The organism is Flammeovirga sp. MY04 (assembly GCF_001682195.2).
GTDB lineage: Bacteria > Bacteroidota > Bacteroidia > Cytophagales > Flammeovirgaceae > Flammeovirga > Flammeovirga yaeyamensis.
Genome location: NZ_CP003560.2, coordinates 3,107,501 through 3,338,186 on the forward strand (window position 1 = coordinate 3,107,501; position 230,686 = coordinate 3,338,186).

The 230,686-nt window shown below is 34.8% G+C and carries 171 protein-coding genes (2 of these 171 cut by a window edge); 65 read left to right on the forward strand and 106 right to left on the reverse strand.

The genetic code is table 11. The features are described 5' to 3' along the window. The 15 genes from MY04_RS12500 to MY04_RS12570 all read right to left on the reverse strand — a co-directional run. On the reverse strand, window positions 1–1,393 hold the 5' portion of the coding sequence (locus tag MY04_RS12500) for a 7TM diverse intracellular signaling domain-containing protein (protein WP_066210092.1). The gene continues 179 nt to the left of window position 1, outside the view; only the first 1,393 of its 1,572 coding nucleotides appear in the window; its start codon is at window positions 1,391–1,393; its stop codon lies beyond the left edge, outside the window. A gap of 106 nt (window positions 1,394–1,499) precedes the next feature. Continuing rightward, on the reverse strand, window positions 1,500–3,143 hold the full coding sequence (locus tag MY04_RS12505; protein ID WP_066210093.1) for a hypothetical protein: 1,644 nt from the start codon (window positions 3,141–3,143) through the stop codon (window positions 1,500–1,502). 370 nt (window positions 3,144–3,513) lie between these two features. Beyond that, window positions 3,514–4,230 carry a hypothetical protein gene (locus tag MY04_RS12510; RefSeq protein WP_066210094.1) on the reverse strand — a complete coding sequence of 239 codons (717 nt, stop codon included), beginning with the start codon at window positions 4,228–4,230 and terminating at the stop codon, window positions 3,514–3,516. Window positions 4,231–4,389: 159 nt separating this feature from the next. After that, a complete protein-coding gene (gene ahpF / locus MY04_RS12515) occupies window positions 4,390–5,964 on the reverse strand; it encodes an alkyl hydroperoxide reductase subunit F (RefSeq protein ID WP_066210095.1) in 1,575 nt (524 codons plus the stop codon). Between the two features lie 141 nt (window positions 5,965–6,105). Beyond that, entirely contained in the window at window positions 6,106–6,669 is a 564-nt protein-coding gene (ahpC, locus tag MY04_RS12520; protein ID WP_066210096.1) for an alkyl hydroperoxide reductase subunit C, read from the reverse strand. 310 nt (window positions 6,670–6,979) lie between these two features. After that, window positions 6,980–7,543 carry an alkyl hydroperoxide reductase subunit C gene (ahpC, locus tag MY04_RS12525; RefSeq protein WP_066210097.1) on the reverse strand — a complete coding sequence of 188 codons (564 nt, stop codon included), beginning with the start codon at window positions 7,541–7,543 and terminating at the stop codon, window positions 6,980–6,982. A 173-nt stretch (window positions 7,544–7,716) separates the two neighbouring features. Next, entirely contained in the window at window positions 7,717–8,544 is an 828-nt protein-coding gene (locus MY04_RS12530) for a helix-turn-helix transcriptional regulator (RefSeq protein WP_205960473.1), read from the reverse strand. Between the two features lie 22 nt (window positions 8,545–8,566). Further along, window positions 8,567–9,226 (reverse strand): haloacid dehalogenase type II, encoded by a 660-nt coding sequence (locus tag MY04_RS12535; RefSeq protein WP_066213257.1) that lies wholly within the window; start codon window positions 9,224–9,226, stop codon window positions 8,567–8,569. A gap of 58 nt (window positions 9,227–9,284) precedes the next feature. Beyond that, window positions 9,285–9,833 carry a carboxymuconolactone decarboxylase family protein gene (locus tag MY04_RS12540; protein WP_066210099.1) on the reverse strand — a complete coding sequence of 183 codons (549 nt, stop codon included), beginning with the start codon at window positions 9,831–9,833 and terminating at the stop codon, window positions 9,285–9,287. 87 nt (window positions 9,834–9,920) lie between these two features. Then, window positions 9,921–10,343, reverse strand: coding sequence for a hypothetical protein (locus MY04_RS12545; RefSeq protein ID WP_158297686.1), 423 nt, complete (start codon window positions 10,341–10,343; stop codon window positions 9,921–9,923). Between the two features lie 177 nt (window positions 10,344–10,520). Continuing rightward, window positions 10,521–11,297, reverse strand: coding sequence for a hypothetical protein (locus tag MY04_RS12550; protein WP_066210101.1), 777 nt, complete (start codon window positions 11,295–11,297; stop codon window positions 10,521–10,523). Then, window positions 11,275–12,888, reverse strand: a complete 1,614-nt coding sequence (locus tag MY04_RS12555) for a glutamate synthase-related protein (RefSeq protein WP_066210102.1) — start codon at window positions 12,886–12,888, stop codon at window positions 11,275–11,277. The genes MY04_RS12550 and MY04_RS12555 overlap by 23 nt, the downstream gene beginning before the upstream one ends. 83 nt (window positions 12,889–12,971) lie before the next feature. Next, the gene (locus tag MY04_RS12560) at window positions 12,972–13,388 is read right to left on the reverse strand and encodes a hypothetical protein (protein WP_066210103.1); all 417 of its coding nucleotides are present in this window, start codon (window positions 13,386–13,388) and stop codon (window positions 12,972–12,974) included. Window positions 13,389–13,481: 93 nt separating this feature from the next. Continuing rightward, on the reverse strand, window positions 13,482–14,387 hold the full coding sequence (locus MY04_RS12565; protein WP_066210104.1) for an alpha/beta fold hydrolase: 906 nt from the start codon (window positions 14,385–14,387) through the stop codon (window positions 13,482–13,484). Between the two features lie 15 nt (window positions 14,388–14,402). Beyond that, window positions 14,403–15,044, reverse strand: a complete 642-nt coding sequence (locus MY04_RS12570) for an EcsC family protein (protein WP_066210105.1) — start codon at window positions 15,042–15,044, stop codon at window positions 14,403–14,405. Between the two features lie 350 nt (window positions 15,045–15,394). Here MY04_RS12570 and MY04_RS12575 point away from each other — a divergent pair, with 350 nt between their 5' ends. Further along, window positions 15,395–18,940 carry a glycosyl hydrolase-related protein gene (locus MY04_RS12575; protein WP_066210106.1) on the forward strand — a complete coding sequence of 1,182 codons (3,546 nt, stop codon included), beginning with the start codon at window positions 15,395–15,397 and terminating at the stop codon, window positions 18,938–18,940. 85 nt (window positions 18,941–19,025) lie between these two features. Here the strand turns inward: MY04_RS12575 and MY04_RS12580 are convergent, their stop codons facing one another. From MY04_RS12580 to MY04_RS12590, 3 genes are all read right to left on the reverse strand, one after another. Beyond that, a complete protein-coding gene (locus tag MY04_RS12580) occupies window positions 19,026–20,528 on the reverse strand; it encodes a T9SS type A sorting domain-containing protein (protein ID WP_066210107.1) in 1,503 nt (500 codons plus the stop codon). A 12-nt stretch (window positions 20,529–20,540) separates the two neighbouring features. Beyond that, window positions 20,541–21,218 (reverse strand): family 16 glycosylhydrolase, encoded by a 678-nt coding sequence (locus tag MY04_RS12585; protein ID WP_066210108.1) that lies wholly within the window; start codon window positions 21,216–21,218, stop codon window positions 20,541–20,543. 188 nt (window positions 21,219–21,406) lie between these two features. Beyond that, window positions 21,407–21,955 carry a hypothetical protein gene (locus tag MY04_RS12590; RefSeq protein WP_066210109.1) on the reverse strand — a complete coding sequence of 183 codons (549 nt, stop codon included), beginning with the start codon at window positions 21,953–21,955 and terminating at the stop codon, window positions 21,407–21,409. Window positions 21,956–22,196: 241 nt separating this feature from the next. Here MY04_RS12590 and MY04_RS12595 point away from each other — a divergent pair, with 241 nt between their 5' ends. Next, window positions 22,197–23,906: a PNGase F N-terminal domain-containing protein gene (locus MY04_RS12595; protein ID WP_066210110.1), complete on the forward strand. Its 1,710-nt coding sequence runs from the start codon at window positions 22,197–22,199 to the stop codon at window positions 23,904–23,906. A gap of 130 nt (window positions 23,907–24,036) precedes the next feature. Here MY04_RS12595 and MY04_RS12600 read toward each other — a convergent pair whose 3' ends face one another. From MY04_RS12600 to MY04_RS12620, 5 genes are all read right to left on the reverse strand, one after another. Next, complete coding sequence (locus MY04_RS12600; protein WP_066210111.1) at window positions 24,037–24,318, reverse strand: hypothetical protein; 282 nt, start codon at window positions 24,316–24,318, stop codon at window positions 24,037–24,039. A 47-nt stretch (window positions 24,319–24,365) separates the two neighbouring features. Continuing rightward, window positions 24,366–25,208, reverse strand: a complete 843-nt coding sequence (locus MY04_RS12605) for a class I SAM-dependent methyltransferase (RefSeq protein WP_066210112.1) — start codon at window positions 25,206–25,208, stop codon at window positions 24,366–24,368. Window positions 25,209–25,218: 10 nt separating this feature from the next. Beyond that, window positions 25,219–25,704: a hypothetical protein gene (locus tag MY04_RS12610; RefSeq protein ID WP_066210113.1), complete on the reverse strand. Its 486-nt coding sequence runs from the start codon at window positions 25,702–25,704 to the stop codon at window positions 25,219–25,221. A 16-nt stretch (window positions 25,705–25,720) separates the two neighbouring features. Further along, the gene (locus tag MY04_RS12615; RefSeq protein ID WP_066210114.1) at window positions 25,721–26,230 is read right to left on the reverse strand and encodes a hypothetical protein; all 510 of its coding nucleotides are present in this window, start codon (window positions 26,228–26,230) and stop codon (window positions 25,721–25,723) included. 153 nt (window positions 26,231–26,383) lie between these two features. Then, the gene (locus MY04_RS12620; protein WP_066210115.1) at window positions 26,384–27,499 is read right to left on the reverse strand and encodes a suppressor of fused domain protein; all 1,116 of its coding nucleotides are present in this window, start codon (window positions 27,497–27,499) and stop codon (window positions 26,384–26,386) included. Window positions 27,500–27,802: 303 nt separating this feature from the next. Here MY04_RS12620 and MY04_RS12625 point away from each other — a divergent pair, with 303 nt between their 5' ends. Further along, on the forward strand, window positions 27,803–28,231 hold the full coding sequence (locus MY04_RS12625) for a hypothetical protein (RefSeq protein ID WP_066210116.1): 429 nt from the start codon (window positions 27,803–27,805) through the stop codon (window positions 28,229–28,231). Window positions 28,232–28,256: 25 nt separating this feature from the next. On the opposite strand, the gene MY04_RS12630 is transcribed toward MY04_RS12625, so the two are convergent. Next, complete coding sequence (locus tag MY04_RS12630; protein WP_066210117.1) at window positions 28,257–29,651, reverse strand: hypothetical protein; 1,395 nt, start codon at window positions 29,649–29,651, stop codon at window positions 28,257–28,259. Between the two features lie 113 nt (window positions 29,652–29,764). On the opposite strand from MY04_RS12630, the gene MY04_RS12635 reads away from it, so the two are divergent. After that, window positions 29,765–30,964, forward strand: coding sequence for a C45 family autoproteolytic acyltransferase/hydolase (locus MY04_RS12635; RefSeq protein ID WP_066210118.1), 1,200 nt, complete (start codon window positions 29,765–29,767; stop codon window positions 30,962–30,964). A 61-nt stretch (window positions 30,965–31,025) separates the two neighbouring features. On the opposite strand, the gene MY04_RS12640 is transcribed toward MY04_RS12635, so the two are convergent. The 9 genes from MY04_RS12640 to MY04_RS12680 all read right to left on the reverse strand — a co-directional run bounded on the left by MY04_RS12640 (window position 31,026) and on the right by MY04_RS12680 (window position 36,956). Continuing rightward, window positions 31,026–31,421, reverse strand: a complete 396-nt coding sequence (locus MY04_RS12640; RefSeq protein WP_066210119.1) for a VOC family protein — start codon at window positions 31,419–31,421, stop codon at window positions 31,026–31,028. Between the two features lie 4 nt (window positions 31,422–31,425). Further along, the gene (locus tag MY04_RS12645; RefSeq protein WP_066210120.1) at window positions 31,426–31,962 is read right to left on the reverse strand and encodes an alpha/beta hydrolase; all 537 of its coding nucleotides are present in this window, start codon (window positions 31,960–31,962) and stop codon (window positions 31,426–31,428) included. Between the two features lie 12 nt (window positions 31,963–31,974). Further along, complete coding sequence (locus tag MY04_RS12650) at window positions 31,975–32,772, reverse strand: hypothetical protein (protein ID WP_066210121.1); 798 nt, start codon at window positions 32,770–32,772, stop codon at window positions 31,975–31,977. A 96-nt stretch (window positions 32,773–32,868) separates the two neighbouring features. Then, complete coding sequence (locus MY04_RS12655) at window positions 32,869–33,294, reverse strand: SRPBCC domain-containing protein (protein ID WP_066210122.1); 426 nt, start codon at window positions 33,292–33,294, stop codon at window positions 32,869–32,871. 96 nt (window positions 33,295–33,390) lie between these two features. After that, entirely contained in the window at window positions 33,391–33,963 is a 573-nt protein-coding gene (locus MY04_RS12660) for a Crp/Fnr family transcriptional regulator (protein ID WP_066210123.1), read from the reverse strand. A gap of 129 nt (window positions 33,964–34,092) precedes the next feature. Continuing rightward, complete coding sequence (locus MY04_RS12665) at window positions 34,093–34,470, reverse strand: tellurite resistance TerB family protein (protein ID WP_066210124.1); 378 nt, start codon at window positions 34,468–34,470, stop codon at window positions 34,093–34,095. Between the two features lie 314 nt (window positions 34,471–34,784). Next, the gene (locus MY04_RS12670; protein WP_066210125.1) at window positions 34,785–35,576 is read right to left on the reverse strand and encodes a hypothetical protein; all 792 of its coding nucleotides are present in this window, start codon (window positions 35,574–35,576) and stop codon (window positions 34,785–34,787) included. Between the two features lie 29 nt (window positions 35,577–35,605). Continuing rightward, window positions 35,606–36,163, reverse strand: a complete 558-nt coding sequence (locus tag MY04_RS12675; protein WP_066210126.1) for a hypothetical protein — start codon at window positions 36,161–36,163, stop codon at window positions 35,606–35,608. Between the two features lie 91 nt (window positions 36,164–36,254). Further along, entirely contained in the window at window positions 36,255–36,956 is a 702-nt protein-coding gene (locus MY04_RS12680) for a hypothetical protein (RefSeq protein WP_066210127.1), read from the reverse strand. 871 nt (window positions 36,957–37,827) lie between these two features. On the opposite strand from MY04_RS12680, the gene MY04_RS12685 reads away from it, so the two are divergent. The 6 genes from MY04_RS12685 to MY04_RS12710 all read left to right on the forward strand — a co-directional run bounded on the left by MY04_RS12685 (window position 37,828) and on the right by MY04_RS12710 (window position 46,659). Further along, on the forward strand, window positions 37,828–38,817 hold the full coding sequence (locus MY04_RS12685; RefSeq protein ID WP_066210128.1) for a zinc-binding dehydrogenase: 990 nt from the start codon (window positions 37,828–37,830) through the stop codon (window positions 38,815–38,817). A 372-nt stretch (window positions 38,818–39,189) separates the two neighbouring features. Then, window positions 39,190–39,825, forward strand: a complete 636-nt coding sequence (locus tag MY04_RS12690) for a class I SAM-dependent methyltransferase (protein WP_205960474.1) — start codon at window positions 39,190–39,192, stop codon at window positions 39,823–39,825. Between the two features lie 340 nt (window positions 39,826–40,165). Then, window positions 40,166–42,511, forward strand: coding sequence for a TonB-dependent receptor (locus tag MY04_RS12695; RefSeq protein WP_084005866.1), 2,346 nt, complete (start codon window positions 40,166–40,168; stop codon window positions 42,509–42,511). A gap of 156 nt (window positions 42,512–42,667) precedes the next feature. Beyond that, window positions 42,668–43,969, forward strand: coding sequence for an ATP-binding protein (locus MY04_RS12700; RefSeq protein WP_066210129.1), 1,302 nt, complete (start codon window positions 42,668–42,670; stop codon window positions 43,967–43,969). Further along, entirely contained in the window at window positions 43,969–45,216 is a 1,248-nt protein-coding gene (locus MY04_RS12705; protein ID WP_066210130.1) for a tetratricopeptide repeat protein, read from the forward strand. The genes MY04_RS12700 and MY04_RS12705 overlap by 1 nt, the downstream gene beginning before the upstream one ends. A gap of 726 nt (window positions 45,217–45,942) precedes the next feature. Beyond that, complete coding sequence (locus MY04_RS12710; protein ID WP_066210131.1) at window positions 45,943–46,659, forward strand: FadR/GntR family transcriptional regulator; 717 nt, start codon at window positions 45,943–45,945, stop codon at window positions 46,657–46,659. A 223-nt stretch (window positions 46,660–46,882) separates the two neighbouring features. On the opposite strand, the gene MY04_RS12715 is transcribed toward MY04_RS12710, so the two are convergent. The 11 genes from MY04_RS12715 to MY04_RS12765 all read right to left on the reverse strand — a co-directional run bounded on the left by MY04_RS12715 (window position 46,883) and on the right by MY04_RS12765 (window position 65,563). Continuing rightward, window positions 46,883–50,734, reverse strand: coding sequence for a fibronectin type III domain-containing protein (locus MY04_RS12715; protein WP_158297688.1), 3,852 nt, complete (start codon window positions 50,732–50,734; stop codon window positions 46,883–46,885). 21 nt (window positions 50,735–50,755) lie between these two features. Further along, window positions 50,756–52,090, reverse strand: a complete 1,335-nt coding sequence (locus tag MY04_RS12720) for a polysaccharide lyase family 7 protein (RefSeq protein ID WP_066210133.1) — start codon at window positions 52,088–52,090, stop codon at window positions 50,756–50,758. Between the two features lie 69 nt (window positions 52,091–52,159). Beyond that, window positions 52,160–53,527 (reverse strand): RagB/SusD family nutrient uptake outer membrane protein, encoded by a 1,368-nt coding sequence (locus tag MY04_RS12725; RefSeq protein ID WP_066210134.1) that lies wholly within the window; start codon window positions 53,525–53,527, stop codon window positions 52,160–52,162. A 14-nt stretch (window positions 53,528–53,541) separates the two neighbouring features. Then, window positions 53,542–56,697: a SusC/RagA family TonB-linked outer membrane protein gene (locus tag MY04_RS12730; protein ID WP_066210135.1), complete on the reverse strand. Its 3,156-nt coding sequence runs from the start codon at window positions 56,695–56,697 to the stop codon at window positions 53,542–53,544. Between the two features lie 462 nt (window positions 56,698–57,159). Continuing rightward, window positions 57,160–57,831: a bifunctional 4-hydroxy-2-oxoglutarate aldolase/2-dehydro-3-deoxy-phosphogluconate aldolase gene (locus tag MY04_RS12735; RefSeq protein ID WP_066210136.1), complete on the reverse strand. Its 672-nt coding sequence runs from the start codon at window positions 57,829–57,831 to the stop codon at window positions 57,160–57,162. A 45-nt stretch (window positions 57,832–57,876) separates the two neighbouring features. Continuing rightward, entirely contained in the window at window positions 57,877–58,875 is a 999-nt protein-coding gene (locus MY04_RS12740; RefSeq protein ID WP_066210137.1) for a sugar kinase, read from the reverse strand. After that, on the reverse strand, window positions 58,876–60,483 hold the full coding sequence (locus MY04_RS12745; protein ID WP_158297689.1) for a polysaccharide lyase family 7 protein: 1,608 nt from the start codon (window positions 60,481–60,483) through the stop codon (window positions 58,876–58,878). It lies immediately after the preceding gene. A gap of 75 nt (window positions 60,484–60,558) precedes the next feature. After that, entirely contained in the window at window positions 60,559–61,323 is a 765-nt protein-coding gene (locus MY04_RS12750) for an SDR family NAD(P)-dependent oxidoreductase (RefSeq protein WP_066210139.1), read from the reverse strand. Between the two features lie 123 nt (window positions 61,324–61,446). Continuing rightward, window positions 61,447–62,769: an MFS transporter gene (locus MY04_RS12755; RefSeq protein ID WP_066210140.1), complete on the reverse strand. Its 1,323-nt coding sequence runs from the start codon at window positions 62,767–62,769 to the stop codon at window positions 61,447–61,449. Window positions 62,770–62,793: 24 nt separating this feature from the next. Next, window positions 62,794–63,177, reverse strand: coding sequence for a cupin domain-containing protein (locus MY04_RS12760; protein ID WP_066210141.1), 384 nt, complete (start codon window positions 63,175–63,177; stop codon window positions 62,794–62,796). A gap of 103 nt (window positions 63,178–63,280) precedes the next feature. Further along, window positions 63,281–65,563 (reverse strand): polysaccharide lyase 6 family protein, encoded by a 2,283-nt coding sequence (locus MY04_RS12765; protein ID WP_084005867.1) that lies wholly within the window; start codon window positions 65,561–65,563, stop codon window positions 63,281–63,283. 770 nt (window positions 65,564–66,333) lie between these two features. Here MY04_RS12765 and MY04_RS12770 point away from each other — a divergent pair. The 5 genes from MY04_RS12770 to MY04_RS12790 all read left to right on the forward strand — a co-directional run bounded on the left by MY04_RS12770 (window position 66,334) and on the right by MY04_RS12790 (window position 71,530). Further along, window positions 66,334–68,565: a heparinase II/III domain-containing protein gene (locus MY04_RS12770; RefSeq protein WP_066213264.1), complete on the forward strand. Its 2,232-nt coding sequence runs from the start codon at window positions 66,334–66,336 to the stop codon at window positions 68,563–68,565. Window positions 68,566–68,706: 141 nt separating this feature from the next. Next, window positions 68,707–69,279 carry a Crp/Fnr family transcriptional regulator gene (locus MY04_RS12775; protein ID WP_066210143.1) on the forward strand — a complete coding sequence of 191 codons (573 nt, stop codon included), beginning with the start codon at window positions 68,707–68,709 and terminating at the stop codon, window positions 69,277–69,279. Between the two features lie 98 nt (window positions 69,280–69,377). Continuing rightward, complete coding sequence (locus tag MY04_RS12780; protein ID WP_066210144.1) at window positions 69,378–70,475, forward strand: alkene reductase; 1,098 nt, start codon at window positions 69,378–69,380, stop codon at window positions 70,473–70,475. Window positions 70,476–70,609: 134 nt separating this feature from the next. Then, window positions 70,610–71,062, forward strand: a complete 453-nt coding sequence (locus tag MY04_RS12785; RefSeq protein WP_066210145.1) for a MarR family winged helix-turn-helix transcriptional regulator — start codon at window positions 70,610–70,612, stop codon at window positions 71,060–71,062. An 84-nt stretch (window positions 71,063–71,146) separates the two neighbouring features. Then, window positions 71,147–71,530 (forward strand): DoxX family protein, encoded by a 384-nt coding sequence (locus tag MY04_RS12790; protein WP_066210146.1) that lies wholly within the window; start codon window positions 71,147–71,149, stop codon window positions 71,528–71,530. 52 nt (window positions 71,531–71,582) lie between these two features. Here the strand turns inward: MY04_RS12790 and MY04_RS12795 are convergent, their stop codons facing one another. From MY04_RS12795 to MY04_RS12815, 5 genes are all read right to left on the reverse strand, one after another. Continuing rightward, window positions 71,583–72,035 carry a cold-shock protein gene (locus MY04_RS12795; protein WP_066210147.1) on the reverse strand — a complete coding sequence of 151 codons (453 nt, stop codon included), beginning with the start codon at window positions 72,033–72,035 and terminating at the stop codon, window positions 71,583–71,585. Window positions 72,036–72,367: 332 nt separating this feature from the next. Further along, window positions 72,368–74,563 carry a T9SS type A sorting domain-containing protein gene (locus MY04_RS12800; RefSeq protein ID WP_066210148.1) on the reverse strand — a complete coding sequence of 732 codons (2,196 nt, stop codon included), beginning with the start codon at window positions 74,561–74,563 and terminating at the stop codon, window positions 72,368–72,370. Window positions 74,564–74,719: 156 nt separating this feature from the next. Beyond that, the gene (locus tag MY04_RS12805) at window positions 74,720–75,154 is read right to left on the reverse strand and encodes a DoxX family protein (RefSeq protein ID WP_084005869.1); all 435 of its coding nucleotides are present in this window, start codon (window positions 75,152–75,154) and stop codon (window positions 74,720–74,722) included. Between the two features lie 137 nt (window positions 75,155–75,291). Then, window positions 75,292–76,395 (reverse strand): DUF5700 domain-containing putative Zn-dependent protease, encoded by a 1,104-nt coding sequence (locus MY04_RS12810; RefSeq protein WP_066210149.1) that lies wholly within the window; start codon window positions 76,393–76,395, stop codon window positions 75,292–75,294. A 154-nt stretch (window positions 76,396–76,549) separates the two neighbouring features. Continuing rightward, window positions 76,550–77,671 carry an acyltransferase family protein gene (locus tag MY04_RS12815; RefSeq protein WP_066210150.1) on the reverse strand — a complete coding sequence of 374 codons (1,122 nt, stop codon included), beginning with the start codon at window positions 77,669–77,671 and terminating at the stop codon, window positions 76,550–76,552. A 118-nt stretch (window positions 77,672–77,789) separates the two neighbouring features. Here MY04_RS12815 and MY04_RS12820 point away from each other — a divergent pair, with 118 nt between their 5' ends. Beyond that, a complete protein-coding gene (locus MY04_RS12820; protein ID WP_066210151.1) occupies window positions 77,790–78,731 on the forward strand; it encodes a glycosyltransferase family 2 protein in 942 nt (313 codons plus the stop codon). 430 nt (window positions 78,732–79,161) lie between these two features. On the opposite strand, the gene MY04_RS12825 is transcribed toward MY04_RS12820, so the two are convergent. Then, on the reverse strand, window positions 79,162–79,341 hold the full coding sequence (locus MY04_RS12825; RefSeq protein WP_066210152.1) for a hypothetical protein: 180 nt from the start codon (window positions 79,339–79,341) through the stop codon (window positions 79,162–79,164). A gap of 130 nt (window positions 79,342–79,471) precedes the next feature. On the opposite strand from MY04_RS12825, the gene MY04_RS12830 reads away from it, so the two are divergent. From MY04_RS12830 to MY04_RS12840, 3 genes are all read left to right on the forward strand, one after another. Then, the gene (locus MY04_RS12830) at window positions 79,472–81,925 is read left to right on the forward strand and encodes a CHAT domain-containing protein (RefSeq protein WP_066210153.1); all 2,454 of its coding nucleotides are present in this window, start codon (window positions 79,472–79,474) and stop codon (window positions 81,923–81,925) included. Window positions 81,926–81,940: 15 nt separating this feature from the next. After that, window positions 81,941–82,585 (forward strand): RNA polymerase sigma factor, encoded by a 645-nt coding sequence (locus MY04_RS12835; protein ID WP_066210154.1) that lies wholly within the window; start codon window positions 81,941–81,943, stop codon window positions 82,583–82,585. Window positions 82,586–82,652: 67 nt separating this feature from the next. Next, window positions 82,653–83,150 (forward strand): hypothetical protein, encoded by a 498-nt coding sequence (locus MY04_RS12840; RefSeq protein ID WP_066210155.1) that lies wholly within the window; start codon window positions 82,653–82,655, stop codon window positions 83,148–83,150. 187 nt (window positions 83,151–83,337) lie between these two features. Here the strand turns inward: MY04_RS12840 and mnmE are convergent, their stop codons facing one another. The 4 genes from mnmE to nth all read right to left on the reverse strand — a co-directional run bounded on the left by mnmE (window position 83,338) and on the right by nth (window position 87,777). Then, a complete protein-coding gene (gene mnmE / locus MY04_RS12845; RefSeq protein ID WP_066210156.1) occupies window positions 83,338–84,717 on the reverse strand; it encodes a tRNA uridine-5-carboxymethylaminomethyl(34) synthesis GTPase MnmE in 1,380 nt (459 codons plus the stop codon). Window positions 84,718–84,866: 149 nt separating this feature from the next. Then, window positions 84,867–86,054 carry a FecR family protein gene (locus tag MY04_RS12850; RefSeq protein WP_066210157.1) on the reverse strand — a complete coding sequence of 396 codons (1,188 nt, stop codon included), beginning with the start codon at window positions 86,052–86,054 and terminating at the stop codon, window positions 84,867–84,869. A gap of 119 nt (window positions 86,055–86,173) precedes the next feature. Beyond that, entirely contained in the window at window positions 86,174–86,824 is a 651-nt protein-coding gene (locus MY04_RS12855; RefSeq protein WP_066210158.1) for an RNA polymerase sigma-70 factor, read from the reverse strand. A gap of 317 nt (window positions 86,825–87,141) precedes the next feature. After that, a complete protein-coding gene (gene nth / locus MY04_RS12860; RefSeq protein WP_066210159.1) occupies window positions 87,142–87,777 on the reverse strand; it encodes an endonuclease III in 636 nt (211 codons plus the stop codon). 183 nt (window positions 87,778–87,960) lie between these two features. On the opposite strand from nth, the gene MY04_RS12865 reads away from it, so the two are divergent. After that, window positions 87,961–88,533, forward strand: coding sequence for a super-infection exclusion protein B (locus MY04_RS12865; protein WP_066210160.1), 573 nt, complete (start codon window positions 87,961–87,963; stop codon window positions 88,531–88,533). Between the two features lie 53 nt (window positions 88,534–88,586). On the opposite strand, the gene MY04_RS12870 is transcribed toward MY04_RS12865, so the two are convergent. From MY04_RS12870 to tpx, 5 genes are all read right to left on the reverse strand, one after another. Then, window positions 88,587–89,045: a hypothetical protein gene (locus tag MY04_RS12870; protein ID WP_066210161.1), complete on the reverse strand. Its 459-nt coding sequence runs from the start codon at window positions 89,043–89,045 to the stop codon at window positions 88,587–88,589. A 68-nt stretch (window positions 89,046–89,113) separates the two neighbouring features. Beyond that, a complete protein-coding gene (locus MY04_RS12875; RefSeq protein ID WP_066210162.1) occupies window positions 89,114–89,353 on the reverse strand; it encodes a hypothetical protein in 240 nt (79 codons plus the stop codon). A gap of 37 nt (window positions 89,354–89,390) precedes the next feature. Continuing rightward, window positions 89,391–90,458: a hypothetical protein gene (locus tag MY04_RS12880; RefSeq protein ID WP_066210163.1), complete on the reverse strand. Its 1,068-nt coding sequence runs from the start codon at window positions 90,456–90,458 to the stop codon at window positions 89,391–89,393. A 5-nt stretch (window positions 90,459–90,463) separates the two neighbouring features. Then, entirely contained in the window at window positions 90,464–91,147 is a 684-nt protein-coding gene (locus MY04_RS12885) for a hypothetical protein (protein WP_066210164.1), read from the reverse strand. A 408-nt stretch (window positions 91,148–91,555) separates the two neighbouring features. Further along, window positions 91,556–91,960, reverse strand: coding sequence for a thiol peroxidase (tpx, locus tag MY04_RS12890; RefSeq protein ID WP_236941071.1), 405 nt, complete (start codon window positions 91,958–91,960; stop codon window positions 91,556–91,558). Window positions 91,961–92,057: 97 nt separating this feature from the next. On the opposite strand from tpx, the gene MY04_RS12895 reads away from it, so the two are divergent. Then, window positions 92,058–92,717 (forward strand): HD domain-containing protein, encoded by a 660-nt coding sequence (locus tag MY04_RS12895; RefSeq protein ID WP_066210165.1) that lies wholly within the window; start codon window positions 92,058–92,060, stop codon window positions 92,715–92,717. A 208-nt stretch (window positions 92,718–92,925) separates the two neighbouring features. Then, window positions 92,926–94,122: a S8 family peptidase gene (locus tag MY04_RS12900; protein ID WP_066210166.1), complete on the forward strand. Its 1,197-nt coding sequence runs from the start codon at window positions 92,926–92,928 to the stop codon at window positions 94,120–94,122. 701 nt (window positions 94,123–94,823) lie between these two features. Here the strand turns inward: MY04_RS12900 and MY04_RS12905 are convergent. From MY04_RS12905 to MY04_RS12925, 5 genes are all read right to left on the reverse strand, one after another. Next, window positions 94,824–95,618: a GIN domain-containing protein gene (locus MY04_RS12905; protein WP_066210167.1), complete on the reverse strand. Its 795-nt coding sequence runs from the start codon at window positions 95,616–95,618 to the stop codon at window positions 94,824–94,826. Between the two features lie 715 nt (window positions 95,619–96,333). After that, complete coding sequence (locus tag MY04_RS12910; protein WP_066210168.1) at window positions 96,334–98,481, reverse strand: glycoside hydrolase family 97 protein; 2,148 nt, start codon at window positions 98,479–98,481, stop codon at window positions 96,334–96,336. 174 nt (window positions 98,482–98,655) lie between these two features. After that, window positions 98,656–100,290, reverse strand: a complete 1,635-nt coding sequence (locus MY04_RS12915) for a DUF6377 domain-containing protein (protein ID WP_158297690.1) — start codon at window positions 100,288–100,290, stop codon at window positions 98,656–98,658. A 449-nt stretch (window positions 100,291–100,739) separates the two neighbouring features. Continuing rightward, the gene (locus tag MY04_RS12920) at window positions 100,740–104,723 is read right to left on the reverse strand and encodes a starch-binding protein (protein ID WP_158297691.1); all 3,984 of its coding nucleotides are present in this window, start codon (window positions 104,721–104,723) and stop codon (window positions 100,740–100,742) included. 535 nt (window positions 104,724–105,258) lie between these two features. Next, the gene (locus tag MY04_RS12925; protein WP_066210171.1) at window positions 105,259–106,836 is read right to left on the reverse strand and encodes a SulP family inorganic anion transporter; all 1,578 of its coding nucleotides are present in this window, start codon (window positions 106,834–106,836) and stop codon (window positions 105,259–105,261) included. Between the two features lie 269 nt (window positions 106,837–107,105). Here MY04_RS12925 and MY04_RS12930 point away from each other — a divergent pair, with 269 nt between their 5' ends. Then, entirely contained in the window at window positions 107,106–109,127 is a 2,022-nt protein-coding gene (locus MY04_RS12930; RefSeq protein WP_066210172.1) for a M13 family metallopeptidase, read from the forward strand. Window positions 109,128–109,446: 319 nt separating this feature from the next. Here MY04_RS12930 and MY04_RS12935 read toward each other — a convergent pair whose 3' ends face one another. Next, window positions 109,447–109,941 carry a transporter suffix domain-containing protein gene (locus MY04_RS12935; RefSeq protein ID WP_066210173.1) on the reverse strand — a complete coding sequence of 165 codons (495 nt, stop codon included), beginning with the start codon at window positions 109,939–109,941 and terminating at the stop codon, window positions 109,447–109,449. Window positions 109,942–110,056: 115 nt separating this feature from the next. Continuing rightward, window positions 110,057–111,025 (reverse strand): DUF1989 domain-containing protein, encoded by a 969-nt coding sequence (locus tag MY04_RS12940; RefSeq protein ID WP_066210174.1) that lies wholly within the window; start codon window positions 111,023–111,025, stop codon window positions 110,057–110,059. 600 nt (window positions 111,026–111,625) lie between these two features. On the opposite strand from MY04_RS12940, the gene MY04_RS12945 reads away from it, so the two are divergent. Beyond that, window positions 111,626–112,054, forward strand: coding sequence for a MerC domain-containing protein (locus MY04_RS12945; RefSeq protein WP_066210175.1), 429 nt, complete (start codon window positions 111,626–111,628; stop codon window positions 112,052–112,054). 20 nt (window positions 112,055–112,074) lie between these two features. Here the strand turns inward: MY04_RS12945 and MY04_RS12950 are convergent, their stop codons facing one another. The 5 genes from MY04_RS12950 to MY04_RS12970 all read right to left on the reverse strand — a co-directional run bounded on the left by MY04_RS12950 (window position 112,075) and on the right by MY04_RS12970 (window position 118,142). Further along, window positions 112,075–114,321 carry a serine/threonine-protein kinase gene (locus tag MY04_RS12950; RefSeq protein ID WP_066210176.1) on the reverse strand — a complete coding sequence of 749 codons (2,247 nt, stop codon included), beginning with the start codon at window positions 114,319–114,321 and terminating at the stop codon, window positions 112,075–112,077. Next, a complete protein-coding gene (locus MY04_RS12955; protein ID WP_066210177.1) occupies window positions 114,321–114,878 on the reverse strand; it encodes an ECF-type sigma factor in 558 nt (185 codons plus the stop codon). Before MY04_RS12955 ends, MY04_RS12950 begins: the two co-directional genes overlap by 1 nt. A 127-nt stretch (window positions 114,879–115,005) precedes the next feature. Further along, window positions 115,006–115,941: a DUF1989 domain-containing protein gene (locus MY04_RS12960; protein WP_084006015.1), complete on the reverse strand. Its 936-nt coding sequence runs from the start codon at window positions 115,939–115,941 to the stop codon at window positions 115,006–115,008. 294 nt (window positions 115,942–116,235) lie between these two features. Then, complete coding sequence (locus MY04_RS12965; protein WP_066210179.1) at window positions 116,236–116,631, reverse strand: hypothetical protein; 396 nt, start codon at window positions 116,629–116,631, stop codon at window positions 116,236–116,238. A gap of 158 nt (window positions 116,632–116,789) precedes the next feature. After that, a complete protein-coding gene (locus tag MY04_RS12970; protein ID WP_066210180.1) occupies window positions 116,790–118,142 on the reverse strand; it encodes an alpha-L-fucosidase in 1,353 nt (450 codons plus the stop codon). Between the two features lie 452 nt (window positions 118,143–118,594). Between MY04_RS12970 and MY04_RS12975 the strand changes: the two genes are divergently transcribed. Together MY04_RS12975 and MY04_RS12980 are read left to right on the forward strand one after the other, a co-directional pair. Next, complete coding sequence (locus MY04_RS12975; protein WP_158297693.1) at window positions 118,595–122,857, forward strand: di-heme oxidoredictase family protein; 4,263 nt, start codon at window positions 118,595–118,597, stop codon at window positions 122,855–122,857. Between the two features lie 12 nt (window positions 122,858–122,869). Next, window positions 122,870–123,325: a T9SS type A sorting domain-containing protein gene (locus MY04_RS12980; RefSeq protein ID WP_084005871.1), complete on the forward strand. Its 456-nt coding sequence runs from the start codon at window positions 122,870–122,872 to the stop codon at window positions 123,323–123,325. A 374-nt stretch (window positions 123,326–123,699) separates the two neighbouring features. Here the strand turns inward: MY04_RS12980 and MY04_RS12985 are convergent, their stop codons facing one another. Beyond that, a complete protein-coding gene (locus tag MY04_RS12985) occupies window positions 123,700–123,858 on the reverse strand; it encodes a hypothetical protein (RefSeq protein WP_158297694.1) in 159 nt (52 codons plus the stop codon). 260 nt (window positions 123,859–124,118) lie between these two features. Here MY04_RS12985 and MY04_RS12990 point away from each other — a divergent pair, with 260 nt between their 5' ends. Together MY04_RS12990 and MY04_RS12995 are read left to right on the forward strand one after the other, a co-directional pair. After that, window positions 124,119–124,481: a hypothetical protein gene (locus MY04_RS12990; RefSeq protein ID WP_066210183.1), complete on the forward strand. Its 363-nt coding sequence runs from the start codon at window positions 124,119–124,121 to the stop codon at window positions 124,479–124,481. 205 nt (window positions 124,482–124,686) lie between these two features. After that, window positions 124,687–125,916, forward strand: coding sequence for an aspartate aminotransferase family protein (locus MY04_RS12995; RefSeq protein WP_066210184.1), 1,230 nt, complete (start codon window positions 124,687–124,689; stop codon window positions 125,914–125,916). Here MY04_RS12995 and MY04_RS13000 read toward each other — a convergent pair. Both MY04_RS13000 and MY04_RS13005 read right to left on the reverse strand, forming a co-directional pair. Beyond that, window positions 125,913–126,065 carry a hypothetical protein gene (locus MY04_RS13000; RefSeq protein ID WP_158297695.1) on the reverse strand — a complete coding sequence of 51 codons (153 nt, stop codon included), beginning with the start codon at window positions 126,063–126,065 and terminating at the stop codon, window positions 125,913–125,915. The genes MY04_RS12995 and MY04_RS13000 overlap by 4 nt on opposite strands. A 180-nt stretch (window positions 126,066–126,245) precedes the next feature. Beyond that, window positions 126,246–126,926, reverse strand: coding sequence for a YjjG family noncanonical pyrimidine nucleotidase (locus MY04_RS13005; protein ID WP_066210185.1), 681 nt, complete (start codon window positions 126,924–126,926; stop codon window positions 126,246–126,248). A gap of 305 nt (window positions 126,927–127,231) precedes the next feature. Here MY04_RS13005 and MY04_RS13010 point away from each other — a divergent pair, with 305 nt between their 5' ends. The 4 genes from MY04_RS13010 (at window position 127,232) to MY04_RS13025 (ending at window position 131,752) form a co-directional block, all read left to right on the forward strand. Further along, the gene (locus MY04_RS13010) at window positions 127,232–128,536 is read left to right on the forward strand and encodes a dihydrolipoamide acetyltransferase family protein (protein ID WP_066210186.1); all 1,305 of its coding nucleotides are present in this window, start codon (window positions 127,232–127,234) and stop codon (window positions 128,534–128,536) included. Window positions 128,537–128,966: 430 nt separating this feature from the next. Then, window positions 128,967–129,356 (forward strand): hypothetical protein, encoded by a 390-nt coding sequence (locus MY04_RS13015; protein WP_066210187.1) that lies wholly within the window; start codon window positions 128,967–128,969, stop codon window positions 129,354–129,356. A gap of 851 nt (window positions 129,357–130,207) precedes the next feature. Continuing rightward, the gene (locus tag MY04_RS13020; protein ID WP_066210188.1) at window positions 130,208–130,600 is read left to right on the forward strand and encodes a hypothetical protein; all 393 of its coding nucleotides are present in this window, start codon (window positions 130,208–130,210) and stop codon (window positions 130,598–130,600) included. 759 nt (window positions 130,601–131,359) lie between these two features. Continuing rightward, on the forward strand, window positions 131,360–131,752 hold the full coding sequence (locus MY04_RS13025) for a hypothetical protein (protein ID WP_066210189.1): 393 nt from the start codon (window positions 131,360–131,362) through the stop codon (window positions 131,750–131,752). Window positions 131,753–131,865: 113 nt separating this feature from the next. Here the strand turns inward: MY04_RS13025 and trpA are convergent, their stop codons facing one another. Next, entirely contained in the window at window positions 131,866–132,642 is a 777-nt protein-coding gene (trpA, locus tag MY04_RS13030; protein ID WP_066210190.1) for a tryptophan synthase subunit alpha, read from the reverse strand. A 202-nt stretch (window positions 132,643–132,844) separates the two neighbouring features. On the opposite strand from trpA, the gene dapF reads away from it, so the two are divergent. Further along, window positions 132,845–133,624, forward strand: a complete 780-nt coding sequence (gene dapF / locus MY04_RS13035; RefSeq protein ID WP_066210191.1) for a diaminopimelate epimerase — start codon at window positions 132,845–132,847, stop codon at window positions 133,622–133,624. An 85-nt stretch (window positions 133,625–133,709) separates the two neighbouring features. Here the strand turns inward: dapF and MY04_RS13040 are convergent, their stop codons facing one another. Beyond that, window positions 133,710–135,089 carry a T9SS type A sorting domain-containing protein gene (locus tag MY04_RS13040; protein ID WP_066210192.1) on the reverse strand — a complete coding sequence of 460 codons (1,380 nt, stop codon included), beginning with the start codon at window positions 135,087–135,089 and terminating at the stop codon, window positions 133,710–133,712. 331 nt (window positions 135,090–135,420) lie between these two features. On the opposite strand from MY04_RS13040, the gene MY04_RS13045 reads away from it, so the two are divergent. Continuing rightward, window positions 135,421–137,385, forward strand: a complete 1,965-nt coding sequence (locus MY04_RS13045) for an OmpA family protein (RefSeq protein WP_084005872.1) — start codon at window positions 135,421–135,423, stop codon at window positions 137,383–137,385. A 74-nt stretch (window positions 137,386–137,459) separates the two neighbouring features. Here the strand turns inward: MY04_RS13045 and MY04_RS13050 are convergent, their stop codons facing one another. Continuing rightward, window positions 137,460–139,613, reverse strand: coding sequence for a hypothetical protein (locus MY04_RS13050; protein WP_066210193.1), 2,154 nt, complete (start codon window positions 139,611–139,613; stop codon window positions 137,460–137,462). A gap of 4 nt (window positions 139,614–139,617) precedes the next feature. Next, window positions 139,618–141,642, reverse strand: a complete 2,025-nt coding sequence (locus MY04_RS13055; RefSeq protein WP_066210194.1) for a hypothetical protein — start codon at window positions 141,640–141,642, stop codon at window positions 139,618–139,620. Window positions 141,643–141,795: 153 nt separating this feature from the next. Here MY04_RS13055 and MY04_RS13060 point away from each other — a divergent pair, with 153 nt between their 5' ends. From MY04_RS13060 to MY04_RS13075, 4 genes are all read left to right on the forward strand, one after another. Continuing rightward, complete coding sequence (locus MY04_RS13060) at window positions 141,796–142,158, forward strand: CoA-binding protein (RefSeq protein WP_066210195.1); 363 nt, start codon at window positions 141,796–141,798, stop codon at window positions 142,156–142,158. Window positions 142,159–142,178: 20 nt separating this feature from the next. After that, window positions 142,179–143,081 carry a histone deacetylase family protein gene (locus MY04_RS13065; protein WP_066213273.1) on the forward strand — a complete coding sequence of 301 codons (903 nt, stop codon included), beginning with the start codon at window positions 142,179–142,181 and terminating at the stop codon, window positions 143,079–143,081. A gap of 255 nt (window positions 143,082–143,336) precedes the next feature. Then, on the forward strand, window positions 143,337–145,028 hold the full coding sequence (locus MY04_RS13070; RefSeq protein ID WP_066210196.1) for a Na/Pi cotransporter family protein: 1,692 nt from the start codon (window positions 143,337–143,339) through the stop codon (window positions 145,026–145,028). A 175-nt stretch (window positions 145,029–145,203) separates the two neighbouring features. Beyond that, window positions 145,204–146,163, forward strand: coding sequence for an acetyl-CoA carboxylase carboxyltransferase subunit alpha (locus MY04_RS13075; protein WP_066210197.1), 960 nt, complete (start codon window positions 145,204–145,206; stop codon window positions 146,161–146,163). 56 nt (window positions 146,164–146,219) lie between these two features. Here the strand turns inward: MY04_RS13075 and MY04_RS13080 are convergent, their stop codons facing one another. Together MY04_RS13080 and MY04_RS13085 are read right to left on the reverse strand one after the other, a co-directional pair. Continuing rightward, window positions 146,220–148,154: a hypothetical protein gene (locus MY04_RS13080; protein ID WP_066210198.1), complete on the reverse strand. Its 1,935-nt coding sequence runs from the start codon at window positions 148,152–148,154 to the stop codon at window positions 146,220–146,222. Next, window positions 148,151–148,993: a hypothetical protein gene (locus MY04_RS13085; RefSeq protein WP_066210199.1), complete on the reverse strand. Its 843-nt coding sequence runs from the start codon at window positions 148,991–148,993 to the stop codon at window positions 148,151–148,153. Before MY04_RS13085 ends, MY04_RS13080 begins: the two co-directional genes overlap by 4 nt. A gap of 217 nt (window positions 148,994–149,210) precedes the next feature. Here MY04_RS13085 and MY04_RS13090 point away from each other — a divergent pair, with 217 nt between their 5' ends. The 5 genes from MY04_RS13090 (at window position 149,211) to MY04_RS13110 (ending at window position 155,320) form a co-directional block, all read left to right on the forward strand. Further along, window positions 149,211–150,482 (forward strand): asparagine synthetase B, encoded by a 1,272-nt coding sequence (locus MY04_RS13090; RefSeq protein ID WP_066210200.1) that lies wholly within the window; start codon window positions 149,211–149,213, stop codon window positions 150,480–150,482. Then, on the forward strand, window positions 150,482–151,603 hold the full coding sequence (locus tag MY04_RS13095) for a glycosyltransferase (RefSeq protein ID WP_066210201.1): 1,122 nt from the start codon (window positions 150,482–150,484) through the stop codon (window positions 151,601–151,603). The genes MY04_RS13090 and MY04_RS13095 overlap by 1 nt, the downstream gene beginning before the upstream one ends. Further along, entirely contained in the window at window positions 151,594–152,199 is a 606-nt protein-coding gene (locus tag MY04_RS13100; RefSeq protein ID WP_066210202.1) for a sigma-70 family RNA polymerase sigma factor, read from the forward strand. Before MY04_RS13095 ends, MY04_RS13100 begins: the two co-directional genes overlap by 10 nt. Window positions 152,200–152,441: 242 nt before the next feature. Continuing rightward, window positions 152,442–153,446, forward strand: a complete 1,005-nt coding sequence (locus tag MY04_RS13105; RefSeq protein ID WP_066210203.1) for an aspartate-semialdehyde dehydrogenase — start codon at window positions 152,442–152,444, stop codon at window positions 153,444–153,446. A gap of 584 nt (window positions 153,447–154,030) precedes the next feature. Continuing rightward, window positions 154,031–155,320, forward strand: a complete 1,290-nt coding sequence (locus MY04_RS13110) for a Na+/H+ antiporter NhaC family protein (protein WP_101958149.1) — start codon at window positions 154,031–154,033, stop codon at window positions 155,318–155,320. Between the two features lie 123 nt (window positions 155,321–155,443). Here the strand turns inward: MY04_RS13110 and MY04_RS13115 are convergent, their stop codons facing one another. Further along, window positions 155,444–157,066: a tetratricopeptide repeat protein gene (locus MY04_RS13115; protein ID WP_066210205.1), complete on the reverse strand. Its 1,623-nt coding sequence runs from the start codon at window positions 157,064–157,066 to the stop codon at window positions 155,444–155,446. A gap of 205 nt (window positions 157,067–157,271) precedes the next feature. Here MY04_RS13115 and MY04_RS13120 point away from each other — a divergent pair, with 205 nt between their 5' ends. From MY04_RS13120 to MY04_RS13135, 4 genes are all read left to right on the forward strand, one after another. Continuing rightward, complete coding sequence (locus MY04_RS13120; RefSeq protein WP_066210206.1) at window positions 157,272–160,508, forward strand: DUF1553 domain-containing protein; 3,237 nt, start codon at window positions 157,272–157,274, stop codon at window positions 160,506–160,508. Between the two features lie 2 nt (window positions 160,509–160,510). Beyond that, window positions 160,511–162,001 carry a DUF1501 domain-containing protein gene (locus tag MY04_RS13125; protein WP_066210207.1) on the forward strand — a complete coding sequence of 497 codons (1,491 nt, stop codon included), beginning with the start codon at window positions 160,511–160,513 and terminating at the stop codon, window positions 161,999–162,001. Between the two features lie 24 nt (window positions 162,002–162,025). Continuing rightward, window positions 162,026–163,138 (forward strand): 6-bladed beta-propeller, encoded by a 1,113-nt coding sequence (locus MY04_RS13130; protein WP_066210208.1) that lies wholly within the window; start codon window positions 162,026–162,028, stop codon window positions 163,136–163,138. Window positions 163,139–163,475: 337 nt separating this feature from the next. After that, window positions 163,476–164,762: a c-type cytochrome domain-containing protein gene (locus tag MY04_RS13135; RefSeq protein ID WP_066210209.1), complete on the forward strand. Its 1,287-nt coding sequence runs from the start codon at window positions 163,476–163,478 to the stop codon at window positions 164,760–164,762. Window positions 164,763–164,894: 132 nt separating this feature from the next. On the opposite strand, the gene atpG is transcribed toward MY04_RS13135, so the two are convergent. From atpG to MY04_RS13180, 9 genes are all read right to left on the reverse strand, one after another. Then, window positions 164,895–165,791: an ATP synthase F1 subunit gamma gene (gene atpG / locus MY04_RS13140; RefSeq protein WP_066210211.1), complete on the reverse strand. Its 897-nt coding sequence runs from the start codon at window positions 165,789–165,791 to the stop codon at window positions 164,895–164,897. 71 nt (window positions 165,792–165,862) lie between these two features. After that, window positions 165,863–167,443, reverse strand: a complete 1,581-nt coding sequence (atpA, locus tag MY04_RS13145; RefSeq protein WP_066213276.1) for a F0F1 ATP synthase subunit alpha — start codon at window positions 167,441–167,443, stop codon at window positions 165,863–165,865. Between the two features lie 73 nt (window positions 167,444–167,516). Continuing rightward, complete coding sequence (gene atpH / locus MY04_RS13150; protein WP_066210213.1) at window positions 167,517–168,053, reverse strand: ATP synthase F1 subunit delta; 537 nt, start codon at window positions 168,051–168,053, stop codon at window positions 167,517–167,519. Between the two features lie 46 nt (window positions 168,054–168,099). After that, complete coding sequence (gene atpF, locus MY04_RS13155) at window positions 168,100–168,591, reverse strand: F0F1 ATP synthase subunit B (RefSeq protein WP_066210214.1); 492 nt, start codon at window positions 168,589–168,591, stop codon at window positions 168,100–168,102. A 113-nt stretch (window positions 168,592–168,704) separates the two neighbouring features. Next, window positions 168,705–168,956 (reverse strand): ATP synthase F0 subunit C, encoded by a 252-nt coding sequence (gene atpE / locus MY04_RS13160; RefSeq protein ID WP_044222836.1) that lies wholly within the window; start codon window positions 168,954–168,956, stop codon window positions 168,705–168,707. Window positions 168,957–169,090: 134 nt separating this feature from the next. Further along, window positions 169,091–170,164: a F0F1 ATP synthase subunit A gene (atpB, locus tag MY04_RS13165; RefSeq protein WP_236941072.1), complete on the reverse strand. Its 1,074-nt coding sequence runs from the start codon at window positions 170,162–170,164 to the stop codon at window positions 169,091–169,093. 501 nt (window positions 170,165–170,665) lie between these two features. Further along, entirely contained in the window at window positions 170,666–170,932 is a 267-nt protein-coding gene (locus MY04_RS13170; protein WP_066210217.1) for an AtpZ/AtpI family protein, read from the reverse strand. Next, window positions 170,916–171,383 (reverse strand): bactofilin family protein, encoded by a 468-nt coding sequence (locus MY04_RS13175; protein ID WP_066210218.1) that lies wholly within the window; start codon window positions 171,381–171,383, stop codon window positions 170,916–170,918. Before MY04_RS13175 ends, MY04_RS13170 begins: the two co-directional genes overlap by 17 nt. A 55-nt stretch (window positions 171,384–171,438) precedes the next feature. After that, window positions 171,439–172,311, reverse strand: coding sequence for a M23 family metallopeptidase (locus MY04_RS13180; protein WP_066210219.1), 873 nt, complete (start codon window positions 172,309–172,311; stop codon window positions 171,439–171,441). 286 nt (window positions 172,312–172,597) lie between these two features. Here MY04_RS13180 and porW point away from each other — a divergent pair, with 286 nt between their 5' ends. The 4 genes from porW (at window position 172,598) to MY04_RS13200 (ending at window position 181,066) form a co-directional block, all read left to right on the forward strand. Next, window positions 172,598–174,871: a type IX secretion system periplasmic lipoprotein PorW/SprE gene (gene porW, locus MY04_RS13185; RefSeq protein ID WP_066210220.1), complete on the forward strand. Its 2,274-nt coding sequence runs from the start codon at window positions 172,598–172,600 to the stop codon at window positions 174,869–174,871. Window positions 174,872–175,066: 195 nt separating this feature from the next. Further along, entirely contained in the window at window positions 175,067–177,478 is a 2,412-nt protein-coding gene (locus tag MY04_RS13190) for a transglycosylase domain-containing protein (RefSeq protein WP_066210222.1), read from the forward strand. A 73-nt stretch (window positions 177,479–177,551) separates the two neighbouring features. Further along, window positions 177,552–178,364: an AraC family transcriptional regulator gene (locus MY04_RS13195; RefSeq protein WP_066210224.1), complete on the forward strand. Its 813-nt coding sequence runs from the start codon at window positions 177,552–177,554 to the stop codon at window positions 178,362–178,364. A gap of 197 nt (window positions 178,365–178,561) precedes the next feature. After that, entirely contained in the window at window positions 178,562–181,066 is a 2,505-nt protein-coding gene (locus MY04_RS13200; protein WP_066210226.1) for a TonB-dependent receptor domain-containing protein, read from the forward strand. Window positions 181,067–181,134: 68 nt separating this feature from the next. On the opposite strand, the gene MY04_RS13205 is transcribed toward MY04_RS13200, so the two are convergent. From MY04_RS13205 to MY04_RS13235, 7 genes are all read right to left on the reverse strand, one after another. Then, window positions 181,135–184,809, reverse strand: coding sequence for a S8 family serine peptidase (locus tag MY04_RS13205; protein ID WP_084005873.1), 3,675 nt, complete (start codon window positions 184,807–184,809; stop codon window positions 181,135–181,137). Window positions 184,810–184,814: 5 nt separating this feature from the next. Next, on the reverse strand, window positions 184,815–185,726 hold the full coding sequence (locus tag MY04_RS13210) for a hypothetical protein (RefSeq protein ID WP_066210230.1): 912 nt from the start codon (window positions 185,724–185,726) through the stop codon (window positions 184,815–184,817). Window positions 185,727–185,734: 8 nt separating this feature from the next. Then, window positions 185,735–187,222 (reverse strand): SusD/RagB family nutrient-binding outer membrane lipoprotein, encoded by a 1,488-nt coding sequence (locus MY04_RS13215; protein ID WP_066210232.1) that lies wholly within the window; start codon window positions 187,220–187,222, stop codon window positions 185,735–185,737. Between the two features lies 1 nt (window position 187,223). Continuing rightward, a complete protein-coding gene (locus MY04_RS13220) occupies window positions 187,224–190,355 on the reverse strand; it encodes a SusC/RagA family TonB-linked outer membrane protein (RefSeq protein WP_084005874.1) in 3,132 nt (1,043 codons plus the stop codon). Window positions 190,356–190,734: 379 nt separating this feature from the next. After that, a complete protein-coding gene (gene hslU, locus MY04_RS13225; RefSeq protein ID WP_066210234.1) occupies window positions 190,735–192,108 on the reverse strand; it encodes an ATP-dependent protease ATPase subunit HslU in 1,374 nt (457 codons plus the stop codon). 26 nt (window positions 192,109–192,134) lie between these two features. After that, entirely contained in the window at window positions 192,135–193,193 is a 1,059-nt protein-coding gene (porQ, locus tag MY04_RS13230; RefSeq protein ID WP_066210236.1) for a type IX secretion system protein PorQ, read from the reverse strand. A gap of 2 nt (window positions 193,194–193,195) precedes the next feature. After that, the gene (locus tag MY04_RS13235; protein WP_066210237.1) at window positions 193,196–194,431 is read right to left on the reverse strand and encodes a M16 family metallopeptidase; all 1,236 of its coding nucleotides are present in this window, start codon (window positions 194,429–194,431) and stop codon (window positions 193,196–193,198) included. Between the two features lie 98 nt (window positions 194,432–194,529). Between MY04_RS13235 and ruvB the strand changes: the two genes are divergently transcribed. From ruvB to MY04_RS13265, 6 genes are all read left to right on the forward strand, one after another. Continuing rightward, window positions 194,530–195,561, forward strand: coding sequence for a Holliday junction branch migration DNA helicase RuvB (ruvB, locus tag MY04_RS13240; protein WP_066210239.1), 1,032 nt, complete (start codon window positions 194,530–194,532; stop codon window positions 195,559–195,561). Window positions 195,562–195,894: 333 nt separating this feature from the next. Beyond that, on the forward strand, window positions 195,895–197,880 hold the full coding sequence (locus MY04_RS13245; protein ID WP_158297696.1) for a tetratricopeptide repeat protein: 1,986 nt from the start codon (window positions 195,895–195,897) through the stop codon (window positions 197,878–197,880). A 132-nt stretch (window positions 197,881–198,012) separates the two neighbouring features. Next, window positions 198,013–199,509, forward strand: a complete 1,497-nt coding sequence (gene glpK / locus MY04_RS13250; protein ID WP_066210244.1) for a glycerol kinase GlpK — start codon at window positions 198,013–198,015, stop codon at window positions 199,507–199,509. 238 nt (window positions 199,510–199,747) lie between these two features. Beyond that, complete coding sequence (locus MY04_RS13255) at window positions 199,748–200,929, forward strand: efflux RND transporter periplasmic adaptor subunit (RefSeq protein ID WP_066210246.1); 1,182 nt, start codon at window positions 199,748–199,750, stop codon at window positions 200,927–200,929. Continuing rightward, window positions 200,929–204,090, forward strand: coding sequence for an efflux RND transporter permease subunit (locus tag MY04_RS13260; RefSeq protein ID WP_066210249.1), 3,162 nt, complete (start codon window positions 200,929–200,931; stop codon window positions 204,088–204,090). The genes MY04_RS13255 and MY04_RS13260 overlap by 1 nt, the downstream gene beginning before the upstream one ends. After that, window positions 204,050–205,531, forward strand: coding sequence for an efflux transporter outer membrane subunit (locus MY04_RS13265; protein ID WP_084005875.1), 1,482 nt, complete (start codon window positions 204,050–204,052; stop codon window positions 205,529–205,531). The genes MY04_RS13260 and MY04_RS13265 overlap by 41 nt, the downstream gene beginning before the upstream one ends. A 234-nt stretch (window positions 205,532–205,765) precedes the next feature. Here the strand turns inward: MY04_RS13265 and MY04_RS13270 are convergent, their stop codons facing one another. From MY04_RS13270 to MY04_RS13285, 4 genes are all read right to left on the reverse strand, one after another. Then, a complete protein-coding gene (locus tag MY04_RS13270) occupies window positions 205,766–207,142 on the reverse strand; it encodes a RagB/SusD family nutrient uptake outer membrane protein (RefSeq protein WP_066210253.1) in 1,377 nt (458 codons plus the stop codon). Between the two features lie 98 nt (window positions 207,143–207,240). Next, window positions 207,241–210,264, reverse strand: a complete 3,024-nt coding sequence (locus tag MY04_RS13275) for a SusC/RagA family TonB-linked outer membrane protein (protein WP_066210255.1) — start codon at window positions 210,262–210,264, stop codon at window positions 207,241–207,243. Window positions 210,265–210,676: 412 nt separating this feature from the next. Continuing rightward, window positions 210,677–211,747 carry a DUF1573 domain-containing protein gene (locus tag MY04_RS13280; protein ID WP_084005876.1) on the reverse strand — a complete coding sequence of 357 codons (1,071 nt, stop codon included), beginning with the start codon at window positions 211,745–211,747 and terminating at the stop codon, window positions 210,677–210,679. A gap of 513 nt (window positions 211,748–212,260) precedes the next feature. Next, window positions 212,261–214,600: a TIM-barrel domain-containing protein gene (locus MY04_RS13285; RefSeq protein WP_158297697.1), complete on the reverse strand. Its 2,340-nt coding sequence runs from the start codon at window positions 214,598–214,600 to the stop codon at window positions 212,261–212,263. Between the two features lie 298 nt (window positions 214,601–214,898). Between MY04_RS13285 and MY04_RS13290 the strand changes: the two genes are divergently transcribed. Together MY04_RS13290 and MY04_RS13295 are read left to right on the forward strand one after the other, a co-directional pair. After that, window positions 214,899–215,834 (forward strand): NAD(P)-dependent oxidoreductase, encoded by a 936-nt coding sequence (locus tag MY04_RS13290; protein WP_066210262.1) that lies wholly within the window; start codon window positions 214,899–214,901, stop codon window positions 215,832–215,834. Then, complete coding sequence (locus MY04_RS13295) at window positions 215,831–216,631, forward strand: class I SAM-dependent methyltransferase (protein WP_066210264.1); 801 nt, start codon at window positions 215,831–215,833, stop codon at window positions 216,629–216,631. Before MY04_RS13290 ends, MY04_RS13295 begins: the two co-directional genes overlap by 4 nt. 82 nt (window positions 216,632–216,713) lie before the next feature. Here MY04_RS13295 and MY04_RS13300 read toward each other — a convergent pair whose 3' ends face one another. After that, entirely contained in the window at window positions 216,714–217,775 is a 1,062-nt protein-coding gene (locus tag MY04_RS13300) for a Fic family protein (protein ID WP_066210266.1), read from the reverse strand. Between the two features lie 214 nt (window positions 217,776–217,989). Between MY04_RS13300 and MY04_RS13305 the strand changes: the two genes are divergently transcribed. The 4 genes from MY04_RS13305 to MY04_RS13320 all read left to right on the forward strand — a co-directional run bounded on the left by MY04_RS13305 (window position 217,990) and on the right by MY04_RS13320 (window position 224,180). Next, window positions 217,990–218,376, forward strand: a complete 387-nt coding sequence (locus MY04_RS13305) for a hypothetical protein (RefSeq protein ID WP_066210268.1) — start codon at window positions 217,990–217,992, stop codon at window positions 218,374–218,376. 265 nt (window positions 218,377–218,641) lie between these two features. Beyond that, complete coding sequence (locus tag MY04_RS13310; protein ID WP_084005877.1) at window positions 218,642–219,913, forward strand: TolC family protein; 1,272 nt, start codon at window positions 218,642–218,644, stop codon at window positions 219,911–219,913. Between the two features lie 29 nt (window positions 219,914–219,942). Beyond that, on the forward strand, window positions 219,943–221,058 hold the full coding sequence (locus MY04_RS13315) for an efflux RND transporter periplasmic adaptor subunit (RefSeq protein WP_066210272.1): 1,116 nt from the start codon (window positions 219,943–219,945) through the stop codon (window positions 221,056–221,058). 17 nt (window positions 221,059–221,075) lie between these two features. Further along, entirely contained in the window at window positions 221,076–224,180 is a 3,105-nt protein-coding gene (locus MY04_RS13320) for an efflux RND transporter permease subunit (protein WP_066210275.1), read from the forward strand. Between the two features lie 34 nt (window positions 224,181–224,214). On the opposite strand, the gene MY04_RS13325 is transcribed toward MY04_RS13320, so the two are convergent. Further along, window positions 224,215–226,167: a PAS domain-containing sensor histidine kinase gene (locus tag MY04_RS13325; protein WP_066210277.1), complete on the reverse strand. Its 1,953-nt coding sequence runs from the start codon at window positions 226,165–226,167 to the stop codon at window positions 224,215–224,217. A 450-nt stretch (window positions 226,168–226,617) separates the two neighbouring features. Between MY04_RS13325 and MY04_RS13330 the strand changes: the two genes are divergently transcribed. Both MY04_RS13330 and MY04_RS13335 read left to right on the forward strand, forming a co-directional pair. Continuing rightward, window positions 226,618–227,898 carry a peptidase U32 family protein gene (locus MY04_RS13330; protein ID WP_236941073.1) on the forward strand — a complete coding sequence of 427 codons (1,281 nt, stop codon included), beginning with the start codon at window positions 226,618–226,620 and terminating at the stop codon, window positions 227,896–227,898. A gap of 16 nt (window positions 227,899–227,914) precedes the next feature. Continuing rightward, window positions 227,915–228,148, forward strand: coding sequence for a ferredoxin (locus tag MY04_RS13335; RefSeq protein WP_062620355.1), 234 nt, complete (start codon window positions 227,915–227,917; stop codon window positions 228,146–228,148). A 139-nt stretch (window positions 228,149–228,287) separates the two neighbouring features. Here the strand turns inward: MY04_RS13335 and MY04_RS13340 are convergent, their stop codons facing one another. The 3 genes from MY04_RS13340 to MY04_RS13350 form a co-directional block, all read right to left on the reverse strand. Further along, on the reverse strand, window positions 228,288–228,656 hold the full coding sequence (locus MY04_RS13340; RefSeq protein ID WP_066210279.1) for a hypothetical protein: 369 nt from the start codon (window positions 228,654–228,656) through the stop codon (window positions 228,288–228,290). A gap of 197 nt (window positions 228,657–228,853) precedes the next feature. Further along, on the reverse strand, window positions 228,854–230,077 hold the full coding sequence (locus MY04_RS13345) for a DcaP family trimeric outer membrane transporter (protein ID WP_066210281.1): 1,224 nt from the start codon (window positions 230,075–230,077) through the stop codon (window positions 228,854–228,856). A gap of 272 nt (window positions 230,078–230,349) precedes the next feature. After that, window positions 230,350–230,686, reverse strand: the 3' end of a protein-coding gene (locus MY04_RS13350) for a serine hydrolase domain-containing protein (RefSeq protein ID WP_066210283.1). 992 nt of this gene lie beyond the right edge of the window; the window shows 337 of its 1,329 coding nt (coding positions 993–1,329); its start codon lies off the right edge, out of view; its stop codon occupies window positions 230,350–230,352.

A 230,686-nucleotide genomic window follows, 5' to 3' on the forward strand; every position in this document is an offset into this window, starting at 1 on the left:
GCAATTGTTTTAATCGTTTTAAAAATTGCACATCCACTTCTTCAATGTTTTCCTGAAAATGTAATTGCTTCACATCCGTATTTTTTTGTTGAGATAAATCCAGAATTAAAGATCTAACTCCTTTTTCTATATCGTCTGATTTAGTAATCTCTTTTAATTGTTCTATCAATTTATCTTGGACAGTTTGTCTACGAATGTTATCCAATAAAACGACATCAAGGTTATCTTGTTTGTTAGCCAAAGTGTGTTCTAACGATTTCTGATCTTTACGTATTTTCTTATATCGATCAGCTAGGGCAAACGACATCAAAAGGACTTCAGAAATAATAGCAATAATGTAAAAGTTCTTGTTGAAATATGTCGGGTCTAAGATACCATATAAAACAAATGCCTGACTTATGATACCTAAAAAATAAACCGTCCAACCCATTAGATAGAATTTGGCTACTTTATTTCCTTTTCTATAGGAAATTACTCCAGTCATAAAAGCAAAAACACAATATACTGTTGTTACAGTGGTTAAAGTATAATAGGTAATCTGATAACCCATTTGTTGAAGTACGAAAATACTTAGGAATGATATTAGGTCAACCCCCATTAGGGCAATCATAATATGATAGAAAAGGCGGTTGGTCTTTTTTAAGTTTAAGAATTTGATACAAAACCAACAAGACACTACGCTTGCAAGACAAATATTTAGGGTAATGATCAAATAGATATAACTACTTGATACATTCATGAATTTCTGACTGAAAAAACCTTCTAATGATAGAAGACTAAACATGATAATTAAACCATGCAAAGCATAATAAGCATACATGGAATCTTTCAGGTTAATACCTAAAAATAAATTGTAGAGTACGATTACTAAAAATAGGCCCAATAATAAGCCATGTTTTATATTCTGATAGTAATCCCCTTTTTCTAATTGTCCTCTATTTGTAATAGAAAGCTCGTATAGATGACTAAAATTGGATTTTATCTTGAGGAAAAAGACATTTTCCCCCTTTTGTAGCTGTACTGGCAAATAATAGCCAGACGGATGAGTATCTGAATTTTCTACTTTTATTCCCACCAATTGTTTGTACCAAACTCCTTCCTCTTGTTTATAAAAAGAGAGGCTATCCGTCAGTGTTTTTTCTATCTTGAAAAACTGATTTGGCATTTCGGAATTGGAATACACTTTTACCTTCATCCAAACAGGATGAACATTATACCCAATGTTGAGATAATCCAATGATATATCTTGGAAGGGTATATTCGATCTTTTATCAAATGAATATTCATCATTAAGATCGACAGCATAAGAAAGTTCTAATTTAAGTTTATCCGTAGCGTAAGTATCAAAAATTAGAAGTAAAGTAGCAAAGAAGAATAAAGTGCGTAAACGCATAGAAGTTTAACCGTTTTATAATTTAATCGTGTGTTACAAGAACACATTATTGATGTTAGTGTGATGTAATTTGATTTACAATTTCTTTACCAACAAAGATAAAATATTAGTATAGTACAATTTGTTGATGAAAATTCAATAAATCATTTTTTAAAACAACTATATACTGACCTGTAGGTATAGTTGTTGGGAATTCTATTAATTCTAATCCCACGTCGTCTTTAGTCCATTGATATTGATATATAATTTTCCCCTCTAAAGTATATAAAAACATAGTATTACGGCCTATAGCCTCAACTTTCAATTTATTTCCTTTCTGAAGTTTTGTCGGGTATAATTTCAGATGATTATTCCCTCCTTTAATAAAAATATGTTCAAAATATTCGGTGGTACCATCGAAATCTACTTGTTTTAATCTGTAAAAAGTATCATTTCCGTTGAAGTCAATAGAATAAGTATAATCTAATCTAAAATTACTGTTTGATTGTTTTGAAGAGATCTTACTTACTTCATTCCAACTTCTTCCATCATATGATTGTTCGATAGCGTAATAGTCATTGTTTATTTCCATAGCACTTGCCCAATTAAAAATTACTTTCTGATATTGTAATCTTGCCTCAAAAAATATTAACTCAATGGGTAAGTCACCCAAATCATTATCAATATTAATATCCTCAACCGTTTGAATCGAAGACATTCTGCTTGATGAATTTGTATATACGGTAGTTGTGTCCGTAATGTTATCAACAAAAGAAATTTTTAGTACTCGGCTTTTAGAAAGGTACTCCATCATTGTACCTCTTTCATTTGAATTTATATGATCCGTCTTTCCATCATTATTTTTATGATAGGTAACTAATTTATCTTTTACCGTATTGTCCAATACTTGCCATTTTATACCTCTAAGTAAGGTTTGAAGCTGGGCTATGTCGGTTATAGGATTACCAGTTTGATCTGGAATTATGATCTCATTCTGATTAAAATCGGTACAAGTCACTTTAAGAAATTTATTTCCCCAACCATTGGCAGAATTTATCACTACATTCATTAAAGGAGTAGATGATATTTCATTAGTATTCAACTTTTCGTCATTAACGGTCGTATTCTGCCACAAATCAATATTGATATTCGAATCTGCCAAATCCAAAGAAGCAGTTCCGAAAGGAGAAACCCCAACATTTACCGAACTAAAGTCGCCTGGAGCTCCAACAGTAGTTAAAGAACCTCCAATAAAAATATTCTGAGGATACGTACCTCCATCATAAGTTGAATAATCGAAACTTGCATTACCACCAACAGCGAACATGCCGTTTTCTCCAACATTTAAATCAAGATCTCCTCCATCACCAGGTCCCCTGCCATCGTTGGTCCAATTTCCAGTGACAATAAAAGTCCCAAAAATATCTAAATCCGTATCTTCTCCTATATCAACATTTCCAATTATTTTTAATGTGGAACCAGCGGCTACGTATATTTCTACCGCGTTATAATTTGCATTATTTTCTACCGCTCCTCTAAGATTCAATGTATTTCCACCAATATCTAAAATTACGGTTGCTCCATTTGATACAGTTAAGGTTTGAGAAGTAGAGGCCGTATAAGTGATATCAGATACTGCTGTGGAAGAAGTATAATCTGACGTAATATTATCATTAGTAAAATTGGTAATGTTTTGATGATAAGTATGCGATTGCGCTTTAGCAAAAGATACTAACAGTAGAGAGAATAAAAAGATGAAGATGGATTTCATAGTATCATTCGTTAATTATTTGGTTCTGGGTGTTTTAGTAAGTCCTTAATTTTCCGTAACGATAAATCAACATCAAATGATATTTCTATAGAGATTCTAAAAGTGATTATAAGTTTGAGTATGCTTTAATTTTGATGAAATTATTGATACATATACAATAACATTACATGCCTATTTATCAGTAATCAACTTATTATTTGATAAAAAGTAGAGGTATTCTACGTTTTTGGGTATTGCATTACATAAGTATTCAAATATGAAGATATAGAAAGTGTTCATCAAAAAAATGACAAAAAAATACCCGCAACTTATGTTACGGGTAGAAGTGATAATGATGAAAACACTAAGGTTTTTTCATAAATTATCAAAATTAATATATTTCTTCAGAAGCGAGATACTGACCAAAACGCTCCATCTTCTTAACCATATTGTTTACCCACTTTACTGTCTTTATGTCCTCTAATGAAGTTCCTGCATCAAAGTATCCTGTGAGTAATACCATTGCGTAGACAAAATCGGAAGTGCTAATTTTTTGTTTCACCCAAAGTACCACTAAAGCCACACTTGTCATTTGGAAATGCTCCAATAACATATCAACAGCCATGGTTTCTTTCAGGTTGAAATCGTTGACTAAATCTTGAATTCGTTGAGCAATATGATCAGGAAGTTTATCCTCATCATTCATTTCCTCCACGCTTTCTGCATAATTAAGTGGTAGATTGATATAATCTTCTCCGAAAAAGTCGCGAACGGCTTTTACTGCTGCATACTCTTCTCCTCCGTCTGCTTGTAATCTGAAAGCTCTATCCCATTGCATTACCTCAGTAACATCTAACTCGTACTCTTCTTCGTCTTCTAATTTTAAAGCTGTAAGAGAACTTAAGTTACAATAGATATAACTGCGTTGAGGAATAAAGTTTTCGTCTTCATCGTACATGTCCCCTTTCCTAAAGTCGTTCAGTAACATTTTTGCTACGTCTTCGGCTACCGGTAAAATTGGGTCGCCAGAATGATTCAATAATGGAACATTTTCATCAGCAGAAACCAAAATTGCATGGTCCCCATCTATTCTTTGCAGCTTATACATAATTAATACGTTTCTAATTTGATACAAAGAAAGCGAATTATTATGGTGATGATGAACAATCAAAGCAAAAAAAACTAAAGCATAAAAATAAAAGCCAACAGTAAAATACTATTGGCTTTTATATCGTGAATTAAACCTATGTTTTATGAGTAAAACTAATTATGCTAATGATGCCTCTGTGGACATCAATTTATTTTTAATCTTGTCTTCAAAAGCTGATAAAGCTGCTTTGGAACCTTCGCCCATCGCAATTACAATTTGTTTGTAAGGAACAATAGAAACATCACCTGCTGCATAAACTCCTGCTTGAGATGTTCTGTTGTGTGCATCGATTTCGATTTCACCCATTCTATTGGTCTCTACGATATCTTTGAAAGCATCACTATTGGCTTTTAATCCGATTTGTACGAATACACCATCTGTAGTGATTGACTTAATTTCTTCTGATACTCGGTCTTGATACTGCAATGCGGTTACTTGCTTACCATCACCGATTACTTCTTTTGTTGCCGCGTTAGTGATTATGTTTACATTAGGTAATTCATTTACCTTATCTTGAAGTACTTGATCACCTTTCAACGTATCCATGAACTCCAAAACTGTCACTTCTGATGCGATGCTTGATAAATCAATCGCCGCCTCTAAACCAGAGTTACCGCCTCCGACAACAACCACTTTTTTACCTTTAAAGTAAGGAGCATCACAGTGCGTACAGAAAGCCACACCAGATCCGATGTATTCTGTTTCGCCAGGTACACCTAATTTTCTCCAACTAGCACCCGTCGCAATAACTAATGCAGGAGCAGTAATGACTTCGTTCATAGAAGTAGTGATTTTCTTGTAACCATCTACCACTTCTACATTTTCTACCCATCTGTTCTCCAAGATATCAATAGGGTAATCTTTTAAGTGATTGTACAGATTGGCTGTCAATTCTGCACCAGTAGTTTTTGTAATCGAGATCATATTTTCGATACCTACAGTTTCTTTCACCTGACCACCAATAGTACCAGCAACCACTGCTACTTTAAATCCTTTTCTAGCAGAATACACCGCAGAAGATACACCGGCAGGTCCACCACCTACAACAACAACATCATATTCTTTCTCTATTGCTTCGATGTTTTCTGTTGATGTTTCTACTAACTCCTCTAATTTTCCTAGTAACTCTCCTAAAGAAGATCTACCAACGTGGAATTGCTCTCCATTCACTAAAACAGTAGGTACTGCTTGAATACCCAATTGCTCTACTTCTTCTTGATTAATTCCGCCATCTATAATTTGATGTGTAATATTTGGGTTGTTCATCGACATTACATTCAGTGCTTGTACTACTTCTGGGCAGTTTGTACAAGACAATGAAATATAACTACTGATCTCTACCTTCTCGCTAATGCTTTTGATCTTATTGATGATCGCTTGATCTGGTAGATTTTTACCAATACCTTCCATGTTAAGCACAGCCAACAACAATGTTGTAAACTCATGTCCTGTCGGTACCGCTCTAAAAGTAATATTTGATGGCACTCCATCCTTTACAATATTCATCGACAATCCCTCTCCAGATTGTACATTTAGCGTTACCTTATCCGAACAGCTTGCTACGTCCTCCATTAAAGAAACCATATCGTTCTTACTTGGATGTGTATCTGCTACTGTAACTTCGAATGTATATTGACTTTTAAGATGACCGAAAAACGTAGTTACTTGTGTTTTTAATGCTTGTTCTAACATGATAATATCGATTATAAATATTTTAGATAATGGTTAATAAAAGTAGATTTAATTCTTTTAAAGTAAGGGTGTAAATTCATCTTATGTAGGAACGTTACATTATAACGTCCCTACGATAAGATTAAGTTGTATATTTTTGGATTAGATCAAACCAACTAAATCGATGCTTGGTTTTAATGTCTCGTTACCTTCTTTCCATTTTGCAGGACAAACCTCAGCTGGATTCTCTGCTACAAACTGTAACGCTTTTAATTTTCTTAGTAACTCCTCAGCATTTCTACCAACGTTACCTGCTACTACTTCGTAAGAAACGATCTCACCTTCTGGATTCACGATGAATGTACCTCTTTCAGCCATTCCGTCTTCCTCGATCATTACATCAAAACCTCTTGAAAGAACTCCTGTTGGATCTGCCAACATTGGGTAGTTGATTTTCTTGATTGTTTCTGAAGTATCGTGCCATGCTTTGTGAACAAAGTGTGTATCTGTAGATACTGAGAAAATCTCTGTGTTTGTTGCTTTAAACTCTTCGTATAAGTTGGCTAAGTCTTCCAATTCAGTTGGACAAACAAAAGTAAAGTCTGCTGGGTAGAAGAAGAAGATTGACCATTTGCCTAATACATCTTCTTTAGTTACTGTTTGAAATTCGTTGTTGTTGAAAGATTGTACTTTGAAGTCTACGATTTGTTTTCCGATTTGTGACATAGTATATATATTTTTGTTTTATGTTTTTTAAATTTTAATTCCCTTTCGAATTATTGATGATACAAACTTACGGCGAATATCATTATAAGTCAAAGTGATAAAATTTATATCGATATAAGATTTGATTATAATCTATATATCTTTATCCAATAATGTTTCATTTGGGCCCGGCAATGAACGGGTTTATGCGATAAACCCATGCAATGGTGTACGGGCGTATCGCATACGCCCCCCTTCCACGATCTGCTTTAAACGAAAAAAAGCACCCTTCGAAAAAGAGTGCTTAAGTTTGTGTGTAAATTTTGATCGACTAGATTAAACCTACTAAATCGATGCTAGGTTTTAAAGTTTCGTTACCTTCTTTCCACTTTGCAGGGCAAACTTCTGCAGGGTTTTCAGCAACAAACTGTAAAGCTTTTAATTTTCTTAGTAACTCCTCAGCATTTCTACCAACGTTACCTGCTACTACTTCGTAAGAAACGATTTCACCTTCTGGGTTCACGATGAATGTACCTCTTTCAGCTAAACCATCTTCTTCGATCATTACGTCGAAACCTCTTGAAAGAACTCCTGTTGGATCTGCCAACATTGGGTAGTTGATTTTCTTGATAGTTTCTGAAGTATCATGCCACGCTTTGTGAACGAAGTGAGTATCTGTAGATACTGAATATACTTCTGTACCTGTAGCTTTAAACTCTTCGTAAAGGTTAGCTAAATCTTCCAACTCTGTAGGACAAACGAAAGTGAAGTCAGCAGGGTAAAAGAAGAAGATAGACCATTTACCTAAAACGTCTTCTTTAGTTACTGTTTGGAATTCGTTATTGTTAAAAGATTGTACTTTAAAGTCTACGATTTGTTTTCCGATTTGTGACATAGTTTAATTTTTTATGATTGATATGTTTTAATTCGATTTTGATGTCACAAACTTACGGTGGGCCTCCAGATAAATCAAATTGATAATGTTTATACCCCTATAGTGAGAATTTATAGTGCTGAATCCTTACTACATTAACTATTTGATACTGTTCTAGATAATGAGAATAAAATTTAGTTTCTAAACTGCGATGGAGAAACCCCTTCCCTTTTTTTAAATATCCTCGTAAAATATAAAGGATCATTATAACCAATTTCGTAGGCTATTTCATTGATGGGTAAATCGGTTTTACTTAATAACTCTTTTGCTTTATTGATTCTTTGGGTAGTAAAATATTTTGATGGTGTTTCATTAAATACTTTTTGGAACTCCCTTTTAAAAGATGACAAGCTTAAATGACAAAGTTTGGCTAATTCTTCTAAAGTAAGATTAGAAAAAGTATGTAACTCAATCACATTTTTTAGTTGTACTGTTCGAGGAGAGTATAAATCATGAATCAATTCTAGAACAGATGTCACATTATTCGTCTGTATCAATAGTAAAATCAATTCCTTGATCTTTAATTCTAATAAATCCTCATTAACCAGTGATGGATTAGTAAAATAAAAATCTAATGAATCGATAAACCTTGAAATAATAGTTTCATCTTCTATCAATTTTGTTGGAGGATTAGATACCGTTTTTTCGATAATTTTAGGTAGCTCATTTATATATAACTTCTTGAGTAATTCTGGATATAAATGAACAGCAATCACTTCAACTGTACCTTGATTTTGTTCTCCTAAAAACTCTAAGAAATAAGTATCGCATTTTAATAGTACAGCTTCTTTTTTCTTCACCTCCAAATTGTCTTGAGGAGAATGTAATTTAATAGAAGCATCTTTCATATATATGAAACAACCTTCATTTTGAAACACTCTTTCTTTAGTAAATGGAACTTTGATAATCGCCTTTTCTATCAAAGTTCTTCCATTGTATTCAAATTTTATTGTTCCGTCCATTTTCATAATGGGAATATACCCATCATTTTGTAAAAGTTAAATCCGATAACGTTGAAATAATACGATTGGGTTGATATTCCCAAGGGTCTAAAATACTTTCTTTAGATCGCTGAACCCAAATAGATTGCAAACCAAAAGCTTTCGCTCCTAACACATCAAATGGATTACTCGAGATCAAATAGGTGAACTCTTTTACTGAAGAAGTCACCTCTAACACATATTGATAAACAGTAGGAGATGGTTTAAAAACCTGCTTTTCTTCTACACTTATCATTCCATCAAAATGATCTACTAATCCCGCGTTTATCAATAATCCTTTGATCGCTTCTTTACTTCCATTAGAAAAAGCATACAACTGATGTCCTTCAGATCTTAATCTCTCCAGATTCTTTTTTACATCATCAAAAGCAGGTAAAACTTTATACTCTTCCATCAAAGCAGTTTTTTGATGTTCTTCCAAATCTACTTTATAAAATAAGCAAGCATACTCTAAAGCTTGTTTTGTACATACTGAGAAATCTACATAATTGTTCATGGCTGCTCTTCGGAAAGAGTATTCCAACTGTTTCATTCTCCAAAGTTGATTAAACCCCTCCGCCTTTTCACCTATCAGTTTTTGTAAAGAATCAAAAACTCCTGATGTGTTTATTAATGTTCCGTATATGTCGAATGTTAATGTCATAATAAATGGATTAAAAAAGGGATGATAAATGAATACCATCCCAATAAAACAAAAACAATTATTTCTCCCACTTAAATGGTTCGAAAACTTTGTCTAATGGTGTTTTAGCTACGTGATTTGTGTAATTACTAATTGTTTTTTGAGCCATTCCTAAGATGACATCTAATACACTTCTCTGTGTATAACCCGCATTATAAAAAGCCTCTAAAGTCGCATCACTTACAAATCCTCTTTCTCTAGTCATTGCCAAAGTAAATACTCTTAATGCTTCTAATTTATCAGTTGGTAGTGGTGTTTGATTCCTTAAAGCATCAGTAATTGCTGGATCAACTTTCATAGAATGTGCTATTGCTGTATGTGCAGGTACACAATAATGACAATTGTTTTCAACATTAAGCGTTTGCCACACTACCGTTAATTCATCTTTATCGAATGACGATTGTGTAAATAAGTTGTGCAATTCATTATAAGCATGTAATAATTGAGGCGACTCGGCTAATGTAGCTGTTAAATTAGGTAAGTAACCATATGCTTTTTTCTTTGCTTCTAATTCTGATTTACTTTTTTCAGGAGCTGTTTCGATGGTGTGAATTGTGAAATTTTTCATGATCTTTTTTTATTTTGAATGTATGATTTAGAGTCTCCAAAATTTTCAAAATGGAGTCCGATTAATTTATTACTAATTGATATTGATTTATGCTTTTACTTCTTTTCTGTTATGCACCTTAAGATTGATAGATGCTGATAATAATAGTAACAGTGCTAATACTGGTGGTCTAAATTCAAATGGTAAAACTTCTGTTGGAACTTCGGGAACTGCATGCACATATAAAGCCACTAACATAATTGGGAAGACCATAATATTGACGAAGTAAAACAATCTTTGTCGAATCTCAGGCTTCATTTTATTGTAAAAGAATAATAAGATGATGGCTAAAAATCCTACCACTAACTCACTCGTTTGTCCAACAACGAATGATAATTTAGGAAATGGTAGTTGAGCCATCTTAATTTGAGTAGCAAAATTATATGAGAATTTATCTGTGAATTTTTCTAACCCTGGAAGGAATAAAAATAATGCTATAAATGCTGTTGTAATTTTTTCTATCTTTTTCATCATCATATTGTTTTTGTTTTTTGATGTTACAAATATGGGGGATGAAAAAAAGAAGTAAATGGACAAAAAGTTCAAGGATATGGACTTTTATTCATATCTCAATTATTATACTTTTTTATTGCTAAAAACTAAAAAAGACATCCTTTCGAATGTCTTTTATCTATAAATTGATGTATACTAAATATACTCTTCCGTCACCTCCTTTATAAACTGATGCAACGTATTCCTCGTTGTATGATCAATACCAATCACCGCCCCTTTCCATTGTTCTTGTACAATCCACTCGCCCATACTAAGTGATGATAATTGGGTGTAATCAATGCTATGTCCATTCAATCCATAGGCGGAATAATAGAAATAAGGGGCTTCGAGAATACTGTCTTTCATTGCGAGGCCAAAACCTACACCAACATTGGGCGTTGCCTCAACATAAATTCCGGTATCAAAGTGATGTGGCCAAATACGAATCTCTCCCTCTACTTGTAAGTGATTCAATACATCATAACAGATTTCTGAGGCCAAAGCACGATAGGTCATCCATAAATACATATCATTCTGATTGAACTTTGTATAAGGAGTGGATAAAAAATCATACACTGGAATTTCATAATGCAGTGGGGCAATGAACTCTGAAAAACTGAGGTTCCATTCCTTCAAGGTGGTTTCCCAAGCATTTTCGATTTCTACTTGTGTCTTACCTATCGTTTCTAACGAAAATAAAGAACTCCAATTCTCAGAATATAAATGGAACGTCTGAGAAGGAACATGGAAACCCATGATCACTTTACCTTTTTCTATTGTTACCCAACGACCAACGACACGTTCTCCCACAATATCAAATTGAAGGTTGGTATGACTATCGTCTGCCTTTTTAGGGACAAAAGCTCGATTAAACTTTGCGATAACCTGACAAAGTTGATGGATGTGTTGATCAAGAATATTGTATACCTGCATATCTGATTCCGGTTAATTGGTGCATTTCGTATGATATGGTCGATAAATCTGAAAAGTTGAATTCCTGGAATGAAGCATGTCCACAACTTCTTGCCACCACTTTCATCAAGTCGGTACTTGATTGGAAGAAAGTCGCCAATTGTTTGGCTGATTTATCAATTAATAATCTACTTCTGAGATTTTCTTTTTGAGTGGCAATTCCGACAGGACAGTTATTTGTGCCACAAGCCCTCATTCCTAAACATCCGATAGCTTGTAAAGCTGAGTTAGAAACCGCAATAGCATCTGCTCCTAACATCATCGCTTTAGCAAAATCTTCGGGCACTCTTAATCCACCAGTAATGACCAATGTAACATCAGTTCTCCCTACTTTTTCCAAGAAACGCTTTGCTCTAACCAATGCGGGAATGGTCGGTACATTAATGTTATCTCTCAAAATAGATGGGGCCGAACCTGTTCCTCCTCCTCTTCCATCTAATATGATATAATCTACGCCAACCTTTAAAGCAAACTCAATATCTTCCTCAATGCGGCTTGCTGCAATCTTAAAACCTATAGGGATTCCATCTGTTTTTTCTCTCACCTCATCGGCAAACTTTTTAAAGTCTTCCGCTGTAAATAAATCTGGAAATGCTGCTGGAGAAATGGCTGTTTCTCCCTCATTCAAACCTCGAACTTCTGCAATTTCTTTTGTGACTTTATTCCCCGGAAGGTGTCCCCCTGTTCCTGTTTTTGCTCCTTGCCCCCCTTTAAAATGAAAGGCCTGTGCTTTCTTCACTTTCCCCCAAGAGAAGCCGAATTTCCCTGAAGCCAGCTCATAAAAATATTTCGTATTGTTCGCTTGCTCATCGGGTAACATTCCTCCTTCACCGGAACAAATGCCTGTCCCTGCCATCTCTGCTCCTTTGGATAAGGCCACTTTTGCTTCATAAGAAAGTGCACCGAAACTCATATCAGAAACAAACATTGGAAGATCCAACTTCAATGGCTTTTTCGCATTTTTTCCGATGATAACTTCCGTTGATACTTCTTCGTGATCTAATAAAGGACGTATGGATAACTGTGCAGGAAGAAATTGAATGTCCTCCCATTTAGGAAGCTTATTTCTATCCACACCCATACTTGTTGATGGGCCATGGTGACCATAATTTTTCAATCCATTTTTTGATAACTCCTTGATATAAGAAGTATATGGCTCGGTTTCTTCAGGATGCGTATCCATATACAAACCTTGATACTCCTCCCGATTAAACGGTTGAGGATGCTCCTTTAAGAACGCATTTACTTGGTCTTCTTCTACACAAACAAATCCATCGATCACTTCTGAAGTAAACTTGTGCAAAGCTTCCGCATTATTGTACTCAGAAACTCCAGTATCTATGCGGTAATCCCAATTGTGAACTCCACAAATAAGATTATCGCCCTGTACAAATCCATCTGACATAAGTGCTCCTCTATGCAAGCATCTACCATACAATACAGAAACATTATCATCGTATTTCACAACGACGAGATCTAGTCCATTTAAAATAGCATAATGAGGTTCTCGATCAGAAAGTTGATCGAAAGGAATGAGTTGTTTTTGGGCCATACTTGGGTATAAATTAATTGTAATGATTGTTCAATAAGTTAATCAAATAATTTGATTAAACACATCAATTACAATCAATTGACCTATAAAAATACGTTAGTCACTCTTGGCTTGTGATTCATATGTCCCGAGAAAGTATCATCTTCTACCATTTGAAGAAGATCTACTTTATCAATAGTTATCGTTTCAGATCCATACATCATTCCTTGCTTATCCAGATCTTTCACTTTAGAGTCTGTTTGATCTAATTTATAGCTTCCGATTGTTTTCATTTTTGGAAGATAAAAAATAACTGCCTGATCTTTCACTTCTTTAATCTTCATGATGGATTCTTCATTTTCCATTGGAAAGTCATCAAATACATAATAATATCCGGGTTTTGGATTGTTGGTCCATTCCTTTTTGTCACTATCACGAACCATAATGTTACAAGTGGCCACTAATCCGATTAAAGAGACGATGATGATTGTTGGTAAGCTTTTCTTTAATTTTTCGAGCATAGTTAAAAACGTTAGTTGAAGAATTTTAGTTCATTAAAAATAAATATGTAATACATCAAATCCAAAGATTAAATGCGTAATGGTAACATAGAGCTAAACAATCTCTTTCAAGACTTCTATGATTTTGTTTTCGATGTTTGGTTCACTATCAGAATGTCCTCCTTCCACAAAATAAGGGGTTACATTTTTAAGGTGATGTACATATTCCTTTGCTAATGCCATAGGACAAATCGCATCTTCCTCTCCATGAATTAATGTAATAGGAATATTTTCCAACCGATCTATTTGATGTAAAATATAATCCTCCTCTAAAAAGCAGTTATTCGATAAATAATGAGCACCCATTCTAGCAAAACTTTGATAAGGAAAACTCTTAATAATCGGATCTATCTCCTGTTCACTAATCCCTTTTTTGAACACAGAAATTTCGTATCGAACCCATTCGTAAGCAAAAATGTCTTGTTCTTCTTCTGAGCCCTCAACCAATTTAGATAAATAATAATTGGGTACTTCTTGATGATATTCCTTTGGAACCAATCGAATAAAACGTTCCCATTCCTTCGCATAACTTTCTGATAAACCACCATTGACATAATGACTAATTGCTTTCTGGTTGCCAGCAAAAAAAGCTCGCAATATCAAACGATCTACTTTATTAGGATATCGAATCGCAAAAACGGTGGCTAAAGTAGTCCCCCAAGAGGCTCCAAAAAGAATGGCTTTTTCTATTTCCAAATGATCCATCAATAGATGAATATCTTCTACTAGGTCGTCTGTCGTATTTTCTTCAATACAACCGAAGGGTTTACTTCTTGCACTTCCTCTCTGATCATAAAATATGACTCTATGCTGATCGAAATCGAAGAAACGTTTATCCATTTCGGTAAATCCTGCACCTGGCCCTCCATGAAGATATATTATTGGAATAGCATTTCTGTTACCAAGATCTTCGTAATATAAAGTATGGATTGATGAGACTTTAAGATAGTTAGTTTGCATGTTGTTAGTTCTATTCTACTCCTCTCCCGATTCAATAAACGTTTTCCTTGCTACATTGCCAATTGCATTTGTAGAAACACTATCGAAAGTTCCTCCAATAATTCCTCCTACCAAAGGAATAGCTTTACCCAAATTTATTGCTCCTTTTTCACCAAACTTAGTTACTAGCTTAAAACCTACTTTCTGATTAATGGCCACAATAGTTTTTTCTGATATACTATTAATCATATTGGTAGTTACTTTTTTGCCAATCACTATACCAATATCTTTGAGAATATCTTTTGCACCATTTCCTGCCATGCATAGATAAACTAATGTTTTAACTTTATCGTCTCTTAAATCAAAACCTCCCATATGTGCAATTGCCGCAATCATTCTAATCTGAACATAAATAACACTTGCCACGTTTGCAGGAATAGCAACAGGTAATGTGATTAATCCACCTAAACTTGTTAAAAAACCACTTGTTCCTGCTTTAGATATTTGCCATCGGATCAAAGAGTTTGCATTGGTCACTAAATCTTTTCCGTTGTCCATATAGTCTCGGGCCATTTCTTCGGCGGAGTCAAATCCAGAAAAACCATTCACTGCTTTTTCATACCCATAATCCATCACTTTCATGATCATTCCTGAACTTACTTTCTTCTTTTCTGTCATTTTTTAGTCTATTTTTCAAAGGTTGCTTACTTAAAAGTATATTCATTAACAACGAAATACAAATTAAATTTAAACGAACTTTAGAAATTCAATTGTTCTTTACTGATAATAAAAAAATCACAAGTATTAAACTAGCAACATATCTCTCAACACTGAAATAAGCTCGATGCTTTTTAGGTGAATCTTTTCCTAAAATTAACTTATAACACCGTACTCGTTAAAGATATGTAATAGAAAATCATCCCTAACTATTTATGGTAGTTTATACACTATATTTAAGTGCTTAATCAGAAAGATTCTAAAAGCTTAACTAATGAAATGATTTTAAATTACTAAATAATGATTCCTAAATGATGAAATGCATTAACCTAACAATCATCCTAAATTTAATTGTGTTACTCGGTTTTTCTCAAACACAGAAAAAGCCAACAACTTCTTTCGACGAAATAGCCATTGATGCTCAATTAATGAATTCGGGCTATTCTAAAAGTACTTCTGGAAAAGATTTCGCCTACCAATCGGTTATTGGAGGGAATACCAAATGTTTAATTGCTCGAGCCAATGATACGATCGAATGGGAAGCAAAAGCCGTCACCAAAAACAATGGGTTCTATGAATTCCTATGGTTAGCAGCTATTGATGTAGCCGTACCTGCCCCTCAATTTACATTAAAGGTAAATGGGCAATCTGTGTTTACTTTTAAACAAGACATTAAAACAAGTTGGAACATCGATGGTACAGACGGAAGTCGCCTTACATTTTATGTACAAAAACTCGATATGCACGAAGATGCACATGGTTATATGTACTTAAAAGTACCAGAAAACTTAATTACGTCTGATGTGGTTTCTTTAGCTATTGAAGGTGATAAATCTGGTTCTCATTCTTGGTTTATGACATTTAAAGAGACGACTATTCCAACAGATATTTACGGGAAAGCTGTAAAAGAGATGAAAGGGGAAGTTTCTTTTATTACTGATGCTGCTAAAGTAAAAGCACAGGTTTCTTTATCAAAAAGTTATACACAAAAGAAGGTTCAATTCATTATTAAAGGGCAAACATTTGATATCGCATCAAAAAATCTCCCTTTTGAAGGTACTATCGATTTACCGTTCTCCACTAACGAACTTAATGGAGAGACTTTTAAAGTGTTATCATCAAATAATACTTTGATTGCAGAAGGACAATTTGGTCAAAACGATGAATATGCAAGTGTTCGACCAAATGACAATACATATATCACTTATCTGAATCAACTAAAAGGAGATACGTTTACCTCTGAGTTTACTATCAAATATGCTCCAAAAATGGTGGAGAATGTGGTGAAAGTTTCTCAATTAAATATGACGGAGGGTACTGTCGCTTTAATGAATAGTTCTCATCAAGATATTGCTTGGATGGACACTCCTGAAAAGTGTATTGTAGAAAGAGATACGATGTTGATTACACCGATTATTAACGATGCACTAAAACTCGACGAATATAGTTTTGATATCGAAGATGCTTTAATGATTCAAGAGTATATTGAAAGACACCCTGAAAGTAAGGAGAAAATTGTTCAGTTATTAAATGAAGAAAAAATCTCTGTAGGTGCTTCTTATACTCAGCCTTATGAGGAAATGTACTCAGGAGAATCTTTATCCCGTCAGTTTATACACGGTAAAAAATACCTTGCTGAGTTATTGGATGGATACAATGCCGACACGTATTGGAATATGGATGTTCCGGGTAGAACGCTGCAAATGCCTCAAATAATGGCCAAATCGGGTGTAAATAAATTGGTGATCAGCCGTCAGGAAAAAGGTATTTTTAAATGGGAAGCGCCTAATGGTGATGATATTATTGTATTCTCATTAGATCACTATTCATTGGATTTTCTAGGGTTAAATCAAACACTCGAAATTGCAACAAATCATGTAGCTGAAAAGAGTTTAGAGTGGACGAAGGACTATAATTCAAAAGATAGATCAAATGCAATCATTCCTATTTTATCGGATTGGGATATGAGTCCGGCAAAGGATTATACGGCGATTACCACATTCTGGAATCAGATCAAGTTTATTGAACAACCAGGAGTAAATCGTAAAGCATGTGTACTTCCAAAAATTAAATTGATGACGACGGATAAGTTTGTGGACCTCATTTATGCGAACTCCGAAAACCTTAAAACTATCAAAGGTGAAAGACCAAATTTATGGGTGTACATTCATGGACCATCACATCAAAAAGCTGTTTTGTTAAGTCGAACTGCTGATAAAAGATTGGTTGGGGCAGAGAAAATTTCTGCTTTCCATCAACTCATTGATGCCTCTTCGGTCAACTATCCACAAAAAGAATTGTACCAAGCATGGGAAAATAAAATCTATCCTGACCATGGTTGGGGTGGTAAAAATGGAGACATTACCGATGCTGTTTTTAAGGAAAAGTACAATGATGCTTTACATGTAGCTGATGCTATTAATACGGATCAGGCAAAACAAATTGCAGGTCATATCAACTTTAAAAAGAAAGGGATTCCAATGGTTATTTTTAACCACTTGAACTGGAATTACGATAATATCATTGAAAAGGAAGTAGTATTTAACGAAAATGAAATCAAGCACTTCTCAATGATAGATGCCGATGGTAAACCGGTTAAATCGCAATTAACTGAGGTGGAAAGATACAACAATGGTTATCTAAAATCTGCCAAAGTTCATTTCGTTGGTCAGGTACCTGCTTTAGGTTATACCTCTTATTTCGTGGTAGAAGGAATAGAAAATCATGCTAACGCTGATGCTGACATTAAAAAGATAGAGACTGATTATTATAGCATCTCTTTGGGGAATGGAGGCATCGAAAGCTTAATCAAAAAATCGAATAACGAAGAGTTAATTGATCACACTAATTTCTTAGGTGGTGAAGTTTTCTTCCTTACTTCTGAAGGAAATGGTGCAGGTGAGTTCGTCAAAGTTCAACATCCTACATTAGAAGACTTCGAGCAACTTAAGGATAAAAATATCAACTGGACCATAAGTAATAAAGGCAATATTTTTACGGACTATTCTTTCCGTCACAAATTAGGTGATGGTGTTGTGGAAGAAACAATTAGGGTGTATCAATCCCTAGAAAAAATTGATTTTGAAATTGATGTAAAAAATTGGGAAGGTACTATGTACAGAGAATACAGAGTGGCATTCCCTGTAAACAACTCGATGAAAACGGTGGAGTATCAAGTGCCTTATGGAGTATTGGAAGTAGGCAAAGATGAAGCTGCGGGTGCTGCCGGTGGTAGTGCACAAGGTAGTTACACAACTCCTAACAAGGATATTCATCCTAGAGGTATTGAAAACTGGATCGCTGCAAAATCAGATAATTCTTCTTTAGTGGTCACTTCTTCTGTGGCTGCCGCCGATTATTATGATGTTTTGGATAAGGAGAAAATCACACTTCAACCTATCTTATTTGCATCGAGACACAGCTGTCACTGGGAAGGTAATCCTTATCCTCAAACGGGGAATCATAACTTTAAATTCTCTTTGAGTACTGGTGATGCCGATAGAATAACGGATAACCAAAACGGTATTGAGAACTCAGAACAACTTGAAGTAGTTTTCAGACCTCAGACGCTTCGTAAACCAAGCTTGAAGGCTACTCAACAATTTATCTCTATGGATAATGAGAATATTGTCGTGACTGCCATCAAAAAAGCAGAAGATAGTGATGCCTTGATTATTCGTTTTTACAACGTAAGCGATCAAGAAGAAACGGTGAATATTGATTTTCAACAAACCGTAAAATCAGCATTTACAACAACTATCTTAGAAGAGGATATCGATACATTAGAAGTTGACAAAAATAAGGTAAAAGTGAATACTGAAGCCTTTGGGATTACAACGATGAAAATCAATTTCTAAGGGTATTTATTGATAAATCTTGTATCAAAGCCCAGGGATTAATCCCTGGGCTTTTGATACAAGGTTCTATGGAATGATGAGACATCTATTTTTTGATAAAACGACTCGTAAACACATCGCCACTACCCGTCGTCACTCTCAACAAATAAGTACCTGATTTTAAATCAGACACTGAGATATTGGAAACAGATTTTCCGTTTTTTGCAGAAATCACTTTTAATAATTGTCCATTTACGTTAAGTACTTCTACCTTTTGGATATCATTTAAGCTTTGTTCTATTACCATTTTAAGCGTTCCTTCAACAGGGTTAGGATACACTTTTAAAGCACTCGATTTTGTATTGATTTCATCCACACTCGTTACATTTTCTGTGACAGTAATACCTGAAATCTCATCCGTTACTTTTTCAAAGCTTCCTTTTTCTGGAGTGAACTCAATATAGATTTTATAATCGTCTGATGGAGGAATATCTGCATCCATTTTGATGTATCGTGTTAGCGTTCGTTGGCCAATACGTTCTGTTCTCACCTCATCGATCATCACGTTACCGTCTTTATCACGTAATTCGATTTTTAGTGTACCGTTCTCATACGTTCCATAAGAGAATTCTACTTCTACTTCTGTAGCATTACCTTCAATTTCTGTAGGAACAGTTAATAATTTGATGGCTGGTTCAATAGGTTCTTCCACATTAAAATACACGACAGGATCAATAGAAACCGCTTCTGGATCTTTCCAATCGTATCCTTGACGATGCATATACACTTTGTAGAAATAATTAGCGGCAGCCGGAGTTGCAGAAGGCATACTTACATTAATTGTAGCTACACCACTACCCCCCTCAACATTCATATTACCACTTCCAAACCAACTACCATCAGGCTTTCTGATTTCTATATTGATTTTACACGGCTCATCAGCTTCGTATTTTACATTGATAGGGTAAGATGTTTTCCCTGGCGCTAAAGAAGTTGGAATTTCATCGTCCCATAATTTTTTCTCTAGCGGTTTCTCTACTACATCAAAAGTTGATGATGTTGTTTTTAGAACTGAGTTACCATCTTTAATCTCATAAACTACTTTGTAACCTGTATCGATAGCTAATTCTGCATCTAAATTAAATTCAGTAAACAATGATTTCACACCTTGAGCAACATCGTATGTTTTTTCTGCTAAAATAGTATTCGATGGATCGTATAAAGTCACCGTTACTTTTCTATTTGTTGATGCTGAATAAATCAAGGTAGTAGAAAACTGATACGAAGGATAAGCAGTGATATTTTCTTCATAGCCTTTGATATTGTCTTTATTCGAATTAAACTCTGTCTGATCAATATCAACCAATTTCCAAACTCTCACCCAATCGTACATTACTGCTCGTTGTGCTTTAGTACGAAAATCGTCTTCGAACATCCACTCTTCTGGTTTAGGATTAGTCGCATTCTTTTCATCATCATCTCCCCAATTGTAAGTTTCCATAACAATAATTACAGGCATTGGCATGAAGTAATCTCTTGTAGGAGTAATTGTACCAAAATACTTGTCGTCGTTATAGAACATGGCTGTATTGGCATCTTTCCACCACATACCCACCGTATTCTAACCTAGAGGTGCTGCTAAATTTGGAGGTACCACACCACTACTTGTTGTTTCGTAAGGTAAACGCTGACATGAACCGTTCTCATCAGAAAATGGTTTGGAGTGAGAGTTTACATGTTGAATATTATTGAAAGAACCATCTCCATGTTCGTTAAACGGACCAGTGTATCCCATATTTTCAATAATGTCCAACTCCGTTGCATATTTTGTATTACAATCGTCTGATGTCGTTCCTCTTGAGTTCATAAACACTCCCGATCCCATTGGGAAATCAGATGGTTTAACACGTACTTCGAAATAACCGTAAGTCTGTAAAACCTTTGTATCCATACCACCTCCTGCGAAGTGATAATCTTTTCCATTCCCACGTGGAAAACGTTCATCTTCGTAATACCACATCGGGTTCATGCTCATATAATAGTTATCCGAGTTTGGATCTTTTACAGGCTCTAGAATTCGTTTATCAAATGCGGCCGTACGACCCCAAGACTCTGCTTTATCGAACAATCTCCATTTATCTGTATTTGGACTGTTGGCATCAAATTCATCACTCATTTCATGGTTTAAAACCCACACTTTACCTGCTGGAGGGTCGGGCGGATCTGCCATTAACATTGTCGCATTAAAGCCAATTAAAAGTAGAAGTGAAGTTACTTTTCTAAAAGTAGTTGTTTGCATGGTTTCAAGTATTTGATTTGCATTTCATATGATGTAATACTAATCAACTTTCTTTATCTCTCTTTGAATTATTGATTGAAACGGTGGTTCTATAAAATTTTCCGCCCGTTTATTGATGGAGTTTTTTCTTCTTGACTGAATGTTGAATAATTATGAAAGTGGTATTTTGAGTATCAAGCATTAAGTAATTAAGATTGATAATCTGATAATAACTTATTAAATTTTTTCTGTATTGTAATTGAAATTAAGGGACATATTATAGTCAAAATTAACGAACCAATCATCCCAATTATTCCTATTACTTTTAAATCTCCCAAAAATAAATCACCCTCAAGAAAGACTCCTATTGAAATTAATATTAACCCTAAAAAACTACCATTTAAAATTCTTTTGTTTTGTTTCACCTCATTATATTGTGATGTTAAAAGTTCATTATTCAACTTAGAAACAATAATAAAATTATCATTAAATTTTAGTGCTTCTTTTCTATTAAAAAGAATAGGAAGAAATAACTCGCATAATTCAATAGTTATTAAACCAAAAATATAGTTAATTATTAAAATTGGAACTGATGTAAGTACACCCCATGTCTTTGTTTCCATTAGTGACTCAATGGAACTCCAATATTTAAACTGACTATCAGTTAAAAAAAATAATCCTAAACTTATTAAAAAACCAACACCAATAGTTCCTGTAAATTCTTCTAAAACTTTTTTCATCTTTTCAGTAGTTATCATTTTTCAGATTTGTTTAATCTGAAAATATCAATTTAAATATACTACTGATTTTTAAACTCTAAAATCTTCTAACCGATTTAATACGATTCTAATCACTCTAAATCTACTAATTTAATTTAACAACCATCAAAATTAAACTTGTTATCAATCTTTATTTTCGAATAGACTATTTGATGAATAATTTAAGGGTCATAAATACATTAAATAAATAAAAGATTCATATTAAATCTATTCGTTACCAATGAAATCAATTTTAATTCTCTTTCTCTTATCTGTTTTTAGCATGACCTATGCGCAAAAGAAACAAAAAGAGCTGAGTGCTGTTGTGGAATACCATTCTTTTTACAATGGAAAGCCAAATACAGAATATGGAAAAACTGAACTAACTTTCCATAACAATTTAGCTAAAGTAGAACGTGTTTATCCTTATGAGTTATCTGAAATGTTGAAAAGGGTGACTCAATATCAAGTACTGGATTATACTAAAAATAAAACCTACACGATTGCGGATATTCAAGGAAAACGTTTCCACTCTATTTCTGATCAATCACCACAAGGTGAAATTGAATTGACAGAAAACGACACCACTATTCTTGGGTATCAATGTGATAAGATCAAGTTCATCAGTTTCTCGAATACCATTGAAGTATGGTACACAAAAGAAGCGGATATTAAAGGAACGCCAAGCTACTTTATCAAGGATGCTTTGGTATTGAAAACCGTTAGAAATGGCTCTTCAGTACAAATGGCCACTTCGTTTAAAAAGCTGAAATCAAAAGAGACAAAAGACATGCAATTAATGCCTGAGGAATTGGGTGAGGAATTGGATGTGGTCAACTTAAGATACAAGGCACAACAAGGTGTAGTAACTACCGTTGATATTTTTGACGATGAACAAATTTCTTGGGGGAATGAAATCAAAAATCCAGAAGGTGACCATGACAACTTAACGTATCGTTTTGGTGGTGGCACTGTGATCTTAAAGAAGGTGAAACTTCCTAAGCACGATGTTCCTTGTGATGTATTCTTAGAGTTGGAACAAATGTCGAATGGCGATGCTTACGATAGAACAGGTTCTGTTTTCATGATTCGTAACACAGATAAGCCTTCGATGTTAGATGCTATGAAAAATGGTATCAAAACAGTGCCTAAGTTTACGGATAATGACGGCAAGGAATACCACGGTATGATCCCTGAAGGCGACTTTGAACCTGCGATCGAATTGATGCGTTTCTTCACTCCTTTTGGAGTCAATAAATTTAACGACAAAAGAGTTTTGGATGGACTAACTTGGGCCAACAATACGTATTATAAACAAAGTATTTCTTACTTGGAACCGATCTTAGAAGGTGAGGTTTGGATTGGCGTATTTATCGGTAACTACGATAAAGGCGGTCATAAAGTAAGCCTTAAAATGAAATACTATCCGAAAGAAAATAAGCCATCCACAGAACGAAAAGAGTATTGGGTGAAACCGATTTTCAATACGTGTAACATTTTGGAAATGGCGAGTCAGAACTACCCTACGATGTTCGGTGCAGGTGGTTTAAAAGTGGATATTTCTATTCCTGAAAATGTAAGCGATTTACACTTACACTATATCACTACTGGCCATGGTGGCTGGGGTGGTGGCGATGAGTTCAACCCTAAAGAAAACCGCATTCTAATTGATGGTCAATTGGCTTATTCTTACACTCCTTGGAGATGTGATTGTGGTACTTACCGTGAGTTGAACCCTGCCTCTGGTAACTTCTGGAATGGAGAATCGTCTTCTGATTTAGACCGTTCGGGATGGTGCCCGGGTACAGTAACCAACCCTGTACAAACACCTTTGAATATTACTTCTGGCACGCATCAGTTTGAAGTTCAGATCCCTCAAGGTGAGCCTGCAGGTGGTTATAGCTTTAGTTCTTGGTGTGTTTCTGGGGTGTTGATTGGGGAAGTGAAGTAAGGATTGCTATCCCACGATTGAAATCGTGGGTTGATGAAGTGGGGATAATATGAGGTTGAAACCTCATATTATCTTTATAAAAGAATGTCTCATAGATCCATTTTACATGGTTTTATGAGACATTCTCTTTTTATATAAGATCGAGGAACTCAATCCCTCCAATTCTTCCGTCTTTGAGTACATCAAGTACTAATGTTCCTTGCTGAAGATCCTCCAAAACAATGTTTTCATCGAATTGCCATTCTGCTCCAGCTTCATTCGCATTTTTATCAGATACCAATTGTATATAAGGCTGAAGCTCCCACTTTTTAGTGATCAATTTTTCGAGATGAAAAACCAAATCTAGCCTTTGGGGTTCTTGTTCTTTGAGGAGTTTTATCAAATGATCAATATGAAATTCTGGGGTTTCCATTGAGAGTTTATGATGGTTGATTTGCAATTTAGGGATAAATTCAATGATTACTTATCACACCTCACAAACAAAACATTATCTCCATTCCACATATCACTTTCTGGAAGAAGATGATCGTTAAATGTGATGCTACTGAAGCTTAATGATGATAACATATTGGATACATCATTTTGAGAAAAGAAGTGAGTCCAAAAACGGTAAATGTCTATATTTTCGTCTTCATCGATAATGGTGTGTTGGGATAAAATGACTTTCTCTTTTTCGTATAAAAACGACTCTGATAACGCTAGATAAGGACTGCCTTTCCAAAAGCCTTCTTTGCTTGCTTCCCAAGACTTTCCTGTTAATTTCTTCTGAAAACTTCTATCTTTTAAAACATCAAAAATAAAGGTTCCACCCGGTTTAACTGCTTGATTTATTTTAGAGAGTAAAGGCGTTCTATCCGAAGGAATTAATGCTCCAAGATCAGTATAAATGAGAATCACTAAATCGTATTCATTTTCCCCAAGATCTGCTTCTAAATAGCTTTCGTTTCTATAAGTTATGTTCAGTCCTTTTTCTTTGGCTGATGCTTTCGCATGTGCAATAGAATTTTCAGAAATATCTACACCTGTCACATCATGCCCTCTTTTAGCTAGTAATTCTGTATACAATCCTGGTCCACATCCTAAATCTAAAATCTTTAGTGGCTGATCTTCTTTCTGAGCACTCAAAATCCAGTCTACCGTCATTTCTATGGTCGACTTTTTTCGGCTGGCCAAATCGATATCTGGATTTAAATGTACTTGCAGTAACTGTTTTGAGATATAAGGATCAGTCCACATAAATGAGGTTCCTTGTTCGTATAGTTTGGGTTGTTGGGTTTGATTTATGATTTTGGTGATGTTCATCTTTAATAGATCATTTTATATTAAACTCTTGTTCCTCTATTAAGATATCAATATCTGTCGCTACACCATAATATATCTTAGAATTATTCCCATCAGAATATATTCTTCCAACAATTTCATCTTTGTTTTTTAACCGATCAAAGGTCACTTTCGAACTATCATCCATTTCTAAAACAATATACCTAGCAGCTGACATGCTTAGATGATAACCTAAACTAGATAACTTATCATGAACTTCGTTAGCATAATAATTAAAATCGTCTATCATTTCTATTACACCTGAATTTTCATCTTGTGCCAAAGAATCATATTCTTGTTGATTGATAGAAAAGAAAACAATAGCTTTTCCTTTTACATGTAAAGTGTCGTTTGCTATGGTTTTAGGGTTTAAGTCTATTGTTGTTTGTTTATTAGATTCTTTGGTTTTAGTGTTTAACATACATGATGTCATCATCAAAATAAGTACTGACAAAAAAGTAAGATTATTTATATTCATATTAGTTATGTATAGTTTAAATAGTTTCAATCACAGAAGTATTTGCGGTTTTATTTTTTAGGTAATCCACCATAAAACCAAATGCTAAATACATCAAACTACTAATCGGATACACTTCTAAAATACCAAAAATAAATTGTCCATCTCCTGCATTTTTCAAATTGAAAATTACACATGTATAAATTACTAATGGGTGTATCAGGAAGTATTGAGCAAGGTAGAAGATGATCACTTTCCAATGACTAAAAGGTTTCTTTTTAGTATTTAACCGATGAAATAATAAAAAGGTACTTACACTAAAAATAGTTGATACAATAGTGAATACTAAAAATGATGTAAGTGAGTAATTAATCCCAATGTAACTTCCGACATATTCAATAGGTAATGCAATAGGTACAAGAGAAATTAATCCCATTAAAAATAAGTAACTCCATTCGATAGAGAATAGAGATAACAACCCGGGAATTGCTAACAATAATCCGATGATTGTGGCTGGGTATTTAGCTAATTGAAGTTTATTCATCATTATCAAAAAATCCTTGAAATTATACTTTTAGTTAATTTTGATAGGTGATACTTAATCAAAAAGTAGCCCAAAATCTACTAAAGTTTAATTTTCGCCCTTTTTTCACCTATTATCATCAAATTTAGTAAAATTGAGTTTTTAGCATTTGCGTCATTAAACTACTTCTTCACGATCTAAAGAGAAGACCTCATTTCCTATCTTATTTAATCTATGAATGATGTCGCTTTTCTCATTTTCCATCACAAATATTCTTTCTTTTTCTGATATAGGAATCATCCATAGGAAATTCACTTTTGAGCTTCTGTAATCTTCCAATTCAGGTTTAGGCAACACATCCAATTTATTGGTTAGGATGACAGCATTAAAGATTGAATTTTGAATGGGTTTGAAGTTAATGGTATGTCCTTCTCCCAAGAAAGTGATATTGTTCCAAGGTAAGGAAGATTGACCACTTATATAATTGGCCGTTTCTTGTACGTCGCTTTCTGAAATAGTTGAATTTAATATCAACCCTAGTTCTATTCTATCTACCTCATGAGACTTTTCGAAATACATTTCAACTGAAGGCATAGGTACTAATGAAACACCTACTGTTGCAAAAACATTTTTAGATGTTCCTTTTCTTAAATACATTCCCTTCGGAGGCCATTTACCTCCATCGATAGCATAGTATGTATCTTGCTTTCCAAAAGTTTCTTCGTATATCTTCAGAATTTGAGGTTGGTGAATTTGGAATGGGTTTAAATCATCTCCCCAAGATTGCCAGAATTCTTTTGCCTTTTCTATTCTTTCTAAAAAGACATTTGATGTTCCAATTTCCCAAGCCAAGTTACTTTGTCCAATAACATCTCTTGCATATCCATGAAAATCACCTTCACCTGACCAACTTGGGATTATTGCTACTATTTCTCCTTGATATTTAAGAGCAGCAGCATCTCCTTCCTCTGTCCAAATAATTTCAAGATCATAAGCATCAAGAGGTTTCTGTCCATTAGGGAATTTACAAAATTGTTTAGGCAGCAACGGAGCCTTGCCATTAAGCATTGTTTCAATTTCAGATTCATCAGGAGCCTCTACCAGATTTCTTACCCAACAAGATTTCATACCAAAATTTGAATTTTGAGAGGCATACAAATAAAAATAGACTACTCGATGGTCTTGTTCTACAATGGCTGTGATCGGACAAGTAGGTGATTCTTCTTCTAGCAGAATTTCAGGTTTTTGAAATTTATCTTTGTAAGAAGTAATTAGCTTTTTTAGAAAGTTCATAATTAGTCAGTTTGATACACAATAGTTACTATTCTAAATGTAAAACATTGATTTCAATCTATCAACTTAATTTTGATTTTAGGTAATGAGTCAATCGGACAACAGCTTTATTATTCATAGTTGATGAATTTGATAGTTTGTACAAAACAAAAAAATTTATTTAAAAATGAATCAAATATCTACTTTAGTTTAATTTCTCTAAAATCATTAGATGTAACGTAACGTTACTTTAAGTTACTTATATAACAACCCAGTACACCTCATCTTTGTATCGTTATCAATTTAAAAACGAAAAAAATAAAGATGAAAAATTCAAAATCAATCTCTCGTAATTTATTAGTGTTAAGCTTACTTATCATGAGCTTTCTTTTCTCTTGTAATCATGATGATGATGATTACAATGGTGGGTATCCTCCTCGTCCATCAACGCAACTTCCTGAAGGATGTCATTGGGAATGGGACCACGACGATAGACATTGGGAAAGAGAATGTGACGGTAGAAATGGCAATGGTAGATTTACCGATAGAAATAATCCTCCTACACAAAAGCTACCCGAAGGCTGCCGTTGGGAATGGGATTATGATGATGGACACTGGGAAAGAGAATGTGATGATTATAACAATAACGGAAAATATACAGATAGAAATCGTAGACCTACTGAAAAGTTACCCACTGGTTGTCATTGGGAGTGGGAAAATGATGAACAACGTTGGGAGCGTGACTGCGACTAAACCACACTTAGAAAGCATTACCTGTTTAGGTAATGCTTTTATATTTTAGTATTAGTTGTTCTCCAATAGATTTTTTGACCCAATTCGATACAATATCCATTAATTCTTGTTTATTTTCTTGAAGTAATTCATCAAGAATGGCTTTTGATTTTTCTCTTTTTACTGGATTAGAACTTCCTATTGCTATCAAAAAGATGGTGAAGTTAAAAGGCTGATTATCTAAAGATGCTTCTGTTTTTGCTGTTAAATCATTTCCCTCCAATAATTCATATATACCAATTCCTAAATCAATAATATCAGGAATTTCGTATTCTAATTTATCTAATCGGCCCCTACTTTCTTCAAACGCTTTTTTATCACCAAAATACAAATGAAAAAGAAGTTCTTGAATAGAATCTTCGTAATGTTTTGAAGAGTTCAGAAATTCTTTAAATAGTTTTTCTGCTTCTGCTTCTTCATTTCGATATATATGATGCCATATTTTTTCAGCTTTCAAAGTTGAAGCAGGTGCTATGTTTAAAAGATCCTCTGCTAACTTTAATGGATCTTCATAAATATTTAATCCGTAATGAAAATCAAAATGATAAAATTTTATCAATAAATTAAGTAAGAAAGGATGAGATTGAACTTCTATCATTTCTTGTAGGATTTGAATCACTTCTGTAAGTAATTCATATCTGTTATGAAGTAATATTTCTTCATTAAAATCAATTATTCTTTTTAAGGCTTGGTTTTCGTTTTCCGCCCAACCACTATTGAGCATCAAAGGACTGTAAAATCCATCTATATTTAACTGAACAAAGTTAAGTGCATCAGTTTGATGCTGACACATTCCAAAATATCGTTTTATTAAATTTTGATGCTTATCAAATACAAAGATATGGAATTGTGTATCTTCCTCCCAAAGTAATTTAATTTGAAAATCAGCTTTGTTTTGATCTAAAGTTAGCTTATAGAATTGATTGGCATAAAATCGATCCATTAGCTTTAATTGAAAAGCATTTGATAACTCTTCTTGAGTATCATTTGATTTAACCAAAGGATGGATATAGAGAGATGGAAAGTTTAATATTGCTTGTGATTCTTGTTCTATTTTATCTGCTTTTTTAACGGAGGGAGTGTATTTTCCTTTTGGAATCTCAATGATAACATCATCTGGATCTGATTCGTTGAGATAAAACTTAGAAAGTAGTGTTCTCAATCTTCCCATTTGAACCCGAACAATTGGGTCTATAGAGGGGTCAAAATCAACATCTCGATCAAAAACCTCCAAGGCAATGGCATAAGAAGAAAAGTCTTCCTCGTTACCACTTTCCCTTTTTTCCATTAAATAAGATAATAGCTTCTTTGCTCGAAAAGAAGATATAAAAACCGAACTATCTAAGATTTTTTGAAGGGTTTGTTGCCACTTTTGTTTCATAGTAAATGGTAAAGTAACGTTACTTGGTGTAACCCACCGTTACTTATATTAGAATGTGAATCAGATGATATTTGTAGTGTACTATTTATTAAAGTAATCAAAATTATATCATCATGAAAAAGTTATTCACAATTTTCTATCTAATGTTTATATCTATGTTAATTACTGCTGAAGTTTATGGGAGAAATAGTTTCTCGGAATCCAAAATACCAGAAGTTAATTACCGTAATGGAATTTATGAAATAACGATAGACGCTCCCACTCCTTATGGTCGAGGTATTCAACATGGTAAAGCTTTAAAAACACAGATTAATCAAGGAATATTAGCTTTTAAAAATTGGATAACTAGCAATACCTCTATCACAGATGTGGATACATTTGTAAAGCAATTCTTAGATCAAAAAGGATATGCAGGTTATACTAAAGATCACACTCCAGACTTATACGAAGAATTAAAAGGTATTTCTGATGGCGCCAATGTTTCTTTCGAAATGCTATTTGCTTATCAAGCTTTTGATGAACTCTTTGTTTATTTTGCTTTAAATGGGTTTATAGAATTACAAGGACATTGTACCACTGTTGGAATAGTTGGAACTGCTGATGCTCCTAACTTCGTAACTCACAATAACGATATTCCCCCTTATTTTAAAGGTTTAAATACACTTTTACGAATCAAAGATCCAAATAGTGACCTGATCATTTTACAAGGTACTTTTGCTGGGGTAATTGCTCAAAATGGAGTAAATAATAAAGGAATAGCTGTTGGTATTAATACTTTGGGAAATGTTACTTCAAATTCGAATGGTTTACCTGTGGCTTTTAATGTGAGGAAAATTTTAGAACAATCTTCTGTTAAAGATGCTTTGGCATTCCTTGAAACGGTACAGTGTGCACAACCTATGAATTATATGATTGGGGATCAACATCAAGTAGTAAGTGTAGAGGTATATGGGAAAGGAAAATATTCGATTATCCCTCTTACTTCAAACTATATTGTTCATACCAACCACACACAATCTGATGAAACTCCTTTAGCTTTCGAAATGAACGAAGAGTCAGGTGGCGGTTCTTTTGCCAACACTTTAGGACGATTAACAAAGGCCAATAATTGGTTACATGATAACGCTAAAACAATTAATGAGAAAAGTTTAATGGAATTAAAATCTTCTGATCAAATTAATGTGTTCCCTGGTACTTCTTCGGGAAGAACACTACAAAGTATGGTAGTTGTTATTTCTAAAACTGAGACTCCATATGTGTATTATACTGCCGATTCTCCAAGTATATCAAAATACACCAAGTTTGAATTCTAGTAAGAAAAAAGTCCAATAATCGAGTGAAGGTTATTGGACTTTTATCCTATTTACATTTGTACTATAGTGTTTCTACAAGTTGGATATTATTCCCACAAGTATCATTAAACACAGCAATCTTTACCGTTCCCATTTCTGTTGGTTTCATGCTGAATTCAACTCCCAACTCCAACAATCTATCGTACTCCTTTTGAACATCTGAAACATCGAATTGTGTGTAGGGAATACCCGCCTCAAAAAGTGCATTTTGATATACTTTTGAAGGTTCAAAATGCAATGGTGCAGGCTCCAATAAAAGCTCAGGTCCATCTTGTTGTTCTTCCGAAACTAAAGTCAACCATCTATTTCCACCCCCCACCGGCACATCTTTTTTCTTGATGAAGTTTAACTTCTCTGTATAAAACTCAAGTGCTTTTTCTTGATCTAAAACTGGGATGCTGATTAGAGTAATTTTCATTGTTTTATTTTTTATGTGATTGGTGATTACAAATATTTAGTGATAGTTCCTCAGCAAACTCCCTTTCAGTATAAATCTCATGGTGCTTATTTGGTATCACTTCAAATTTCACATTCTGATTTATAAACCATTCCATTGGTGGTCTATATGCATCTTTATCTCCAAAATATAGCTCAATTTCTCCTTTAGGTTTATAAACTTCCTTCCTTAATCGAGTTGATGATATACAAATTAAAGATTTAATATTTCCGGTAAGCAAACCATACCTCCAAGCTATCAACCCGCCAATACTAAAAGCTAATATTTTTATTGGATTTTGCTCTAACTCTATCAACTGTGAAACAGCTTTTCTAATTCCACCTTCTACAAATTGTTGATGTATTAATTGCTGATCATTACTTGATGTATCAACATTTCCTAGCAGACAACTATCATAATATACTATATCATATTTTTGATTTAAAATATGTGTATAATAGATCAACCAATCCGATTTTTCGCTTCCCCAAAGATCCGAGAGAATAATAAGTTGTTGTTTCATAAGTGGAACAATTTAAAAATACTCAATCTTTCGTTCATCAATTACTATTGGTTTTTCATCTCGATACATGATTTTCTTTATCCAATTCTTATTTTTATCGTATTCATAAGAATATTTAGACTCTTCAATTACACTTCGAGAAGAGTCATATGTAATCTCTTTTATAAGATCGTTTTTCTTATTGTATGTATATTTAGTATCTCTTTCTTGGGTTGTAAAGTTTTTATACTCTCTATACCTTATTAGCCTTCCCTTTTTATCAAAATTTCTTTTTACTAAATGCCATCTAGTCCCATCTATTTTATAATCTTTTTCTGTTTTTTCATTATCATCAGATTGAAAATTGGTATATAAATGAGGTGTTTCCCAATCCCAGTAATATAATTTTTTGATTAATTCTCCATTTGAATTATAAGTGTTTTTTATTTTTGTCGAATCCCCATTTGCTCTGTATATATGTTCTTCATAACATTGGCCCAATGAATCATTCTGATACTTCTTTTCATATTGAAACTGACCGTACTTAGTAAGAAATTCATTCGTTAAATATCCAGAAGAATCATATACGAGTTTTTTTTCCTCATCAGCTAATCCACCATCTTTTTTGAAATAGAGTAATTTTCCGTCTTCATTATAGACCTCAACGTATCCTGATATTTGATCCCATTTATGGATCTTATTATTTTCGACTTCAGCTAAATAACTTTTCACAGAAACTGAACGTATAGCATGTTCTTTATTCAGGATACAAGAATTCGTGAGTAAAATTAAGCTTGTTAAGATGAATGCTTTTAGTTTTTGAAAATTCATGAGTTAATATAGGTTTTAGTTTTTTCATTAAAATTAGAATTTTGAGGAGTAATAATCAACGAAATACGAAATAAATTTAAATTATCTCTTATAACCTTATCCATTACTCTCTGCTAATTCTTTCAATTTGATGTTCATCGATTCAAAGCCTTTTTTTGTTTTTTCAAGATTTAAAAACCCTTTCAAAATACCTTTAAACTTCTCGTTGTGTTTTAAAGTAGTGGTATTATTTCCGTTATCAATTAATAGAAATTGATGTTCACCATCAAATATTCCTGGGAACAACAATTTACCAATCCATCTTAATTCACTATTCTTCTGGAAACTTAAAACCTTAGGTTGAAATATCATTCCTTTTCCGTCTTTCGGACCTACTTTCACTTTTATCTGATTTCCTTCTTTTACTTCACCCTGTATATATTTTATAAAAGGATTCCATTCTGGATATTTATCAAAATCTGTTAGAATTGACCATACTTTTTCAGGTGTAGAATGAATTAGAATTTCTGTTTTAATTTCCATTGTGTTTAATTTTTGGTGATATAAAATTCCATTAGTTTTTGTACATCACAAAGTTCTTAAACTACTATGGGTTTACTCTTGATAAATATCAAGAATTTATAAACTCTGCTTTTTTCGAATTCTACTGAATGTTTCAGGCGTCATCCCTAACATCGAAGCAATGTATTGTAAAGGAACTTGATTGATCAACTCTTTATTTTGATCATAGAAATATTGATATCGTTCCTCGGCGGTCATGGATAAATGACTAAAAATTCTATCTTCTAAAATCGTAAAACACTTTCCAATAAATAACTTTTCCAACTCATGCCATTCTGGAATCAAATCACCTATTCTTTTATAATCTGATCCACTTATTGTGTACAGTTCTACATCAGTTAATGTCTGAATATTCCATCGAGCAGATGATCCAAATAATAGACTAGAAAGGTCTGTCACAAAATAACCTTGGGTAGCTATCCATTGTGTGACTTCTTTATCTTCTGTATTCTTATATATCCTCAAACAACCCGATTTAATAAAACTAAGCTGTTCACACCTCCTACCTTCTTCGAGATAAAACTCTCCCTTTTTGATAGTGTAAGGATGAAATAGAGAACTAATCATTTTCAATTCTTGAGGTTGAATAATTCCGAAATAGGATTGAATATTTTGTTCTAGTTCGTTCATAGGATTTTATCTAAGTATTGAAAAGTTCTAGTTACAAAAAATCGAGCGTAAATTCAGCAACTCCTAACTCCTAACTCCTAACTAAAAAAATCCCCTGCCTCGATGATCTCAAAACAGGGGAATTATTATTTATACTTTTAAACCTTCAATATCTTGTTGGAATCTTTTCAGAAGTTCTTTGGAGAAGGAATCCATTACTTCTGCTTCGTTCTCGTCGATCCCATCTGATGCTTCTGCTACCACTTTCATGGCATTAACGAACTCTCCGTATTCTGCAGTAGGTCCATAATGTTTACAGTAGTCTAATACCTTATTGTAAACTTCTTCCATCGGAGTGTTTTTCTTGGCTTCATAATTAAATGACCATTTGATGTCCTCACCGTAAGGATGGTTTTCGATGTATTGATCGATGGCTTGTCTTTCCTCGTCTTGGATAACACCATCAGCTTTAGCTACAACGAATAAAAGTTCTCCTAAGATCTCGTATAATTTTTCTTTATCAGACATGATTAGATTTGTTTATGTTTAAATAGTTTACTCACTCAATATCTAACGAACTTTGATATGAGGTTAGTTGTGTTTTATAACATTATTTAATAAAGTCATCAAAACATCAATTTGACATCAAAATTATACTTTTCTTTAGTTTTGGTATCTTTTATACAGTTAATAAATTCTCAAAAATCTATTATAGTTTAATTTTTGATGGTTTTTCGGGTATATGTATTACGAGGTTGGGAGACCTATAACGTTAATGGGCACAGATGTCGCTATCGCTTAACATCTGCGCCATTTATTCCAATCAAAAAAATAGAAGAATTTTATTTAGAAAATACTCCAGTTTTTTTTCTAGAAGACGATTCCTTAGATACTGAAAGTGTGGCAGAGCTAGAGTACTCCACAGCACTTAATTCATACACCAAATCTTCTTCTACAATGGTTAAACTATTTGATGTTAAATTTCTAATATCGACCAAGCCTGGTGATTCCCAATCTGGAATTTCTTGCCAATCGTATTGTATTTGTTCTTCATTTTTATTTGCCCATCTCCAATGTGCAAGTCCGCCTTCAAAATCTTCTGAAGAATATTTAAACTGAACTAAATAGGTTCCAGCTTTTGAAAAAACAACTGTTAGATCCATTTCTGTACCTACAATACTCTGACCATCAATTGATACCAACTTCCATGTTTTACAAAGTAAAGAAGTTCTTGGGGTAGATTCCATTTCCTTTGCTTTCGATGCTACAAGTTCAAAATCAGTTTCACTATTGGTCTGTCTTAAAGTGAAACTGATTTCATTGTTGTTCAATTGTACCTTCGATAAGATACCATAACCATGTAAGTCTATTGTCTCTTCATCAATAATCTCATACTGCCCAAAATAGAGGACATCTTCTACATAATCAGCTGGAGCAATTGTTTGTCTGATGATATAACTCCCACTTTCATTAAACTCGAAAGAAGTAAATTCACTTCTATTGTTTATTTCCCACTTGGCACTGATTGTCCCTGGTACTAATCCTTGATCCGAAGGAGATGTTTCATCGTTGTCACATGATGAAAAGACTATTAATGATATAATAGCTAAACAGAATAGTTTTAAGGTTTTCATTTTAATTATAGTTTTAGTTTACTTGATTTTTATTGATCTATTTCAAACTTTAGGATATACTTGATAAAGGTAATTTTACCATTATCATCTACAGTAATTTCAAATCCTTGTTTTTTGTCGAAGAATTTATCTCTTAAAAAATACCACTTCCCATCTTTTTGCAAAAATTCTTTGTGTTGGCTTTTCCAATCTTCTACTGGATAGATTTTATCGAGCAGATCTTGAAACATTTGGGCGGTTTTCTCATTTAACACAAAGTCATCCTTAATATAACTAAGGAATTCTGGCATATCCGTATTTGTATTTTCCCACTCAAATCTCTTTACTTTATCGCCTATTTCGATAACGATAAATTCACTAGTGTTAAATCCTGTAATATTATACATCCCTTGTATTCTCATACTGATGAAATACACTTTATGCTTCAGAATTTTAGAAATAGCCTCTCCCACAATTTCCTTGTGTGTTACTTTGGTATTTTTCTCTAAATACTGATCTAGTTTCTTTGTAGTTGTCGCATCAAGTTGAGCAAATGATGTCATTGACCATAGACAAAAGATGAAAAGAGTGATTAGCTTTTTGGTCATAAAAAATTAGTTTGTTTTTGATTAGTAAATAATTAGTTAGATAAATATAGATCTATTTTTTTCATAGTCAAAGAAATAACTCTTACGAAATTTATATCTTAAATTTCTGTTTCTTGAGATAGTATGCTAAACCAATCCCCAACACACCCAAAATAACACCTGGAATCGTGGTCTCCAATGGCCTACTTTGAATCCCCAAAACAGCATAAATCAGAATACCTCCAAAGATAAAAATTGAAAAATTCATTAAGTACTGTCCTTTCTTTAACTCATTTCTTCGAAGTCTATTTTCTCTTTTTGTCCTTAATGTTATATCGTAGGGAATACCTTCTTTTACATCAATTAGATGCTTTAAAAAGCAATTTTTAAACGTTGATGGTCTTTTAAATAATAAAAAGAATGCTCGAACACCTGAATAATAACTTTGAAGTTGAACTTCATTTCCATCCATCTTCAATAAATAATCTTCAGTATATCTAAAACCTATCATCTGAAATTTATATGAGGTATTCGTCACTTTATTTTGATGTACATCATATAATTCCTCTGTGACTCTTTGCATCACTTCAAGTAACTCTTCTCTGCTGATATTTAATGAAATTATTTCAAAGGCTAATGCTTTTCTAACTCTAAAATATGCTAGTACTAATAATACTATTCCAAAGGGAAATATCAATTCTTCTAAATACCTTGATAACGGTAAACAGATGAATAGTATCGGCAATAGAGCTTCGATATAAATAAAGTTTGATGCTTTGTTTTGGTTTAGTTTTTCAATAGAATCTTGTCTCATATTCCTATTTGATCTTCGCTTTAAGTTCTTGATTTGTGGTGCTAATTACTTGTATTTGGATGAGTTTTACAAGGAGGGTTGGGGATTATTATTTTGATGTTTGGGTTGGGGAGTGTATGGAAGTGGTTCGTTGTGGAGGGGTTGCACCCCTCCTTGGGGAGGATAAGTTGATTTTGGGTTAGACAATATAGAGATTTTATGGAAGATGTTAAGATTTTATGTTGAGAGGACGGAGGGATTACACCACCTCCTTGGGATATGGATATTCCAAGCTATTCTTCGATGATGCTTGAGTATAATTTCACTAATTGATTTTGGTTTTTAGGGTATCCGACTCGGGGTTTGTCCTATTCCATTGTCTTTTTGTACAATTCGAGTCGGTTTTTTGGGTATCCGACTCGGGATTTGTCCTATTCCATTACCTTTTTGTACAATTCGGGTCGGTTTTTAGGGTATCCGACTCGGGATTTGTCCTATTCCATTGCCTTTTTGTACAATTCGAGTCGGTTTTTGGGGTGTCCGACTCGGGATTCGTCCTATTCCATTGCCTTTTTGTACAATTCGAGTCAGTTTTTGGATAGTTTTATTGTTAATACAGCATAGACTTTAACCCTTTTGAAAATAGTAAACGAGGTCGGGAGACCTCTAACGTTTATAGGCACAAATGTCGCTAACGCTTAACATCTGCGCCAGGAGAGTCTTACCTTTTACCTCTTACTTCTTACCTTCAAAAAAGCATCCCCATGAATAAATTCATGGGCTTTTGATACTCTCCCCCTTAGTTCCTTAGTTTCTTAGTTTCTTAGTTTTCCCCATCTTGCATCTCACATCATCATCGACTATATTTCCCACTCAAAAACATAACCCTATAATGAAAGCCATAACTTATCAATTTGAAACTGATCAGTTTCAGTTAAATGAGATCGATATTCCTGAGATTGGGAAAAACGATCTTCTAGTTAAAGTAAAAGCCTGTGGTATTAACCCTGTAGATGCGAAAATTAAATTTTGGAAAGGAGCTATTCCTGAACCTGTCCCCTCTCCTTATGTTGTTGGTTTAGACGTTGTTGGAGAAGTGGTTAAAATGGGAAAAAAGGTAAAAGGTTTTGCTAAAGGTGATGAGGTATTTTACCATGGAAATATGTTTAAACCTCATGGTGGTTTAGCCGAATATGCAGTTCACGACTACCGTACCGTTTTTCATAAACCTTATAGCTTAAAAAATAAAGAAGCAGCTGCGGCTCCTTGTGCCGGATGGACGGCTTGGAGAGCATTGGTGGAAAAACTGAAGGTGAACGAAAATGATAAAGTGCTCATTATTGGTGCTGCTGGTGGTGTTGGATCTTATGCCGTACAAATAGCCAAACATGTTTGTAAGGCCAAAAAAGTAATTGCAGTGGCTTCCTCACAAAAGCACGATTATGTCAAAAGCTTAGGTGCTGATGAGGTGATCGATTACAAAAACACTAATGTAGTCGCCAAAGTAAAAGAACTGACCAAAGGCAAAGGTGTTTCTAAATCTTTCGACTGTGTAGGTGATGATAATGATATAATTGCGGCAAACTCTTTAGCCTTTAATGGTGAAATGTTGGAACTTGTTGGCGTGGTTCGTCCAGATAAATACGATAATGTATTTTCTAAAAACATCACTTTTCATCAATTAGCTTTGGGGGCTGCTCATGGTTTTGATAAAAACAGCTTAACTACCATCATCGATGCTGCGAATGGTTTAACGGATGCAATGTTGAACGGGAAAGTCAAAACTCCTCAATTAATTACTGTTGATTTTGAGGGGGCGATAGAGACACTAAACTCTATTCTTGATCGGAAAATTATGGGTAAAGTCGTTTTGAAGGTCTGATTTTGTTGAAGTGTCAAAAAATAGCCGAAATTACACTTTACTTTAATTTCTGCTATTTATTTAACTATACCTATCAGTAATAATAGAGGAATATCTACTTTAGTTTAATTTTTCCTTTAGAAGGATTGATGCTATATCACCTAGGATTTTCCCCAGGTTGAAATAATTATACCTATCAAGACTATATACCCCACAGGTTGAAACCTGGGGTTAGAAATAATTATACCTATTGAGACTGAAGTCTCTATAGGTTTGGACGAGCTTTACCTCTTACTTTTTACCTCTTACCTTATACTCCTTCTTTCTCTTTCATTTTCATATCAGTAAAAGTTATGCTAACTTAATTTATACTTAAAAAACTAATCTCTTCTTATGCAGGAACTCAAAAATATACTAATGCCTTTTGCTCGCCCTTTTCTACAAGAAATGAAGATCAGACAATTTAAAAGTGATGTCAAACAACGAAAAAAAAGTAATCAACCTTTAAAGGTGGTCATCGGCAGTGAGAATATTTTTGATGATGGTTGGCTTCCAACAGATATCTATATCATTGATCTTTTAGAAGAACGTACTTGGAAAAAATTCTTTGATGAAAACGATATCGATCTTCTTTTAGCTGAACATGTTTGGGAACATCTCACTTTAGAACAAGGTAAAATTGCTGCTAAGAATTGCTACAAGTTTCTAAAGAAAGGTGGGAATATACGTTTAGCCGTTCCGGATGGTTATCATCAAGATGAGGATTATATTGACTATGTAAAACCTGGTGGACATGGCATCGGTTCAGACGATCATAAAGTTTTATACAACTACAAACTCTTTCAATCCATTTTTGAGGAAGCTGGTTTTCAAGTCAAATTATTAGAATATTTTGATGAAGAAAAAGAGTTTCAATGTTGTGATTGGGATACTCAATTTGGCACTATTAATCGATCAATTCGTTTTGATAAACGAAATGTCAATAATGAACCAAAATATACTAGTATTATTATTGATGCGGTGAAGTAAAATTTATGGCACTTCATTTAAATATAATTCCCCATGTAATCTCCTGTAATCAATCCATATATATAATCTACTATAATCAATCCCCAGGTTGAAACCTGGGTGTAGGAATAATTATACCTATAGAGACTGAAGTCTCTATAGGTTTGGACGAACTTTACCTATTATTTATTACTTATTATCTATTAGTTAAAACGAGCGTCAACTCAGCAAACTCCTATCTCCTAGTTCCTAAATTTCCTTTTTCATCAAAAAAATTATTTTACCCTAGAATAGGGGTCTCCCCTCTCTTCCGTGTCATCATCATGTAAAGCAAAATTTAACTCTCTAAAAAATTAGAAACATGATGAAAATAACTATTCGCTCATTTCTGCTATGCATGCTTACTATTCAAGCTTTTGGACAAGATTTAACTCAGGTAATTCGTGGACAAGTAATTGATGCTACATCAAAAACTCCCCTCCCTTTTGCCACAGTTATGGTTACTTCTGTGGATACTCCTTTAGGCGTTGTATCTGATGAAAATGGAAAGTTTAGAATAGAAAATATACCTGTGGGACGACATGATTTGAAAATCTCATTGATGGGATTTGAGACTTCGTTCGAGAATAATCTGATGCTGACTTCAGCAAAAGAATTAGTCCTTACTATTCCTTTAAAAGAAAGTGTTACTGAAATGGATGAAGTGGTGATTAAGGCAACCAACGGAAATGGTGAACCACTAAACGAAATGGTGAGTGTCAGCGGACATTCATTTACGGTGGAACAAACGGAACGTTTGGCTGTTTTTGATGACCCTGCCCGATTAGTGGCTTCCTATGCGGGTGTGACTACCGGAAGTTTAGACGAGAACGGTGTGGTAATTCGAGGCAATGCTCCCAAAGGTGTTTTATGGCGATTGGAAGGTGTAGAAATTCCTAATCCCAATCACTTTGGTGGATTAAGTTCTTTTGGTGGTGGAGCAATATCTGCTCTCAGTGGATTAATGTTGGGTAATTCTGACTTCCTCACCGGAGCCTTCCCTGCCGAGTATGGCAACGCTATGTCCGGAGTATTTGATATGCAATTCAGAAATGGTAATAACGAGACCCATGAACACGCCGTGCAATTGGGTGTAATGGGATTGGATATTTCATCAGAAGGACCGTTTTCGAAGAAGAACAATGCTTCTTATTTATTCAATTATCGTTACTCCACTTTGGCTCTGCTCAAGCCTTTATTACCTGTAGAAAACAGTGTTCCTACCTATCAGGATCTAAGTTTTAAAATCAATGTACCCACCAAAAAAGCCGGTGTATTCTCTCTTTGGGGATTGGGATTAATCGATGACATCAATGCTCAAGCTTTTCAAGATACCACTAAATGGGAATCAAAATACGACCGTAATAATGAGTTAGGTACCTTTAGAACTGGAGTGATTGGTTTGACGCATAATTATTCGTTCAGCAATAAAACCTTCTTGAAAACCTCAGTTGTAGGATCACAAGAATACAAAAGATATGAATCTGAAGAACTAGATTTTAATTTAATCCCTTATCCTTCATCAGATATGTATGTTGAAAACAATAAATGGACGGTTTCATCAGTTTTACAACATAAGTTTAGTGCCTCTCATTTCAACCGAACTGGAGTGATATTCAATCAGCTAGATTATCATTCTAAATTACGTTTTGCACCTGATTTCAAAGATCCTCTTTTTGATTATGTCGACGAATCAAGCGACATCAATACAGTACAGTTTTTTACCCAATCGCAATTTGATTTAACCTCACAATTAAAGCTTAGTGTAGGTATACATTCTCAATATGTCAACTTTAATAATGAACTCACTTTCGAGCCAAGAGGTAGTCTTAAATATCAGGTGAATCCGATGCACTCTTTAGGTGTCGCTTATGGCAAACATTCTAAGGTGGAACCTCTTCCTTTGTACTTTTCAAAAGTGGAAGAAAACGGAGTAATATCTCAACCGAATACCTCTTTGCCATTATCCAAAGCACATCATTTTGTAGTGTCTTACGGATGGCAGCTAAATGATAAATTACGATTGGATATTGAACCTTATATGCAATTCCTTTATGATATTCCGGTCACTCCCGATAGTTCTTACTCGGCCATAAACATTGATGCACAATGGTTATATGAAGATCGATTAGTAGGAACGGGAACAGGTAAAAACTATGGGGTGGACATCACCTTATCTCGGTCGTTATCAGATGGTTATTACTACATGCTAACCAGTTCAATTTTCGATTCAAAATATAAAGGAGGAGATGGAATTGAGCGTAATACACGTTACAATCGAGGATTTGTCATCAATGCTATTTATGGTAAAGAATGGGTGATGGGAAAGAACAATAATAAGATTCTAGGACTTAGCGGACGATTCAATTTCATTGGAGGAAAATATGCCACTCCGGTTAATGTTGAGGAGAGTATTAACGAGAAGGATATCGTCTATGATGAATCAAATATTTATTCTATAAAGCAAGACCCAAATTATCGTTTGGACATCTCGTTCTATTGGAAAATCAATAAGAAAAAACACTCGGGCACTTGGAAGTTTCAGTTGCTGAACGCTTTAGGAAGTATGGACCAATATGGATATTTGTACAACTATAAAACCGATCAGATTGAAAAAGATCAGGCACAGGTGATTATTCCGAGTATTGCTTATAAAGTGGAATTTTAGGGTTTATATATTAGAGTATCTTAGTATCCATACTTCTTTTGCCCACGATTGAAATCGTGGGTTTTTAATTATTGATTTTGATAACACTGAAGTGTTACCAAAATTTGGTTGTATTTAAAATTTATGACTAACTTTCAATAACAAAAAACTAGATATATGAGCAACGATATTATTAAGGGATTGGAAGACGCCTTAGCCAACAGTCCCTCGAATATCCAACTAAGAAAACTATTAGCGGATACTTTACTTGATCACAATAAATATGAGGAAGCATGCCTACACTATCAAATGATCATCCCTCATGCCGATCAGTTTCCCGATATTTTATACAAATATTCTGTCGCTTATTACCATACCAATCGTATTGATATGGCCATTGTGATGTTAGAAGAGTTTGTAGAGAAAAATCCAACAGATTTGGATGCCTTGGTGTTATTATCAAAAAGCTTTATTAAAGAGAATAACATCTCTGCGGCTATCGATATGTATCAAAAAGTGCAAGCCATCGATCCAGATTTTTCTGATGAGGAATTAGATAAACATCTAAAAGTGAGTGATAACGCTTTGGATGAAATCAATTCAATTTTAGAAGAACCGACAAAAGCATCGGTTACTTTTAAAGATGTTGGAGGGATGCAGAAGGTGAAAAAGGAGATCGATTTAAAGATCATCAAACCTTTACAAAATGCTGATCTATACAAAGCTTATGGTAAGAAAGTAGGTGGAGGTATTCTATTGTACGGCCCTCCGGGTTGTGGAAAAACCTTTATTGCCAAAGCCACAGCAGGAGAAGTAAACGCTAAATTTATTCACGTTAGTCTAAATGATATTTTAGACATGTGGATGGGAAATAGCGAAAAGAATCTACACGAAGTATTCGAAAATGCTCGTCAAAATACACCATGTGTCTTATTCTTTGATGAAATCGATGCCTTGGGAGCCAACCGTTCCAACTTTAAAAATACGGGTGGTAGAAATGTAATCAATCAGTTTCTTCAAGAACTGGATGGAGCAGAAAATGATAACGATGGTGTACTCATTTTAGGGGCGACCAATACACCTTGGCACCTTGATCCTGCTTTCAGAAGACCAGGTCGTTTTGATCGTATTATCTTTATCCCACCTCCAGATACAGAGGCGAGAGAAGAAATTCTGAAATTAAAATTAGACGGAAAACCAATTGGTGATATCGATTACGCTAAAGTCGCAAAGAAGACCGAAGAGTATTCTGGAGCCGATATGGAAGCCATTATTGATATTGCCATAGAAAAAAAATTGGAAGCTTCTTTTGAAGACGGTATTCCAAAACCAATAGAAACAAAAGACCTTGTTCAAGGGGCTAAATCTCATGCACCAACAACTAAAGAGTGGTTTACCTCGGCAAGAAATTATGCATTATTTTCGAATGCAGCAGGTATTTATGATGATGTATTGGACTACTTAAAAATTAAAAAATAATGGAAAGCGAACTGACCTACTTACGGGCTAAAACTCTTTTTGATCATGGTAAATACCAAGAAGCTGAAAAAGAGCTTCAAATTCTGATGGGGCAAACACCTGATGATATTTTCCTGATCTTACTCTATGCAGAAACACTCATTCAGTTAGATAAAACCGAAGAAGCTATCCAAATAATAAATCACGGTCTAAGCATAGAAAGTGATTCTGATTTGTTGCTTTACACTTTAGCAAAATGTCAGCTGATAGTATCAAAAGATAAGGAGGCCAGAAAATCTATTCAGGCAGCCATAGAATACAACCCAGAAGATGCCGATTATTTTGCACTTTTGGCCAAGATTCATTTATCAGAAAAAGACTATCAAGAAAGCTATGATGCCGCTAATCAGGCCTTAGCTTTTGATGCTGAAAATTCATTGGCTTTGAATGTAAAATCTACAGCTTCCATCAAGTTGGGATTAAAAGAAGAGATGACACAAACGATTGAAGATAATCTTCATAAAAATCCAAATGACAGTCATACTCACGCCATTGTGGCCATGAATCTACTGGAAGCTAAGGAGTATAAAAAAGCACTTAGACATGCCGAAGAGGCGATGATGATCAATCCCAATGATGAATTAGCACAGTGGGTAATTTTAGAGTCATTACGCTGTAAGTATTTCATTTACAAGATCTTTTTTGCTTTTCAAACTTGGTTAGGTAACCTCAAAGGTGGACAACAATGGCTGTTCATTATCGGGTTTTATTTTGGTGCAAAATACCTAGGAAAATTCAGTGCAGACCACCCTGAATATGCTCCATACATCGATCCTGTTATTTATATATTGGCACTTTTTGCCTTCTCCACTTGGATCATTCAACCGTTATCCAACATGATATTATCCGTTAACCGGTACGGTAAATTCTTGCTTTCTGATCAGAAAAAACGGGTAGCAAAAATCAGTTTATTCCTCATCACAACAGGATTAATATCCCTTATTATTAGCCTTTTTGTTACAGCAGAAGTATGGCTAAGTATAGGCATTTTTGCCCTTCTAATGATGATTCCAACAAGTCGATATTACGACAATATCAAAGGAAATTGGCTCATGATTATTGGCCTTGTCATCATTATTGGACTTGGACTAATGAATATCTTTATTGGAGCGATGGTTAATGTTGGCTTCTCAAAATACACTGTTTACTTTATCTACAGTATAGTTGCTTTCCAGTTTGGAGCGAACTTTTTATCGACGAAAAAATAAGTCAGGTAGCAGGTAGCAGGTAGCAGGTAGCAGGTAGCAGGTAGCAAAGCTAACGCTCGTTTTTAAGTAAGAGGTAAAAAGTTAAGAGGTAAGGGAGACAATTAATTCAAATTATACTCTCATTAACACTAGTATTAGTCTCCGGACTAATCTAATACCCGTGTCATGAGGAGCGTAAATTCAGTACCTGCTACTTGCTACCTGCTACCTAAAAAGAGGTCGGGAGACCTCTAACGTTTAGGGGCACAAATGTCGCTATCGCTTAACATTTGCGCCAGTAAGTAAATCCCCCCTTACCTCTTACTTCTTACCTTTTACTTATTTTATTAGTTCAAAAAAATCACTCTTCACTCTTCACTCGTCCTTTTTCACTTACTCTTTGGTCTACCAACCCCAATTTCAATTCTTTCATTTTCAAGCAAAATTTTAGCAAAATTAAATAATTAAAATACAATGAATTAGATGGAATTGATGCAATTTTTTATTATTTTTGTAAGTAAGTAATTTTATCCGTTAAAGTGTGCTTTGTACTATTAAATACTTCTTTTTATATAATATTGCATACTTTTGATATCTAGCAAAACACAAACATTTTCTTCAATTATAGAAAGTTAATTCATAAACCAATTGTTAGGCTATTTTTCAATAGAAGTGATTAGAATTACTTCATAAAATTTATCTTATTATTGAGAACTACTCGTTAACCAACGACTAAAAATATTAAAAATGGAATTTGAAATGGAGAAAATACAGGTGGAGAAACCATCTAGTATTATTATTCGAAAACTAAAAGAGATGATTGAGGTAGGTGTATTAAAACCTAACGATACGTTACCTCCTGAAAGAAAACTGAGTGAACAATTTGGCGTCGGAAGAAGTCATGTGAGAGAGGCCCTAAAGAAAATGGAATTCTTTGGTTTGCTTAAAACACAACCGCAAAGTGGCACTGTAGTGGTTGGTCTTGGCGCAAAAGCGTTAGAAGGACTTATTACAAATATCTTAGAAATTGATAATAACGATTTCTTCTCTCTAATTGAAACTCGTATTCTTTTAGAAGTAAAAATTGCTGGTCTTGCGGCACAAAGAAGAGAGGATGCAGATTTAGAATTTGTAGAAAAAGCCCTTGAAGAGTACGAAAGAGCAGTTTTAAACAATACGGATGATATCTCTGAAAAGGATTTCATGTTCCACCTTTCTTTGAGTAGATGTTCTAAAAACTCAACATTAAAGAGTTTATTAATGACGATCACTCCAGATATTCTAAATCACTTCGAAAGAGAGCGTGTTTGTTCTAAAGAAAGTAGATTAGAAGCGGTAAACGAACATAGAGCATTGTTCAATGCCATTAAAGACGGAAACGAATTCAAGGCACAAAAGATTATGGAAGGTCACTTGAATCCAATTCTTGAATCGGCGAAGAAAAAATACAATTCGATTTACTAATCGATAAAAATATAAATCATAAAAAAGGATCAGTTAAACTAACTGATCCTTTTTTTATAGGTAAATGCTATTAATAGTATTTCAAAAAAATAATTTTACATCAAGTAGTACTACTTAATAATAAAACCTGTCTGAAACCTTTCGATCTCAGACAGGTTTTTTGTCGGTTTCTTATTGTTACCCCAAGTAATTGATATCACTTGGGGATCTTAGTCTCTATTGATTAGAAGCAAAGTAATTTTGCTGATTCCTTGTTGCCATTTCTATCAATTGCAACAAGAATATATGTTCCTTTTGGTAGATCTACTTTTACTTTTTGAGCCGTACCAGAAACGATCGTCTGACCCGTCAAGTTGTAAATTTGATACGATACCTCTGAAGTAAACTCGATGTTAATATCACTTACCGCTGGGTTAGGATATACTTTAGAAATTAACGATACTCTCAAGTTATCATCAGCTGATAAAGGACGATCGGCAGTTTTTTCCGTATGAATATCCGATTCTTCAGACAAGTGACCTGCTCCATCTTCTGCACGAACCATCATTTCGTAGGTTACTCCCATATCCAAACCTTGAACACTGTAAGAGAATGTACCGCCATTCAATTGAGCAACCATTCTGAAATCGCTTTCACCTTGTGCTCTTAAGAAGACATAGTATCCTTCGATTCCGTTTAAAGAGTTCGATGGTCTCCATGATAAAGTAAATGATTCATGAGTCACTAATGAAGTCGCAAGATCATCAACTTTACTCGGACGATCCGTTAACTCATCGTCTTTATCTCTTGTCGTGATTTCTAAAGCATCTGATTTTTCTGAAACATTACCCGCAGCATCATAAGCTTCCACTTCGAAAGTATATTTTGTCGATACATTCAATCCAACTACTTTATATGATGTAGCTGTTGTTGTTTGGATCTTAATACCGTCTTGGTAAATGTTGTAACCCAATACACCTACATTATCTGTAGAGGCAGTCCAGCTTAAAGCAACATTAGTACCTTGAACATCGATAGCAGCAAAGTCCATTGGTTTAGATGGTGCTTCAAAGTCAGGTTGACTTTCTGACGATACACCTGCGAATCTTGTCGGAAGAGAGAAGCTAATTGCAGATTTCGAACTACCTGTTCTAAATAAGTGACCAATTTGAACGGTTACCGTTTTTGGACTTGCCAATTGATCATAAGGAATTTTAATGAAGTTATCCTTAATTTCCACTTCTGACTGTCCCTCTACTCTTACTTTATAAGTGAAATCAGGTGTGTTGTAACCTTCACCATAAATATTCATTTCATGGTCGTACAGCAAGTGTTGCAATACGGGAGCATCCCAAGATACTGTTACTGAAGAACCATCGTTATCTTGAATAAATACTCGAGGTTTGTTCATGATTGGTACATACTCTTGCGTTCTAGTAAACATGAACTTAGCAATCTTAATATCAGGATATGCTTTAAAGATCTCTACAACATTTAATTGTCCGTCTTTAGAAATTGATTGAACATTGTAACCAATTTGTACCCATTGCCATTCTCCTTCAGCTTCTTCTGAAACTCTAGAACCAAAATCAATTCCGTATTCTCCAGCTGTTCGAGCTGCTGCACAAATACCATTCACATCAGCATAAACAGTACCTGAATACTTCTGACCTTGATTAATCAAAGCCCAAATATATCTACTTGATGAAGCATCAACATCTGCTAAGTTATAAGTAAGACTAGGAGATTCGCCTCTATCTGCTGATACTTTGTTAGCATTAGTTGTTGTATCTGTATTCGCTAAGTACATGTATCTACCAACTTCAGGATCTGCACCTACTAACCATCTTTCTCCTTCGAATGCCCCTGTACCTGCATGATTAAAATCGAAGTCAGTCGCATCCCAAGAATAGATTTTATCTTCATCTGCCTGAATAATGATACCTGTACCATTGCCATCACCAGGATTCCCCGCTTCAGCAGTAGTTACTGTAATTACATCAGAAGCATCAGATTCATTACCTGCAGCATCGTACGCTCTTACTGTAAATGTATATTCCGTTTCAGCAGTTAAACCTGTTACTTCCATTTCGTTAGTAGAAGCAGTGGCTGCCAAATCAGCACCATTTTGTGTCACTTTATAACCTGCAACAGCAATATTATCTGTAGAAGCAGTCCATGTTAATTTCACAGAAGTAGCAGTTACATCTGAAGAAGCTAAATCTGTTGGTTTAGTTGGAGCCTCAGTATCTTCATTACCACCTGGCTGAGAGTTTTTGTCTACTGTGATATCACCTTCTAATGAGTAAGTCATATGTGTAGAAGATGAATTCTTTTTGAACTCATGACCTACTTCAACAGTGACTACTTGAGGAGTTTCTAAATCTGTAGCAGCAATTTCGATGTTTCTTGTAGTGATGTCATCACCAATTACTGTATCACCTAATTTTACTCTATAAACAAATGCTTTGTTAGGGAAAATATTGTCACCATTATCATATACTTCTCCAGTTAAAGTTGGCTCATCCCATCCGATAGTTACATTAGTACCATCATTAGCTGTCACTCTTGGTTCTGGAGTATCAATAATTAAGTTGATATCTTGTTGAGGTGTGAAAGCAATCTTAGCGATTTTAATATTTGGTCTTGCTTTAAAGAACTCAATCAAATTATCGCCTGCTTTTACAACGCTACTGTTTGCTTGATTATTGATCAAGATCCACTGCCATTGACCAGCCATCTCTTCTGAAATTCTTGAACGAGCTGCTGAACCATATTCATTTTCAGCTCTTTTATCCAAGTCCAATCCATTCATGTTCGCCCAAACACGACCACCATCTTTAGAACCTTCATTAATCAATGCCCACACAAAACCAGTTTTAGCTTCTGACATATTGATTTTATACACCAATGATGGAGAAACATATCTTTCTGCTGAAGTTTCGTTTCTATTATCAGAAGTTGTGTTCTCTAAATACATGTATTTACCTTGTACAGGATCATTTCCAACTAACCATTGCTCACCATCAAAAGCTGCAGTACCTGCTTTGCTTTCTAAGTATTTTGTCGCTTGGAACATATACACTCCATTTGCATCAGCGGTGTGTGCTTCATCTTGTTGCTCACCTTCTGTGTCACCTCCGTTATCACCACCATTTCCCGCATCATTAGAATTAAAAGTAAATTCAGCAACAGCAGACTTACCAAGAATATCACTACTACTCGATTTTCTAGTAAATTGAGCTAATTGTACTGTAATTGTATTATCACCATCTTGCAAATCTGATTTATTGATCGTGATTGAATTCTCTGTATGCTTTTCTGTTGCATCTACAGTTGGCTCTTCAGTGATTGCGTTACCGTTTAAAGACACTAAATAAGATGGATTGAAAGTTCTCTCCGTATTATTATCTTGCTCCATTACGAAACCTGTCTTTGATGCCGCTGACCAAGTAATTGTCATTGTAGATGCATCATTAGAAGCAACTGCAAAATTTGTTGCTGCATCCAATACTGGGAATACATCCTCAGATTTTGCTAATAAAACACGACCTATTTGTAAATCACTTCTGTAGTGATAGATTCTAAATACATTTGTACCTTCCAACAATAGGTCTTTTACATTGTTTCCTAAACGTACCCATTGCCACCCGTCTGAATCAATTCTTGATCTTAATTCAGCATATTCGGTATCATTTCTTTTATCAATACATTTACCATTCACTGAAGCAAAGAAACGACCTGTAGAAGTTGTTGGCGTTTTTAATAAAACCCAAACATAACGACTTTGACCAGCTTCAGATGTAAATTCATACGATACAGAAGATCCATAATTTGCAGAAAATGGATGATCTGCACTACTCGATAAGTTTTCGTTTGTTGTTGCTAATACAGCACCATATGGAGCTGATACGTCTGAAGTTACTGTCCATGGAGTGTTGCCTGCATAGTTACCAGCACCATCATGTGCTGTGTAATCTTTGGAAATATCTATATAAACATTCCCGTCGCTATCAGGTGCGTTTTGAGCAAATAGGTTACCTACCGACAGCACAGTAAGTATAAATGCCCCAAACAAATAGTTTAAAGTTTTCATATTCATTTACCTTATACCTTTTTAATAAGTTTCTTTTAATTCTATAGATTGAACTGCCACCTCTGCATAAGCATCGTTTGGCTCGTCTTGATCATATTCTGGTTTTACTTGAGAGAGGAATTTTGTGGATTGTGTATAACAACCCACTTTAAAATATCCTGTTTGATCTACAGAAGTATACGTTTTGTTGTAACGTTGTCCATTTTCTAAGTTTCTGATATTAACAGTAATATCACCCTTATCAACAATCACTTCTACTTCTAAACGATCTCCCATTTTGTATTCAATATTTGTTCGTTCCTTAAAGTTCTCGTTGTAAACGATGTGTAATCCCCAAGGGGTCGACGAACGTGTACTTTCCGAGTACTGCACTCTCAGTGGTTCATCCTGAGGCCCGTGGATCTGTACCATGGAAACCTCTGGCTTGACCACCGGTAAGTGTGTTACTCTTAATACCGTTTTTAAATATTGATACTGTTGAACACTCCAATAATTGTCTCCACCACCAACACGTTGTCTTAACTCGCAACGTGGGTAGTAAGAACCTCTAGTGGTTGTTCCTGCACAATGTCCTTTAAATAATACTTCGTTATTTTTTGCGTGGAAGTAAGGAAACCATTCGTAATCGACTAAATCACCATCTTTGATTTCTAGTGGATTTCTATTTCTCAACTCCGGATCAGTAACATATCTGTTATCATTTCCATCTGCGTCTACTGGAAGAGTTACTTTCCATTGTACTAATGATGGGATAACATCCGTAGGTTTCTGATCGGCATCTGGCACTTCGTCTTCTTTGTATTCTTCAATAGCAAAATCGTCGAAACGTCCTTCTTGAGTATAGAATCTACCTCCAATAATTACCAAAGAATCTGATGATGTGAATCGAACAGAGGTCTTCGAATACTCATCTGTAGTTACTGATGAGATCACTTCACTTTCATCACTTAGCTTTACAAATAGTGTAAGTCCACCTTTCACATAAAGTGATAGTTGGTATTCCACACCTGGCGTAACACGAATCACTTGAGATAATTGATCACCTTCTGATGTCACTTTAGCAGCTCTATCACCAGAATTGACATTACTTTCTCCTGTAGAATTATTCACCGTACCCTCATGATCCCAATCTGGGAAACTTTGCTTCTCCAAGCTTGGATCAATAATAGTCAACAATTCAAGTTCGGGTTCTTCTTCCGGAGTTTCGTTTTCATCTTGATCCTGATCTGCATCAGGGTTCGATGGCACTTCCTCGTCCGGTTTAGAAGTAATCTCGTCCTCTACTTTATTGTTTGTACAGTTCACAAGACTGAACAGTAGAAAAAGGAAACCAATTATTTTATAAGTCTTACTCATGTAAAGCGAATTGAAAATAACTTTGCATGGGATAGACCAAAGCCTATCCCATTGGGGAAAAAATATTGTTTAGTAACCAGGGTTTTGTTGTAACACCCCTTTACTTGTATCCAACTCTCTTTGAGGAATTGGAAGTAATAAGTGGCGTTTATCAAAACGTAAACCTTGATCTCTCATGAAGTTGGTAATGGTAGCTTCCAAATCACCTGTTCTTTCTAAGTCGAACCAACGTTGGTTTTCGTATAGGAATTCTTTACGACGCTCGTTCGCTAAAGTAGGCTTCGTGATGTTTTCTAAAGCATCTAAACCTGCTCTTGCTCTTACTTGGTTAAAGTAATCTAAAGCCACTGCATCGTTTGTTTGGAAGTTGTCGCCAATTACAGCTTCAACATAAAGTAATAGCACGTCAGTATATCTAATCAAGACATAATCGTTACCAGCTAGTCTAATATTATTGGCTTGTGTTACAAATTTGCCACAGCCTTTACGTACACCTCTTTGATCGATAATGTTGGCAGTATATCTTAAATCCTCTCCGCTAACACCTGGCTGAGATTCATACAAATTGATCATATTATCTGTAGCGTAGTTATGCGAACCTTGCTCAAATAAAAAGTAATAAGAGAATTCTTGAGAGTTTTCTGTGTTATCATCAATGAATTGGATTGGGAAAATGATTTCGCTTCCTAATTCTTGATAGAAAATAGTACGGTAGTCAGGAGTAAGTGTGAATTGACCAGTATTAATCACATTCTCTAACATATTTTTTGCTTCATCATATCTTTTAAATTGTAAAAGATATTTCGCCAACATTGTTTCTGCAGATTCTTTGTTTGCTCTTCCTAAAGGAATTTGCGCTGTTGTTGGCAAGTTCTCTACAGCAAAAGTTAAATCAGATTCAACTAAAGCATACACTTCATCAGGAGCGGCTTGTTTGTAACCTTCCGTATCTCCTTCTTTTACAATTCTATCTGCTAAAGGCACATGACCAAATAAACGAACTGCATTGAAATGTAGGTAACCACGAACAAATTTAGCTTCTGCTTCAAATTGTTGTTTTTTAGCTGGGTCTACCACGTTATCGATGTTCGCTAACACCAAGTTACAACGGTAGATCGTCATGTATAACTGTTTCCAGTAGTTGGCAACTACAGAGTTTGTTGTTAGAATAGTAAATGTTTCGAACTGTGCCCAGTCACCTACACCACTACGTGTACCTGCGTTGTCAGATCTCATTTCTAAAATCGCATACTCTTGTTGTACTACTTCTTGTAAACCTGAGTAGATACCAATTACAGCAGTCTCTACTTCGTCGTCGTTTTTCAAGTAGTTATCAACAGCTACTTCCGAGTAAGGATATTCTGTCAAGAAGCTATCACAAGCTGTAAAGCTCATCAATAGTAAGACAGTGAATATATATTTAATTGAAGTTTTCATTTCTAAAGTGAGGATTAAAATTCAGCGTTGATACCTAAAATAAATGAACGAGGAATTGGAGCAGAACCTCTTTGATAACCATAGTTGATTGGTCCTTCATCGCGAATACCTTCTGGGTTGAATGAAGTATAACCATCTGACATGATGTATAACAGGTTGGTACCTGAAGCGTAAACTCTTGCCTTGTTAAGACCAACTTTACCTGCAATGTTAGTCGGTAAAGAATAACCCACATTAAAGTTTCTCAAAGCAATAAATGATGCATCTTGTACCATATCGTCTGTAAGAATTCTTTCTCTAACGTATGGCATATCCTCGAAGAATTGAGTGTTTGGTCTTTGACCTTGCATTGTTTGATATTCATAGTACTGAGGGTCGATGTTCAATACCTGACCACCCATAGAACCTTGGAACATAAACATTACATCAAAACGTCCGATTTGGAAGTTGTTAGTTACCGACCAGATGAAGTTAGGATAAGGTGAACCGATAATTGTACGGTCATTCTCGTCAATAACACCATCGCCGTTCAAGTCTTGTACATAACCCATTTGAGAAGTACCACCGATTGGCCAGAAACCTTCGTTCAAATATTCGAAAGGCACCTTACCATCATCTCCTTTTGATCTGTCGATTTTATAACCGTAGAAAGAAGAAATTGGGTGACCTGTTGTTGCAATCCAGTTGGCAGGACGCTTATCATCTACAATAGTAATTAAGCTATCCACTCCACCAAATTCTAACAATTTGTTTTCGTTAGTGGATGCATTTGCAGTAAGTGTCCACTTAAATTTATCTGTTTGGATAGGCTTAACATTGATCTCGAATTCCCAACCTTGGTTTTGTACTTGACCTAAATTGACAGTTCTTTGGTCGAAACCTGTTATCGAAGGAATTTGCTGAGTTAACAATAGATCATTTGATCTACGACGGTACCATTCGATTGAACCGAATAATCTGTTTCCGAATAATCCCCAATCTAAACCTGGGTTCAATTCTACTTGTTGCTCCCAACGTAAATCTGGCTGAGCAATGTTTGCAGGATTATAACCTGAAGAAATACTTCCGTTAACTACAGATGATGATGGATACATTCTACCCAACGCATCGTAAAGACCAATACCTTGGTTGTTACCTGTAATACCATAAGAGATTCTAGGTTTTAAAACTGATACCCAATCCACTCCTTTCATAAAGTTTTCTTCTGTAATTCTCCAACCAAATGAACCTGCTGGGAAAATACCGTATTTATAGTTCTGACCGAATCTAGAACTACCATCCGTTCTCATTGATACCGAGAATAAGTACTTGTCGTTGTATGCGTAATTCACACGAGCAAATACAGAGTGAAGTGTTTCTACTCCGATGTATTCATCACCAAATGCAATAACTGAAGCGGCATTGATTGTTTTCACCGCATCGTTGGTGTAACCTGTACCAATAGTCTCTGTAAAGTGCGTTTGACGTCTTTCGAATGACATACCCAACGTAGCATTGATATCATGCAAGCCATTGATGTTCTTATTGTATGTAAAGTAGTTATCGTTAATCCAGTTAAAATCTCTGTACGTTCTATTACGAAGACGAGCATCAGAAGCACCGTTACGAGTAGCTTTTGTACCATCATAGTAGTTACGAACACGATCTCTATAAGTCGCAGTGAATGATGTACGGAAGTTTAATCCTTTCATCACTTTATATTTTAAGTACATACCTGTATAGATACGGTGTGTTAACTCTTTATGGTCTCTTTCTACGATGTTCGCGTAAGGGTTGGAGTTGTTTGTTACCGATACGTTTGGTAGTACCTTATTTTCAGGATCGCTTGGATCTGGATAGTTGTTGAAGTGTGATTCTTGTGCATAATCACCTACAGCAACATTAGGGAAGTTCTCTCTGTCCACGAAGTTAATCGTGTGCTCATCATGTTTGATAGGTAACCATGTAGACTGACGAAGTGATTCATGAAGAGAAGTTGGGAAAACTTGCTTTTGCTCTCTTACCGGGTTAACGTTTAAACCTAACTCTAAACGTCTAGTAAGTTTACTTTTTAACTTGAAACGTAAGTTCATTTTTGAATACGAATCGGCTAATAAAACACCGTCGTCTTTTAAGTAAGCACCTGATACATTAAAGGTGGTATTATCAGATCCCCCTGAAGCAGATAACGAATAAGACTGTATGTTTCCATCTTCAAAAATGATATCCTGCCAATCTTTTTCAGGAGCATCTCCTAAGATCTCCTGCATGTAGTTCATTCTCGTTAATGTAGTGTTTGCTTTACCTACCACATAATCTCTTTGTTCAGTAGGTAGATCTGCTGGCCAATTTTGATCGATGTTGGCAATGTAATTTTCGATGTTGGCTTTGTTCTCTGCCACAGTTGGACGGAAGTTGTCTCTTTGATAAGACCATTTACGACCATAGTAAGTATTGAAGTTGAACTTAGTGTCTCCAGACTGTCCTGATTTTGTAGTAATCATGATCACACCATTACCACCTCTGGAACCGAAGATTGCTGCAGAAGATGCATCCTTTAATACTTCTATTGAAGCTACATCGTTCATATCTAATGAAGCCATGTAATCATCTTCTACCAAAACTCCATCTACTACAATAGCAGGGCCAGATCCGGCAGCGATTGATCCTACACCACGAACTTGAATTGTTGGAGCTTCACCCGCTTGAGGGTTTGTTTGTTGAATGTTTACACCTGATACTTGACCAATTAAAGCATCATCCACACGAGATACTGGCAATTGGTCCAGCTTTTCGTTGGTTACTTTAGAGATTGCACCAGTTAAGTGAGATTTCTTTTGTGTACCGTAACCTACAACTACCACCTCATTGAGTTGTTCAGTTGATTCAGTTAAGGCAACATTGATTGAAGTTTGAGTGCCTACAACGATTTCTTGTTCTTCCATACCTATATAACGATACACTAAAATATCTTCCGGAGAAGCCATTATTGAGTAGTTACCGTCAAAATCTGAAATTGTTCCTGTTGTTGTTCCTTTGATAAAAATCGAAACACCCGGAATAGGATCATTGTCCGTTTGCGAAGTTATTGTACCCGAAATTTGCGATTGAGCAAATGCCGAAGAACTCGCCAGCATAAGCACCATAAAAGCAAGTGTCAGATGCCATTTTTGAAGTATTAATTTTAACATTTATCTACAGTTTAACGAAGTTCATTTGTGAATTTTATACACTGGATGTTGGTTGACCAAAAATAGAAATAATTTTTAAGTGAATTAATGACACTTATCAGTATTTTCATAAAAAAACCTTAATACTTATAAATTTTTCATTTTTTCACACTAAAAAGGCAACTTTAATTTTAAATATAGAGTTTAAGTCAGTCAATTTTATTTTCATTTCATTTAATGATAAAACTTGAAATAATATTTATCTATACATTCAAATACAATTCAATTTCAATCATTTAATAGTTCACATCTCTAATTTGGTTACCCAATCCAATTTCACTTCAATAAATTATTATAATTATTTCATTACTTTTTAAGCATAAAAACCTCACAAATAAATTAAAAGATTATTTAAATTATAAGTAAGGTTTTATTTTTAGCTATTTCAATCAATAAATTGATTATTCAAATGTAGTATATCGATTATCCTCTTAGTTCAGAGATAATCTCAAGAGATTCTTTTGTTAAATTTTTGATACCTTCTAAATCGAAGTTACCATTCGCGTCTTTCACCATTAATTGAGACCCCATTCCAACACAATGAACACCTGATTTGATCCATTCTGTAATGTTTTCTCTTTCTGGTTTAACACCTCCCGTAGGCATAATCGACGACCATGGGAAAGGTCCTTTTACAGCTTTTACAAAATCCGGTCCACCTACTTGTTGACCTGGGAAGATTTTTACAACCTCACAACCTAATTCTTCTGCTTGTTGGATTTCTGTAAGAGAACCACAGCCAGGAGACCAAGCTACTTTACGACGGTTACAAACCTTCGCCATTTCTGGATTCATAATCGGAGAAACGATAAAGTTTGCTCCTAATTGAAGATATAAAGCAGTGGTTGGAGCGTCGATGACAGAACCAATACCCAAGATCATTTCAGGTAATTCTGTCGCTGACCATTTTACTAATTCTGCAAAGATTTCATGCGCAAAATCTCCACGGTTAGTAAATTCGAATACACGTGCACCACCTTCGTATGTTGCTTTCAAAACTTGCTTACATACATCGATATCTTTATGGTAGAATACAGGAATCATGCCTGTATCATACATTTTTTGTGCAACTTCAATTCTTGTGAAACGTGCCATTGTTTGTTCTTTTATTTAGTATCCCTAAGGAATATTTTTTAATCTTTATCTGTTGATCAATCCGTTTTTAGGACCATTCATCAAGGCCTCGACTTCATCTACTGTTACCATGTTTTGATCTCCAGCAATTAGATGCTTTAAAGTAGAAGCTGCTGCTGCAAATTCTACCGCTTCTTGTTTTGTTGAGTAGTTACGTAAACCGTAAATTAAAGCAGCCATAAATGAATCTCCACCACCCACTCTATCTACTATGTGAGTGATATCGTAGTTGGCCGATCTATATACTTTTTCGCCATCATAAATCACCCCTTGCCAAGTGTTATGAGATGCAGAAATACTACCACGAGCAGTGAAAGCTACTACTTTACAGTTGGGATATTTTTTCATCATATCTTCTCCTGCAAGTGCATAAAGCTCATCAGAAACTTCTTGTTCTACCACATTTACATCTGGGTGAATACCCGACATTACATCGCAGTACCCTAATAATTCTGGCATTACTTCAGTGTGATCTTTTCCCCACTGCCATAAGTTTTTACGGAAGTTGTAATCGCCAGAAATGGTTAATCCCATTTCTCTAGCTGCTACTAAAGCTTCTTTAGTTACCGCTGCAGCTGATGCTGATAATGCAGGTGTAATTCCTGTCCAGTGGAACCAATCTGCTCCTTCGAAAGCTGCTTTCCAATCGATAGATCCTTCTTCGATAGTAGCAATTGATGACCCAGCACGGTCATATATCACTTTACTACTTCTGTAAACAGCACCATTTTCAAAGAAAATAATACCGATACGATCGCCACCATATACTACTTTAGAAGTATCTACACCAAGACCTCTTAATGTATTGATCACCTTTTCAGATAGATCGTTTTTAGGTACTCTTGTAATGTAAGATACATCCTCACCAAATTGAGCTAAAGATGCAGCAACATTTGACTCTGCACCAGCAAATCTCAGATCCAAGCAGTTTGATTGTTTCAAACGTAAATCGCCTTGAGCTGCTAGATTAAGTAGCACCTCACCAAAAGTGACTATCTTTTTCATTTATTTATTTGGTGTATAAGTGGTTTTTAACATGATTGATTTGACAGCTACCTCACCGTATGAGCTATATGGCTCGTCGCGAGATCCCTTCTTAATTTGACTTTGGAATTTAGATGCCTGGGTATAGCAACCAACTTTAAAATAGCCAGTGTCATCCATAGATTTCCAAGTCTTTTTGTATTTAGTGCCTTGAGTCAGGTTTTGAATCTGACAAGTGATATACCCTTTGTCTACCAAGACAGATATTTTTAACTGCTCTCCCATGTTGTAAGGGATTGCGTTTTCGTAATCTTTATTGTTCTCGTTCCAGACAATATAAACACCTTTCTTTGTATGGTATTGAACTCTTAATGGCTCATCTTCTGGACCATGAATTTGTACCATACACACCTCTGGTTTTTCGGTTGGAACGTGTGTTACTCTTAATTGTGTTTCTAAATATTGAGCGTCGTTTACAGACCAGTATAAGTTACCGTGACCTGAACGTTGTCTTAATTCTGAACGAGGATATTTTGATCCTTTTGTTGTTGCTCCTGCCGCATGAGCTCTAAAGAACACCTCACCATCTTTTGCGAAGAAGTAAGGTCTGTATTCGAAATCAATAATACCATTATCTGCAATTTCTAATGGCGTTTTGATTCTCTGATTCACATCAAATACTCTTTTGTTATCTCTACCTTGAGCATCTATTGGTAAAGTGATTTTCCAATCGGTCAATGAAGGAATCACATCTGTTGGGTATTGATGATTTTCATCTAGTTCTTGATTTAAAATCACTACTTTGAAATCATCAAAACGAACTTGTCTATCTGTATATCTACCTCCAATTGTAACAAATTTTCCTTTTGCTGGAGCAGTAAACTCAATGCTTACTATTTGAAATTCTTTTGTATCGAAATCTTGAACGAATTCATCACCTTTCACTTTTGCGAAGATTTGACCTCTACCTTTCACGGCAACGTCTAATCTGTATTCTAATGAAGGATATATTTTTACCATTTGTCTTACTTCAGCTTTAGCATCCATTTTAGCCGATTTTACACCGCTATGACAGACATCTGAAGAAGATACTTTTCCTGTAGTTTCCCAATTGGCTAGTTTGCTTTCGAAACCGCCATTGACTACAAGAATTGGATTTAATGTTTCTTGGTTAGATGCCGCAGCACCTTTTACTTGTTTTAGTTTTACGTCATCAATTCGTGCTTGTCCGTTATTGTACTTTGCACCAATGATTACATTTTTAGCTTTTCCGCTATTAAAAGCGATTTCTACAGTAGCAAACTTCTTGTTGTCGGTATTTACTTCTTGTTTTTTCCCTTTTACAGAAACAAAAGCTGTAGCATTACCTTTAACAGCTAACGTTAATATATAATCGGTTTTAGGTTCTACTCTTACAAATTGAGTAACCTCTGCACCTTTCTCTGCTAGTTTAGCTGAACCGTTACCAGAATTGGCATCTTGAGATTTTTGTACTTTACCTTTTACCTCCCAGTTTTTTAAACCGTCTTCGAACCCACTGTTTACAATAACGATAGGTTGTTGTGCAAAGGCAAGGTTAGATTGCCAGATAAGTAGTAGTAATAATAATCCTTTGATCGTTTGTTTCATTTCTGTAGTCATTTAAGAAATACCGGACCGCCTATTGAGTGCGGCCCGATATTAATATATTTAATTCAATATCCGTTACGAGAACGCTAAGCCACCGTTGATATCGATATTGTTACCTGAAAGGAATGAAGAACTATCTGATGCTAAGTAAACTACTAAATCAGCTACTTCTTCCGCACGACCTTCACGCTTCAATGCAGTTGCGTTGGCAACGTTTACACGTGCTTGATCTGGAGTGTGATCATCGTGGAATTTAGTTGCGATCATACCTGGGCAAAGTGCGTTAACACGAACACCGATAGGACCTAGTTCTTTCGCCATACCACGAGTGAAGCCCATAACTGCTGCTTTAGATGCACCGTAAAGAGTAGCACCAGGACCAGCACCGTCACGACCTGCTTGAGAAGCGAAGTTTACGATTGAACCACCTTCACCTAAGTAAGGACGAACCGCTTTAGTCATAGACCAAACAGTTTTGAAGTTCAAGTCCATTAATAAGTTATACCAGTTTTCGTCTTGCTCTTCGATTTTCTTACGACCAACGATACCTCCTGCAACGTTTACAAGAATATCGATACGATCGCCATGCATTTTAACTGTTTCAGCTACTACGTTTTCAACGTCTGCTGTATTCATCAAATCGCCAGGAACAGTGATCACCTCTGCACCAAATTCAGCTGCTAAACGAACTGTTTCTGCTGCATTTTCTTCTGCATTTTCTTCAGCTGCATAGTAGTTTGCTACTACTCTTGCACCTGCCTTTGCCATAGCTAAAGTAATCTCACGTCCGATGTCACGTACACCACCTGTTACGATGGCAACTTTTCCTGATAAGTTCATAATTTTAAAACTAATTTATTTAGATATTTTTTTTTGAAATAATAGCACTTAATTAAAAGTGACAATGAGGGTTTATCATCAAAATTTTGAGGGCGATTGATGATAAACCCTATATATTTTATTTTAGTCTTCTTCTACCGGCTTAATGTCTTTAGCCAAGAAGAAAATTGCAATAACGCTCAATGGTACAAACGCTGCGATCATACCGAATACAATGTTGTAGTTTGTAATCTGTGAAACAATGAAGTTCATCAATACCACAGACAATACACCTACAGTACCACCGAATCCGGCTAGAGTACCAACATTTTTTCCAGAGAAGAAATCAGATGGTAAAGTTTGTACGTTACCAATTGAGAATTGGAAACCAAACAATACTACTGCTACGATGTAAACAAACCAATCTGGGTTGTGCGATAAATCGATGCTTAATACTGCGATCAATCCCGATAACATTAAAGTAGAACCAATAATGATGGTCTGCTTACGTGCTCTGTTGGTTGTATGACCTTGTTTAATTAGTAAACCTGAATAGTAACCACCCGATACAGAACCTAAAGCGGCTCCTACGTATGGAATCCAAGCAAATGCACCAATTTCTTTCACATCGAAACCATAAACATCGGCTAAGTAAATTGGCATCCAACCTACGAATAACCACCAAATTGGTTCTAAGAAGAAACGTGATACTAATACAGACCAAGCTTGTTTGTATGATAAGATTTTACTTAATGGAAGTGCAACTGCATTCTCATCGTTATCAGCTTTGGACTGACCAGATTTAATGTAGTGACATTCTTCTTCAGTCATCCAAGGGTGTTTTGTTGGTGTTCCTTTGTTAATTAACAACCAAGGAATGATCCATAACATACCCAACGAACCGATGATCATGAATGTAGTTTGCCATCCGAACGCCACAAATAAAGCAGCGATAAAAGGAGGAGCCACTACAGACCCTAAAGAAGCACCTGCGTTAAATAAACCTTGTGCAAAAGCTCTTTCTTTAATTGGGAACCATTCTGCATTACTTTTAGCTGCTCCAGGCCAGTTACCTGCCTCACCAAAACCTAATGTAGAACGGAAGAATCCAAGAGAGAAAATACCTCTTGCGAATGTATGACAGAAAGAAGAGATAGACCAAATACCGATCGAAATTACATATCCGAAACGTGTACCCACTTTATCAAAAATTCTTCCTGAGAATGACTGACCTAATGCATAGAATACCATAAAGACGTTCAAAATAACTGCATAATCAGTCTTGTCTAAACCTAAACTTTCTCCGATACCACCTTCACCTGGGAACATCATTGATAACGCAGATCTATCAATATAATTGATAATTGTAGCGATGGCGATTAGACCAATAATTGCCCAACGTAAATTCTTACCGAATGGCTTAATACCTTGCTCAGTAGGCTTTTTATTTTCTATTGTTGTAGCCATGTTCTAAGTAGTTTGTTAAGTGAATTAATCTTCTTGTTTACCTGTTAGGTAAGCTGGCTTAGAACCGTCTAAGAAGTCCATACGTGCAGGACCGAAAGTATCGATCAACATACCGTCTTCTAAACATTCAGCTTCGTGCTCAACGTCTGGCTCACAATAGAATGCATCTCCTTTGTTAATTGTTTTCCACTCTTCACCGATTCTCATTCTGAAAGAACCTTCTACTACATAAGTTACTTGTGAATGAAAATGAGAGTGAGGAGTACCTACAGCACCTTTCTCAAATTTCACTTTTACAGCCATTAATTGATTGTCATAACCGATGATTTGACGAGAAATACCGTTTCCTAATTCTTCCCACTCATTTTCTGAAGATACGAAGAATGGTTTTGATTGTATCTTTTCCATTTTTTACTAAAGTTTAGAAATTGTTAATCGTAAATGTGTTTGTTCAATTAGCACCAGATAACATTGAGTACAGAGTATGCACTCAATGCTACCCGATAGTTAATTATTTAGATGGTTGAAAACCTTTATTCATTTCACGTTTCATATCGTAGGCTTTAGCTTCTTCTAAATGTTCCTCGATAGTTGTGACATGTTTACCCACTCTTGGGTAGTACGATTCGATTCTACCCGAACCAATACTTAGGATATTATCAATTGTAGATACTGCCCAGTTTGGATCTTCGAAACGAATTGTTCTTCCTGATGTACCCGCATTGTAGAAAAATAAGTTATCTACATCTAGGCTTTGTACACCCCAAAGCAATACTACACTACCTAATTCTTTATTACCTGATTCTACGAAGTCACAGTTTTTAATTGAAACATATGGACCTGTCGTCGATTCATCATTACCTAAACGAGTAATCTCCATAGCACCTGTCATTACTCTTGTGAACTTACAGTTCTCGATTACGACCTCTTCTGCACTATATCTACCCAATTGTTCTGTCTGACCATTGATATTTAAGGCTACACCCGAAATATTGTAGAACTCAGAATTTTTAATTTCAATTCGATCAGCAAATGTACTTGTGAAGGCACGGAACGCAGTATAATCGGCTGCATCGAAATGATGGAAAGCACAATTATCGATCGTTAAAGTATAATGCTGAATCATTGGAGATTTAGAGGTTGAGATACCAGCTTTTGAGATACCCACTTTAGATCTACCTTTGAAATCGATGTTTCTTATGTTTAAGCTACCTCCATTTTCAATAACGAAGAATGAAACTTGCTTTTGATTCTTTTCGAAGTAGAATTGCGTTCTCTCCGATCCGTTATATACAATAGAAATATTCTTAGTTAAGTGAATATCTTTTGTGAAATTAATTGATGGAGCAGTCACTTCTACAGTAGCACCGTTTTCAGCAGTTTCAATCGCTTTTACTAACTCATCGAAATTACCTACTTTAAGTACTTGATTCGATTGTGCTAAAGCAGTAGCGATTGGTGTGTACCAAGCTGGACCACATTCTTCTTTTTTCACTGGAAGCTCAGGTTTGAATGATTTACTCTCATATAAACCTTCTGCATTCTTTGTATATTCTTCTTTCAATGGTTTCATTCCTGCTTTATATTTTAAAGCTGAACCATCGTTTTTGTATTTGTTTCCTTTAAATGTAAATCCTGAGATATCATCCAATACTGTAAAGATTTCTGATGATTTAGGATTATAGAACACATTGTTTTTGATGGTAATGTGATCAGGAATTTGAGTACGTTCTCTATCAGAACCCACACACAATTCTAAGTGTGGAGTATTGAAGAAGTGGTTACCTTCGATTGTAGCGTGGTGTGCTCTAATGTAACGGTTAGGCAAGGAGTTAGGTACACCGTTCATAATTGGAAGTGGACCGAAGAAACGCTTACCACCTAAATCTTGGAAGTAGTTATTTCTTACGATGTGACCACCGTTAATTACTCTTACACCACCAGCATTTGCTAAATTATGACCGAAGAAGTAGTTGTTTTCTACAATGTTTCTATCGCCATGTCTTAAAGCAAGAACACCTTCTGAAGCTTCAAAAATATTACCTCTAATGATGTTATCTGAAGATTTAATCGATACGATTTCTACTTCACCAGAAACGTGATCGAAATAGTTATTCTCGATTAATGTTTCAGAAGATTCTTCACAATATGTAGATACACCTACACGAAGCGTCTCTCCACCGTTTGATCCTAATTTAGGTCTTTTACCAAAGTAATTATGGTGAATGTGGTGCTTGTTATGACGTGATTCTAAATTATTTAATTTCACAGCCATTAAAACACCGGCATTTAATTTACCTCCAAAATAACAGTGATCTATTTCGTTATTCTGACCGTATAACTCTACCCAAGATGTTTTTTCAAATCTGTCTGCAGGATTGTAATGATCCATTACAACATTCGTTAAACGAGAATTTTTTGCAACTACATCACCTATCTTAAATCTAACCGCTACTCTACCTTTTGCATATCCATCTTTAAAAATCAATCCATCAACAACTAAGTGATTACCACCAATTTCTAAAGAAGAATTTCCTGTAAGTAACGTTTCACCTCTTTTTTCAGCTTTTAATACGATTGGCCTTTCCTCTGTACCTTCACCTTTGAATTTAATCTTAACATCTTTCCAAGTTTGCGCAGCCATAACAATTGTATCGCCAGGTTGTGCATTAGAAATACGTTCTTCTAATTCCTTAACTGTCGTTACTGTGTCTCCAGTAAAAGACTTGAAGGACATGATCAAGGCTGTTGTTAGTAAAGCTACCGTACACAGCTGAACAGTAAAATTCTTCATTTCTAATTTATCTTTTTTCTATTTCTATAATTGATTCAGCGTAGAATCAGATGATTTGTTTGTTCTCAACCCTTTTTGGTGATTGGTTGACCAAATATCATAAATCAATTTTATATTTCCTAAATCGACATATATTTTTCGCAAATTGAATGATATAAATTGTGATTTATTCACACCAAAAGCACGGAAGGCGTTAAAATGAGGCGGATTTTATGAAAAATGTTAAAATTTCAAATTAAAATGAAAATATAACGATCGATACTGGTAAAAATGACTAAAATATATTTTTGTCCATCAGAAAACAAAACCTTAATAATTGTAAAAACAACTCTTTTTAAAAACTGCCTTCAACTATTATTAATCGCCTTTTTTAATCCAATTTCATTTTGATCATCGCTCATCACAATAGAAGACAAGTAGATCTTATTATAGATTGTACACGTTGTTTTACTTTTTTATGATTTTAGTTAATCTTAAAAAAAGATATCACTTCAAGACCCTTTTATAGTGATAAAACATTGCACTATTTCTATATATTATTGCATTTTAACACTTATTGTTAATTTATTTTGATTTTGATGATGGGTAATAAATATCGATTCTCTAAATTGGTCAACCAAAATACCAATAATAGAAAACAACAATGTTTTTTATTTAAGTAAACAATATTGATGAAATGAAAGACAACTTTTAAAGTATGTTTTGAAAAAAAGAATCTGTTTACAAAATCTGATGTTCGCTAACAAATAAATAAAATCATAAAGATGAAAATGAAGAATAACTTATACACAGCAGTCTTGCTAATTCTGTTAAGTGTATCTAACGTTTTCAGTCAGAACGGAAATTTAATTACTTCCGAGGCTCAGCTTCAGGAAATGAAATTGGCTTTAAAAAGTGATAACCTTTTTCACTCAGCGGTAAATGATGCGATTGAAGAAGTGGCTCCCTATTTAAAATCTGGACTTGATGTTCCTGTTCCTAAAGATTTAGCTGGAGGGTACACTCACTCTCAACATAAATTAAATTATACGATTATGCAGAAAGCGGGCATGCTTTACCAATTGACAGGTAATGAGCAATACGCTGAGCTAATCAAAAACACTTTATTAAAATACGCTGAATTATTTCCTACTTTCGATCGTCACCCTGCCACTAGATCGTATTCACCAGGTAAATTTTTCTGGCAGTGTTTAAACGATGCCAATTGGTTGGTTTATACAAGTCAGGCGTACAGTTCGATTTACGAATGGTTGGATGCTGGTACTAGAGATAAATTAAACAAGGAATTATTTAGACCTTATGCTGATTTCTTATCTGTACAAACGCCTCAATTCTTTAACCGTCTGCATAACCATAGTACTTGGGCAAATGCAGCAGTAGGTATGATTGGTTTGGTCATACACGATGAAGATTTAATTCAGAAATCTTTATACGGTCTTCCTTTTGAAAACCTATACGCAAAAGACAACGATGGAGGAGATATTATTAGAGCTGATCAGAAAAAAGCGGGCTTCCTTGCCAACATCGATCATGCTTTTTCTCCTGATGGATATTATTTCGAAGGTCCCTACTACCAAAGATATGCGATGTATCCTTTCTTGATGTATGCGGTAGCATTGGATAGAAATAAAAAGGAACTTGATATTTTCAACTACGACAATAAGATCCTTCTAAAAGGTATCGAAACGCTTGTTCAGTTATCGAATGAGAAAGGGGAATTCTTCCCATTAAACGATGCACAAAAAGGAATGTCTTACTATTCAAGAGAATTGAAACTAGCCATTTCTATCGCTTACGAACACGGTGATGTACATAGAAATGGTCTTTTATCGATTGTAAAAGAATTGAACGCAGTTCCTCTAAACTATGGTGGTTTCTTAGAATCAAATGCTATTGCACAGGGTAAAGCAACGACTTACCAAAAAAGAAGTTTGTTGGTCACTGATGGTAATAAAGGTGATAAAGGAGCGATAGGCATTTTAAGAGGAAGCCGTCAGGAGTACATCATGAAGTTTACCCAACACGGTATGGGACATGGTCATTTCGACCGCCTTTCTTATTTGATGTACAATAAAGGAGATGAGGTGTTACAAGATTATGGTGCTGCTCGTTATGTCAACATCAACCAAAAAGATGGTGGCGGATACTTAAAAGAAAATAAAACATGGGCGAAACAAACTGTAGCTCATAACACCTTAGTGATTGGCGATCGTACGCAATGCAATGCCAAGGTTGAAAAAGCGGAATCGGCTACTCCTGAATTGTATTACTTCAATGCTGAGGATGAAAATGTCCAGATCATGAGTGCTAAAGACAGTATTGCTTATGATGGCGTTCATCAACAAAGAACTTTAGTATTAATTAAAGACAATGCATTTGAAAATCCTTTATTACTTGATTTATTCCGAGCAGACCTTCCTTCTGATCAGAAATTAAGAATGCCTTATAATTATAAAGGTCAGATGATGTATTCTACTTTCGATAATCAACCATTAAATTCTTTACCGGTGATGGGTAAAAAAGATGGTTTCCAATATTTATGGAAAGTAGGTGAAGCGCCATCCAAAGGGGATTTTAATCAGGTCAACTGGTTTAACAATAAAGTGTTCTATACACTCAATATGGCCACTTCTGCAGAGGACAGCATCAATTTTGTTCTTCTTGGCGCCAACGATCCTAAAATGAACCTTAGAAACGACAAGGCTTTCCACTGGTTAAAAACAGGTAAAAAAGGAAGTAATTTATATGCATCCGTATTAGAAACTCACGGAGGTTATTCTTACATCACGGAGTTGGCTCCTCACACGTACAGTAGTATTAAAAATGTAAATGTAGTGTACAATACCAATGCGTATTCTGCTGTGACTTTCGAAAATAAAGAAGGCAAGAAATGGAGATTTATAATGTGCAATAATGATAGCTCCTCTTCATCAAAACATAAATTGAAAATAGGTGAGACTACCTTAAAATGGAAAGGGGTTTACCTATTGGAAGAAATTTAATAATAGATCAAAACTAACAAACGAAAATTTATATATCGGATATCACAGATAGCCACTTTGCAGATGCGGAGTGGCTATTTTTTTTAAGATTCCCACAATAACTATTAAATTGAATACAGGAACATAAATTTAAATGAGGGAATGGAAGAAGCACTTCTAAAATTAAAACAACACTTTCTCGAAACAGTAGAAATTTCTGAAGAAGAATGGGAATATATACGTCAGCATTTTATCTATAAACGTTTAAAGAAACATCAGTTTTTGATTCAGGAGGGAAGCAATGTGCCTAACGAATTTTGGATAGTAAAAGGACTAGTGAAATCATATTTTATGGAGGACAGTGGTAAAGAACATATCCTTCAGTTTGCATTTGAGAATTATTGGGTGAGCGATTTCCAAGCGTACCAAAATCATGGTATCTCTACCTTAAATATAGATTGTATAGAGGATGCAGAATTTTTAGTGATGTCGTTTGAGGATAGAGAAAAAATGTGTGAAAAAGTCCCTGCATTGGCCAATTTTTTCAGAATTAAATCTACTAAAGGATATATTTCCCTTCAACAAAGAGTCATGGGATTAATGAAGGATAGTGCCGAGAAAAGATACAACGACCTTGTTCAAAAACTACCTGATTTGATACAGAGAGTGCCTAAAAAATACATTGCTTCTTACTTAGGTGTTAGTAGAGAAACACTAAGCCGATTTTCTAAATAGTGTGATCTACATCACATCAAAAATGTGCGTTACTTCCTCTCTATTTTTAATCCTTTTATTGACCTTTGTATCATCAAAAAAACAAAAATTATACAATCATGAGTCACCACATATTTTCAGAATATCAATTAGGACAAATTACTTTAAACAATAGAATTGCAATGGCACCAATGACACGCTCTCGCTCTGTGGGAGAAGATGTTATTACACCTTTAGCAAAAGAATATTATGGTCAAAGAGCGTCTGCCGGATTAATTATTACAGAAGGATCTCCTATCTCTAAAGTGGGCAGAGGATATAGCTTTACTCCAGGAATATATACACAAGAACAAATCGATGGGTGGAAAGCCGTTACAGATGAAGTGCACAAAAAAGGAGGTAAAATATTTATTCAATTATGGCATGTTGGTCGTCGTTCTCACTCGAATATTTCGGGAACTCAACCGGTAGCTCCTTCTGCAATAAAAGAAGCGGATAAAGTTTGGGGCCCACTAGGTGATGGTTCTTATGGTATGATTGAAACTGAATCGCCAAAAGAAATGAGTCTTGAGGAAATTAAACAAACACAAAATGATTTCGTTCAAGCGGCTAAGAATGCTATGGAAGCAGGATTTGATGGTGTAGAATTACATGGTGCACACGGTTATTTATTGGATTCATTCTTACGTGCTCATTCTAACCAGAGAACTGACGAATATGGCGGATCTATCGAAAATAGAATGAGAATGACACTAGAAACTGTTGAAGCTGTAGCCAATGCTATTGGTGCAGATAAAACAGCCATCAGAATTTCTCCATTTGTGGCAGAGGGTAGTGTTAACCACGATCCTGAGATGATTGATTTAAGCTTAGCATTAGTAAAAGCATTGGATCAATTTGGTTTAGCTTATCTTCATTTTTCAGAAAATATTTCGAATTATAAAGAAGTTACTGAAGCTTATAGAAAAGAAATAAGAAGTATTTATCATCAACCAATTATGGTGGCCGGTAAACTGACTCAGGAAATTGCGGAAGACTTATTAGCAAAAGGTTTAGTAGATTTAGTAGCCTTTGGTCAACCGTTTATCACCAATCCTGACTTAGTAGAACGCATGAAAAATAACTGGCCATTAACTCCAGTGGATTATGCAAATCATAATACGTTCTATGGAGGAGGTGCTGAAGGATATACGGATTATGCTACCTATCAGAAATAAAAGATAGTTCTAGGGACGTTGTAATACAACGTCCTTACAAATTTCTTTTTAAATTTACCTGTAATTATTTTACATGTAAAATATTATTCTTATGTTTGTGATGTAATCAATCATTACTTATCAAAAAAGAGAAAATGCAACGTATAGATGATGTTATAAAATCTAAGTTTCAAAATGATAAACATCGGTTTATCACTAATTTGATTTATACCTCAAATTGGTTGAATAACATCACCGCTCAAATGTTTAAGCCTTATGGATTGTCCACGCAACAATTTAATATTCTGAGAATTCTAAGAGGGGCTGGAGATTGGAAAAATATGCATGATGTCAAATCTCTGATGATAGAAAAAACACCGAATACTACCCGGTTGGCTGATAAACTTCTGGATAAAGAGTTAATCGAAAGAAAAAGAAGTGATTCAGATCGAAGAGTAGTTTTCGTTAAGATTTCTCAGAAAGGTCTCGATCTTTTAAAAGAAATTGATGAACTAGAGAAAAAGGATACGATCTTTCGCTTCCTTGAAAATATCTCGGAGGAAGAAGCAGCTCAAGCAAGTGATGTTTTAGATCGCCTCAGAGGATAACACGCAAATCGCGTGTTTTTTAAAAATAATTTATTTTACATGTAAAATAATAACAGTACATTTAAATACTCAACTTTAATCGTTATGAAAAACAAGAACAAAATCTTCTATTACGTTATCACAGGACTATTTTCAGTATTTATCATGTTAGGTGTAGCCAACTACATTTTCCAACATGAAATGGTAGTTGGATTTTTCGAAGCAATGGGCTTCCCTCCTAACCTAATTTACTACATGGCGACAGCTAAAGTACTTGGGGTAGTTGGTATCTGGCAGACTAAATCTAAAGTATTAAGAGAATGGGCTTACGCTGGGTTCACTTTCAATCTTTTACTTGCCGTTTTTGCTCACTTAAATGTAAGCGATGGCGAACAATGGGGAGCAGTAATTGGTCTTGTACTTATGAGTGCTTCTTACTTCCTTGTGAAAAAAGTAGAAGCAGAAAAACCTAAGCTAGGAGGAATGTAGAATTGCAATAAAAAAACTCCTTTGATGTTTTCATCATCAAAGGAGTTTTTATTTATGCTTTTGTTACATTCGCACAAGCTTTTCCTCGAGGAGTATCTTGAATATCGAACTCAACAAAATCGTTATCTTTAATATCAAAGCCTTTTTCAACATCATTGATATGGAAGAATAATTTTTGTCTTCTTTCCTTTTCGATGATGAACCCAAAACCTTTATCAGGATTAAAGAATTCAACTTTACCCTTTTTCTTTGAAGGCTCTTCGTTATTTCTTGAAACAGAGATCTGAATATCTTCTAATTTGATTTCTTCTTTCTCTTCAGTTGGATCTGGAGGAGTGTCAACAATATTTCCAAACTCATCCACGTATGCCATCATGCTTTCAAGATCGGCTCCTTTTGTCTTGTTCTTTTTGTTCTCTTCTCTCTTAGCAAGTTTGTCTTGCTTCTTTTTTGCTTTTTTCTTCTGCTTTTCTAACTTATTAAATGCTTGTTGCGATTTTGCCATTATGATTTTTTAATGTGTTTTGCCAAGTGTAACTAAATAAGTATGAACATTTAAAATATGAATCTTAGAAAATTCGAGATGGAAAATGAAAAATAATCATTTAGTCATGTGTAGACGGATTCGTCTACCTTATGCACTATAAAGGTAATGAGAATATAACTCCCATCATATTAAATTAATATCAATCACCAATTTACGGGTTGATTTCGTTAATATTTAACGCATTCGATAAGATAATTGAGCTTAATTTTGTTTTGTGATCTAATAAATAAAGCATTTCCAATTTTTTAGTGAAAACTAGAAATGCTTTAATCTAAGAGACTATTCTTTATCTATTTTTTAATAATTTTTCTAGAAACCATCCCTTTTGATGTTTCCACATTCAGAATATACACCCCAACATTTAGCTTTGAGATGTCTATTACTTTTTGATGTGTGGTAAATAAAATCTTTCCCGATAATGAAATCACACTACTTTTTGTTTCTCCATCAATACCTGATAACTTAATCATACTATCGCTTGGAACGGGATATACATTCAACCTTTCTAATTGATTTTCTAAACCCAAAGGTTCATCACCGTTTCCCATATTAAATGCTGATCTTTCTACTGGAATAGATAAAGCATACGTCTTTAAAATAAGTGTGGTGATATGTCCACCATCATCATTGAATGAAACGGAAACTGTGTTATTAGACTGTAACAAATCATAATCTACAGGAATCTCTAATACTCCAAAGAAACGGTCTCTTGCAGGTTGATCATCTCCTTTCCAATTGGTTGGGATTTGAAGTGTAGTACCATTGATTTTCACCGTTGGTTTTAATGATTTTCCTGGATCTCTACCTAAACCAATTCTAAGAATCGCTTCTCCGTTTTCTTCAATTGCCACATTATTTACTTGGAAGGATACTTCTTGATTGGCTACAATTGGCTGAAGATAAGTTTCTGCATAGAACATTTGTTCTTTTTTCAACTCATCGATCGTTACATCATTGGTAAATGTATATTCTAAAATCATTGTCGCTTCAGAACCCAACTCTACTTCTGAAATATGGTCTGTGAAATAAGTCGTATCCAATTGTGTCAATAAGTTGGTTTCATAAGCATGTTTTACCATCAATTCGCTAATTGGGTAATCAGTGATGTTACCAATATTAAGTTGCACCTTTTTTACTTCCGGATTGAGATTACTTAATATCAAATACAACTTATTACCGTTGATGTAAGCATCAGAAAGTAAATCAAAATCTGTGGGTTTAGTATCTACTCTCGTTCCCTTAACATTTGTCCATAATTCGAAGAATTTCAATAAATCAGTATACACATAACCTGCATGTGACGGTTCTCCCTCAACCTCACCTATTTCTCTCAACAAACGAGGACCATAGGAATTGTATTCGTCTTCTGCTTTGTTGTGAGCCCAAGAAGCTTTGGTTAATAAAAAAGGAATGGCATTTATAATTTGATCCTGTCTTTCCATTAATTGCATCATCATTGATGAAAATGAACGAACGTTGTACCAATCTCTTTCAGCATAATAAGGTCCATCGCAACTTGGACAGAACCAACCGTATTCTGATATCGACCAAGGTTTAACTTCACCTAATTTAATCATGGAATAGTGGTTAATCATATCCATAATGGCTTCGATGTTGCTTCCTTTACGTTGTCTTTCGATCATGTTCGTATTGTCCCCAACATAATCGTATAAGTGAAAAGAAAAGAAGTCCATTTCTTCTCCGGCAACGTCAATAAACATTTTCCAGTTACCTTCCCAATGTCCAAAATCGTGATCTTCAAAAGCGGGGTGTGCTGCAGTATAACCTCCAACCATTACATCTGGGTGGTCCTTTTTAATACGTTTGGCCACAACATTATGCATCTCTGCAATTTCTCTATTGGTTGTATTGTACTGATTGGCTTTTACAAACGGCTCGTTCAATACTTCCACCAATTTAGGCTTTTGTTTGCCGGTAGTTCCGCCTTCCCCAAAGTAATGGGTAAGGTAATTACTGTAAAATTCTGCTACTGCTTCTGTTCCTTCGTATGACCAAGGAGTTGCATCGCTACAGCAAGAACTTGGAGTGGTTTCTTGACCGTTAGGATACATAGGCCACATTTGTCCACCTTCCATCATATTGATCTCTCGGTGCTCTAACGAATGTGCTGCTGTTTTGGAAGCATAGTTGTTTTTTGACTGTTGCCCCTTTTCTTGCATATGAGAAATATCGGGCCATCCCGCTTTACTTGGGTCTTGTCTCACCTGATTAAATTCCCAAACGATCGCTCCATTAGTTCTTCCTAAATAAATGTCATAATCATTTAAAAATGATGCTCGTTGCTCATCACTATCCCATTCATTTCCGGTAATACTTTCATGAAACACCATGTATTTTGAACGGTCAAATTCTGCACTGTTACCGACAAGGTGTTTTATATTAAGGTTGATATCGACAGTATCTTGTCCAATAGAAAAGAAACTATACATCAGTAAAGTGATAAAAAGTAGAGGCTTGTAGTTCATATCAAATAAGTTTAGTTGAATAAATTCATTTCATGCTAACAAGCCAAAATTACAATCACCTTCTCCTCTGTTTGTAAGATAAATTCTTGAAATAAAGGGGGGAAAGTGATTGTTCAGTTATTTATGAGTCGAAAAATTTCCTACTCTAGAGGTGGTTTATTTCGTTCTTTTTCTTTCCATCAGATATTTCCATCCTCCAGATGACCACAATGCCCAAAGCACTAAAAGAGGTTGGAAGAATAGACGAATGAGTCGTTTATTATCTGTATTTAATCCAAAAGAATCTATCCCATTCACATATTGGTTGATGTTACCCGGAAATATCAAAATATAGAAAACGGCTAATGCTATACCTGTTTGAACTTTAAAATTTCTTCCGTAGATCATCAATAAACCAAATAAAATTTCTACTACTCCAGAAGCCAATACTACAAAGTCGACAAAGGCCTCATCGGTCGTTAACCAGGTGGGTACTTGCGCTTGGAAAGCAATTCTTCTGAAAGTCATGTGACCAATGCCTGCATAAAGCATAGCTGCTCCTAATAAAACTCTAAAGATATTTTGTGTCGTTGTTGTTTTTATCTGATTCATAATTAAGTTTTTTATATTTGTATCGTGCGCGATACAAATATAAATGAATAATTATTCACCACAAAATAAAAGAGGTCATGTTAAACATAACCTCTTCATTTTATATGATGAATAACTTATACAATCATCTCTGATTGTTACATATTTTTATTTTCAAAAAACTGATCTTCGAGTTGATCTACATACGTCATCAGTTCATCGCTAAATACATATTTGCCTTGTACTTTTGCTGCTTCATTATATAATCTGATAAACACTAATGAGTTTGCAAAATTCGTAACTAAAGCTTCTTTTTGTCCATTTTTCACGATTGATCGTGTCATAGAAAAACCATTTGGATGTCCTCCAAATACAAACATATTTTGAGTAGTAGAATTGTATTCTTCTTCAGAAATTTCGCCTTTAACAAACTTGCATGTAAGTACATCAAATTGTTCCAAAGTTTGACTGGTCGAATTAAAAGCTTCTCCATAGATATCAGTAAACTGTTTGGGATAAAGCTTAGAATCAAAGACTGTATCTTGTTTATCAATTAAATCGGCAACACCCTCATTATGAAGTTTCTCTATCGCTCTTGTAAAACCATTATGATTGGCATATTCTTTATTTCCGAATTTACTTCTGTACATATGATACAACTCATGAGAGAAAAAACCTATAAGTTCCTCATCTGAATCTTGAAACGATTTGTTTAAGTCAATCACAATTCCTGATGGATAAGCATAGGCTTCAGGTTCAAAAATAGCTGCACTAATAGATGGAACTGTGATTAAAGAATCCGTTGGGTCAATTAAAAAGTCTTTTAGTTTTTCCTTTGCTGCATCAATTTTTTGATCAAAATCGTACTGTTCTCTGTAAGTGAGAAGTTCTTTCTCCATCTCACCTACTTTGATAAAGTTTTCTACAGTTATCTTTAGAAAATAATCTTGCATATTAGATAGATCCTCCTTGAGCGTGAACTGTAAAATACTGTCTTTTTCACTTTGAGATGGTGGGTAGTAGGCCAATTTTATCAACTTGATATATCCTTCTCTACTTTGATCTCTGCCGGCTACTTTATATCCAGTAGAATTAAAAAGTTGATCCCATTCCTCTTCTGATGGCAATTCTTCTTTTTGAAGTTTTTCTTTTACAATGAAAAAGGAGTCTACAGTGGTAAAATCGATTTGAGTTTGCTTTTTAGGCTTTGTACTGCAAGAAATAAATAGGATGCATACAATGATTTGTAAATAATAACGCATTAGAAATTGGTTTAAATTGAAGATTTGTTTATTCAGTAAATAACTCAGCTTAATCAAAAATTATATTTTCGATTATCAGTTAGTTTTTCTTTATAGAAATAAAAAACTGAGTTTGATGAATTCGGTGCCATCAAACCCAGCATATTTTTTTGATTTAGCTCTTCAGCCACTTTTTACTCCACCATTTTCTCAATGGCTCATCGTAGAACTTAACAGATAAGTAAGCCACTAAGATGGATACAACAAATGTGAGTACACCATAAACTGCAGCTAGACCGTAGTTTTGTTTTTCTGGTAATACCTCATTAAATACAAATGCGGTATACATATAGATAAAGGCATAATGAGTGATGTAAATCGGATAAGAAATGTCGCCTAAGAATTTGGCAAACTTTCTTGCTTTCTCATTTTTGATTTCTCCATTAGCTCCTAAATAAACGATCAATGGGAAAATAAAGATGATGACTAAGGCTTCGTATAAACCATTTATCCAATGGACATCTCCTCCTAATCTTGGAAGTGATAACACCAATATCATCAAGATGCTACTTATCAAGAATGAATGTTTGATATGAGTTCTCTTCATAAATCTAGATAACAACAAACCTGATAAGAAGGGATACGATAAGCGAATCATTCCGATTTTTAATTGAACAGGATCTAATGACCAGCCCCCTGCTACAGTTCCCGTATCTGCAGTGACAGAAAGGTGAATCAAGAAGCCCGCTGCGATACCTGCTAATACCATAAGAATGATATTTGGTAATCTTCTTAAAATAAGCGCATATAATGTGTAAGCGATATATTCGAAGAACAACGTCCAACCTGGTCCATTTAAGGGATACATCTCTCCCCATCCTCTCACATCAAAAGATCTTCCTACAGGAATCATTGTAAAACCAATAAGCATTACAATAATCACATCTTTTACTTCCGATGAAGCTAAATTTGCATATAACTCTGGGGATGCTTGTAGATAAAAAGTCGCTGCTCCAATGATCGACCCCATAATCACCATGGGTTGCAATCGAATAATTCTTCTTTTAAAGAATCCTCCTAATGTCATTTTATCCCATCGATTATCATAAGCATAACCGATCACAAAACCCGATAAAACAAAGAAGAAATCCACAGCCAAATAACCGTGGTTAATAATTTGATCTTTATGTTTTCCTAAAGCGAAAGCTTCAAGTATATGAAAAGCGACAACAATGATGGCAGCCACTCCCCTCATTCCGTCTAATATTTCGAAATGTTTATTTGTTGATTGACTCATTTAGCATGTTTAAGTAAGTAACAAGCAACAATTTATTGAAATGAAAAATAAAAGTTGATGATATTGATTTCCAAGTTCAAAATCTATTTATATTTATGACTTGAACATATATGAATTAATGAACAAAAAAGTCACTATTATAACTGCAGTATACAATGCTGAAGCTTACCTTGAACGGTATTTTGATAGTATATTAAATCAAACTTATAAAAATTTAGAAATCATTTGTATCGACGATGCTTCTACAGATAACAGTGCCACTATTATCGAGAATCATCAAAAAGATGATGCTAGAATAAAGTTAATTAGGGCAGAACATCAAGGATATACTTGTAGAAATATAGGTTTCGATGCCTGTACTGGAGATTATTTTACTATTGTAGATCATGATGATTGGCTCGGAAAAGACGCTATAGAAAAAGCCCTTCGATTATTTGAGACAGAGGATATTCAAGCTTCTTTATATCAGTTAAATTATTTTTTCTCTGAGGAGAATAATTCAATTTTACCTTTACCTCAAAAGAGGATCTTCACCAATTTAGAAGTTCTTGATTTAAGTATGGATTGGAAGATTTCTGCATTTGGCGTGTATAATGCCAAATTATTACCTCATGCTTATACAACATCTACAAAATTCTTTGCAGACGAAGTCCAAAGTCGTGTTCTTTTCCATAAGTGTGAAAAAGTGGGTATTAGTGATGGTGTTTATTTCTATCTGCAGAATGATTTATCTATTTCAAGAACTATAAGTGTTCGATCTTTAGAAAAGCTTGATACACATTTATTACTTAAAGATTATTTGATAGATAATAAATTATATGATGCAGTTAGTAATAAATTCCAACTACAACATATAAAAATATGGATTGGACTATTGAATCGTTTCTTAAAAGAAGATACCTCTCAAATAAATGAAGATGAGTTTATTAGATCGTTAAAACAGAAAAGACCATCAGTCTCATTATATGAAGTTTTGAGTTCTAAATTTTCTTTTAATGAGAAAAAATACTTAGCTTTCATGCTCATTCCATTTGGAATTCAATTTAAAATTTTATCATAAAAAAAGATGACCCAAAAGATCATCTTGTTAAGAAAAATGATACGAGGAGAGAAAATCTCTCCCCCTCACCTGTTTGTATTTAACTTTCTGTAGTACTATATTCTTCGATATAGTTAGATCTATTTACCTTTTACTTTACCCTTCTAAGTTCTTTGCAGGCTAGGCCGAAACTAGAACAGATAAACTGCTCTAGTCGCCTTTCCTCTGATTTCTGTTTTTAGCATGAGTGCAAATGTTGCTTATTTCTACGTTGTATCATTATATAAGCTGTTAGTTATTGGGTTACCGCTGATTGGTGTCGTATTCCCCTTCTATTATCAATTTATATTATTGAAATAGTGACAGTAACCACGTTAAGTCAGACATTGATTATATTTTTATTTTATTAAGTCATATAAGTCTTTTTGTTATCAAAAAATCTTCTGATTTATCAATTTTCCTTATTCTCGGCATTATTACCATTATCTTTATCCAAGTCAGTTGCCATTGTACCCGAAGCATCTATTTTCAATTCTTCTTGTATAGGCTCAAATTCTTGATTAACTTCATTCCCACAAGAAGTGAAAAACAGTGAAATTATAAATAAGCTGGTAATAGTAAAATACCTCATAGGTTTAAAAAATAAATTAAAACTTTTTGTTTCTGTTATCTATTAGATCCAACTCAGCAAATTTGTAATCAGTAAAAAATAAAAAAATGATGTTTTTTTTATTTCGTTCATAACTATATTTATCAACACATTGAATCCCAGTGACTTAAAAAATAAAGGGATTGAAGAATTTAGTCAAAAAAAATTTGATGAGTCGATTTGTACATTCAAAAAATTAGATAGTATTGCTCATAATGATAATTATGAAACTTATGCACATTATGCTTTAGGGCATATCTATGGAAAAGAAAAATTAGATACAAGAAAAGGAATTTATTATTTAAAACAATCTTTGCCATATCTTAGAAATAAAAAGAAAAATTTCTCATCTCATCAATTAACCACATATTATTTATTAGGTGAATATTATTATGCATTAGGGAATATTGATTCTTCAGAGTACTATTTAAAAGAGGGTTTTAATATTTATTTAGATCATCAGGAAGATTTGAGATTCCCTATATCATTTATACATCACCTCAGTAATATCTATTATAGAAAACATGAGTATCATATGAGCCAAGCTATTCTTGACTATGGCTTAAAAAATCACAAAAGAAGTAACAGAGTTGTATTTATAAATAAGTTAAGTAATCATGTAAAATTAGATGATACCCTTGCTATTAATGAAACTGTTCGATTATTAGAAAAAAACTTTGATGTTAGCGACTTATCTGGTAATCAATATTATCATCTTAGTATTTATACTTTTAATCATAAAAAGTATACTGAAACGATTCACTACTTAAAGTTATTTTTAAAAGCTTTTGACCAATATTATAAAAATTCAGATCCTACTTTCTTTAGTACAGATGAAATACTATTTCGGAATTTTTATATCGCAAGAGCACATTTAAAACTATCGGAATGCTATAAACATCTTGATAAACCAGAAGAACAATTATCTTCCTTGAAAACTGCTTTAACATATTATCAAAAAGGAAAATCTTCCCCTCATATAGACATTACTAGTATTGGTCTTGAAATTTTTAGATCATTAAAGGATTATGACAATTCACATGATATTAATGCAGGTATTAATTATTTAGACTCTGCACAACAGATTATTGATGAAGAGTTTTCGGTACGAAGTGATACTAATGAAATCATGAGGTATGAATTAATGATTCAAAACTATTACAAAGGAAAATATGCCTCTACACTTAAATGCCAAAAAGATTATTATTGGAAAAGTTATGAATACTTTCATGACTTTATTTGGCAACAACAAAAGGATGATGATTTGCTTTATCACTTTGAAGAATTAAATACAATTCAAGATGAATGGATTGAATTCTTCAGTCAGTCATATATTAAAGACAAGAATTTTGATGATTTAGCCAAAGCTTTAGAAATTATAGAAAATGCAAAGTCTAATATTTTGAAAAAGCGGTCATCAGGACTTAATGATCCTGATTTTATGACTTATATTAAAAGTGACTTCTTAATTAGTGACAAAAACAACCAAAAAAGTGTTTCCCCTCGTTTTACATCAAAAGATCTTAAAAAGTATTTTAAGGACAATTACGATGATAAATCATTTATATCATTCTACTATACAAAAGATAATTTTTACAGAATCACCTATAATGAAGGAAAATTCGATTTAAGTGTGATCAAATATGATGATACCACTTTAGATAAGCTTATTGAGATCTTTTCAAAAAGTAATTATTTTATCAGTCGTGACTTCATAGAACAACTAGACAAATTTGGTAAATATGTTTTACCTGACTGGGTAAATTCAACAGATAATAAACGTTTAGTCATATCCCCATATGGTAAATTAAATTCAATACCTTTTGAAGTACTTATTTTCAATGATAAGTACCTCTTAGAGAGTTTCGCTACAACCTACTCTTATTCAATACATTACAGTAAAAAGAATTTACAAAAAAACACGATTTATGATAAAGTAAATACATTCGCCATTGCTCCTTTTGCTAATAGTGATTTACAGTATACAGAAGAAGAGGTAAAAGATATTAATGCTGACTATTTATTAAATCAAGAAGCAACCTATAACTCTCTGCAAAAAGCCCTTCAAAATAGAAAATATAACGTATTACACTTTGCTACTCATTCAATCTTTAAAAGCATCCCACAAGATTCATATATCTCTCTTTATCCAGATAAATCAACAAAATCTAGAATTACTTTCGATGAAATTTCCAATATTAATCTTCAACACATAAATTTAGTGGTCTTAAGTTCTTGTCAGTCTGGAGTTGGTGCATTCTCAAAGGGTGAAGGGGACTTAAGTTTACAACGCGCATTTGCTTATGCCGATATACCTTCTGTTATTGCAGGTAAATGGAAAGTAAATGATAAATCATCTGCTATCATCATAAATAATTTTTATAACTACTTATCTGAAGGTTGGGAAAAGGATATTGCACTACAAAAAGCTAAATTACTATACATAGAAAACAATGAACATATGTATTACAACCCAATGTTTTGGGGTGGGCTTGTACTAAATGGAAATAATAATGCACTTGTTCCTCCTTCAATTGAAACTAGAGTACGGAAACTCTTTCATTAAGAAATCTCAATTGACATGAAAAATTTTTTTCTAAAACCAAGCTATACTTCTGAAAAAATCATTCACAACATAAAGACCAGAACTAAGTACGAAAAGACAATTGAACATCTTTACGACAAGTATTTCTTAAGCGTAAAAAAAATAATTGTCAACTTAGGTGGATCTTCAGAAGATGCTGAGGATATTTTTCAAGATGCGCTAGCTAAAGTAATTTGGAGTATCGATGAAGATAAGTTTCAAGGAAAATCACATATTTCCACTTATTTGATTACGATTGCAAAAAACATGTGGCTTAAAACTTTACAGAAAAAGAGTAAACATTTTTCGACTCCCCTAGAAGAAGGTTTGATCGATCAGCTTTCTGGAGACGAAGAATTACTTGAAGATATTCCATTAGGAAATGATGACGACTTATACACCAAATCTATGTTTGAAGACCTCATAGAAAAGATTGGAGTTGACTGTAGAAACATTCTAAAAAACTATTATTTTGATAAATTATCGTATAATCAAATACTCGATAGGAATAAAGGAAAATATTCTTCTGAACAGGCTTTACGTAACAAAAAAAGCAGATGTTTAAAATATTTAAAGGAAGGTTTACAAGATAAATTAGACGACAAAGACAGCTTACTAAATATTATTTCTTCATGTCTTTGATTACGAAATCACATTTTAGGCATCTAATATAGTGAGTAAAAACAAAAACCTTCATTAATCTATATTTATGGATAACTCGATTATAGAACAAAGGATTCAGCTCTCCTATCGAAATAAAGAAATAAGGGCTGTTAGAGAGAGAATGAAAAAAAGGCGAGCAAAACTTCAGTATCTAAAAGTTTCTTCAGCTGCTGCTGTTTTTGCTATTTTCATTGGACTTACTGTCTACATTAATACTCTAAGTGTCGAAAGCTTCATTGCTTCAACATCTTATAGCTATACGACTAGAAATGCTATTACTACTGAAAAAAGTACACTATTGATTGCATCAGAAGAGTTACTAAATCAAAGGTATGAGTATGTTATTGATCTTTTAGAAGATGAACAACATTCTGATCACAAAGATTGGATTTTATTAAAAGCCAATATGGGTTTAGGTAATTTTGATAAGGCCGATAATATCCTAGAATCAATAGAAGACGACCCAAAACATTTATACTATAGCAGAATCAACTTTAAATTTAAAGTAGACTACTATTTGATAAAATTGTTTTTCGGTAAGTAAGACAATTAATGAAGACTTTGGATTATTCCCATCCAAAGAAATTTAAAATTTATTGAAAAAGAATCCCCTTTTTACGTTCATTTCAATATTTTAAATTGTGGATGGGAATGATTTTTATAAAGGTAGCAACCTCCCAAAAAAAGAGGCCACAAAAGCCTCTTCTTCATTCAATATTTTTCTCCGAGAATTACTTCCCGATACAAAACTTACTAAAGATATTCTCCAACAAATCATCCGTTGTTACCTCACCAGTAATTTCACCAAGATGATGCAATGAATTACGGATATCTAATGCTAAGAAATCGCCAGTCATGCCTAAGTCGATACCATTGATCACATCGTCTAAAGCTTTCATTGTTTCTCGAAGCGATTGATAATGACGAGCATTGGTCACCATAGTGTTTCCTGCTTGTACCTTATCTAAGTTCACCAAGTGAAGTGCTCTTTCTTTTAGCTCTTCGATACCGATTTCTTTATCTGCAGAGATCTTTAAAAGATGTTCGTTGAATATGTCAAACTCTTTTGATAACTCATCAGATAATTGGTCGATTTTATTGGCTACTAAAATGTAGGGAACACCTAGTGCTACCAAGGCTTCCACTTCGGCTTTTACATCTTCGATAGTTGATGAAGCGGCATCAAACATATACATGATTAATGAAGCCTTTTTCATCTTCTCGTAAGAACGTTGTACACCTATTGCTTCTACTCTATCTTGTGTCTCACGAAGGCCTGCTGTATCTACAAAACGGAAAGTCACTCCTCCGATATTGATCTCATCTTCTATAAAATCACGAGTAGTACCTGCAACATCAGAAACGATGGCTTTTTCTTCATTCAGTAAGGCATTCAACAATGTGGATTTACCTGCATTTGGTTTACCTGCAATAACTGTAGGTACTCCATTTTTTAATACATTACCCATAGAGAAAGAATCGATCAACGCTCGAATGACTCTTTGAAGTTCGTTGATTAGGTCCTTCAAATCATCTCTTGAAGCAAATTCAACATCTTCTTCTGAGAAGTCTAGCTCCAATTCTATCATTGAAGCGAAGTGAATCAGTTTCTCTCTTAGCTTTTTGATATCTCTTGAGAAACCGCCTCTCATCTGTTGCATGGCCGCATCTCTTGATGCATGAGAATCCGCTGCAATCAAATCAGCTACTGCTTCAGCTTGAGCAAGATCTAATTTACCGTTTGCAAAGGCTCTTTGCGTAAACTCCCCTGCCTTGGCATAACGTGCTCCCACTTTCATGAACAGTTGCAATAACTGATCGGCAATAAATTGGGAACCATGACAAGAAACTTCTACCGTATTCTCGCCTGTATATGATTTAGGTCCATAGAAAATTGTTGCTAATACCTCATCGACAATAGTACCGTCTTCTTCTCGGATAGTACCAAAGTGTGCCGTATGTCCAGCTTGTTTTTCTAGGTCTTTACCTTTAAATACTTTATTTACAATTTTGATAGCATCAGGACCTGATAAACGAATAACGTGTATCGCTGATTGTCCTGGAACTGTTGCCAAAGCAACTATAGTATCTAATTCTATCGTTGTATGCATTCGATTGATTTTAAATTCGATACAAAGATAATGGGCTTTTATGGATAAAAGAGGATGAATTAAGAAGAATTAATGAGTGAAGGCTTGAAAAACAAAAAAGTCGATAAGATGTTCTCCTACCGACTTAATTTTTGATATGATAAAGGTGATTATTTTAATATCACTTTATTATTTTCCTCTTGAGTCTCACAGCCAATTACTTCAGATACCTGAGCAATTACTGTTGAGAATGATTTGTTCTTGAAGGTACCTGTGAACTTTCTTGATTTAAGTTCATCACTTTCAATCACAATTTCTTTACCATAAGCAATTGATAATTCCTCAACTACTTCTTCTAAAGAACTGCCTTGGAAGACGATGTTCGCTTGACGCAATTTTAAAGCATCCTGACTATCGTAAGCTACTTTAGAAATACCTTCTTGGTTTAAAACACCTTTTTCGTCTTTCACTAGTACAACATAATCGCCAGTAGATTTGTCCTCGTATCTTACCTTACCTGTTACTACTTCTACTTCATCCGCTTTTAGATAGAAAGATGTACCTAATACAGTAGTTTTGGTATCATTAGTAAGAATACTGAATGGCTTTTCTTTGTTGTGATGTACCTCGAAGAATGCTTCACCATTTAATTGAACCTGACGTCTATTTTCAGCAAATTCTGATGGATAAGTGATTTCAGAGTTCGGACTTAACCAAACGTGAGTACCATCAGGTAAGTCTACTTTTGCAACAGTAGTACCAGATGCAAATGTTTGTAGATCAGAACCTCCATCAAAATAATTGAAAAGACTAAATCCAACAGCAAGTACCATAGCTACCGCCATAGCCATTTTAGTTTGGAAGTTCCATAGTGTTCTTTCTTTTGTTTTTGAAGGAACATTTTTCTCTACTTTGAACTCCACCTTTTCTTTGGAATTTTGTTCATCAACATTCATGCGCAATAGCATTTTTGCCATTGCTGCATCCATCTCTTGATTTGATACTTCTTTCTTTTGTTTTTGACCTAAAGAAAAAGCTGTATCCCAAATACCTTGAAGCTCACTGTCTACACCTTTATTTGATGCTAATGATGTAGCCAATGAAAATTCTTCAGATTCAGCCTCTAAAACCTTAGACCAAATCTCGTTTACTTTTTTATCCAAAACTTCCGAAGCTGGTTTATTTCGGAGGTTTTGTCCCATAGACCCAGACATTGTCCAGATCTCCGTTACTTCTGATAGAACACTTTTAAACCTCTCGTCAGATGAAGCTACTTCTTTTGCTTTAAGTACAGCCTGTTCGTCTCCACCTAAACATTTAGCAATTAGTGTCCAATCTATGTTTTCTAATTTATCCATAGTCGGATAATTTTTTGTTATTAATAACTTGTCCAGCGTGATTTACACGCAAAATTTATCTTACAGTAGAAAATAGAATCGTCTTTATTATCCTATTCTATTTAACAGACAATCAATTTCTAAGTGTTGACAAAAATTTCTGAAAAAATTTCTGCATCCATTAAAATTTGTGTCACCAATCCTGCTGCTACCCATCCTGAATAAGACATTAAGCTTGGATCGGCATGTCCTTTTAATTTTTCTCTTAATTGTTTTAACGCTAAACCGATTTGATAATGCACTGTTCTCACAGGAATATCCAATGCTTCAGCAATTTCTTTATAAGTAAGATCTTCAAAACGACTCATTTTAAAGATTTCTCTCATTTTTTCAGGAAGTTCTTCTATTGAAGCATATAACTTTTTCTCCAACTCATTAAAATGATAAGCATCTTCAGTATCATTTTTCGAGATTTCCATACGTTCTGCCACCCCTTTCTGATAATCTCTTTCGAAATTACGTCTTTTGATAAAGTTTAATGTATGGTTTCTAGATGCTCTATATAAATAAGCTTTTAAAGATAAGTTGATGTTAAGATTTTCTCTCTTTGTCCAAAAATTGACAAAAATATCTTGTACCAATTCCTCAGCAGTTTCCCAATCGTGCACCATATTATTGATGAAATTAAGAATCGCCTGATAGTACTCTTTTGTAATATATTCCCAAGCATGTCGATCGCCGTTTTTAACTAAATCAATCAACTCTGCTTCTTCAATCTGATCAAAATTCATTAAAAATATCCCTTAAGGATTTTTAATTGACATTAAATTTGAAACAATATACAAAATTGAATTAAAAAATGTGACATATCTATTATATCATACATAAAATCTAACATTCCACACATTTCAAATCTTATCAGTCACTTGCATGTAACATATTTGATAGGGTTTTATAGCTAGCTTGTATACCAATTTGTGTACCCCCGGTTCGTGGCCGAGGGGCCAAGAGGCCGCCTCTTTGAAGACGGAGACCTAAATATATTTGAGTTGTATTTAAATTCTACTCTCCCTATTCCCTATTAGTTATTACTTATTACTTCACCTTATTATTTAAACAACGACTTCCTCCCATGTTTAGAACAAATAGGACATTTCTCAGGATCATGACGCTGTGCAGGGCAATACTCTCTACCAAAATAAATAATTTGAAGGTGTAAATCGTTCCAGTCTTTTTCATCAAAAAGTCTTTTGGCATCTTTTTCTGTCTGCACTACGTTTTTTCCGGTAGTTAATCCCCAACGGTACATCAAACGGTGGATATGCGTATCAACTGGGAAAGACGGTACTCCAAAAGCTTGAGACATCACCACACTTGCTGTTTTATGTCCAACGGCAGGCATAGATTCTAAATCAGCAAAATTATCAGGGACTTTACCATCAAACTGCTCAACAATCATTTTAGACATCCCATAGATACCTTTTGATTTCATTGGCGACAATCCACAAGGCTTAATAATTTCTTTAATTTCCTCAACAGAAAGTTTCAACATATCGTAAGGGTTGTCTGCCTTTTCAAAGAGAAGTGGGGTAATTTTATTTACACGTTCATCTGTACATTGTGCAGATAAAGCTACAGCTACTAACAACGTGTAAGGATCTTTATGATCTAATGGGATGGGTGGATTAGGATATAACGTCTGTAACGTTTTTACGATATCCTGTACTTTCTCTTTCTTTGTCAAAACGGTATAAAAAAATCTTGTTGATAAAATTTTGATGTAATATTAATCAAAGATAATAGTTACTTAAAAATATTATTTATTAAGATAAGTCAGGAAAAGATTTTTTTGGGGAAAATAATAGGTATTGTATTATACAATAAAAAATATCAAATTTGGTGTTACACTAATAATTAACAAATTCAAATGGAAGTACTAAAACCATTCTTTGATCTACATAAGATACCTGCTAAAATTATATTTGTAATTTCAATTACAACAGCTTTTATACTTTTTTATCCTCCACTTGAACATGATCAACTACGTCTTCTAGAACTAAAGAAAGAAACTGGAAAATATGTATCAATAACATTCCTTTTTACAACATCTTTAAGCATTATAAATTTGATCTCATATTGTTATAACAAATTAAAGGTTCTGATAAAAAAAAGAAAGGAAAAGAGAAAAGCCTTAGTGAAGGATCGTGAATCATTAGAATTTACTAAATATAAACTTAATAACTTGAATGATAATGAAATAAATATTCTGAGACAATATTATAAAATGACTATACCTAATGCAAAAACAACAACCATACTTAATCCATACCAACGTGATAATGCTTATCGAGAATTGATGAAATTCAATATAATTATATTACATGAAAATGGGTTATCTAAGATATCTCCGAAAGCAAACGAATTCATAATAAAAAGTGGAATACTTGAGTTTACTGAAGAGGAAATAAAAAGACAAAGTAAAATAGATAAGGAAGTTTAATGATGTAGATGAGTAAAAACTTTAATCATTTATATTATTAGTTTATTTGTCTGTTATAAAAACCATCTCATATCAGTAATACCTCCTTCTCCAAGTTCCAAATAAAGCCCATATTGATAATTCAAATCATTTATATACCCTATTATTTTTTCAAAATCTCTTTCTCTTGCCCCATTTTTCCAACTCATTTTTATTTCAATAACAAGTAAATTATTATCTCCATTTTCCTGTTCGTGAATAATTATATCTGGTGAGACTAATGATGGATCTGGATTATCTGGATCAATAATTATTCTTTTTGGATCTTGGTTTCCTTGTTCATTAGTCATTCTATTGTATTCACAGTTAACATGATAACCTTCTATTCTAGAATCAATTTTAACAGATAGGCCATTTGATACTGCTCTCTCACCTATATCAACTTCTCGTAGAAATAATAACGGCTGTTCTTCTAAAAGTTCATGACAACTTTCAACAATAATATCTTGTAGTTCTTCTATACTGTAGCTCATATGATTTGTTGTTAGAGTAATAATAGGTATTAAGTTATCTAAAATACAAGAATACAATATAGTTATGTCTATTCTATTTTTACATAATATTCTTCAATTATTTCTCCATCAACTTCTTTTGTAGCACGTATATCATTTGTATTTATAGGGTTTGTAAAATCACCTACATCATAATTTAATGCATCTAGCGTTTTTAATATTGTTTTTACATGTTCTCTTGCATAAGAGAGATCCTTAAAAGATAATATTTTTAATGTATTATCAATACCTGATACATTTTTTCCAATAAATATAGTTGTTTCACTCATTATTATATGTTCATTTATTTTCACTCAATTTATATATCTATAATTTTCTTTTAATTCTTCTAAGGATCTCTGCTAAATCTATGGATACTCCCTTGTATTCAAATTTATTCACCTTAACTATACCATCAATCAAATATTCTCCTTCTTTAAATTTCGATAATTCATTTTCTTTTGAGGTTAATGAATCATTTAATTGAAAATTAGCTAATTCCAACGATTTAATTGTTGCTTCTTTCGACTGTAAAATAGCTGTACCTAAAGTCAATTGACTTTGTAAATGTTGAATATTAGATTTTAGTTGTTGTACACCAATATCAGCACTGAAAACATTCATATTAGACACCTCAGGTATTGAAGGTAATTTTAAATAAATCGCCAAATATTCATGAATTAACTCCAATGCTTGATTTTTATCTATAGGAGTGACCGTAAATATTGTCTTTTCTGATTGAGTTATTAATTTTGATTCTGCTGAAACACCAACATCCTTAAGGAATTCAGTAAAGTATACTAGATATTGTTTACAAGCTGCTTCTATCTCTGTAGGAAATTCGAAATTTGAAATAATAGAAGGTTCATTTACCGATTCTAATAGATTTTGAACAGATATTTGATAGATTTTTTCAAACTCTGAAATTAGGTTGTCTGCAAATTTACCAAAAGGGTAGTTATCATCATTCAGATTATATTCTAATTCGATTCCATCTAATACACTATCAACACTTATTTTAAAGGTATAAGGATGGTTACTATTTTTTTTAATTTCATTCGCTAGTTCTAAAATGCTATATGACTTATTCCACCTTTCTAAGTCATATTGTATCAATAGTTCTAATTTATGTATATCATTATTATTTAAATAACTAATTACCTTATTTTCATTGTTATAATCATTATTTAATGTATGATTATAACGAACGATCTTTAAATCCTCAAATTCTTTTTTTGACCATTGTTTAACCTCCTCAAATAATTCTTTATTTGAGGAAATAACTTCGAAATCACCCCATAAATTTATCACAAGTGATTTTTCATCTTCAAGTCCATTAATTAGTAACGAATAATGATCTTCTTGATTTAGTTTTTCTATAAATTCTATTTTCATATCTATTATTTATCACCAAGTAGAGATCTAAACAGATCTTCAATTTCTGAAAGAAGTTCTGGAATTGAATTTTCTAATCTTTTAGATTCATCAATACATGTTTTTATTTCTTCTTTTGACATCTTAACTTTTTTCACTTCTGAATGATAGAAATTAATAGCAAAAGCTGTTTCATCATATTTATGAATTGTATCATCAATTTTTTTACAAGTTGTACCAGGAATAAAAATTCTATTTAGAGTAAAAAAATTAATTAAATTATTACGAGTACTTATCATTTGTTCTACAATTTCATCATCAAGATCAATTTGATCATCAGTTTTAATTTTCAAAAGTTTAATGAATTCATTCATAGCTGAATCAAATTTGACCAACTTTTTATACAACTCTTTTATTACATTTGCACGTTCTTTATGTAAATATGAAAATTGAACATCAAATTCTGATTTTATTAATTCTAGTTTGTTCTTGTGATCTTCAAGTTTTGAATTTAGGTCATGTTGAAGTTTTTTATTTTCTATTTCGATATTCTTTTTATGCAATTCAAGACCTTGGTTAAGTTCATTTTTTTTAATTTCTATAGTTTCACGAAAGAAATATTCAATAATATTTTTTCCCCAAAATAAACATACTAGTATCAAAAGGACAGGAGAACCATTATTTATAATTAGTTCTATTATTTTTGCCATTTTATCTTATTGGTTAAGGCGTTTTAGTCAAATAAATTGAAGAAGAGTTTATAAAAAAAGAAGTCTGTGTATGTATTTTTACTCTATAGAATCAATAAAACTCTGAATAGTCTCGAGATTACTTTTAGCTATTTTTAGAGCTTAGTTTATATCTTGGCCTTTTTAAAGCTCGGTATGTCTCGATAAATATTTTTTCTCAAAAAAACACTTTTCTTTTAACTTCCCTTGTTACTAGATTTTTCAGTGATGAGTGAAAAGTGAAGAGCGACCAAAATTTCCACTCTTCACTTTTCACTATTAACTCTTCACTTGATTACAACGCCGCCAAAGCCGCATCATAATTAGGCTCATCTACCGTTTCTGTTACTTGCTCGGTATATACTACCTTACTCGACTCGTCAATGACAACTACTGAGATCTTGAACATAAACCTGTTAAAGGGCCTGATGTAATTTTTAAACCATAATCATCTTCGAAAGAAGTATCTCTGAATGAAGACCCTGTCAATACATCTTCGATACCTTCTGCACCACAGAAACGACCGAAAGCAAATGGTAAATCTTTAGAAACACAGATCACTACCGTATTATCTAATGATGATGCCTTTTCGTTGAATTTTCTAGTGGATGTTGCACATGTACCAGTATCAACACTCGGAAAGATATTTAGTATTACTTTTTTACCTGCAAAATCAGATAATTTGATTTCTGAAAGATCTGATTTTACCAATGTAAAATCTGGAGCTTGTGTTCCTACAGCTGGTAACTCTCCTACTGTTTGTACTGGGTTTCCTTTTAATGTAATCTGTGCCATTTTAGTTGAAATATTTTAGAGAATAGTTTATAACTTCGTTTCCTGTTCACTATATAATGAACTTTTAAACCGAGCACAATTTAACACTCATTTAAATATGAATCCTCAAAAAAAAGAGATAATTCAAAAAACAGCTGACTTTATTGAACAAAAATTCAAAGGAGAAGGGACAGGTCATGATTGGCAACATATTTACCGTGTTTGGAAATCTGCCGAACTAATTGCGAGTACCGAAGATTGCGATGAATATATTGTATCTCTAGCGGCCCTATTACATGATATAGCTGACCATAAATTCTATGATGGCGATCTACTTGAGGGTAGTCGACAAACCAAACAATGGCTTAAAGATGCTGGAGCGGATGTAGACACTATAGAAAAAGTAGCTGATATCGTCAAAAGGGTTTCTTATAAAGGTGCAGGTGTGAAGGATGAAATGCCTTCTATTGAAGGACAAGTTGTACAAGATGCTGATCGTTTGGATGCAATTGGAGCCATTGGCATTGCTAGAGCTTTTGCCTATGGTGGAAGCAAACATCGTCTTTTATACGACCCAGAGGAGATTCACGAAATGCACCAATCATTTGATGCTTATCATAAGAGTGAATCTTCGACCATTGCTCACTTTTATGAAAAACTATTATTACTGAAGGAAAGAATGCATACTGAATCCGCAAAAAAAATAGCAGAGAAACGACATCAAGTAATGGAAAATTTCTTAGAACAATTTTATGCTGAGTGGGAGGGAAAAAGATAAACTTTAATTTAACTAAAGGAGGTATTACCCTCCTTTTTCTTCTTCTATAAATAACATCGCACTTACAAAGACAAGCAATTCATTTACAATATTTTAAATTAAATCAGATTTAATTTTATTTTCCATATTTTTTTATCAAATTAAAAAAGGAATTAAATCAATCTCATTACTAATACCAATCTTTTAAATAAACTACAATAATTAAATCATGAAAAATTCATTATTTAAACTAAGCTCTTCTCTATTCATTGGATTACTACTATTCTCATGTACTGCAAACGAAGAGACTATACCAAGCCAACCTACAGACCCTGACCTAGCTAGTTCTGTAGAAAACAATTATGTTATTCTATTCAAAGAAAGTCCTGCTTCTAATTTAAGAATGGTAACGCCTTCTTATATAGAAAGACAATTGCTCATGAAAAATGATGCTAATGCTTTTGCGTCTGAACTCCACCTTCCAAACGAAAGAATTAATCGTATTTATGGAGGTGTTTTAAATGGTTTCTCTATGAAAATCTATGACCAAAACGTCTTAGCTAAAATCAAAGAAGATCCTAGAGTATTGAAAGTGATAAAAGACGAAATCATCACATTAAAAAAACCAGGAACAGGTGGTGGAGGAACAAGTCCATCACAAACTACACCATGGGGAATTACAAGAGTCGGTGGTGCCGTTACATATATAGGTAGCAATGTTGCCTATGTTATGGATACAGGTATTGATTTAGATCACCCTGACTTAAATGTAGACGAAACTTTAGGATTTAATTCTTTCACAACTGGTAAAGACGCAAGATCACTTGATGATGGCGATGGCCATGGTACACATGTCGCTGGAACAATTGCAGCAATCGACAATGAAATTGGAGTTGTGGGTGTAGCTGCTGGTGCAACAGTAGTACCTGTAAAAGTTTTAAATAGCCGTGGCAGCGGTTCTTATTCTGGTATTATTGCAGGAATTGACTTTGTGGGTGCAAATGGTAGCAATGGTGATGTTGCTAATATGAGCTTAGGAGGAGGAGGTTACACTCCATTAGACGAAGCCGTGGAAGTTGCTGCAGCTACTTCTGGAGTTAAATTTATTTTAGCTGCTGGAAATGATGCTATTGATGCAAGTCAAGTATCTCCTGCTAGAGCAAATGGACCAAATGTATTTACAATATCAGCTTCTGATATTAACGACGATTTTGCTTATTTCTCTAATTATGGAGCTCCTGTCGATTGGTGTGCTCCCGGTGTAAACATTCTATCGACTACACCTGGAGGTACATATACTTCTTATAATGGAACTTCTATGGCTGCTCCTCATGCTGCTGGTGTATATTTATTGGGAGCAGCAAAAGCTTCCGGTACCGTAAATAACGACCCTGATGGGAATCCAGATCCGATTATCAGTCGCTAAATTTTAATTAAAGGAATTAGTAATGAGAGGCAGAGATAGAAAATTCTATCTCTGCTTTTTTATTCATTAATACTCACTGGAAGTATCATTTTAAATCATCTAAATATAAAACAAAAATAGCTCGCGATATCTATCACGAGCTATTCCACTATGTTATTCTATAAATTCTATATGGACAAACTACTTTTATGAATTTCTTTTTTCATATCTACTGAACTAACATTTTTCTATGAAATGACTTCAGATTGAAGAGGAGATTAATTCGGTTAACAATGACATTAATTTCTGACTTTTTATGATATTTTAAACTTGATTAAGACCTTTTTAGTTACACCAATTGAACGTTGTTAACAAGGAAATGAAACTTATTTAAGCTCCGATTATTCCACTGAAACAATTGTATAATTTAAAACCAATAAATAAAGTGATTAATCCGCTAGAGACGTTGCGAACACAACGTCTCTCTGAGGGGATAAAGAATACATAGAGTAAGTATGTCCTATGTATAAAGTTTTATTGTTAGTCGATTAGGTTGGAAAGTTTGCTTTTAGCGTTTGAGGGTTTCTATATAAACAAATAAAGCCAAGTAGAACGTACCATAGATACGGTCTACTTGGCTTTCAAGTTATTAACATAAAAAAAAAGCCTCCAATACACATTGGAGGCTTTTGTTATTATGACAAACTATATGAACAATATTTCTATTTCTTTTCGATTGAACTTCCTGAAGGAACATTTAATGAATGAGTATCAACAGTACCTTTATAGTATAATTTACTACCACCATTAACGTTACCAGTTAATTTTTGCTCCGCATATACCCATGCTCTAGCTCCTGCTTGAATGTTCACTTTTACTTCCTCACCTCTCACTGGGTTTTGGAAGTTATTTGGTTGTCTAAACCAATCAATTACTTCGCTATCTCTTTTCATATTAAAGAAAGCTCCATTATTTACTGAAATGTCTTGGTATCTCGCATAACCTTCAATAAAAGCAGATGTACCATCTGTTTGATCAAGATTTAAATGATTCGCCTCTATATTATTAAATGCTACTTTACCTGCATTTCTCACTTCAATATTTAATGTATTCACCTTAACATGACCAACACCTACTACCTGAGCATCATTTAAAACATGTAAATTGAAATTATCTGAATAAGTTTCAAAATCATTGGCAAACTCCACAGTAGAACTGTTTCTTAGTGTCAATGACTCAATATCAGGGCCACCAACTTTAACAGTTACATTATCATTGTGATTGTTATTGTGAATATATAATGTATTGTTTCTTACTTCGTAGTAATCGTCTAGATTATGACGACCTTCCACATCAAAGTTTTGAATATCTTTCTTTAAGAATAAAACATGCACATTATCTGCAACTTCAATTTTTGTGAATTTCGGCATTAATATACCATTAACGTCGTCGTTTGAACATGAAGTTAGTAAAGCAAATATTGCTAAGATCGTTACGTAGATGAATGACTTTTTCATTGTTTGTTTTTTGATTTGTTATGAATACTTCTACTCATTTAAGGAATTTTAAGTTATAGTATTTGATACTCATTAACATTAAAACATCCAACAAGATTACTTTCTAACAAACTAAAAGATTGAGGAAAACCAATTGATTACCGATAAATGCACATAACACTAAACAATACAAAAACTCATCTTAAAATAGTTAAATCAACTACAGAAAACACTATCTGATTTTACCTCTTTATTATAATTTCAAAAAGAACAATATTACTCAGGTTTTAATGCTAAATATAAAATTACACTGATTTTATTCTGTACATTATTATGATTTTTAGCATCAAATTGTAAATATCATTTAAGATAAAAAGTTCTTTTTTAAAGATAAAATCACATCTATTGTAAAAATAATCTTAAAAAAGTACTATTATTTAAAGTCATTAACTATATTTGAACTATAATTTGAAATGATAGACACGCAAACGCCTAAAGACACTATTACGGTATTATTACCAATTCATTATTTTGACACAATAAAAGGGACAGTATTTTTAATACATGTCCCTTTTTATTTTTAGCAACGATCAATCATTTATCAGAGGGCTTGAAATGAAATGATCTTATTTATCTCAATCGTATAATTTGATATTGATGATAGTTTCATCATATCAAAAAAACATTATCAAGTAACGTAAACCCAGTCAATGACTGGGCCTACCAACTGAAAATATTATTTTAGTTTCTTGATACCTTTTGTAGCTGCTTTATCCTTTGCTACTTCTAAGCTGATAGCATAACCACCACCTGGAGCACAGAATTGAGCTAACTTAGATTTCGAAGTCACTACATACTTTTTGATCTCGTATGCTTGAGGATTGTCTTTGTAGTGAGCATCTTTTGCATCAGCGTAAACTGTTGCGATATATGTCTTATCGGCATCCAAGAAGTCAAACTTGATGTTTGATGTTCTCTTCTCTTCGTCGTTTGTTCTACCTACGAACCAACGATCGCCACCTTTTTCTTTTCTAGCGTAAGTTACGTAGTCACCTGGCTCAGCTTCTAATACTAATGACTCATCCCAATCGATCGCTACGTCTTTGATGAATTGGAAAGCATCCATAAACTTCGCGTAGTGTTGAGGTAAATCTGCAGCCATTTGTAATGGCGAGTACATTGTCACATATAATGCTAACTGACGTGCAATTGTTGTTCTTACATAAGAAGTTCTGCTTGCCTCGTACTCGCTAATATCTGTAACGAAGATACCTGGAGTGTAATCCATTGGACCACCAACTAATCTTGTAAATGGAAGGATTGTCGTATGATCAACGTTGTTACCAACAAACGCTTCGTACTCTGTACCTCTAGCAGACTCGTTACCGATTAAGTTAGGGTATGTTCTGCTTAAACCTGTAGGACGAACTGCTTCGTGAGCGTTAACCATAATTTTGTACTCCGCTGCTTTCTTCACTGCATATAAGTAGTGGTTGTTAATCCACTGTGAGTAGTGATGATCACCTCTTGGTAAGATTGGTCCAACATAACCTGATTTTACAGAGTTATAACCATTGTCTACCATAAACTGATATGCTTTATCCATGTGACGTTCGTAGTTTCTTACTGAACCAGAAGTCTCGTGGTGCATCATCATTTTAATACCTTTTGATTTCGCATAGTCACGAACTTCAGCTACATCAAAGTCAGGGTAAGGAGTTACGAAATCGAAAACATAGTCTTTTGATTTACCAAACCAGTCTTCCCATCCTTCGTTCCAACCTTCTACCAATAAAGCGTCAAATCCATGTTCTGAAGCGAAGTCGATATACATTTTTACATTCTCAGTATTCGCAGCATGAACACCGTTTGATTTTGTCTTAGAGTAATCTGTTTTACCTAAGTGAACAGAATGCACATCGTTAGTGTAAGCCCACTGACTCATACCTGTGATCATTTCCCACCAAACACCCATGTATTTTACTGGCTTGATCCAAGAAACATCTTCGATAGCACATGGCTCGTTCAAGTTCAATGTAATTTTTGATAACAAGATATCACCTGCATTTTTGCTTGCGATAACTGTTCTCCAAGGTGTAGAACGTGGTGCTTGCATATAACCTTTCACTCCTTGAGCATCTGGAGTTAAGTGCGATTCGAAAACAAAGTTTTTATCATCAAGGTCTAAGTGCATACAAGAATATTCTACTAAAGCCGCTTCGTGAATGTTGATGTAAATACCGTCATCCGATTTCATCATTAAAGCAGTTTGAACACCTGTATCAGAAAAACCTTGTTGAGATACGTTACCAGTGTAAGCCTCTTTCATCAAACCTCTAATTTCAGAAAGCTTAGAAGTAACATAGTCATATTCTTGTGTATCGTAGTCACCTGGGATCCACCATGCTTTGTGGTCGCCTGCCATAGCAAACTCAGTTCTTTCTTCTTCGATTACGAAGTAAACTAAGTTCTTTTGCTCTGGGAATTCATATCTAAAACCTAAACCATCATCGAACAAACGGAAACGAATAGACATTTCTCTGTTTGTTGATTTTTGATTCAACTTCACTAATAACTCATTGTAGTGATTTCTGATTTCTTTAGACTCACCCCAAACAGGTTCCCAAGTTTCATCCTCAGTAGCTGTTTTAGTATCTACTACAGAAAAACCTTTAATTAGGTTTTCTTCATCTTTTAATTGTAAACCAAGTTTTGATTCTTTTACTATAGCTTGACCATCCATGTCTAATGCATAAGTAGGAATACCTTCTGCATTTACCTTAAAGGTCATTGTAAAATTTCCACTTGGAGATTTTAATGTTTGAGCATTGATGAGAGACACCAACATAAAGCTCGATAAAATAGTAAGTATTAGCTTCTTCATTTTCTTTTATTTATTGAGATTCTTTTCTTTCAACTGTATGCTACAAAAGTAGTGTATAGAAAACACCTTAAATAGCACAAGTTGTAAAAAAGTAGTTAGCTTAAGAACATAACAAACTAATAAACAGAATTTTAAACACCAACTATTACATCTAAAAAGTAGTCGAGTTTTTATTTATTGATGACCAATTTTCATCAATTCCACCTCAAAATTCTCTCTCCCTGCCAATGCATTGTTTCTTGCTTTGGTTCTGTAATTATAAATTGTGGTAATAGAGTATCTTAAAAACTCCGCAATCTGACTACTTTCTTCAATCCCTAATCGTAACAATGCAAATACTCTTAGCTCGGTATTTAGTAGTTCACTTTTCTTTAATTTGATTTGTGCCTCTTCTTTCATCAGAGAATTGTATTCGGCCACAAAGTTTGGGTAGAGTTTTAAAAAGGATTTATCAAAATCATGATAGAATTCTTTGAGTTCATGATCTACGATTTCTTTTGATTTTAGTAATTTCAGAATTTCATCCTTAGGACTTTTATTCGCCTTGCGTAATAAATTCTTTCGGTAATCATCAAACTTTCCGATATAAGCTGATGACAATTTTAAGTACTTGGTAATTGACTCTTCCTGTCTTTCATTAAATGAACGAAGTTGTGTATTGATAGCTTCAACCTGTTCTTTACTCGACTGAAGTTCCTCATTCAATTCACTCAATAAATGATTCTTATCCTTCACCTCTTGATTGGTGTCTTCTAGTTTTCTTTTTTGCTTTTGGATAAAAAATAATAAAAACATCATCAGTAATACCAATGCAACACTTACCACAATAAACCAAAGCATAATTCTATTGGTTCGCTCTCTACTTTCTTGATATGTTGAATCGATTAATGGTAAGATTTCTAGTACTTCATGCCTTCTTAATTGAGTATTTGAAGTAAGGGCATCGTCTAAAGCAATTTTAATATATTTATATGCTCTTTTTATTTCTCCAGCTTTGTATAATTCTACTGCTAACTCTTTTAATGAAGCATGTTCTTTCACTCCGCATTGAATATCTGATTTAGAAGACATAATCAAATACTTGATCTTTTGAGAAGTGTTTCCCAACTGACCATAGGCTTCTGCAATCATATAGGTGGCTGGAGCATAGATTCTGTCTGTAGGTGTCACCTCATCAACTATCTTTTGTAAATATTGAATAGCTTTGTTTAAATCACCTTTGGTTTTTAATAACTCAGATACTGCTAACCGGTGAGAAAGAGCCTCTTTATTAGTAACCTCTACTATTTTCTCTTCGTGGTAATTCCATTGATCTCTATATTTTTGTCCAAATTCCCCATCAATATTCATCAAGGTTAATGAGTTGTATAAGCTTGCATTAATAGAGTGATACAATTCTTTATAAGATCCCAGACCTTCTTCGTTTTTAAAAGTGTCTAATAACAAAATACTCTCATGGTATAACCCTACCAAAGAATACGCCTGAGCCAATAATAACTTCGCTTGAATGATGTAATCTGATGATTGAATCGTATTGGCAAATTCTAAAGTGTTTTCTGCATAATGCAATGCAGAATCTGAGTTGTACGGAATGTATTGTTGTGTGATCAACAAAGACATTTCGTACTTTATTAAAGTCGATTTTTCCTTATACAATCGCTGTTTTAAATACTTGATATCTTGAATACGTTTTTCAACGTAAGTATCCCTTTCATCTAACATGATATCGAGTTCGGACAGTTCTCTATCAAAATCTTTCCCTTGGGTAATTATTGAGGAAAGAATAAAAAGAAAAAATAATATTCTCATAGATTCATATTTACTCACTTGCATTTCTGATAAATGATCGAAAATTCAAGTGTTGGAACAAAGATAAATGATTCCAAGAAATATTGTAGATATCCAATTAGAAACCTGAAAAGAGGACGGAGAGAACTTTTCAATTCCTTTAAAGAAAAAAAAGAGAACCAAATTTTGATTCTCTTTTTCTCTAACGAAATTTCTCTATAAAATAATTATGCTTATGATTGTATACGAATAATCATCTTAGAATATTCATACATCGTAAACGATTTTGTGAAAATTTGTTTGTTATGTTTAACTCATTTTCATACTTATTGAACGTTTGCAATCTAGGCAATTACAGGTCTCCTCAGGGGGCATTTCCTAGATTTATGGTGCCACTTCATAAAGTGACACCACAAAATTAGATTTTTCAGACTTTTTGTTTAAACAAATATCTAATCCATCAGTTTGTTCTAGAATTTCACGATCTTCTTCACCACTCTCTGATCGCCTACTTGTATATTAACAAAGTACAATCCTGCTTTAATTTTCAGATCGGAAACATTTAATAAATGACTTCCTTCATCCAATTCTAATTGAGCAGCAGGGTGTACATCCTGTCCATTAATATTTAGGATTCGGATATTTACTGGAGTCGCCGCTGCTAAATTGATACTCAATTTAAAGTGATTCATCACTCGAGTAGGATACAATTGAATTCTTTCTTCTAAATCCAAGAACTGTCCAACTGTTCTTGCTCCACTTCCTTCCGGATTAGCATCATACCAAGTACCATCCATGTACCAACCTTCTGAAGAACGATTCAAATCAGAAGTTTGATTTCCATTTCCATCGTGGAATAATAGATTTGCCGAACTCACATTTGGAATAGTGTATTTAAACCATCCGTTGCCCTCACTTACCATATTTTCACCTGGCCAATTCGAGCTGCTTCCATCAGAAGCATTCCAATAATGTACTTTTGGACTTGCCCAAGTTGTTTTTAAGTGAACTGTTAAACCATTTTGAGGTTCAGTTGTTGGTTTCTGATCGTACCAAACTCCGTCTTTATACCAACCATCTTTATCTCTTGACATGTCCGGCGTTTGTCCATTTCCATGGAACAATAAGTTTGTAGATTCCACTGTTTCAGGGAAAGTGAAACTGTACCATCCATCTCCTTCATCTTGCAGATTAGCGCCAGGCCAAGTACTGCTCGCAAAACTACCTGCCGGAGTAGCATTCCAATGATGAATCATAGTATACCCATAAGCATGAACAGTAAATCCACCTGTTGGTTGTGTAATCACATAGTCTGCTGTCTGCATTGTGGAGATATTACTAGAATCATCCATCGCAATAGCTTTCACTGTCATATCTTCAGTAACAGTAAATGTTACAGTACTTTCTGCTGAAGTAGAAGACATATTTGGCATACTTCCATCTGTTGTATAATAGATAGTTGGAGAACTATCGCGATCATCAGTCGCTGAAATAGTCACTGAGACACTACCCACATATGATCCTGATCCTGGTGAAATATCTAAAGTAGGTGCTTCGGTATCTGGAACATCTTCAATGATTGGTTCAGGAACCCATCCCTCACCTTCAACATACCAAACATCACCACAAATACTCATTTCATCTCCTGTAATTTTAGTAGAACCACAAAGAAGAATCAAATTCGTACAAGTACCATCTAAAGTAGCTTCATAGAATCCTTCATATTTAGAAGAAGGAATCATGCTTTCACCAGGCCATGTGGTAGTCATACTACCATTTTCAACTCCCCAGAAATAAATTTTTGGATCGTTACAACTTGTAGGTTTAAAATATACCGTCATTCCACCTTCAGGAATAATTGGGAAAGTATATGATGTAGACACAATGTTAGATGAACCTACTTCATTAATAGCAATTGCTTTTAAAGTAACTGTTTCTCCTTCTGTTCCGGTAAGTGTTACTGCTCCAGAAGTAACATCTGATGCTGATGTTGGATCTGTTCCGTCTACTGTATAATGTATTACTCCATTCTCTGTAGCTGTCAGATTGATGTTTGCTCCATTCTGAGTATATGATAATGTCGGTGCTTTAGGCTCTACAGGAACACAATCCGGACATTCATTGTACCACTGACCATCTTTGTACCATCCGTTACTACTTCTTGTTAGATCTTCTGTTTTATTTGCAGAATTATCGCTAAATAATAGATTAACAGATTCTGTTTCCTCAAATACATATTTATACCAACCATCTTGATATTCCATCATGTTTGGACCTGGCCAATTTGATGGAGGTAATGCTCCTGCTGGAGTTTCATTCCAATAATGCACATTGACACTATTCCACGAATCAGGCTTTTTGAAATACACTTCTAAACCTTGTACTTCTCCAATTCTATAGGATAAAGTAATTACATCTGATTGATTACCATCTTTATCAAATGCAATGGCTTTGATATCTAAATCGCTAGCGATAGGAATTTTCACACCATCATATCGAGTACTAGCTACCGAAGGAAGAGAACCATCAGTTGTATAGTAAATAGTATATGGAGCACCTGCACCTAATGTAGCAGATAAAGACACTTCAATCGGATCTGTGTATCTACCTGGAGATGGAGAACCTTGAACAAATGGTTTGCCTGGTCCACCTTCGCCTGCTTGGAAGAAACCTTGACCATTTGAACCAATTCGACCTGGACCATTTAAAACATATACTGCTGCTGATCCCGACTCTACATTACAAGTTAAAGAACCATTCGATACTGCATATTCAGCACCTGTTACGGCATCTCTATATACTCCATTTGTTAAACCAGAGAAAGTGAAACTAGCAGAGCCATCTTTTGCTAAACCAACAGCCACTTCGCTATCACCATACTTTCTAACAAAACCAACTGCATTACCTGCACTTGATCCATCCCATCTCCATTCACCTTTCTGCAGTGCCGGAATTGCACTTCTCATGGCATTCAATTTCTGGATATGCTTATAGATTTTATGGCTAGGAGCTTGATCCATTACGTCACCATAATAAGCTCTACCCGTCTCATTAATAGATTTAGTAATCCCTGATGCATCATGAATATCGGCATATGCCCCCGACATAAAACGCATCTCAGTACCATAATACACAATTGGAATACCTCTCCATGTAAACATGAAGTTCAAACATGCTGCTAAGTTTTCATCGGTTCCTCCATAACGCTTGTTCCAGTCGTTATTTGGACCAAAGTCATGGTTATCTAACCATAATAAGTTGGTTGATGGATCCGCATACAAATGATCATAACGATCGGCAGCTTTTACTCCTGCGAAACCTTCCCCGTACTCGAATGGACCATGGAAACTAGCTTCAGCATAAAAGTCAATTACGGCCATTCCTGATGGCTCAGAAGCGTTAGTTGCTCCTCTCCAAGTGTACCAGTGAGGGTTGATTTCTTCAATACTATGTAACTCATGACGTTTTTGAGCAACCTCACCAAATACGAATAAATCAGGATTGATTTTTTTAAACTCATCTAAGAAATACAATACATCTTCTTTACTCATGTGTTTGATGGTATCCCAACGGAATGCATCCACACCCATTTCGATAAAAGTCTTGTAGGCATTTACCAAATACTCTCTCACTACTGGAGATGATGTATTTAAATCGGGTGTATCCCCTGCCAAAGCTCTATTATAAAGGTTTTCGGTATCGTCCCAACCTTGTGCAAAACCATTTCCACTATGGTGATACCATTCTGGATCAGTAGTATCTACATACGATTGAGTTGAAGGCCAATTATATAACTCTAAGTTCTCGTTATAAGGTGCTGGCATTGTAGGAATATTTGCTCTACTCCAAATTAAACCATCATCCGGGTTAGGCGTCATACCATCGTACTCCCAATTTGGATTAGGTTGTAAAGGGTTGCCTTCTAAATCTTGACCCCATACTTGAGAAGTATCTGTATTGTACTTAATCTCTGCCTGACCTTTAATACCAAAACGACCGGCATGATTCGTCACTACATCCAATACAATTTTCATGTCTCTTGCATGTACCTCATTAATAAGGTCTTGGAATGTTGCTCCAGGAGATTCCAAACGAGGGTCTACCTTAGTAAAATCATAAGCATGATAACCATGATAATCCAATGGTGACCAGTTTTGTACAATTGGAGTAATCCAAATTGCTGTAAATCCAAGATCTTGGATATAATCTAGTTTTTCGATTAGTCCTTTGAAATCTCCTTTCCATGTCACATCATTTGGATCTGTAATCGCTGGATTGATCTCTGGATCCGGATTGTACGAACTCCATTCGTTCGGACGGTTGTTACTCGGATCTCCATCAAAGAATCGAGTAGTTAAGAGGAAGTAAATAGACTCCTCTCTAAAATCATTTTGGGCATAGCTGCTACCCAACCCCATACTTAGTAAGCACAGAAGTAATAATAGTTTTTTCATTTTCATACTTTCATAAAATAAAGTGTTAGCAAAAAAGTGTTAGTAGTCGTTTGCTAGCGGGAACAATACAATAGTAGAGTTTACACTTTATTTAAGCGTTCCATTAATAGAAAAATGAGTGCATTTGAAGAAATGGTACGGGTCGATAGTTAGAAGGACGAGGAGGAGTCTTCGGGGAAATTGATAAAAAAGATTGATTTGATGATGTTTGAGAAGGTTTTAGGGGGAAGTAAGAAGTAAGAGGGAAGAAGTAAGAGGTGAGTTGATAGAATATTGAAATTAGAGAATTTTTGATAGAAACTAGGAGTTAGGAATTAGGAGTTAGTGGGACAACTGGCGCCGATGTTAAGCGAAGTGTCATCGGTGCCTACAAACGGTAGAGGTCTCCCGACCTCGTGTACTCTTTTACTAATAGTACGCTCCTCATAACGCTGGTACTAGTCAGGAGACTAGCACTAGAGAAGATATGGAACTATAAATAATCATTCGTTACATAATTAGAATCTGTGTAACGAATGATATTTAAGTTCTTATTCTAAAACATTTTTTGAAAATCATCTTCTGGGTCGTAATTACCAATTTTATCAAAACCTATCTTAGAAATTTTAATATTTCGTTTGGAAGCAGTTTCTTGAAAATCATCAATTATTTCTAATACATCAGGATGTATAGAATGATTTTTTGATGCATCAATGATTACTTCCATCCCATCTGGAATTTTATTAAGCGTTCTCAAAATACTTGCCTTATTCAAGAAACTCACATCTTCAGCTAAATGAATAATCAATGGGTTATTCAATTTTATATTTTCAGGATCTAAGTGATAAGGAATTTTGAAATTATTCCATAAGATATTGATAATACCAACAGCCATACCTAAACCGATACCTCTTAATAAATCGGTAAATACTATACCTAAAACGGTCACTATAAAAGGTAGGAAAAGGTTAATTCCTTTCTTGTATAATTCTTTAAACTGTTTGGGGTTGATCAGTTTATAGCCAATTACTAATAAAATAGCAGCTAAAGAGGATAATGGGATAAGATTAAGCACTTTGGGAATAACCATCACACAAATCAAAATCAATACACCATGTAAAAAAGCAGATAACCTTGTTCGTCCACCCGATTGAATATTAGCCGATGACCGGACAATAACTTGTGTTACAGGTAATCCTCCAATCATACCCGAAACGATATTCCCAACCCCTTGTGCTACCAATTCTCGGTTTGTGGGAGTGACTCTTTTTTGTGGATCCAATTTATCAGTAGCTTCAACTGAAAGAAGTGTCTCTAAACTTGCTACCACTGCAATGGTAAATGCAACAACATATACTTGGGTGTTGGCTAATTGATTAAAATCAGGTAAGGTAAATTGATTGAAAAACTCACCAAAAGAACCTGCTACAGGTATGGCGACTAAATGCTCGGAAGTAATGTCTAACACTGGGATATCATCAAACCATACGTTTAAAATGATCCCGATTGCTACAGCTAAAAGTGGTCCTGGTACCATTTTCAAAAAAGAGTTTTTGATGAAAGGTCTTTCCCATGATATCAAAATAATTAAAGACACCAATGTGATCACTACCGAACCCCAAGTAATCGATTCTGTCATATACCAAAGCTCAGAAAAAGTAGTATGTCCATCTACTTGAAAAAAGGCAAAATCACCTTCTGGGTCAGCGTCATAGCCAACAGCATGAGGAATTTGTTTTAAAAAGATAATTAAACCAATCCCTGTCAACATGCCTTTTATTACAGAAGATGGAAAATAATAGCCAATAACTCCTGCTTTTAATACTCCGAGAAAAATTTGTAACACTCCTGCGATCACCACGGCTAAAAGGAAAGTTTCAAATGCTCCTAATTCATTGATAGCATTTAAGACAATTACTGCCAATCCTGCAGCGGGTCCACTTACTCCTAATTGAGATCCACTAATAGAAGTGACTATTATTCCTCCAACAATTCCAGCAATAATACCAGAAAATAAAGGAGCACCGGATGCCAATGCAATGCCTAAACATAATGGGACGGCGACTAAAAAAACGACGATACTAGAAGGTATATCACTTTTAAGATAATTCAATATTTGTTGTTGTTCTTTCATAGTTATTTTTTGGTTAAGTACAGTTAAAAGCTAAAGTAGTCATTAACTGAAGAAGGTAGTTTATAATATCAATAATCTAATCGTTTATATATCTGTAAGATACGAAAATTGAAGGAGATTTTGAAGACATAATAAATCTCTAATAGAAAAGAGTCATCTTAAAATATATTAAAAATTTAAACTAAGTTTTTCACTTTATTTTTAATACAATTGTTAAGTTTGATTTTTATACATTTGTATTGAAACACATTTTAAACATTAATTATAATATGAAACTCACTTTAAGAAGTACAATTGGTGCATCTCTTTTGATGTTCGGATTGTTTTCTACAACTAGTCACGCACAAGACAAAGCATTAGATTTAAACAATATGGATACGTCCGTAAAACCTGGCGAAGATTTTTACAACTTTGCTAACGGTGGATGGATGAAAAAAGCAGAAATCCCTGCTGACCGTGGTCGTTGGGGTAGCTTTGATGAACTTCGCGAAAGAAACGAAAAAGCAACTTTAAGAGTATTAAATGATGCCGCTGAATCGGGTAAGCTTGCAAATGGTTCTGATCAAGAAAAAGCAGTTTTCATGTATGAAAGCGGTATGGATTCAGCTACTATCGAAAAATTAGGTTATTCACCAGTGAAGCCTTACTTAGCTGAGGTAGATAAAATTAAATCGTTAGATGACTTACAAGAAGTTTTAGAAAAATTACACGACTCTAGTACTTCAGTATTCTTTGGTATGGGTGTTTATCAAGATCTAAAAGATTCTAAAATACAATCACTTTACTTAGGGTATGCTGGTTTAGGTCTTCCAAATAAGGATTACTATACGAAAGATGATTCAGCTTCTGTTGCTAAAAGAGAGCAATATGTTCAGCACATCGAAAACATGATGAGAAAAATTGGGGTAAAGAAACAATCTCAAAAAATCTTTGATTTAGAGAATGCTTTAGCCGAATTTAATAAAACTCCTGTTGAAGCTCGTGATCCAAGAACTCAGTACAATCCTATGACTGTTGCTGAACTTCAAGGAAAATGCAAAACAATCAATTGGTCAACGTATTTAAAACATATTGATGTTCCTGCTGAAAAAATCATAGTTAATCACCCAATTTACTTTGAAAAGCTTGATTCAATCTTAGTAAATACAAATATTAAAACGATAAAGAACTACTTAAAGTGGCACATTATCCACGAAGCAGCTCCTTACTTAAGTTCTGAATTCGTGAACGAAAGCTTTGACTTCTACGGTAAGAAAATGAGAGGTTTGGAAGAAAACCGTCCAAGATGGAAGAGAGTTTTAGGAACAACAAACTCTACTCTAGGGTTCGCTGTAGGTAAATTATATGTGGAAACTGAATTCCCTGCTGAAGCAAAAGAGAAAGCAGAGAAAATGGTCAACAACATCAAGGAAGCTTTTGCTGAGCGTATCAAAAAAGTGGATTGGATGAGTGCTGAAACAAAAGAAAAAGCATTAAATAAATTAGCCAACTTTACTGTAAAAATCGGTTACCCTGATAAATGGGAAACTTATGAGAACTTGGAAATCAAAAAAGGAGAATATTTCCAAAACATCGTGAACTCTAGCATCTACGAAACAAAGAAAAACTTTGCTGAATATGGTAAGCCTGTAGATAAAACAAAATGGGGTATGACTCCTCAAACAGTAAATGCTTACTATAATCCTTTATACAACGAAATTGTATTCCCTGCCGCAATTCTTCAACCTCCATTCTATAACTACAAAGCTGATGAAGCTGTAAACTATGGTGGTATTGGTGCAGTTATCGGTCATGAAATTTCTCATGGTTTTGACGACCAAGGTAGACGTTTTGATGCTAAAGGTGAAATGCAAGATTGGTGGACAAAAGAAGATGGTGAAACTTTCCAAGGTAAAGCACAAATGGTTATCGACCAATACAACGGTTACTATCCTTTGGAAGAATTACACATTAACGGTGAACTTACTTTAGGCGAAAACATTGCCGATATCGGAGGTGTTGCTGTAGCTTATGATGGCTTACAAAGATACTTATCTCTACAAGCTGAAAAGCCAGGTATGATTGACGGTTTCACTCCAGAACAACGTTTCTTCCTTTCTTGGGCAACTATCTGGAGAACAAAATCTAGAGAAGAAGCACTAAGAAACCAAATCATGACTGACCCTCACTCTCCTGGTCAGTTCAGAGCAACTGGCCCATTATCAGATTTTGATCCTTTCTATGAGGCATTCCACATCAAAAAAGGTGATAAAATGTATGTAGCCCCTGAGAAGAGAGCGAAAGTATGGTAATTTAATAGGTAGTAAGTAGCAGGTAGTAGGTAGCAGGTTTTATCTGTCACTATCTGATAAAATATAAAAAGTCCCACTCAATTTTGATGTTGAGTGGGACTTTTTTTTAAGGTAGTAGGTAGCAAGTAGCAGGTAGTAGGTTCAAAGTTAACGCTTGTTTTTATTGAGATAATTACTTTAAACTAAACTTTTATTGTCGTTTTTTAGTAATCATCAAGATGACATTAGTTCCTCGGACAACCATTCAGCTTACACGAAACCCTACAAAAACAGAGGAGCGAACCAAACCTGCTACCTACTACCTACTACCTACTACCTGCTACTTACTACCTAATTTCCATGGCTGCCAACGTATGATCTCACTTATTTTGGTAATCATCTGATGACCACCAAATACAAATACGCCAAGAATTAATAAAAGGTCGGTTCCTATAGAAAGATAGAATAAATTATCTCTTACTAAAGGCATCTCAAAAATATGAGGAATGTAGCCTGGGAAAATAACTAAGAATAACCATAATAATATACATACTACACCAATTCTATATTGAGTGGAACTCGCAGGATAATCTTCTTCAGGAAGACCAAATAATTTTTTTACCTTTCCTTTTACCAGTTGTACTCCTTCTTTACCAGCTAATAAGCCTCCAATAAGAAGAAATATTTCTGGTCCTCCAACCAAGAAAAAAGTAACTAATGATGCTGTGATTGTGGTGTTAAAGCCGAATAAAGGAACGATCAAACCAAATACCGGACTAATAAAACCAAGGATAACGAAGGCTATCCCTATCTTACTTTTTAATGATGTTTTCATAGTAATTGATTTTAATTAAAAATTAGAATTAGTTGATTGAACCTGCAGTAATTAATTTTGAGAACCCACGATTGAAATCGTGGGTTTTTAATTACTTTAGATTCGATACTTAGTGTTATAGATTATTGAAACTCTCTGGAGTACGAACAGAAATGTCTTTTTCCCCAGTTTTGAATTTATCATATACTAACTCTTCCCATTGATCACCTTTTACCATACCCAAGTGATCTTCTGAGTGAGGTGAAATACCAGTCTCATACACTTGAATATAAATCGGATTGGGCTGTGCCTCATGGAATGGTAAGTTCTGATCTGCATAAGGACAGTTACTTGCCACTAAGTACAAATCTTTCTCACAGTAGAATTCCAATCCTGTACCATCAGGTACCGAAGGACTCAAGAACATTTTACCTCTTGTTACCCCTTCCTCATCTGGAATAATCTGATTGGGTTGGAAGATATTCAAGTCGTTTCTATCCGCTAAAAACTGAACTTTCTTTTTTCTCTCCTCCTCATCTTCAATGGCTGCAATTGCAGGAAGTCTATTTAATGCCTGAATAAAGTTTTCATGACAGCTATTCATATGCACTGCCTCATTTCCGTATGCACACATATTGTATTCCTTACTACAGTGAGCAGCGAAAAACATATGTTGTACTTTCATATTGTTATCTGGATCTTCCAATAGCTCATATGGATACTCATCTGCAACCATTGTCACGATTTTTTCCATGTACTTACTTTGTGTCCAAAGCGATCCATAAATTGATGGAGAGAAACCAGCTACAGCGGTTGTACTTAAATGATCACTCCATTGCTCCAAATCAGGTGTGAAGAATAAAATATCTGCAATCTGCGTTCTTCCATTATGCTGATGTGGTCTTTGTTCTATTCTAATTACCTGTCCAGCTTTAGCATAAAAAGAATTTCCTGTATGTGGCTCAAGTACATCTTCATACACTAATTTTCTTGTTCCATTATCTTTTGTAGCGATGACTTTGTCGTAAAATTCTACATTCGGCTTTACCCCTCTTGCAAATTGTTCTACTGGATCGATGTCGGCGTTATAACTTTTATTACACATAATTGATAGATTTTAAATTGTGATTAATTCGTATTCACCAACATAGGCGGGGGTGTGGGGGGAAACCTCTATTTTGTTGGGTTTCATTAACATAATAGACTTTTTTGATGTTGTTAGGGAGGGAGTAGGGAGTAGGTAGCAGGTAGCAGGTAGCAGGTAGCAGGTAGCAGGTAGCAGGTAGCAGGTAGCAAAGTTAATGATCGGTTTTTTAAGTAATAGGTAATAACTAATAACTAAGAGGTTAGAGTTTTTATTTCGGTTAGGGTATTGATAGCCTGGGAATTTATTCCATGAGATAGTTTTTTAAGTAAGAGGTAAGAGGTAAGAGGTAAAAAGTAATCTTTATATATAGATAGGCTCTAAAAAATTTAGGCTTTAATTTTTTATTAAATATCAATTTCTATCATGAAATAAAGTAACATTTTGATTTTTTATTGCACGAACCATTTGCTCGATCCCTACAAAAACAGAGGAGCGAACCAAACCTGCTACCTACTACCTGCTACCTCCTACCTTAAAAAATAGGGCTTTCCCAATCTTTCCCGCATATGGTAATGAAGGCATCAAAACCTTCCATTGTTTCATCAAAAAATTATCATCATGTGCTCTTTCAAAAACACTTTAGAAAAAAATTCGGATCAGATTGGAATTACTGGATCATTGATTTGTTTGGTCCATTGTCTACTGACTTCGGGAATAATATTAGGGAGTTCGTTTATTTCTCATCATGCCCATCACGGACATCATCATCACACTTTTGATTTTTGGGGCATTGTCGATTTATCTATGATACTCGTTAGCGGAGTAGCGGTCTACTTTGCGACAAGAAAATGCCTTAAACATACACACTCTAAATTAATGTGGATATGCTACTTAGCGTATTTATCCACTACAATATCAAAATACATAGGTTTTGAGCCGATTGAATTAAGTTTGATATCCTATGGAGCATCAATTTCTTTAATCGGATTGCACATTAAAAATATCTGGAAAGCTAGAAAATCACTACTACACCAAAAGGCTATTTGATATAGATTTCTAGCATATTATCACCCATAAGCATCAAACTTTTTCCACTCTTTATAAGCATCGTCGGCTGTCCATGGATAGCGTTCGGCGATGCTTTTTAATGCTTCGATAAATGTGTCGACATCAGATGGTCTTTCTGAAACATTAAAGCTGACACTCCTAAAAAATAAGTGGATCAACTCTGAAGGGATATCCTTTCTTTCAAAGATATCATCCTGAAGGAGTGACTGAATCGAGTCTTCCCCTTGAAGCATCTTTTGAGAAATCAATTCCACAATATATTTGCCCGAGAACATGTATAAACCAACCGCCCCTAGGGCATAAATATCTTGGCGAACATCTGCATTAAATGGATCGTGTAAACGTTCGGGTGCCATAAACATTGGTGTACCTCCTATTCTATTAATTTTGGTTTGCTGACTCATGGTCGTATTCTGATCTTTCACCAATCCAAAATCAAGTAATTTGATGGTATCGCAGGCACCTCCTTGATTACACACCATAATATTAGCAGGTTTAATATCTCGATGTAAAAGTCCTTTCTGATGTGCTTCCTTCAAACTATAACTCACCTGAAGTAAAATATAAACTCCTCGTCCAACACTAATTTCTTTGTTATGATAAAGCAAATTTTCTAAGGAAATTCCCTCTAAGTATTCCATCACATAATAAAATTGATGCTTATTATTATGTCCGTAATCATATACTTTTATGGTGTTAGGGTGATTTAATGATGCCGTCACCATCACTTCTTTTTTAAATCGATCGAGCGCATCGGTACCATTCAATTCCTTCTTCAATAGTTTAACAGCAACAGGCTGCTTGAGTAATTGATGTTCACCCTTATATACCTCACCAAATCCACCTTCTCCAATCTTTTCGACTAACTGATATTGTCCCAATTGCTGTAACTTCGAGATCTTTTTATTCAGTAAATTCAATTGCATATCGCTTCGGATAATAATCACTCCAAAAACGATAATAAGGACTACAGCAAGCAAGAAAGTAACATCAAATAGATGGACAGATTGATAGAACTCTCCTTTGTTTCTTTCGTAGATCAAACCAATATTTAAATCGGGAAACCATTTCCATGCTCCCACTACTTCATCACCTAAATAATCTGGATATCCTGCTAAAATTTGCCCATGATTTTGTGGTGACTCTTTTTCTAAATCTTCTTCCACCCCATACAACAAAGCTGTAGTTTGATTATTATACTTTAGTTTAATCGTCAGCGGATCGTTAAAAATACCTTTTGATTGATCTTTCCAAGTACTACTCAAAACTATACCCGACCGATTGAAAGCGTACACATTAGTCGATTGCTCCTGAAGGGCATTTTGAAATAACTCGCTAAATGTTTTATCGGCGGATAAACTCATTGTAAGCACCGCTATAAGTTGGTTATTGACCATAATCGGAGTAGCAAAATGACATTCTGCCGTGTATTGGTCCAACTCATTTTCTAAACTAAATACTTGATCAGAAAGCTCCATTGGAGGCACAAATACAGTCTCTCCTTTTATTACCTTCAGGTAATTTCTATAAGCACCCTCTGCCAACATTTCTCCAGTGAGAATGGAAATATCTCCTTCCTCATCGAGTAATCCAGTACTTATTAAAGTGATTGGACTTTTGGCTTGAATGATACTCATCCCTAAAAGCTGCTCTCTCTGACTTATTTTCTTTAACCTTTGAGTAAGCTCAGCTAATTTTCGATCATCTGATGTAAAATAGGTATCTCCGTTTTTTTCGTATAAAGTTTGTAATTCCTGGGCAATATTAATGACTGTGGGAGCAGTTGACAGATCTTGTACCTTTAGTTTTTCGCTCTTGATCCAGTGATTTAAAATAGATTCCTGAGCGTCTAAAAAGGCCACATGCTCTCGAGTCTCATTACTGATAAGTTTGTTTCGAATAATGGTACCATACACATACCCTAAAAGAATTAGAAAAGTGATCACAGACACAATCAGCCACGTTTTTTTATCTTTTATTGGAAACCGTGTCTTTGTTTTTTGAATCGTTTTTTCAGTAATCTCCTTTTGCAACAAAGGTGATGTTTCAACAGTTGCTTCTTCCTGTTCAACATCACCAAAGTTCTCTTGTTCCTGAACAAAAGAAAGATACAGCTTCAAGGTGTACTCCCTCAATGCAGTATCTTCTTCCGTTTGATTTTTGATGTATTTGATAGCTTCCTCTTTGGGAAGTTCCATGACCTGACTAAAAAGTTCGGTTGCTTTTAAATGTAAGTCATCCGACATTATACTTCCTTCGTTAAAAACATTTTGATCCACTGTTTGGCAACTGTCCAATCCACCTCAACAGTTTTGATAGATACTCCTAATTCATCTGCAATCTCTTGCATTTTCATTCCTCCGAAGAATTTTAATTCTACAACAGTTGCCTGACGTTCGTGTTTTTCTTTGAGGTGTTCAATAGCTTCATCTAGAGCTAAAGCCATATCTCCTCTTTCTGGTGAAAAAGCTACTGTTTTTTCCAAGTCGACTTTATGCCAATCACCTCCTCTTTTAGCGGTATTTTTGGTACGGGCATGATCCACTAATATTCTTCTGATGGCTCTTGCTCCTAAGGCATAAAAATGGGTTCTTCCCTGCCACTCAATACTGTCTTCATCCACGAGATTCATAAAAGCTTCATTCACCAACAATGTTGGCTGAAGCGTATGTCCTGCTCTTTCTCTTTGAAAAAGCTTTTCTGATATTAAATGAAGATTATCGTAAACCAGTGGATAAATCTTATCTGTTCTATCCTTATCTGTCTTACTGTTTAGAATCTGAGTGATATTATTTTTTTCCATAGTGAAAGTGAATTAGGGTAACTAAAGTAACGAATTATAATTAGAAAGTAAACGATGAATTAAATGCAATGATGATAACGAAGTGGACGTTGCAAAGCAACGCCCATATTTTTTCTAAATCTACTTATTAGATCATCGGTTTAGCCGATACATCTTTTGAGAAGATTCGATCATAAATTTTATTTTCCCAACCATGGTTAATATTTAAATGATTGTTAGAATATGGTGCAATGCCTGTGTCTTCTACTGTAATGTAAACCGGATTTGGATCTGCCTCGGGGAAAGGTAATGCCTGATCTGCATAAGGGCAATTACTTACCACCACATAACAATCTTTTTCGGCATAAAACTCTACTCCTGTGCCATCAGGAACTGTGGGAGATGGCGATAAGAAACATCTTGTCATACCATTTTCATCCTGACCAAATCGATTCCCTTGAAAAATATTGATGTCGTTTTTATCAGCAAAAAACTGTACAATTCTCTTTCTTTCCTCAGGATCTTCAATCGCCTGAATGGCTGGAATTCTACTAAATCCATGAATAAAGTTTTCATGACAGCTGTTTACGTTGGCTTCGGCACCGTGGGTCATCTCAATCCACTCTGGGCAACAGTGGGCCGCAAAAAACATATGTGCTGTATCTTTATTATCAAGTAATTCATAGGGGAACTCATCGGCCACTACAGTAGCAATTTTCTCCATGTATTTACTTTGCGTCCAAACACCAGAGAATAATTTCAAGTTTAATCCCTCAATAGGACCATTATTCAAATGATCACTCCATTGCGATAAATCGGGAGTCACAAACTGAACATCTAAGATCTGTGTTCTTCCATTATGAAGACTTGGACGTTGTTCGAAACGAATTACCTGACCTTTCTTAAGAGGAAAAGCATTTCCTGTATGAGGTAAGATCATGTCCGAATATATTTCTTTACGATTTCCTTTTGTATCGATCACTCGGTTATAAAAATCGTAATTCACCTTACACTTTTCTTGGTAAGATTTTACTGGATCTACATCTGCTTGATAATTGGCTTTGTTTTCTGTTTGATTACACATAATTGAAGAAATTTTAATTTTTAATTGTCTTTCACCTACATAGGCGGGATCTAATTCAAAACCCCTAAAACTTTTTTTAAATTTTTTCTTCATGCCATATTTCCAAAACTTGGAAATATGGGGAGGTAGAATATTTCCTTGTTTCCAAAAAATGTAAATATGGATATAAAAAAGCAGCTCCCAAATAAATGGAAGCTGCCAGGTTCAGAGTAATTAAACGGGTAAGAATCAGTGTCAATCATCATCTAAACACTATTTTCGTTCATTCATTGATGATCTCTGATTCCCCCTTAGTTATATCTTATCTTGATAGGTTTGAACTACCTCATCATTTTTCATTAAAGAGATTTGAATCTCCTTGAAACCTGATTTTTCAAATTCAAAACCATGGGATTCTTTCACATAATCACAAAACAATTTAAAGGTCTCCTGACCATTAGCTGTATCGCAATATTCCTCAAACATATCTGGAGCCCAACCTAACATTTCTGATAAAGCTTTAATATCCATTTCTACAAATATTAAATCACCTTGATAGGTGGCTCTACCCATTTCAAACTGAGCATTAAATTCTTGAATAATTTCTTTTTTATCATCGGCAGGTATCGTGTTGTCTGCTTTTACCATTAAAGAAAAAACCAATGAGAAAAATACAAATAGACCGGAGAATAGTAAATGAAACTTTTTCATAAGAGATGTTTTTTTTGATTCACTCTCTTATATCTAGGGGTTTAAAATGTCACCAGAAAAAGTAAAAAAAAATAAAGAATGCTTCTTTTTGATATCAAAAGAGCATAAAAAAAGAGTGAAGTTTCCCCCACTCTTTCTTTCATCTGTATCAATTTACTTTAGTCATTCATCTCAACAGCATGACCAATTCCTCTGTATAATTCTACTTCACCTTCTATCTCCACAGCAATTACAGTCACGTATTCGTCTGCAATATCTTCTGGAGTAAAAATCTGAACAATACCTGGAATTTCATTCCAAGGAGCTGAGTCAATCACATTATATTTTAACTCTTGGTTGCTTCCTACTACTCTAATGTTTTTGATTTTGTTCTTCACACCTTTCAATGTCATGAACTCACTAGGCTTTTGGAAATTGTACAAGTATATGATGTTTTTATTCTCAGATAAAGTGGTTGGACCAAAGAAGTGACCGTAAGGCAAGCCTGCGATGGTTCCATGTACTGCTTCATCGTGTTTTTTAATCCATCGACCAATGTCTTCCAAACGTTCCTTTTGCTCATCGGCAATTGTACCGTCAGGTTTTGGTCCAATGTTTAATAATAAGTTACCTCCTTTCGAGATACTTTCTACAAATGTTTCTACAATATATTTAGACGATTTGTAATCCGTATCTGTTGGGAAATATCCCCAACTTGTATTCATTGTCATACACAACTCCCAAGGACGGTCCGGAGCCATAATTGGAGGATCTTGTTCTGGAGTGTTATAATCTCCATAATGATTTAGACGGGAGTTCACAATAACATTTGGATTCCAAGATAATAATGAATCTTTCACTACTCTTGATGGCCATTCATCCGCTTTGTGTTCCCAATCACCATCAAACCAAACTAAATCTGGAGTGTAGTTATCAAACAACTCTTGCATTTGATTCATATTAAAATGTTGGAAACGTTGCCAAGCTGTCCAATACTTCTCTGTTTTTTCTTGAGGATATAACTTTCTCAAAGTTTTCTCATTCCTTGGGAAAGTAATTGGAGAATAATCCGGATGTGACCAATCGCATAACGAGTAATACACACCGACTTTCATTCCGTTATTTCTAACAGCGTTTACAAAAGGAGTATATAAATCTCTACCAGCAGCAGCGTGATCTTTAGCATCCAATTTAGAATACTTAGAGTCCCAAAGTGCAAGGCCATCATGATGTTTTGATGTCATAACGACATAATCAGCACCAATGCTCTTAAAAAGCTGAGCCCAAGCTTCTGGATCGTAGTTTTCAGCAGTAAATTTTTCCCCTTGTTTCATGTAGTCTTCCCATGTGATCTTTTGATGATACATCGACCAAGACTCACTAATTCCATTTACACCATAGTATCCCCAATGGATAAACACACCCAATTTAGCGTCTTTAAACCATTGCATTCTTTCATCGTAAGATTGTTGTCCAAAAACAGTGAATGCAGTAATAGTTGATACAATTAGTGTTAGCAGTAATTTTTTCATTTATACTTTTCATTTAATTGATAATAGTCGCATCAAAGAACTTGAAAAGAATAGAATTAGTAAACATTTTTAATCATAAAAATTGTCAATAGTATTAAATATAAAACGTAATCAAACAACCGGTTTAAATGGCTTATACAATCAAATAGATCAAAAATCTAAGAGATCATATCATTAAAAAACTACTTCTATTGTGATAAACAAACACCTTTTTCTCTCTTATTAGAGTCTTTTTATCCATAAATAAGCGATCAACTACTACATCAATTTAAAATTACTTTTCATTCATCATTACACTTATCACTGACGTTATAAATCACTGATTAAAAGGTTTAAAGTAGAAAAAACGTATCGGTTAACTGAATATTTGTAGTACACCATTATTAGTATCCAACTCACTCAAAAAATAAATTTTGGACTTAAATGAATTGTTACTTTTAACTACAACTAAAATGAAGGAATTAATTACCAAGTTTTGCAGGACTAGTCCAACTGCAAAGAATGGTTTCAGAAAACGGAATCGTTCAGGTCAATTTAAACGACCTCTCTTTTTTGCTGCTTTATTTATATTCATATCAAGTGGCCTTACCCAAGCACAAAATTATGGTATTGAAGTAGACAATGGATCTGCTACCATTTATTTTAATGATCAGAATTGGTCCGGTGGATGGAATTATATCTGCCTTGGCAGCGATTGTCAATCTGGTACAAAAGTCGGTAACCGATGGGAAAGAAATGCCTCGGGAATTCAAGTCGGTAATGTTTACGATATTCAATTGAAAATCCAAGACAATGCATCAGGACAGTACATTTCTGATATTTATAGTGTTACTGCTGTAGAAAAAGGAAGTACTCCTCCTCCGACACCTACATGCGATGATGGCATTCAAAATGGTGATGAAACAGGTGTCGATTGCGGCGGGTCTTGTACCCCGTGTGCAATCACTCCTCCACCTATAGCAGATCGTAAAGTAGAATCTGAACTTGCTTCTATTCTAGGTAGTGCTTCTATTTATGATGATCCCTCAGCATCAAATGGAAAAGGAATTGCTTACATTTCTGCTCAAGGTGCTGGATTTACCATTCAAAATACTCCATCATCTTCATCAATAGAAATTATTTATGCATCTGAATTGAGTGGGGAAATTTCTATTTTCCGAAATGGAATTGATGCAGGTAATGTCACTTTTAGTTCTACCGGATCTTGGGTAGGTACTTATCAAAGTACAAGTGCAAATATCAATATTGAAGAAGGAGATACTTTCTCTGTCATCTTTCAGACAGGTGATGCTGCTTTAAACATCGATTATATCAATTTTATTGGTGAAGCCACACCTCCTGAACCTTGTACAGGATTAAATAATCCTCAAAATGTATTTACAAATGTCACCACAGTAAATGAAACATCAGATGGAGCATTGGACGGATCGGTCACGTTTAATTTTAATAATGTAAATAACGACTACGATTCTATTCTATTTTTCTTTGATGGAGATTCAATTGTTGCTGGTATAAATGAAGGGGGCGTTACTTTCAATAATAAAATGGCAGGAAGCTATACTGCTGGTGTAAAATGGGGTAATGGAGATTGTTCCACTTATTTAGGTACAGTAACTATAGGGTCTTGTACTAATGGAATTCAAGATGGAAATGAGTTAGGAATTGATTGTGGAGGAGTTTGTCTTGAATGTGAAACACCTCCTGTACCTACATTTGAAGATTTGTTTGTTTCTGTTGCCTACTCTCCTACTCATGGAGAATATTTGATTGCAAAATATGGTAATCAACCTGCTTTGGCACTTTACACTTGGGATAATGATATCAATGAATTTGGCAGCTGTTCAGGTGGTTGTGCAGACAATTGGCCTCCATTAATTACTGACGCCAAATCACATCTAATTTTACCGTCTTCACTTCCATCTGGAGTAACTGGTGAATTTGGTCTAAGTGGAACATGTGATGGTCAACTTCAACTTACTTTTGATGGTAAACCCCTATATTATTATGCTGGAGATAACAATGAAAATGAGACTAATGGAGAAGCAGCGGGTAATGTTTGGTGGTTAGTCAAAGAAATAATCACAGATACTTGTTCAGACGGTATTCAAAATGGTGATGAATCTGGAATTGACTGCGGTGGTTCTTGTACTCCTTGTCAGCAACCGCCAGTTAGTGGTGGCGGATCTTGTAGCGAATTTGGTTTAACGATAATTGATGGACAAGGTGTTCTTTATTTCAGTGAAGAGGCTGGTACGGCTATTTATCTATGCGTAAATGGCGGTTGTTACCCTCCTGATGTTCAAGAAGACGGATATTATAAACGATTTGTTCAGATTTCTGCTAATACAGATTATACAATCAAAGTTCAAGGAAGTAACGAACAAGAAAAAGTAGCACAGGTTTCACAATGTTATTTTGTACCTACTTGTAATGATGGCATACAAAATGGTGATGAAACTGGGGTTGATTGTGGTGGCAGTAGTTGTAATGACTGTCCTACTTGCGAAGACGGAATTCAGAATGGTGAAGAAACAGGTGTGGATTGCGGTGGTCCCGATTGTGTTTCTTGTGATGTTGTTTGTAATGGTACACCTAACCCTAATGCTACTGTAGCTAAACAAGACGAAAGTTTTGAATGTGAAAATGATGGTATACTGACTTTATCATTCGATGATGTACAGGGTAGAGATATTTTAGAATTCTCTATTGATGGTGGCCTTTCTTATCCTTATAGCGAAAGTGATGCGTTAAAGTGGATTACCATTACAGACCTAGCTGCTGGTAGTTATCATATATTTGTCCGTTGGGGAAATGGCGGAGAATGTCCAATTGATTTGGGATATGTATCTATTTTAGAAGGAGGTCCTATTCCTACATGTAGTGATGGAATTCTAAACCAAGGGGAAGAAAGAGTAGATTGTGGCGGTCCTTGTGCTCCATGTGAAGTGGATGCTTGTGGTGAAATTCCTCTAGTTTTATACCCTACTCCTGCTTTGCCAACTCCAATCGAAGGGGTAGCACCTGGAACTCATGGCTATACATTTGATTTATCCACAGACTTATCAACAATATCTGTGGAATATGGACAAACCATCGGAATACAATCAGATGGCAACCCAGATTTTGAATTTTTCTGTTCTTGTAACCAAGTAGAATTTGAAGGCATCAAATTGAATGAGACCAATCAGGTACCAACTAAATGTCAATCTGCAGGTACCTTCTATTACTTCTTCAGATATAAGAAAAAAGGGTATATGACAGACGATCCAGGTGATCAATACATGTATTCTTCTTTGTTTACAACTGCAGGTCCTAGAATCGATCCGAATACACGACCAACAATTGCATCTGTGGGAGCCAATTGGATGAGATTCCGTCACCCACATGCTTATGATGGCATCACTGAAGCTATTTTTGATGCTGTACATAACGCTGATCAATTAAGATATTTAGACCGTTATGAAACGATCATCACAGATGGTCCAGGTAATCTGAGAATCGACCCTCAACTGACTTCCGCGAATGGAACTTTCCATCCGCATACAGGTGCTCCAGTTACCCCTGTTAGAATTGACATTTTAGATATTGGAGATTCTCCAGCTCCAAGATATGCCACAACTGTGGGAGGAGTATCAGGTACTACTTATGCTGACTTAGGTCCTGGGTATAATTATGGTAATATGGTGAACTATGAAATTACTGCTGTGGCTGGTGGATCTGGTGCACAAACCTATAATACCCTTCAAAATTACTTTATAGGAGATGGTTTCAATACTTTAGGCGACCCAAGATTAGCTTCAGCCGGTAAAGCATCTACTTTAATGATTCTTCCAAGTTTAGCTACTGCCGGCTATAATGAGAGGAATTATAATTTAGAGCGTGATGCCATATTTACTCAACATCTCATCACTTTAGAGAGCGAAGATGATGTAGACGATTTCTTAGAAGGACACCACCTATTCCATGGCGTTATACACAGAAGTGAAGCAGGTGGTTACAATCAATTCCAAGTGGATTTAGATGAGGCGAAAATCGGATCTACTTCTTGTGGTAGTTGTCACTTTAGAGATGGTAGAGGAGCTGAAATTACCAACACACCTCGAGGTCCAAGAGTGGCGCCTCCAGTATTTGGTATCGGTTTATTACAATGGATTGCTGTAGCTGAAGCAGGTTTACGCTGGGATGGTGGAGTGGCAACCGTCGAAGATCAGGCAAGAAATGCTTTAATAGAGGACCATGGTATCAACCCTGATACAGATATTTCTAAAGAAGATTTTGATCAGATTGTAGCTTACACCAAATTCTTAACGGTACCTACACGTTCAGCGAATTCATACAATGTTCCTGGAGTTGAAGAAGGAGAAATTTCTTTCAATACAGTAGGTTGTGCTTCTTGTCATCAGGTCACTCAGACGACTAGAACCGATGCTCCAAAAGAATTCCGTGATTTAGTGATCCGACCTTATACAGATATGAAAATACACAATGTGTATAACGGCAATTTTAGAACACCTGCACTTTGGGGAATGGGTAGAAACATCGATCTGCTTGAACGTAATGGAAAAGCTACCTTATTTATGCACGATGGTGCTGCAACTTCTTTAGAAGAAGCAATACAATTGCATGGAGGAGAAGCCTCAGATGTTAGAGCTGCCTATAATAATTTATCAGATGCTGATAGAGCCAATGTGATCAAATTTATTAAGTCACTATAAATCAAGAATCAAATGAAAAAAATAATATATATAAGTATTTGCTTCACTCTTCTGAGTATCAATTTTATGTATGCTCAAAGTGTAGCTTCCATAGAGATAAAATGCCCTCCATGTCGTCCTGTAATGGGCTGCGATCAATGTTTTGAAAATCAAACAGCGGCCAACGAAGCTTGTAATTCATCATCGGCTAGATTTATTGATTTAGAAAATGAGATAAAGGATTTGAATTTGAATATTTATCCAAATCCAAGTGCAAGTGGAGTATTTACAATCACTTCTGATCAAAAATTAATTGGTCAAATTAAAGTCTTCAATCCACTTGGGTCTTTGATAAGTCAATTTGATATTCAAGAAGTAAATAAACTCCAATATGGTAAAGAAATGAATTTACCAACAGGTATTTACATTCTGGTGTTTACCGATGTCAATGGAAAATCTATATCAAAAAGAATGGTCGTAGATTATTAACTCTCTTTTGCTCTAAACAAAAAGGGTATCCAGTAAAATGGATACCCTTTTTCTATATCAGATAACCTGATATATTTAAACAAAAAAAGCCTGGAATTATCCAAGCTCTTTAGTCTCATTTTTAATTGGTGTCCATCTTTCGATAGACGAAGGTTACTTTAATCATTTTAATATGATAAAAGCCCTTTATGATTTTTTCTATTACAAATTTGGTTAAAAGTTTTTACTTATTTACAAATAATTTACTTAATAACATTAAAGTAAATTAATTTATTTGATAAGTACCATTAATTAGTAACATAATACACAACGAACAAAAAAAAAGGTAACCCTCGTAAAGGTCACCTTTCAATATTTTTAACTTCAAATCTTGATTAATTATTATGCGGCTCAGGCGTAATTTCAATTGGATTTGAAGGCTCTACTTCTATTGGATTCGAAGGAATTCCTGCCTCTGGCTGTGGCTCCTCTGATGAAGAACATGAAGCAAAAAACATCATACCGAATATAGCTGAGAATAATAACTTTTTCATAATATTAGAATTAAAATTGTTTTGTTTAATTGAATCTACAACTACATAAACGCTGTTATTTTCCCTTTCGATTTCCTAAAAAGGATCGAGTTATTCCTAAAAAAGACCAAATCCCCCTAAAGATCAATCAGTTGTTACAATGTTATTTTACTTTTAGAACGATTTTACACATAAGACGAACGAAAATCTAACTAAATTCAATATCTTTCGACCTAAATTGACTAATAATAATTTTGTGACACTTAAAAATTAAAATTGAAATGAAAAAGTACTTAGTAGTATTATTTGCTGTAATGTTTTCTTTGACAGCATTTGCTCAAGAAAAAAAAGGTGGAAAGCAAGCAGCAAAAGCCACTAAATATGCTGAACTAGCACAAACTGAATTCAACCTAAACGATGAGGCAAAAAATAAAGTTTTCGAGTTGAAACTAGCTCATCAAAAAGAAGCTTCTAAATTGGCTAAACAAAAAAAATCTGGAGAATTAGCAGTAGAAGATTTCAAAGAAAAGCAAAAAGCACTTAACAAATCGTATGCTCCAAAATTTGCAGAAGCAATGGGAGTGTCGAAAAAAGAGTATGCTGCTTTCAATAAAAAAGTGAAAGAAGAAATGAAAAAGAAATAATTTCTTTTTAAAATCACTCTAATAAAGTCTGTATCCACAATTTTTAATGATGGATACAGACTTTTTTATTTATTCTTCATTCCTTAAAAACTATTATCCCTAGTTATTTATACTTACTAACATCAAATAGCTATTTATATGTTGATAGTTGATTAAATTTGTGAATAATTTGTCCGGTTTTACACTTGTATTAAAACTTATCAACATGGATATCTCGAATAAATCAAATAAAGATATTTTTTATCAACATCAAGCACAGACTTCTCCATATCCATTAGGAATAGAGATTGATCATGCAAAAGGTGTGTACATGTATGATGTAAACGGCAAGTCGTATATGGACTTAATTTCTGGTATTGCTGTGAATAACTTAGGACACGGGCATCCAAAAATTACAAAAGCCATTAAAGATCAAGTGGACAAATATTTATTTGTGATGGTCTATGGAGAGATGGTCCAAAAACCACAAATCGATTTAACCAAAAGTTTATTATCGGTTTTACCGGATACTTTAAATGCTACTTACTTTGTTAATTCTGGAACGGAAGCTAACGAAGCCGCTTTAAAGTTGGCTAAAAGATATACAGGAAGAACTGAATTGGTTAGTTTCAACCGTTCCTATCATGGTAATACGCACGGTTCTTTAAGTGTGTCTGGGAACGAAGTGAAAAAGAACGCTTTCCGTCCCCTACTTCCTGATGTTCGTTTTATTGATTTCAATAAAATGGAAGATCTACAGTACATTACCGAAAAAACAGCAGGAGTAATTGTTGAACCTATTCAAGGTGATGCAGGAGTTAGAATACCTTCTATTGACTATATGAAAGCCCTTAGAGCACGATGTACAGAAGTTGGTGCTCAACTTATTTTTGATGAAATACAGACAGGTTTTGGTAGAACAGGTAAATTCTTTGCCTTCGAACATTTTGATGTTGTCCCCGATATTTTAACTATTGCCAAAGGTATGGCAGGAGGCATGGCTATGGGATGTTTTGTTTCTTCTCAGGAAAAAATGAAAGTTCTTTCTCATGATCCTATTTTAGGCCATATCACTACTTTTGGTGGACACCCAGTTTGTTGTGCTGCTTCAAATGCAGTGATCAACACACTCAAAGAAGATAAAATAATAGAAGACGTAGAAAGAAAGGGTCAGCTTTTCGAAGACCTTTTATCCGGACATCCAGAAATTAAAGAAATAAGAAGAAAGGGATTGATGTTCGCTATCGATATGGAAAGTTTCGAACTCGTTAACGATGTAGTCACTACCTGTATTGAGAACGGTGTGATTACCTATTGGTTCCTTTCGACTCCATATGCATTTAGAATCGCTCCACCTTTAATTATATCTGATAATGAAATTAGAGAAGCTTGTAAAGTGATTCTAAATGCTATTGATGCTTGTGTTGTAAACCGTAAGAAGAGAATGGAGTCTTAAACACTTTCTCCGTGTTTTATTTCCCAATCAATCATTTGTTCTCTTAGCCAATCAGAAGCTTTTTTCCACTTCCTACTTTTCTGATCGTTTTGACTGATTCTTTTGAATGCAAGTTCTCTATCTACGTTTGCTTTTAAATTTGCTGTCATTGTGTTGATTAAGTATGGGTATTTGATAATATTTACAAATACAAATATAGTACATATAACACTTAAAACAACTTTTTAAAATTAAATTTTGAACAATTTAATTTTAAAAAGAAAACAACACCTAATCAACAAGTTAGCCTACCAACACTACACACTTAAAATGTTTAATCACAAACTAATTTAGAGTATTTGTTTTATATCAAAAAGATTTTGGACATTATAATCTCCAATAGATTCATCCTTACCATAATAGATAGTCTTCAACCCATAGTCTTTTGCTCCTTGTATATCCGTTAAAGGATTATCACCTATCATTATAGAATGTTCGATACTAGCCCCAGCTTGTTTTAAAGCAAACTCGAATATTTCCTTGGATGGTTTTTTATAACCACATGATTCTGATGTTACTATCACATCAAAATATTTATCTAAACCCGTAGTTTGTAGTTTAATTGCCTGGGTTTTATCAAACCCGTTGGATAAGATATGCATACGATACTTACCTTTTAAATATTCTAGCAGTTCTATTGATCCTTCTATTAAATGTGGTTTATGTGGACATATTTCGAGGTACTCATCTCCTATTCCTTCGGGACAATCTGAAGGAGATAAACCTACAATTGAATAGGCTGAGGGAAATCTCTTTAATCTGATGTCTTCTTTAGTTACTTTATTGACATTATAGAGATGCCATAATTCATTATTGACCTTTTTATAAGCCAATAGAAAATCTTCTACAAGCACTCTACCATTGCCAATATTATATTTGATAAACAATTGTCTCAGTGTCTCTTCAGAATTTTTTTCAAAATCCCATAAAGTATGGTCAAGATCAAAAAATAGATGTTGTATGTTTTGCATTCTTGTTAAGGAAATTTTTATATAAAGGATACAAAAGTCTTAAATGAGTGTAAGTTTTGTAATCACCATACGAAATTAAATAATCGGTCTTCAAAAACAGGGATCTTGGAATTATTAACAAAACAAAACAGTGAAATATGTCATTTATCATCATAAATGTAAAAAATACACGAATTTTTCTCTAACAGTTTTATTACCTTTGCACAAAATTTAGCAGAATACATGTCAGTGTGATTTTTATTTTTTGATAAACCTCTTTATAAACTACATGTACTAAACTAGAAAAGACATAATAAATTATATATATGGCACAAGTTGAAATGATTCTTCCAGCAATGGGAGAAGGGGTTATGGAAGCTACCGTTTTGGAATGGCTTAAAGAGGAAGGCGATAGCATTACTCTTGACGAGTCTGTAGTAGAAGTAGCCACAGACAAAGTGGACACAGAAGTACCTGCAACTATTGAAGGAGTAATCAAAAAGATTCTTGTTCAGAAAGATGATGTGGTACAAATCGGTGCTCCAATTGCTATTGTTGAAACAGAAGGAGCAGATGATGCAGACGCAGAAGAAGCACCTAAAGTTGAAACACAACCAACTAACAACACTACTGCAACTAATGAAGCAGTATCAGAAAACACATCACAAGAAATTGTTGCCAAAAGCGGAGATCGATTCTATTCTCCTTTAGTAAGAAGCATTGCTAATACTGAAGGCATCTCTCAAGACGTTTTAGACTCTATTCCTGGTACTGGAAAAGATGGAAGAGTAACAAAAGACGATATGATGAATTTCCTTAAAAATGGAAATACTTCATCGGCTACAGTTGCACCAACAAGACCTGCTACACCAACACCTGCTCCAGTAGCTAAAGCAGTTGCTCCTGCCGTTTCTATGGATAACGGTGACGAGGTGATTGAAATGGACAGAGTAAGAAAAATGATTGCTGACCGTATGGTCGCATCTAAGCAAATTGCACCACACGTTACTTCTTGTGTGGAAGCAGATCTTACAAATGTTGTGGTATGGAGGAATCAACAAAAAGCAGCGTTTAAAAAGAAAGAAGGTGCAAACTTAACTTTCATGCCGATTATTATCTCTGCAATTGCAAAAGCAATTAAAGAATTCCCTATGATTAACGTTCAAGTAGATGGTTCTAAAATCGTAGTGAAGAAAGATATTAATATAGGTATGGCTGTAGCTTTACCTAACGGAAACTTAATTGTACCTGTAATTAGAAATGCAGATAGATTAAGTTTATCAGGTTTAGCAATTGCTATTCAGGATTTATCTGTACGTGCTAGAGAAAATAAATTAAAGCCAGAGGAATTATCTGGAGGTACATATACAGTATCTAACATTGGTTCTTTCGGAAATACAATTGGTACTCCTATTATAATGCAACCTCAAGTGGCAATTATGGCTGTGGGTACTATTCGTAAAAAACCAGCTGTTATCGAGACTCCACAAGGCGATTTAATTGGTATTAGACAATTTGCTTACTTCTCTCATTCTTATGATCACAGAGTGGTAGACGGAGCCCTTGGTGGTATGTTTGTTAGAAAAGTAGCTGATATTCTTGAAAACTGGGATGTCAACCTAACAGTATAAATCAGAATAATCACTATTCGATTTCATTATATCGAATGGTAAATGATAAAATAGAGAAGGTGTTCTTTTTAGGACACCTTTTTTTATAGAGTAAAAAATCAGAATACACGAAAAAATGTTAATTATTGAACTTTTCTATTAATAACAATGCAAAAGATTATTTCAATTAAAGCTCATATCACCATTTTATCAAATTGATGTTTCGTTTATTCACATTTATATAAAATTTTCTTTGGCTTCTGTGTTTTTTTGTACGGATATGAACATTGTGTGTATTATTCGATCAATTATTTGATATTTATATGATGTATTTTCATTACAAAACCACCACTAAAGACTGATTTATAGATAGTTAACTAACTATGGCATCAGATTAGTATTTCACATAGTGTATTGGAATTAAAATCGAACTACAAAAACATATACCATCATGAAAAGCTTAAAAAATATCATTGCCCTTTTAATTATATCATTATTTACTTTCGGAACATCATTCGCTGATAATGTTGATAATGAAATAACAAAACTACGTGAGTCAGTTGAAAATGCATCAGCAAACGACTGGCAAGTATATGCAAATGCAGCTGAAAGATGTATTGAATTACGTTCGAATTTAAGTGAGGCCTATATTTGGATTGAAAGAGCAATCGAAATTGAGCCAAACGCATCTAACCTAGAATTAAAAGCAGATTACCTTGTTGCCAATGGTGCAAACGAAATGGCAGTAGAAGCTTATAGAACTGCAATATTAAAAGGTCTATCTGAAAAAGGTTATGATGTAGAAAAAGCACAGAAAAAAATGTTGTCTGTAATGAGATAACATAAAAGATATACAATAATCCATTATCTATTTTAAAGCTACTCCATTTGGGGTAGCTTTTTTTATGTCCGGTCTTTTACATAGACATTCTTTTAATCATTAATAATATAAATAAAGGAGTATTACCTGGAATATTATAAAAAGAAAAGAGGATGAGAGTTTCATAATCAGTATTTCTATTATTTAATCACAAAAGAGGAATTGTGATCACCAGGAATTTACTTTCTTATTTTAGCTTTATAAGTTCTTCTAATGAAATGATGCCACCGTTTACCAAAAAAACTATTCACTTTTAAACAGTTATTTCAAAATTATATATTAGGAATATAAGGATAATTTGATTCAATTTTTAGACGTTTTTCAAAACCGAACACAAACGCACACAAAAACTATTACACCTATATTAATTAAGACATCATCAATAAATTATTTTTTATTTTATTCATTTTTACAATATCAATAATTTATTAGCTTAAATTTTACAATTTTCACAAAACTAAATATCAATCAATAATAAACGTACAATAAACACGATTCTACCCACAACTTAACACAGAATAAATATACTAACAGAAGTTAATAAACATGTATTTTATTTTAAATAAAGATCAATAAATCAATAAAAACAGAATAATATTCTGATTTTACATTGAAATGTGATCGCTTTTGAACAATGTGTCCAAAAATGCTAAAAAAAGTAGGTCATTTTTACACTTAAAATCGGCAAAACCTTCAAAAATACATCACAAACAACTGACTATCAGTATTTTATTTACTTTTGGCAAGTTTATAGCAATACTGTTCATGTATTCAATCAAAAGAATTAAGACAACAAAAAACATATATCAATCATGAAAGCTTTAAAACAACTTCTAGTATTTGCTTTAGTAACATTCCTTGCAGTAAACACTTCTTTTGCAAAAGGAAATGAAAGAGATGACAACGAAATTAATCAACTTCGTGCATCAGTAGAAAATGCTTCTGCTACAGATTGGAAAGTGTATGCTGAGGCTGCTGAAAGATGCATCGAATTGAAAGCTAATTTAAGTGAAGCCTATATCTGGATTGAGAAATCTATCGAGATCAACTCTAACTCTGAGAACTTAGAAGTTAAGGGTGACTACCTTAGACTAAATGGAGCTAAGAAAATGGCTATCGCTACTTACAACCAAGCTATCTTAGCAGGTATGAATGAAGGTCGTGATATCACTAAGCTTCAAAAGAAAGTATTAAGATTGAGATAATCGATATATATATAGTAACTCCTATGAAGAACAGGTTCAGTAATGAACCTGTTTTTTTATGTCTATACTTTATATATATGTATAACATTTAATTGAGTGTTATTTTATGCCATCTTGTAGTAGCATTAATTAGGTTTAGATTTAATACTCTTCTTTTATAATATATATAGATGTTCTTACTTCTGGTTTGATCACCATTCCTATTTAAGAACTAATCCTCCTGCATATCATTTCGTACAACCGTACACCCTATTATTTTACCTTTTTTTCAAAAACGAACACTTCTGAACACAGAATAGCTTAACAGCATCTATTTTTAAGACATCCTCAAAAAATATTTTTTATTTTCCTTATTTTTCGAAATTTATCAAATAACAATGTGGGTTATTGAAAATATAATAATAGATGATTGTGATAAATATTAAACGTACAAAAAACACAACTTCAATAAATTTAAATCACAGAATATAATTTTAAATAAAAGTTAATAAACATCTAATTTATTTTAAAATCAAGTTAATCAAAACTCAAAAACAAAATATTATTCTGAATTAACATCAAAAAGTGATCGTTTTTGAACAATGTGTCCAAAAATGCTAAAAAAATCAGGTCATTTTTACACTTAAAATCAATAAAACAGTAAAATTATCCACGCAAATAATTGATTATTAGACACTTATATATTCTTGGCAAGTTTATAGCAATACTGTTTATGTAATCAATCAAAAGAATTAAGATAACAAAAAACATATATCAATCATGAAAGCTTTAAAACAACTTCTAGTATTCGCTTTAGTAACATTCATTGCTGTAAACACTTCTTTCGCAAAAGGAAATGAAAACGATGACAATGAAATTAACCAACTTCGTGCATCAGTAGAAAATGCTTCTGCTACGGATTGGAAAGTATACGCTGACGCTGCAGAAAGATGCATCGAACTAAAAGCAAACTTAAGCGAGGCTTATATCTGGATCGAGAAATCAATCGAGATCAACTCTAACTCAGAGAACTTAGAAGTAAAAGGTGATTACCTTAAGTTAAACGGAGCTAAAGAAATGGCTATCGCTACTTACAACCAAGCTATCTTAGCAGGTGTAAACGAAGGCCGTGACATCACAAAACTTCAAAAGAAAGTTTTGAGATTAAGATAATTAGATATCAAAAATTGGAACATCTATAAATAAAAAAACTAGTTCTTCATTGAACTAGTTTTTTTTGTGCCCATCAAACTTGATGGGCTTTATTTTTATATTCTACTCTTTGGTTATTCTCCTTTGATGGACTTTACAAAACCTTGAATATCTTTATTTAAATCTTTTGACTGACCAATTAACTTCACGAATGCAGAACCAATAATTGCTCCGTTAGCATAAGATGAAGCCTGCTTAAATGAAGCATGATCTGAAATACCAAAACCTATTAATCTTGGGTTTTTCAGGTTCATACCTTCAATACGTTTGAAGTAATCGATTTGCTCTTCTGAAATACCTGTTTTTGCACCTGTAACACTTGCAGAAGACACCATATAAATAAAACCTTCTGTATTTTGGTCTATTTCTACAATTCTATCATCAGTTGTTTGTGGTGAAATCAAGAAAGTATTTCTGATACCATGCGCATCAAACATTTCTTTAAGGTTGCTTAAATACTCGATCATTGGTAAATCAGGAACAATAATTCCATCAATACCTACTCTTTGAGCATCTTTACAGAACTTTTCTAAGCCATATTGCATAATCGGATTGAAATAACCCATTACTACAACTGGTACATCAACTTCCTCTCTAAATCCTTCTAATTGGGCGAATAGCTTTTGCATAGTCATCCCATTATCTAAAGCTTGCATATTACTTTCTTGGATCGTAGGGCCATCGGCAACAGGATCTGAAAATGGAATACCGATTTCGATCAAATCTACTCCACCATCTTGCAATGCTTTTAAAACAGTTCTTGTATCATCTAATTTAGGATATCCAGCCGTAAAGTAAATGTTTAACACATCTTCCTTTTTACGTTGGAATAGTTCATCTATTCTATGCATCTCTTTTTCTGTTTGTTATTTGGCGAAAATACACAGATCTGATGAAAATTTGATACAAAATGGGAAAAACTAAAGATCTCTTTTTTAATTTATATGGATTTATAACAAGCAGTGTTATTTTTGTTTACTTTCTGAGTTAATTTTTGGAATAATCAGAAATAGAATACTTTTGTGACCTAAATTTTAAAGAAGGAGAGAAATAATGATACATTTTTGGAAATATCAGGGTGCAGGAAACGATTTTATCATGATCGACGATCGTGATGCTACTTTTGATATTAACGATCATGAAAAGGTGGCATTTCTTTGTCACAGACGTTTTGGTGTAGGTGGAGATGGACTTATTCTTATCCGCTTGAAAGAAGGATACGATTTTGAAATGGTGTACTTTAATGCAGATGGGCATGTAGGTACGATGTGTGGTAACGGCGGTCGCTGTGCTGTTCGATTTGCACATACATTAGGTCTATTCGACACTACCACTTCTTTCTGGGCTGCTGATGGTGCTCACGAGGCTACTTTGGATGAACAACAATTGGTTCATCTTAAAATGAATCCTCCAGGTGAAATCGAGATCAATGCCGATCATTATTTTATGGATACGGGTTCTCCTCACTATGTACGTTTTGAAAAGGATTTAGATAACTTTGATTGCGTTACTGAAGGAAAAGCTATTCGCTATAACGAACGCTTTGCAAAAGAGGGAACGAATGTAAACTTTGCACAGGTCACTGGATCACAATCATTGAGCGTTAGAACCTACGAAAGAGGGGTCGAAGACGAAACATATGCTTGTGGTACTGGCGTTACGGCTTGTGCTATTGCTGCTAATATTGAACATGGTATGAAAAGTCCTATTCAGATTAAAGTGCTGGGTGGAGACTTAGCTGTTGGCTTTAAAAAAGTCGCTGAGAAAAAATATACTGATATTATTCTTACAGGCCCTGCCACTCCAGTATTTAAAGCAGAAATTGAAATTTAATTCAATAAAAATAAACATATGAATAAGGCTTAATCACTTTGTGATTAAGCCTTTTGTAATTAAATAAACTAAACTCAATAGCTGCCTAACTGTGATGAATAATCACATGTTCTCTTTTAATGATATGACCATTTTTGATCACATTTAATATATACTGACCATTATGAACGTCTTGAACATTCAATACATGGTGATCACCTTCTTTATTTGTATTATCCTTTAATGGAATCATCTGACCAGTTCCAATAAAGATTAGATTAAAATCTACAGATTTTACTTTTGATGCTGGCATAATCACATTTACTTTTTGATCTGCAGGAACTGGATAAATAGATATAGATTCTTCATCGCTTAATTTATCAGATGATTTAAACTCTACTTTACTTTTCCATGATTCTCCTTTTCCATCAAAATCAACTTCTTTTAATCTATAAGTAATATGACCTTGATGTGCACGAGTATCTATAAACTCATATTCTTGTTTCGTATTTGAATTACCAACCGCTTGAATATCATCCACCACTAATTCATAATGCTTACCGTCATAAGATCTTCTTAATTCAAAGTGGTCAACATTTTCTTCTGTGGCTGTTTCCCATTTGATGATCACTTTATCTTGACTTACTGTTGTGGTGAATGAAATCATTTCTAACGGTAAATTAGTACTTCCTGATAGTTGTTGAATACCATTTGGATTAAGTAAGTCTTTTACATTTGATGTCAGTTTGTTATTACCTAAAAATCGAATCCCTTCGCTATTTATACCTCCCTGAATGTAAAATTGACCTATTGGGTGAACATATCGACTATTTCCATGCCCATTACCATGGCCTTGATTTGTATTTAATGTAGACCAAGCACCATGATTATTAAAATTTGATCTTCCTAAAACATTAAATTTACCAATGACCATAGTTACAGCTCTTCCTGTTACTCTCCCTGGTTCATTAAAAGCGATTAATCCATATAAATTTAAATCCCTTCCTACTATTAACTCACCATTATTCGTGAAAATCAAATTTGGTCGCTTATTGTTACCGTTATTAGAAGATGGTTTTTTTCCATACATATTTACAGTTTCAGCAACTACAAAAGATCCATTATTAATAAAAGTAGAAGAATTGGTTTTTGAGTTATAATTCAATACTTTCTGAACAACAATACCTCCATTATTAATAAAATGAGTTGAGCTTTTATCATTAATATTTAAATCCCCTTTAATTAATAAAACTCCTCCTCCTTTTACATTAATATTTAAATTGGATGATTGACTATTCCCTGAAGAAATTAATGCTGCTCCATAAATTGGATCAATCATTAAATTACCGTTTACTACTAAGGTATCGTTGGTTTGAACAACTACACTTGAATAAGTTCCTCCCTCAACAGTAATAATATTAGCAAAAGATGAATTCAGAAAGATGAATTGAAATATAAGGATTGACAGCAATTTAAAATTTTTCATACTAGTATATTTGTTTAATATTCGTTGTGTACAATACTAATACTACTATCATTTTTGTCCCCCTACCCTATTTAACAGTCGTTAAGTTTAAACTCAAATTCTACAATTATTTATTGATATTATTCAATGATATTCTATTTATACCTTTAAATAAATTTAATTTTTAAGAACAAAAACTACGGTCTGTTATAAAATATCTATTCTACATTTGATATTTATTCGATCAATATTTGCAGATCACACAACATTCTTTTAACTTCTATACTATGGATTGATATCTTCGTTCCATATTAAAATAGTACTAACCCTGCAAACCAAGAAACGCAATAACATGAAGCGTCTCCTCAACATAATACCTATTATCTTTTTGATTTATAGTTGTTCTTCTCCTAAGAAAGTGGCAGAAACCCATTTTGACCAAGGGGAGTATGAATTAGCCATACACAAGTATGAATCATTGGCCAAATCTACAAGTGATAAAAAAACACAAGCAGAATATTATTATAGAGTAGCAGAATCGTATCGTTTATCCAACAGACTAACTGATGCTCTCCCATATTACAAGTTGGCAAAAGATGCTGGCTACGAAAATATGGATATGTATTTTTACTATGCTTATGGATTGGAACTTCAAGGCAATTACAAAAAGTCAAAAACACTTTTTGAAAGATATGCCAAAGAGGGGACTAACCGTCAGTTACTGAGAAGAGCAAAAGATGAAATCAAACATATCAATATTGTAGATAGCTTAGCCAAAAATCCAGATCCGTTTATTGAAATCACAATGTGTGAAAAGTTAAACAGTGATCAGGATGATTACTCGCCAATGTTTTACAAAGACGAATTGGTTTTTACATCAACAAGAGATACTAAAAAAGTCTATCACGGTACTGGAGAAGGATATTCTAATTTATATAAATATACTTTTGATCGAGCTGATAGTTGTAATGGAACCGTTTCCTATTTCGATAGCTTGATCAATCACCCTGACCTCCATGAAGCTTCTGCTACCTTCAATCGTGATGGCACTTATATGATATTTGCTCGAAGTAACACGGGGCATCACAAAGAAAACTTTAAGGAAGTCGATTTATATGAGAGTCGATTTGAAAATGGAGAATGGTCTTTACCAACTTTATTACCTATTTCAAATCCTCAATCTTGGGATGCTTGCCCTGCCTTATCAGCCAATGGCAAAACGCTTTATTTTGCCTCAAACCGAAAAGGTGGTTATGGTGGTATCGACATCTACAGATCCAAAAGAAACGTAAACGGAACTTGGGGAAAACCTAGAAATATGGGACCTAAGATTAACTCAAGAGGTAACGACATGTTTCCGTTTATTGCAGCCAATGGTAAGATGTACTTTGCATCTGATGGTCACCCTGGATTAGGAGGTTTAGATATCTTTGAGGCCACACGTAAAAATAACCGAATCAATATCAAAAACATGGGGCGACCATTTAACTCTTCTGGAGATGATTTCGGTTTGGTATTCTTAGAGAAAAGATTTGGTGCTTTCACATCAAATAGACACGAAGAAAAAGGAACATCAAAAGATCACATTTATTTCTTCTCCGACAAAACACCTATTCTTAAACCTGTAAATTATTTCTTGTCAGGTAACTCATTTGTCATTAAAGACACTACTGAAATCGCCTTAGGTAAGGTAAATGTCACTTTAAAAAATACTGAGGGAGAAGTTTTGGAAGAAGTTGTTTCTGATCAAGTAGGTAGATATACATTCGAGACCCAATTAAAAATGGGTGATGATTATATTCTAATTGCCACTAAAGATAAATACTTTATGGATTCGGTCTATTATACTACTGCTGACAAAGAAGTAGACCAAGAAGATCTTAAAGATCGTCCAGAAAAAATTGTGGATTACACTCTTGAATCTGAAGTAGAATTAACCAAAGATTATTACGACGAATTAATTGAAGAGGGAGAAATTACATTAAATAATATCCTTTACGATTTTGACGATTATCGTATTCGTGCTGACGCTGCAAGAGAGTTAGATAAATTAGTGACCCTATTACAACAACATAAGAATATTAGTATAGAATTAGGATCCCATACCGATGATCGTGGTTCTGAAAAATATAACTTGAAACTATCTCAAAAAAGAGCTGAATCTGCAGTAAATTATATTATCAGTAGAGGAATAGAAAGAGACAGACTCGAAGCTAAAGGTTATGGAGAGTTACTACCTGTTGTGTTTAACGCAGAAACAGAAGAGGAACACCAAATTAACCGTCGAACAACTATTACATTGTTAGACGAATTATAATAAAGCAACGATGTACATCAAAAAAGCCGGTTACTTGTGGAAGTAGCCGGCTTTTTTTGCATAGAAATAAATTATTATAATTTCTGTATTTCAATTTTCATATTTTGGTAATCAGTAATCTTATCATTTATCATCACTAAATTTTTTAATTCTGAATTATTATACTTTGATTTATTCAAATCGTACATAAGCATAATGGTTACAATATTTTTTGTTTGATACAACACGAAAGACAACTCCCATTTACCTAATATATCTTTAGTCACTTCTTTGGGAATATTATCCACTTTATATCCATAGGGTAACTCAAATTGAATTATATCTTTATAATAGCGTTTATATTTTAAATCAATTAATTGGTCGGTATTATCTAGTTCGATTATTTGTTTCGGCGAAAATATTAAACGACTTAAATCGATAAAATATTTTTCATTTTCATTTATAATCAACGAATCATATTCTATTCGATAATTATCTTTATCCTTAGTACTATCAATAATTATTTTTTTTCCTTTCAATGATTTATGAATAAAATCATTTTTAAATGTAACATTATCTACTGCATAACCTTTATAAATTATTCCTTGTTCTCCAATAGCATTATTCAATGTTGGAGATATCTTTAGCTGTACAAGGTTCTTAATATAAAATATACCCTCAGAATCTAATTTGATAACCTTTGCATTTAAATTATTTTTTTCGGTGCTTACAACAAATGTTTTATCTAATAGATGAAAAGGAACTTGAGATAGTCCGTAATCTTTTTGTGTTGCATCTAAATAATATAGTTTATCATCTATAACCACCATAACAATTACATAATCTAATAAATTGAAAGTTGGATATGTTAAATGACCTTGAAGTTCAAAACTAGTGTATAAAAGATATGCATCTAGACCTAATGTCTTTAAAGCATGATAAAGTGTTATATTAATTCCTGCTACATTAGAAATACCCGTTTCAAACCCTTTATCTATCAAAGCAGCATTGGTTTCTTTAGAATAACTTCCATTCCACTTATAGTGATCTTGAAAAAACGAGTATATATTCTCAGCTTTTATATATGTTGATACATTTCTTGACGTTTTACTTAAGATAATATCTTCAAGAGTTTTACTTAGAACAAGTGTATCTTTCTGTAACAGGTATGTTACTTCCTCCCATGAAAAAAACATTTTAGAAGATCCAGATTTAGTAAATCCTTTCACCTTTCTACCGTAATACAAATGTTTTACTTCAAAATTATCTACATATTTTTTTAAGTTAGAAGGTAATTGATGCGTCAATTTTTTCATCTTAGAAAGATTCACTAAAAATTCATCATCAATTTCTAATATATCTGATTGTGGAGATTTGTATATATAATTTTTTCTTACTTTAATATCGAAAACAAGAAAATAAGAGTTTAAATCTCCTAAAGCCAACACTTCTTCTTTTTCCTCTAATGAAGGTACATTTACTTTTCTCCAAGTTTTCACTTCTTTTAGATAAACACTTTGAGGAACTGCAGACATAAAATCCGTTCCTCCATTAAAGTCATTTTTTAAATCAAATCCATAACTACCATATTCAGACATGTCTATAAAACTATCAAAAGGCTTGACTTCTGGAAGACTAGGGTTTTGATATACACAATTGAAGAAATTATCGTATCCAACAAATGAAATTTCACTAAGTAATGTTGGAGCTGTATTTTGAAAAAACCAAGTATCAATACCATTACAATAAAGGTCAAAATAATTTATGAATTCATAATCGATAATGTCACCAACCTTTAAATTTTTAAAGGTAACCTTCACAATTGAATAGTTTTGGTTAGCAAAAACGACTATACTATCTGCTTTTTCAACACTTACCTTTCCTTTATATTTCCTGTATATATTTGCCCTATAAGGTAAATCAGAATCTTTTTTTGACTTTGATAAGTAGAGGTACAAAGTGTTATCACTTAAGCTTTTTTCTTTTAAAAATTTAACACGAACGTTTCTTTTTAAGCTATAAATGAAAGTAGATGATTTTACTTTTTTCTTTTGTACTACTCCTATGTCATGAAGTATTACTTTATCAGCATCTATATCATCACTGTTAATACTCCATTCTTTATCTGAAATTTTCCCGAACTTAACTTTTGTAGGTTTATCTTGATCTTGAGCATGAATAATGAATACTATAAGTAATTTCACTAAGAGCGTAAGTAATATTTTCTTGAGAAGAATATTATTCATCATTACTCTACATCAAAGTTTTTAATCGTAGTTTATTATTTGCGAGTTTCTGAATTTCAGAAGAAAACATAGTTAAATTTTTATAATCACTTAATAGGTAAACATATTGATTAAATTTACAATTCATCATGATAGTAATCACATTTCCCATCTGAGAAATTGAATATGAAAAAGTTCCTCCATTATTTTTTAAATTAATTTTAATTGGTGCTTTAGTATTTTCTATAGAGTATTCCTTTGGAAGAGTAATTTGAATTATGTCTTTGTAACTTTGTCTTGTTTGAAATTCAACTTCATATTTCCTTTGTTCATTTTTCTTGAAAACTGGTTTTAGAGTGTAATTTATTTGCCCTAAATCAAGATAATAACCTAATGAATCTTTAAGAATAAAATTGTCGATTTCTACATCATAATTCACCTTATCATTTGATTTTTCTATTAAAGAGTTTTTTCCTTTCTGCGACAACTTCACGAAGTCAACACTTTCATCATCCTTTAAGTTGGCATACCCTTTAAATGAAATAGTTTGGTTTCCTTGAGCATTCAATTCATCATCTACCGTAAACTCCAAAACATTTCTAACATAATAATATTCCTTTGATTCTAATCTGAATACTTTATTATTTAATCCATCATTTTTTGAAACGACTAAGAAATACTTGTTTAAAAGATTAATAGGTATAGTTTTTAAACCATATGTTTTTTGTGTTGCATCTAAATAATAAGATTTCCCTTCTAAGTTTAAATTAACAATAACATAGTCTAAAAGAAAGTAAGTTGGCTTTACTAAAACACCATTGCCTTTCATACTCGTGTACATAAGGTTCACATCAAATCCCATATCTTTTAGAGCTTTATACAACGAGATATTAATACCAGCTACATTAGAGACACCCGTTTTATAACCTTTCTTTATATATTCCTCTGAAATACTCGTTGCTTGTCCCCCATTCCAATTATAGTGCTTTTGTACTTCTGCATAAAGTGTACTTGCTTTTTCTACATTAGTAATACTTTTCTTTTTCAGATCATCAGTAATATTTGAAAATAAGTTTCCTCCTAATGGTATATCATTTTTCAACCTAGAACTTACTGCATTCCAAGAATCAGAATACGAGTGATATTTATTAATTGTACCATTAGAAACGTAAGCGACTTGTGCACCTGAAGTAGCAGTAAGGGGCATATTTGAAATAGATACTAAATCAAAGAAGATGTAGGGCTTTTTAAAGTTATCATTAAGAACAAAATCTTCCTCTTTAAAGGCTGGTATATCAGTTAAACGCCAAGTTTTTGTTAATAACCATTTTGAAGTTTGAACAGTTGCAGTGGCTCTATAATTTGTTCCTCCAAAGTTTTTGTTCATATTATTATTACTCCTTCTAGCCTGAACCATTTCCTTTCTTTCCACCCTTCCTTCATATACTAATTCAAGAGGGTATTGATAATTTTGATAGTAGGTATAATCATCTCTTTCATCATGATTAAAAGTTAACTCACTTAATAATGTAGGAACGTCATTTTGAAAATACCAAGGAGTAATTGGGTAAGCATAACTATCACTATAAGATTTATATTCTATATCAACAATATCTCCCACCTTTACAGAGGGTATTGAAACTTCTATTAATTGATAATGACTATTTGATTGTAGTTCCTTTATTTCAACATCATTTTTTATTTCTTTCTTGCCCACCTTACTAAATACATTAGCTTTTAAATGTAAGCCATCATCTTGTATAGATTTCGGTAATAAAAATTGAAATATATTATCAGATAAACTTGATTCTTTCAAATACTTTATCCTTTTGTTTCTTTTTAATTCTACTACTCCATATCCACTAAATACTCTAAAATTTACAACTCCAACATCATGAAGTATTACTTTATCAGCATTAGGATCTTTATCATAAATTGTAAGATTCCACTCTTTATCGGATATCTTTCCGAATTTGGTTTTGGTAGGAGATGATTTTTGAGCAAAACAAAATGATACAATTAACAGTAACAATATTTGAAGTAAAAATTTCATAGTTATAAAAAATTTGTAAAATGAGTTTAGTTTTTATTTAAACACAATATATATTACAAAATTAAATTATACTAATTTTGATAAGTTACTCTAGTTCTAAATATTAGAATTTTATTTAATAATATCTGTTTCATCTTTTGTCATTTAAATCCTATGAAAAAAACAGTCATTATCGGAGCCACCCCCAATCAAAGTCGCTATGCCTATTTTGCGTCTCAAAGACTAACTGATAATGGACATGAAATTGTTCCGCTTGGAATAAAAAAAGGAAAAGTAGCTAATGGTCAGGAAATTATAAACGATCAACCACATATCGACGATGTTGATACCGTAACAATGTATGTGGGTCCACAAAACCAAGATAATTGGATGGATTACATCATATCATTAAAACCAAAAAGAGTCATTTTTAACCCAGGAACGGAAAACCTAATCTTTTATCAAAAACTTAGTGAAGCAAATATTTACTTTGAAGAAGCATGTACATTAGTCATGTTATCGGCTCAAACGTATTAATCGAAAAATTAAATTTATTCATGCTTAAAATAGCTTATCATCCATGTTATGGTCATCCGGTAGAAGCAGGACATCGTTTTCCAATGGATAAATACCCGCTTTTAATCGAACAGTTATTGTATGAAGGAACAATTACAGAGGATAATATATTTTCACCAGATCCAGTAGATGAAAAATATGTTTTATCCACCCATACAAAAGAGTATTGGGAAAAATTAAAAAATCAAACGATTAGCTACAGGGAAGCCCGAAAAATTGGTTTACCCATGTCGGATGCATTAGTAAAAAGGGAGCTCATTATTACACAAGGAACGATTGAGTGTACTGAATTTGCTTTTCAGAATGGAGTAGCAATGAACATTGCTGGAGGTACGCATCATGCATATACCGACCACGGTGAGGGATTTTGTTTATTGAATGATTTTGCTGTTGCTGCTAATTATTTAATCCAAGAAAAAGGACTAGAACGTATTCTCATCATAGACCTTGATGTACATCAGGGAAATGGAACGGCAGAAATCTTCCAAGACAATTCTAAAGTTTTTACATTTAGCATGCATGGAAAGAACAATTATCCCATGCATAAAGAAAAATCTGATTTAGACATTCCATTAGAAGATCAAACAACAGATAGTACTTACTTAAGTATACTCAAAAAATATATTGATGTACTTTTTAATGAGATCGAACCTCAATTTGTCTTTTTCTTATCAGGAGTTGATATATTGAGTAGTGATAAATTAGGTAAATTAGGGATGTCAATTCAAGGTTGTAAAGAAAGAGATGAAATTGTTTTAAAATATTGTCATGATCATAATGTACCTGTAGCAATAAGCATGGGAGGAGGTTACTCTCCACAACTTCATATTATTATAGAAGCACACGCCAATACCTTCCGAATTGCAAATAATATCTATTTTTAATGGTGTACTTTAGTAACTTATTATGATATATCTAATTAAAGTTGAATAATTGCGCGTTAGTAATTTTTTATTGTATTATTTTCATTCAAAATTCATTAGAAACTGATATAAAATAAGCTTTAGAATTTACTAATATTTTCTTCCAAGGTTAACAAATTATTAATTCGTATCTTTTTTAAGGTAGTACGATAGATATTGAGTTACTTTGGGGTTCTAAATTCAACCAAAATTGAATTCGTCGTTTATACTTAAGATATGGAATTTGGTATTTTTGAGTTTTTAAAACTTGTTGGTTCACTTGGTCTTTTCATCTACGGGATGAAAATTATGAGTGAGGGTATACAAAATGTTGCAGGAGATAAAATGAAATCTATTCTTTCTGCAATGACATCAAATAGAATTGCTGGTGTTTTTACCGGTTTTTTGATCACCACGATTATTCAATCTTCTTCTGCAACTACTGTAATGGTAGTTAGTTTTGTAAATGCAGGATTACTTAGCTTAACACAATCGATTGGTGTAATTATGGGAGCAAATGTGGGTACAACTGTAACCGCATGGATCATTTCAATCCTTGGATTCAAGGTTAAAATGGCCACATTAGCGACTCCAATTATCGCTATCGCATTCCCAATGATGTTTGCTAACTCTAAAAAAATTAAAGATTGGGGTAACACTTTAATTGGTTTTGCCTTATTATTTATTGGATTAGATTTCTTAAAGAAAGCAGTACCAGAATTCAGTGCTGACCAGTTACAATTCTTAGAGGTTATTCACTCATCTTTAGGTATTTTCGCACCAGCGGCTTTTGTAATAGTTGGTACTTTAATTACAATTGTAGTTCAGTCATCTTCAGCTGCAATGGCTTTAACTTTGGTATTGTGTAACCAAGGTGTTATTCCTTTTGATGTAGCAGCTGCAATGGTATTAGGTGAAAACATTGGTACAACAATTACTGCCAACCTTGCTGCTATTGTTGGTAATACGAATGCAAAACGTTCAGCTCGAGCCCATCTTATTTTTAACGTGACAGGGGTCATATGGATGTTATTAATATATCCATTCTTCTTGAACTTTATTGTATATATCTCTCAAGAATATTTTGGACAGAATGACCCAAGAACTACTGCTGAAGCAGTTCCTGTAGCATTATCAATCTTCCATACAACCTTCAACATTATCAATACATTCATCATGGTATTCTTCGTGAAACAAATCCGTGATGTGGTTATCAGGATGGTTCCTGAAAAAGAAGATGAACACGAATATAGCTTAGAGTTTATTTCTGACGGTAGACCTATCGCTAACGAAGCAGGTATTGAACAGGCAAGAAACGAAATTAAACGTTTCGCTAATATCTCTGCTAAAGAAATCAACTCTTGTAGAAAAATCTTCCAAGGAAGTAAAGAGAATAAAAAAGAAAGAAAAGGTTACATCTCAAGGTTGCGTAAGTTGGAAGAAAGTACCGACGAAATGCACAATGATGTGAGTATCTTCCTTTCTAAAATATCAAAAGATCAACAATTATCATCTTCTCAAATTCAAGAAGTTAACTCATTATTAAGAGCTGCTCACGAAATTGAAAGAATTGGAGATATCTATAAAGGCATGACGTTTACTATCGAAAAACGTTATGACGAGAAGATTTGGCTTTCTGATGAGCAAAAAGCAGATTTAGATGACTTCCTACAAGTTGTAACCAATGCTTTCAACATTATGTTAGAAAACATGGATGCAAAAGAGATTGACCTTGATAAAGCTAATCAAGCTGAAAAAGAAGTCAATGCCAAGAGAAAAGAATTGAGACGTAAGCACTTAGAACGCTCTAACGAAACACCAGATGTCGAAGCACCACAAATGCTTGCATATAACGACTTATTGGCTTCAATGGAAAGAATTGGAGACCATATTCTAAATGTATCTGAAGCATTCGCAGGAGTGGCTTAAATCATAAAAAACTGAATATGAGCCTCATCTTTAATTAGATGGGGCTTTTTTCGTATGATTTAACGTATAAAATATTCCTTTCCGAACTTTATTGCTTATGTTTGTCAATTGAAAATTAATTGTTTAGTCATCTATTAGATACTAAAACTTATACATAACAAATTTTTTCGCAGCAATGGATCAAAGTACACTGCTAGATTTCGAGAAACCTATCGCAGAACTCGAAGCGAAACTTGAAGACATGAGAGAGCTTGCATCACAAAACAATGTAGATGTTAGTGCCGCTATAAACGAATTGGAAAGTAAAATTACTCAATTGAAAAAAAGTACTTTTGAAAATCTTACTCGTTGGCAAAGAGTTCAGCTTTCTCGTCATGCTGACAGACCTTACACTCTTGACTATATTTATCAAATCACTGACGAATTTGTAGAGCTTCACGGCGACAGAGCTTTTGGTGATGATAAAGCGATGGTCGGTGGTCTTGGAACAATCAATGGAAAAACTTTCATGATGATTGGTCAGCAAAAGGGTAGAAACACAAAGCAACGTCAATTGCGTAACTTTGGTATGGCTAACCCTGAAGGCTACAGAAAAGCTCTTCGTTTAATGCAATTAGCGGAGAAATTTAGAAAGCCTGTTGTTACTTTTATTGACACTCCTGGTGCTTTCCCTGGTATTGAAGCTGAGGAAAGAGGTCAAGCAGAAGCAATTGCTAAAAACTTGAAGGAGATGTTTAAATTAACAGTTCCAGTGATCTGTATCGTTATTGGTGAAGGAGCTTCTGGTGGTGCTTTAGGTATCGCTATAGGTGACTCAGTAATGATGTTAGAAAACACTTGGTACTCTGTAATCTCTCCTGAATCTTGTTCTTCAATTCTTTGGAGAAGCTGGGATTACAAAGAACAAGCTGCTGAAGCATTAAAGTTAACAGCTAAGGATATGAAGTCTTTTGGTTTGATCGACAAAATTATTCCTGAACCACTAGGTGGTGCTCATACTAACCCTCAAGAAATGTTCGAAATCATGAAGAAAACAATTCTTGAAGAAGTAGAAGAGTTAGAAAAACTAGATACTATTACTTTGAAAAACAACCGTATTGAGAAATTCTCTCAAATGGGTGTATTCAACGAATAATCGTATCTTATCACATACTAAAGAGGCCGACTGATTATTTAATGAGTCGGCCTTTTTTATATCTTCAATACAAATTGAAAATTAATTTGATGAATTGAATTTTCATCATCAACATTTTCAATATTCACTTCTTTCTTTGTTCTACTCCACCTTGCTGAAAGATAATGTCCGTTGCCAAATCTATATTTTGATAAAACATAAAACCGCCAACCTACACCATAATATGGAGGAAAAGAGTAGGCGTATCTTATGTTTTTTTCATAAGCATATAATCGAGTGGAAAAACTTGGTGCATCAAAAAATGCCAACCTGGTAGACAAATAAAATTTCTTTTCCCAATCCCAATTTAAGTCTTGGTAAATCATATATCCCAACTCCGAAACCTCTCTTTCTTTGTTATAGCTTCCTTGTGCTCTAAGTGTCCAATTTAAATGCTTTGAAACTTCTACCAAATACCTTAGACTTCCTTTTATAGTCTGTTTTTTTCCGTACAATTTTACTTTACTACTATCCGCTAAATAATACGCTCCTTTTTCCTGAAAACTACCCTCGAATTGTAACTTCTGCCCGTGCTTCACTTTATACCAACCACTTCCTCTAAACTCTACTCCTTCTCTACCTGCATCTTGCTGATAGGTAGCATATGGGAATTTAAAAACATCAAAATATAAATTCAATCCCCATTTCTTATACTGTTCCAATTTTAGTCCCATGTACAAACCTTCCTCGTTGCTTACACGACTTAATTCACCAAGACTATTCGCGTACGGAGCTACATAATTAGGTGAATATTTACGATATAAAATCACCCAATCCACTCCTTTTAAAAGATGAGTGAACAACGTTGTATTCAAAGCATAGCTATTATCCAAAGAGGTGGCCACTTCGGAAACTACATGGAAATTCTGATATCGAAAGCTGACATCAAATGATGTGTTGATAAATGATTTTCCTGAAAAGATTCCAAGTGAATCATTCCTCGAATTCATTTTTATTTCTTGATTATAATTTCCCATCAAAGTATTTAAATGTACATCAAATAGATCTTGATGATACCCCAATCGCGCTCCATATATCTTTTCTTCAATTTCTCTTTTTACTAACTCATCATCATCAGAAACTTGAACATATGCCTCCTTCTTTTGACAACCAACAAACATCTCTGAGTTTATTGATTTTGACCAAGTTATATCAGTTGCTGCTCCTCTAAAGAAATTATCGTTGGCCATTGAATTATAAGGTCTAATTCCATCTTGTCCTCTATACACACTCAATAACGGATCTCCTCCTTTCCCTAGAAAATAACCGCCGCCAAACACCAATCCTTGTCCCCCGATCATTTGAAAATCACCTAATATTATTTTTCGAAATCGCCCTTTGTTATATAAAGCCACATGGGCTGAAGAGTAGCTTGTTCCAAAATCATACGACTTAGGATTCCATTTAAACAGTTCGTCATTTTGATGTTGAATATTCATTCCCACACTATAGTCATTTTTTCTAGTCCACCTTCCCCTCAACTGAGTTGAAAACGGTACAATTAATTCATCATCAAAAGGGATTTTAAGACTTGTATTTAACATTAAAAAATGCTGATCGGGCAATTGCCAACGGTCTTTTGCTGAAAGTGATTCTTTATCCTTTGAATCAATAAAAGTAGCTTGCTTCACTCGTTTTTTTGTGGATTCTACCCAATCTAAACGATCAATTTCTCTAGCATTTATCAGCTTGCCAAATGTCTTTTTATACTCTAGAAAAACAGTTAACTCATCGTAGGTTAAGCCATAAATTTCCATCAGTTGATAAGGTTTTAACTTATTGATGTCTTTGGGATGAGCAAATAAATCTAACCAATAATCAATTTCTTGAGTGGACATTAATTCTAACTCTTGATCTGAAAAAACTTTCTCCAGAGTAGATTGTTCTTCAGCGTTTTGTGCTACTATTTGTTGCGTCATCAAAAAGATGAGACCTAGGATATATCTTCTCATGATTTCAATTTTCTAATGACATAACAAATCGAAAACTGATGAGACCATGCAAACACATCGTCTGAAGAGAAGGCATAATCGACTTTCCATTTTTTATGATGAAAACCGCTCCCTAAACTAATATCAAAAGGAAACATTTGAACGCCACCTCTAAGAAACAAATACTTCTTCCATTGGTACTCAAACCCCGATTTAAATTGAAGTGGTTGATACTTATCCCTTTCAAATGAAGTAGAAAACTTAAAAAACGAATTGATTTGATAATGAAAACCAAATGCCAATAATGACGATTTATCCGCTCCAAAAATGCCTTCTTTATACATCGATTGACCTACGTTTTTCATCCCTACTCCTAAAGAAACTTTAGAAGATAACTTGGTTCTGACGGCAAAATTAAAAGTGATCAATTGTAGGGTATTTACTCCCTCTGCTCGTAATTGATTGTAAGAAATACCTCCTCCTAATCGAATAATACCAATTTGATGAACACTGCCTAAATCGATAGATTGCTCTGATAGATAGGAATCCCCAATACTTTGGATACCTATAGAAGTTGACCAATCTGAATGTATTGGATGTACAACTCCAATAGCAGAATAGGCCACTTCTTGGAATATACTTCGATGTGTCACTCCAACTTCAGAAGTTGATAAAAGTATTGAAGACAGGTCGTTGAAACTTCCCCAAACATCATCAGAAAAAAGGTGTTGGTTTCCTTTTGCTTGGGATGATGCACCCAAAGGTATGTTCCCTAAAGAAGGACGAGGAGTTTGCGAAAAAAGAGAATAGCTTAGAAAAAGAAAAGTACACAAGGTACCCACTCTTGTAAATAGTAGCATTAGTCAATGAATCGTTAATCGTTTAATTTACAGTGACCTAAATTACTACTTTTATAATTATATCTAAGGTTCGATGAAAAAAAAACGTAAAATTCTTCAATCTTTCGTAAATGAATTGCATTTTGATAGTTCAAGATTGAATTTAGTGAAGCTGATAAGACTTAACGAAGGTAAATCTAATCCTAATTCATCCATTTTTTGAATAATAAAATTATAGATGCAAAGAACATCAAAATATATATTTTCCCTTCTCGGACTTTTATTACTTCCCTTTATAGGTTTGGCCAATTACATTTTGGTCCCTATGGATGTCACCCAAACCAATCATTTAAAAGCCTATGGCATCACTTATTGGGTGCTTCAAAAAGATGTAGAAGCAGAATGGCTCCTCAATTTTAGAGGAGGCAGCTTCCTTTTTAAATATGCTCAGGAATTTGAAAACGAAATGATTGTCCGTGGGGTATCCTATGATGTGATTTCTGATGCAGATGCTTTACAAATAAAAAGAGAAATTGAACATCCTGAAGCCAATATGGATATCATGCGATTGGATGTTCCTCCTAAAATTGCAGTATATTCTCCTCCATCAAAAATGCCTTGGGATGATGCGGTAACTTTAGTACTTACCTACGCAGAAATTCCCTACGATGTCATTTTTGATGATGAAGTAATTGCGGATCTTCTTCCAAAATATGATTGGCTACATTTACATCATGAGGATTTTACAGGGCAATACGGCAAGTTTTTTAGAGCCTATGGTCGTCAGAAATGGTACATTGATAACCAAAAGAAATTCGAAGCTTCTGCACAAAAGCACGGGTTTAATAAAGTTTCTCAATTGAAATTGGGGGTGGCTAAAAAAATTAGAGATTTCTGTGCGGGTGGTGGATTCTTGTTCGCGATGTGTTCTGCTACAGACACTTACGACATCGCTTTATCTGCTGAAGGAGTAGATATTTGTGATTTCATGTATGATGGTGACCCTGCCGATCCAGCTGCTCAATCCAAACTTGATTATTCTAAAACATTCGCCTTTAAGGATTTCAAATTGTATATGGATCCTTACAAATACGAATATTCAAATATTGATAATCAGTACTACGAAAGAGGTTTAACAGAAGGAAATGATTTCTTCAAACTCTTCTCTTTCTCTGCAAAATGGGACCCTATTCCTACAATGCTTTCACAAAATCATCAGCAAAATATTAAAGGTTTTATGGGACAAACAACGGCCTTTAAAAAGCATTTAGTAAAGTCAGATGTGATTGTGATGGGCGAAACAGCAGAAGCGAATGAAGTACGCTACATCCACGGAACATACGGTAAAGGTACTTGGACCTTTTATGGTGGTCACGATCCGGAAGATTATCAACATTTAGTAGGTGAAGAACCCACCGATTTAAACCTTCATCCCAACTCTCCGGGTTACCGTTTGATATTGAATAATATCTTATTCCCTGCCGCAAAGAAAAAGAAACAAAAAACTTGATGCTCGATTTTATTCAAGAATACTTTTTTGAACTACTTTACACTGCATTTCTACTTCCTCAGTTAATATTATGGTGCATTATTGTCCCTTCTCAGTGGAAAGTAGAACGTCATCATTCTACATCAAATAATGAGGGCGTAAGTGTAATTGTAGCTGCAAGAAACGAGGAACATCACTTACCCAGACTCTTGGATCATTTAGTAAATCAAGAGTATCCAGAATTTGAAATCATCATTATCAATGATCGTAGTTCTGACCAATCTTCTAGGATAATTAGGGAATATCAACAAAAACATAACATTATAAAGGAAATAGTCATTGATGATAATTTTGGAGCAATCAGCCCTAAAAAATTTGCTTTAAGTAAAGGTATTCCTCAAGCGAAATACAATCAATTATTATTTACAGATGCCGATTGTGTACCTGCTTCTAATCAATGGATAAAATTAATGACTTCTAAGTTATCGACTCATCCACTTACTTTAGGCATTGGGTGGTACCTACCTAAACATGGACTTTTAGTAGAAAAATTTACACAGTTTGAAACCTTAATTACCGCCTTACAATATGTCTCATTTAGTCGAATAGGCATCAATTACATGGGGGTGGGTAGAAATATTGCCTACACAAAAGCACTTTATACTTCAGGAGATGGGTTTGAAAGTCATAAAAATGTGTTGAGTGGTGATGATGACTTATTTATCAATCAAGTGGCAAACAAAGACAATACGGCAACAATAATTCACCCAGATAGTCTGACATATAGTCAGCCACCGTCCACTTGGAAAAAATGGTATTTTCAAAAATTAAGGCATTTAAGTGCCGGACATCACTATAAATTATCAAATAAATTGCTTTTAGGTGCCTTAAGTACTTCGCACCTATCAGTATATTTTATATATTTACTATTACTACCACTAAATGTGGCAAATTTATTGTATTTATCCCTTATGTTGATAATTCGATTAGTTGCCATCACAATCTGTACTAGAAAATTCACGAGAATGACGAATACAAAGTTTAGTTGGTGGTTTATTCCTATTATGGACTTCATGCTTATTGCATATCAAATTATAATTGGAGCATCCTCAGTGATCTCGAAACGTAACACATGGATTTAGAGAGACAGTTTTCCCAAAAAGCACTAGAAGACTTTGAATTAATAGATCAAGCTATTGCCGGAGATGAACAGGCATACGCGAAGTTGATGGGCCGTTACCGTAAATCAGTATATCATACAATACTGAAAATGGTAAGGAATGTCGATGATGCCGAAGATTTAACTATCGAAGCCTTTGCTAAAGCATTCAAAAACCTATCAAAGTTTAAAAAGGATTATACGTTCAGTACATGGCTCTTTAGAATTGGGTCGAATAATGCTATTGACTTTATCCGTAAAAAGAAATTAGAAACATATTCTATTGACGCCGAAGTGACCAACAAAGACGGTGATACAATGAGTATGAACATTCAGGATTCAGGCCTAACACCTCATGAAGAAGCAATCAAGAAACAAAAAATTCAGATTGTACATGAGTTTGTAAGCTTGCTACCTCCTAAATACCAAAGATTAGTAAAGCTTAGATATTTTGAGGAAAAATCTTATGACGAGATTGCCGCAGAACTAGAAGCGCCTCTAGGTACGATTAAAGCACAATTACACAGAGCCCGAGAGTTACTGTATGATTTAGCTAAGAATAGTAAAAACGTACTATAAGGATACATCAAATAGTCTAATCAAAACAGCATCAATATCATTTAAAGGAAATTGATGCTGTTTTATTTATAACACGGTGTGTTATTTTTGTATAAATCGAATAGAATAATCATTTATTAAAAAATGATTTTTTACTTTTACATCGTAATCAAAAAACTAAGTAAAAACGTGTTGGAACGATTTCTTACTTATGTGATGCGATGATTTAAAAACAAACGAATCAACACTATTTATTTCAACATATGAAACTAGCAGTAGTAGGAGCAACAGGACTTGTGGGAGAACAAATCCTAAACGTTATCAAAGAAAGAGGTTTCCACTTCGATGAGTTATTATTAGTAGCATCAGCAAGATCTGCAGGTAAGAAATTCACTTACGATGGAAAAGAATACACTGTAGTTACAGCTGAAGACGCTATCGCTCAGAAGCCGGATATCGCTATTTTCTCTGCTGGAGGTGGTACATCTTTAGAGTACGCTCCAAAATTTGCTGAAGCAGGTGCTACAGTAATCGATAACTCTTCTGCATGGAGAATGGATCCATCGAAGAAATTGATCGTACCTGAAGTAAATGCAAAGTCTTTAACTAAAGAAGATAAAATTATTGCAAACCCGAACTGTTCTACAATCCAAATGATTGTGGCTATCGGACCTTTGCACGAAAAATATAAAATCAAACGTGTTGTAGTTTCTACTTACCAATCAGTAACTGGTTCTGGTAAAGCTGCAGTAGATCAATTGTTCGCTGAAAGAGCTGTTTCTGCAGGTCAAGAGCAAGAAGTAAACAAAGTTTACCCTCATACAATTGACTTAAACGTTCTTCCTCACATCGATGTATTCCAAGACAATGGTTATACTAAAGAGGAAATGAAGATGATCAACGAAACGAAGAAAATCTTAGAGGACGATTCTGTAAAAGTTACTGCTACTACAGTTCGTATCCCTACAGTAGGTGGTCACTCTGAATCTGTAAACATCGAGTTCGAAAACGAATTCGACGAAGCTGAATTACGTCAAATTCTTGCTGATGCTCCTGGCATCATCATCCAAGACGATCCAGCAAACAACGTTTACCCTATGCCGTTGACATCTCATAACAGAGACGAAACTTTCGTAGGTCGTATTAGAAGAGACGAAACTCAAGAGAAAACTGTCAATATGTGGATCGTTGCAGATAACCTAAGAAAAGGTGCAGCAACTAACACAGTTCAAATTGCTGAATATCTTGTATCTGCAGGACTGGTTTAGTTAGAAAGTAGGAGTTAGGAGTTAGGAACTAATAACTAATAACTAATAACTAATAACTAAGTTCTGGAATTAATAGATTTAAAGGAAGCTGAGTACACTTTAATGTGCACTCAGCTTTTTTATGCTCTAGGTATAGACTTGTAAGTCAAAGATTTTATTAATATTTCACCTACCCTAGCGCTAGTCTCCAGACTGGTGCCCGCCTTATGAGGAGCATAAATTCAGCACCTATTAGTTATTCCTTATTACATAAACCGAGATCGGGAGATCTCTAACGTTCATGGTCACCGATGACGCTTCGCTTAACATCGGCGCCAGTTGCCCTAACTCCTAACTCCAAACTCCTAATTAATTTAATTTCCATCTATTTTAAAAACATCCTTTCCCTATTACAAACCTCCGAACTAGCACCTGCGTTATGAGGAGCGTTAATTCAGAACCTACTACCTGCTACCTACTACCTAACAAATTGGTTTATTTAACACCCTTTTTTTCAATCACTTGATCTATCTTGTTAGTTTTGAAGTTCGGACTTGATTGTGTGTGAGTCCACTATGTATTTTAGAGGATAAAAATAAATTAATTTGGAACAGACAATTACTAAAAAAGGAAATCCACTAGCATTACTTCCATTGCTAACATTCTTGGTGAGTTACTTATCAGTCTCACTTATTACTAACGACTTTTACAAAATGCCTGCAACCGTTTCTTTCTTGTTGGCATCTATTGTTGCTCTAGCGATGAACCCTAAAGCAACTTTGAAAGAAAAAATCTCTACATATACTCAAGGAATGGGACACTCAGACATTATGCTGATGTGTATTATTTTCTTGTTAGCAGGAGCTTTTGGCAACGTGAGTAAGTCGATGGGTGCCATTGACTCTACGGTGAATATGGCACTAAATTACCTTCCTAGTCATTTACTGATAACAGGCTTGTTTATCATTGCTTGTTTTATTTCTATATCGGTAGGTACTTCTGTAGGTACGATTGTCGCTATCGCTCCTATTGCTGTTGGTATTGCTGAAAAAACGGGAATGCCTGTAGGTATTGGCTTGGGTGCGGTTATCGGTGGTGCCATGTTTGGTGACAACCTATCGATGATTTCTGATACAACTATCGCTGCAGCACGAACGCAGGGTGTAGAAATGAGAGATAAGTTCAAGGCGAATATCAAGATTGCTTTACCTGCAGCTATTCTAACGATACTTATCTATGTAGTAACCACAAGTAATATTCAGCTTAACTTGGAACAGAGTTATGATTTCAGTTTCATCAAAGTGATCCCTTACTTGGTTGTTCTTATCGGTGCTTTATTAGGAATGAATGTGATGGTCGTTCTACTATTAGGCACATTGCTTTCAGGTATCATCGGTATATCTACCGAATCATTTGATATTTGGGGAATGATTGCCGCTACCTCTGAAGGTTTTATGGGAATGTCAGAGATTATCATTCTTTGTTTAATGATTGGAGGTGTAGTAGCCATCACTCATAAAAATGGAGGAATTGATTTTATCATTTATGCCATTACATCTCGTATTAAATCAACTAAAGGTGGCGAAATTGGAATTGCCATCTTGATTATGTTTATCGATATGTGTACTGCCAATAATACTATTGCCATAATTATTGGAGGTCCTATCGCCAAAGAAATAACAGATAAATTCAATATAGATCCGAAAAGATCTGCTAGTATCTTAGATACTTTCTCTTGCTTTACACAAGGTATTATCCCTTATGGTGCTCAGATTTTAGTAGCGGTAAGTGCTGCTGAAGCTATCACTCCACTAGGTGTGATTCAATACTTATATTATCCATTTATTTTAGGAGGTTGCGCATTGGCTTATATCTTTTTGATGAAGAGAAAATAATCGTATCGTACCATCTGAAAGAGGGTGTCTCATTTATTCACTTTTCCTCGTATCATAAGCCCCTGAATGAAATCCGGGGCTTATGATACGAGGTTTTATTGAATTATGGGACATCCTCTTTTTTTACACTACCCCATTCACAAACTCTACTAAATCCTCTCCCTTCTGTAAGCCTAGTTTTTTCCTCAAACGATATCGAGAAGTATTCGCACTTTCTGGTGATATTCCTAAAAGTCTCGACATTTCTTTACCAGTAAAGTTCAACTTCACTAAAGCACATATCTTGAGATCGTAGGTACTTAAGTTTGGATATTTCTCCTTTAGATTTTCAAAGAAGTCTTTATTGGCAGAGGTAAATCGATGTTCAAACTCCAGCCAACTCGTATCTTGATTGACTTTGATCGAATTGAGCACAGATCTCAACTCCTTACTTCCCTCCTTCTTTTGTAGTTCTTTCAATTTATCTTTTACAGTAGCCAACACCTCATCTTTAGCAATAATTTGAAGTGTCGATTGCGTCAATTCTTTATTCTTGATCGCTAATATTTGATCGTTTTTCTCCTTTTCTAAATTTTGTTTCTCCACCATCATTCGACGCTCATTTTTATAATTTTTCTTCATCAGTCGAATTCTCGTAAATACCAACCAAGTGATAAAAATGAATACTAAAGTGAGGATACCAATCGACAACCATAAGATTTGCTTCTCTTGTGTAACATTCTGAATCTTCTGTTGAGTAATGATTTTTTGTTGTTCTTGTTCCTTCTTTTTGTAGACATCATTAATCTCTAACAAAAACCGGTTATTCTCACTCTTGCTACTATATAACCATTGATCTAATGTATAAGCCGCATTTAAATAAAATAAGGCGGCCTTCTTATCATTTACCTTGTTTAATGCGGTAGATAGCTTTTTATAAATATCAGGTACAAAGTTGATATGTGCTCTATATTTCATGGCAGCATCCGCAGAATGTAGATAGTTTTTTATGGCCTTTTCATACTGATGAAGTTCCATAAACATATCAGCATACAATGAATAAAAAACTACATGATAACTCTTTACTTGTTGATCTTCAATTTTGGGTAAGATTTCATCAAATAGTTTTTGAGCCGATGAATATTGTTTGCCTTCTGATAATAAATAGGCCCTTTCTGACTTTACAATTAGTTCCGAAAAATCCCCTTCAGTAGGAATCATCAAACAGCTATCAAGATAGGTATTTGCTTGGTCAAGATTTTTATCATAACGGTAATGTACAGCGATCACAAAATAGTTTTTCCTAAGATTTATTTTCGGAACTATCTCTTGATTTACGAGTAAGCGATTTATTTCCAATGACTTTTTATAGTAAGTCAATGCTTGATCTCTCTTCTCATAAAGGCTATAGAGAATCCCCATTCCATCGTACACTCTTGCTCTTAGTTCAAGATTTTCTCTTTCGTCCAAAAGATCTAAAGCCGACCAATAGGAAGCATAAGCTTTTTGATAATTTACTCGATTGCAATACAATTCACCCAATTGAATTCTGGTCTCTACTTTATCAAAAAATGATTGTGTATCAAAGTTCTTTTCTAAAGATTGAATTAAACTATCGTTTTCAATTCCTTTTAAAAATGAAGGTGAAATTACTTTTCTAGTTTTAATATCAAGGTATTCTTTTCCAATAATATCATTTGATAAAAACGAGAGAACAATCAAGAGATTAAAAAATACGTACAGTCTATCAGTATATATTCGATTCATTACGCTGTCTAGTTACAATCTGCTTTAAATATCATTTAAGTAAAGTTTTCTTCCAATTTTATTGATGTAAAAATAACACTTGTCTATAGAGAGTCTATACATCTCTTACCTAAATATATGTAAATAATAATCATATTGACCTTACTAAATTAATAAAGTGGTCACGCACTTATCTCGGAATTACCATCAAATGACTTTTTCAAACATGAAAGAAAAATTTATTTTTTTCTCACTTCTTGCTATTCTATTGGGAACATCTTCCTGTTCTACCAAAATGCCTGAAGAGGTAAAACTAGCTTATGAGGAACTTCCTCAAACTCTTAATTTCAATAAGGATATCAAACCTATTTTATCGGATAAATGCTTCGCTTGTCATGGTCCCGATAATGGAAAAATAAAAGGCGGACTTCAACTGCATACTTTTGAAAAAGCGACAGCAGAACTTACAGAATCAAAAGGTAAATATGCTATTGTTCCAGGATCTCCTAATAAAAGTGAGGCGATCAGAAGAATATTAAGTAAAGACCCTAATGAGGTGATGCCTACTCCTGAATCTCACCTTAGCCTAACTGATGACGAAAAAGCTACTTTAATTAAATGGGTAGAAGAAGGTGCACATTATGAACCACATTGGGGATTTATGGCATTAAAGACATCAGATGTTCCAAAGGGATTAAAAAATTGGGGGTATAATGATATCGATAAGTATGTTGGTGAACGACTAAAACAAGAAAAGCTTACGCCAAACGAAGAGGCGGACAAGGAAACTCTGTTAAGACGTGTCTCCTTAGATTTAACAGGCATCTCACCAACTATAGAAGAGATCAATCAATTCGTCAACGATAAATCACCTGATGCTTACGAAAAACAAGTAGACCGTTTATTGAATTCTAAGCATTATGGTGAAAAGATGGCAACTGATTGGATGGATGTAGCCCGATATGCTGATACACATGGATATCAAATTGATCGTCCAAGGGATATGAGTCCTTGGAGAGACTGGGTAATTGCCTCCTTCAATAATAATATGTCCTATGATCAGTTTATTACTTATCAATTGGCTGGTGATTTATTTCCGAATCCCACTCAAGAACAAATATTAGCTACGGGTTTTAATCGTTTGCACCCTCAAAATGCTGAAGGTGGTATTGTCGATGAAGAATTTAGAGTAGAATATGTAGCGGATAGAACTGCGGTTTTAGGTCAGGGTTTAATGGGATTGACTTTGGCTTGTGCTCGTTGTCATGATCATAAATATGATCCCATCTCCCAAAAGAATTACTATGAGTTTTATAGCTTCTTCAATAACATCAATGAAACAGGTCAGATTTCTTGGGACCCCGATGACATTCCTGTTCCGACAATGATGTTACCTACCAAAGACCAAGAAGAAGTGATCGCTTATCTAAAAAAACTATGTGATGATAAAGAGTTGCATCAAAAACAAGTGATTGCTCAAGAAACTCCTTTAGCCAAAAAATGGGTAGAGAATAACGGTTATCAGAAAATCAGTAAAAAAACACTGTATAAGAGTCGTGTGGCTGAGTTTAAATTAAACAATAGTTTAGTCAACTCGAAGACGGGTAAAAAGGCAAAAATGGATCGTCAATTTTCTTATAATGAGGTGGCGAGTTATACCGATGGTAAATTCGGTAAAGGTGTATTATTAAATGGAGATGCTTGGATCGATTTAAAACCTGTTGGTATCTACGATAGAAATGATCCTTTCAGCATCAGTTTGTGGGTAAATATTACGAAAGATCTAAAAGAGGGGGTTATTTTCCATAAAAATCAAGCGGTAATGCTTCACTCCATGAAAGGCTATACCTTGTACCTAAAAGATGGAAAATTGCAAACCATATTGGCCCATACTTGGCCTGAGAATGCCATTATAAACAACTCGAAAAATGATATTCCAAGAGATGAATGGGTGCATCTATGTATGACTAACGATGGACGAAGCAAAGCAAATGGTATTAGTCTATACATCAATGGTGAAAAGACTGAAATGGAAGTGGAGAAAGACAACCTTACGAAGAGTATCATTTTCCATGACTATGAAGATATTATTTATGCTCATCCTATTGAAAAAGGGCTTCAAATTGGTGCTCGATGGAGAGGTTTAGGATTGAAAAACTCCAAGGTGGATCAAATAGATGTTTTCTCTAAAATGCTTACTCCTTTAGAGGTAAAACAACTCTACAGTCCATCATCATTTGATCAATTACTAGCAAAAAATCATACAGAATTAACTCAAGATGACCGTCAGTTATTGGTGGATTATTTTATTCATGAGGAATCGGATAATTATCAAAAAGCGGAACAAGAGTATTTAACAGAGAAGAAGAAATTGGATTTCACTTTAGATACAGTTCAAGAAGTGATGGTGATGAAAGAGATGGAAACACCTCGTCAAGCTTATATTCTGGAAAGAGGTGTGTATGATAATTACGGTGAAAAAGTGTATCCAAATACACCATCAAGTATTCTGACTTTCTCTGATGAACTTCCTAAAAATAGATTAGGACTGGCTCGCTGGCTCACAGATCCTAAGCACCCTTTAACGGCTCGAGTGGCTGTAAATCGATACTGGCAAAACTTCTTTGGTCAAGGTATTGTAGAAACGACTGAAGACTTCGGTAACCAAGGAAAATTACCTTCTCATCCAAAGTTATTGGACTATTTGGCCAACTCTTTTATTGATAATGGATGGGATATCAAAAAGTTGAATAAAATGATTGTGATGTCGTCTACCTATCGTCAAAGTAGCTTATGTTCTGATGAAATGAGGGAGAAAGACCCCGATAATGTTTTATTGGCACGAGGTCCTCAATTCCGTTTAACTTCAGAAATGATGAGGGATAATGCACTTATGGCAAGTAATCTTTTGATCAAGGAAGTCGGTGGTAAATCAGTTCACCCCTATCAACCTGATGGACTTTGGGTCATGAACGGAGGTAAATATCAACAAGGTCAAGGAAGTGAGTTGTATAGACGATCGCTTTACACTATTTGGAAAAGAACTGTCCCCAACCCAACTCAAGCTACTTTTGATCAACCCGACAGAAGTGAGTGTACGGTAAGACGACAAAAAACAAACACACCTCTTCAGGCATTGGTGCTATTAAATGATCCGACCTATATCGAAGCATGTAGAAAATTGGGAGAAGAAATCGCTCTACATGATAAGTTAGATGTGGGGATCAAGAAGACGTATAAGAAACTGACTGGCAAAAATATCTCAGACAAAGAACTGAGTATTTTAATGGGGGTACATACCAAAGAAAAAGAACGTTTCGAAAATTATCCCGATAAAACCAAAGGGTGGCTTACTATGGGGCATTATCAAGTAGACGATAAACTATCGAAATCTACCGTGGTGGCCAATGCTATTGTGGCCAGTGTAATCTTAAATTCAGACGCTACTATTACAAGAAGATAATCATGTGCAATCATCATAAAAAAATTAGATCGAACAATAAAGACCTTCAATCTGTCGAAAAGAAAATGGATAGAAGGAAGTTCCTGCAAACCACTTCTATGGGTTTAGGTGCAGCAGCGCTTGGTTCTTTATTTGGAATGGATAAATTGTTCGCAAAATCAAATCCTCAGCCAAAAGGAATTGAAGATATTATGTCTTCATTGCCTCACTTTATGCCAAAGGCGAAACGTGTGGTGTACTTATTCCAAAGTGGAGGTCCATCACAATTCGAAACTTTTGATTATAAACCCAAATTGATGGACATGTTTGGGCAGGAATTACCCTCCTCAGTTCGACAAGGTCAGCGATTGACGGCAATGAGTGCCCAACAATCATCTTTACCTATTGCTCCATCAAAATTTAAGTTTAATAAGCATGGTAAATCTCAAACTTGGGTAAGTGAGTTGTTACCGCATACCGCAGAAGTAGTGGACGATTTATGTATTATCAAATCGATGTATACCGAACAAATCAACCACGATCCTGCGATTACTTTTTTCCAAACTGGACATCAATTGCCAGGTAGACCTTCTATTGGTTCATGGTTAAGTTACGGCCTTGGATCAGACAATAATAACTTACCATCTTTTATCGTGTTGACTTCTGGTAATTCTGGTCAACCGCTGTATTCAAGACTTTGGGGAAATGGATTCTTGCCGACCCAACATCAAGGAGTACAATTTAGATCGGGTAAAGACCCTGTATTGTTCCTCAATAATCCAGAAAATTATCATCACGAAGACCGTGAAGATATGTTGGCCTATTTAAAAGATTTAAATGAGGTGCAAAATTCAGCTTTCGGAGATCCAGAGATTGATGCTAGAATCAAACAATATGAAATGGCCTTCAGAATGCAAACGTCTGTCCCTGAAGTAACCGATATGTCTGATGAACCTGATCATGTCTATGATATGTATGGACCGGATAGTAGAACTCCTGGAACGTATGCTGCCAATTGTTTAATGGCTCGTCGTCTTTTAGAAAAAGATGTGAAGTTTATTCAATTGTACCATAGAGGATGGGATCAGCACATCGGTTTACCTGGTGGAATTAAGAACCAATGTAAAGCCACTGATCAACCCACCGCGGCCTTCATCAAAGACTTAAAGCAACGCGGTTTATTGGAAGATACTTTAGTGATTTGGGGTGGAGAATTTGGTCGTACTGTATACTCTCAAGGGAAATTAACCGCCAATGATTATGGTCGAGATCATCATCCTAAATGCTTCTCGATGTGGATGGCGGGTGCTGGTGTGAAGCCTGGTATTACCTATGGTGAAACAGATGATTTCAGCTACAATATTGTAAAAGATCCTGTTCATGTTCACGACTTCCATGCAACACTGATGCACATTATGGGGATCGATCACGAGAAACTCACCTTTAAACATCAAGGGCGTCGATTTAGACTGACGGATGTTCACGGTAATGTGGTGAAAGATATTTTAGCTTAATCGACTATCAAATAATTATTTGAAATGAATACTAGAAGAGATTTTTTAAAGAAAAGTGGAATCGTATTAGGAGGTGCCTTATCCACTCCACTGTATAGCTTCAATATTCTTAAGGGAGCAAAAAAAGAACAAGAAATTTTAGGTCATGGCGACTATCAATATAAATTAAATCGAGATTGGGCAAAGATCAGTAGCGTAAGAAATCCTTTATTGAATTGTCATGAAATGGTGATGGACTCTAAAGGTCGTTTAATCATGATGGGTGATCATACGGACAATAACATCCTCATTTTCGATAAATCGGGTAAGCTTCTTGATTATTGGGGAACTGCTTATCCCGGTGGACATGGTTTGACATTGTCTCAAGAAGGTGAAGATGATTTTCTCTACCTCACCGATTCAGGTTGGTATTTAGATCGTAGAGGCAAAATGATACATCATAATGGTAGAGTGACTAAAACAACTACGGATGGTCAGGTCATCTTTGATATCGGACACCCCCAAACTATTGGTATTTATCAGCCTGGAGATCATTTCTGTCCTACAGAAGTAGCAGTAGGTCCAAATGGAGATATTTATGTGGCGGATGGATATGGTAAAGACTTTATTATTCAGTACGATCAATATGGCAAGTACATCAGACACTGGGGCGGACACGACAACAAAGACAATAACTATAACTTGTTCAATGCCCACGGAGTCACTATTGATAATCGTGATCCTAATAATCCACTTTTATGCTGTTCATCAAGAAATGAAAGTACTTACAAATGGTATACGTTGGATGGCAAATTCGTCAAGAAATTAAAGCTCACCAACATGTATATGTGTCGATCTGTATTTGATGATCAAAACTTATATGCCGGCGTATGTTGGTCGTCTCCTACTAATGCAGGAGGATATGATTGGACAAAACATACTGGATTTGTGACTATTCTCGAAGGTGATAAAGTGGTCTCTAACCCTGGAGGTACTGCTCCAAAATACGAAGACAATGGTGAATTAGCACCTTCTTTCCAACTAGAGCATAAACCTATTTTCCACGGCCATGATGTATGTGTGGATGAGGATAAGAATTTGTATGTCTGTCAGTGGAATGCGAATAAGACAGCACCGTTGATGTTGGAGAGAGTTTGATATTAGGTAGTAGGTAGTAGGTAGTAGGTAGTAGGTAGTAGGTAGCAGGTAGTAGGTAGCAGGTAGCAGGTAGCAGGTAGCAGGTAGCAGGTAGCAGGTAGCAGGTAGCAGGTAGCAGGTAGCAGGTAGCAGGTAGCAGGTAGCAGGTAGCAAAGTTAACGCTCGTTTTTAATTAGGAATTAGGAGGTAGGAATTAGGAGTTTCTAAATTAACGCTCGTTTTTAACTGATTACTTAGGAACTAAGGGGCGGAAATTTGCTATGTGAATAGGGTATCAAAAGCCCAGGAATTTATTCCTGGGGATAGTTTTTTAGACATTATTAGAATTTAATTTCAAATGGATTTTTCAAACTTTTCAATATTTATAGGTCGTTTTCATCCTTTATTGGTGCATTTGCCCATTGGCTTTTTGCTGTTGGCGATGATCTTTGAGGTGGCTACTCAATTTAAGTGGTTAAAGGATACTCAAAAGGTGATATCATTTACTCTTTTGGTGGGTGGTATTAGTGCAGTGGGAACTTGTATTTTAGGTTATTTATTGGGGCAATCGGGAAGTGATTATAATGAGACTACTTTAGATAATCATCAATGGGGTGGTATTATCACTACTTTGATAGCGTTTGTTTGTTATTTCATCAAAAATAAAAAGTTGCATCCATCTGTTTATCCTTCCCTATTGGGATTACTAGTCGTGGTGATGTCTTATACTGGTCACCTTGGGGGAAATTTAACTCATGGATCAACTTACTTAACTCAATATGCTCCCATTCAATTTGGGGATGATCATGTAGAATCTTATGCGATGGCAACTACTCCAGAAGAAGTCATTGTTTATGGTCATTTGGTGAAACCTATTTTAGAGACAAAGTGTGTGAGCTGTCATAATCAAGATAAAAAGAAAGGGCAGTTATCATTATCAAGTAAAGAGGATATTCTAAAAGGTGGAAAAAATGGTTCTTTTATCATTTCAGGCTATGCTGAGGCTAGTTCATTCATTCAAAGAGTCAGCTTACCCCATGGACATGAAGATATTATGCCTCCTGAAGGAAAGAAAGGTCTAAGTGATGAAGAGATAGCTTTATTAACACTATGGATTAATCAAGGTGAAGGCAGTTTCGATACGCTCTACTCAGCACTTGATATTCAAGAGGAATTACACACCTACTGCATGACAAAATTAGGTTTTGTAGCAGCTCCAAAAGATCAAATTACTTTAGCTGAAATACCACAAAGCAACATCAAAAAATTAGAGGAGAAAGGATTTCAAATTAGGGAATTGGTACCTGGAACAAACGCTTATGATATTACTCTTCCAATCAAAACAGATCAAGCCAAAGAATTATTACATCAATTATCAGAAATTAAAGATAATATCGTTTGGTTAGACCTTAAGGGACATCAATTAGATGATGAAAGCGTGAAATTAATAGCTGAGTTTAGTGAATTGAGAAAACTAAATTTGAGTAAGAATCCGATTACTGATAAAGGCGTAAAATCACTTCAACAGTTAAAACATTTAGAGGTATTGAACTTACACTCTACGAAGATCACAGAAGCTAGTTTGGCGTATTTTGAAGATCATGAGAGCGTGAAGAAGATTTATTCTTGGAATACTAAGATTTAGGGTTTTAGGTAGCAGGTAGCAGGTAGCAAAAAGCTCCACATATTTCACCATCCAAACTTCAAATTTTGAATCAAAAAAAAGCTCTCACCAATGAAGACGAGAGCTTTTTTTGCCTTACAGCTTTATTTCTTATTAACTGCCTGCAAGTGCTTCTGCACCGCCAACAATTTCTAGGATTTCGTTGGTAATTGCTGCCTGACGAGATCTGTTGTAATCCAACTTCAATGCTTTCAATAAGTCTCCAGCATTTTCAGTTGCCTTATCCATCGCCGTCATACGAGCACCATGTTCTGCCGCATTCGAATCAAGTAAGTGCGAATAGAAGTTTACCTTAAGTGTTTTAGGAATCAATTCTGATAAGATTTTATCTTTCTCTGGCTCAAAGATATAATCAGCTTCCTGACCGTTATCTTCTTGCTCTTCAGTGTTGTTTTCTAAAGCGAAAGGTAAGAATTGTTTAGCTCTAACGATTTGTGTTGCCACATTTTTAAATTCGTTATACACCATCACAACCTGATCAAACTTTCCTGAAACATAGCCATCCATAGCATATTCAGCAGCTTTTCTAGCACCATCAAAGTCAAGGTTATGGAACAAGTTCATAAACTCGTTATTTACTTGATGACCTCTTCTTCTGAAGAAATCGGCTCCTTTAGAACCAACTGCTAGCACTTCAACTCTACCTGCTTGATGTTGTTTTGAGTATTCCTCATTGATCAAACGAGTAGCTTCTTTTTGAATATTCGAGTTAAAGGCACCTGCCAAACCACGGTCTGAAGTAACTACAATTACAAGAACGCTATTCACTTCTTCACGAGCCTCAACGAATGGGCTAGAAAAATCAGTACCAAGTGCCGCAGTAACGTTTTCAAGGATAGACGCCAACTTATCAGCATAAGGACGCATACCTGTTACACGGTCTTGTGCTCTACGCATTTTTGCCGCAGAAACCATTTTCATGGCTTTTGTGATTTGTTGCGTTGAGTCTACAGAGGAGATTCTCTCTTTTACTTCTTTAAGACTAGCCATTTTCTAATGAGTAATGAAAGTGAATTAGCAATAGTAATTTATAAATTACCATTGCTAATTGCATATTATAATTAAGCCTTGTGGTTTTGAGCTACCTCTTCACCTACTTTCTTAAACACTGCAATGTGATTGTCGCCCCACTTACCGGCAGCAACTTCGTCCATTACATCTTTGTGTTTAGTTTCAAGAACTTCTAAGAATTCGTTTTCAAAAGCTTTCACTTTAGTTTCTGCAACAGGGTCGGTAATACCGTTTGAACCTGCCCAGATAATAGCGATTTGCTTTTCAACAGTATATGGAGAGTACTGTGCTTGCTTTAAGATCTCTGTGTTCTTACGACCACGATCAATTGTAAGCTTAGTAGCTGCATCCAAGTCAGAACCAAATTTTGCGAAAGCTTCTAGTTCACGGAACTGAGCAAGGTCAGTTTTCAATTTACCAGATACTTTCTTCATACCTTTGATCTGAGCGTTACCACCTACACGAGAAACTGAGATACCTACGTTCATCGCTGGACGGATACCTGCGTTGAAAAGGTTAGTTTCTAAGAATACCTGACCGTCAGTAATTGAGATCACGTTTGTAGGGATATATGCTGATACGTCACCTGACTGAGTTTCGATAATTGGAAGGGCTGTTAAAGATCCACCACCTTTTACCAAATGCTTGATAGACTCAGGCAAGTCGTTCATGTTCTTTGCAATATCATCCGATGTGTTGATTCTAGATGCACGCTCTAAAAGACGAGAGTGAAGGTAGAATACGTCACCTGGATATGCTTCACGTCCTGGAGGACGACGAAGAAGAAGTGAAACCTCACGGTAAGCTACCGCTTGTTTCGAAAGGTCATCATAAACTGCTAATGCAGGACGTCCAGTGTCACGAATGAACTCACCAATTGCTGCACCTGCGAAAGGAGCAAAGTATTGCATTGGAGCTGGATCAGAAGCGTTAGCTGCTACTACAGTAGTATAAGCCATTGCACCTGCTTTTTCTAATGCCTGAACAATAGTTGAAACAGTTGAAGCTTTTTGACCAATTGCAACATAAATACAATATACTGGCTCGCCTTTATCGTAAAACTCCTTTTGGTTGATGATTGTATCAATCGTCACCGCAGTTTTACCTGTTTGACGGTCACCAATAATCAATTCACGTTGTCCACGACCGATTGGAGTCATAGAGTCAATTGACTTGATACCTGTTTGCATTGGTTCATCTACTGGCTGACGGAACAATACACCTGGAGCTTTACGCTCGATAGGCATTTCGTATAAATCGCCTTCGATTTCACCTTTACCGTCGATAGGGTTACCTAACGCGTCTACAACACGTCCAAACATACCCATACCTACTTTAATAGATGCAATACGTCTAGTACGTTTTACTGTATCACCCTCTTTGATATCTGTGTATTTACCCATAATTACGGCACCTACATTATCTTCTTCGAGGTTCAATACCATACCTACGACACCTGATTCGAATTCGATCAACTCGCCAGCTTCTGCATTAAGCAAACCGTATATACGAGCTACACCGTCACCTACTTCCAATACTGTTCCTACTTCTTCTAAATCCGAAGAAGCTTTGAAACCTGTAAGTTGTTCCTTCAGGATCGCAGACACTTCGTCTGGTCTTACTTGAGCCATTTTTGTATCTGGATTTGAATTTTGACTATTCTTTACTAAAAAAGTATCACTCACATTTGGGGATACTAAAAAATTAATTGAAAGCTACTTTCAATTGTTGTAACTGAGACTTCACTGAGCAATCCAATTGCTTGTCGCCAACAGTTAAGATATAACCACCGATAAGAGAGGCATCTACTTTTTCTTCCAATACCACTGTCTTACCAGTAGATTTTGTCACCTTCGCAACTAATGCATCTTTAGTAGAAGCATTTAGAGGAGTCGAAGTAACTACAGTAGCTCTTTGAATATTTTTTACTGCATCAAATTCTGCTTTGATGGCAATAACGATTTCATATAAAGCCGAAGTTCTATTCTTTTCTACCACTAGGTTGAAAAGTTTATTTGTAAGATCAGTTACCTTAGATGAAAAAATTTCCTTAAGGATAGCTGCTTTTTTCTCAGCTTTAATGATTGGGCTACTCAAAGCATTTGATAGTTCACGGCTACCTTCAATAGTAGACATGATCAACTCTGCATCAGCATACAACGCATCCTGATTTCCTTCTTGGGAAGCTACAGAGACAAAAGCTTTTGCATAACGTGTTGCTACTCTAGATTCTGCACTCATGGTTATGATTTATATACAGCGTAAAAAACGCGTGTTTCTCAAAAAATTAGATATTTGCGTCTTCAACTAACTTGGCTACAAGTTCTTGTTGAGCTGCATCATCAGATAATTGCTTACGGATTACTTTCTCAGCGATATCTAAAGAAAGTTCAGATACAACACCTTTGATTTCAGCCAACGCTTCTCTTTTTTCTGCATCAATAGAACTTCTTGCATCGTCCACGATTTTCTTCGCTTCAGATTTAGCTTGTTCTGTTGCTTCAGCAATCATTTGATCTGCTTTTTTCTTCGCAGAAGTAATGATTTCTTCTCTCTCTGCACGAGCTTTCTCTTTTTCCTTCTCGTTTTCAGCTTTTAGATTAGCAATATCTGCTTTTGCTTGTTCAGCTGCTTTAAGAGCATTGTCGATAGACTCTTCTCTATCTTTTAAACCTTTTGAAATTACTGGAACGATCTTCACTCCGATAATCGCGAATACGATTAAGAAGAATAATGTGTTCCAAAATAAAAGACCTATACCAGGAGTTATAATATCCATCTCTTAATAATTTTGCGTGAGCGTTCTGACGTTTCTTTGTTGAAAGATACCCACCGCCGGGCAAACCCCTGTTGCGATGGATATCCAAACAAAATGTTTCTTGAATTTAGGGATTAACCTAAACCGATCAATAGACAAACTACTACTGCGAATAGTGCAACACCTTCAATCAAGGCTGCTGCGATAATCATTGCAGTTTGTAGGTTACCAGCGATTTCTGGTTGACGTGCCATCGCTTCAACAGCGTTACCACCGATTTTACCGATACCGATACCTGCACCGAATACTGCTAGACCAGCACCGATAGCTGCACCTAATTGACCTACGTTACCACTTACTTCTAATAAGATTGAAAGTAATGACATTTGAATTTTGTTTAAAAAGTTTATAAAAAGAAACGTATATGAAGCTTTCGCTTGCGCGAATATCATTCATTTGATTGTACCTAACAACTTACAGAGCAATTAATTAACTTAATTTCAGTAAATTGCGAGATTTCTTAGTGATGATCTGCTACTGCCGAACTAATAAACAGTGCTGATAACATCGTAAATATATATGCCTGCAGGAATGCTACAAAGATCTCCATAAAGAATAATGGGATGATGATAAATGAAGCAACTCCACCTACCCACCATTTTCCAATGATGAATACCAATGACATGAACGATAACAATACAATGTGACCACCTGTGATGTTAGCGAACAAACGAAGCATTAAGGCAATTGGCTTGGTAAACAAACCGATAATTTCTACTGGAATCATAATCGGAGACAACCACCAAGGTACACCCGGTGTAGCAAAAACGTGTCCCCAATATTGCTTATTACCACTGAAGTTTACGACTAAGAAAGTCATTACAGCAAACGTCATTGTGAAAGCAATATTACCTGATGAGTTTGCACCACCTGGAAGTAAGCCCATCAAGTTGTTGATTAATATAAAGAAGAATAGTGTAAGTAAATAAGGTAAGAACTTGTCTGTCTTTTTACCTAAGTTAGGAGCAATTACTTCGTCTCTCATGTAAAGAATTAGAGGTTCGAAGAAAGATTGGATTCCTGAAGGAGCTTTACCTACATTCTTTTTGTATCCTTTTGAGATTGCAGAGAACAAAATCAACAAAACAACTACAGATAATGCAGTTGACGTAGCATTTTTTGTTAATGAAAAGTCATAGATTACTTGATTTTCGTTATCAACATTTACAATGTGCTCATGGTGATTAACGTAAGTACCATAATTACCTTTTACTTTAGCATGGTGCAAGAAATCTCCTGAAGAGAAAAATTCAAAACCATTACCCGGTACATAAAGAATCACTGGTAATGAGATACCATAATGATGTTCGTGTCCGTGTTCATCTGTTGTCGTGATTAATGACCAATGATGTTCATCTTGAACGTGATGAAGGATAGTTGCTACTGGATCATAACCACTATCTGAAGCTTCTTCATGACCATCGCTAGCCAAAAGTGTCGAAGATTGTAAAAGTGCTGAAAAAAGCACTGCTAGCATTGCTAGACGGCTGTAAAAAGATAAATAATTACTTTTCATTCTTATAAAATCACTCATTTCCCCGATTTACCCTGCAACTTATGGTATAAGCAAATAATTTCAAAAATTGTGTAGGCAAAATAAAAAAAGAAGAAGCATAAAATAAAGCTCAACTTTTCTGTCTTGTCTGCATTTGCTTTTAAAAAAAACAGGATAAAAACAGTCAATGATAATACTAATCGGATCAAGACTGTAGCCATGTAAAATGTGTGAAAAGTGGGTCCGTTGCCGGTATCCGCACCTAAACACGTTATTTCAAATGACATTACCGCTAAAACAACATTGAAGATTAATTCATGATAAATGAAGCGGCCTAAATCAACTCCAAAGTGAGATGCTAACAGTATAAAAATGACAAATGACATTGTCACAATTAGCAAACCGACGTAGAAGCGTGTTCGAAAATCTAGATGCATTATAAAATTTCCAATTCTTCTAATTGGAATCGATTGCAAACATAAGGTAAACGAATTTAAACTTCAAAATGACATGGGTCATTTTTTTAGAAAATTGTCAACTTTACCTTTTTTTTTCATTATCGGGTCCTTTTTTAGATATTTTCTGTAATCCTTTGATTAAAATATACAAGGATGCAAACACTCCAAAGAGTAACAACCCTATGGTAAAATATGGTCCCTTAGTTTCAAAATACTCATCCAAATACTTTCCTCCGAAAGCACAGATTAATAATGTAACTATCATTTCTGTGCTTACAGAAGAATACTTAATAAAAGTAGAATATTTCTTTGAGTACTTTTTCTCGTCTGAACTATTTTGCTTTTCCATTTTCAACTTTCTCCTTTTCATCCACTGCATTTACAGTCTCTTGAGAAGTTGATGTTGTACTTGTTAACAATGGTTTTTCATTTCCCATTTTACAAGTTCCATTAAAAACAGCACCTGGATCAATTGTCAAAGACTTTGTAATGATATCACCGTGAATTACAGCAGATCCTCTTAATACCAAGTTTTCTGCTACTTCTATACGTCCATGAATTTCACCTTCGATCTCTGCATTTTGAGCAAAAACATCCCCCTCAATCTGACCATCATTTCCTAGAAAAAATTTAGAATGACATTGAAGGTTACCAATGATCTTACCATCCATTCTCAAAACACCATGAGTCTCCACATCTCCTTTTAGTGTAGTTCCATGTCCGATAGTGTTATTTGTAGCAGTTCCTCCTTGTGGTACAGGTGCTACACTTCTTTCTTCGTTATTTCCGAATAATCCCATAATCGTAATCGTTTTTCTTTTAGGTTAGAGTACAATCCTAATGTGTCTATAAAATCTATTCAAATGCAATGAAATCCACTGGGTCAACAGGGATTCCATTGTACCATAATTCAAAATGTAAATGCTGACCGTCTGTCATTTCTCCACTGTTACCAATAATGGCAATAATATCCCCTGCTCTTACAGACTCACCCACTTTTTTAAGCAACACGGAGTTGTGTTTATAAAATGACACTACTTGCCCTTTGTGTTGAATACCTATAACATAACCAGAATCTTGTGTCCAAGAAGATAAAATAACTGTCCCTTCAGAAATCGCTTTTATTCCTTCATTTCTTTTTGCTAGAACATCCACACCAAAATGAGACTCCTTTAAACTAAATTTTTTAGAAAGCACTCCATTAGAAACAGGAGGAAAGAAAAACACGTTCTCTATTCCAGAATAATTGCTTGTTACTGAAGTCGGCTTTAATTCCACTCCTTCAAATTCACTTCTAAACAAGGAATCTACAGGATCAATAGTTTTTAAATCAACTTGAATATCTGATACCTCTTCGGTATTTACAATTTTTGCTTTATAATCCTCTTCATCATCTACTTCTCCATCAATAATTGCCTTGATAGTAGCCATATAAACATCTTTTTCATCAGATGCTATCTTTAGAGAATCAAGTGACCTTTCCATTTCAATCAACTTTCTATCTGTCTCTCTATAAGCCACCCTAGGGTCAAAAATTCTAGATAGCAAAGTGGTTGCGAGAAGAAAACTCAAAACTCCTAAAACAGAAAATATCATCCCTAAAACCAAAAGAATCTTCACATAACTAAATCTGTATGCTGCTCTTTCAGCAAAGGTTTCTTCATCTCTTACGACCAAAACAAATCTAGTGGTTAGCCACTCTGATAACGTTTTTCCTTGTTTCTTCATCAAATTATCTCCTTGTTAAGAAGTTTCCCTTCTACGAATTCGGTCAAAGACCTTTCCAAGACTATGTTTATAACCCGTAAAATTACAATAAATAGTCACTTTATATACATTTTATATGAACTATTGATTTTTTATAACTTTTTGGACGATAAAAAAACGTAAATTTGTTAGTTGATTCATTAAGGTGTAGATTGATCGATGAATATTACTCGCCTACTTAAACTAATGGTCTTCAGTAGGCCTCAACAATCAATAGTAAACAATAAGAACCTACTTGCTCATAATAATGAAGCATACTTTTTCACATAAAAAATACTTTTTAGCCTTTAAGGTGATTTTATTTTTGATACTTGGCACAACAACTTCTTGTCATTTTTATCATAATACAGCCACTCATTATAATTCCTACTTTTTAGCAAGAGAAGGAATGGATAGGTTTCATAAGCAATTATTTGAGACTCATCAGGATGATTACAATGATGTCCTTTCGATTCTTATTCCTTTGGATACGAATCAAACAATGAATTACAAAGAGGATCTTGATTATGTAATTACTAAAGCATCACGTCCAATTAAGTTTCATAAATCCAGCGATTTTATTGATGAATGTTATTTGCTAGTCGGTTGGGTGAGAATGTACAAAGGAGACTTTGAAAATGCTTTGACTACATTTAAATATGTCAATTCTAAATTCACCGATGAGGATAGTAGACATGCTGCTTTGAACGCTTTGTTAAGAATGTTTATTGAAACAGATGAAGAAGCCAATATGAATTTGGTATTGGATATTATTAAACAACAAAAAGCACCTTACAATAAACTAAATACTAAAGATTATCATCTAAACCTGGCACATTACTTCAGAAATAAAAATTTCTATCCTGAAGCAATTAAGCACTTACGTATTGCTGCAGATTTAGAAGAAAAGAAAGTATATAGAACTAGATACTATTTTATTTTAGGTCAGCTTTACGAGAAAATTGGAGATATTGACAACTCGTACCGTTACTATGTGAAATCTAGAAAAATCTCAAAAACAAACGAATTAGATTTCCAATCGGATATAAGTGCACATAGTATGCAGCCCGTTGATTTTGGTGATCCAAAACAAGAAAAGAAAATAGAGAAATACTTCGCAAAGAAACTAAAGGATCATAATTACTGGGATTACAGAGATAAAATATATTATGAAAAGGCACAATTCGAAATGAGAAAACCTGATTACGATAAGGCCTTACATTATTTTAATGAATCGGTTCAAGTAAGTACAACCAACCAAACTCAAAAAGGTCACTCTTATTGGGAATCGGGTAAAATCTATTACGACGAGAAACAAGATTATATTAAGGCTGCAGCTTATTATGATAGTGCAGTACAAAACTTTAACGAAAGTGTATATGGCTTTGAAGACATCAAAAAAAGATCAGAAAATCTTCAAGAACTGGCGAAATACACAAAGATGGTCGAAGAAAATGAACGTCTGATAAAGTTGTATGAAATGAGCGAAGAAGAGCGAAATGAATTTCTTGAAAAAGAAATGGAAGAGGAAAAAGAAGAGCTCATATTAAGACAACAGTATGCTTTAGAAAACGAAAAGAAAAGACAAAAGCCAGAGACTTCTAGTTCAGGGTCATTCAGCAATAAAGAATCAACCGAGTTTTATTTCTATAATACAAATGCAATTTCTCAAGGAAAATCTCAATTCTTGAGAACATGGGGTTCAAGACCTTTGGAAGACAATTGGAGAAGATCGAATAAAATGGAGTTTAGCAGCAATGATAACCTTGCTAATCAAAATGACGATCCAAGAAAGAACAACAGCAAAGGCAAAAACAAATCTAATGAAGATGGAGAAGGCGGTAGTGAAGACTTATTTGCTGGTTTAAAATCGGTAGAAGAAAGAAAAGCTGAAATTCCGGGGAACGAGGGTGAACTTCAGAATACAAAGAATAAATTAGGTGATGGCGTTTTCGGTCTAGGTAAAGTGTACCTATATAGAATGAAAATGAATGATCATGCTTTAGAAAATTTCTACAGAATGATAAAGCAATTTAAAGATCATGAAATGGCACATGAGGCTGCTTACCTTATTTATGTTATTTGTAAAACAGATGATAGTTGTGATGAAGAACTAGCAAAAAGCTTCTTGATAAATTATTACCCTGATTGTCTTTATGCCAAGATTCTTAAAAATCCAAATTACATTAAAGAAACCAATGAAAGAGAATTGTACATAGAAAATTTATATGCTGATGCTTACAAGATGTATATCAATGGGCAGTACAATGAGTCGGATATCAAATTGACTGAGTTATTTACACAGTTCCCGGATAGTGATTTTGAAATCAAAGGTCGCTTTCTGAGAGTTTTACTTATCGGTAGAACCACCAAATATTACAAAATTTTCAAGAAAGCTTTAGAAGACTATTTAGAGAAATACCCTGATAGTGAATTCGAGGAAACTGCTCGAGGTATGCTAGATGAAATCGATGAAGCTCGATTGAAAAACGGGTATATTCCTGGTAGATATCATGATTATCAAATCACTATAGAAGAGTAAACCTTTCTTAATATACTCTTCTTTGGTATGGTTTTCTTGAGATCAATTTAAAGTAGTCATTACAAAACACCGTTAATGCTGCTGGTTTCATAAAATTTAAAAATGCCTTTTTGATCAAAATGATTAAATTGCGGTAATTTTACTTGTCATATCTTTAATTCTTAGACTAAAAAACAGTTCTGAACTTTTTTATATATGTACTTAAAAACGATTAAAGCACTCTGGATCCTATTTTTTGTGGGATTAATATCCATAATCATTTTTGGGGTTTCACTTAAAAATAACTGGTTTAACCTATATGGTAAACTCCCCGATCCTAGTGTGTTAGAAAATCCTGACCGTAACGAAGCTTCTGAATTATACTCAGCAGACGGAGTATTGTTAGGTAAATATTTTAGAGAGAATAGAAAAAAGGTTGAATATGATGAATTATCAGAAGACCTTAAAAATGCTTTAGAAGCATCTGAAGATATTCGTTTCTACCAACATTCCGGTATTGATTTTAAAGCGACTCTTGCTGTACCTTATTATTTAGCGAAATATGTAATAAGTAAAGGTAAACGAAGAGGTTCTTCGACGATTACACAGCAGCTTGCTAAAAACCTATTTAAAATACGTCGTGATGAAAATCTAGAAGGAAGACTATCTAGCATTAAATATCTTGACCTTGTCATCAACAAATTCAAAGAATGGATTGTTGCTGTGGAATTAGAAACTGCCTATACAAAAAGAGAAATCTTAACCATGTACTTAAATACAGTGGATTTCGGATCAAACTCTTTTGGTATTCATACTGCAGCACAAACATTTTTTTCAACCACTCCTGATAGTCTGAACATTCCCCAGTCAGCTTTGCTAATAGGAATTTTACAAGCACCTTCAAGTTATAGTCCTGTATATAATCCAGATAAAGCAATTACAGTTCGTAATAATGTTATTGGACAAATGGCTAAATATGGTTTTATAACAAAGGAGGAAAAAGAGAAATACATTGCTACAGATTTAGAACTAGAATATAATGTAGAAAACCACAACAAAGGTTTAGCTCAATATTTTAGAGCGGAAGTAGTAAAAGATATCAGACGTTTTTGTAGAGAAAAAGGATTGGACCTTTATGGTGATGGCTTGAAGATTTATTCTACAATCGATTCTAGAATTCAAATTAAAGCTGAAGCTGCCGTCAAAAAGCATATGATGGAGCAACAAACATTATTTGATGAACACTGGAAAGGACACGGCGACCCTTGGAGAGATAGAGAAGGTGAAGTAATTCCAAATTTCCTTCCAATGTCAATTAGAAGAACTGCCGTTTGGAAAGGTTTAAACAAACAATACGGTGGTGATTCATTAAAAATTGACAAAGCATTAAAAGTAAAGAAGAAAATGAGAGTCTTCTCTTGGAATGCTCCAAATTACGAGAAAGACACTGTAATGAGTTCTTATGACTCATTGCGTTACTATAAGATGTTCTTACAAGTTGGAATGATGTCGATGGAACCAAAAACAGGTAATATTAAAGCTTGGGTAGGTGGCATCAACTATAAATACTTTAAATACGACCACGTTCGTTTAGGTTATAGACAACCTGGATCTACATTTAAGCCTTTCTTGTATGCAAAAGCTTTGGAAGATCGCTTCCAACCTTGTTCTCCGGTAACCGATTTACCAATTACCTTTACAGCTGAAGAAGCAATGGCTGATAAACCTTGGACGCCAAAGAATGCGGATAGTTATAGTGGAAAGACTTATACACTTAGACAAGCAATGTCTCGTTCTATTAACACCGCTGCAGCATACTTAGTAAAAGTCTTAGGTGCACCTAACTTGTCTAGATACGCAAGAGATAAATTCGGCTTTAAATTTATCAGAGATAAGATGTTCAACTACATGGTTTCTGATGATGAAAGAGCAAGAGGTATAACAGGTTACGATAAAAAGCCTATTGCAGGTGTTCCTTCCCTTTGTTTGGGTACAGAAGATGTTTCCGTTTATGAAATGGTAACTGCTTACTCGGTGTTTATCAATAAAGGTACTTGGACTGAACCTCAATTCTTAACTCGTATCGAAGATAAATACGGTAAAGTATTGAAAGAATTCACTCCTAAAAAAGAGGAGGTTCTCAACGAGAAAACTGCTTGGTTAATGACATATATGCTTAGAGGTACATCTGAAGAATCGGGAGGTACAGCTTTAAGATTAAATCGTTATAAATTTAAGAAAGATAGTCATGTTGCTGGTAAAACTGGTACAACAGCCAATTTCTCTGATGCTTGGTTTATGGGCTTTACCAACGACTTAGTAACAGGTGTATGGTGTGGTGCTGAAGATCGCTCAGTTCACTTTAGAACGATTAAATATGGTCAAGGTGCAAGACAAGCCTTACCTGCATTTGCTTACTTCATGGAAGACGTTTATGAAGACAAAAAATTATGTAAAGAATTACATTATAACAAAGGTTACTTCCCTGAACCATCTATGAATTTAGGTGTAGAATTAGATTGTAGTAAATTTGATCCAGATCAATTTGGAGATTTTGATGCTGAACCTGATTCTACAATGGAAGAACAATACGAGGCTCCTACAGAAGTTGGAGATGGTATTTTGTAATTCAACAGAAATATTAAAATTAAAGCGAGGAGTGTGAATACTTTCCTCGCTTTTTTATTCACAAAAAGCAATTATGGATATTCGTACGAAAAATAAAATTGAATCAAGCTTAGAAATAAAAGTTGAACCTTTTCGTTCGGGTATTCGAAAAACTAATCCGCATAAGCATCATAAATACATGGAGATCGTGTATCTATCTCAAGGAGAAGGTGCACATACAATAGATTACGATACGTATCAAATCGACCAACCTATATTGTTTTTTATCCAAAAAGATCAAATGCATCATTGGGATTTACAATCCGATCCAAAAGGGTATGTGATTATCATGAAAAAAGGTTTTTTAGATAATAGTAAGGACAAACAGCTTATTGACTTGATAGGTGAATTGAGTCACTACCCTTCTCTATCAGTAAAAGAAACTTCAACCATCAACCAATTATTTGATTTACTTTCCAAGGAAGTGAAATTATCTGGAAAATATCAACATGATATCGTGGAAGGTCTATTAAAAACTTTATTCTCAAAACTACTTAACCATTCATCTCCAAAAGCAGAAAACCAATCTACATACAACGCTACATTTATCCAATTTAAAGAGCTATTGGAAGGAGGAGATCAAGTAATTAATAGTGTGAATCATTATGCAGAATTGATGCATACTACCCCTCAGAATTTAAATAGTATTGTAAAAAATGCTACGGGAATTTCTGCTTCTGTATTTATTGGTGAGTACATTATAAAAGAAGCCAAAAGAATGTTGCTGTACACGAATATGACGGCTAGTGAAATAGCTTTTCATTTAAATTTCAAAGACTCTTCTCACTTTACAAGATATTTCAAAAGAAAGGTGGAGGTTACTCCTGTTCAATTTAGAAATTCTTAATAAACGTTTATAACAACATTTACAACTTCCCCCTACTCTCTAGATTTTCAAAATGTACATTTATAAAGGTGAATTTTTTCAAATAGACCATTCACCTACTCTTCTCATCCATCATCTTTGTATTGTGTGACATGTAGATGTAATTATACTTTTATCTACACCAACTTCAAACCAATTAAAGAAACAATCTAGACCTAATGAAACAAATCTTATCTTTCATTTTGATATGTATTAATGTATCTCTGGTATCTGCACAAAATTTTCAGATTTCAGGGCAACTCATTGATAACGATAATCAAGAAACAATTCCTTATGCATCGGTAAAACTTTTAGATGCACAACAAGAGATTATCACCTTTACAAGCTCTGACTTCGATGGCAAATTCGAATTGAATAAAGTGAAAAAAGGAGACTATACCGTTGAAGTTTCTTTTGTAGGGTATCACTCCCTAACCAAATCAATTTCTTTATCGAATGACTTAAGCCTTGGTGCTGTTTTCCTGGCTCCAAATGTTCAGCAATTAGATGAAATTGTGGTTAAGGATTTAAAAGAAACAGTATCTACAAAAATCGACAGAAAAGTATATGCAGCTTCTGATTTTGAAACTGCAAGAAGTGGTACTGCAACTGATATGTTGAATAAACTTCCTCAGATTTCTGTTTCTCCAGAAGGTGATGTATCCGTTCGTGGCACCCAAGGATTTATGGTCTACGTTAATGGTAAACCTACACAAATAGATCCTTCTACTTTGTTATCTCAAATCTCTGCCGGTTCTATTGAAAACATTGAAGTAATTACTGTCCCTTCAGCTAAATACGATGCTCAAGGAAAGGCAGGTATCATCAACATTACAGTCAATAAATCTGAATTGGAAGGCACTTCTGTAACTGCTGGCGGTATGCTTGGTGGATCTCCTTGGAGAGATGGAGCCGAACCTGTCCGTGGTGGTGGTAATTTCAATATCACTCATCAAAAAGATAAATGGACTTTTAATGCCGGTGCAAACTATTTAAGTAGAAATGTAGATGGACGTCGTGAAGGTGAATCTGAAATCACTCAGAAAGATGAATTCGGCAACCGTACGGGTACTTATCACATGGACGCAGCAGGTGATCGCCCAGAGTGGCATGTCAACTATTCTGCTAATGCAGGTGTGGGTTACGACTTTAATGATAACACTTCATTAAAAGCGTCTTATTTCTATGGACACAAGAGTAACAAACGTACTGCGAATTATGTATACCATAACTATTACAAAGGACTAGACGGACAGATTATTGATGGTACTGAGGAATATATTTATAACCCCAATACGCATAATCGTTTTGGTGATTTCCACACAGCCAATCTAGACTTCTTCCATCAATTTGAAGATAAATCAAAATTAAACTTAGGGTTAGTTTATGAGCACTCTATTCTAGGTGATGACTTGGATAACAAAAACCAAGTGTATGATAAAGGAACAGAAACACCTCAAGAAACAATCTTAACACACTACACTCAAACGACTGATCAACCACTACATGCCATTCGTTTTTCATTAGATTACGAAAAGCCAATTAGTGATAATCAAACAGTATCTTTTGGTGTACAACCTCAGTTCTTAACACAGTCGGGTAATTATAATTACGATACGCTTAACCTAAATAATGGTGCTTGGGAAGAACATCCTTATTCAAATAGCTACGATTTAAAACGTAATATTTATGCAGGTTATGTAGATTATTCTGCAAGTTTTGGCAAATTGAATTTAAAAGCTGGACTTCGTTTAGAATATACAGACCAAGTAATGACTGTTGGTAACTACGAAGTTTTCCCAATTATTGATGTGCCTGAACAAGATGAGTTTGTAGTACAACAATTAAATGCCTTCCCTTCTTTAAACTTGGATTATGAGTTTAACGAAAATAACCGTTTGATTTTTGGTGCGAGTAGACGAATCAACCGTCCACCAACAAAGAATATGGCACCATTTCTTTATAGAAGACACTTTGAGGTATACGAAGTAGGTGATCCAACCCTTCAACCAGAATTCGTTAACCTTGCAGAAGTTACTTTTGATAAGAAAATCGGTAACCAAAACATTAGCTTAACTGCATTCTATAGAGGCGTTGAAAATGCTGTATTCCGTGTGAATGTGGTGAATGAAGGAGAAAATGTTTTAATGCGTTCATACACAAATGCAGGTGATGATCAATCGTTAGGTTTAGAATTAAATTCGAACTTCAATATTGCTAAAAGAGTGAAATTATTTATGGGTGGTTCATTGTATCATTATGCAATTAATGGTTCAATTTATGGACAAACTATTGATCAAAGTAGTTTAAACTGGAGCTTGAAATCGACCCTAAATACGGAACTCTCTAAAACTTTAAGTTTTGTATTTGATATCGATGTACAATCGGCAACTGTAACTGCACAAGGTCAGAATGATTTGTTCTACATGTCGAATATTGCTTTGGTGTATAAACCTACAACGATGCCTAATTGGGCATTCACAGGTAGAGCCAACGACATCTTCCAATCGAACATTAAAGGTTTAGATACAACCGGTAAGGATAGAAACTCAAATGAGAATACTTTCTATCAGAGAACTACTTACTACAGATATGGACCTATCGTAGAGTTTAGTGTGAATTACACCATGAATGCTAAGCCTAAAAAGAAAGGTAAGAAAACGGAATTTGATAAACAGTTCTAATTAAATTATAAAGTAAAAGGGGCTGATTTTTCATTTGAAGAATCAGCCCCTTTTTCATATCAAGTAGTTTATTTTTTGATGAACTTCTTAGTAAATCGTTCTCCATTATGCATTTCCATCTGAATGATATACAATCCAGGGGAAAGATCACTAATATCCATTTTATATTCCTCCATATTATTTGATGATAACACCAACTGACCTGTTGTTTTCATCAAATGAATTTGGTTAATTTTTTCCGGAGAGCTTATATAAAGCATATTTCCATTGTTCGGGTTAGGATATACTATTGGGCCAAGAGTTCTGAGATCATCTTCTAAGTTGGTGATGGAAGCATCTACCAAGATGGCATCATCAAATTGCCTTTGTACATTAGTACCTACAGCAAACATTACGATGTCTTTTTGACCTTCAGTTGCCCATTCCACTTCGTGCGGACCTTCACCAAAAACAACAGACGGTGTCGCATCATCTTCTTCTCCAAAGAACCAACCGATTAACGTACTATCAGCAGTTGATTGGTTGGTAAACACTACTGGTGAATTAAGTCCGACTTGTGTTTTATCAGATGAATAATCGAATGAAAGAGAGTTTACATTTGGATTATAATCAACTACTCTAAAATCATCCATTGCTAAACCAATTCCTCCAGAAGAATCTTGATTAGCGGCTACAAAGAACATACGAATGGCTATTTGTTCTCCTTCAAACCCTGCCAATGGAATATATTTAGTGACCCACTCGTCATTCGTAGAGCCTGTAATAATTGGAAAATCTTCTCCTCCCCAGAAATCTTCCGACGACAATTCATTATGCCATGCAGGATCTGTATACCCTCCAAGCAATCTCCACGATCGGCCAAAATCATTTGAGAATTCAACAAACATTCCATCTACTAAGTCCTTAATATCATGTTTAATATTAAATGAGAAACGTTGTGTATTACTTTCTGTGTCGGTACTTGCCGGAAGATCAAATACTGATGTGTAAAGGTAGAACCCTGTCGGAATTCTATACCCCGCAGTATCCGCTCCCAATACAAAAGCATTACTTCCACTTGTTGTACCCGATTTTCCTGCAATAGTTGAATTGCCTTTTGCCAAATCGGTTCCAGCTAAATTTAATGAGTAGAATAAAAGATCGTCTGACTCTAAATCACCTCCATCTGCTAACTCGAATGGAACACTTTTGACACCTAGAATTGGAATAGTATCCTTGTGATTCATCATCTGATCTCCATTGATGTATAGTTCTACTTCAAATTCTCCTGTAGTATCAGTATAGATATGTGTTGGACTTTGTTCTGTTGAAGTGGTACCGTCACCAAAATCCCAATTGTATGATGTTGCCCCGCCTGAATTATAAACAAAACGAACAGGTCTATTTGTGTACTCTACATCAGAAGTAATATTAAAATCTGCTGATGGATCTTCTTTTGTCACTTCAAAATCTCTGATCATAAACCCATCATCAGTATCTTCAATTTGGAAAGCTGATTCATGACGATAAACAAATCGGAAACGAACATTATTTCCTGCCAAGAAAGATACATTGTAAGCGGTAGAATCATTTTCATAAATGCCTAACCAACCTGTTTGATTCTCAAAAATGATAGGATGAATCGCACAGGCATCTTCAGGAGATTTATTGTACCAACCAAAACCTAAACCATCGTTAGCTTCACCAAGTAACTCCCAAGTACCACCATTGTCTACTGTGTATTGCATCTGACATGCTGCAGGTGCATTACAATAGGTAATATCCATACTCTTTGTGAAGTTGATCTTGTACTCCTTGCCTGTTTCCGTCATATCAAAAGTTGGTGTATATAAAATCGCTGCATACGATCGATTAGGTACTCCGCCTTGTGCTGCAGTTACCCATACAGTAGAATCTCCACTAGATATAAAATCACCTCTTGCTCTTGACCATTCCCATACATCATCTCCATCTCCGCCATCGAGATAAACGGTTTCTGTCACAAAACCACCTGTATCTGCTAGGAAATCTGTAGAGAATGGAAGTGTTTCTGATGGTCCTGCTGGAGGTCCTTCCGTCATTCTCAATCCTCGTCTAAATGTATTTGATCTACCTTCTGCATCGGTAACTTTCAAACTAATGATATAAGATTCTAATTCAGGTATTTCTGAGTAGTTATGAACTATCGTATCAGCAGCTGATGTACTAGTTTGACTATCCCCAAAGTTCCACTCATAAGTGGCTCCAGTGGCATAAGATAAATTGACAAACTTGATATCTTGATTTATAATACCATTATCTGATAATATATCGAAGGCTGCTATTGGTCGATTAGATAATAAAGCATCCATCGCCGCACTCATATTGATTCTTCCCGATCCTAATGCATTTTGATAATTAGGGTTTCTAGGATTAATATCTGTAGCGGTACCTTTTAATAAGGCCGACATTTGTAATGGTGAAATCGTTGAGTCTTGTGTTAATAAAAATGCTGCTGCTCCGGCCACCATAGGACAAGCCATTGAAGTTCCTGTGTAAGGTGCATAATCACCATCTAGTGATCCATTATCTGCCGCTACTGTACTGATAATGTCCGTACCAGGGGCTGAAATATCAATCCATGGTCCATATTGTGAAGAAGGTGCTTTCACATCATTACTTGTAGTATTGGCAACGGCCATCACGTAGTCATAACCTGCAGGATAACTTGGTAGATTTACGTTATCATTACCTGCTGCTGCTACGAAAAACATTCCATAATCTTCGGAAGCTTCACGAATCATTCTTGCCACTGTAGCCGAATAGAAATAGCTACCGTACGACATACTCACCACATTTGCTCTCATCTCAATAGCGTACATTAAAGCTTCTGTAGCATGAGTAATTAGTCGTGCATCTGGAGTATCGTCTGATGTTGCTTTCACTGCAAGGATTTTCACTCTATTGTTAGAAACCGAAGCCCCCCCAATACTGTTATTTGTCGCTGCAGCTGATATACCTGCACAGTGAGTTCCGTGTGAAAATGTATATCGATCTGCCTGGTTTGATGGAGGATTTGGATTTGGATCTCCGTTAATATATTCATCTCCGGATGCATCCCATCCTTGGTAATCGTCTACGTAACCATTTAAATCATCATCCTTACCATTGTTAGGAATCTCTTTTGTGTTTGTAAAAATATTTGGTGCTAAATCTTCATGAGTGATTAATACGCCATCATCAACAATGGCTACTACAATATCATTTTGAGGAGTATTGGCATTATCAGATAGCTTAGACCAAGCCTCTATTGCTCCAACCAAATTTAAATGATATTGAGATCCTGCCAAAGGGTCGTTGGGGTCACTGTAAATTTGTGGTAGAGGCACATTCTCTACATACAATACATTAGGATCAGCACTTAATTCTTGCATAAAACGTCTAAGATCGACACCATCATTAAGTGTAATCTGTAGAACATCCGATACAGAATTTTTAAGTACTTTCATTGGTTCAATCACCGAAGCAATTCTAGCATCAGTTAATTGTCTGAATAGATTTCTTTTCTCCGTTTCAACAAATACATCCTGATCAGTATCCATATAGGCCATTTGAATGTCTGTTGGATTTTTCAACCGAACAAATAACTTATTAGGAGATGAAAATTCCTTATCAGTAATCAACCTTGGTTGAGGTGTTGTAATTTGTCTTATGTTTTGAGCATATCCGTTATGAACAAAAAACAGACAGCCAAGTATTGCTATTATGAAATTAATTTTTCTCATGATGCCTATTTTTTAGTTAAGAATAATGTCCATTGTCTTGTCGTAATTCCATCAGAGAACAAAACATCCAAGCTAATCTCTCCTGAAGAAGCGGTCGTACCTGATATCGTAATGTATTCATCAGAAGGTCCCAAGAACTCTCCACACTGATCGATAATTTGGAAAGGAATATCTTGTAAATCACCCGCAATATTTGATATCTCATACAATCCCCAAATATTGTCTGGGTTGGCACTATCTGCCGTTTTGGTTATCGTAACATCTGGGACGTCAACAATTCCTTCATCTTTAGTCATTCTTGCAGCATAGGTACCGTCTAAATCAGATGGACAGTGGATGTCTCTTATAAGAAGATTATATTCCTTTTTTATCCCCCCTTGTCCGACGGTTACCTCAGAATTATCATCGAGATTTTTAGCTGAAGAGAGAATCACACTTAAAAATTTACCATTAGGTTTATCTACACCTTGAACTACCAATGGAGAAACTTCGATGGTGGCAGTATTTCGTGTATTGGTAAAACTCTGTTCTCCCGATTCATCTTGCGTTTTTTCTCTATTCTTTATGATAAAAGTTCCACCATTTTCAGTAGCAAATTTCTCAACAATAGCAGATGAATTGGCTTCGTTTCTTTCGATTGCCTTTGCCGTAAAATCGGTTCCAAAAATGGCATCTCCAGAAAAACTATATGTCACTTCTACACCTCTTGAGGTTTGAATGGCATAAGGCATTTCTACCACCAAACTCAAAGGAATAGAGTTTTCTCTCACAGAGTCAGGAGAAGTTGTTGCCGTTTCAAATGAAACTGTAGAACCCGAAAACCCTGCATTTAACTCTTCTGAATAAGTATCGTATAACTCGCAACTTTGAAAGGTGAAAGCTATACCTAAAGTGATGATATAAATTAATTTTCTCATACAATTTGTTAGTTAGAGCTCATAAACCACATTGGGGCATCCAATGCTTTCTGACTCGGGTTATTAGGATTTGAACTTATTTCACTTGGTGAATAAGGTAACCTTGTAATATGATTGGATAATGTCGCATCTTCAGGAAGTGGACGGTTGGATGGGTAACCTGTTCTTCGAACATAAGTCCACGCATCTATTCCTCTCTTAAAAGTTTCTATATATCCTTGTTGATGCACAGCTGTTAACGCATTAGCTGTTGATAAGTTTTGCAAATCTGGAAGAGAATTGTTGTAGTTTTCAAACCCTTGAACTGTTACTCCTTTTCCAGATGCTTGTACTGTTGATAATGAATTGAGATGAACTACATTTAACAAGATGCCTTCTCTATAATAATCATTCGCATCTACAGTTGTACCATTGATCCAACCATTCAAAATAGCTTCAGCTCTCATAAACTTTAACTCGGCTGCTGTTATCCAAAAATCTGGAGAGGTGGCCGTAATGTAATGCAAGCTCAATACTGAAGTCACCGTAAACGCAGATCTTGATCCAGGATCCACCCCTCTATGAGGGACCTGATCAGATGTCCCATCCGGTCGATCATAAAATATATCTATTCTAGGATCATTTGATCCTCTTAATAAATCAATAAATGGATTGGAAGCATAGAAAAATAAACTTTGTCCACCAGCAAATTGAAAGTGAAGTTTATAAAACTGATTGGCATTTGTCAGATCATCATAATAATCCAACTTCACTTCATCGGCTAAGCTTTCAATGTGGGCGGCATTAAATGCCGCTTCTAATCTTGATCCAGCATAACCAGAATCTTTAGCAGCAATGACCATCAAAGTTTTAATTTTGATAGAATTAGCAAACAACAACCACTTGTTCATATCTCCTCTGAATAAAAGATCTTCTCCTGAGATTTTATTTGGGTCGCCCACATTAATTGATCCCATTGCCTCATCCAACATTCTCACTACCCCTTTTAAAATAGTCTCTTGCGTATCGCTATTGGGGAATAAAATATCTGTATCTAAAGATTCTGAAAAGGGAATATCTTCAAACATTAAAGTAAGATGATAAAAACAGAAGGCTTGAATTATTTTGAATTGACCGGCAGTATTTACTTCTCCATTTCTATTCGCTAATAACTCACCTCTTGATGCATTTTTTAAGGCACTAACATAAAATGTAGACCAAGTATTGGTTTGTGGAAATGTAGGTACAGAGAAATTATCTGATGTTGAAAACACCGAAGCCCCTGCCCCAACATAATGTTGTGCCCAACGGTTAAACACGTCGGTTTCCATCACTTTGTCTGATGAGATACCAGTGATGCAGGTTGTCATTAATAACCCAGGTTGTTCTGCCACCTGATCATCTCCAGCAGCAAAAGGGTCTTTATTAATATCCAAGATGCTGTCACAACCTCCGAAAAGAAAAGTCAGGCATAAGGATAGACCAACGATATAATGATAGGTTTGTTTATTTTTCATCTTAGAATACTAATTTTAAGTTACCACCAAAACTTCTCGTAGAAGGTAAACTACCCATTTCCACAGCTCCAGAGGCATCACTTGCCGATTGGAATAAACTGGTTTCTGGGTCAATATGAGGAATCTTACTATAGATGATCCATAAGTTTCTAGCTTCAAAACCAACAGCTACAGATTTAATAAATCCTGATTTAGCCACTAAAGACTGAGGCAGTGTATACGCTAAACTTACTTCTCTTAATTTCACATATGTCTTATCAAATACAGATCCTTCGGCAATACCACTTGATGAATACGCTTGCCAAAAATCTTGATGAGATACTGAAATATCATTCGGCTTCACTGTACCATCTCCTGATTCTATATAAGCATTTCTATCTACGAAAGATTGTTCTCTGTTTACTGCTGTTTCTTCTGCTAGACCATTAAATCTTAAATCGCCAACAGTTCTTGAAATCATTTTTCCTCCTTGATTCCAGTCAATCAAAAAGTTTAGAGTAACACCTTTATATGTAAAGCTATTTTGGAAACCTAGTAGGAATTCTGGCTGAATCTCACCAAATGTTTCTTCATCACCCTGCATTCTCAAACCAGTATTTGGGTCGACCAAAATCTCTCCCGATTCAGCTCTTTTAAATCCAACACCTTGTAATTGCAGTGACTCACCAGGAACGGCTTGAACTGAAACCCCATTAAAACCAGAAGCAATTTGAAGTTTATCCAAACCTTCAATCAACTCAGTAACTTTATTTTGGTTTCGTGTAAAGTTAATTTGGGAGTTCCATTCAAAATCTTTTTTCTGAATTGGTATAAATGATAGTAGTAATTCAATACCTCTATTTTGTACAGCTCCTGCATTTACTCTTTTGGTATTATAACCTGTAGATTCTGGTGTAGGTACAGCTAGAATCTGGTTCTTGGTCTCTATTTGATAATACGTAAAGTCTACTCCAATTTTACCATTAAAGAAGCTAAGTTCAGTACCAATCTCCCAAGAGTTCTGTCTTTCCGGAACCAAGTTTTCTGGAGGAATAACATTGGTTGCTGCGTAAGCTGTTTGACCATTAAATGGATAATTGTTCGTTGTACCAAACTGACCAAAATAAGAGGAACGAGGGTAGTAATAATAATCCAATTGATACGGGCTTGTATCATTACCAACTTGTGCTGCACTTAATCTCAATTTACCATAAGAGAAGAAATCATTATGAATATTTAATGCCTCTGAGAAGATAAATGATAAACTAGCTGATGGATAGAAGTACGATCGATTGTCTTTTGGCAGTGTCGATGACCAATCATTTCTCATGGTCATGTTTAATGTCAAGTAATTGTTGTAAGTAAGTGATATATCACCATACATACCTAATAACCTTTGCTCTACAAAATCGGTTGTACTTACAGTGTTTTTAGCATTGGTTGGTGTATATAATTCTGACACTGATAACTCTGATGCAGATAAAGTATTTCTCTTAAATACTCTCGAATTATATTCATGTCCAACAATGGCTGTCAGTTTAAATTTATCACCAAAATCTTTTTGAATAGTCGCCATTAAAGAAGTGGTCAACTCGGTTCTTTCCATGTCATCATTTACAAATGAACCGTTGATTGCTCCCAATGTACCTTTAGCTGATCGCGTAAATCGTTTATCCACACGATAATCTAAACCCGCTCTACCTCTAAATGTCAACCAATCTGTTGCCTTCGCTTCCAACATACCAAAACCGAAGAAACGGTTGACATTGACGTCGTTACCATTTTTCTCTGCTACCCAATAAGGTGAATTTGAAAAACGACCAATCGGATTTTGTTCTCCATCGACTAATTGTAATCGCTCTAAAGGTGTTGTTCTTGGAATACCGTTAATAATTGATGTCAATACATTGGGTGAGTTACCACCTTGAGATACTGAACCACGCGTCTGAGATTGCACGTAGTTCATACCTACTCTTGAGCTAATTACTTTATTTAATTTATGACCGGCATTTACTGCGAAAGTATAACGATCTAAACCTGCACCGGGAACAATACCTTTTTGGTTCATAGAAGTAAAACCTAAACGATAATCTCCTTTTTCTGTGGCAGAAGAAACATCTATAGAGTTAATAAATAGTGAACCGGTCTCGTAAAAGTCTTTGACATTATTTGGATAAGCGGCTAGTGTCTGCAATGGCCATTGACTTTCCGGAAGATTGGCCGTATCCGAAGCATAATCATACATCGGAACCACTTGACCATCAATAATTGGTCCCCATCCGTTCTCCGAATTTTTATCGTATTTACCATGGAAACCTTGTGCATATCTATTTTGGAAAGACGGCAATCTGTTCGGCGTTTCAAAACGCACACTAGAATTTAAACTCACCGTTGGTCCTTCTTTCGCTTTACCTCTTTTGGTTGTAATAATAATGGCTCCGTTGGCGGCTCTTGAACCATATAGTGCAGCTGCAGATGCCCCTTTAAGAACAGTTACTGAAGCAATATCTGCCGGGTTAATCTCACCTGCACCATTACCTGCATCAAAAGCACCTTGAATACCACTACCTGTAGAGATGTTTGTATTACTTACTGGAATACCATCAACAACAATTAATGGTTGGTTTCCTCCACTCAATGAGTTCGTACCACGAATCACAATTCTTGTCGATCCACCAGGGTTAGAAGACGCCTGAGAAATTTGTACCCCTGGAACTTTACCAGACAGAGAGTTCAAAAAGTTAGTTGATTTTACTCTATCTACTTCTTCCCCATCCACAGAAGTTACCGCATAACCAAGAGTTCTTTTTTCTCTTTCAATGGCATTGGCTGTGACAATTACTTCGTCGAGTTCTTCGGTATTTTCTTCCATAGCCACATTAAAACTGGTTCGATTACCAATTTCAATTACTTGGGATTTCATACCTATAAAATTAAATTCCAATTTGTTATCGCCCGGTTGTAAGGAAATTTTAAAGTTACCGTCGATATCAGATACTCCTCCTCTTCTAGTGCCTTGAACAACAATAGTTACTCCTGGCAAAGGTTTAACACCATCAGTAACTGTCCCTGTAATGATTCTATCTTGGGCGTACGAATAGGTTAAAGTGATTAAAGAGAGTAGTAAAAAGCAAAGCGTCTTAGTTAATCTCATTCGTTCTTTGATGTTTACTTAAATTCAGTTTACTTTTTTTCATCGCCGGAAAGCTATATTTGATAGAGTACAAGAGTTAAGTTGATTAGGGCGTCCGCTCAGTTTATAATAGAAAGTTTTGCGAATGCGTATTTATTGGTTTAAATCAATAAAATTTGGGCGATCATTCTTCTCTTTTGATCGGTGATGAAGAAAAAACTAATTTTCACTTATAATATTACGTATAATTATTTTCTTTTCGAACTCTTTTGATAAGAAAAAATTATATTATTTTAAGAAAATTGAACTTTTTCAAGACAACTGTTTGATCGTGGAATTGTTATAAAAAAAGTCCTTGCTAATTTCTTAACAAGGACTTAAATAATTAATGATTAATTAATTACAGTATGTATTGTGAAAGATCTCTGTTTTTCACTAATCCAGAAAGTCTTTCATGAACCATCTCTTTAGTGACCACTATTTGTGCATTTGCTCCTATTACATCAGGAACATCAAATAGTAGATCATTTAGCAAGTGAGACATTACGGTGTGTAATCTTCTTGCACCAATGTTTTCTACTTCCACATTAATCTCATGAGCAATTACTGCAATTTCATCCAATGCATCATCATTAAATGAAAGTTGAACGTCTTCTGCTCCTAATAAAGCTTCATATTGCTTAGTAAGGGCATTTTTAGGTTGACGTAAGATCACTTTAAAATCGTTTTCTGTTAAGCTTTGAAGCTCTACTCTAATTGGGAAACGACCTTGAAGTTCTGGAATCAGGTCAGATGGTTTTGATAAATGGAAAGCACCTGCAGCGATGAACAAAATATGATCTGTTTTTACAACACCATGCTTTGTGTTTACAGCTGATCCTTCAACAATTGGAAGTAAGTCTCTTTGTACTCCTTCTCTAGAAACATCTGCTCCTTGTTTCGATCCACCACTCGCTACTTTATCAATTTCGTCGATGAAGATAATACCTGAGTTTTCTGCAAGTTTTACCGCCTCATCTTTCACCTCATCCATGTCGATTAATTTTGCACTTTCTTGCTCTACCAAGATCTTACGTGCATCCTCAATGGACATTTTACGTTTTTTGCTTTTCTTAGGCATCATTCCGCTGATCATCTCTTGGATGTTCATCATAGAACCCTCGTCGATTGGAGCTCCACCGATAAAGCCTAAATTACCAGAGTTCTTATCAACTGTAACATCAATCTTACGGTCTTCTAATTCTCCAGCTCTTAATTTTTCTCTGAAACGCTCACGAGTTTTTTCGTTTAGCTCGTGATCAGAATTAATATATTCTCCAGAATTATTCGTAGTTGGTGCCGATTTTAAAGGTGGAATTAAGGCATCTAGAATAGCGTCCTCAACAGCTTGTGCCGTTTTCTCTTCTACCATTGCTTTCTTTAATTCCTTCACCATGCTAACAGATTGTTCAACCAAATCTCTTACCATGCTTTCTACATCACGACCAACATAACCTACCTCTGTAAATTTAGATGCTTCTACTTTCACGAAAGGTGCTTTGGCTACTTTAGCTAATCTTCTTGCAATTTCTGTTTTACCAACACCAGTAGAACCGATCATCAAAATGTTATTTGGCATAATCTCTTTTCCAAGATCGCCTTTCACATTCATTCTTCTCCATCTATTTCTTAGGGCAATAGAAACGTTCTTTTTGGCATCATTCTGACCGATAATATATTTATCTAATTCTGCTACAATTTCTCTTGGGGTCAAATAATTTGAGCTCTCTAGCATAATGTCTTTTATTTAAAGTGAATATTTTATTCGATGACAGTCTTTTTTCTCTTATCCCAACCCGTCGTTGCCACCGATAAGCTCAAACTGTTGGTTGGTCCAGCAATATGGTACCAAGCCACACTGTAACCGAAATTGATGTGTTTTTTTACCTTCAATGCCGCTCCCAAGGACATGCCTGCTAGACCTTTTACATTCTGAGCAACCATTTCCCGACGTCTCATGACGTTATAACCGGCACGAATGTTCAACACTTTGCCTAATACAAATTCACCTCCAAATGCAAAATGTCGTGACAATTTGTCAGCAAATGAGGGTTCCTCGTAGAGATCGTTGCCAAAAGCGTCCTTTTCTCCTTTTAAAGAAGAGTCTGTATAAGTAATATCAAATTGATGAATATGATGATAAGTTACTGAAAATCTAATGGGCATTCTTTCTGGTTTAAACGAAACACCTAATTGTGTATCAAATGGTAGTTCACTCTCATCATTCGGTTGGTATTGTTTGGTAACAAACCCTGCGTTTTTGATAGCTAACCCGACTACTAAATCTTTGGTGGGGTGGATAAATGCTCCGTTTAAATCCACCATTAAAGCATTCGCATTAAAGCTTTCGATTCTGGAAGAAGCAAACTTCAAATTCGCTCCCATAGAAAACACACCTACTTTATGTGTGTAACTTCCTTGAAACCAATAATCGTTGGCGGTATACGTACCGTTATAATTCCCGTTTTGATCAAAACCATCGAACTGTCCGTAACCCATGTAAGACATACCAATGCCTACGATTCCACCACCTACTTGTTTAGCATATCCCAAAGAAGTCATTCCTGCCGTCATATGATAATCATAGTAATTTAAGAATGCCTGATTGGTAGATGCCTCTGTTAATAAAGCAGAGTTGTAAAACATCGCATTAGGATCGTCTAATCCCGAGGAGACTAAAAAACCTCCCAAACCTACTTGTCTTGCATTATTGGCTACATTTAAAAAATTAAACGCTTGTGATCCGCCTAATTGTGCAAATAATGGATGAACAAATAAGAAAAGAAGTGAAGTAATGAACAGACGAAGGTTAGTTTTCATTATTATTTTGCCTTATAAAAAAGTGTAGAACAACTTTCTTCTTTCAGAATAGACTTTGCTTTTGTCATCACATCTTCTAACTGAACATTTCTAAGTAGTTCTTCTTCTTCGTTAATTAAATTAGGATTGCCAAGTAAAGCACCGAAAGCGATCGACATGGCACGTGGTAGAATTTCTGTTTTCCCGTAGGTCATCGAGAATTCTGCCAAGTTTTTCACCTTATTCATATTCTCTTCAGTAAATTCTGTATTCTTGAAATCTTCGATTACTTGGTTTAAACTTTGATTGGCTGCTTCCAGTGAAACGCCATCAGATAATTTACCAGTAATACATAATAAACCGGGATCAAATGATCCGGTGATATAAGCATTAATACCAGAGAAAAGTTGTTCTTCCTTAACGAGTTTTTGATATAAAATTGAAGATTTCCCTCTCCCCAATAAATCACTTACAAGATCGGAAGTATAATATTCTTTTTCCTTTCTTCCTTCCATATGCCATACTTTATATAACATATCAATTGGTACATCCTTTTCAACTTGTTGGAATCTAGCTTCCGTTTGTTTTGGTTCCATCGGAATATTTCGAAGTGGTTTCACCCCTGCAGGTATAGGTCCAAACCATTTTTGGCTTAAACGTTTCACCTCTTCCGTCTTCACATTTCCTGCCACCACCATTACAGCATTCGAAGGTACATAATACTTATGGAAAAATGCTTTCACATCATCCATAGTAGCGTCTTCAATATGCTTAATTTCTTTTCCGATAGTAGGCCATTGGTAACTATGCTTTTTGTAGGCCATTTTTCTTAAAATATGCCATACATCACCATAGGGTTGGTTAATATACCTTTGCTTATATTCTTCTATGACCACTTTTCGTTGTACCTCTAAAACTTTAGGATCGAAGGAAAGACTCAACATACGATCAGACTCCAACCAAAAGGCAGTTTCTATGTTCTGAGCAGGTAAAGTGATATAATAGTTGGTAATATCAGGTGAAGTGAAGGCATTATTAGATCCACCTACTTTTTGAATAGGAGTATCAAATGAAGGCACATTTACTGAACCACCGAACATTAAATGTTCAAAGAGGTGAGCAAAGCCAGTTTTTTCAGGATCCTCATCCTTAGAGCCAACATCATACATTATATTGACAACTGCAGAAGCAACCGTTTGGTCTTCCAATACGAATACCTTTAAACCGTTATCAAGGACAAACTCATTAAAGTGAATCATTCTATATTTTTTATTTGACCAATAAAGTTAGTAGACCCTAACCACAATACAAAGGTTTAAAACATTTTACTACCTTTGTTTTCTATAGATTTTACAATATGCGAGAAGACTATTTAAATGGTGACAATTCTGGGTTCTCTGATTCCGATCGAGATATTGAGCGTGCATTAAGACCCCTTTCCTTTGATGACTTTACCGGTCAGGATAAGATTGTCGAAAACCTAAAAATATTTGTGCTAGCAGCCAAAAAGAGAGGTGAGCCTCTTGATCATGTCTTGCTACACGGCCCTCCGGGTTTGGGTAAAACCACCCTTTCCAACATTATTGCCAACGAAATGGAGGCGGAAATAAAAATAACTTCCGGCCCTGTTTTAGAAAAGCCTAGTGATTTAGCCGGACTTTTAACCAACTTAGAGGAAAACGATGTATTATTTATTGATGAAATACACCGTTTAAATCCTGTTGTGGAAGAATATTTATATTCTGCCATGGAAGATTTTAGAATTGATATTATGTTGGACTCGGGACCAAGTGCCCGTACCATACAAATTGATTTAAACCCTTTCACTCTCATTGGAGCAACAACGAGATCGGGCTTATTAACAGCACCACTTCGAGCTCGTTTTGGTATCAATGCGCGACTGCAGTATTATGATTCTGCTTTACTTTCTACGATTGTAAAGAGATCTTCAGGAATTTTACAGACACCAATTAATGAAGATGCTGCATTTGAAATTGCCAGAAGAAGTAGAGGAACGCCAAGAATATCAAATAATCTTTTGAGAAGAACAAGAGACTTTGCAGAGATTAAAGGAGATGGAACCATCAATCTTGATATTGCAAAAATGGCTTTGGGTGCACTTAATGTGGATCAAGGAGGTTTGGATGAAATGGATAATCGTATTCTCACCACCATCATCGAAAAATTCAAAGGTGGCCCTGTGGGAATCAACACAATAGCAACAGCTTGTGGTGATGAAGCCGAGACGATTGAAGAAGTCTATGAACCTTTTTTAATTCAAGAAGGATTTATCAAAAGAACCTCTCGTGGTAGAGAAGTTACCTTAAAAGCATACGAACATTTGGGTATTGTACCTCCTTCTGATGGAAATCAGGGGTCATTGTTTTAAGAAATGGTAAAGGATTGGTCTAAATTAGATTCAATCCTTTATTTTTATGGTACACTTTGTGTGTATTTTATTAACAACACTATCAACATTAGATAATTGAAATTCTTTCTGTCACTATTAACTGCAAGTATATTTATATTTAGCGGTTGTAATAAAACTAACGAACAGGCTACTTCTGAGAAATTAAAAAAAGTTGAGCACCATAATTTTTATGGACTCGATTCTCTTAACACGACAATTGCGCGCCTGTTTAATGAAAAAAAATATGATTCTGCCATTTCATTGTCCTACGAAGGATTAGTCATTGCTCGTAGGCACAAAATGAATGGAGAGATGGCACAGCTATACCTATTTTTAACCAAAAGTTTATACAAAAATAGACAATTCCAAAAAGGTCAAATAGAAGGGTTAAAAGCTATTGACTTTATAAAATCAGAAGAATCAAAAGCATTAGCTGGCGATATATATCTCACCCTTGCTAGAAATTCAAGATATCTCAATCAATACGATTCAGCCATACATTTTTATCAAAAAGCCGTAGAATTTTTGGCATTGGATGATGATTATGTTGGAATGTCAATCGCTTATAACAATATAGGTGCTGCACATAAAATTAAAGGTGATTATACTGAAGCACTTGAATATTACTTCAAAGATTTAGAATTAAATAAGCTTCATGATCTCCCAAAAGATCAAGCAATTGCCTGCAATAATATTGGTCAAGTGATGCTCATTACAAGAGATTATGAAACAGCCATCGATTACTTTAATAAAGCGGAGGTACTCTGTAGAGAAATCAACGATCAAAAAGGAATTGCATTAGCGAATAGTAATAAAGGCTCTGTCTATCATTTAATGCAAAAGAAAGATGAAGCTTTACAATTTTTCTTTACGGCTTTAAATATTTTCGATGAATTAGGAAATCAACAATTTAGAGTAGCAGAGACCCTTACAAATATTGGAAACACCTACATAGAGAAAGAAGATTTAGTTCATGCAGAATCTTATATCAATAGAGCTCTAAAGGTTTTCAAACAAATTGATAATCTAAATGGTATTATGAAAGCCTCATATTTAAAGGGGGAAATACTATACAATCAAAAAAAATATAAACAAGCGATTACTTACCTTTTTAAAGCAGAAAAATATTATCAGCAAAGTACTCACTACAGGGTAGAATATAGAAACACACTCCTTTTAATTCATAAATGCTTATCTGCTTCCGGAGATTATAAAAAAGCCTACAACTATCAGCTTTTATATGCAGAAGTAAATACTAAGGTAAATAATTCCAAAGAAAAAGAGGTGATGGCTAAATTGAATAAACAGTTTGAATCGAAGGAACAAAAACTACTTATCGATCAGCTTCATAAAGATACCTTACTTAAAAATCAGCAAATTTCTTTTCAGCATCGTATTTCTATTTTCCTACTTGTCCTATGCTTGTTTTTATTCACTTTTATGGTATTTATTTTCTTTATACACCAAAGAGGAAAAAAGACGCATCAATTAATTAAAGAACAGAATAGGGAGATTACTTCAATACACAGCGAGCTTATTGAGAGTTTACGATTTGCAAGAAAAATTCAATACTCATTAATTGCTTTATCTGATAGAGTAAAAGAAGTAATTCCAGATCATTTTATTTTTTGGCAACCTATACAAGAAGTAAGTGGAGATGTATATCATATGGAGTACAAGCACGGTCGATTATTTATTACTTTGATGGACTGTACTGGGCACGGTGCCCCTGCTTCTTTGATGGCTACTTTATGCATAAAAACATTAAATGATATCATCAATGATGAAATTATTCACCCAGATGAAATTCTTGAGGAATTGGATGATAGAATTAAGGATGAAAATAATATTGAGCAAAGCCTTACAGGTGTAGATGCCTCTATTATCACCTATAATTTTGAAACAGAAACTATAGAATTCTCTGGTGCAAGAAGACCTGTTTACATTATTGATGAGGAAGGAGAATATTACATAAAAGGCACCAAAAAGTCTATCTGTGATACACTAATAGGCAAAGAATCTACTTTCGTTAGACATAGCAAGAAATTAACATCAGATACTAAGGTTTATATGTATTCTGATGGATTCTCTGATCAGTTTGGTGGTTTAAATAATAAGAAGTTTAAAGAGCCTAACCTTCGTAAATTATTATCTAAAATCCATCATCAAAATATGGCAGATCAGAAAAAACAACTGAAGAATACTTACTGGAATTGGAGATCTCCTTCAAAAGATCTAGAATACAATGCCACAGATGATACCTTGGTGTTAGGATTCAATTTTAAAATCAAAAAATAAAATTTGTATTCACTAAATACATTTTTTATACATCAGAGATATTATTAAATTAGTGATAGTTACTTGGGTGATTTTTTCTTAAAAAAGATATTAGGAAAAAATTCAAGTAAATAACGACTAATGATCACTATAATGCCTGATAACCAATATATACTCTCCTTAGACCAGGGAACAACAAGTTCTCGCGCTATTATCTTTGATAAAAAAGGTGACATTATTTCTGTCGCCCAAAAAGAATTCAAACAAATTTTCCCAAAGAGTGGATGGGTAGAACACAACCCCAATGAAATATGGGCTACACAAGTTTCTGTAGCTGCAGAAGCCATTGCTGAAGGTGGTTTAACGGGGTTAAATATTGCAGGTATTGGGATTACCAACCAAAGAGAAACGACTATAGTTTGGGATGTAGATACCGGACAACCTATTTATAACGCTATTGTTTGGCAAGACAGAAGAACCTCTAAATTTTGCGATAAATTAAAGAAGAAATATGCTGATTTGATTCGTAATAAAACGGGGCTCATCATCGATGCTTATTTCTCTGCTAGTAAAATTAATTGGATCCTGAATAATGTCAAGGGTGCCAAAGAAAAGGCTATAGCGGGAAAATTGAAATTTGGTACAGTGGATAGTTGGTTGATTTGGAAACTTACTCGAGGAAAAGTACATGTTACCGATGTAACCAATGCGAGTAGAACCATGCTATTTGATATCCATAAGCTACAATGGGACGATGAATTACTTAAAATCTTTGATGTTCCAAAATCAATGTTGCCCGAGGTAAAATCAAGTAGTGAGGTGTATGCAAAAACAGCCACTACCTTATTTGCCAGTAAAATTCCTATTGCCGGAATTGCAGGAGATCAACAAGCGGCATTATTTGGTCAGCTTTGCTTAAAAAAAGGCATGGCAAAAAACACTTATGGTACGGGTTGCTTTATCGTGATGAACACTGGAAAAAAACCAGTGGTTTCAAAAAATAAATTATTAACCACAATTGCCTGGAAAATTGGAGACACCACCAACTATGCATTAGAGGGAAGTGTCTTTATTGGAGGTGCCGCGATACAATGGCTTCGAGATGGTCTTGGTATCATCAAAAAGGCAAAGCACACCGAAAAAATTGCCAAAGAGGTAAAAGATAGTGGAGGTGTGGTATTTGTTCCTGCATTGGCTGGACTGGGTGCTCCTCATTGGGATCAATATGCAAGAGGTACCATTTTAGGTCTTACAAGAGGAACATCAAGAGGACATATTGTTCGGGCAACTTTAGAAGCAATCGCATTCCAATCGTATGACGTTTTGAAAGCGATGGAAGCAGATACAAATAAATCGACTAAAGAGTTGAGAGTAGATGGTGGTGCTTCTGCAAACAATCTACTGATGCAAATTCAAAGTGACATTGCTTCCACTCAAGTGGTACGTCCAAAAACGATGGAAACAACGGCTATGGGAGCTGCTTTTTTAGCAGAATTAGCTGTTGGTTATTGGAAAGACATTGATGAATTGGAAAAAATTTGGTCGGTTGAGAAGACATTTAATCCAGATAATTGCCAAGAATCTAAAAATAGAGTTTATAAACAATGGAAAAAAGGAGTAAAACGAAGTTTTTCGTGGGATAAAGACTGATCATTTACAAATATTCTATAAATTTGCTTTAAGATTTTTATTAATTCAATTCACTTTAATTTTCTACACTCATTTTAACCCAAACTAAAAATGAGTACCCTGATAAAAGTTGACTTTTGAATTAGTGCGATGAAGATAAAAGTGATATTGCTCTTATTTTCTAAAGAGTTTTTTATCAGCTGATGAAAACCTCATATTGATATTCTATAGTAAACATTTAACTACACAACCTAACATAATGACATCTAATTTCTTTAGAGCCGTTTTAAAACTAGTAACGCTCTTTCTGATTACAAACTTTTTGATGAGTTGTGGAGGAGATGAGAAACCTACATCTCAACTTCCTGAAATCGAAATTCCTGTAACAGAAGTGATCGTTCAAGATGTACCCATTTCAAAATCTTTTGTTGGCCAAGTTTATGGTACAAAAGATATTCCTATCCGTTCTCGAGTAGAAGGTTACTTGGAAGGTATTCACTTCAAAGAAGGTAGCAGAGTAAAAAAAGGTCAACTGTTATATACAGTCGATCCTCAGACATATGCTGCTGAAGTAACTATGTTAAAAAGTAAATTAGCAGAAGCGGAAGTTACTTTAATACGAGCTAAAAACGATTTAGCCAGAATTAAACCTTTGGCAGAAAAAAATGCCGTTTCAAAATCAGATCTTGATGCTGCCCAAGCAGAAAAGGATGCTGCCGAATCTATGGTTGCTGCAGCTAAGGCGAATTTAAGAATGTCTCAAATCGAATTGGGATATACGACTATTAAATCGCCAATTTCTGGTATCATCGGTAGAACTGAAGCTAAAGTAGGTGAATTCGTTGGTAGAGACCCTAACCCAGTAATCTTGAATACAGTTTCGAGAATCGATTCAGTAAATGTGAGGTTCTACATCAATGAAAATGATTATTTAAGATTAGCTCGTTATTCTATTAATAACAAAGAAAACGAAAGAAGACAAAGCGAAAATGAGGATGTCAATAAGTTAGATTTGATTTTCTCTGATAACACAGTATATAATCATAAAGGACATTTCGATTTCCTAGATCGTAATGTAGATGCGAATACAGGTGCCATTTTAATTCAAGCGACATTCCCTAATAACGAAGGACTAATTAGACCTGGACAATTTGCCAAGGTGAGATCTACCATTGAAATTGTAAAAGATGGTGTGTTGGTTCCTCAAAGAGCCGTAATGGAATTCCAAGGCAAATATTCCGTGTTTGTTGTTAACAAAGAAGGAAAAGTTGCTCAAAGAGCTATCAAATTAGCTAGACACTCTTACAAAGATTACTTCCTTGTTAGAGAGGGCTTGAAAAAAGGAGAAAAGATTGTTCTAGAAGGACTTCAAAAAGTTCGTGAAGGAGCAACAATCAAATACAAAGTAGTTCAATTCGAATCACAGCACGAAGGAGCATAATGAGCAAGGAACAAATTCAATCAAACTTTTTTGTGAGGCGACCGATTGTCGCCATGGTCATTGCCATTATCATGACCATCGTTGGTGGTGTTTCGATTCTAGGACTTCCTATTGAACAGTACCCCAACCTTACTCCTCCTATTGTAAAAATATCTGCAACTTATACAGGAGCGAGTGCACTTAACGTAGAACAATCTGTAGCTACACCTTTGGAACAAGAAATTAATGGTGTAGAAAACATGATCTATATGAAGTCCATCAACTCTAACGATGGTACTTTACAAATCCAAACTTCTTTTGAAATCGGTACAGATCCAGATATGAGTACGGTATTTACACAAAACCGTGTAGCTACTGCCACTCCTAAACTTCCGGATGCCGTTAAAAGAACAGGTGTGAAAACAGAAAAGTCACTTCCAAACATCTTAATGTTGATCACGTTGACCTCTCCTGATGGTAGATACGATCAAAACTTCTTAGGTAACTACTCTTTGATTAACATCAAAGACGTGTTGGCAAGAACAAAAGGTATTGGTAGTGTTGCTGTACTAGGTACATCAGATTATTCGATGCGTATTTGGGTGAAACCAGATAGATTAGCCAAACTGAATTTAACTATCCCTGAAATCAAGAATGCGATCTCTAATCAGAACGTAATTGTTCCAGGTGGTAAATTTGGTGCCGAACCTGCTCCTAAAGGTACAGAATTCACTTACACAGTACTACTTCCAGACCGTCTTCAATCAGAAGAAGAATTTGGGAACATCGTTGTTAGAACCAACAAGGATGGTAGCCGAGTACTATTAAGCGATGTAGCTAGAATTGAATTAGGTGTTGAAACATATTCAGCATTTACTCGTCTGAACGGTAACAACTGTGCTGTAATTGCCATTTATCAAGCACCAGGATCAAATGCGGTAGATTTAGCAGATCAAATGATCACTAAAATGGAAGCACTAAAAGAAGACTTCCCTAACGGTATTGATTATAAAGTATCACTTGATTCGACAAAACCTATTACAGCGGGTATCAACGAAATTATTGAAACATTATTCGTTGCCCTACTACTTGTAGTATTGGTAGTATATGTGTTTATCCAAGACTGGAGAGCTACATTGGTACCAACAATGGCGATTCCAGTATCCCTAGTGGCGGCATTTATGCTATTCCCACTCTTAGGATTTACAATTAACGTACTATCACTTCTCGGTCTTGTACTCGCCATTGGTATTGTAGTGGATGATGCCATTGTAGTAGTAGACGCCGTACAGGTATATCTCGAAGAAGGGTATAGTCCTAAGGACGCTACCAATAAAGCAATGGGCGAAGTAACCGCTCCTGTAATTGCCACTACTCTAGTACTTGTTGCCGTATTTATTCCAGTGGCAGCCATGTCGGGTATTACCGGTCGATTGTACCAACAATTTGCCATTACAGTAGCAGTTTCAGTATGTTTCTCTTCACTAAACGCCCTGACATTATCACCTGCACTTTGTGGATTGATACTAAGAAAAACAGAACCTGTTGGTGGTCCATTGGGAGCATTCTTTAAGGTCTTCAATAACGTTTTCGATAGATCTACAAAATCATACCTCAGTGTAACTAAAATTGCCACTCGTAAGATTTTGATGAGTTGTGCATTTATAGGAGTTACACTACTAGCTGCAGGATGGTTAGGTGTTAAAGTACCTGTTGGTTTCATTCCTGAAGAAGATCAAGGATACATCTATATCAACGCTCAATTACCAGTAGCTTCATCATTACAGAGAACAAACGATTTAGCCCAAAAAGTTGAAAAGATCGTTGCTCAAGTTCCTGAAATCGATATGAACACTACAGTAGCAGGTTATTCACTTCTTTCAAGTAGTAACTCTACTAACTCGGCTTTCTTCTTCGTAACTTTAAAAAGTTGGGATGAAAGAGAATTAACAGCCAAGCAGGTAGTGAATAAGTTAAATTATTTATTTGCTACACAAATTAATGAAGCAAAAATCTTTGCCTTTGGCCCTCCAGCCATTCCAGGTTTAGGTAATGGATCAGGTTTCAGTATCATGATCCAAGATAAAGGAGGTAATACCCCAGATTATCTAGCCAATTACACCAATGAATTCATTAAAGCGGCCAATGCAAGACCAGAAATTGGTATGGCATTTACTACTTTTGAATCTAGTGTACCTCAAAGATTTATTGATATAAATAAAGATAAGATCTTAAAATTGGGCGTTAGTCTGGATGATGTTTATACCACATTCGCTGCCTTCCTTGGAGGATCTTATATTAACGACTTCAACCGTTTTGGTCGTCTATACAGAGCTTATGTACAAGCAGAGCCTGAATATAGAAACGATGAGAAACAGTTGGATATGTTCTATGTAAAATCGGCAAGTGGGGCAAAAGTTCCTTTATCAACTTTAGTAAATGTTGAAAAAATTAGTGGTCCAGAATTTACAAACCGATTTAACTTACTTCGTTCTGTAGAAGTTACCGGTTCTCCTGCCAAAGGATACAGTTCCGGTCAAGCAATGGATGCATTAGAAGAAGTAGCGAAAGAAGTACTTCCTGATAACATGACTTTCTCTTGGAACGGCATGTCCTACCAAGAAAAGAAATCATCTGGATCTGTATTTATCATTTTCGCCTTCTCATTAATCTTCGTATTCTTGATTCTTGCAGCCCAGTATGAATCATGGTCGATGCCATTTAGTATTCTATTGGGAACTCCATTCGCCATTTTCGGTGCCTTCTTCCTATTATGGGTAGCAAGATTCTTTAGTGAAAGTTACGAGAACAACATATTTGCTCAAATATCATTAGTAATGTTGATTGCCATGGCTGCAAAGAACGCCATTCTGATTGTCGAATTTGCCAAATTAAAATTCGATGAAGGATTGTCTCTATTTGATGCGGCATTAGAATCTGCAAAACTAAGATTCCGTCCTATCTTAATGACGGCCTTCTCATTTATCCTAGGTGTTTTACCATTGGTTGTTGCCACCGGATCAGGTGCAGAGGCACGTAAAGTAATGGGTATGGCACTTCTTGGTGGTATGGGTATGGCAACCATTTTAGGTCTATTCTTATATCCAATGTTATTCGTGCTTGTAGGTAAAATTGCAGGTTATGAAAAAGATAGAGAAAAATCGAACACATCAGAAGCATAGAAAGATGAACATACTTAGAAATATAAATTTCAAACAAATATTCATACTCCTCTTCGCTTCACAACTCATGTGGAGTTGTAAGATGGGTAAAGACTATCAGTCTCCGGATGTTGTCACTCCAGCTGATTATCGCTTTGGTACGGATACTTTAGTAAGTACTGCATCTGATACTATTGCGTGGTGGGAACTTATTAGTGATCCACTACTTGATACATTAATTGTTACTGCTCTTGAAAATAATCAAGATGTTGATATAGCAATGCAACGTATTGAAGAGGCTCAGAAGTTGTACCGTATGCAAAAAGTACAAACTCGTCCAGGTTTAGAATATGCTGCCGGTGTAAATTATGGTAATTACAGTGGGTTTGTTAATCCACAAGGTGCTGCATTAAGTTACTACGGGGGTGCTCAATTAAATTGGGAGATTGACCTTTGGGGTAAAAACCGAAGACTTTCTGAGGCAGCAATGGCCGATTATAAAGGTACGCTTTATGGACTTAGAGCGGTACAATTATCAGTTATTGCTGGGGTAACCGAAGCCTACATTCGACTTCTTGAAAATCACGCAAGTTTAAAAGTTGCTGAAGAAACATTGGCTTCAAGAGACAGCTCTATTCAAATTATGGTCGACCGATATGAATTTGGTTATATACCAGAGATTGATTTGAACCAAGCGCAAATTCAGCAGGCAATTGCAGCAGCTTCTGTACCAACCTACAAAAGACTTATCGCATTGTCTGAAAACTCTTTGGCGGTATTATTGGGAGAAAACCCGAGAGGTTTCCTAGTAGATTTCGAATTAGATGATCAAAAGAAACCGCCAATTATCCCTGCCGGTATTCCTTCAGATCTTTTATTGAGAAGACCCGATTTACAAAGAGCTGAGCATGCTATTATGTCTCAAAATGCCAAAGTAGGTTCAGCTATTGCACAACGTTTTCCTACTATTAGTTTAACAGGTTTTGCCGGAGCAGCAACAGAGTTTTTAAGTACAACAAACTCAGCTGCGGGAGCTTGGAACCTAGGTGCCGGAATCGTAGGACCACTTTTCCAATGGGGTAAAAACAAACGTAGAGTTGAAGTAGAAAAAGCTAGATTGGAAGCTTCAATTGCAGAATATGAAAGATCTGTAATATTAGCTTTCCAAGAAGTAGAAGATGCTTTGGCCTCGGTACAATACTACAGAGAAGAGCTTATTGCAAGAGAGCGTCATGTTAGAGCAGCTAGAAATGCTGAGCGTTTATCAAAAGAACGTTACGATAGAGGTGTTACGAGTTACTTAGAATACTTGGAACAACAACGTCAGGCATTCGAAGCGGAACTTAACTTTATTAATGTCAAAAGTAGAATCTTGGTTTCATACATTCAGCTTTATAAAGCTTTAGGTGGTGGATGGATCACAAGAGAAGAAAAGGCTGAAGCAGAACAGCAAAATAACTAGTATTGTTAAGCCTTATAAATAAGAAAGAGGTTGATTCAAAAATTTTGAATCAACCTCTTTTTGTTTTTGTGTAACCTTTATTAAAAATTACTCATTACCCTTGAATTAGATGAAGTCAATGCTTTGATAAGCTTATCAATAGTTATTAATACAACACAAAAGGCCACCACTTTTACATGGTAGCCTTTTTCACCTAAAAGTATTAGGCTTCTATCATAAATCAATCATATGCTATTATAAATATCCTTCATTCTGGATAATCGCTCCTTGAGAAACGTTTACTTCTCTTTGAGGAAGTGGGAAGATTTTATGTAACTCTTGAATATCACCTCCATTTATATCATCATATAAATAGTAAGCATTTATAGCATCCATAGCGTAAGGCATTCCATAACGTTTTAAATCTTGCCAACGATGTCCTTCAAACGCCAATTCCAAACGACGTTCCAAAGCCACTGCTTCTGCTACCTCTGCAGGTGTAGTTGCGGTTACAACAGAAGCTTTTGCTCGAGTACGAATCTCATTAATAATATCAACTGCTCCTTGCTGATTACCTTCCTCATTTAGAATTTCTGCATACAATAATTTCACATCTGCTAAACGTAAAACCACCCAATCAACACCAGATTGTTCTGCATCTGCTCCAACAGAGCTATATTTATCGACCACTATTTTACCTTGATCTTCTCCTGAACTAGCATCTTTACGAATATCAGTAGCATCGAATAAATCCAAGTACGATTGAGTAGCTTGAACACCACCAAAAGTACCTCTTGCACTAAACTCATAAGAGAATGTCTGATGCTCATTATTACCAGCACTATAACGAACCGCGAATAAGATTTCACTGTTCATTTCGTTCTCAAAAATTGATTTATAATCTTCTTGAAGAGAGAACGGACCATTATTGATAATATCCTCCAATAATAATTTAGCACCTGAATTATTATCTGTATTCATTCTCACTTTAGCCAAAATACCTTTAGCTGCCCAAGAAGTTGCACGACCTAAATCACTCCCATTATATGATGCAGGAAGTAATGGTATAGCCATTTCTAAATCTGCTGAAATCTGAGTATAAATTTCTGCCACAGTTTTATCATTCCTCATTGCAGTGTAATCATCATGAGCAATAGGAGTTAGCACCAAAGGAACATGCCCATATGCTTGTACTAATTGATGATACAAATAAGCTCTCAAGAACAAGGCTTCACCCTTAAGTTGATTTCTGAGGTTTTCTTCAGTGACCTTATCTACATGTTCTAAAACCATATTCGCTCGGTTGATCGTCATGTACGATAATCTGTAATAATCATAAAAGAAACCCGTAAATGTATTGAAGGTAAAAGTATTCATTTGATTATAGAATCCTTCTGTACCAGGGAAAGTATTATCATCACAGATTCCATCGATGGCCCAAGCTTGGTTCGTAAATTCTTGTAAGCCTGCATAGATACCAATAGTAGCTGATTCAATTTCATCGTTAGTTTCGAAGAAATTGTTTTCACCAATAGTAGTAGGAGGTGTTAAGTCCAAGAAGCTTTCACAGCTTGTCATACCCATTGATGCTGACACGAACAAAGCTGCAGATAATATATTTTTTAGTTTCATTATTGTCGTCTTAATTCTATGTAAGAAGTAAAACACGGCCTTTTATTTAATACTTGTCTGTTGTCAAAAAAAGACCGTGATGATGTGTTGTTTATTGATTAAAAGTCTAGTTTAAGACCTAATGAGAAAGTCTTCGCCACAGGCATTGGTCCTCTTTGGTAACCACGCGTATAAGCAGTAGTCAAAGCATCGTTAATACCTTCTGGGTTCAACCCTGTATACCCTTTCGCAGTGATGTAGAATAAATTACTTCCTGCAAAGAATACTCTAGCACTTCTAAATGCTTTACTGTTCGTCATAGGGAAATTATAACCGAAAGTTAGGTTACGTAATGCAATGTATGATGCATCCTGAACGTGCCAATCTGTTTCAGTTTTCAATCTTGTTGCATCAGGATCTAATACATTTACACCATCCTTATCATTTGATCCTGCCCAGTGAGTTTCTAAATAATGGTCATCAATATTTAGAACCGATGCACCGTGAGACCCTTGAATAGTAAATGATAAATCGAAGTTTTTGTATCTCAAGTTGTTGGTTAAGCCCCAAACAAAATCAGGGTTTGCTTGTCCAAGTACTTCCATATCGTTTTCATCAATTACTCCATCTCCATTTAAGTCTTGCACATATACACTACTTGCTTGCACACCGATTGGCCAATATACTTGGAACTCCTCTGCAGATAATTCTTGCTTCACTCTATATCCATAGAACTGAGAGATTGGTGATCCTATTTGTGTCATAAAGTGAGCGGGACGTTTAGAATCCCATGTCGATTGGAACGACTCATGTTCACCAAAGTTCAACACCTCGTTTTTAGTCGTTGTAATAGTCGCATTTGTTGTCCAAGAGAAATTATCCTTATCAATGTTTCTAGTGGTTAATTCCAATTCCAAACCACTGTTTCTTACTTTACCTTGGTTCACCCAAAGGCGCTCAAAACCAGATGTTGCAGGAATATCCATTTCAAGAAGTAATTGATCTGTTGTTGATCTGTAATATTGAACTCCTAATAATATGCGGTTATCAAAGAATCCGAAGTCGACACCCGTATTGAATTCAAACGTACGTTCCCAACCCAAATCATTATTTGATTTATTATCAAGAATATATCCCGGAACGATATTATCACCGCCACCAACATAATTGTCAGCCACCATATTACCGATATGTAAGTAATCGCCAATAGCGTTATTACCTGTAGTACCGTATGATGTTGATAATTTCATTTCACTAATCACTTCTCTGATCCCTTGGAAGAATGGCTCTTCTGAAACTCTCCAGCCCACACTTGCTGCTGGGAAATATCCCCAACGATTATTTGATCCAAAACGGCTACTACCATCCCATCTTGAACTTAATGAAACCAGGTATTTATCTTTGTAAGCATAGTTTACACGGGAAAGGACAGAGGCTAAGTTATCGCCCGTTTCATAAGCATCATGTAACCAAATATTTGATGCTGCTGAGATGACTCTCACCTTATCATTTAAAAATCCATTACCTCTAATTTCCTGACTTTGTCTTCTATTTGTCTGAGCAGTAAAACCTGCAATAGCAGAAATTTGATGATCACCCCATGTTTTATTATAACTCAAGATGTTTTCATTTAGTAAGTTGACTGTATTTTGGTGTACTGCATGTGCCTCTGGATTTCCGTTACGGTGACCGTAAGTCGTTTCGAAGAAATTTCGATTGAAATCAGTGTAATAAGCACCTAGAGTGGTCTTAAAATCTAATCCATCTGCAATGTTTACAGATAAATATGAGTTGACAAAAGCACGAGTCGTCTGCTCGTTTTTAGGCTTACCCGTTAATTTAGCGTAACCGTTAACGTTGTTGGTATTACGGATAGTCACCCCTGTATAATTCGGATTAGCAGAAGTATTAAAATGATCTTCCATTGCCCAAGATCCTACAGGGTAACCTGTTAATGCTGAAGTCATTTCGTTATGATGAGTGGGTAACCATGACGCTGAACGTCCTACATCATGCATTCTTACTTCAATACGGTCTCTGCTTTGAGAAGAAACGTTCATATTGATACCTACTTTTACTCTTTCATTCAGTTTTGCATCTATTTTCGCTCTTACTGAATATTTAGTGTAGTCGTTTCCTTCAACAATACCTTGGTTGTCTAATGCTTGACCAGAAATATAATAATTAACATTATCCGTTCCTCCACTCAAGTTTAATTGATACGTTTGAGAGAAAGCATTCCTAGTCATAATGTCGTTCGCATCATAATTATAGCCAATCTCTTGTGCTTGTTTAATCTGGTTTCGATTTGTTTCAGAGATTCCCGGACGGTTTAATGCGTAATCAGCCCATGAGTTTGGATTGTACAATCCATATTCCAATGCTGGCGTGCTCAAACTTAAATTAGAAGTCAGGGAAACTTTCATTTTACCCTTTTTACCTTCTTTCGTTGTGATGATGATTACACCGTTTGCACCTCTCGAACCATAGATAGCAGCAGAAGCTGCATCTTTTAAGACTTCGATAGATGCCACATCATTCATATCCACAGCAGATAAATCATCTGGAATTGGAAAACCATCTACTACGATAAGTGGTCCATTTCCTGCGTTAATAGTTGCTTGACCACGGATTTGAATGTAAGGTGTTGCTCCAGCATCTCCGTCTGTAGTTTGAATTTGGACACCTGCTAGCTTACCATATAAAGCTTGGTCTACACGAGCAACAGGAATTTCTTCCAAATTATCGTTTTCCAATTTTGCTACAGCACCCGTAAGGTGAGATTTCTTTTGAACGCCATAACCAACCACAACAACTTCACTTAATTGTTGGGCATCTTCTGCCATGGTAATATCAATTTTGGTTTGTGTTTTTACTGCTACTTCTTGAGTAAGCATACCGATGTAACTAAAAACTAGTACATCTTCGGGGTTACACATTAAAGTGTACTTTCCATCAAAGTCTGTTACTGCACCTGTTGTTGTTCCTTTGATTAAAACTGATACGCCTGGGATAGGTTGACTACCCTCTTGAGAGATGACTGTACCAGAAATTTTTGTTTGTGCATAGATTGAAGAACTAGCGAGTGTCATCAATAAAATGATATGCGACAAACGCCATTTTTGAAGTAATAATTTTAACATTGGATTAAAAAAATGTGTTCACTTTTAACTTTTCATACTTTATTTTGGTTGACCAGTGTACCAATCATTGGTCAACCAAATGTATAAATAAAAAATTAAGTGACACAATAACACTTATAATTATTTCAACACCGTATGCTTAATAATTGTAAATAGAAATTATTATCAACTGATTTACTGAAAGTTAAAAACAGGACAGTTTTCTACTTTTTTTATGAATCGATATTAAAATTCTAAATCAAGTGAGTTTAAGATGAAAAGGTCTTTTTATCAAAAATAAATACTTCGATAACAACGCTTAAATTAATTTAACTAAAGCTTTACTTCATTTTTAAGAAATAAATAAATAAAAAAGCCGAATCACATACTAAAAGTAATTCGGCTTTTTTGAGAATATTTATGTGTGATTTTCCTATTTCACCACATTCGCTTTTACAGAAATAATCGTCACAGGATCTGTAGGATCATTCGTAAAAATGGTAAACGACCTCACCTCTTTACCCGTTCTAGCTGTTTCCAAAAAGCGCAAGTTTATATTTGATGATTCCAAAGGCTGTACATTTTCATCCTCTACACTAAGTAATTCCAAACCATGATTTGCTTCCACTTTTAATATTTTCAATGGAACTTCACCTGTATTCATTACAGAGAATGATACAATCTTTTGACCATCATTTTTTACATTTCCTAAATTGATGTACGTATTAGATAAATTCATTTTTGGCTTTGGACCATCACCTTGAGATTCAGGGTAATGAATTGATGCTGAAACTACAAATTTACTTTTGATATCTTCTTGACGATTAGACAAAACTAAATTGATAGTATCTTGAGCATATCCAAATTCTGCTCTATCTTCTGGTTTGATAAATAATTCAAACGAACCTTCTGATTTTGGCCCCACACTATAGCGAGTACTATCAATTAAGATCCCTAGATGATCAGGCAATAAAGACGGTTTTTCAAAATACAGTGTATCATCAGTATCATTATAAAAATAAACTGTTTTTGATGTAATGCCTTGCGCAGTTAGATTACCAAAACTCACTTTTTTATGTCCCCATCGGATACCTCCGTTTTCATAAGGGAAAAGTTGTTCTGCAGAAAGTTTATAAGGTCGGATAAAACCCGCAAATTTCACGACTTGCTCTACCGATTTATCTTTAAACTTTACAATGATTTCTTTAGAAAAAGGCCCTGCCTTATAAGGAACGTAAGCCACTTTAATTTCCCCCTTTTCTCCTTTTTTAAGTTCTTTTGAAGGGTATTCTGGTAGCAAACATGCACAATCTGCAATGACAGTATCAATCTGTACGCTCGAAGCTCCGTCTACAACAAATGGAAAAGATTGGGTAAGGGTATCTTCTGTATGCGATAGTTTTCCTAAGAATACACTATCCGATTCAAAATGTACATACTGTGCAAAAGTAGTAAGGGTTAATCCGAAGATTAACATAAGGAAGGCAAATAACTTTTTAATCATATTATGGGGAAACAAAGTCTGAGCGTCAAATATAATGACTAAAACAGAAGCTTTGAAGAATTAAGCGTATTTTAAGCATAAAAAAACATGACACCATAAAATGATGTCATGCAATATATTTAGTGGTTAAAGAATTAACCTAAAATTTCTATTTTAATATAGCTAATAAAAAACCATATTGTTAAAGACCATATACTAATCAAAAAGTAACTTTGTCGTTTAACTTTACTACTTTTTACTATATAAAATGTGGGAAGCATTAATATCACGCCTCCTAATAATTCGATTGTATGATACACCCATTCTTTTACTTTCGGAATTATTGTATTCTTTTCTAGAAGAATCATTGTAACTCCAAGTAAGTTTATCAGTATCAAATATATAAGTAAGAACCCCATGTAATTTTATCGTTAACCTACTGCTATATACATCGAATTATAGGGCAAAGTTGTGTTTGTAAATTCTTGTTTGGTTAAATAGTTTTAAGGGACAAACAAGTCTATCATTAACATTTTACTTCTTTAACTTTCCATCACGAATAATAATTCTCTTTTGTTCACCCGACCATTTGATTTTTATTTTAAGGATATGCTTCTCCTGATCGTATCCCATATCACACTCTTCAGCCGGCATTTTTTTCTTATCGATACCAACACTTTTAGGGTAAGTCGGAACATTGTGAATTTCTAAAGTGATGTTTCTAGTCTCAGGAGCTCCATCATAATTTCCCGATTTTGATAAGGTGATATCTACTCCCTTTTTGGAATAATTTGCCAACACATCGATCAACTGATAATTTCCCTTTTCAATATTTCCAAATGTCTTTCCATCATCAGCGTACATGGTGATACTATGATTGTCCACCTCAGCATCTCTCCAAACCTGAAAAGTAATATCTTCACTTGTATACTCTTCTGTACTTTGAAGCGGTTTACTCGATAAAGGAATAATACTCCCTCCTTTAACAAAAACAGGCAACTCATCTAAAGGAACATCTACTGTAATGTTCTGCCCTCCTTCGTACTTCTTACCATTCCATAAGTGGTACCAATTCTTTCCTTCAGGTAAGTACAATTGCTGTTCTCTTCCTCCCTTCTTTGTTACAGGCGATACCAAGTAAGCACCTCCCCACATATAGGTTAATGACTCATTTTTTAACTCTTCGTTCTCCTCTTCTTCTAGGAATAAAGGACGTAATAGAGGCATACCTGTTGTACTGTTTTCATAAGCTAAACTATAATTGTAAGGCAACATTTTATATCGGTACTCAATGTATTTCTTGACGATATCAAAAGCTTCTCCATCATAATGAATTACCTCCGAAGGAATTTGTTCTTGTGCATGAGGACGATATACTGGCTGGAACACTCCATACTGTAACCATCTGATATACAATTCTGTTACGTCCTCTTGAGTGAAATCCCAATTTACAAAACCACCTAAATCGGAGTGCATATAAGGTACACCACTCAATCCCATCGTCATGCTAATTTGTGGCTGAGGAGTCAATCCTCCAAACGTTCTGCTCACATCTCCCGACCAAGGAACCATACCATATCGCTGAGAACCAACATATCCTGAACGCATCAAAATAAATGGTCTTTGATCTGGAAAATCTTTTCTATAACCATCATAAATTACTTTCGCCCACTGATGTCCATATACATTATGCACTTCATCGGCAGTACCATTCACATGATGTAACTCTGATGGATGTACTTCAGGTTCTCCTAAATCGCCCCACCAACCGGCAACACCTTGGTTATTTAGTCCTTTGTAAATATCCCAAAACCATTGGGCCGCTTCAGGTTTAAAAACATCGACCAAACCCGTTTCTCCAAAAAAGAATTCGTACACAAAAGGTTTTCCTAAATGATCTGTGCCCAATACTTTTTTATTCTTTGCTTCCTCCCACTTTTTAGAAGTCGTGGTAATAAAAGGTTCCGTTATCAATATGGTTTTTACATCCTGATCTTTCAATGTTTTTATCATTTGATCTGGATTAGGAAAATTAGGCTTGTACCAATCCAATGTTCCCATATCACCTTTTACATCCGGCCCAAACCAATATAAATCTAAGATGATCGCATCCACTGGAACTTCTTTTTCTCTAAACTTTTGAATGGTGGATAAGACTTCCTCTTGAGAATGATAACCAAATCTTGAAGAGAAATTACCAAACATCCATAGTGGTGGTAGAGGTTGCTTTCCAGTCAAATCGGTCAAGTGATTCAGCATATCAGGATAATCTTTCCCTGCCACAACCACATAAGAAGATCGTCCTCCAATCGTTTCAAAGGCCAATTCCTCCTCATTGGTTTCGCCAACATCAATAAATCCGACAGGTGCATTATCATAAAGCAAAGCATATTTTCTAGAAGAAATCATCAAAGGCATTCCAAAATTCATCTGAGGAGCAAACTCTTCATTAGAATAAGCGGCTCTATTGTATAATGGTAATCGATAACCTCTTCTATCCAAAGGTAAAGCACGTTCACCTCCTCCATATAAAGCCTCTCCTTCCTGAATCTCGAACTTGAATCCTTTTAATGTATCTGCATCGAAATAACCATCAGACTCTCTTAATAAAAGTTCCTTTTTTAGGTAATAAGAAATCTGAAAAGGAGCCTTCGAAACTTCTGCTCGAATGCCATCCGGTAGATTAAAATAAATGATGTTATCTTTCTCTTTCACCTCCGGCATCAATTTGCTTGGTGCAAGAATAACCGCCTCTGAAAGTGGTAATGTTTCTGTTCCCTTTGGGTAAAATTGAGCTTCTAAAATGAAAGGTTGAAAAGGGCGAAGTACCACTTTCCCATCATTTACTTGAAGGACTAAATTCTGTCCATCCATAGTGTAGCCTTCATATTTCCTTTGCCCAAAACAAAGTGATGTACATAGGAAGAAAACGAAAAAAAATAAATTCCTTGATGTTGGAAAAAAGCTAGTAGATATAGTGTGACGCATCAATTAAATCTTTCTTTATGATTATGATAGAATCAAATTAAAAAAAAATTACAGGCATTACTATTCTTATGTTATTAATTTTAGTAAATAGGCAATCCAAAAGTAATCCACTGAAGTTAGCATTGATTAACCTCAAGGCTAATGAACTTCTTATCAGAAATAATTCAAACGTTTATATTCAGCTATGACCAAAATTTTAGTAATCGATAAAGTACATGATTCCATCTTCAAAATGTTTGATGAAGCAGGTATAGAATATTCTTATCAACCCGATATCAAGGCGGATGAGGTTCCAAATGCTATTCCTCCTTTTGATGGCCTAATCTTAAGAAGTAAGATGAAAGTGGGTGTTGATTTATTAGAATTAGCTCCCAAATTAAAGTTCATAGCTAGAGCCGGTGCCGGTGTAGACGAAATTGATGAAGACTATCTAGAACGTAGACAAATTACTTTACTGAATGCTCCAGAGGGAAATATGGATGCAGTGGGTGAACATACCGTCGCCATGTTACTTTGTTTGATGAATTACCTGCACATTGGTAATTACGAGGTAAGACAAAAACTATGGCAACGTGAAGAAAATCGCGGGCATGAGTTATCCACAAGAACTGTTGGTATCATTGGTTACGGTCATATGGGACAAGCTTTTGCCAAACGTCTTATTGGATTTGGCTGCAAAGTATTGGCCTACGATAACGGTAAAACCAACTATGGAGACGAATATGCTCAAGAAGCTAGTCTTGAAGAAATTCAAGCACAAGCGGATGTTTTGAGTTTCCATATCCCTCTAAATGATCATAACAAACACCTTGTTTCTAAAGATTATTTAGGTGGTTTCAAAAAGCCTATCTACTTACTTAACCTTGCAAGAGGCGAAGTGATACCTTTCTCAACTATAGAATGGGGATTAGACAACAATAAAATTATAGCCGCAGGATTAGACGTGTTGGAAAATGAAAAACTCCATACGCTAACCGATGAGCAAAACAGAATCTTCCAAAAATTAATCAACGATGACCGTGTTATTTTCACTCCTCATGTCGGTGGGTGGTCGTTTGAATCGTATGAGAAGATTAGTACGGTGCTTGGGCGGAAGATTATCAACCTACTTCAATTATGAATAACTACAACAAAGAATTCGCAGCAAACAAAGAGCAATGGAATGCTAGAGTCGACAGTCATGTAGCCTCTAAAATGTATGATGTTCCAGGTTTCCTAAAGGGAGACACCTCTTTGAAAAAAATAGAACTGACAGAGTTACACGGTATGGAAGGCAAAAAAGTTTTGCACCTTCAGTGTCACTTTGGACTAGACTCATTATCATTGGCAAGAATGGGGGCTGATGTAACAGCTTTAGATATCTCTGATAAAGCGATTGATAAGGCCAGAGAATTAAACGATCAGTTAGGATTGGATGCTCAATTTATTTGTGCCAACCTCTACGATATCGATCAACATCTCACGCCGGAAGCACAATTTGATATGGTATTTGTATCCTATGGTGCCATCTGTTGGCTTCCTGATCTTAAAAAGTGGGCATCACTTATTGCTTCTTACCTTAAACCCGGTGGAGAGTTTTATATGGTCGAAATGCACCCTTATATCTACACATTAAACTGGGATACCTTTGTTCCTGAATATCATTATTACAACAAAGGGGTATATAAAGAAACAGTAGAATCGAGTTATGCAGACAGCACTCCGATGAACTTAACAGAGTATTTCTGGGTTCACTCCGTGGATGAGATTATCAATGCTCTTTTTGAGAATGGATTAAGTTTAACCAAGTTCAAGGAACACGATTATCAGACCTACGATTGTTTCGATAACATGATCGAAAGAGAGAAAGACGAATTTGTCTTTAAAGATGTAAAAGTGAATATTCCTTATATCCTTGAAGTGAAATTCAAAAAATAAATTGCAGAACTTTCAATATATTAAAATGAAGGTCTTTTAAAGTCACCTTTTTATATCATTAGCCCAGGTTTTCACTCCTGGGTTAATGACTAAAAATTCCTTTTATAAGCTTATTGATATATACCTTATTATTTCCTTTTTTCACTTCTTCTAAAATACCTAACTTCAGACATTCTTTAATATGCTTAGAAGCGGTGACTCTAGTTACTCCTAAACCAGATTCAATATATTCCACCCTTGTGTAGCCTTGAATAAAAAGAAGATCAACTAATCTAGGGTCATATGCTTTACCTGAACTGTTTCTTAAACTCTCATGAACATATTCAATTTTGTTTTTAAAATCTTCTATAATTCTAATCGTTTCCTTTGCTGTTTCAGTAATTAAGTTCAAGAAATAAATAGCATATTTTTCAAATCCTTCATTATTATTCATTCTTTTAAAATGACCATAATATTCGTGTTTTGTTTCATTTATTTTAGATGAAAGATATAATATCGGAGAATTAATCACTTCCATTTTCATTAAATATAGAACATTCAAAATTCTTCCTGTTCTACCATTTCCATCATAATAAGGATGTATACATTCAAATTGAAAATGAAGGAAAGCAACAAAAATTAAAGGATCAACATCAATATCTTCTTTATTAAATTCGATAAGAAAATTATACAAGTGTTTCGTTATTTCCTCAAACGTTTGAGGAGGTGTATAGATTACTTCATTCGTAACATCATTCCTGATAACAGTTCCTCCTCTAACTCTTAATCCTTGACTATTTCCTACTACAATAGATTGTATTTTATTAATAATATTCTCGGTTAAAAAACCAACATCTTCTAACATTCTCATTCCTTCAAATAAGGATTCTCTATAACCGATCACTTCTTTTTCAGAAGCCTGTGTTAGTTTAGGTATAGCAAGTGATGTATATAGTTCATCATAAGTAGTTATAATATTTTCTATCTCTGATGATTCCTTTGCTTCTCTTAGTACAAGAGTATTGATAAGAATATTTTGATTTGGTAAACTTTTAGCTGCTTCGTTCATACGTTCTACATAACGAACAGTTTCAGTAAGCTTTTTAAGCAAAGAAATATTTTCTATATTTTGTATATTTGAAGGAAATTCAATTAAGTTATACATATTTTTGTCATTCTTAAACTATCTATACATAACTAAACTAATAATATTATACAAGAAATACAATATTGATAAAAATAAAAAATAAGTTAAACTTCCTATAAAAGGATTTATTTAAATTTAGAATCATCATTTTTTGAATAATACCTGTTAATTTTGTGCACGAATTCTATTCGACTGCGTTAATGTAGTTGATAGTTTAGTTCAAAATCAAACAATGAGAAAATTCTTATCACATAAAATTTCCATTCAGCTCATGATCTCCATGATGGCATTTCACTTATTCAACGTAAGTGTGAATGTTAATGATGATCTATTGCCTGATGAAATGGAAAATGAGATCGAAAGTATTTTCGAGTTGATATCTGTGTATGCTTTCGATTCCGATGGTACCTTCTCAGACAACCCTTCTTCTGAAGATGAGAACAAAACTGTAGTAGGTGTTATCAACATCACTTGGTTTATGAATGCAGCCACAATTATTCCTTCAAACCCGTTGGATAAGGACGAACTTCCAACCGATCAATCCTTACCGATCGCTCGTCCACTATTCTATTCTAATCCAACATTTTCAATTGATACGCCTCCGCCGAAGCATGTTTAAGTGTAGGTAGCAGGTAGCAGGTAGCAGGTAGCAGGTAGCAGGTAGCAGGTAGCAGGTAGCAGGTAGCAAAGCTAACACTCGTTTTTATCTACACATTTCCTTTTGTTTGAGTGATGATTTTTGGGTCTTATGACCTCTCTAATTAACTAATCTATAGTTGACTCTCACTCACAATAATCAATCATTTATTGTTTATTCCTACATCAAAAGAGCATCTGATGATATCTCTTCTTGATCACTCTTTGATGTACAATTCCTAGTAACAATGCAAAAGGTACTATTAGGGCTTATCCTAATGTGTATGCATATAACATCATACGCACAGGAAAATAAAAACCAATTATCCTTGTCGCTTACACTGCCTCAAGGTGAAGAAATATTCTTAGAAAAAAACTTAACGTTAGTAGCGGAACGTCATAATATAGATATCGCTAAAGCGGAAATTATTCAGGCCAAAGCATGGCCAAACCCTGAACTCGGTGTCGAGATCGCTATGTACGACAACGAGGATAACAAGTGGTTCAGAACTGATTCTGAAGCACAAAGAGTGGTAGAAATCCATCAATTAATCGAGATGGGTGGTAAGCGTAAAAAGCGTACAAATATCGCTCAGAAGGAAGCAGAAATTGCTGAATATGAGTTCTACACGACAATGAGAGAGCTTAGAACTGAACTAAGATCTTTAATGGTGGAACTGCATTACCTTCAAGAAAAATCAAATAGTTATTTGAATGTGATAGAGCCTTTGGAAAGATTGATCGAAGTATACAAAGAACAATCTGATAAAGGCAATATCGCCAAATCAGAAGTAGTACGTTTAAAAGCCTTACTTCTTGATGCCCGTAAAGGGTGGTTAGATATCGAACAAGAGGCCACTGATGTTTCTTCTCAATTAAAACTGATATTGAACCTTCAACCTCAAGTAGATTTAACGATTACACTTCCTACTTTTAACTACAGTCAAAATGTTGTTGATCCTGAATTATGGGTTTCTGAAGCACAGGAACACCGTATGGATTTCAAAATTGAGCAGTTAAGATTACAGCAGGTGGCGGAGTCTTTAGCTTTGGAGAAAGCGGAGAATGTTCCGGATATCGAATTAGGAACAATGTACGACCGTAGAGGTGCTCACCAAGCGGATTACTGGGCATTACAAATTGCTTTCGATCTACCTGTTTGGAACAGAAACAAAGGGGGAATCCAAGCGGCAAAAATTGCTCAAGAGCAACAACAAGTAAAAGTAACTCAAGCAGAAAATCAGTTACAGATTGATGTGTACAATGCTGCCCAAAAGCTTAATCAAATTACTAAGGTGTACGATGCACTCGACCCTGAACTTTCTGAAGAGATGAGAGCGGTGATGGAATCTGTAACCAAAAGTTATCAGAAACAAGAAATCAGCTTGATCGAATTCATCGACTTTTTCGAAAGTTACAAAGAAAACCTAGGGCAGTTATTTGATACGGAATATGCATTATTCTCGGCCTTAGAGTTAATCAACTACACTGTAGGTAAAGACATCTACCCTATCCAATAATCTATTGATCCTAATAATCAGAACAAATCATGAAAAATATATATAAAATCTTCCTTCCTGTATTGAGCATTGCTTTCCTTATCGGTATGGTAATGAAGTTCGGTATTCTTAATGCCAAAACTCAAGAAATTGATACTACTTCCTCTTTGAATGAGCTTACTGAGAGTATGAAGAAAATGATCAAAACTCAGAAAGTGAAAAGTGATTTTATGCAGCATATCACTCAGCTTACGGGTAATGTGGAAGCGGTGCCTAACCAACAAATTTCTGTTCCTGCTATCGTTTCAGGTAGAGTAACTGATGTAGTCGTTGACCTAGGAGACCAAGTGAAAAAAGGTCAGGTTCTCGCAAAAATCTACTCTTCTGATATGGCAGAGATCCAACAAGAATGGATTGAGGCAAAAGCAAATGTAGACCGTGAAACAAAAGAGTACGAAGTGGCCAAATCATTATTTGATGCTGGTTTGAGTTCTACTTTGGAAATCCAACAAGCTAAAAGTGAGTTAGAGGCAGCCAATGCTCAATTAGAAAAGGTAAATCAGAAAATGAAGTTGATGGGAAATACGAACAGTGCAACGCATATCGTTAGAGCACCTATCAGCGGAACAATTACAGAGAAATCGATATCACCTAACATGATTATCAAAGAGGATCACGACGAAGCGTTGTTTACTGTGGTGAACCTTCAGAAAGTGTGGGTGAAAATGAATGTTTTCGAATCGGATATTCAATACATCGAAATGGGTTCGGATATTCAAGCATCAGCTTTAGCTTACCCTGATAGAATTTTCACAGGGAAAGTAGAAAAGATCTCTAAGTTCATCGATCCAGAAACTAAGGTGATGCACGCAAGAGTAGCTATTCCTAACCAAGAAGGTTTATTGATGCCAAATATGGCGATGAATATTCAAGTGATTCAGAAAACGAATGAAGAGGTATTTGCAGTGAATGAAAATGCAGTGGTTTTCCATAATAATAAGGACTTTATCGTAAAGAAAAATGGTGAGTCGTACAGCATCATGGAAGTGAAAGTAAAAGGTAGTAATCAATTTGGTGAAACTTTAGTACAGGGTAATCTTGTTCATGGTGAAGAAGTAGTGACTGAAAAAGCACTTGTGTTATTTAACGATCTGATTAAACTATAATATAATCCACTGCTGTAATGAAAAGATTTATAGAAAACATTATCGGATTCTCGTTACGAAACAGATTCTTTGTCTTTTTCTTAACGTTAATCATGATCGTTGCGGGTGTAATTAGTTATCAGAATACACCTATCGAGGCATTTCCAGATGTTACTAACCCGAGAGTAAGAATTATCTCACAATGGGAAGGTCGTAGTGCCGAAGAGATGGAAAAATTTGTCACTTTACCCATTGAGGTAGAAGTAAATTCCACTCCAGGTAAAACAGAGGTACGCTCGATTTCATTGTTTGGTTTGTCCGTAGTAACCATTGCTTTTGGCGATGATGTAGACGAATTCAAAGCAAGACAATTGGTGGCTAACCGTATCATGAATGTGGACTTGCCAGACGGTGTGGATTCAGAAATGGAACCTTCTTCTGGTCCTACAGGTGAGATTTACCGTTATACACTTTCGTCGGATCATCAATCGGTACGTGAATTAAAAACGTTACAGGATTGGACGATCGAGAGAAAATTGAGAGCCGTTCCTGGCGTTGCTGATGTGGTAAGTTTTGGTGGTGAAGTAAAAATCTACGAGGTTTCTGCCAATCCTCACTTGATGTCTCAATACGGGATCACTTCTCTTGAATTATATGAAGCCCTGGAAAATAGTAATGTCAATGTTGGTGGTGATGTAATCGAGAAACGTAACCAAGCTTATGTGGTTAGAGGTATCGGTCTCTTAAATAATAAGGAGGAAATTGAAAACGTCATCATCGAAAGAGAGAATAACACGACTATCCTTGTTAAAAACGTTGCTGAGGTAAAAGAAACTCACGCTCCAAAATTGGGTATCGTAGGTCTTAACGATCAATCTGATATAGTAGAAGGTATTGTTGTGATGCGCCGCGGTGAAAACCCAAGTGAAGTGATCGAAAGATTGAAAGATAAAATTGAAGAACTGAACGAAAGAGTATTGCCAGAAGGAACGCAAATTGATCCTTTCTACGATCGTTCCGAACTAATTGATTTTACCACAAACACAGTCACAAAAAACTTGGCTGAAGGTATCTTCTTTGTCGTCATCTTCGTATTACTTTTCATGGCCGATTGGAGAACAACGTTTATTGTTTCCATCATCATACCATTATCCCTTTTATTTGCTCTGATCTGTATGCGAATGAAAGGCATGACGGCCAACTTACTTTCTTTGGGTGCTATTGACTTCGGTATTATTATCGATGGCGCTGTGGTAATGGTAGAAGGATTATTTGTGGTCCTCGATCGTAAAGCCAAGTCGTTGGGTATGACCCGATTCAATAAGCTTTCTAAACTAGGCTTAATCAAAGAAACTGGAGGAAAATTAGGTGCTAACCTTTTCTCTTCTCAGTTAATCACTATCCTTGCTCTAGTGCCTATTTTCGCCTTCCAAAAAGTAGAAGGTAAGATGTTCTCACCTTTAGCATTCACCTTCGGATTTGCGTTATTAGGCGCATTAATCATGTCATTAACACTAGTTCCTGTATTGGTAAGTGTATTATTGAATAAGGATGTAAAAGAGAAAGAAAACTTCTTCACTCGTTTCATGCAGAAAATATTTTATGGTGCATTCTCTTGGGCTTATGCTCGTAAGAAAGTTACCTTAATGATTTCAGGAGCAGTGTTATCCGTAGGTTTATTTATGGGAAGTCAGATGGGTACAGAATTCTTACCTCAATTGAATGAAGGTGCCATTTACATAAGAGCATTTATGCCGATTAGCGTCAGCTTGAATGAGTCCCACGACATGACCAAAAAACTAAGGAATGAGATTCGAAAAATTCCTGAAGTGAGAGGAGTACTTTCACAAACAGGTCGACCAAACGATGGTACCGACCCAACAGGCTTCTTCAATATCGAATTCCATGTAGATCTTTATCCTCAAGACGATTGGGAACGTGGTCTCAGTAAAGCAGAAATTATAGAAGAATTAGAAAATAAATTAAGCGATTATCAAGGAGTTACTTTTAACTTCTCCCAACCAATCATGGACAATGTGGAGGAAGCCGTAACAGGTGTAAAAGGTGCCTTGGCCTTGAAAATCTATGGCAAAGATTTATATCAATTAGAAGACCTTGCAGAACAAGCACAAGAAGTAATGCAGGATATCGATGGTATTGCCGATCTAAATATTATCAAACTGATTGGTCAGCCTGAATTATATATCGATCTTGATCAGGTAAAAATGGCACAATATGGTGTAGCTACTGCAGATGCCAACTCTGTGATAGAAATGGCCATCGGAGGTAAAGCAGCCACTCAATTGTATGAAGACGAACGTCGTTTTGATATCAGAATTCGTTATCCTGAAGAATATAGAAACGATACGCAAGCCATAGGAAAAATTAAAGTGCCGACTTTAGATGGAGGTAGTGTTCAGTTGAAAGAAATCGCTGATATCTTTACCAAAACAGGCCCTGCCTTTGTGTACAGAAGTGATGGAGAACGTTTTGTAGCACTTACTTTCTCTGTAAGAGGTAGAGACTTGGGTAGTACAGTAGCAGAAGCTCAAGAAAAAGTAAATGCCGCCTTACAACTTAATAAAGGAATGTACATGTCATGGGATGGAGAATTTAAGAACATGGAACGTGCACAACAACGACTTATGCAAGTGGTGCCAGTGGTTATGGTCATGATCTTCCTTGTCCTTTTGACTACTTTCAACAATATCAGAGATGCTAGTTTGGTCATGATCAATGTACCTTTCGCCTTAGTAGGTGGTATTTTAGGTCTTTCGTTCTTCACGATCAACTTTGGTATTTCAGCAGGTGTCGGGTTTATCGCCCTATTCGGTATTTGTGTGCAGAACGGTGTATTACTCGTCTCCAAATTCAAGAGTAACCTTAACGATGGATTATCCTTGGATGATGCCGTTAAAGATGGTGTTAAATCTAGAATCCGTCCGGTATTAATGACCGCCGTTACTGACTTTGTTGGTCTATTGCCAGCATCCATGTCTACGGGTATTGGGTCAGAATCTCAGAAACCATTAGCTGTTGTGATTGTATGGGGAATTTTAACGGCAACCGTACTTACGTTAGTCGTATTCCCTGTCATTTTCAGTATTTTCTATAAAAATAAAACCAAACCTAGTTTGGCCTAATCATCATCAAAAAAATAGCTAGAGATTCATTTCTCTAGCTATTATTTAATTTTATCTCTTTTGTTTTTCGCAATCCATTGGGAAAAATACTCCAAAGATTAGGCACTGTAATGGTAAACGTTGTTCCCTCATCAATTTCGGATTCAACTTCAATTTCTCCTCCTAATCTTTTTACTGCCTCTTGTACAATATAAAGTCCTAAACCCGAACCGTAATTAATATCAGTTGCTCTGTAGAACATATCAAAAATTTTCTCCACATGTTCTTTTCTAATTCCAATACCGTTATCTGAAATTTTTAATATTAAGTCAGTGGGTTCTACTATTGCTTTAATATTAATACAAGGTTTGTATGATCTTGAGGTAAATTTAAAGGCATTGGAAATGATGTTATTAATGATAACCAATAACCTAGATTCATCACAGTAGAGTGGGTTATTAGCCTCTACATCAATCTCAATCAATACTTTCTGATATTCATTAATAAATTTATACTGATCTAGTGTTGTTTGTAATAATTCATGAATATTGATTTCACTAGGCTTTAATTCCATTCTATTATTTCTTGAGTAATTCAAGATATCATGAATGAAATCATCTAGTTTTTTTAAGCTTCTCTGCTGTAGCTTTAAATATTCTTTTATCTGACTATAATCAGAATCTAAACTCAATTCTATTAAACCTAAAGCTGAGGTTATGGGTGCCCTTAAATCATGAGATACTCTGTAAACAAAGTTGTCCAATTCTTTATTGGCTTTACTTAAGGCTTCATTTCTTTTCATCAAAGTTTCTTCATAATCCTTTCTGTGTGCAATGTTCTTTAGAATACATAAATGCCCAATAGGATCACCATAAACATCCGAAAGAAAAGTGGTTTTTACCTCCATCCAAATTTTTTGTTCGTCTTTATCTAAAACCTGAACTTCAATTAAACTATCGTTATTATTTATTTTTTTTAGAGTGATAGGTTGATGTATCCCATTATTATATTCTTTAAATATGAGATCAAATGAACGGTTTAATAAGTACTTTTTGGGAAAGCCCGTTAAATCAATAACTGTCTGATTTGCATAGGTAACTCTTCCTTCCAAATTAATGACCAATACACTGTCCTGAACACCTCTTAATATATTGGATTGAAAGAATAACTTTTCGTGATTTTCATGTTGAAGAGTGATATCTCTACCCATACAATAAATAAGACCATTATCGGTATTTCTAGAAATATCCCATTCAAAATATTTAAATTCCCCCCATTTGGTTCTATATCTGTTAATAAAAGATTTTACTAATTTTCCTTCATAAACTTCTTGATAAATACGTAAAGACTCGTTGATATCATCAACATGCAACCAATTGACAAAAGAGTAAGATTTTAATTCCTCGATAGAGAAACCTAATGTTCTCTCCCAACTATTATTCAAAAATAAAAATTCCCAAGTACCTGGATCAACTACTGCACATAAACTAAAAGCATCAGAAAAGAAAGGTTTAAACGTTACCTCATTCTCCTCAACAATACCTTTTCTCATTGTGGAATCTCTAAATGCATTCCTCTTCTTTTGATCACTTTTATGAATCAAAGTTTCTGCCACAATTTTCAATTGCTGAGTTGCATTCGTATCCAAATCCACTCCATTTTTTGGAATAAGAATACATATCAGACAAAAAACCTCATCTTTTTGACTATCAATAATGGGCACACAAACCTGTCCCATTTTATTTTGAGCTATATTTTTTGATTTAACCGATTCGATTTGAAGATTTTCAAAACTGGGTACTGCTACATTTTGTTTTGAGAAACGGCTGATGCAATTAAAAAAATCCAATTGATGATCAACTTTACATATCATACCATAATATGCTTGTTGATAATTCATATAAATCGTCAACAACATCTCCATGATCTCCTTTACATCGAGGTCATGATCATTATACCGAAGGTTTAATCTGAGTAACTGATTATAATATTCGTCCTTTTTGGTCATTAAATAAATTTAGAGTGAATAAGAAGCAGTAAGATTAGTCGTTTTTTAAATTAATGAAATATCTATTTAGATCAAATTATTAAAGAATTAAAAATCAGCTTTTTGACATTAAAAAAAATATAATTACAAAAAACACTTCATTTCCATCTAACATTTTCTACTTCTATGAGTTGTCTAACTATTTGATGATTTAGAAGAATAAAAATCAAAATGAAGTAAGATCCAGATAAACATTCACTACCACAATCAAGTAGCGTATAGTCTATTTTAATTTGCTGCTTAATAGGAGGAATACTTACACGGTTTGTGAATAAATATTGATCTATTGATAGTTTTTAACTTCTATTTCGTTGATAATCATAGTATAAAGGGTAGCTATTTTACGAAAAAAATTGATTACCGATAATTTTAATCGTATTTTTGCAAACCGAATTTTAAAATAAAGAAAAAGTGGAGCATACATTTAAAAAACCTGCGACAAAACGTCCAGTGGAATTAATGGCCCCAGCAGGCGGATTTGACTCAATGATGGCAGCCATCCAAGGTGGTGCCGATTCTATATATTTTGGGGTAGAACAGCTCAATATGAGAGCTCGTGCCTCTATGAACTTTACTCTTGATGATCTTGAGGAAGTGGCTCGTATCTGTAATGAGAATGGTGTTAGATCGTACCTTACTTTAAATACGATTATCTATGAGCATGATTTATCGATCATGCGTAGAGTAGTTGATCGTGTAAAAGAATCTGGTATTACAGCCATTATCGCATCAGATCAAGCAGTAATTGCTTATGCATTTAGAGTGGGTGTAGAAGTACACATCTCTACTCAAGTAAACATTACGAATGCTGAGACTGTACGTTTCTACGCTACATTTGCAGATGTAATGGTACTTTCAAGAGAGCTTTCTATGGTTCAAATGAAAACGATCTGTGATACCATCAAAAACGAGAACATCACTGGTCCTTCTGGAGAATTGGTAGAAGTTGAGGTATTTGCTCACGGTGCATTGTGTATGGCCGTTTCTGGTAAGTGTTACTTATCATTACATACACAAAACTCATCGGCGAACAGAGGTGCTTGTGTACAGAATTGTCGTAGAAAATACAAAGTAATCGATATCGAAGACGGACACGAGTTAGAAATCGATAACGAATACATCATGTCGCCAGAAGATTTATGTACTATCGACTTCCTAGATCAATTATTAGATACAGGAGTGAAAGTATTGAAAATCGAAGGTCGTGGTAAAGGTCCTGAATACGTAAAAACAGTTGCTCAGTGCTACAGAGAAGCTATCGATAGCTACTTCGACGGTACTTACACTAAAGAAAAAGGTGAGCAATGGAAAGAGCGTATGACTGAAGTGTACAACCGTGGATTCTGGGGTGGTTACTACCTTGGTCAAGAAATGGGTAAATGGACAGATCAGCACGGATCGAAAGCAAAAACTAGAAAAGTATTCTTGGGTAACGGTCGTCGTTATTTCAAAAATATTCAGGTGGCTGAATTCCAATTGGAAACTCAAAAAGTAAAAGTAGGTGATCGTCTTTTAATTACTGGACCAACTACAGGTGTTGTAGAGACAGTAGTTGAGGAACTTCACGTAAACGACGAAGGAAAGAAAGAAATGGCGGTAAAAGGCGATACATTCAGTATCAAATTGGACACCCAAATTCGTCCTTCAGATAAATTGTATAAATTAGTGGATGCAGAGACTGTAGAAGCTTAATTCGTTAAAAACGATCATGAGTAAAATTACAATTACGCATCAACGAAATAAATGCATAGGATGTAACTACTGTGTGGAATTTGCTCCAGACAGATGGGTGATGTCCAAAAGAGATGGGAAAGCTACATTGGTGGGAGGAGTCAATAAAAAAGGCTTCTATACGACTAAAGTAAGTCCTATTGAATTAGACGAAAACATTAAGGCAGCAGAAGCTTGCCCAGTGAAGATTATAAAGGTCAAAGAGTTTTAATAACTTTTTGATGTAGCGTAAAGAGGTGGATATCTTATTGGTATTCACCTTTTTTATTCCAAAAAAAAGCCACTTAATAAATGTATCAAGCGGCTTTCAGGGTTATTCTGAGATATAATTTTTTTACCTTTTCGATCGTTTAATCTTTCGATTTTTTATCAAAAAGTTCATTTTCTTGAAGCTGTTTTACAGAATCATTCAATTTGATTTCTTTGTATCGTTTTGCCGAAGCATTTAATTTTTCAGCTTGAGTCTGTTCCTCATTTTGTTTAGCATCAAATACTCCTTTAATAAGTGATGTTGACTTAAATTCACTCCAATTCACTGTTGTTCCGTTATTGGAATGCTTCACTCTGTAAGTTTCTATCAACTTTGATAATTCTTTTTGACTTATATCCGCTTTAATTTCCACTACGTTTTCAGAAGACAACTCTTTTTTAATGTCTTGAGCATTCACATGTAACATCGAAATTAGGGATAGCAGAGAAATAATAAATAGCTTTTTCATTGTCAGATTATTTAAAGATTGAATTTTGAGACATCAAGAAGTTATTCCTTATTGATGATGATACAAATATCGGGGTGACAGCATAGATTCAGTTGCACGAAATCACATACTACTTACACATTCTAGTCAATTCATCCTCCAACATAGTATTTGATATGAACCATCCTATATTTGTTGTATCGAATGGTTCATTATAATTAAAAATCAAATTTTGTCATTAACTGGAATCTATTGGCTGTTCCTAAAGCACTATTGGCCGTTCTTTGTGTACCTCTCATGTATTCTATACCTGTAGAGAAATATTTAAGCGGTTGCCAAACCAAGTTGATGTGAGATATACCTCCTGCTTTTAAAGCAAATGGATCTCTAGAGTCTGGAATGTCCATAAGCCAACCATAGGCATATGAAAAGTTGGAAGACCATTTTTCGTTCCAGTGATGTGTATAACCTACCAAGGCAGAAAATGATTTCATGGCGACTAATTCACCCTCTTGGGTTAAAACCGCATTGGCATTACTACCAATAAAAGCCAGAATATTTTCTCCAGATCCAATACCGTAATTCACATTCCATGAAACCGAATTCTTTCTATTTATTTGTCTTCGTCCACCAAAAATAATATCCAATTGTGGAGTGGATGCATTCTTTCCTTCAGGGCCACCTGTCCAATTTAATTGAGCGGCACTTGCTCCGAAAAACAGTTTAGTATTTTTCTTACTGTAAATGAATTTCATCGATAGTAATGGAAGTTGTGCTTGAGCCACACCATTTAAGGTATTTGGGTTTTCAATACCCATATTTTCCAAGTATTCGATACTTGCACCAAACAACCAATTTTTATTGATATTGGTTTCGTATCTGATCTGATTTGAACGGCCTCCAAAAAGGGCATCACCAGCGGCAAAATCAATAATAAAAGGAAGCGTTTCCAAGAATGTGAGGTTGGTCCATGTTTGTCCAAAGGTAAATTTCCCCACTTTTAAATAGGCATGTCGCATTCGAAACTGATTTCCTGATGAAGAAAAGAAATCGCCTTCTACAAACATTTGTACAGGCGTATTACTCACCTTACTTCGAACATCTAAATTGATTCTTGTTTCTTTTGAGAAAAAGCTCACATATCCTGTACTTCCGTAATCTGCCTCCCCTTTCACAGGAATGGTCGACATCAAAAATTGCGTTTTATCTCGGGTGCCGTTAACATCATACACGAAATCGTTTTTCATGTAGCCCCCAATTTTCATTCTTACGTTTCCTTTCCCATACATCAGCCAAGATCCTGGAAATGATGGATCTTCCCATTGTACTTCCTCCTCATCAATATTTTTCTTTTTTGAGAGTTGATCTGATATAAAGCCTTGAGAAAACAGATCGCCGATAAAGAAAAAACTAACAATGAGAAATAATTGAATAGTTTTCATTTGTAGTATTAAGATTGGTTAATAAATATCAAATAGAACTCCTTTCTTTTCTACTTGATGTCCCACAAAATTACTTTGTTCATGAGGGAAACATTTACACAAAACGACAGGTATTTTGCATAAAACTGTCTTCATTTATATCAGTTACTCACCACAATTATTTGATTAAAAAAAGAGGCATCATTCTGATAAACTATCAAAATGAAATACCTCTATTGGGAAAACCCAAATCAATTTTCAATCAATGAAAATATTACTAAAACACTTATCTTCTATTGTTCTTCATCAAACAAACCTGAATTGGCAATCTGACGTGCGTATCTATGAATAGAATCATCCGGCACATTAGTAGAGAAAAATACAATCACTAAATCTTTTTTAGGAGAGACATAGATCCCTTGACTTTGGAGACCTGATTTCCAGAAATCACCGTCTTCCCAAACGCCATCCCATTGTCTTGCATTTGAAATCACGTTATCATCACCTAACCTGTCAATGAATACAGGACCATCAAAGCCTTTTCTGTAAAACTCTCTTGACCTTGTACCATTTTGAATACGGCTGATGATTTCAGGAGAAACCACTTGTTCTATAGCCGTTTTATTCCAA

Coding starts and splice junctions, on each gene's coding strand:
- MY04_RS12505 (WP_066210093.1), bottom strand. CDS start 3,143: ATGAAATCCATCTTCATCTTTTTATTCTCTCTACTGTTAGTATCTTTT.
- MY04_RS12510 (WP_066210094.1), bottom strand. CDS start 4,230: ATGTATAAGCTGCAAAGAATAGATGGGGACCATGCAATTTTGGTTTCT.
- ahpF (WP_066210095.1), bottom strand. CDS start 5,964: ATGTTAGAACAAGCATTAAAAACACAAGTAACTACGTTTTTCGGTCAT.
- ahpC (WP_066210096.1), bottom strand. CDS start 6,669: ATGTCACAAATCGGAAAACAAATCGTAGACTTCAAAGTACAATCTTTC.
- ahpC (WP_066210097.1), bottom strand. CDS start 7,543: ATGTCACAAATCGGAAAACAAATCGTAGACTTTAAAGTACAATCTTTT.
- MY04_RS12530 (WP_205960473.1), bottom strand. CDS start 8,544: ATGGACGGAACAATAAAATTTGAATACAATGGAAGAACTTTGATAGAA.
- MY04_RS12535 (WP_066213257.1), bottom strand. CDS start 9,226: ATGACATTAACATTCGACATATACGGAACATTAATAAACACATCAGGA.
- MY04_RS12540 (WP_066210099.1), bottom strand. CDS start 9,833: ATGAAAAATTTCACAATTCACACCATCGAAACAGCTCCTGAAAAAAGT.
- MY04_RS12545 (WP_158297686.1), bottom strand. CDS start 10,343: ATGAAAAAGATAGAAAAAATTACAACAGCATTTATAGCATTATTTTTA.
- MY04_RS12550 (WP_066210101.1), bottom strand. CDS start 11,297: ATGCAGGTATACAATATTCTTGATCAACACATCCATCAACTTTGTCAG.
- MY04_RS12555 (WP_066210102.1), bottom strand. CDS start 12,888: ATGGCCCAAAAACAACTCATTCCTTTCGATCAACTTTCTGATCGAGAA.
- MY04_RS12560 (WP_066210103.1), bottom strand. CDS start 13,388: ATGCTCGAAAAATTAAAGAAAAGCTTACCAACAATCATCATCGTCTCT.
- MY04_RS12565 (WP_066210104.1), bottom strand. CDS start 14,387: ATGCAAACTAACTATCTTAAAGTCTCATCAATCCATACTTTATATTAC.
- MY04_RS12570 (WP_066210105.1), bottom strand. CDS start 15,044: ATGACAGAAAAGAAGAAAGTAAGTTCAGGAATGATCATGAAAGTGATG.
- MY04_RS12575 (WP_066210106.1), top strand. CDS start 15,395: ATGATGAAATGCATTAACCTAACAATCATCCTAAATTTAATTGTGTTA.
- MY04_RS12580 (WP_066210107.1), bottom strand. CDS start 20,528: ATGTGGTGGAAAGATGCCAATACAGCCATGTTCTATAACGACGACAAG.
- MY04_RS12585 (WP_066210108.1), bottom strand. CDS start 21,218: ATGCAAACAACTACTTTTAGAAAAGTAACTTCACTTCTACTTTTAATT.
- MY04_RS12590 (WP_066210109.1), bottom strand. CDS start 21,955: ATGATAACTACTGAAAAGATGAAAAAAGTTTTAGAAGAATTTACAGGA.
- MY04_RS12595 (WP_066210110.1), top strand. CDS start 22,197: ATGAAATCAATTTTAATTCTCTTTCTCTTATCTGTTTTTAGCATGACC.
- MY04_RS12600 (WP_066210111.1), bottom strand. CDS start 24,318: ATGGAAACCCCAGAATTTCATATTGATCATTTGATAAAACTCCTCAAA.
- MY04_RS12605 (WP_066210112.1), bottom strand. CDS start 25,208: ATGAACATCACCAAAATCATAAATCAAACCCAACAACCCAAACTATAC.
- MY04_RS12610 (WP_066210113.1), bottom strand. CDS start 25,704: ATGAATATAAATAATCTTACTTTTTTGTCAGTACTTATTTTGATGATG.
- MY04_RS12615 (WP_066210114.1), bottom strand. CDS start 26,230: ATGATGAATAAACTTCAATTAGCTAAATACCCAGCCACAATCATCGGA.
- MY04_RS12620 (WP_066210115.1), bottom strand. CDS start 27,499: ATGAACTTTCTAAAAAAGCTAATTACTTCTTACAAAGATAAATTTCAA.
- MY04_RS12625 (WP_066210116.1), top strand. CDS start 27,803: ATGAAAAATTCAAAATCAATCTCTCGTAATTTATTAGTGTTAAGCTTA.
- MY04_RS12630 (WP_066210117.1), bottom strand. CDS start 29,651: ATGAAACAAAAGTGGCAACAAACCCTTCAAAAAATCTTAGATAGTTCG.
- MY04_RS12635 (WP_066210118.1), top strand. CDS start 29,765: ATGAAAAAGTTATTCACAATTTTCTATCTAATGTTTATATCTATGTTA.
- MY04_RS12640 (WP_066210119.1), bottom strand. CDS start 31,421: ATGAAAATTACTCTAATCAGCATCCCAGTTTTAGATCAAGAAAAAGCA.
- MY04_RS12645 (WP_066210120.1), bottom strand. CDS start 31,962: ATGAAACAACAACTTATTATTCTCTCGGATCTTTGGGGAAGCGAAAAA.
- MY04_RS12650 (WP_066210121.1), bottom strand. CDS start 32,772: ATGAATTTTCAAAAACTAAAAGCATTCATCTTAACAAGCTTAATTTTA.
- MY04_RS12655 (WP_066210122.1), bottom strand. CDS start 33,294: ATGGAAATTAAAACAGAAATTCTAATTCATTCTACACCTGAAAAAGTA.
- MY04_RS12660 (WP_066210123.1), bottom strand. CDS start 33,963: ATGAACGAACTAGAACAAAATATTCAATCCTATTTCGGAATTATTCAA.
- MY04_RS12665 (WP_066210124.1), bottom strand. CDS start 34,470: ATGTCTGATAAAGAAAAATTATACGAGATCTTAGGAGAACTTTTATTC.
- MY04_RS12670 (WP_066210125.1), bottom strand. CDS start 35,576: ATGAAAACCTTAAAACTATTCTGTTTAGCTATTATATCATTAATAGTC.
- MY04_RS12675 (WP_066210126.1), bottom strand. CDS start 36,163: ATGACCAAAAAGCTAATCACTCTTTTCATCTTTTGTCTATGGTCAATG.
- MY04_RS12680 (WP_066210127.1), bottom strand. CDS start 36,956: ATGAGACAAGATTCTATTGAAAAACTAAACCAAAACAAAGCATCAAAC.
- MY04_RS12685 (WP_066210128.1), top strand. CDS start 37,828: ATGAAAGCCATAACTTATCAATTTGAAACTGATCAGTTTCAGTTAAAT.
- MY04_RS12690 (WP_205960474.1), top strand. CDS start 39,190: ATGCAGGAACTCAAAAATATACTAATGCCTTTTGCTCGCCCTTTTCTA.
- MY04_RS12695 (WP_084005866.1), top strand. CDS start 40,166: ATGATGAAAATAACTATTCGCTCATTTCTGCTATGCATGCTTACTATT.
- MY04_RS12700 (WP_066210129.1), top strand. CDS start 42,668: ATGAGCAACGATATTATTAAGGGATTGGAAGACGCCTTAGCCAACAGT.
- MY04_RS12705 (WP_066210130.1), top strand. CDS start 43,969: ATGGAAAGCGAACTGACCTACTTACGGGCTAAAACTCTTTTTGATCAT.
- MY04_RS12710 (WP_066210131.1), top strand. CDS start 45,943: ATGGAATTTGAAATGGAGAAAATACAGGTGGAGAAACCATCTAGTATT.
- MY04_RS12715 (WP_158297688.1), bottom strand. CDS start 50,734: ATGAAAACTTTAAACTATTTGTTTGGGGCATTTATACTTACTGTGCTG.
- MY04_RS12720 (WP_066210133.1), bottom strand. CDS start 52,090: ATGAGTAAGACTTATAAAATAATTGGTTTCCTTTTTCTACTGTTCAGT.
- MY04_RS12725 (WP_066210134.1), bottom strand. CDS start 53,527: ATGAAAACTTCAATTAAATATATATTCACTGTCTTACTATTGATGAGC.
- MY04_RS12730 (WP_066210135.1), bottom strand. CDS start 56,697: ATGTTAAAATTAATACTTCAAAAATGGCATCTGACACTTGCTTTTATG.
- MY04_RS12735 (WP_066210136.1), bottom strand. CDS start 57,831: ATGGCACGTTTCACAAGAATTGAAGTTGCACAAAAAATGTATGATACA.
- MY04_RS12740 (WP_066210137.1), bottom strand. CDS start 58,875: ATGAAAAAGATAGTCACTTTTGGTGAGGTGCTACTTAATCTAGCAGCT.
- MY04_RS12745 (WP_158297689.1), bottom strand. CDS start 60,483: ATGAAACAAACGATCAAAGGATTATTATTACTACTACTTATCTGGCAA.
- MY04_RS12750 (WP_066210139.1), bottom strand. CDS start 61,323: ATGAACTTATCAGGAAAAGTTGCCATCGTAACAGGTGGTGTACGTGAC.
- MY04_RS12755 (WP_066210140.1), bottom strand. CDS start 62,769: ATGGCTACAACAATAGAAAATAAAAAGCCTACTGAGCAAGGTATTAAG.
- MY04_RS12760 (WP_066210141.1), bottom strand. CDS start 63,177: ATGGAAAAGATACAATCAAAACCATTCTTCGTATCTTCAGAAAATGAG.
- MY04_RS12765 (WP_084005867.1), bottom strand. CDS start 65,563: ATGAAGAATTTTACTGTTCAGCTGTGTACGGTAGCTTTACTAACAACA.
- MY04_RS12770 (WP_066213264.1), top strand. CDS start 66,334: ATGAAGAATAACTTATACACAGCAGTCTTGCTAATTCTGTTAAGTGTA.
- MY04_RS12775 (WP_066210143.1), top strand. CDS start 68,707: ATGGAAGAAGCACTTCTAAAATTAAAACAACACTTTCTCGAAACAGTA.
- MY04_RS12780 (WP_066210144.1), top strand. CDS start 69,378: ATGAGTCACCACATATTTTCAGAATATCAATTAGGACAAATTACTTTA.
- MY04_RS12785 (WP_066210145.1), top strand. CDS start 70,610: ATGCAACGTATAGATGATGTTATAAAATCTAAGTTTCAAAATGATAAA.
- MY04_RS12790 (WP_066210146.1), top strand. CDS start 71,147: ATGAAAAACAAGAACAAAATCTTCTATTACGTTATCACAGGACTATTT.
- MY04_RS12795 (WP_066210147.1), bottom strand. CDS start 72,035: ATGGCAAAATCGCAACAAGCATTTAATAAGTTAGAAAAGCAGAAGAAA.
- MY04_RS12800 (WP_066210148.1), bottom strand. CDS start 74,563: ATGAACTACAAGCCTCTACTTTTTATCACTTTACTGATGTATAGTTTC.
- MY04_RS12805 (WP_084005869.1), bottom strand. CDS start 75,154: ATGAATCAGATAAAAACAACAACGACACAAAATATCTTTAGAGTTTTA.
- MY04_RS12810 (WP_066210149.1), bottom strand. CDS start 76,395: ATGCGTTATTATTTACAAATCATTGTATGCATCCTATTTATTTCTTGC.
- MY04_RS12815 (WP_066210150.1), bottom strand. CDS start 77,671: ATGAGTCAATCAACAAATAAACATTTCGAAATATTAGACGGAATGAGG.
- MY04_RS12820 (WP_066210151.1), top strand. CDS start 77,790: ATGAACAAAAAAGTCACTATTATAACTGCAGTATACAATGCTGAAGCT.
- MY04_RS12825 (WP_066210152.1), bottom strand. CDS start 79,341: ATGAGGTATTTTACTATTACCAGCTTATTTATAATTTCACTGTTTTTC.
- MY04_RS12835 (WP_066210154.1), top strand. CDS start 81,941: ATGAAAAATTTTTTTCTAAAACCAAGCTATACTTCTGAAAAAATCATT.
- MY04_RS12840 (WP_066210155.1), top strand. CDS start 82,653: ATGGATAACTCGATTATAGAACAAAGGATTCAGCTCTCCTATCGAAAT.
- mnmE (WP_066210156.1), bottom strand. CDS start 84,717: ATGCATACAACGATAGAATTAGATACTATAGTTGCTTTGGCAACAGTT.
- MY04_RS12850 (WP_066210157.1), bottom strand. CDS start 86,054: ATGGATAAATTAGAAAACATAGATTGGACACTAATTGCTAAATGTTTA.
- MY04_RS12855 (WP_066210158.1), bottom strand. CDS start 86,824: ATGAATTTTGATCAGATTGAAGAAGCAGAGTTGATTGATTTAGTTAAA.
- MY04_RS12865 (WP_066210160.1), top strand. CDS start 87,961: ATGGAAGTACTAAAACCATTCTTTGATCTACATAAGATACCTGCTAAA.
- MY04_RS12870 (WP_066210161.1), bottom strand. CDS start 89,045: ATGAGCTACAGTATAGAAGAACTACAAGATATTATTGTTGAAAGTTGT.
- MY04_RS12875 (WP_066210162.1), bottom strand. CDS start 89,353: ATGAGTGAAACAACTATATTTATTGGAAAAAATGTATCAGGTATTGAT.
- MY04_RS12880 (WP_066210163.1), bottom strand. CDS start 90,458: ATGAAAATAGAATTTATAGAAAAACTAAATCAAGAAGATCATTATTCG.
- MY04_RS12885 (WP_066210164.1), bottom strand. CDS start 91,147: ATGGCAAAAATAATAGAACTAATTATAAATAATGGTTCTCCTGTCCTT.
- tpx (WP_236941071.1), bottom strand. CDS start 91,960: ATGGCACAGATTACATTAAAAGGAAACCCAGTACAAACAGTAGGAGAG.
- MY04_RS12895 (WP_066210165.1), top strand. CDS start 92,058: ATGAATCCTCAAAAAAAAGAGATAATTCAAAAAACAGCTGACTTTATT.
- MY04_RS12900 (WP_066210166.1), top strand. CDS start 92,926: ATGAAAAATTCATTATTTAAACTAAGCTCTTCTCTATTCATTGGATTA.
- MY04_RS12905 (WP_066210167.1), bottom strand. CDS start 95,618: ATGAAAAAGTCATTCATCTACGTAACGATCTTAGCAATATTTGCTTTA.
- MY04_RS12910 (WP_066210168.1), bottom strand. CDS start 98,481: ATGAAGAAGCTAATACTTACTATTTTATCGAGCTTTATGTTGGTGTCT.
- MY04_RS12915 (WP_158297690.1), bottom strand. CDS start 100,290: ATGAGAATATTATTTTTTCTTTTTATTCTTTCCTCAATAATTACCCAA.
- MY04_RS12920 (WP_158297691.1), bottom strand. CDS start 104,723: ATGAAAAAACTATTATTACTTCTGTGCTTACTAAGTATGGGGTTGGGT.
- MY04_RS12925 (WP_066210171.1), bottom strand. CDS start 106,836: ATGAAAGAACAACAACAAATATTGAATTATCTTAAAAGTGATATACCT.
- MY04_RS12930 (WP_066210172.1), top strand. CDS start 107,106: ATGAAACTCACTTTAAGAAGTACAATTGGTGCATCTCTTTTGATGTTC.
- MY04_RS12935 (WP_066210173.1), bottom strand. CDS start 109,941: ATGAAAACATCATTAAAAAGTAAGATAGGGATAGCCTTCGTTATCCTT.
- MY04_RS12940 (WP_066210174.1), bottom strand. CDS start 111,025: ATGTGTAATAAAAGTTATAACGCCGACATCGATCCAGTAGAACAATTT.
- MY04_RS12945 (WP_066210175.1), top strand. CDS start 111,626: ATGTGCTCTTTCAAAAACACTTTAGAAAAAAATTCGGATCAGATTGGA.
- MY04_RS12950 (WP_066210176.1), bottom strand. CDS start 114,321: ATGTCGGATGACTTACATTTAAAAGCAACCGAACTTTTTAGTCAGGTC.
- MY04_RS12955 (WP_066210177.1), bottom strand. CDS start 114,878: ATGGAAAAAAATAATATCACTCAGATTCTAAACAGTAAGACAGATAAG.
- MY04_RS12960 (WP_084006015.1), bottom strand. CDS start 115,941: ATGTGTAATCAAACAGAAAACAAAGCCAATTATCAAGCAGATGTAGAT.
- MY04_RS12965 (WP_066210179.1), bottom strand. CDS start 116,631: ATGAAAAAGTTTCATTTACTATTCTCCGGTCTATTTGTATTTTTCTCA.
- MY04_RS12970 (WP_066210180.1), bottom strand. CDS start 118,142: ATGAAAAAATTACTGCTAACACTAATTGTATCAACTATTACTGCATTC.
- MY04_RS12975 (WP_158297693.1), top strand. CDS start 118,595: ATGAAGGAATTAATTACCAAGTTTTGCAGGACTAGTCCAACTGCAAAG.
- MY04_RS12980 (WP_084005871.1), top strand. CDS start 122,870: ATGAAAAAAATAATATATATAAGTATTTGCTTCACTCTTCTGAGTATC.
- MY04_RS12985 (WP_158297694.1), bottom strand. CDS start 123,858: ATGAAAAAGTTATTATTCTCAGCTATATTCGGTATGATGTTTTTTGCT.
- MY04_RS12990 (WP_066210183.1), top strand. CDS start 124,119: ATGAAAAAGTACTTAGTAGTATTATTTGCTGTAATGTTTTCTTTGACA.
- MY04_RS12995 (WP_066210184.1), top strand. CDS start 124,687: ATGGATATCTCGAATAAATCAAATAAAGATATTTTTTATCAACATCAA.
- MY04_RS13000 (WP_158297695.1), bottom strand. CDS start 126,065: ATGACAGCAAATTTAAAAGCAAACGTAGATAGAGAACTTGCATTCAAA.
- MY04_RS13005 (WP_066210185.1), bottom strand. CDS start 126,926: ATGCAAAACATACAACATCTATTTTTTGATCTTGACCATACTTTATGG.
- MY04_RS13010 (WP_066210186.1), top strand. CDS start 127,232: ATGGCACAAGTTGAAATGATTCTTCCAGCAATGGGAGAAGGGGTTATG.
- MY04_RS13015 (WP_066210187.1), top strand. CDS start 128,967: ATGAAAAGCTTAAAAAATATCATTGCCCTTTTAATTATATCATTATTT.
- MY04_RS13020 (WP_066210188.1), top strand. CDS start 130,208: ATGAAAGCTTTAAAACAACTTCTAGTATTTGCTTTAGTAACATTCCTT.
- MY04_RS13025 (WP_066210189.1), top strand. CDS start 131,360: ATGAAAGCTTTAAAACAACTTCTAGTATTCGCTTTAGTAACATTCATT.
- trpA (WP_066210190.1), bottom strand. CDS start 132,642: ATGCATAGAATAGATGAACTATTCCAACGTAAAAAGGAAGATGTGTTA.
- dapF (WP_066210191.1), top strand. CDS start 132,845: ATGATACATTTTTGGAAATATCAGGGTGCAGGAAACGATTTTATCATG.
- MY04_RS13040 (WP_066210192.1), bottom strand. CDS start 135,089: ATGAAAAATTTTAAATTGCTGTCAATCCTTATATTTCAATTCATCTTT.
- MY04_RS13045 (WP_084005872.1), top strand. CDS start 135,421: ATGAAGCGTCTCCTCAACATAATACCTATTATCTTTTTGATTTATAGT.
- MY04_RS13050 (WP_066210193.1), bottom strand. CDS start 139,613: ATGATGAATAATATTCTTCTCAAGAAAATATTACTTACGCTCTTAGTG.
- MY04_RS13055 (WP_066210194.1), bottom strand. CDS start 141,642: ATGAAATTTTTACTTCAAATATTGTTACTGTTAATTGTATCATTTTGT.
- MY04_RS13060 (WP_066210195.1), top strand. CDS start 141,796: ATGAAAAAAACAGTCATTATCGGAGCCACCCCCAATCAAAGTCGCTAT.
- MY04_RS13065 (WP_066213273.1), top strand. CDS start 142,179: ATGCTTAAAATAGCTTATCATCCATGTTATGGTCATCCGGTAGAAGCA.
- MY04_RS13070 (WP_066210196.1), top strand. CDS start 143,337: ATGGAATTTGGTATTTTTGAGTTTTTAAAACTTGTTGGTTCACTTGGT.
- MY04_RS13075 (WP_066210197.1), top strand. CDS start 145,204: ATGGATCAAAGTACACTGCTAGATTTCGAGAAACCTATCGCAGAACTC.
- MY04_RS13080 (WP_066210198.1), bottom strand. CDS start 148,154: ATGAGAAGATATATCCTAGGTCTCATCTTTTTGATGACGCAACAAATA.
- MY04_RS13085 (WP_066210199.1), bottom strand. CDS start 148,993: ATGCTACTATTTACAAGAGTGGGTACCTTGTGTACTTTTCTTTTTCTA.
- MY04_RS13090 (WP_066210200.1), top strand. CDS start 149,211: ATGCAAAGAACATCAAAATATATATTTTCCCTTCTCGGACTTTTATTA.
- MY04_RS13095 (WP_066210201.1), top strand. CDS start 150,482: ATGCTCGATTTTATTCAAGAATACTTTTTTGAACTACTTTACACTGCA.
- MY04_RS13100 (WP_066210202.1), top strand. CDS start 151,594: ATGGATTTAGAGAGACAGTTTTCCCAAAAAGCACTAGAAGACTTTGAA.
- MY04_RS13105 (WP_066210203.1), top strand. CDS start 152,442: ATGAAACTAGCAGTAGTAGGAGCAACAGGACTTGTGGGAGAACAAATC.
- MY04_RS13115 (WP_066210205.1), bottom strand. CDS start 157,066: ATGAATCGAATATATACTGATAGACTGTACGTATTTTTTAATCTCTTG.
- MY04_RS13120 (WP_066210206.1), top strand. CDS start 157,272: ATGAAAGAAAAATTTATTTTTTTCTCACTTCTTGCTATTCTATTGGGA.
- MY04_RS13125 (WP_066210207.1), top strand. CDS start 160,511: ATGTGCAATCATCATAAAAAAATTAGATCGAACAATAAAGACCTTCAA.
- MY04_RS13130 (WP_066210208.1), top strand. CDS start 162,026: ATGAATACTAGAAGAGATTTTTTAAAGAAAAGTGGAATCGTATTAGGA.
- MY04_RS13135 (WP_066210209.1), top strand. CDS start 163,476: ATGGATTTTTCAAACTTTTCAATATTTATAGGTCGTTTTCATCCTTTA.
- atpG (WP_066210211.1), bottom strand. CDS start 165,791: ATGGCTAGTCTTAAAGAAGTAAAAGAGAGAATCTCCTCTGTAGACTCA.
- atpA (WP_066213276.1), bottom strand. CDS start 167,443: ATGGCTCAAGTAAGACCAGACGAAGTGTCTGCGATCCTGAAGGAACAA.
- atpH (WP_066210213.1), bottom strand. CDS start 168,053: ATGAGTGCAGAATCTAGAGTAGCAACACGTTATGCAAAAGCTTTTGTC.
- atpF (WP_066210214.1), bottom strand. CDS start 168,591: ATGGATATTATAACTCCTGGTATAGGTCTTTTATTTTGGAACACATTA.
- atpE (WP_044222836.1), bottom strand. CDS start 168,956: ATGTCATTACTTTCAATCTTATTAGAAGTAAGTGGTAACGTAGGTCAA.
- atpB (WP_236941072.1), bottom strand. CDS start 170,164: ATGAGTGATTTTATAAGAATGAAAAGTAATTATTTATCTTTTTACAGC.
- MY04_RS13170 (WP_066210217.1), bottom strand. CDS start 170,932: ATGGAAAAGCAAAATAGTTCAGACGAGAAAAAGTACTCAAAGAAATAT.
- MY04_RS13175 (WP_066210218.1), bottom strand. CDS start 171,383: ATGGGATTATTCGGAAATAACGAAGAAAGAAGTGTAGCACCTGTACCA.
- MY04_RS13180 (WP_066210219.1), bottom strand. CDS start 172,311: ATGAAGAAACAAGGAAAAACGTTATCAGAGTGGCTAACCACTAGATTT.
- porW (WP_066210220.1), top strand. CDS start 172,598: ATGAAGCATACTTTTTCACATAAAAAATACTTTTTAGCCTTTAAGGTG.
- MY04_RS13190 (WP_066210222.1), top strand. CDS start 175,067: ATGTACTTAAAAACGATTAAAGCACTCTGGATCCTATTTTTTGTGGGA.
- MY04_RS13195 (WP_066210224.1), top strand. CDS start 177,552: ATGGATATTCGTACGAAAAATAAAATTGAATCAAGCTTAGAAATAAAA.
- MY04_RS13200 (WP_066210226.1), top strand. CDS start 178,562: ATGAAACAAATCTTATCTTTCATTTTGATATGTATTAATGTATCTCTG.
- MY04_RS13205 (WP_084005873.1), bottom strand. CDS start 184,809: ATGAGAAAAATTAATTTCATAATAGCAATACTTGGCTGTCTGTTTTTT.
- MY04_RS13210 (WP_066210230.1), bottom strand. CDS start 185,726: ATGAGAAAATTAATTTATATCATCACTTTAGGTATAGCTTTCACCTTT.
- MY04_RS13215 (WP_066210232.1), bottom strand. CDS start 187,222: ATGAAAAATAAACAAACCTATCATTATATCGTTGGTCTATCCTTATGC.
- MY04_RS13220 (WP_084005874.1), bottom strand. CDS start 190,355: ATGAGATTAACTAAGACGCTTTGCTTTTTACTACTCTCTTTAATCACT.
- hslU (WP_066210234.1), bottom strand. CDS start 192,108: ATGCTAGAGAGCTCAAATTATTTGACCCCAAGAGAAATTGTAGCAGAA.
- porQ (WP_066210236.1), bottom strand. CDS start 193,193: ATGAAAACTAACCTTCGTCTGTTCATTACTTCACTTCTTTTCTTATTT.
- MY04_RS13235 (WP_066210237.1), bottom strand. CDS start 194,431: ATGATTCACTTTAATGAGTTTGTCCTTGATAACGGTTTAAAGGTATTC.
- ruvB (WP_066210239.1), top strand. CDS start 194,530: ATGCGAGAAGACTATTTAAATGGTGACAATTCTGGGTTCTCTGATTCC.
- MY04_RS13245 (WP_158297696.1), top strand. CDS start 195,895: ATGGCACAGCTATACCTATTTTTAACCAAAAGTTTATACAAAAATAGA.
- glpK (WP_066210244.1), top strand. CDS start 198,013: ATGCCTGATAACCAATATATACTCTCCTTAGACCAGGGAACAACAAGT.
- MY04_RS13255 (WP_066210246.1), top strand. CDS start 199,748: ATGACATCTAATTTCTTTAGAGCCGTTTTAAAACTAGTAACGCTCTTT.
- MY04_RS13260 (WP_066210249.1), top strand. CDS start 200,929: ATGAGCAAGGAACAAATTCAATCAAACTTTTTTGTGAGGCGACCGATT.
- MY04_RS13265 (WP_084005875.1), top strand. CDS start 204,050: ATGAAAAAGATAGAGAAAAATCGAACACATCAGAAGCATAGAAAGATG.
- MY04_RS13270 (WP_066210253.1), bottom strand. CDS start 207,142: ATGAAACTAAAAAATATATTATCTGCAGCTTTGTTCGTGTCAGCATCA.
- MY04_RS13275 (WP_066210255.1), bottom strand. CDS start 210,264: ATGTTAAAATTATTACTTCAAAAATGGCGTTTGTCGCATATCATTTTA.
- MY04_RS13280 (WP_084005876.1), bottom strand. CDS start 211,747: ATGATTAAAAAGTTATTTGCCTTCCTTATGTTAATCTTCGGATTAACC.
- MY04_RS13285 (WP_158297697.1), bottom strand. CDS start 214,600: ATGGATGGACAGAATTTAGTCCTTCAAGTAAATGATGGGAAAGTGGTA.
- MY04_RS13290 (WP_066210262.1), top strand. CDS start 214,899: ATGACCAAAATTTTAGTAATCGATAAAGTACATGATTCCATCTTCAAA.
- MY04_RS13295 (WP_066210264.1), top strand. CDS start 215,831: ATGAATAACTACAACAAAGAATTCGCAGCAAACAAAGAGCAATGGAAT.
- MY04_RS13300 (WP_066210266.1), bottom strand. CDS start 217,775: ATGTATAACTTAATTGAATTTCCTTCAAATATACAAAATATAGAAAAT.
- MY04_RS13305 (WP_066210268.1), top strand. CDS start 217,990: ATGAGAAAATTCTTATCACATAAAATTTCCATTCAGCTCATGATCTCC.
- MY04_RS13310 (WP_084005877.1), top strand. CDS start 218,642: ATGCAAAAGGTACTATTAGGGCTTATCCTAATGTGTATGCATATAACA.
- MY04_RS13315 (WP_066210272.1), top strand. CDS start 219,943: ATGAAAAATATATATAAAATCTTCCTTCCTGTATTGAGCATTGCTTTC.
- MY04_RS13320 (WP_066210275.1), top strand. CDS start 221,076: ATGAAAAGATTTATAGAAAACATTATCGGATTCTCGTTACGAAACAGA.
- MY04_RS13325 (WP_066210277.1), bottom strand. CDS start 226,167: ATGACCAAAAAGGACGAATATTATAATCAGTTACTCAGATTAAACCTT.
- MY04_RS13335 (WP_062620355.1), top strand. CDS start 227,915: ATGAGTAAAATTACAATTACGCATCAACGAAATAAATGCATAGGATGT.
- MY04_RS13340 (WP_066210279.1), bottom strand. CDS start 228,656: ATGAAAAAGCTATTTATTATTTCTCTGCTATCCCTAATTTCGATGTTA.
- MY04_RS13345 (WP_066210281.1), bottom strand. CDS start 230,077: ATGAAAACTATTCAATTATTTCTCATTGTTAGTTTTTTCTTTATCGGC.